Annotated in this window: 206 protein-coding genes and 2 tRNA genes (1 of these 208 cut by a window edge); 106 read left to right on the top strand and 102 right to left on the bottom strand. The window is 66.2% G+C overall.

All coding sequences use genetic code 11. From position 1 onward, the window contains the following. On the top strand, positions 1 to 434 hold the 3' end of the coding sequence (locus METLW4_RS26590) for a caspase family protein (RefSeq protein WP_198290193.1). Its footprint begins 2,386 nt before the window's first position; the window shows 434 of its 2,820 coding nt (coding positions 2,387-2,820); its start codon lies off the left edge, out of view; it ends in the stop codon at positions 432 to 434. A gap of 14 nt (positions 435 to 448) precedes the next feature. Here METLW4_RS26590 and METLW4_RS0116605 read toward each other — a convergent pair whose 3' ends face one another. After that, a complete protein-coding gene (locus tag METLW4_RS0116605; protein WP_020493747.1) occupies positions 449 to 1,912 on the bottom strand; it encodes a methyltransferase domain-containing protein in 1,464 nt (487 codons plus the stop codon). 75 nt (positions 1,913 to 1,987) lie between these two features. Continuing rightward, on the bottom strand, positions 1,988 to 3,619 hold the full coding sequence (locus METLW4_RS0116600) for an FMN-binding glutamate synthase family protein (protein WP_018267360.1): 1,632 nt from the start codon (positions 3,617 to 3,619) through the stop codon (positions 1,988 to 1,990). Between the two features lie 393 nt (positions 3,620 to 4,012). Between METLW4_RS0116600 and METLW4_RS0116590 the strand changes: the two genes are divergently transcribed. Both METLW4_RS0116590 and METLW4_RS0116585 read left to right on the top strand, forming a co-directional pair. Continuing rightward, positions 4,013 to 5,665 (top strand): caspase family protein, encoded by a 1,653-nt coding sequence (locus tag METLW4_RS0116590; RefSeq protein WP_157235198.1) that lies wholly within the window; start codon positions 4,013 to 4,015, stop codon positions 5,663 to 5,665. Positions 5,666 to 5,678: 13 nt separating this feature from the next. Beyond that, a complete protein-coding gene (locus tag METLW4_RS0116585) occupies positions 5,679 to 6,332 on the top strand; it encodes a DUF4384 domain-containing protein (protein ID WP_051079642.1) in 654 nt (217 codons plus the stop codon). 149 nt (positions 6,333 to 6,481) lie between these two features. On the opposite strand, the gene METLW4_RS0116580 is transcribed toward METLW4_RS0116585, so the two are convergent. Genes METLW4_RS0116580 through METLW4_RS0116570 form a run of 3 tightly spaced genes read right to left on the bottom strand, consistent with a single transcriptional unit; the run spans position 6,482 to position 8,858 of the window. Further along, entirely contained in the window at positions 6,482 to 7,048 is a 567-nt protein-coding gene (locus tag METLW4_RS0116580) for a Smr/MutS family protein (RefSeq protein WP_018267357.1), read from the bottom strand. Further along, positions 7,041 to 8,150, bottom strand: a complete 1,110-nt coding sequence (gene mltA, locus METLW4_RS0116575; protein ID WP_018267356.1) for a murein transglycosylase A — start codon at positions 8,148 to 8,150, stop codon at positions 7,041 to 7,043. Before mltA ends, METLW4_RS0116580 begins: the two co-directional genes overlap by 8 nt. Positions 8,151 to 8,162: 12 nt before the next feature. After that, entirely contained in the window at positions 8,163 to 8,858 is a 696-nt protein-coding gene (locus METLW4_RS0116570; protein ID WP_018267355.1) for a Tim44/TimA family putative adaptor protein, read from the bottom strand. A 108-nt stretch (positions 8,859 to 8,966) separates the two neighbouring features. Here METLW4_RS0116570 and METLW4_RS0116565 point away from each other — a divergent pair, with 108 nt between their 5' ends. Together METLW4_RS0116565 and secB are read left to right on the top strand one after the other, a co-directional pair. Beyond that, positions 8,967 to 9,434: an FxsA family protein gene (locus tag METLW4_RS0116565; RefSeq protein ID WP_018267354.1), complete on the top strand. Its 468-nt coding sequence runs from the start codon at positions 8,967 to 8,969 to the stop codon at positions 9,432 to 9,434. 111 nt (positions 9,435 to 9,545) lie between these two features. Then, positions 9,546 to 10,025 carry a protein-export chaperone SecB gene (gene secB / locus METLW4_RS0116560; RefSeq protein WP_018267353.1) on the top strand — a complete coding sequence of 160 codons (480 nt, stop codon included), beginning with the start codon at positions 9,546 to 9,548 and terminating at the stop codon, positions 10,023 to 10,025. 114 nt (positions 10,026 to 10,139) lie between these two features. On the opposite strand, the gene dnaQ is transcribed toward secB, so the two are convergent. From dnaQ to METLW4_RS0116545, 3 genes are read right to left on the bottom strand one after another with little or no spacing between them, the layout of a single operon-like run. Next, a complete protein-coding gene (dnaQ, locus tag METLW4_RS0116555) occupies positions 10,140 to 10,880 on the bottom strand; it encodes a DNA polymerase III subunit epsilon (protein ID WP_018267352.1) in 741 nt (246 codons plus the stop codon). A 21-nt stretch (positions 10,881 to 10,901) separates the two neighbouring features. Beyond that, positions 10,902 to 11,522, bottom strand: a complete 621-nt coding sequence (coaE, locus tag METLW4_RS0116550) for a dephospho-CoA kinase (protein WP_018267351.1) — start codon at positions 11,520 to 11,522, stop codon at positions 10,902 to 10,904. Beyond that, positions 11,519 to 12,106: a Maf family protein gene (locus tag METLW4_RS0116545; RefSeq protein ID WP_026191568.1), complete on the bottom strand. Its 588-nt coding sequence runs from the start codon at positions 12,104 to 12,106 to the stop codon at positions 11,519 to 11,521. The genes coaE and METLW4_RS0116545 overlap by 4 nt, the downstream gene beginning before the upstream one ends. Before the next feature lie 511 nt (positions 12,107 to 12,617). Here METLW4_RS0116545 and hemE point away from each other — a divergent pair. The 4 genes from hemE to METLW4_RS0116525 all read left to right on the top strand — a co-directional run bounded on the left by hemE (position 12,618) and on the right by METLW4_RS0116525 (position 16,618). Next, complete coding sequence (hemE, locus tag METLW4_RS0116540; protein WP_018267349.1) at positions 12,618 to 13,655, top strand: uroporphyrinogen decarboxylase; 1,038 nt, start codon at positions 12,618 to 12,620, stop codon at positions 13,653 to 13,655. A 4-nt stretch (positions 13,656 to 13,659) separates the two neighbouring features. Further along, positions 13,660 to 14,079: a protoporphyrinogen oxidase HemJ gene (hemJ, locus tag METLW4_RS0116535; protein ID WP_018267348.1), complete on the top strand. Its 420-nt coding sequence runs from the start codon at positions 13,660 to 13,662 to the stop codon at positions 14,077 to 14,079. 234 nt (positions 14,080 to 14,313) lie between these two features. After that, the gene (rho, locus tag METLW4_RS0116530) at positions 14,314 to 15,582 is read left to right on the top strand and encodes a transcription termination factor Rho (protein ID WP_018267347.1); all 1,269 of its coding nucleotides are present in this window, start codon (positions 14,314 to 14,316) and stop codon (positions 15,580 to 15,582) included. Between the two features lie 46 nt (positions 15,583 to 15,628). Further along, a complete protein-coding gene (locus METLW4_RS0116525) occupies positions 15,629 to 16,618 on the top strand; it encodes an aromatic ring-hydroxylating oxygenase subunit alpha (protein WP_018267346.1) in 990 nt (329 codons plus the stop codon). 60 nt (positions 16,619 to 16,678) lie between these two features. Here the strand turns inward: METLW4_RS0116525 and METLW4_RS0116520 are convergent, their stop codons facing one another. Beyond that, positions 16,679 to 17,605: a hypothetical protein gene (locus tag METLW4_RS0116520; RefSeq protein WP_018267345.1), complete on the bottom strand. Its 927-nt coding sequence runs from the start codon at positions 17,603 to 17,605 to the stop codon at positions 16,679 to 16,681. A 202-nt stretch (positions 17,606 to 17,807) separates the two neighbouring features. On the opposite strand from METLW4_RS0116520, the gene mnmE reads away from it, so the two are divergent. Genes mnmE through METLW4_RS0116495 form a run of 5 tightly spaced genes read left to right on the top strand, consistent with a single transcriptional unit; the run spans position 17,808 to position 23,407 of the window. Next, positions 17,808 to 19,112, top strand: coding sequence for a tRNA uridine-5-carboxymethylaminomethyl(34) synthesis GTPase MnmE (mnmE, locus tag METLW4_RS0116515; protein WP_018267344.1), 1,305 nt, complete (start codon positions 17,808 to 17,810; stop codon positions 19,110 to 19,112). Between the two features lie 31 nt (positions 19,113 to 19,143). Further along, positions 19,144 to 20,991, top strand: a complete 1,848-nt coding sequence (mnmG, locus tag METLW4_RS0116510) for a tRNA uridine-5-carboxymethylaminomethyl(34) synthesis enzyme MnmG (RefSeq protein ID WP_018267343.1) — start codon at positions 19,144 to 19,146, stop codon at positions 20,989 to 20,991. Positions 20,992 to 20,999: 8 nt separating this feature from the next. Continuing rightward, positions 21,000 to 21,650 carry a 16S rRNA (guanine(527)-N(7))-methyltransferase RsmG gene (gene rsmG, locus METLW4_RS0116505; RefSeq protein WP_018267342.1) on the top strand — a complete coding sequence of 217 codons (651 nt, stop codon included), beginning with the start codon at positions 21,000 to 21,002 and terminating at the stop codon, positions 21,648 to 21,650. A gap of 1 nt (position 21,651) precedes the next feature. Continuing rightward, complete coding sequence (locus tag METLW4_RS0116500; protein ID WP_043331895.1) at positions 21,652 to 22,470, top strand: ParA family protein; 819 nt, start codon at positions 21,652 to 21,654, stop codon at positions 22,468 to 22,470. A 58-nt stretch (positions 22,471 to 22,528) separates the two neighbouring features. Beyond that, the gene (locus METLW4_RS0116495; protein WP_026191567.1) at positions 22,529 to 23,407 is read left to right on the top strand and encodes a ParB/RepB/Spo0J family partition protein; all 879 of its coding nucleotides are present in this window, start codon (positions 22,529 to 22,531) and stop codon (positions 23,405 to 23,407) included. A 40-nt stretch (positions 23,408 to 23,447) separates the two neighbouring features. Here METLW4_RS0116495 and METLW4_RS0116490 read toward each other — a convergent pair whose 3' ends face one another. Further along, positions 23,448 to 24,164 carry an MgtC/SapB family protein gene (locus METLW4_RS0116490; protein ID WP_018267339.1) on the bottom strand — a complete coding sequence of 239 codons (717 nt, stop codon included), beginning with the start codon at positions 24,162 to 24,164 and terminating at the stop codon, positions 23,448 to 23,450. A 181-nt stretch (positions 24,165 to 24,345) separates the two neighbouring features. Here METLW4_RS0116490 and METLW4_RS0116485 point away from each other — a divergent pair, with 181 nt between their 5' ends. From METLW4_RS0116485 to METLW4_RS0116430, 12 genes are all read left to right on the top strand, one after another. Then, complete coding sequence (locus tag METLW4_RS0116485) at positions 24,346 to 24,783, top strand: four-helix bundle copper-binding protein (RefSeq protein WP_026191566.1); 438 nt, start codon at positions 24,346 to 24,348, stop codon at positions 24,781 to 24,783. 182 nt (positions 24,784 to 24,965) lie between these two features. Further along, a complete protein-coding gene (locus METLW4_RS0116480; protein ID WP_018267337.1) occupies positions 24,966 to 25,517 on the top strand; it encodes a hypothetical protein in 552 nt (183 codons plus the stop codon). 116 nt (positions 25,518 to 25,633) lie between these two features. After that, complete coding sequence (ahcY, locus tag METLW4_RS0116475) at positions 25,634 to 27,040, top strand: adenosylhomocysteinase (protein ID WP_018267336.1); 1,407 nt, start codon at positions 25,634 to 25,636, stop codon at positions 27,038 to 27,040. Between the two features lie 242 nt (positions 27,041 to 27,282). Continuing rightward, positions 27,283 to 29,817, top strand: coding sequence for a PAS domain-containing sensor histidine kinase (locus METLW4_RS0116470; RefSeq protein WP_018267335.1), 2,535 nt, complete (start codon positions 27,283 to 27,285; stop codon positions 29,815 to 29,817). Continuing rightward, the gene (locus METLW4_RS0116465; protein ID WP_018267334.1) at positions 29,814 to 31,346 is read left to right on the top strand and encodes a bifunctional tRNA (adenosine(37)-N6)-threonylcarbamoyltransferase complex ATPase subunit type 1 TsaE/phosphotransferase; all 1,533 of its coding nucleotides are present in this window, start codon (positions 29,814 to 29,816) and stop codon (positions 31,344 to 31,346) included. Before METLW4_RS0116470 ends, METLW4_RS0116465 begins: the two co-directional genes overlap by 4 nt. Beyond that, on the top strand, positions 31,339 to 32,079 hold the full coding sequence (locus METLW4_RS0116460) for a nucleotidyltransferase family protein (RefSeq protein WP_018267333.1): 741 nt from the start codon (positions 31,339 to 31,341) through the stop codon (positions 32,077 to 32,079). Before METLW4_RS0116465 ends, METLW4_RS0116460 begins: the two co-directional genes overlap by 8 nt. A 171-nt stretch (positions 32,080 to 32,250) precedes the next feature. Further along, positions 32,251 to 33,426 carry a GGDEF domain-containing protein gene (locus METLW4_RS0116455; RefSeq protein ID WP_018267332.1) on the top strand — a complete coding sequence of 392 codons (1,176 nt, stop codon included), beginning with the start codon at positions 32,251 to 32,253 and terminating at the stop codon, positions 33,424 to 33,426. 90 nt (positions 33,427 to 33,516) lie between these two features. Beyond that, positions 33,517 to 35,007: an NAD(P)/FAD-dependent oxidoreductase gene (locus tag METLW4_RS0116450; RefSeq protein WP_018267331.1), complete on the top strand. Its 1,491-nt coding sequence runs from the start codon at positions 33,517 to 33,519 to the stop codon at positions 35,005 to 35,007. Position 35,008: 1 nt separating this feature from the next. Further along, a complete protein-coding gene (locus tag METLW4_RS0116445) occupies positions 35,009 to 35,440 on the top strand; it encodes a GtrA family protein (RefSeq protein ID WP_018267330.1) in 432 nt (143 codons plus the stop codon). Beyond that, positions 35,437 to 37,239, top strand: a complete 1,803-nt coding sequence (locus METLW4_RS0116440) for a hypothetical protein (protein WP_018267329.1) — start codon at positions 35,437 to 35,439, stop codon at positions 37,237 to 37,239. Before METLW4_RS0116445 ends, METLW4_RS0116440 begins: the two co-directional genes overlap by 4 nt. A 48-nt stretch (positions 37,240 to 37,287) precedes the next feature. After that, entirely contained in the window at positions 37,288 to 38,274 is a 987-nt protein-coding gene (locus METLW4_RS0116435) for a hypothetical protein (RefSeq protein ID WP_018267328.1), read from the top strand. Continuing rightward, entirely contained in the window at positions 38,271 to 39,176 is a 906-nt protein-coding gene (locus METLW4_RS0116430; RefSeq protein WP_018267327.1) for a heparan-alpha-glucosaminide N-acetyltransferase, read from the top strand. Before METLW4_RS0116435 ends, METLW4_RS0116430 begins: the two co-directional genes overlap by 4 nt. A 220-nt stretch (positions 39,177 to 39,396) precedes the next feature. On the opposite strand, the gene fumC is transcribed toward METLW4_RS0116430, so the two are convergent. From fumC to METLW4_RS28335, 3 genes are all read right to left on the bottom strand, one after another. Continuing rightward, positions 39,397 to 40,803, bottom strand: a complete 1,407-nt coding sequence (gene fumC, locus METLW4_RS0116425) for a class II fumarate hydratase (RefSeq protein ID WP_018267326.1) — start codon at positions 40,801 to 40,803, stop codon at positions 39,397 to 39,399. 62 nt (positions 40,804 to 40,865) lie between these two features. Then, positions 40,866 to 41,444 carry a sigma-70 family RNA polymerase sigma factor gene (locus tag METLW4_RS0116420; protein ID WP_018267325.1) on the bottom strand — a complete coding sequence of 193 codons (579 nt, stop codon included), beginning with the start codon at positions 41,442 to 41,444 and terminating at the stop codon, positions 40,866 to 40,868. Then, positions 41,444 to 41,725 carry a NepR family anti-sigma factor gene (locus METLW4_RS28335; RefSeq protein WP_018267324.1) on the bottom strand — a complete coding sequence of 94 codons (282 nt, stop codon included), beginning with the start codon at positions 41,723 to 41,725 and terminating at the stop codon, positions 41,444 to 41,446. The genes METLW4_RS0116420 and METLW4_RS28335 overlap by 1 nt, the downstream gene beginning before the upstream one ends. 220 nt (positions 41,726 to 41,945) lie before the next feature. Between METLW4_RS28335 and METLW4_RS0116410 the strand changes: the two genes are divergently transcribed. Continuing rightward, complete coding sequence (locus tag METLW4_RS0116410) at positions 41,946 to 42,761, top strand: response regulator (protein ID WP_026191565.1); 816 nt, start codon at positions 41,946 to 41,948, stop codon at positions 42,759 to 42,761. Positions 42,762 to 42,914: 153 nt separating this feature from the next. Continuing rightward, on the top strand, positions 42,915 to 43,193 hold the full coding sequence (locus tag METLW4_RS0116405; protein ID WP_026191564.1) for a general stress protein: 279 nt from the start codon (positions 42,915 to 42,917) through the stop codon (positions 43,191 to 43,193). A 57-nt stretch (positions 43,194 to 43,250) separates the two neighbouring features. Here METLW4_RS0116405 and ptsN read toward each other — a convergent pair whose 3' ends face one another. The 5 genes from ptsN to leuD all read right to left on the bottom strand — a co-directional run bounded on the left by ptsN (position 43,251) and on the right by leuD (position 48,332). Further along, positions 43,251 to 43,715 (bottom strand): PTS IIA-like nitrogen regulatory protein PtsN, encoded by a 465-nt coding sequence (gene ptsN, locus METLW4_RS0116400; RefSeq protein ID WP_026191563.1) that lies wholly within the window; start codon positions 43,713 to 43,715, stop codon positions 43,251 to 43,253. Positions 43,716 to 43,941: 226 nt separating this feature from the next. Next, positions 43,942 to 44,502, bottom strand: coding sequence for a ribosome hibernation-promoting factor, HPF/YfiA family (hpf, locus tag METLW4_RS0116395; RefSeq protein ID WP_018267320.1), 561 nt, complete (start codon positions 44,500 to 44,502; stop codon positions 43,942 to 43,944). A gap of 387 nt (positions 44,503 to 44,889) precedes the next feature. Continuing rightward, positions 44,890 to 46,464, bottom strand: coding sequence for an RNA polymerase factor sigma-54 (gene rpoN, locus METLW4_RS0116390; RefSeq protein WP_026191562.1), 1,575 nt, complete (start codon positions 46,462 to 46,464; stop codon positions 44,890 to 44,892). A 195-nt stretch (positions 46,465 to 46,659) separates the two neighbouring features. Next, positions 46,660 to 47,610 carry an LPS export ABC transporter ATP-binding protein gene (lptB, locus tag METLW4_RS0116385; protein ID WP_157235194.1) on the bottom strand — a complete coding sequence of 317 codons (951 nt, stop codon included), beginning with the start codon at positions 47,608 to 47,610 and terminating at the stop codon, positions 46,660 to 46,662. Between the two features lie 116 nt (positions 47,611 to 47,726). After that, positions 47,727 to 48,332 (bottom strand): 3-isopropylmalate dehydratase small subunit, encoded by a 606-nt coding sequence (gene leuD, locus METLW4_RS0116380; RefSeq protein ID WP_018267317.1) that lies wholly within the window; start codon positions 48,330 to 48,332, stop codon positions 47,727 to 47,729. A 185-nt stretch (positions 48,333 to 48,517) separates the two neighbouring features. Here leuD and METLW4_RS0116375 point away from each other — a divergent pair, with 185 nt between their 5' ends. The 5 genes from METLW4_RS0116375 to METLW4_RS25115 all read left to right on the top strand — a co-directional run bounded on the left by METLW4_RS0116375 (position 48,518) and on the right by METLW4_RS25115 (position 51,734). Further along, the gene (locus METLW4_RS0116375; RefSeq protein WP_157235192.1) at positions 48,518 to 48,889 is read left to right on the top strand and encodes a hypothetical protein; all 372 of its coding nucleotides are present in this window, start codon (positions 48,518 to 48,520) and stop codon (positions 48,887 to 48,889) included. Between the two features lie 58 nt (positions 48,890 to 48,947). Beyond that, positions 48,948 to 49,541 (top strand): TetR/AcrR family transcriptional regulator, encoded by a 594-nt coding sequence (locus METLW4_RS0116370; protein ID WP_026191561.1) that lies wholly within the window; start codon positions 48,948 to 48,950, stop codon positions 49,539 to 49,541. A 145-nt stretch (positions 49,542 to 49,686) separates the two neighbouring features. Then, entirely contained in the window at positions 49,687 to 50,877 is a 1,191-nt protein-coding gene (locus METLW4_RS0116365) for an NAD(P)/FAD-dependent oxidoreductase (RefSeq protein ID WP_018267314.1), read from the top strand. Positions 50,878 to 50,895: 18 nt separating this feature from the next. Then, positions 50,896 to 51,300 carry a DUF1641 domain-containing protein gene (locus tag METLW4_RS0116360; protein WP_018267313.1) on the top strand — a complete coding sequence of 135 codons (405 nt, stop codon included), beginning with the start codon at positions 50,896 to 50,898 and terminating at the stop codon, positions 51,298 to 51,300. Beyond that, positions 51,297 to 51,734, top strand: a complete 438-nt coding sequence (locus METLW4_RS25115) for an iron-sulfur cluster assembly scaffold protein (protein ID WP_018267312.1) — start codon at positions 51,297 to 51,299, stop codon at positions 51,732 to 51,734. Before METLW4_RS0116360 ends, METLW4_RS25115 begins: the two co-directional genes overlap by 4 nt. Here METLW4_RS25115 and METLW4_RS0116350 read toward each other — a convergent pair. Both METLW4_RS0116350 and METLW4_RS0116345 read right to left on the bottom strand, forming a co-directional pair. Then, on the bottom strand, positions 51,724 to 52,452 hold the full coding sequence (locus METLW4_RS0116350; protein WP_043332902.1) for a S1 family peptidase: 729 nt from the start codon (positions 52,450 to 52,452) through the stop codon (positions 51,724 to 51,726). The genes METLW4_RS25115 and METLW4_RS0116350 overlap by 11 nt on opposite strands. Before the next feature lie 83 nt (positions 52,453 to 52,535). Next, the gene (locus METLW4_RS0116345; protein ID WP_018267310.1) at positions 52,536 to 53,672 is read right to left on the bottom strand and encodes a methyltransferase; all 1,137 of its coding nucleotides are present in this window, start codon (positions 53,670 to 53,672) and stop codon (positions 52,536 to 52,538) included. A 131-nt stretch (positions 53,673 to 53,803) separates the two neighbouring features. Here METLW4_RS0116345 and METLW4_RS25110 point away from each other — a divergent pair, with 131 nt between their 5' ends. Next, positions 53,804 to 54,991: an MFS transporter gene (locus tag METLW4_RS25110; protein WP_018267308.1), complete on the top strand. Its 1,188-nt coding sequence runs from the start codon at positions 53,804 to 53,806 to the stop codon at positions 54,989 to 54,991. A 13-nt stretch (positions 54,992 to 55,004) separates the two neighbouring features. Here the strand turns inward: METLW4_RS25110 and METLW4_RS0116330 are convergent, their stop codons facing one another. Further along, positions 55,005 to 55,502, bottom strand: a complete 498-nt coding sequence (locus METLW4_RS0116330; protein WP_157235190.1) for a hypothetical protein — start codon at positions 55,500 to 55,502, stop codon at positions 55,005 to 55,007. Positions 55,503 to 55,820: 318 nt separating this feature from the next. Between METLW4_RS0116330 and acs the strand changes: the two genes are divergently transcribed. The 3 genes from acs (at position 55,821) to fabD (ending at position 59,087) form a co-directional block, all read left to right on the top strand. Beyond that, complete coding sequence (gene acs, locus METLW4_RS0116320; protein WP_018267305.1) at positions 55,821 to 57,755, top strand: acetate--CoA ligase; 1,935 nt, start codon at positions 55,821 to 55,823, stop codon at positions 57,753 to 57,755. A 97-nt stretch (positions 57,756 to 57,852) separates the two neighbouring features. After that, entirely contained in the window at positions 57,853 to 58,047 is a 195-nt protein-coding gene (locus METLW4_RS0116315; protein WP_018267304.1) for a hypothetical protein, read from the top strand. A 92-nt stretch (positions 58,048 to 58,139) separates the two neighbouring features. Then, the gene (fabD, locus tag METLW4_RS0116310; protein WP_018267303.1) at positions 58,140 to 59,087 is read left to right on the top strand and encodes an ACP S-malonyltransferase; all 948 of its coding nucleotides are present in this window, start codon (positions 58,140 to 58,142) and stop codon (positions 59,085 to 59,087) included. Between the two features lie 60 nt (positions 59,088 to 59,147). Here fabD and METLW4_RS0116305 read toward each other — a convergent pair whose 3' ends face one another. Further along, positions 59,148 to 59,945, bottom strand: a complete 798-nt coding sequence (locus METLW4_RS0116305; RefSeq protein WP_018267302.1) for an outer membrane protein — start codon at positions 59,943 to 59,945, stop codon at positions 59,148 to 59,150. Positions 59,946 to 60,314: 369 nt separating this feature from the next. Here METLW4_RS0116305 and fabG point away from each other — a divergent pair, with 369 nt between their 5' ends. The 10 genes from fabG to METLW4_RS0116255 all read left to right on the top strand — a co-directional run bounded on the left by fabG (position 60,315) and on the right by METLW4_RS0116255 (position 69,057). Further along, positions 60,315 to 61,052, top strand: a complete 738-nt coding sequence (gene fabG / locus METLW4_RS0116300) for a 3-oxoacyl-[acyl-carrier-protein] reductase (protein ID WP_018267301.1) — start codon at positions 60,315 to 60,317, stop codon at positions 61,050 to 61,052. Between the two features lie 266 nt (positions 61,053 to 61,318). Then, positions 61,319 to 61,558 (top strand): acyl carrier protein, encoded by a 240-nt coding sequence (locus METLW4_RS0116295; RefSeq protein ID WP_018267300.1) that lies wholly within the window; start codon positions 61,319 to 61,321, stop codon positions 61,556 to 61,558. Between the two features lie 91 nt (positions 61,559 to 61,649). Beyond that, positions 61,650 to 62,912, top strand: a complete 1,263-nt coding sequence (fabF, locus tag METLW4_RS0116290) for a beta-ketoacyl-ACP synthase II (protein ID WP_026191559.1) — start codon at positions 61,650 to 61,652, stop codon at positions 62,910 to 62,912. A gap of 216 nt (positions 62,913 to 63,128) precedes the next feature. Then, on the top strand, positions 63,129 to 64,970 hold the full coding sequence (mltG, locus tag METLW4_RS0116285) for an endolytic transglycosylase MltG (protein ID WP_018267298.1): 1,842 nt from the start codon (positions 63,129 to 63,131) through the stop codon (positions 64,968 to 64,970). A gap of 80 nt (positions 64,971 to 65,050) precedes the next feature. Then, positions 65,051 to 65,938: a YicC/YloC family endoribonuclease gene (locus METLW4_RS0116280; RefSeq protein ID WP_018267297.1), complete on the top strand. Its 888-nt coding sequence runs from the start codon at positions 65,051 to 65,053 to the stop codon at positions 65,936 to 65,938. A gap of 71 nt (positions 65,939 to 66,009) precedes the next feature. Further along, positions 66,010 to 66,648 carry a guanylate kinase gene (gene gmk, locus METLW4_RS0116275; protein ID WP_018267296.1) on the top strand — a complete coding sequence of 213 codons (639 nt, stop codon included), beginning with the start codon at positions 66,010 to 66,012 and terminating at the stop codon, positions 66,646 to 66,648. 7 nt (positions 66,649 to 66,655) lie between these two features. Further along, a complete protein-coding gene (locus METLW4_RS27860; RefSeq protein ID WP_157235188.1) occupies positions 66,656 to 67,111 on the top strand; it encodes a hypothetical protein in 456 nt (151 codons plus the stop codon). 196 nt (positions 67,112 to 67,307) lie between these two features. Beyond that, complete coding sequence (locus tag METLW4_RS0116270; protein ID WP_018267295.1) at positions 67,308 to 67,649, top strand: hypothetical protein; 342 nt, start codon at positions 67,308 to 67,310, stop codon at positions 67,647 to 67,649. 228 nt (positions 67,650 to 67,877) lie between these two features. Then, positions 67,878 to 68,213, top strand: coding sequence for a cupredoxin domain-containing protein (locus METLW4_RS0116260; protein WP_018267293.1), 336 nt, complete (start codon positions 67,878 to 67,880; stop codon positions 68,211 to 68,213). A 10-nt stretch (positions 68,214 to 68,223) separates the two neighbouring features. Continuing rightward, entirely contained in the window at positions 68,224 to 69,057 is an 834-nt protein-coding gene (locus tag METLW4_RS0116255) for an FTR1 family iron permease (RefSeq protein ID WP_018267292.1), read from the top strand. Between the two features lie 102 nt (positions 69,058 to 69,159). Here METLW4_RS0116255 and METLW4_RS0116250 read toward each other — a convergent pair whose 3' ends face one another. Beyond that, positions 69,160 to 70,539: a class II 3-deoxy-7-phosphoheptulonate synthase gene (locus METLW4_RS0116250; RefSeq protein ID WP_018267291.1), complete on the bottom strand. Its 1,380-nt coding sequence runs from the start codon at positions 70,537 to 70,539 to the stop codon at positions 69,160 to 69,162. A gap of 196 nt (positions 70,540 to 70,735) precedes the next feature. Here METLW4_RS0116250 and METLW4_RS25105 point away from each other — a divergent pair, with 196 nt between their 5' ends. The 3 genes from METLW4_RS25105 (at position 70,736) to METLW4_RS0116235 (ending at position 74,326) form a co-directional block, all read left to right on the top strand. Next, positions 70,736 to 71,929 (top strand): acyltransferase family protein, encoded by a 1,194-nt coding sequence (locus METLW4_RS25105; RefSeq protein ID WP_018267290.1) that lies wholly within the window; start codon positions 70,736 to 70,738, stop codon positions 71,927 to 71,929. 63 nt (positions 71,930 to 71,992) lie between these two features. Continuing rightward, complete coding sequence (locus METLW4_RS0116240; protein ID WP_018267289.1) at positions 71,993 to 73,210, top strand: acyltransferase family protein; 1,218 nt, start codon at positions 71,993 to 71,995, stop codon at positions 73,208 to 73,210. A gap of 111 nt (positions 73,211 to 73,321) precedes the next feature. Continuing rightward, entirely contained in the window at positions 73,322 to 74,326 is a 1,005-nt protein-coding gene (locus tag METLW4_RS0116235) for a CorA family divalent cation transporter (protein ID WP_157235186.1), read from the top strand. Between the two features lie 289 nt (positions 74,327 to 74,615). Here METLW4_RS0116235 and purQ read toward each other — a convergent pair whose 3' ends face one another. The 3 genes from purQ to METLW4_RS0116220 form a co-directional block, all read right to left on the bottom strand. Then, positions 74,616 to 75,302, bottom strand: a complete 687-nt coding sequence (purQ, locus tag METLW4_RS0116230) for a phosphoribosylformylglycinamidine synthase subunit PurQ (RefSeq protein ID WP_018267287.1) — start codon at positions 75,300 to 75,302, stop codon at positions 74,616 to 74,618. A gap of 4 nt (positions 75,303 to 75,306) precedes the next feature. Next, positions 75,307 to 75,543, bottom strand: coding sequence for a phosphoribosylformylglycinamidine synthase subunit PurS (purS, locus tag METLW4_RS0116225; protein ID WP_018267286.1), 237 nt, complete (start codon positions 75,541 to 75,543; stop codon positions 75,307 to 75,309). Between the two features lie 115 nt (positions 75,544 to 75,658). Further along, positions 75,659 to 76,537: a hypothetical protein gene (locus METLW4_RS0116220; RefSeq protein ID WP_018267285.1), complete on the bottom strand. Its 879-nt coding sequence runs from the start codon at positions 76,535 to 76,537 to the stop codon at positions 75,659 to 75,661. A gap of 182 nt (positions 76,538 to 76,719) precedes the next feature. On the opposite strand from METLW4_RS0116220, the gene METLW4_RS0116215 reads away from it, so the two are divergent. Beyond that, positions 76,720 to 79,569 (top strand): AMP-binding protein, encoded by a 2,850-nt coding sequence (locus METLW4_RS0116215; RefSeq protein ID WP_018267284.1) that lies wholly within the window; start codon positions 76,720 to 76,722, stop codon positions 79,567 to 79,569. 138 nt (positions 79,570 to 79,707) lie between these two features. Here METLW4_RS0116215 and METLW4_RS0116210 read toward each other — a convergent pair whose 3' ends face one another. The 5 genes from METLW4_RS0116210 to METLW4_RS0116190 all read right to left on the bottom strand — a co-directional run bounded on the left by METLW4_RS0116210 (position 79,708) and on the right by METLW4_RS0116190 (position 83,624). Beyond that, the gene (locus METLW4_RS0116210) at positions 79,708 to 80,016 is read right to left on the bottom strand and encodes an HPr family phosphocarrier protein (protein WP_018267283.1); all 309 of its coding nucleotides are present in this window, start codon (positions 80,014 to 80,016) and stop codon (positions 79,708 to 79,710) included. Then, positions 80,013 to 80,414, bottom strand: a complete 402-nt coding sequence (locus METLW4_RS0116205) for a PTS sugar transporter subunit IIA (protein ID WP_018267282.1) — start codon at positions 80,412 to 80,414, stop codon at positions 80,013 to 80,015. Before METLW4_RS0116205 ends, METLW4_RS0116210 begins: the two co-directional genes overlap by 4 nt. 184 nt (positions 80,415 to 80,598) lie before the next feature. Continuing rightward, the gene (locus tag METLW4_RS0116200; protein ID WP_018267281.1) at positions 80,599 to 81,087 is read right to left on the bottom strand and encodes an HPr kinase/phosphorylase; all 489 of its coding nucleotides are present in this window, start codon (positions 81,085 to 81,087) and stop codon (positions 80,599 to 80,601) included. Then, positions 81,084 to 82,916, bottom strand: a complete 1,833-nt coding sequence (locus tag METLW4_RS0116195; protein WP_018267280.1) for a stimulus-sensing domain-containing protein — start codon at positions 82,914 to 82,916, stop codon at positions 81,084 to 81,086. The genes METLW4_RS0116200 and METLW4_RS0116195 overlap by 4 nt, the downstream gene beginning before the upstream one ends. 6 nt (positions 82,917 to 82,922) lie before the next feature. After that, a complete protein-coding gene (locus tag METLW4_RS0116190) occupies positions 82,923 to 83,624 on the bottom strand; it encodes a response regulator transcription factor (protein ID WP_018267279.1) in 702 nt (233 codons plus the stop codon). 789 nt (positions 83,625 to 84,413) lie between these two features. Here METLW4_RS0116190 and METLW4_RS0116175 point away from each other — a divergent pair. Then, positions 84,414 to 86,117, top strand: coding sequence for a hypothetical protein (locus METLW4_RS0116175; RefSeq protein WP_043332892.1), 1,704 nt, complete (start codon positions 84,414 to 84,416; stop codon positions 86,115 to 86,117). Positions 86,118 to 86,131: 14 nt separating this feature from the next. Here the strand turns inward: METLW4_RS0116175 and glpK are convergent, their stop codons facing one another. After that, a complete protein-coding gene (gene glpK, locus METLW4_RS0116170; protein WP_018267275.1) occupies positions 86,132 to 87,613 on the bottom strand; it encodes a glycerol kinase GlpK in 1,482 nt (493 codons plus the stop codon). A gap of 88 nt (positions 87,614 to 87,701) precedes the next feature. Between glpK and METLW4_RS0116165 the strand changes: the two genes are divergently transcribed. Next, on the top strand, positions 87,702 to 88,403 hold the full coding sequence (locus tag METLW4_RS0116165; protein WP_018267274.1) for a class I SAM-dependent methyltransferase: 702 nt from the start codon (positions 87,702 to 87,704) through the stop codon (positions 88,401 to 88,403). Positions 88,404 to 88,456: 53 nt separating this feature from the next. Here the strand turns inward: METLW4_RS0116165 and METLW4_RS0116160 are convergent, their stop codons facing one another. Together METLW4_RS0116160 and METLW4_RS0116155 are read right to left on the bottom strand one after the other, a co-directional pair. Further along, positions 88,457 to 89,947, bottom strand: coding sequence for a glycerol-3-phosphate dehydrogenase (locus METLW4_RS0116160; RefSeq protein ID WP_018267273.1), 1,491 nt, complete (start codon positions 89,945 to 89,947; stop codon positions 88,457 to 88,459). A 216-nt stretch (positions 89,948 to 90,163) separates the two neighbouring features. Further along, a complete protein-coding gene (locus METLW4_RS0116155) occupies positions 90,164 to 91,498 on the bottom strand; it encodes a DEAD/DEAH box helicase (protein WP_157235184.1) in 1,335 nt (444 codons plus the stop codon). A gap of 336 nt (positions 91,499 to 91,834) precedes the next feature. Between METLW4_RS0116155 and METLW4_RS0116150 the strand changes: the two genes are divergently transcribed. Together METLW4_RS0116150 and METLW4_RS0116145 are read left to right on the top strand one after the other, a co-directional pair. Continuing rightward, positions 91,835 to 92,332 (top strand): tellurite resistance TerB family protein, encoded by a 498-nt coding sequence (locus METLW4_RS0116150; protein WP_018267271.1) that lies wholly within the window; start codon positions 91,835 to 91,837, stop codon positions 92,330 to 92,332. A 3-nt stretch (positions 92,333 to 92,335) separates the two neighbouring features. Beyond that, positions 92,336 to 93,130, top strand: coding sequence for an SDR family NAD(P)-dependent oxidoreductase (locus METLW4_RS0116145; protein WP_018267270.1), 795 nt, complete (start codon positions 92,336 to 92,338; stop codon positions 93,128 to 93,130). A 167-nt stretch (positions 93,131 to 93,297) separates the two neighbouring features. Here METLW4_RS0116145 and rpmF read toward each other — a convergent pair whose 3' ends face one another. Continuing rightward, a complete protein-coding gene (gene rpmF, locus METLW4_RS0116140) occupies positions 93,298 to 93,486 on the bottom strand; it encodes a 50S ribosomal protein L32 (protein ID WP_024878183.1) in 189 nt (62 codons plus the stop codon). 223 nt (positions 93,487 to 93,709) lie between these two features. On the opposite strand from rpmF, the gene METLW4_RS0116135 reads away from it, so the two are divergent. Together METLW4_RS0116135 and METLW4_RS0116130 are read left to right on the top strand one after the other, a co-directional pair. Further along, positions 93,710 to 94,180: a hypothetical protein gene (locus tag METLW4_RS0116135; RefSeq protein ID WP_157235182.1), complete on the top strand. Its 471-nt coding sequence runs from the start codon at positions 93,710 to 93,712 to the stop codon at positions 94,178 to 94,180. 151 nt (positions 94,181 to 94,331) lie between these two features. Beyond that, complete coding sequence (locus METLW4_RS0116130) at positions 94,332 to 94,772, top strand: Hsp20 family protein (protein ID WP_026191558.1); 441 nt, start codon at positions 94,332 to 94,334, stop codon at positions 94,770 to 94,772. A 70-nt stretch (positions 94,773 to 94,842) separates the two neighbouring features. Here the strand turns inward: METLW4_RS0116130 and METLW4_RS0116125 are convergent, their stop codons facing one another. After that, positions 94,843 to 95,979 carry a ceramide glucosyltransferase gene (locus METLW4_RS0116125; protein WP_018267266.1) on the bottom strand — a complete coding sequence of 379 codons (1,137 nt, stop codon included), beginning with the start codon at positions 95,977 to 95,979 and terminating at the stop codon, positions 94,843 to 94,845. A 206-nt stretch (positions 95,980 to 96,185) separates the two neighbouring features. On the opposite strand from METLW4_RS0116125, the gene METLW4_RS0116115 reads away from it, so the two are divergent. Beyond that, the gene (locus tag METLW4_RS0116115; RefSeq protein WP_018267264.1) at positions 96,186 to 97,532 is read left to right on the top strand and encodes a glutamate--tRNA ligase; all 1,347 of its coding nucleotides are present in this window, start codon (positions 96,186 to 96,188) and stop codon (positions 97,530 to 97,532) included. Between the two features lie 13 nt (positions 97,533 to 97,545). Here the strand turns inward: METLW4_RS0116115 and METLW4_RS0116110 are convergent, their stop codons facing one another. Further along, positions 97,546 to 97,887, bottom strand: coding sequence for a hypothetical protein (locus METLW4_RS0116110; RefSeq protein ID WP_018267263.1), 342 nt, complete (start codon positions 97,885 to 97,887; stop codon positions 97,546 to 97,548). A 110-nt stretch (positions 97,888 to 97,997) separates the two neighbouring features. Here METLW4_RS0116110 and METLW4_RS0116105 point away from each other — a divergent pair, with 110 nt between their 5' ends. From METLW4_RS0116105 to METLW4_RS0116095, 3 genes are all read left to right on the top strand, one after another. Next, the gene (locus METLW4_RS0116105; RefSeq protein ID WP_018267262.1) at positions 97,998 to 98,669 is read left to right on the top strand and encodes a MarR family winged helix-turn-helix transcriptional regulator; all 672 of its coding nucleotides are present in this window, start codon (positions 97,998 to 98,000) and stop codon (positions 98,667 to 98,669) included. Positions 98,670 to 98,799: 130 nt separating this feature from the next. Further along, complete coding sequence (locus METLW4_RS0116100) at positions 98,800 to 99,036, top strand: thioredoxin family protein (protein WP_018267261.1); 237 nt, start codon at positions 98,800 to 98,802, stop codon at positions 99,034 to 99,036. A 101-nt stretch (positions 99,037 to 99,137) separates the two neighbouring features. Then, on the top strand, positions 99,138 to 99,818 hold the full coding sequence (locus tag METLW4_RS0116095; RefSeq protein WP_018267260.1) for an MOSC domain-containing protein: 681 nt from the start codon (positions 99,138 to 99,140) through the stop codon (positions 99,816 to 99,818). A gap of 33 nt (positions 99,819 to 99,851) precedes the next feature. On the opposite strand, the gene METLW4_RS0116090 is transcribed toward METLW4_RS0116095, so the two are convergent. Beyond that, positions 99,852 to 100,901, bottom strand: a complete 1,050-nt coding sequence (locus METLW4_RS0116090) for a WcbI family polysaccharide biosynthesis putative acetyltransferase (RefSeq protein ID WP_018267259.1) — start codon at positions 100,899 to 100,901, stop codon at positions 99,852 to 99,854. A gap of 218 nt (positions 100,902 to 101,119) precedes the next feature. On the opposite strand from METLW4_RS0116090, the gene METLW4_RS0116085 reads away from it, so the two are divergent. The 3 genes from METLW4_RS0116085 to METLW4_RS0116075 all read left to right on the top strand — a co-directional run bounded on the left by METLW4_RS0116085 (position 101,120) and on the right by METLW4_RS0116075 (position 103,229). Further along, positions 101,120 to 102,184 (top strand): GSCFA domain-containing protein, encoded by a 1,065-nt coding sequence (locus METLW4_RS0116085; RefSeq protein WP_018267258.1) that lies wholly within the window; start codon positions 101,120 to 101,122, stop codon positions 102,182 to 102,184. Between the two features lie 103 nt (positions 102,185 to 102,287). Then, the gene (locus METLW4_RS0116080) at positions 102,288 to 102,716 is read left to right on the top strand and encodes a DUF1772 domain-containing protein (protein WP_018267257.1); all 429 of its coding nucleotides are present in this window, start codon (positions 102,288 to 102,290) and stop codon (positions 102,714 to 102,716) included. 66 nt (positions 102,717 to 102,782) lie between these two features. Further along, positions 102,783 to 103,229 carry a DUF2147 domain-containing protein gene (locus tag METLW4_RS0116075; RefSeq protein ID WP_018267256.1) on the top strand — a complete coding sequence of 149 codons (447 nt, stop codon included), beginning with the start codon at positions 102,783 to 102,785 and terminating at the stop codon, positions 103,227 to 103,229. A gap of 20 nt (positions 103,230 to 103,249) precedes the next feature. On the opposite strand, the gene METLW4_RS26585 is transcribed toward METLW4_RS0116075, so the two are convergent. The 3 genes from METLW4_RS26585 to METLW4_RS0116060 all read right to left on the bottom strand — a co-directional run bounded on the left by METLW4_RS26585 (position 103,250) and on the right by METLW4_RS0116060 (position 106,720). Further along, positions 103,250 to 105,181, bottom strand: a complete 1,932-nt coding sequence (locus tag METLW4_RS26585) for an acyltransferase family protein (RefSeq protein WP_018267255.1) — start codon at positions 105,179 to 105,181, stop codon at positions 103,250 to 103,252. A 149-nt stretch (positions 105,182 to 105,330) separates the two neighbouring features. Beyond that, positions 105,331 to 106,209: an anti-sigma factor family protein gene (locus METLW4_RS0116065; RefSeq protein WP_018267254.1), complete on the bottom strand. Its 879-nt coding sequence runs from the start codon at positions 106,207 to 106,209 to the stop codon at positions 105,331 to 105,333. 10 nt (positions 106,210 to 106,219) lie between these two features. After that, positions 106,220 to 106,720, bottom strand: coding sequence for a sigma factor-like helix-turn-helix DNA-binding protein (locus METLW4_RS0116060; RefSeq protein WP_018267253.1), 501 nt, complete (start codon positions 106,718 to 106,720; stop codon positions 106,220 to 106,222). A 331-nt stretch (positions 106,721 to 107,051) separates the two neighbouring features. Here METLW4_RS0116060 and fabI point away from each other — a divergent pair, with 331 nt between their 5' ends. Then, complete coding sequence (gene fabI, locus METLW4_RS0116055) at positions 107,052 to 107,930, top strand: enoyl-ACP reductase FabI (RefSeq protein ID WP_018267252.1); 879 nt, start codon at positions 107,052 to 107,054, stop codon at positions 107,928 to 107,930. Between the two features lie 89 nt (positions 107,931 to 108,019). Here fabI and METLW4_RS0116050 read toward each other — a convergent pair whose 3' ends face one another. Further along, the gene (locus METLW4_RS0116050) at positions 108,020 to 109,612 is read right to left on the bottom strand and encodes a L,D-transpeptidase family protein (protein WP_157235180.1); all 1,593 of its coding nucleotides are present in this window, start codon (positions 109,610 to 109,612) and stop codon (positions 108,020 to 108,022) included. 273 nt (positions 109,613 to 109,885) lie between these two features. On the opposite strand from METLW4_RS0116050, the gene METLW4_RS0116045 reads away from it, so the two are divergent. The 5 genes from METLW4_RS0116045 to METLW4_RS0116025 all read left to right on the top strand — a co-directional run bounded on the left by METLW4_RS0116045 (position 109,886) and on the right by METLW4_RS0116025 (position 113,658). Then, on the top strand, positions 109,886 to 110,989 hold the full coding sequence (locus tag METLW4_RS0116045; protein ID WP_026191556.1) for a choloylglycine hydrolase family protein: 1,104 nt from the start codon (positions 109,886 to 109,888) through the stop codon (positions 110,987 to 110,989). Positions 110,990 to 111,069: 80 nt separating this feature from the next. Further along, positions 111,070 to 111,154: transfer RNA gene (locus METLW4_RS0116040), tRNA-Leu, on the top strand. A gap of 239 nt (positions 111,155 to 111,393) precedes the next feature. Further along, positions 111,394 to 112,221 carry a class I SAM-dependent methyltransferase gene (locus tag METLW4_RS0116035; RefSeq protein ID WP_018267249.1) on the top strand — a complete coding sequence of 276 codons (828 nt, stop codon included), beginning with the start codon at positions 111,394 to 111,396 and terminating at the stop codon, positions 112,219 to 112,221. A gap of 33 nt (positions 112,222 to 112,254) precedes the next feature. After that, positions 112,255 to 113,319 carry an SGNH/GDSL hydrolase family protein gene (locus METLW4_RS0116030; RefSeq protein ID WP_157235178.1) on the top strand — a complete coding sequence of 355 codons (1,065 nt, stop codon included), beginning with the start codon at positions 112,255 to 112,257 and terminating at the stop codon, positions 113,317 to 113,319. Positions 113,320 to 113,430: 111 nt separating this feature from the next. Beyond that, positions 113,431 to 113,658, top strand: a complete 228-nt coding sequence (locus METLW4_RS0116025) for a hypothetical protein (protein ID WP_018267247.1) — start codon at positions 113,431 to 113,433, stop codon at positions 113,656 to 113,658. A 4-nt stretch (positions 113,659 to 113,662) separates the two neighbouring features. Here the strand turns inward: METLW4_RS0116025 and METLW4_RS0116020 are convergent, their stop codons facing one another. After that, complete coding sequence (locus METLW4_RS0116020) at positions 113,663 to 114,004, bottom strand: Hpt domain-containing protein (RefSeq protein ID WP_018267246.1); 342 nt, start codon at positions 114,002 to 114,004, stop codon at positions 113,663 to 113,665. Between the two features lie 374 nt (positions 114,005 to 114,378). On the opposite strand from METLW4_RS0116020, the gene METLW4_RS0116015 reads away from it, so the two are divergent. Together METLW4_RS0116015 and METLW4_RS0116010 are read left to right on the top strand one after the other, a co-directional pair. Further along, positions 114,379 to 122,175, top strand: coding sequence for a hypothetical protein (locus METLW4_RS0116015; RefSeq protein WP_018267245.1), 7,797 nt, complete (start codon positions 114,379 to 114,381; stop codon positions 122,173 to 122,175). 327 nt (positions 122,176 to 122,502) lie between these two features. Then, the gene (locus METLW4_RS0116010; protein WP_018267244.1) at positions 122,503 to 123,522 is read left to right on the top strand and encodes a TorF family putative porin; all 1,020 of its coding nucleotides are present in this window, start codon (positions 122,503 to 122,505) and stop codon (positions 123,520 to 123,522) included. A 71-nt stretch (positions 123,523 to 123,593) separates the two neighbouring features. Here METLW4_RS0116010 and METLW4_RS0116005 read toward each other — a convergent pair whose 3' ends face one another. The 3 genes from METLW4_RS0116005 to METLW4_RS25095 form a co-directional block, all read right to left on the bottom strand. Next, positions 123,594 to 124,544: a hypothetical protein gene (locus tag METLW4_RS0116005; RefSeq protein WP_018267243.1), complete on the bottom strand. Its 951-nt coding sequence runs from the start codon at positions 124,542 to 124,544 to the stop codon at positions 123,594 to 123,596. A 69-nt stretch (positions 124,545 to 124,613) separates the two neighbouring features. Then, the gene (locus tag METLW4_RS0116000) at positions 124,614 to 127,079 is read right to left on the bottom strand and encodes a YfhO family protein (protein WP_018267242.1); all 2,466 of its coding nucleotides are present in this window, start codon (positions 127,077 to 127,079) and stop codon (positions 124,614 to 124,616) included. A 240-nt stretch (positions 127,080 to 127,319) separates the two neighbouring features. Then, positions 127,320 to 128,030, bottom strand: a complete 711-nt coding sequence (locus METLW4_RS25095; RefSeq protein ID WP_018267241.1) for an aldolase/citrate lyase family protein — start codon at positions 128,028 to 128,030, stop codon at positions 127,320 to 127,322. Positions 128,031 to 128,242: 212 nt separating this feature from the next. Here METLW4_RS25095 and METLW4_RS0115990 point away from each other — a divergent pair, with 212 nt between their 5' ends. Continuing rightward, the gene (locus METLW4_RS0115990; RefSeq protein WP_018267240.1) at positions 128,243 to 129,439 is read left to right on the top strand and encodes a DUF2336 domain-containing protein; all 1,197 of its coding nucleotides are present in this window, start codon (positions 128,243 to 128,245) and stop codon (positions 129,437 to 129,439) included. Positions 129,440 to 129,478: 39 nt separating this feature from the next. Here METLW4_RS0115990 and METLW4_RS0115985 read toward each other — a convergent pair whose 3' ends face one another. The 4 genes from METLW4_RS0115985 to METLW4_RS0115970 all read right to left on the bottom strand — a co-directional run bounded on the left by METLW4_RS0115985 (position 129,479) and on the right by METLW4_RS0115970 (position 134,130). Continuing rightward, positions 129,479 to 130,270 (bottom strand): NAD kinase, encoded by a 792-nt coding sequence (locus METLW4_RS0115985; RefSeq protein ID WP_018267239.1) that lies wholly within the window; start codon positions 130,268 to 130,270, stop codon positions 129,479 to 129,481. A gap of 197 nt (positions 130,271 to 130,467) precedes the next feature. After that, the gene (locus METLW4_RS0115980; protein ID WP_018267238.1) at positions 130,468 to 132,282 is read right to left on the bottom strand and encodes an aminopeptidase P family protein; all 1,815 of its coding nucleotides are present in this window, start codon (positions 132,280 to 132,282) and stop codon (positions 130,468 to 130,470) included. Positions 132,283 to 132,388: 106 nt separating this feature from the next. Beyond that, positions 132,389 to 132,883, bottom strand: coding sequence for a GNAT family N-acetyltransferase (locus METLW4_RS0115975; RefSeq protein ID WP_043332884.1), 495 nt, complete (start codon positions 132,881 to 132,883; stop codon positions 132,389 to 132,391). Between the two features lie 296 nt (positions 132,884 to 133,179). Then, on the bottom strand, positions 133,180 to 134,130 hold the full coding sequence (locus tag METLW4_RS0115970) for a 50S ribosomal protein L11 methyltransferase (protein WP_018267236.1): 951 nt from the start codon (positions 134,128 to 134,130) through the stop codon (positions 133,180 to 133,182). A gap of 139 nt (positions 134,131 to 134,269) precedes the next feature. On the opposite strand from METLW4_RS0115970, the gene METLW4_RS0115965 reads away from it, so the two are divergent. Next, positions 134,270 to 134,467: a ribbon-helix-helix protein, CopG family gene (locus METLW4_RS0115965; RefSeq protein WP_018267235.1), complete on the top strand. Its 198-nt coding sequence runs from the start codon at positions 134,270 to 134,272 to the stop codon at positions 134,465 to 134,467. Continuing rightward, positions 134,448 to 134,792, top strand: a complete 345-nt coding sequence (locus tag METLW4_RS0115960; protein WP_018267234.1) for a glyoxalase/bleomycin resistance/dioxygenase family protein — start codon at positions 134,448 to 134,450, stop codon at positions 134,790 to 134,792. Before METLW4_RS0115965 ends, METLW4_RS0115960 begins: the two co-directional genes overlap by 20 nt. A 28-nt stretch (positions 134,793 to 134,820) precedes the next feature. Here METLW4_RS0115960 and METLW4_RS0115955 read toward each other — a convergent pair whose 3' ends face one another. Next, complete coding sequence (locus METLW4_RS0115955) at positions 134,821 to 135,060, bottom strand: FmdB family zinc ribbon protein (protein ID WP_018267233.1); 240 nt, start codon at positions 135,058 to 135,060, stop codon at positions 134,821 to 134,823. A 146-nt stretch (positions 135,061 to 135,206) separates the two neighbouring features. Between METLW4_RS0115955 and METLW4_RS0115950 the strand changes: the two genes are divergently transcribed. Continuing rightward, positions 135,207 to 136,430, top strand: coding sequence for a GNAT family N-acetyltransferase (locus METLW4_RS0115950; RefSeq protein WP_043332883.1), 1,224 nt, complete (start codon positions 135,207 to 135,209; stop codon positions 136,428 to 136,430). 226 nt (positions 136,431 to 136,656) lie between these two features. Here METLW4_RS0115950 and METLW4_RS27855 read toward each other — a convergent pair whose 3' ends face one another. Continuing rightward, positions 136,657 to 136,824 (bottom strand): hypothetical protein, encoded by a 168-nt coding sequence (locus METLW4_RS27855; protein ID WP_018267231.1) that lies wholly within the window; start codon positions 136,822 to 136,824, stop codon positions 136,657 to 136,659. A 14-nt stretch (positions 136,825 to 136,838) separates the two neighbouring features. On the opposite strand from METLW4_RS27855, the gene METLW4_RS25090 reads away from it, so the two are divergent. Further along, a complete protein-coding gene (locus METLW4_RS25090) occupies positions 136,839 to 137,054 on the top strand; it encodes a hypothetical protein (RefSeq protein ID WP_018267230.1) in 216 nt (71 codons plus the stop codon). Between the two features lie 83 nt (positions 137,055 to 137,137). Further along, positions 137,138 to 137,452 (top strand): hypothetical protein, encoded by a 315-nt coding sequence (locus METLW4_RS0115935; protein ID WP_018267229.1) that lies wholly within the window; start codon positions 137,138 to 137,140, stop codon positions 137,450 to 137,452. A 142-nt stretch (positions 137,453 to 137,594) separates the two neighbouring features. On the opposite strand, the gene truA is transcribed toward METLW4_RS0115935, so the two are convergent. The 3 genes from truA to def form a co-directional block, all read right to left on the bottom strand. Next, a complete protein-coding gene (gene truA, locus METLW4_RS0115930; RefSeq protein ID WP_026191555.1) occupies positions 137,595 to 138,314 on the bottom strand; it encodes a tRNA pseudouridine(38-40) synthase TruA in 720 nt (239 codons plus the stop codon). Positions 138,315 to 138,499: 185 nt separating this feature from the next. Continuing rightward, positions 138,500 to 139,429 carry a methionyl-tRNA formyltransferase gene (fmt, locus tag METLW4_RS0115925; protein ID WP_018267227.1) on the bottom strand — a complete coding sequence of 310 codons (930 nt, stop codon included), beginning with the start codon at positions 139,427 to 139,429 and terminating at the stop codon, positions 138,500 to 138,502. 7 nt (positions 139,430 to 139,436) lie between these two features. Beyond that, the gene (def, locus tag METLW4_RS25085) at positions 139,437 to 139,982 is read right to left on the bottom strand and encodes a peptide deformylase (protein ID WP_018267226.1); all 546 of its coding nucleotides are present in this window, start codon (positions 139,980 to 139,982) and stop codon (positions 139,437 to 139,439) included. Positions 139,983 to 140,192: 210 nt separating this feature from the next. On the opposite strand from def, the gene METLW4_RS0115915 reads away from it, so the two are divergent. The 5 genes from METLW4_RS0115915 (at position 140,193) to METLW4_RS0115895 (ending at position 145,839) form a co-directional block, all read left to right on the top strand. Next, a complete protein-coding gene (locus tag METLW4_RS0115915; protein WP_157235176.1) occupies positions 140,193 to 140,885 on the top strand; it encodes a hypothetical protein in 693 nt (230 codons plus the stop codon). Then, positions 140,882 to 141,301, top strand: coding sequence for a hypothetical protein (locus METLW4_RS0115910; RefSeq protein WP_018267224.1), 420 nt, complete (start codon positions 140,882 to 140,884; stop codon positions 141,299 to 141,301). Before METLW4_RS0115915 ends, METLW4_RS0115910 begins: the two co-directional genes overlap by 4 nt. 137 nt (positions 141,302 to 141,438) lie before the next feature. Continuing rightward, a complete protein-coding gene (locus tag METLW4_RS0115905; RefSeq protein ID WP_018267223.1) occupies positions 141,439 to 141,999 on the top strand; it encodes a LemA family protein in 561 nt (186 codons plus the stop codon). A gap of 140 nt (positions 142,000 to 142,139) precedes the next feature. Further along, complete coding sequence (locus METLW4_RS0115900) at positions 142,140 to 144,419, top strand: NADP-dependent malic enzyme (RefSeq protein WP_018267222.1); 2,280 nt, start codon at positions 142,140 to 142,142, stop codon at positions 144,417 to 144,419. A gap of 115 nt (positions 144,420 to 144,534) precedes the next feature. After that, positions 144,535 to 145,839, top strand: coding sequence for a UDP-glucose dehydrogenase family protein (locus tag METLW4_RS0115895; RefSeq protein ID WP_018267221.1), 1,305 nt, complete (start codon positions 144,535 to 144,537; stop codon positions 145,837 to 145,839). 182 nt (positions 145,840 to 146,021) lie between these two features. Here METLW4_RS0115895 and METLW4_RS0115890 read toward each other — a convergent pair whose 3' ends face one another. Continuing rightward, complete coding sequence (locus tag METLW4_RS0115890) at positions 146,022 to 146,255, bottom strand: hypothetical protein (protein WP_018267220.1); 234 nt, start codon at positions 146,253 to 146,255, stop codon at positions 146,022 to 146,024. A 269-nt stretch (positions 146,256 to 146,524) separates the two neighbouring features. On the opposite strand from METLW4_RS0115890, the gene METLW4_RS0115885 reads away from it, so the two are divergent. Beyond that, positions 146,525 to 148,150, top strand: coding sequence for an inorganic phosphate transporter (locus METLW4_RS0115885; protein WP_018267219.1), 1,626 nt, complete (start codon positions 146,525 to 146,527; stop codon positions 148,148 to 148,150). Positions 148,151 to 148,223: 73 nt separating this feature from the next. Here the strand turns inward: METLW4_RS0115885 and METLW4_RS0115880 are convergent, their stop codons facing one another. Continuing rightward, positions 148,224 to 149,168, bottom strand: coding sequence for a peptidoglycan-binding domain-containing protein (locus METLW4_RS0115880; protein ID WP_018267218.1), 945 nt, complete (start codon positions 149,166 to 149,168; stop codon positions 148,224 to 148,226). A 114-nt stretch (positions 149,169 to 149,282) separates the two neighbouring features. Then, positions 149,283 to 149,990, bottom strand: coding sequence for an SOS response-associated peptidase (locus tag METLW4_RS0115875; protein WP_018267217.1), 708 nt, complete (start codon positions 149,988 to 149,990; stop codon positions 149,283 to 149,285). 140 nt (positions 149,991 to 150,130) lie between these two features. On the opposite strand from METLW4_RS0115875, the gene METLW4_RS0115870 reads away from it, so the two are divergent. Continuing rightward, positions 150,131 to 150,625, top strand: a complete 495-nt coding sequence (locus METLW4_RS0115870) for a hypothetical protein (protein WP_018267216.1) — start codon at positions 150,131 to 150,133, stop codon at positions 150,623 to 150,625. Here the strand turns inward: METLW4_RS0115870 and METLW4_RS0115865 are convergent. Together METLW4_RS0115865 and METLW4_RS0115860 are read right to left on the bottom strand one after the other, a co-directional pair. Continuing rightward, on the bottom strand, positions 150,601 to 151,401 hold the full coding sequence (locus METLW4_RS0115865; RefSeq protein ID WP_018267215.1) for an enoyl-CoA hydratase-related protein: 801 nt from the start codon (positions 151,399 to 151,401) through the stop codon (positions 150,601 to 150,603). The genes METLW4_RS0115870 and METLW4_RS0115865 overlap by 25 nt on opposite strands. A gap of 28 nt (positions 151,402 to 151,429) precedes the next feature. Further along, positions 151,430 to 153,202, bottom strand: coding sequence for an acyl-CoA dehydrogenase (locus METLW4_RS0115860; RefSeq protein ID WP_018267214.1), 1,773 nt, complete (start codon positions 153,200 to 153,202; stop codon positions 151,430 to 151,432). A 138-nt stretch (positions 153,203 to 153,340) separates the two neighbouring features. On the opposite strand from METLW4_RS0115860, the gene METLW4_RS0115855 reads away from it, so the two are divergent. Next, entirely contained in the window at positions 153,341 to 153,601 is a 261-nt protein-coding gene (locus tag METLW4_RS0115855) for a TonB-dependent receptor plug domain-containing protein (protein WP_018267213.1), read from the top strand. Positions 153,602 to 153,720: 119 nt separating this feature from the next. Continuing rightward, positions 153,721 to 154,014, top strand: coding sequence for a hypothetical protein (locus tag METLW4_RS0115850; protein WP_157235174.1), 294 nt, complete (start codon positions 153,721 to 153,723; stop codon positions 154,012 to 154,014). Between the two features lie 9 nt (positions 154,015 to 154,023). Here the strand turns inward: METLW4_RS0115850 and mutS are convergent, their stop codons facing one another. Continuing rightward, positions 154,024 to 156,696 carry a DNA mismatch repair protein MutS gene (mutS, locus tag METLW4_RS0115845; RefSeq protein WP_018267211.1) on the bottom strand — a complete coding sequence of 891 codons (2,673 nt, stop codon included), beginning with the start codon at positions 156,694 to 156,696 and terminating at the stop codon, positions 154,024 to 154,026. A 245-nt stretch (positions 156,697 to 156,941) separates the two neighbouring features. Between mutS and METLW4_RS0115840 the strand changes: the two genes are divergently transcribed. Then, the gene (locus tag METLW4_RS0115840; RefSeq protein ID WP_018267210.1) at positions 156,942 to 158,057 is read left to right on the top strand and encodes a M48 family metallopeptidase; all 1,116 of its coding nucleotides are present in this window, start codon (positions 156,942 to 156,944) and stop codon (positions 158,055 to 158,057) included. A gap of 237 nt (positions 158,058 to 158,294) precedes the next feature. Here METLW4_RS0115840 and METLW4_RS0115835 read toward each other — a convergent pair whose 3' ends face one another. Genes METLW4_RS0115835 through METLW4_RS0115825 form a run of 3 tightly spaced genes read right to left on the bottom strand, consistent with a single transcriptional unit; the run spans position 158,295 to position 160,693 of the window. Further along, positions 158,295 to 159,155, bottom strand: coding sequence for an alpha/beta hydrolase (locus METLW4_RS0115835; RefSeq protein WP_018267209.1), 861 nt, complete (start codon positions 159,153 to 159,155; stop codon positions 158,295 to 158,297). Positions 159,156 to 159,161: 6 nt separating this feature from the next. Beyond that, positions 159,162 to 160,052 (bottom strand): tetratricopeptide repeat protein, encoded by an 891-nt coding sequence (locus METLW4_RS0115830; protein WP_018267208.1) that lies wholly within the window; start codon positions 160,050 to 160,052, stop codon positions 159,162 to 159,164. After that, positions 160,049 to 160,693: a thiamine phosphate synthase gene (locus METLW4_RS0115825; RefSeq protein ID WP_018267207.1), complete on the bottom strand. Its 645-nt coding sequence runs from the start codon at positions 160,691 to 160,693 to the stop codon at positions 160,049 to 160,051. The genes METLW4_RS0115830 and METLW4_RS0115825 overlap by 4 nt, the downstream gene beginning before the upstream one ends. A 192-nt stretch (positions 160,694 to 160,885) precedes the next feature. On the opposite strand from METLW4_RS0115825, the gene METLW4_RS0115820 reads away from it, so the two are divergent. Further along, positions 160,886 to 161,572, top strand: coding sequence for a response regulator (locus tag METLW4_RS0115820; protein ID WP_026191554.1), 687 nt, complete (start codon positions 160,886 to 160,888; stop codon positions 161,570 to 161,572). A 5-nt stretch (positions 161,573 to 161,577) separates the two neighbouring features. Here METLW4_RS0115820 and METLW4_RS0115815 read toward each other — a convergent pair whose 3' ends face one another. After that, positions 161,578 to 161,841 carry a hypothetical protein gene (locus METLW4_RS0115815; protein WP_157235450.1) on the bottom strand — a complete coding sequence of 88 codons (264 nt, stop codon included), beginning with the start codon at positions 161,839 to 161,841 and terminating at the stop codon, positions 161,578 to 161,580. Positions 161,842 to 161,955: 114 nt separating this feature from the next. After that, positions 161,956 to 162,252, bottom strand: coding sequence for a hypothetical protein (locus METLW4_RS0115810; RefSeq protein WP_018267204.1), 297 nt, complete (start codon positions 162,250 to 162,252; stop codon positions 161,956 to 161,958). A 133-nt stretch (positions 162,253 to 162,385) separates the two neighbouring features. Between METLW4_RS0115810 and METLW4_RS0115805 the strand changes: the two genes are divergently transcribed. After that, the gene (locus METLW4_RS0115805; RefSeq protein ID WP_018267203.1) at positions 162,386 to 162,832 is read left to right on the top strand and encodes a hypothetical protein; all 447 of its coding nucleotides are present in this window, start codon (positions 162,386 to 162,388) and stop codon (positions 162,830 to 162,832) included. 101 nt (positions 162,833 to 162,933) lie between these two features. On the opposite strand, the gene METLW4_RS25080 is transcribed toward METLW4_RS0115805, so the two are convergent. Continuing rightward, positions 162,934 to 163,170 carry a hypothetical protein gene (locus METLW4_RS25080; protein WP_018267201.1) on the bottom strand — a complete coding sequence of 79 codons (237 nt, stop codon included), beginning with the start codon at positions 163,168 to 163,170 and terminating at the stop codon, positions 162,934 to 162,936. Next, positions 163,167 to 164,600: a Do family serine endopeptidase gene (locus tag METLW4_RS0115795; protein WP_018267200.1), complete on the bottom strand. Its 1,434-nt coding sequence runs from the start codon at positions 164,598 to 164,600 to the stop codon at positions 163,167 to 163,169. The genes METLW4_RS25080 and METLW4_RS0115795 overlap by 4 nt, the downstream gene beginning before the upstream one ends. 244 nt (positions 164,601 to 164,844) lie before the next feature. Here METLW4_RS0115795 and METLW4_RS25075 point away from each other — a divergent pair, with 244 nt between their 5' ends. Next, positions 164,845 to 166,602: an ATP-binding cassette domain-containing protein gene (locus METLW4_RS25075; RefSeq protein ID WP_157235172.1), complete on the top strand. Its 1,758-nt coding sequence runs from the start codon at positions 164,845 to 164,847 to the stop codon at positions 166,600 to 166,602. Between the two features lie 5 nt (positions 166,603 to 166,607). On the opposite strand, the gene METLW4_RS0115785 is transcribed toward METLW4_RS25075, so the two are convergent. The 10 genes from METLW4_RS0115785 to cydP form a co-directional block, all read right to left on the bottom strand. Continuing rightward, positions 166,608 to 167,282 carry a hypothetical protein gene (locus METLW4_RS0115785; RefSeq protein ID WP_018267198.1) on the bottom strand — a complete coding sequence of 225 codons (675 nt, stop codon included), beginning with the start codon at positions 167,280 to 167,282 and terminating at the stop codon, positions 166,608 to 166,610. After that, complete coding sequence (locus METLW4_RS0115780; RefSeq protein ID WP_018267197.1) at positions 167,279 to 167,686, bottom strand: DUF4260 domain-containing protein; 408 nt, start codon at positions 167,684 to 167,686, stop codon at positions 167,279 to 167,281. The genes METLW4_RS0115785 and METLW4_RS0115780 overlap by 4 nt, the downstream gene beginning before the upstream one ends. Positions 167,687 to 167,691: 5 nt before the next feature. Then, on the bottom strand, positions 167,692 to 168,108 hold the full coding sequence (gene rplQ, locus METLW4_RS0115775; protein ID WP_018267196.1) for a 50S ribosomal protein L17: 417 nt from the start codon (positions 168,106 to 168,108) through the stop codon (positions 167,692 to 167,694). A 174-nt stretch (positions 168,109 to 168,282) separates the two neighbouring features. After that, positions 168,283 to 169,302, bottom strand: coding sequence for a DNA-directed RNA polymerase subunit alpha (locus METLW4_RS0115770; protein WP_018267195.1), 1,020 nt, complete (start codon positions 169,300 to 169,302; stop codon positions 168,283 to 168,285). Between the two features lie 89 nt (positions 169,303 to 169,391). Continuing rightward, positions 169,392 to 169,781, bottom strand: a complete 390-nt coding sequence (gene rpsK / locus METLW4_RS0115765) for a 30S ribosomal protein S11 (RefSeq protein WP_018267194.1) — start codon at positions 169,779 to 169,781, stop codon at positions 169,392 to 169,394. A 123-nt stretch (positions 169,782 to 169,904) separates the two neighbouring features. After that, entirely contained in the window at positions 169,905 to 170,273 is a 369-nt protein-coding gene (gene rpsM / locus METLW4_RS0115760) for a 30S ribosomal protein S13 (protein WP_018267193.1), read from the bottom strand. A 198-nt stretch (positions 170,274 to 170,471) separates the two neighbouring features. Continuing rightward, a complete protein-coding gene (gene cydX / locus METLW4_RS27095; RefSeq protein WP_018267192.1) occupies positions 170,472 to 170,573 on the bottom strand; it encodes a cytochrome bd-I oxidase subunit CydX in 102 nt (33 codons plus the stop codon). Positions 170,574 to 170,607: 34 nt separating this feature from the next. Further along, a complete protein-coding gene (gene cydB / locus METLW4_RS0115750) occupies positions 170,608 to 171,747 on the bottom strand; it encodes a cytochrome d ubiquinol oxidase subunit II (protein ID WP_026191553.1) in 1,140 nt (379 codons plus the stop codon). A 180-nt stretch (positions 171,748 to 171,927) separates the two neighbouring features. Next, positions 171,928 to 173,490, bottom strand: a complete 1,563-nt coding sequence (locus METLW4_RS0115745; RefSeq protein ID WP_083919319.1) for a cytochrome ubiquinol oxidase subunit I — start codon at positions 173,488 to 173,490, stop codon at positions 171,928 to 171,930. A 22-nt stretch (positions 173,491 to 173,512) separates the two neighbouring features. Beyond that, positions 173,513 to 173,683, bottom strand: a complete 171-nt coding sequence (cydP, locus tag METLW4_RS27850; RefSeq protein ID WP_018267189.1) for a cytochrome oxidase putative small subunit CydP — start codon at positions 173,681 to 173,683, stop codon at positions 173,513 to 173,515. A 293-nt stretch (positions 173,684 to 173,976) separates the two neighbouring features. On the opposite strand from cydP, the gene METLW4_RS0115735 reads away from it, so the two are divergent. Both METLW4_RS0115735 and METLW4_RS0115730 read left to right on the top strand, forming a co-directional pair. Continuing rightward, a tRNA-Asp gene (locus METLW4_RS0115735) sits at positions 173,977 to 174,053 on the top strand. Positions 174,054 to 174,142: 89 nt separating this feature from the next. Next, positions 174,143 to 174,436, top strand: a complete 294-nt coding sequence (locus METLW4_RS0115730) for a DUF1640 domain-containing protein (protein WP_018267188.1) — start codon at positions 174,143 to 174,145, stop codon at positions 174,434 to 174,436. An 11-nt stretch (positions 174,437 to 174,447) separates the two neighbouring features. Here the strand turns inward: METLW4_RS0115730 and METLW4_RS0115725 are convergent, their stop codons facing one another. The 3 genes from METLW4_RS0115725 to METLW4_RS25070 are packed head-to-tail and all read right to left on the bottom strand — an operon-like array spanning position 174,448 to position 177,767. Then, entirely contained in the window at positions 174,448 to 175,302 is an 855-nt protein-coding gene (locus tag METLW4_RS0115725) for an alpha/beta hydrolase family protein (protein WP_018267187.1), read from the bottom strand. Further along, the gene (locus METLW4_RS0115720; RefSeq protein WP_018267186.1) at positions 175,299 to 176,459 is read right to left on the bottom strand and encodes a fatty acid desaturase family protein; all 1,161 of its coding nucleotides are present in this window, start codon (positions 176,457 to 176,459) and stop codon (positions 175,299 to 175,301) included. The genes METLW4_RS0115725 and METLW4_RS0115720 overlap by 4 nt, the downstream gene beginning before the upstream one ends. Before the next feature lie 30 nt (positions 176,460 to 176,489). Further along, entirely contained in the window at positions 176,490 to 177,767 is a 1,278-nt protein-coding gene (locus tag METLW4_RS25070) for a class I SAM-dependent methyltransferase (RefSeq protein ID WP_020493745.1), read from the bottom strand. Between the two features lie 402 nt (positions 177,768 to 178,169). On the opposite strand from METLW4_RS25070, the gene METLW4_RS0115705 reads away from it, so the two are divergent. After that, complete coding sequence (locus METLW4_RS0115705) at positions 178,170 to 179,096, top strand: alpha/beta fold hydrolase (protein ID WP_018267183.1); 927 nt, start codon at positions 178,170 to 178,172, stop codon at positions 179,094 to 179,096. A 33-nt stretch (positions 179,097 to 179,129) separates the two neighbouring features. On the opposite strand, the gene METLW4_RS25065 is transcribed toward METLW4_RS0115705, so the two are convergent. The 4 genes from METLW4_RS25065 to METLW4_RS0115685 form a co-directional block, all read right to left on the bottom strand. Further along, positions 179,130 to 180,953 (bottom strand): patatin-like phospholipase family protein, encoded by a 1,824-nt coding sequence (locus METLW4_RS25065; RefSeq protein ID WP_018267182.1) that lies wholly within the window; start codon positions 180,951 to 180,953, stop codon positions 179,130 to 179,132. 112 nt (positions 180,954 to 181,065) lie between these two features. Continuing rightward, positions 181,066 to 181,944, bottom strand: coding sequence for an aldo/keto reductase family protein (locus METLW4_RS0115695; protein WP_018267181.1), 879 nt, complete (start codon positions 181,942 to 181,944; stop codon positions 181,066 to 181,068). 18 nt (positions 181,945 to 181,962) lie between these two features. After that, on the bottom strand, positions 181,963 to 183,114 hold the full coding sequence (locus METLW4_RS0115690) for an FIST signal transduction protein (RefSeq protein WP_018267180.1): 1,152 nt from the start codon (positions 183,112 to 183,114) through the stop codon (positions 181,963 to 181,965). Between the two features lie 58 nt (positions 183,115 to 183,172). After that, complete coding sequence (locus METLW4_RS0115685; RefSeq protein WP_026191552.1) at positions 183,173 to 183,862, bottom strand: Crp/Fnr family transcriptional regulator; 690 nt, start codon at positions 183,860 to 183,862, stop codon at positions 183,173 to 183,175. A gap of 50 nt (positions 183,863 to 183,912) precedes the next feature. Between METLW4_RS0115685 and METLW4_RS25060 the strand changes: the two genes are divergently transcribed. Beyond that, positions 183,913 to 185,628 (top strand): adenylate/guanylate cyclase domain-containing protein, encoded by a 1,716-nt coding sequence (locus tag METLW4_RS25060; RefSeq protein ID WP_083919278.1) that lies wholly within the window; start codon positions 183,913 to 183,915, stop codon positions 185,626 to 185,628. 44 nt (positions 185,629 to 185,672) lie between these two features. Here the strand turns inward: METLW4_RS25060 and METLW4_RS27845 are convergent, their stop codons facing one another. Continuing rightward, the gene (locus METLW4_RS27845; protein WP_018267177.1) at positions 185,673 to 185,834 is read right to left on the bottom strand and encodes a hypothetical protein; all 162 of its coding nucleotides are present in this window, start codon (positions 185,832 to 185,834) and stop codon (positions 185,673 to 185,675) included. A gap of 213 nt (positions 185,835 to 186,047) precedes the next feature. Between METLW4_RS27845 and METLW4_RS0115670 the strand changes: the two genes are divergently transcribed. Then, on the top strand, positions 186,048 to 187,307 hold the full coding sequence (locus METLW4_RS0115670; protein ID WP_018267176.1) for a NupC/NupG family nucleoside CNT transporter: 1,260 nt from the start codon (positions 186,048 to 186,050) through the stop codon (positions 187,305 to 187,307). A 7-nt stretch (positions 187,308 to 187,314) separates the two neighbouring features. Here the strand turns inward: METLW4_RS0115670 and METLW4_RS0115665 are convergent, their stop codons facing one another. Next, the gene (locus METLW4_RS0115665) at positions 187,315 to 187,593 is read right to left on the bottom strand and encodes a hypothetical protein (RefSeq protein ID WP_018267175.1); all 279 of its coding nucleotides are present in this window, start codon (positions 187,591 to 187,593) and stop codon (positions 187,315 to 187,317) included. Between the two features lie 558 nt (positions 187,594 to 188,151). Between METLW4_RS0115665 and METLW4_RS0115655 the strand changes: the two genes are divergently transcribed. Both METLW4_RS0115655 and METLW4_RS0115645 read left to right on the top strand, forming a co-directional pair. Then, positions 188,152 to 188,829, top strand: coding sequence for a response regulator transcription factor (locus tag METLW4_RS0115655; RefSeq protein WP_026191550.1), 678 nt, complete (start codon positions 188,152 to 188,154; stop codon positions 188,827 to 188,829). Between the two features lie 220 nt (positions 188,830 to 189,049). Continuing rightward, entirely contained in the window at positions 189,050 to 190,366 is a 1,317-nt protein-coding gene (locus METLW4_RS0115645) for a PAS domain-containing sensor histidine kinase (RefSeq protein WP_018267171.1), read from the top strand. A gap of 604 nt (positions 190,367 to 190,970) precedes the next feature. On the opposite strand, the gene METLW4_RS0115635 is transcribed toward METLW4_RS0115645, so the two are convergent. Beyond that, positions 190,971 to 192,251, bottom strand: coding sequence for a M16 family metallopeptidase (locus METLW4_RS0115635; protein ID WP_018267170.1), 1,281 nt, complete (start codon positions 192,249 to 192,251; stop codon positions 190,971 to 190,973). A gap of 17 nt (positions 192,252 to 192,268) precedes the next feature. Continuing rightward, positions 192,269 to 193,678 carry a M16 family metallopeptidase gene (locus tag METLW4_RS0115630; RefSeq protein ID WP_018267169.1) on the bottom strand — a complete coding sequence of 470 codons (1,410 nt, stop codon included), beginning with the start codon at positions 193,676 to 193,678 and terminating at the stop codon, positions 192,269 to 192,271. Between the two features lie 373 nt (positions 193,679 to 194,051). On the opposite strand from METLW4_RS0115630, the gene METLW4_RS0115615 reads away from it, so the two are divergent. Beyond that, on the top strand, positions 194,052 to 194,792 hold the full coding sequence (locus METLW4_RS0115615; RefSeq protein WP_018267166.1) for a carbonic anhydrase: 741 nt from the start codon (positions 194,052 to 194,054) through the stop codon (positions 194,790 to 194,792). Positions 194,793 to 194,816: 24 nt separating this feature from the next. Here METLW4_RS0115615 and METLW4_RS26580 read toward each other — a convergent pair whose 3' ends face one another. The 12 genes from METLW4_RS26580 to METLW4_RS0115550 all read right to left on the bottom strand — a co-directional run bounded on the left by METLW4_RS26580 (position 194,817) and on the right by METLW4_RS0115550 (position 211,964). Continuing rightward, positions 194,817 to 195,434, bottom strand: a complete 618-nt coding sequence (locus METLW4_RS26580; RefSeq protein WP_018267165.1) for a hypothetical protein — start codon at positions 195,432 to 195,434, stop codon at positions 194,817 to 194,819. Positions 195,435 to 195,569: 135 nt separating this feature from the next. Beyond that, positions 195,570 to 196,094 (bottom strand): signal peptidase II, encoded by a 525-nt coding sequence (gene lspA, locus METLW4_RS0115605; protein WP_018267164.1) that lies wholly within the window; start codon positions 196,092 to 196,094, stop codon positions 195,570 to 195,572. A 34-nt stretch (positions 196,095 to 196,128) separates the two neighbouring features. Next, positions 196,129 to 197,424: a TldD/PmbA family protein gene (locus METLW4_RS0115600; RefSeq protein WP_018267163.1), complete on the bottom strand. Its 1,296-nt coding sequence runs from the start codon at positions 197,422 to 197,424 to the stop codon at positions 196,129 to 196,131. Beyond that, on the bottom strand, positions 197,421 to 198,797 hold the full coding sequence (locus tag METLW4_RS0115595) for a TldD/PmbA family protein (protein ID WP_018267162.1): 1,377 nt from the start codon (positions 198,795 to 198,797) through the stop codon (positions 197,421 to 197,423). Before METLW4_RS0115595 ends, METLW4_RS0115600 begins: the two co-directional genes overlap by 4 nt. A gap of 120 nt (positions 198,798 to 198,917) precedes the next feature. After that, a complete protein-coding gene (locus METLW4_RS0115590) occupies positions 198,918 to 202,676 on the bottom strand; it encodes a translocation/assembly module TamB domain-containing protein (protein ID WP_018267161.1) in 3,759 nt (1,252 codons plus the stop codon). Next, positions 202,676 to 204,628: an autotransporter assembly complex protein TamA gene (locus METLW4_RS0115585; RefSeq protein WP_245258464.1), complete on the bottom strand. Its 1,953-nt coding sequence runs from the start codon at positions 204,626 to 204,628 to the stop codon at positions 202,676 to 202,678. Before METLW4_RS0115585 ends, METLW4_RS0115590 begins: the two co-directional genes overlap by 1 nt. A 407-nt stretch (positions 204,629 to 205,035) precedes the next feature. Further along, positions 205,036 to 207,351, bottom strand: coding sequence for a TonB-dependent receptor (locus tag METLW4_RS0115575; RefSeq protein WP_018267158.1), 2,316 nt, complete (start codon positions 207,349 to 207,351; stop codon positions 205,036 to 205,038). Between the two features lie 171 nt (positions 207,352 to 207,522). Continuing rightward, positions 207,523 to 208,230: a hypothetical protein gene (locus METLW4_RS0115570; protein WP_018267157.1), complete on the bottom strand. Its 708-nt coding sequence runs from the start codon at positions 208,228 to 208,230 to the stop codon at positions 207,523 to 207,525. After that, on the bottom strand, positions 208,230 to 208,961 hold the full coding sequence (locus tag METLW4_RS0115565) for a hypothetical protein (RefSeq protein WP_018267156.1): 732 nt from the start codon (positions 208,959 to 208,961) through the stop codon (positions 208,230 to 208,232). The genes METLW4_RS0115570 and METLW4_RS0115565 overlap by 1 nt, the downstream gene beginning before the upstream one ends. Next, complete coding sequence (locus METLW4_RS0115560; protein WP_018267155.1) at positions 208,958 to 209,770, bottom strand: ABC transporter ATP-binding protein; 813 nt, start codon at positions 209,768 to 209,770, stop codon at positions 208,958 to 208,960. Before METLW4_RS0115560 ends, METLW4_RS0115565 begins: the two co-directional genes overlap by 4 nt. Positions 209,771 to 209,906: 136 nt before the next feature. Further along, positions 209,907 to 210,905 (bottom strand): FecCD family ABC transporter permease, encoded by a 999-nt coding sequence (locus METLW4_RS0115555; protein WP_018267154.1) that lies wholly within the window; start codon positions 210,903 to 210,905, stop codon positions 209,907 to 209,909. Positions 210,906 to 210,917: 12 nt separating this feature from the next. Then, positions 210,918 to 211,964 carry an ABC transporter substrate-binding protein gene (locus METLW4_RS0115550; protein ID WP_018267153.1) on the bottom strand — a complete coding sequence of 349 codons (1,047 nt, stop codon included), beginning with the start codon at positions 211,962 to 211,964 and terminating at the stop codon, positions 210,918 to 210,920. 442 nt (positions 211,965 to 212,406) lie between these two features. Between METLW4_RS0115550 and fdhF the strand changes: the two genes are divergently transcribed. The 7 genes from fdhF to METLW4_RS0115510 all read left to right on the top strand — a co-directional run bounded on the left by fdhF (position 212,407) and on the right by METLW4_RS0115510 (position 223,036). Further along, the gene (gene fdhF, locus METLW4_RS0115545; RefSeq protein WP_018267152.1) at positions 212,407 to 215,277 is read left to right on the top strand and encodes a formate dehydrogenase subunit alpha; all 2,871 of its coding nucleotides are present in this window, start codon (positions 212,407 to 212,409) and stop codon (positions 215,275 to 215,277) included. A 367-nt stretch (positions 215,278 to 215,644) separates the two neighbouring features. Beyond that, positions 215,645 to 217,246 carry a sugar transferase gene (locus tag METLW4_RS26575; protein WP_157235170.1) on the top strand — a complete coding sequence of 534 codons (1,602 nt, stop codon included), beginning with the start codon at positions 215,645 to 215,647 and terminating at the stop codon, positions 217,244 to 217,246. Between the two features lie 81 nt (positions 217,247 to 217,327). Continuing rightward, positions 217,328 to 218,035: a polysaccharide biosynthesis/export family protein gene (locus METLW4_RS25045; RefSeq protein WP_018267149.1), complete on the top strand. Its 708-nt coding sequence runs from the start codon at positions 217,328 to 217,330 to the stop codon at positions 218,033 to 218,035. A gap of 36 nt (positions 218,036 to 218,071) precedes the next feature. Then, positions 218,072 to 220,402, top strand: a complete 2,331-nt coding sequence (locus tag METLW4_RS0115525; RefSeq protein WP_018267148.1) for a GumC family protein — start codon at positions 218,072 to 218,074, stop codon at positions 220,400 to 220,402. 1 nt (position 220,403) lies between these two features. Further along, a complete protein-coding gene (locus tag METLW4_RS0115520) occupies positions 220,404 to 221,048 on the top strand; it encodes a hypothetical protein (protein ID WP_157235168.1) in 645 nt (214 codons plus the stop codon). 81 nt (positions 221,049 to 221,129) lie between these two features. Beyond that, positions 221,130 to 222,149 (top strand): enoyl-CoA hydratase/isomerase family protein, encoded by a 1,020-nt coding sequence (locus METLW4_RS0115515; RefSeq protein ID WP_157235166.1) that lies wholly within the window; start codon positions 221,130 to 221,132, stop codon positions 222,147 to 222,149. Between the two features lie 50 nt (positions 222,150 to 222,199). Continuing rightward, the gene (locus METLW4_RS0115510) at positions 222,200 to 223,036 is read left to right on the top strand and encodes a nitroreductase family protein (protein ID WP_018267145.1); all 837 of its coding nucleotides are present in this window, start codon (positions 222,200 to 222,202) and stop codon (positions 223,034 to 223,036) included. Between the two features lie 12 nt (positions 223,037 to 223,048). Here METLW4_RS0115510 and METLW4_RS0115505 read toward each other — a convergent pair whose 3' ends face one another. Continuing rightward, positions 223,049 to 223,873 carry an ABC transporter permease gene (locus tag METLW4_RS0115505; RefSeq protein ID WP_018267144.1) on the bottom strand — a complete coding sequence of 275 codons (825 nt, stop codon included), beginning with the start codon at positions 223,871 to 223,873 and terminating at the stop codon, positions 223,049 to 223,051. Between the last annotated feature and the right edge of the window lie 70 nt (positions 223,874 to 223,943).

Genomic DNA, 223,943 nt, shown 5'->3' with positions numbered 1-223,943 from the left:
AATCCGCCCTCGCCGCCTATGCGAGCAAGAAGGGCGAGGCCGCGCCGACCCGCCTCACCGACGAGCTGGTGGCGCAGCTGCAGGGCCAGACCGAGATCGTCTGCCCGCAGCAGGCCGCGCCCGTCGCCGCCAAGCCCGCGGAAGCGCCGGTCAAGGACGCCGCCCGCGAGGAAGCGGCTCCGGCCGCCAAGCCGGCCAAGCACAATGCGCGTCGCCATGAGGAAGAGGACGAGGAGCCCACGCGTCCTGCGCGGGCCGGCAAGCGGAATCAAATCGCCGCGCCGGTCGTCGCCCCGCGTCATCTGCGCGAGCGCGCGCCCGTCGAGCGCCCGGTTGTCGCCCGCCCGGCGCGTCCGGCGGCCCCGGCCGTTGTCGCCGCCCCCGTCGCCGCGACGCCGAAACCGCTCTCATGGTCGCATAATCCGGGCTTCTGATTTTTAGTCGTCGCTCAGGCGCCAGGGGCGCGCGTCAGGCCCCACATCGCGAAGGTCGCGAGCGCCGCCTCCACTTGCGCGCGCGTGCGGCTCTCCTCCGCTGCGCCGGACATTGCGCGGGCGAGATCGTCGACCGTCCGCGTTCCGTCGAGAAGATCGAGAAAGCGCCGCGTGTCGTCGCCCTCGAGTGCGACTTGCGAATGCCGATAGCTCGTCACCGAGCCGAGGCCGAGCCGCGCCTGCGCGCGCGCCAGCGGATTGGCGAATGGCTTTTCGCCCGGATTTCGCCCGACAGGAAAAGGCTCTGTCGCCAGGCGCGCCATATTGCCGGCGAAGAGCCGCAGCAGCGCCGAGCGCGCCGCGGGCTCGGGCGCGATCTCGTCGATCGCGAGCGCGCGCGGATAGGCCGCGCCGAGCCGGCGCATGGCCGCGCCGAAAGCCTCGTCCCGCGTCGAGACCTCGCCCTTGCCCGCCGTCTTGAAAGCGTATTCGCCCGCAGCGACGCTGGCGTCGACGAAGGGCTCGAGCGGCGCCTCGAGAAAGAGGCCGGAAAGACGCTCCGGCGCGAAGCGCCGTTCCAGCGGCGCGCCGGCGCGGCAGAACAGGCTGCGACGAAAAAACCGCGTCTCGACGAAATCGAGCGCCTGCTCATAGGCGATCTGATCGCCGCCGGTGAGCGGCAAGGATTGGCTCCACAGCTCGCTCTCCCATAGCGCATGTCCCACCAGCGAGGGATCATTGTCGCAAAGATAATCGAGCCCATGCGCGCGCGCCGCGGCGACGACGGTGGAGAAGAGCTGCGGATCGTAAATCTCGCCGAGCTCGTCATGAAAAATGAGCCCATCCGGCCGGCCGAGAAAATCACGCGCCTCCAGCGCCAGCGCCTTGCGAAAGGCGTTGTCGCTCGCCGACCATTGCTCGGCGTAGAAGCTCGCCGTCGCGCGCGCGGCGGCGATCTTGCGTTCGGGCTCCGCAATTCCCGCGACGGCGCTGAGCAGCATATCGCGCAGACCCTGGCGCAAGCGGCAGCCCGGCAACGCATTATAGCTGATCATGGCGACGCCGCGCGGCGACAGCAGCCGCCCGCACAGCGCCATCACCGCATCCTGAACGATTTTCGGCGCCCAGGCGTAGACGCCATGCGCGATGATGTAATCGAAGGATTGCGGCTCGGCGGCAAAATCGCGCAAATCGCCGCAAACGAGCTGCAGATTGGCGACGCCCGCCGCCGCCGTCAGCTCGCGTCCTGCGGCGACGGCGCGCTCGGAGAGATCGACGCCGATGAATTGCGCGCGCGGCGCGCCGATCGCCATGCTGGCGAGATTGATGCCATCGCCGGCGCCGATCTCCAGCACGCGGCAGTCCTGAAAGGGCGCTGCGGGCCGTCCCATCAATTGTGAAAGAGCGCCGAGCTGCGTCGGATGCGTCCAATGGCGGACGGCGTAAGGATAGTCCTGCTCGTCATAGACATTCGTCATGGGAATGGGCTCGCAATATGAACGCGCGATCCTCGATGAATTCGCCGCCTCATGCAAGACGCGGCGGCGCGACGATCAAGCGAGAGCGAGCGACGCCGGCCGAAACGAATCCGCGCGCGCGCTGCGCCAAGCGGCGGCGAAGCGCGCATCCATCTCGCCACGGAGAAACGCGCCGGGCGCCGGCGCCGGATAGAGCTCGGCGAAAGTCGCCGCCTCATGCGGAGAGATGCGGCGACAAAAATGCTCCGGCGCGAAGTCGCTCGGATGATCGAGCCCGGCGGCGGCGGCGAGCTCGGCGAGCGCCATGAGCGTCGCATGATGAAAATTGCGCACGCGCTCCGCCTTGTCCGAGACGACGAGCGCGCGGCCGCGCGAGGCGTCCTGCGTGGCGACGCCGGTCGGGCAATGATCGGTGTGGCAGGACAGAGATTGAATGCAGCCGAGCGCGAACATGAAGCCGCGCCCGCTATTGCACCAATCGGCGCCGAGCGCGAGCGCCCGCGCCATGTCGAAGCCCGTGGCGATCTTGCCGGCGGCGCCGATGCGAATTGTATCGCGCAGGCCGACGCCGATCAGCGCATGATGCGCGAAGGCGAGTCCGTCGCGCATCGGCATGCCGATGTGATCCATGAATTCGAGCGGCGCTGAGCCGGTCCCGCCTTCCTTGCCGTCGACGACGATGAAATCGGGATGGAGGCCCGTCTCCAGCATCGCCTTGCAAATGGCCAGGAACTCCCAGGGCTGGCCGAGGCAGAGCTTGAAGCCGACCGGCTTGCCGCCGGAGAGCGCGCGCAGCTGCGCCAGAAATTGCAGTAATTCGATCGGCGTCGAAAAGGCCGAATGCGCCGCCGGCGAAATGCAATCCTCGCCCATGGGCACGCCGCGAATGCGCGCGATCTCCTCGCTCACCTTGGCGGCCGGCAGCACGCCGCCATGGCCGGGCTTCGCCCCTTGGCTCAGCTTCACCTCGATCATCTTGATCTGATCGCGCGTGGCGATCTCGGCGAATTTCTCCGCGTCGAATGCGCCCTCGCGCGTGCGGCAGCCGAAATAGCCGGAGGCGATCTGCCAAATGACGTCGCCGCCGGCCTCCTGATGATAGGGGCTGAAGCCGCCCTCGCCCGTATCCTGCGCGAATTCGCCCTTGCGCGCGCCGAGATTGAGCGCGCGAATGGCGTTGCGGCTCAAGGCGCCGAAGCTCATCGCGGAAATATTCAAGAGCGAGATGTCGTAAGGCTGCGCGCAATCGCCGCCGACGCGCGTGCGAAAATGCTCATGCGAAACGGGCCGCGCCGCGATCGAATGGCGCAGCCATTCGAAGCCTTCCGCATAGACGTCGATTTCCGTGCCGAAGGGCCTTTTGTCGATGTTCATCTTGGCGCGCTGATAGACGATGGCGCGCTTGTCGCGGCTGAACGGACGGCCGTCCTTATTGTCCTCGAAGAAATATTGCCGCAGCTCCGGCCGCACATGCTCGAGCAAAAAGCGCAGATGCGCGGAAATAGGATAGGCGCGCAAAATCGCATGCTCGCGCTGCAGCAGATCATGCGCGCCGAGCGCGCAGAGCGCGGCGCAGGCGATCGCCGCCGGAAAGAAGGCGCTCGACAGATCGCCCTCCGTCGCTATGGCGCAGAGGAGAAAGCCCGCGACGCTGAGCGTGAGCGCGACGAAGCGCGGCGTGAGGGGGAGAAGGAGCAAGCGGAGCATGTTCGAAATCTCCTTCCCAAATGCGACGCGGCCGCCGCGGGGCGCGGGCGGATCGGCGGCTTTTCCGTGGCGAAGCGCCGAAGCCTCTCACGAGACGGCTGCATTCGCGCGACGACCGCGCGCGCGAGCTTTTTCCCGCGCTTGCCGGCGCGGAGGCGCGAATGATAGTCTCGCCTCGCTTGTTCGGACCTTTTGCGTCATTCGAGATCCCTCGCGCGCATGATCGCTTTTCCTTATTTTTCCTGCGCTGTGCAGCTGATCGCGTCGCGCCGCCTTCCTTCTCCCCGTTCACGGGGAGAAGGTGAGGATGAGGGGCTCGGGGCGCTTTGCGTTTTTGGCCAACGCCCCAAGCAACTCACCCCGGCCCTCTCCCTACAGGCGGGGAGAGGGAGAATGCAGCGCAAAGCCCTATCGTCTGCTCTGCGGCGCGGCGTGGGCGCGATCGCTTGCGCTATGCTCGGTCTTTTCGCGAACGCCGCATCGGCCGAGACGCGCGCCATTCTCATCGGCGTCGATCATTACGAACATGCGCCGCCCTTGCGCGGCGCCGTCGCCGATGCGCGCGATCTCGAGGCGAGCCTGCGCGGACGCGGCGCGCGCGACATTGTGACATTCATCGACAGAGCGGAGCGCGCCGCGGTGATGCGCGCGCTCGACGCCATGCTGGCGCGCGCGCAAAAGGGCGACGCCGTCTTCCTGACCTTCGCCGGCTATGGCGCGCAGAAGAACGCGCCCGTTCTGCTGCTGCCGAAATTCGATCCGACACAGGCGCGCGCCAATGGCGAGAAGATCGCGCGCGCCGAGCTCGATTCCATGATCGACGCTTTCGAGAAAAAGGGCGCGCGCGTCTTTCTCATCGCCGACGCCTCTTTCGGAGAGAGCCTCGCGCGCGAGGTCGATCCACGCGCGGCGAAGCTCGTCTATCGCTCGCTGAATGAAGGCGCTTCCTCCGCCGCGACGAAGATCGCGCCACGGGATTTCGCGCGCTCGGTCGTGCTGATGGCGGCGGATGCGCAATTCGAGGCGCCCGAGCTGGAGATCGCCGGCGTCGGCCAGCGCGGCGCGCTGAGCTACGCCGTCGCGCGCGCGCTCGAGGGCGCGGCGGACGCCGATGGCGACGGCGCCGTCACGACGGCGGAACTCATCGCCTATGTCAGAGGGCTCGCCTATCAGCTCAGCGATCAGCGTCAGAGCGTCGCCGTCGTCGAGCCGCGCGGGCTCGACGCCTCGAGGGATGTGATCGCTCAGCTCGGGCGCGGCGTCGGCGTGCAGGCCGTGGGCGGATCGTCGGCGGAAGAGGAAGAGGCCGCCGCTTCCTCCGGCGGCGGCGGGCTGACGATCACGCCGCTGACGCCAAAATCCATGGCGATCGGGCCGGGCCAGAGCCTGCCGCCGGCAAAGCCCGCCGCTCTGCCGCCACGGCCCAAGGAGCCGATCCGCCTCGCTCTGCGCGGCGCGGCCGCCGAGCGCGGAACGGGCGCCGGCGCCCATGCGCCTTTCGTGCTCGTCGGCGCCGATGCGGCGGCCGATATCCTCTGGGACGCGGCGAGCCGCGACGCGCTCTCCGGCGGCGATGTGCTGGCGCATAATGTCGATGCGCATGAGCTCGACGTTCTGATCGATCGCGCCGCCACCGTGCGCTGGCTGAAGCTCGTCGCCGGCAAAGGGCCGCTGCCGATGCGCGTCGCGCCGGAGGGGCTGCGGCGCAAGGGCGAGCGCGTCGAGATCACCATAGGCGGAGTCGCCGGCCGCAATCTGCTGCTGTTCGACCTCACCGGCGACGGCGTGCTGCAATTGCTCTATCCGCTCGCCTCCGACCCGCCCGTCGTGCAATCTTCCGACTATCGGCTGAGCGTCGTCGCGGGCGAGCCCTTCGGCGCCGATCAGATCGTCGCCATCGCCTCGACGCGGCCCATGCCGCAGCTCGAGCAGGCGCTGCGGCAGCTCGATCGGCTGCGCAATCCGGCCAAGGTCATCGATATCGTCTCGCAATTTTCGAATAGCGAGGCGCAGCTCGGCACAGTCGGCATTTTCACCGCGCGTTGAAAAGGAGGAGAGAATGATGCGGCGTCTTTGTCTCTCGCTTCTCTGCTGCGTCGCGAGCGTCGCGCTCGCCGAGCCGCAGGATATGACGCGCTCGGTGCGCATCATCGACGATCCGCCAGCGGAGGCCCCGCCGTCGCCGCAGACGCAAGCGCCGGCGATCCCCAAGGAGCCGGCCAAGGCCGCCGGCGCGGGCGTGCGAATCGAGGTGCTGCCGCAGGAGGAGTTCGCGCTCGGCGCGCCGATGAGCTTTCGCGTGACGGCGGAAAAGCCCGGCTATGTGATATTGGTCGATGTCGACGCGCAGGGAAAGCTGGCGCAGATTTTCCCCAATATGGTGACTTTGGCGGACCCCGCCGGCGTCGATGAGAAGGCCAATTTTCTGAAGGCCGGCCAGTCGATGACGCTGCCGGACGCCAGCGGCAAATCCGCCTATCGCTTCGTCGCCTCGCCGCCGACGGGCGTCGGCATGGTGGTGGCCATATTGAGCGACGCGCCCTTGCAGATCGTCGACCTGCCGGATGTGCCGGCGGCCATCGCGGGCCAGGCCAAGGCCGCGGATTTCGTGAAGGATTCGACGCAGATGCTGCAGATACTGCCTGCCGAAGGCGAGCGCCCGATCCGCGCGCCGAAATGGTCCTTCGCGACGAAATTCTACGGAATCAAGTGAACAATCCCCCTCGTCCCGAGGCGCTTTTTGCAGAACACAAAAAGCCTCGAAGGACGATCCAGCGCCACGCAGCGGCCGCCCTTCGAGACGCCCGCTTCGCGGGCTTCTCAGGGCGAGGGGCCGATATTTCATCCGACGCGAGACTTTCGCTATTTGGCGCTGCGCGGGCGCCTGATCTGCACATAGAGCGCGCCTTCGCCGCCGTGATTGCGCGCCGCCTCGCCGAAGCCGACAACGAGATCGCGCATCGCCGGGGCGCTCAGCCATAGGGGTACGAGGCGGCGCAGCACGCCGCCCTCCTCGCTGCGCACCCCCTTGCCCGTCACCACGATGGCCATGCGCGCGCCGGCCGCTTGGGCGCGGCGCAGAAAATCATAGAGCGCCGTCTGCGCCTCGGCCTGGCGCAGTCCGTGGAGATCGAGCTTGGCCTCCACCTCGAGCCGGCCGCGACGCAATTTCGTGCGCGTGCGGTGATCGATCTCTGCCGGCGGCGCGGCCGGGCGGGGCCGCGGCTTTTTCTCCGCCGGAGCAGGCGTCGGCGGCGGCGCGGCAGCGGCTCCTTTCTTCGGCTCGCCGGCCTCGACCGGCTGCTCCTCCTGCGGGCGGCGACGACGGCCGCGCGACGGCCGCACATCGGCCGTCACCTTGTTCCACAGCTCTATCTCTTCTCGGGACAGAAAACGCGAGCGACGCGATTCGCGCGGCGGATCACTCATCGCCGCCCGCTCCTCGCGGCAGCAGCACGGTGAAATCCGCCTTGTGGCGCACCAGCCCGGCGAGCGCCCCGGCTTCGTCCCCGGCGCCGAAGAAGAGATCGGCGCGCGCGGGTCCGAGAATCGCCGAGCCCGTGTCCTGCGCGATCATCAGCCGGGCGAAGGGCTCCGCCGCCGCGCTGCGCCAGGGCACGGTCGCGCTGATGAAAAAGGGCAGGCCATAGCTCCACAGCGAGCGATCGACAGCGATGGAGCGCAGCGGCGTCAGCGCGCAGCCCTCGCCGCCTATGGGGCCGTCGCGCCGCTCCGGCGAGGAATCGGCGCGGAAGAAGACATAGGAGCGGTTCTCCTGCATCAGCCGGGCGCCGGGCGCGCCGTCTTCCTGGCCGAGGGCGCGGATTTCCGTCTTCAAGCGCTCGAGCGACATTTCGCTTTGCGGAACGAGCCCGCGCTCGATGAGCAGGCGGCCGATCGACGTATAGGGACGGCCATTGCGGCCATCATAGGTGAGCGGCAATTCCCGCCCATCGGGAAAGCGCAGCCGCGCCGAGCCCTGCACCTGAATGAGAAACAGCTCGACCCTATCCCGGACATAGGCGATCGGCCGCGGCCGCAGCTCCGGCGGGCCTTCCTCCAAGGCGCGGCGATCGGGATAAGGCTCGAGGCCGCCATCGGCCCGCAGCCGGGCGGAGGTGAGCGGCTCGCCCGCCTCGCCGCGAATGGGCGTCTCGTTAAGCGTGACGAGATCGGCCGGACGGGCGGGGACGGGCGTGCGGAATTGCGCGTCGGGAGCCTCGCGCGCCTCGATCACCGGCTCGTAATAAGCGGTGACGAATCCCGGCCCGCGCAGTCGAAAAGGACGGAATTTGGCGGCGAAAAAATCGAGCGCAGCGTCGGGGGAGAGCGTCGCCGCATCCATGCCCGCAGCGAGGCGGCAGACGCGGGCCAGCGCTTCATCGGCCGGCAGAGCCGCGCGGAGCGGCTGCGCAGCGGAGAGGATGATTTCAGCCGAGCGGCGGAAGACGCGAAAGGTCTCGCGAAGATCGTCCTGAAAAATGGCGTCGATCGAATCGAAACCGACTGGATCGAGATCGACGGACGCCACCTCGCAATCCGCCTAGTGAACCGTTTCGGTCGCCACGAGCTTCCAATTCGGATCACGCGAGGCGACATCGCGCGCGAAAGTCCAGAGGTCAACGATCTCGAGCGGCCGATCCGACTCGCCCTCGATCGCGGCGCCGGCGCTGTCGCGGCGGACCGATTGGAGCTTGGCGACGAAACGAATGGTGATCTGCGCCTTGCGCAGCTCGACCTTGGCGTCCTCGACCGTTGCGGAATCGATGGAGACGACATGCGCCTCGGCCGTCTCGCCGCGTTGCTCGCGCCCGGCGATCTCGCCAGAGAAGCTGTCGAACACCTCGGTCGAAAGGAGATTGCGCAGCGTGTCGCGGTCGCCCCGCGCGAAAGCCTCGACGATCATCTCATAGGCCTTCTTGGCGCCGTCGACGAAGGCGGGACCGGAGAAGCCGCGATCGGAGGCGGCGATCTGGTCCAGGCCGCGCCAGCCATTGCTGCCGGATTCGGCGAGGCCTTTCCAGCGGTCGGCGTCCAGCGCGCCATTGGCGGGTGACGGCGCGAAAGCCGAGGCTTGCGGGGCCGGAGCCGGGCCGATCCGCCTTGCGGGGCCGGCGCGATCGGAGGCCGGGCCTTCGCGATCGACGCGCACGCCGAGGACGGACCACAATTTCCAAACGACGAAAGCCGCGAGCGCGGCGAAGACCAAGATGGAGGGGTCGAAATCGGATCCCGACAAAGGGCGTCTCCCAGTCGCAGGGATTGTCCGGTATCATGTCGCGTCCCAGATGTCACGAATCAACCCCTCGCCGGGGTTTCTCATGGCGGGAACGGAGGGCGCGCCGAGGTGAACAAGTCGAAACTCGTCGCCTATGTGCTGACAGGCTGGCTCTTCGTCGAGATCCTGGCCTTCGTGCTCGTCGTGCAGTTTCTCGGCGTGATAGCGGCCGTGGCGCTCGGCGTCGGCACAACGCTGCTCGGCCTCGCCGACGTCAAGCGGCTGTTCGTCTATCTGCGCAGCCGCGTCGGCCAGCCGCGCGAGGAGCTGAAATCCGGCGTCGCTCTGCTCGAGGGCGGGCTCGAGGCGGTCGGCTCGCTGCTGCTGATCCTGCCTGGCTTCGCCTCTGATCTCGTCGGCCTGGCGCTGAAGTCGCCGTCGATCCGCGCGCAGGTCGCCGATCGCATTCGCGGCAAGACCGAGCGGCAGGGTCCGCAGACCATCGATCTTTCCCCCGGCGAGTGGAAAGCCATTGTCGATGAAGGCCCAAAGCGCCGCGTGCGCGCGCGCCGCGCCCCTCCCGCCAAAGTTGTCTGATCGGCGTCAAATCCGTTGTCGCAGGCAAGGGGACGTGTTAGGCGGGCGCCGTGACAGGCGCCGCCATACCGTCGCGCCTGTCGGGAGCCGAAATCGGCAGGGAGTTCGACGATGACCGATACGAATGGAAACGGCTCCGGCCCGACCGGCGCCCCGGCGCTCAACGTGCTCGTGCAATATGTGAAGGATCTCTCCTTCGAGAATCCCAATGCGCCGCGTTCGCTGCAGCCACGCCAGAATCCGCCGGAGATCGGCATTCAGGTCAATGTCAACGCGCGCCAGATTTCGCAAGAGGATTTCGAGGTCTCGGTGACGTTGGAAGCCTCGGCCACCGAGAGCGAAGAAGTGCTGTTCAAGCTCGAGGTCGATTACGGCGGCGTGTTCCGCCTGCTGAACATTCCGGCCGAGCAGATTCATCCCATCGTGATGATCGAATGCCCGCGGCTGCTGTTCCCCTTCCTGCGCCAGGTCGTCGCCGACGCCACGCGCAATGGCGGCTTCCCGCCCCTCTATATCGATCCGATCGACTTTTTCGCGCTCTATCAGCAGCGCGCGGCCCAGGCGCAGCAGGCTCCGGCCAACGCGAACTGAGCGACCCCCGGTCGTCATTGCGAGAAGCGAAGCGACGAAGCAATCCCCCTACGGCTCTGGATTGCTTCGCTGCGCTCACAATGACAAACCGTAGGAAATCGCAGAGGCGAGCCGTCAGGCTCGCTTCTCCATCGGCGTCTCGATGGCGGGCTCGGCCGTCTCCGGCTGCGCGAGATAGCGCAGCCACATCGGCTCCTTGCCCAGCTTGGCGATAAAGGCCTCATGCGCGGCGCGTTCCGCCTCGGTGAGCAGCTGCGCCAGCTTTTGCGGGCGGTTGCGCAAAAATTCGCCGCCATTCTCCTCCGCCAGAGTCGCGGCGTCCGCTTGCAGAATGAGCGCCGTTTGGCGGCCGCCCATCAGCTCCGCATAGACTTCCGCGAGCAGGCCGGCGTCGAGCAGAGCGCCATGCTTGTCGCGGCGCGTGAGATCGACGCCATAGCGCTGGCAGAGCGCATCCAGAGTATTGGAAGCGCCCGGATGCCGGCGGCGCGCGATGGTCAGCGTGTCGACGACGCGATCGAAAGGGATCGCCGCCTTTCCCAGCAGGCCGAGCTCGAAATTGACGAAGCGCATGTCGAATTCGGCGTTATGCGCGACGAGATTGGCGTCCTCGACGAATTCCAGAAAGCTGTCGGCGATCTCGCGGAATTTCTTTTGGCCCGTGAGAAAGGCCGAGGAGAGGCCATGGACGCGAAACGCCTCCTCCGGCATGTCGCGTTCTGGATCGAGATAGAAATGAAAGGTGCGGCCGGTCGGGATGAGATTGGAAATCTCCACCGCGCCGATCTCGACGATGCGATGGCCCTTGGTGGGGTCGAGACCGGTCGTCTCCGTGTCGAAGACGATCTCACGCATCGGCAGCCTCTCTCGATCGGATCAGCGCGACGGCTTTCGTCGCGCCAGCTCCTCGAGGATTAGCCGAACTTCCTGCCGAGCGGAATCCAGGCCGCGCTCGCTATGCACCACGAAATCGGCGCCGGCGTGCTTTTGCGCGTCGGGAATCTGCTTGGCCAGTATGGCGGCGAATTTTTCCTCCGTCATGCCGGGACGCGCCAGCACGCGCGCGCGCTGAATATCCGCCGGGGCGGAGACGACGACGACGGCGTCGACATCCTTTTGCGCGCCGATCTCGAAGAGGAGGGGAATGTCGAAGACGACGAGAGGCTCGCCCGCGCGGCGGCAATTCTCGAGAAATTCGTCGCGGCCGATGGCGACGAGCGGATGCACCAGCGCCTCGAGACGGCGCAGCGCCTCCCCGTCGCCGAGCACGCGGGCGGCGAGGCGGGCGCGATCGACGACGCCATCCGCCGTGACGCCCGGAAACAGCCCCTCGATCTGCGCCGCCGCGGGACCGCGATAGAGCTCATGCACGGCGCGGTCGGAATCATAGACGGGGACGCCCTCGGCGCGGAAAAGATCGGCCGTCGTCGATTTGCCCATGCCGATCGAGCCGGTGAGGCCGATGACCAGAGGGCGGGGCGGGGCGTCGCCGCTCATGACAGAAACGCTCCCTCACGGCGCAGCGCCTCCAGCACCGGCAGCAGCGGCATTCCGATAATGGTCCAATGATCGCCGATTATGCGCTCGAAGAGATGAACGCCGAGACCTTCTATCTGATAGGCCCCGGCGCTGGTCGTCGCCTCCTCGGCCACGAGCTCGAGATAGCGGGCGAGAAAATCATCCGAGAAAGCGCGCATCGTCAGATCGGCATGGGCCACGGTCTCGAAGATTATGGCGCCGTCGCGGGCGAGCGCGACCGCCGAATGCAGACGATGGGTCCGCCCGGAGAGGAAGCGCAGCTGCTCGCCGGCGGCGGCGGCGGTCGGCGGCTTGCCGAAGCGGCGTCCCTCGCAGCTCGCCACCTGATCCGCCCCGAGGACGAGAGCGCCCGGCCGCGCCAGCGAGACGCGCTTCGCCTTGTCGTCGGCCAATCGCGCCGCGACAGCGTCGGCGTCGCCGCCGGCGGCGACGACCTCGGCTTCCACGGCGCGCTCGTCGATCTCCGCCGGGTGAATGAGAAAAGGCGCGCCGGTCTGCTCCAGCGCCATGCGTCGGCCTTTGCTCTTGGAGGCGAGAATCAGCGGCTCGGCGAGACGCCAGAAGGCGCTGGGGCGATCCTGCGACAGTCGAACCTCCTCCGATCGATTCCCACAGCCGTAGCGCGATCGTGGGCATTATGGGGAAAAGTGAGCGCCGGCGGACCGGACATGTGCACAGCTGCGCATAACGAAGCCCAGCGATCAACAGGCGTCGAAACGAGTGTGGAAAAGCGGATGCTAAGCCATTGCAGCGGGAGATTCTCCGCCATCCACGGCAGAGCTTGTGAGCGGATGTCGGCAAGCCGTTGTTAATGTTTCATTTACCAATCTGTCCACAGCGGCGGCGCAAAAAGCTATACAGCATAGGTCACGGTACGTAAGGTGTGGACAAAAGGTTGACGAAAATTAACCTTCGTTAAGGAACCATCAATAAAATCAAAAAAATCTCTTAAAGATTGAATTTTCTTTTTGTGTCGTTTTGGGTTAGCTCCAAAGCCGGAGGGAGCGCAGAGCGTCCCTTTTCATTCCCGATCCTGCCGGAGCAATAAGCGAAATGGGTGATCTCAAGCCTCTCCTCGCCGTTCTGGGCGGAGAAGCACGCGCCGTGCCGCCAATCTGGCTGATGCGACAGGCCGGCCGTTATCTGCCGGAATATCAGGAGCTGCGCGCCAAAGCCGGCAGCTTTCTCGACACTTGCTACAATCCGCAGACAGCGGCGCGGATTACCATGCAGCCGATCGAGCGTTTCGGCTTCGATGCGGCGATCCTGTTCAGCGATATTCTGGTCGTGCCGGACGCGCTGGGGCAGAAGGTCTGGTTCGAGACTGGGCATGGGCCGCGGCTGATCCCGCTGGAGAGCGACCGCGACATTGAGGCGCTCGCCGAGAATTTCGATCTCGGCAAGCTCTCGCCCGTCTTCGAGACGATCGACCGGGTGAAGGGCGAGCTGCCGAAGTCAGTGACTTTCATCGGCTTTTGTGGCGCGCCCTGGACGGTGGCGAGCTATATGATTGCTGGTCGCGGCACGCCGGATCAAGCGCCGGCCCGTCTCTTCGCCTATCGGCGGCCGGAGGCTTTCGCGCGGCTCATCGACATTCTGGTCGAGGCCTCCACCGCCTATCTCATTCGGCAGATCGACGCCGGCGTCGAGGTCTTGCAGCTGTTCGACAGCTGGGCCGGCGTGCTGCCGGCTCACGAATTCGAGCGCTGGGTCGCGGAGCCGTTGCGGAAGATCATCGCGGCGGTGAAGGCCGCCCGGCCCGGCGTGCCGATCATCGCCTTCCCGCGCGGCGGCGCGACGCATCTGTCCCGCCTCGCCGGGACGCTCGGCGCCGATGCGCTGGGGTTGGACACGGCCATCGATCCCGACTGGGCGGTGAAGGAGATCCCGGCTGGACCAGCGCTACAGGGAAATCTCGATCCTCTCGCTTTGCTCGCCGGCGGCCCGGCGCTCGATCGCGAGATCGATTCGATCTTGCGGAGCTTTGCCGGACGTCCGCATATTTTCAATCTGGGTCACGGCGTTTTGCCGGAGACCCCGTTAGAGCATGTCTCGCAATTGATCGAGCGTATTCGCGGAACAGGAAATTAAAGCCATGTATCTCTGGATCAAAGCTCTGCATGTGATCGCGGTGATCTCCTGGATGGCCGGGCTCCTCTATCTGCCGCGGCTGTTCGTCTATCATACGGAAGTGGGGCAGGGCGCGCCCTCGGCGCTGTTCAAGAAAATGGAGCGCCGGCTGGCGCTCTACATCATGGCCCCGGCGATGATCGTCTCTTGGGCGGCCGGCCTGGCGTTGATCTATTTCGGCTCCTTCCATGGAGCCGGCTGGCTGCACGCCAAACTGGCGCTGGTCGTCCTTCTGACCGGCGTCCACTTCTATTTCGGCGTCACGCAAAAGGCTTTCGAGCGCGACGAGAATCACCGGCCGGCGAAATTCTTCCGCTTCATCAATGAAGTCCCGACGCTGCTGATGATCGGCATCGTCATTTTGGTGATCGTCAAGCCGTTCTGAGGACAGGGAATTTTCCCCGTCTTTCACGGAATTGTCATGAGCTTCGGGCGGATGGCTTGCCTTTCCGCCCGAAAAGGATTAATTGCTGACTTGCTCACCTAAAGGCAGATCGTCGTTTCGCACGACAGCCGGATCCATACCGGCTCACCGGGGCATCGTCTCCCGCTTCCTTATCTGCCCCACCCCGCCGCCCTAGGCCAAGTTTCATCCGAATATCGTCGAGGATTGTCCCAAATGGGGGAAATCAAGCTTCAGGACCTGAAGTCCAAATCGGCCGCCGAGCTTCTCGCCTTCGCTGAGGAGCATGAGGTCGAGGGCGCGTCGCTCATGCGGCGCCAGGAACTGCTCTTCGCAATATTGAAGCAATTCGCCGGTCGCGACGTCGAGATCGTCGGCGAAGGCGTCGTCGAGGTGCTGCAGGACGGCTTCGGCTTCCTGCGTTCGCCGGACGCCAATTATCTCGCCGGACCGGACGATATCTATGTGTCGCCCTCGCAGATCAGGCGCTTCGGCCTGCGCACCGGCGACACCGTCGAGGGCATGATCCGCAGCCCCAAGGAGGGCGAGCGCTATTTCGCGCTTCTCAAGGTCAATTCGATCAATTTCGAAGACCCGGAGAAGGTGCGGCACAAGGTCCCCTTCGACAATCTGACGCCGCTCTATCCCGACGAGCGCTTGAAGCTCGAGATCGACGATCCGACGCGCAAGGATCTTTCCGCCCGCGTCATCGATCTCGTCGCGCCGATCGGCAAGGGCCAGCGCGCTCTGGTCGTCGCGCCGCCGCGCACCGGCAAGACCGTGCTGCTGCAGAATATCGCGCAGTCGATCACCACAAATCATCCCGAGTGCTATCTGATCGTTCTCTTGATCGACGAGCGCCCGGAGGAAGTGACCGACATGCAGCGCTCCGTGAAGGGCGAGGTCGTCTCCTCGACTTTCGACGAGCCGGCCGTGCGTCACGTCCAGGTCGCGGAGATGGTGATCGAGAAGGCCAAACGCCTGGTCGAGCATCGCCGCGACGTGGTGATCTTGCTCGATTCGATCACCCGTCTCGGCCGCGCCTATAACACTGTGGTGCCGTCCTCCGGCAAGGTGCTGACCGGCGGCGTGGACGCCAACGCTCTGCAGCGTCCCAAGCGCTTCTTCGGCGCCGCGCGCAATATCGAGGAGGGCGGCTCGCTGACCATCATCGCCACCGCGCTGATCGACACGGGCTCGCGCATGGACGAGGTGATCTTCGAGGAATTCAAGGGCACGGGCAATTCGGAGATCATTCTCGACCGCAAGGTCTCCGACAAGCGCGTGTTCCCGGCCATCGACATCACCCGCTCCGGCACCCGCAAGGAGGAGCTGCTGGTGCCGTCCGACATACTCAAGAAGATGTATGTGCTGCGCCGCATTCTCAATCCGATGGGCACGGTGGATGCGATCGAGTTCCTGCTCGGCAAGCTGCGCGAGACGCCAAAGGGCAACGCCAGCTTCTTCGATTCGATGAATACCTGATCCGGCGCCCTCGGACGCGCCGGCGATGTGAATTCGCGGGGAGAACGTGTTCGAGGGTTTCGCCAATGTCTGGACCATCGTCGGCCTCGCGCGCGAGCTGAAGGCAAACGCGCTTCTGCCGCTCACCGTGGCTGGCGAAAAAATCGTGTCGTTCCGCGGCGCCGATGGCGCGCCGGCGGCGCTGATCGACCAATGTCCGCATCGCGGCGTCGCCCTTTCGCTCGGCTGTGTCGAGCAGGGCGACATTCGCTGCCCCTTCCATGGCTGGCGTTTCGGCGCGGATGGAAGCCTTCGCCACATTCCCTGGAACCCGGAGGCGAAGCGCGACTCTATTCGCGCGACGCGGCTCCCTATGCGGGAAATCGACGGCGTCCTCTGGCTGCGCACGGCGCCGGGGGAGGCGGCCGACGCGCCGCCGCCGATCGTCTCGCTGACCCGCGGCCTGCGGCTCTGCGCGCAAAGCTTCGTCTGGCGCGCGCATTGGACGCGCGTGATGGAAAATATGCTCGATTCGTCCCATGTCGCCTTCGTTCATCGGCGCACATTCGGCGGGGCCATGGCGCGCGCGCTCGACCAAGACCCGCAGGCCCGGATGGATGTGAGCTTCGAGCCGCATGACCATGGCGGCAAGATCACCGCCTCGGTCGTTGGACGCCAACGTCCAACGACGCTGGATTATGTCTTTCCCAATCTCATGGAGCTGTCGCTCGACTTTCGCGGCCGCGTCTTTCGTATTTTCGCCGTGTGCATCCCCATTGGCGAGCGGGAGACGCGTCTTCTCCTGCTCACCGCCCGCAGCTTCTTGCGCGCCTCTCTCTTCGATGCGCTGTTCCTCTGGTCCAACCGCCGAATCGCGGAAGAAGATCGCGCGATCGTCGAATCTTCGACGCCGCCATTCTCGCCGCTCGGCGGGGAGGAGGCTTCCGTGCCGACGGATGCGGCCACTCTGGCCTTTCGTCGGCTCTATCGTCAGCGCCTCGCCGGCTCCAGCGCCCGAATCTGTCCGGGACGCGTTGCAAAGAACGCGCCCCGATGAGCGTTCCGCGGCGGAGCTCCAGGGAGCTCCGCCGACGTGGCCGCGCCGAGCTCGATGGATTTAGTCGGTCAGCTGGAAGGTGTTGCTCCCGAGCAGCGATTTGATCTGGTTCGCATCCGAGATGTCGAGCGTGTTGCCGGCGATATCGCTGATCGAAACGTCGATGATCGTCCAGGTTCCGCGCGGGAAATCCGTCTCATAGGTGAAATTCGCGGCTGCTGTCAGCTTTGCGGGGAGCTGAATCGGGGTCCCTGGCTGGCCCCATGCCTGAGTATAGATTTGGCCGTCCGGCGAGGCGAGGATAAGCGAGGCGCCGCCGACCCCCGAGAGGCTGTCCGATACGATCAGATCGGCCGCGAAGACCGGCCGTGGGGAGGACAGGCTGACGGTCGGCGTGATCTTGCCGGAGAGAAGCTGTGGCTTGGCGCTGTCGGAATCGCCGATATTCGACAGATAGAAGGTCAGCTTGGGAAAGATTTTCGCGAGCTGATCGGGATTATAGGTGGTCGTGTTGCCGACGTAATCGGCGATCGTTGCGCTGACCAGCGTGTAGACGCCGGCCTCGGCGTATGAGTTGAACCGATAGGTCGTGCCGAGCCGATTGACCGCGCCGGATGTCGGCGCCGCATAGGTGAAATAATAAATCGCGTAATTCTGACCCGACGGCCCGACGAAGTCGAATTCTGTCCAGGCGAGGCCAGTCGGCCCGGTCGCGAATTGGAAGAAAACGCCCGGCACGGCCGGCGGTATGTGCAGAGCGACGATCGGCGTCGAGATGAAGCCGCTGGTGATCTGCGGATTGCCGGAGGGAAGCGGAATGTTCGGATGGTTCCTGATCCAATCGAGGCGCATTTTCAGCGCATGCGCCGCGCGCCCAGCGGCGGCGAGCGGAATGGAGCTGTCGAATATTTCCTGAGCGGAGGAGGGAGTCGCGGCGGCGAGAACGCTGGCGAGGCAGACGATGAGGGCAAAAAATCTGGCGAGCATATTCGCTCCTTTTGAAAAAATGCCCTTTAACTATATCTTAACTATATTGCGAAGGAAGCCGATTTTTTTGGGCTGTCGCGCTTCCGCCCGCGCCGCGATTCGTTCCAATCCTTTACGATCGCTCGGCAAGAGCGCTGTGGGTCGCGGGAAGGCGCGTTCTTTCTTTTCCTGCGCGGGTAAATTCGAGTAGAGCATCAGGATCATGTCCAGCGACACGATCTTCGCCAGCGCCACCGGCGCCGGCCGCGCCGCGATCGCGGTAATTCGCCTGTCCGGCCCGGCGGTTGCGCATGTGCTCGCGGCTTTGGCCGGGCTCACGCCTCGGCCGCGCTTCGCCCATTATGTGACGCTGCGCGCGCCGGGCGCGGATGAGCCCCTCGATCGCGGTCTCGCGCTCTATTTTCCGGCGCCGAATTCGCCGACCGGCGAGGATTACGCCGAGCTGCAAATTCATGGCGGTCGCGCTGTAGCGCGCGCGCTGCTCGGCGTTCTGAGCGCCTTTTCCGGCCTGCGCGAGGCGGAGCCAGGGGAATTTGCGCGGCGCAGCCTCGCCAATGGCAAGATGGATTTGTCGCAGGTCGAAGGGCTCGCCGATCTCATCGATGCGGAGACGGAATTCCAACGCCGTCAGGCGATACGGGCGCTCGGCGGAGCTCTGCGCAAAAGAGTCGAAGGCTGGCGCGAGCGGCTGGTCCGGGCTCTGGCTCTGGTCGAGGTGGAGCTGGATTTTTCCGATGAGGGGGATGTCTTCGAGCCGGCGAAGGCGCTTCGCTCCTTGCTCGAGCCTGTGATCGCCGAAATGGCCGAGGCGCTGACGGAGAGCGAAGCCAGCGAGCGTCTGCGTGACGGCTTTGTCGTGCTGCTGCTCGGTCCGCCCAATTCCGGCAAATCGACGCTGCTCAATGCGCTGGCGCGGCGCGAGGTGGCGATCGTCTCCGCCATTCCGGGAACGACGCGCGATATGATCGAGGTTCATCTCGATCTTTCCGGCATGCCGATCACTTTGGTGGACACGGCCGGTCTTCGCGAGGCGGAGGATGAGATCGAGCGCATCGGCGTCGCGCGGACGCGGGCCAGAATCGACGAGGCCGATCTGCTGCTGTGGCTCTCGGAGGGGGGGCGGGAGACGCCGCAATTGGAGCCTTCGGACGGCGCCGAGCTGATCCGCGTCGCAACCAAGGCGGATTTTCTAGATTGCACATCAGATGACCTTGCAATTTCCGCTCGAACGGGGTTTGGAATAGACCGACTTCTGGAGGAAATAGCGGGACGCGCGAAGCGACGTCTGGGCGACGGCTCGACGGCGCTTCTCACGCGTGAGCGGCATAGGCGGCTCATTCAGGAGGCGAAATCGGCGATCGAGACCAGTCGCGATTCCGGCAAGGCGCTCGAATTCGTCGCGGATGATCTGCGTGTCGCAGGCCGGGCGCTCGGTCGTATTGTCGGCGCCGTGGATGTAGAGGAGGTGCTGGATGCGATTTTCTCGCAATTCTGCATTGGCAAATAGTTTCACGTGAAACAGGATCGAGGATGGGAAATTGAGCCGACCGGCCTATGACGTGATCGTGATCGGGGGCGGCCATGCCGGCTGTGAGGCCGCTGCGGCGTCTGCGCGGCGTGGCGCGCGCACGGCGCTCGTCACCCATTCGCGCGCGACGATCGGCGCAATGTCCTGCAATCCGGCGATCGGCGGGCTCGGCAAGGGCCAGCTGGTCCGCGAGATCGATGCGCTCGATGGGCTCATGGGCCGTGTCGCCGACGCCGCCGGCATTCAGTTTCGGCTGCTCAACCGTTCCAAAGGCCCGGCCGTGCGCGGTCCGCGCGCGCAGGCGGATCGCAAGCTCTATCGCGAGGCGATGCAAGCGGCGATCGCCGCGACGCCGAATCTCGACGTCGTGGAGGGCTCGGCGGAAGGTCTCGTCCTGCAAGATGGCCGCGTGACCGGCGTGACCCTGGACGGAGAGACGCTCGCCGCGGGCGCGGTGGTTCTAACCACCGGGACCTTCCTCAATGGCGTGATCCACATTGGCGCGACGCGCTATTCCGCCGGCCGCATGGGCGAAAATCCTTCGATCGGCCTCGCCGAGGATCTGCGGCGCATCGGCTTCGCCACACGGCGGCTGAAGACCGGCACGCCGCCCCGCCTCGATGGTCGCACGATCGACTGGGCGCGGCTCGAGGAACAGAAGGGCGACGAGATCCCAGAGCCCTTTTCTTATCTCACCCGGACCATCGCCAATCCGCAGATCGCCTGCCATATCACCCGCACAAATGCCGCCGCGCATAAGGTCATTCTCGACAATCTCGAGCATTCGCCCATACGCAGTGGCGCGATATCGGGGCCGGGTCCGCGCTATTGCCCCTCGATCGAGGATAAGGTCACGCGCTTCGGCGACCGCGACGCGCATCAGATTTTCCTCGAGCCGGAAGGTCTCGACGACGACACTGTCTATCCCAATGGCGTCTCGACCTCGCTGCCCGAGGAGGTCCAGCGCGCTTTCATCCAGAAGATCGAAGGGTTGGAGAAGACGCAGATTCTGCGCCCCGGCTATGCGATCGAATATGACTTTGTCGATCCGCGCGAGCTCGACGCCACGCTGGAAACGAAAAGCGTGAGCGGGCTGTTTTTCGCTGGCCAGATCAATGGAACGACTGGCTATGAGGAGGCGGCGGCGCAGGGCCTCGTCGCTGGGCTCAACGCCGCGGCGCGGGCCGGCGGCGCCAAAGCGAGCGTTTTCGATCGCGCCGAGGCCTATCTCGGCGTGATGATCGACGATCTCGTCACGCGCGGGGTCAGCGAGCCTTATCGCATGTTCACCTCGCGCGCCGAATATCGTCTGTCGCTGCGCTCCGACAATGCCGATGAGCGCCTGACCGGCAAGGGGCTGGAAATCGGCTGCATCGGACGCGAGCGCGAGCTGGCGCATCGGGACAGAATGGACAAGCTCGGCCGCGCTCGCGCGCTGCTGCAGCAATTGTCTCTCACCTCCGCTGCTGCGGCGCGCGCCGGGTTGCCCATTAATCAGGACGGGCAGCGACGCAGCGCCTATGCTCTGCTGTCCTTCCCCGAGATCGATCTGCCGCGGCTCGCGGCGATCTGGCCAGAGCTCGGTGAGATCGATGCGGAGACGTCGGCGCGAGTCGAGACCGACGCACGCTACGCCGTCTATCTCGATCGGCAGAGCGCCGATATCGAATCCTACCGTCGGGACGAGCAGCTGGCTCTGCCCACGACTCTCGATTATCGGGAGATCGGCGGGCTCTCCGCGGAGCTCTGCGCCAAGCTGTCAGCGCTGCGTCCGCGCACGCTCGGCCAGGCTCAGCGCATAGAGGGCGTCACTCCCGCCGCCCTCACGCTTTTGGCGGCGCGAGCGCGGCGTGGGTGATCAGTAATATGGCCGGGAAAGGAAAGGATCGCGTCAGCGATCGAGACCGAGCGCTGCAGATTGCGCCGTCGCTGCAGCCTTATATTCGCGAGCTGGAGATTTACGAATCGCTGCTGCGCAAATGGCAGAAGTCCATCAATCTCGTCGCCGAGAGCACATTGGACGAGCTATGGACGCGGCATTTCGCCGATTCGGGGCAGATTCGCGAATTTTTTCCGAGCCTCGAGAGCTGGGTCGATCTCGGCTCCGGCGCGGGCTTTCCGGGCATGGTTCTGGCGATCTGCCTGAAGGACCATGCCGGCGCGAAGGTTCATCTCATCGAGAGCGATCAGCGCAAGGCGGCCTTTCTGCGCGCTGTTTCACGTGAAACAGGGGCCGCTGCGGAAATTCATGTCGGCCGAATCGAGACTGAGCTGCCGCGAATCACCGATCCCGTGGCCGGCGTGACGGCCCGTGCGCTGGCTCCGATGCCGCAGCTGATCGAGTGGGCGCAGGAACTTCTGTTGAAAAACGTCAAAGGCGTGTTTTTAAAGGGCGAAGACTGGGCCACTGAATTGACCGGCTCGAGCGCCGCGGATAGTTTCCAGATCTGGACATTGCAGAGCCGCACTCATTCGTCCGGCCGTATTATCGCCCTCGCGCGGGATTTTGGAGCTTGACGTGACCGACGTTCCTCAGCCCCGCATCCTCGTCCTCGCCAATCAAAAAGGCGGCGTCGGCAAGACGACGACGGCCATTAATCTCGGCACGGCCCTGGCTGCGGTGGGCGAGACCGTGCTCGTCATCGATCTCGATCCGCAGGGCAACGCCTCCACCGGGCTCGGCGTCGACCGTAAGTCGCGCCGAATTTCCACCTATGACGTGCTGCTCGCCGAGAGCAGCCTCGCCGAGGCGATCGTCGCGACCGCCGTGCCGCGGCTTTCGATCGCGCCGTCCACCCTCGATCTGCTCGGCGTCGAGCTCGAGATCGCCGGCGACAAGGACCGCGCCTTCCGCCTGAAGCGCGCTGTCGCCGAGATGATTGCAGCCGAGCGCCATGGCGAGGCGCTGGCCTTCACCTATGTGCTGATCGACTGCCCGCCGTCGCTCAATCTGCTGACCATCAACGCCCTCGCTTGCGCCGACGCCGTGCTGGTGCCGTTGCAATGCGAGTTCTTCGCGCTCGAAGGTCTGTCGCAACTGCTGTCGACGGTCGATCAGGTCAGACGCTCGCTCAATCCGCGGCTGTCGATCCATGGCATTGTGCTGACCATGTTCGATCCGCGCAATAATCTCGCGACCCAGGTCGTCGCCGATGTGCGGCGCTTCATGGGCGACAAGGTCTATGAGACGGTGATCCCGCGCAATGTGAGGGTGTCCGAGGCGCCGTCGCATGGCAAGCCAGTGCTGCTATATGATCTCAAATGCAGCGGTAGCCAGGCCTATCTGAAGCTCGCGACGGAGGTCATCCAGCGCGAGAAGCAGCTGCGGGCCGCCTGATCCAAGGTTTCTCGGCGCGCGAATGGCGCGCCTCTCGATTCGAAGGACCTATTCCGAAATGGCCGAAGAAGCGACGCGCAGAAGATTGGGGCGAGGGCTGGCGGCTCTGATCGGAGACGCGGGCGAGGAAGCGCCTGCTGTGGAGCGCGCGCGCGGCCAGCGCCGTGCGCCGATCGAGTTTCTGCGGCCCAATCCGCGCAATCCGCGCGTCGCCTTCCACGAGGATGATCTCGCCGATCTTGCCGCCTCCATTCGCGAGAAGGGCATTATTCAGCCGATCGTGGTGCGCACTGTTCCGGGCGTCGCCGACGCTTATGAGATCATCGCCGGCGAGCGCCGCTGGCGGGCCGCCCAGCTCGCCAATCTCGCCGATGTGCCGATCATCGTGCATGAGGCGGACGATCGCGAGGCCCTCGAGCTCGCCATTATCGAGAATGTGCAGCGCGCCGATCTCAATGCGATCGAGGAAGCGCGCGGCTATGAGCGGCTCGGCAAGGAGTTCGGCTATTCGCAGTCCGATCTCGCCAAGATCATCGGCAAGAGCCGGTCTCATGTCGCCAACACGCTGCGTCTGCTCAATCTGCCGGAGGCGAGCCGGCGTCTGGTGACGGAGGGCGCGATCTCGGCCGGCCATGCGCGCGCATTGCTCGCCGTCGACAATCCCGACGCTGTGGCGCGGCGTGTCGTCGACGAGGGCCTCACGGTTCGCGACGTCGAGCGTCTCGCGCAGCAAGAGGTCGCCGATAGCCCGCTGGAGACGAAATCCCGCAAGCCGCGCGTCGATAAGGACGCGGATACGGTGGCGATGGAGAAGCTGTTGACCGATGCGCTCGGTCTTTATGTTTCGATCCATCATCGCGGCGAGAGCGGCGAATTGCGCATCCGCTACACGACGCTGGAGCAGCTCGACGGATTGTGCAGACGGCTGACAGGCTGAGGGAGGCGGCGCGCTCGCCGCTTCCTCTCGCCGCTGATTTTCACTCGCTCGTCTGCGCCGTCCAGCTCGCATGCTCGACGCCGGCGACTTTCTCCAGCTCGGCGGCGACGACGTCCAGCTCTTTCGGGTCGATGCTGGTCGAGGTCAATATTGCGACCAGCTCCACCTCGCCCTCGCCACGCTCCAATTCCTCGATCTCGCGTACGGGATAATCGGCGGCCTCCAGCCTCTCCACCATCAGATCGCGGAGGGCGTCACGCCGCATCTGCGAGACGGTGACATGCAGGCGGTAGATCGCCTCCGTCGAGCGCTCGTCGATCGGCGCGCGCTCGATGAGATGGACCAGCGGCCGCAGCAGCATGTTTCCGGCGAGGGTGAAGATCGCCATCAAAATCGCTTCCGCGGCGTGATCCGCGCCGGCGAAGGCGCCGGTGACGGCCGAGCACCAGATCGTGGCCGCGGTGTTGAGGCCGGTGATATTGGCGCCGTCCTTTATGATGACGCCGGCCCCGAGAAAGCCGACGCCGGAGGCGATATAGGCGAGCACCTGCGTCGCGCCGACATTGCCGTTGAGGCGCATGCCGAGATCGACGAAGGCCGCGGCGCCGAGAGCCACCAGCGCATTGGTGCGCAGCCCGGCGGTGCGCTGGCGATATTGCCGCTCCGCCCCGATCAGCGTGCCGAGCAGCAGCGCAACGAGCAGAGATATCAGGGAATTGAAAAATTCCGGCGCGTTGAAGTTGGTAATGAACGCCATCTTCCCTATCCGTGTCTTCGCGCGACCGTCTCGCGTCGTCGTCGAATCATTGTAACCGATTGGTCACATTGGCAGAGCTTCGCGACGTTTTTTACTCGCCGAATGGTCGTTATGATTGAATCTTGCTCCAAAAAGCTTAAAGCTGAGATTGTTGTTGTTCCTAAAACTCAGGGGGAGATTCATGGAACGTCGGCAATTTGTGACTGCAATGGGCGCGTTGGCCGCCGCAACCGCCGCCACGGGGACTTTGGCGGCCGAAGATCCGCACGCTCACCATCATGGCGGCGGCGCCAAATATAAGGCTTTGTTCGAGTCGACCACCAAATGCGTCGCCGCGGGCGAGGAATGCCTGCGTCACTGCTTCGAGATGCTCGCGGCCAATGACGCCAGCATGGGTCCTTGCACCAAGTCCACCTTCGACGTCGTCGCGGCCTGCAAGGCTCTGGCGTCGCTCTCGGGCACGGCTTCGGCGCTCACGCCCTCCTTCGCCAAGGCTGTGGCTCAGGCTTGCCTCGCCTGCAAGAAGGAATGCGACAAGTTCCCGAATATCGCAGAGTGCAAGGCTTGCGGCGACGCCTGCAAGGCCTGCGCCGACGAATGCGAGAAGGTCGCGGCCTAAAGCCCGATTATTCGCGGGACGCGCCATGGCGCGTCTCGTCTTTGCTGAAACATCGATTATATTGAGCTTTGCGCCCCGGGGCGGCCGAAGCGCATTTCGACGAACTCTGGATTTTCTCTCAGCGAGCCGCCGGCCATTCTCTCCCCGCGTCGCGTGACGCGGGTCGAAACGGAGCCTGCACAGTGACCCACAGAGCGCCGGAAATCCTTTCGCCCGAGACGCATTCTCACGGCGTCGCCTCCTTCTTTCTGCGGCAATGGCCCTATTTCCTCATGCTCCTGCTGGCGCTGTTCGGCGTCGCCTATACGAGCGTGACGCGCCAGGGCATGACGACCTATTGGATCGCGCTCGCGCCGATCTTCGGGCTCATCAGCATCGCCGGCGGCTGGCAGGAGGCGGAGACCGCAGAGGAAAAGTGGCGGCTGGTGCGCACGCAGGTTTTGCATTGGGGCGCGGTGCTCGCCGCAATGTGCCTCATCTTCATCGGCGATGTGAAGCAGATGATGAATTCCGACAGCAGCGCGCTCACCGTGCTCACCGTGCTGGCGCTCGGCTCCTTCACCGCGGGCATTCACGCGGATGTCTGGCGCGTGTCGCTGGTCGGCCTGCTGCTCGGCCTCGCCGTTCCGGCCATCGCCTGGCTCGAGGAATCGACGCTGCTGATCCTGCTGATCGTCGCCGTGATCGCGGCCTTGGGCGCCTTTGTGTTCCTGCGCGACCGCAAGCCGGCGTGAAGCTGACATAAAGACTTGTTTATATCTTTATTGCATCTGCTCCGCCGCCTTGCTATAGGCGGCCAGGCCCGTCCCGCTCGCCTTCTCGAGGCGAGACAACGCCTGAAGGGAGCGTCATGACCACCCATTTCAACGATTATGTCGTCGCCGACATCGGCCTCGCCGATTGGGGCCGCAAGGAGCTCAACATCGCCGAGACCGAAATGCCCGGCCTCATGGCGACCCGCGCGGAATTCGGCCCGTCGCAGCCGCTGAAAGGCGCGCGCGTCGCCGGCTCGCTGCATATGACCATTCAGACGGCCGTGCTGATCGAGACGCTGAAGGCGCTGGGCGCCGACGTGCGCTGGGCGTCCTGCAACATCTATTCGACCCAGGACCACGCCGCCGCCGCCATCGCCGCCTCCGGCACGCCCGTCTTCGCCATCAAGGGCGAGAGCCTCGAGGATTATTGGGACTACACCCATCGCATCTTCGAATGGGGCGACGGCGGCACGCCGAACATGATCCTCGACGATGGCGGCGACGCCACTCTGCTCATCCACCTCGGCCTGCGCGCCGAGAATGGCGACACGGCTTTTCTCGACAAGGCGACCAATGAGGAGGAGGAAGTCCTCTTCGCCGCGATCAAGAAGCGCCTCAAGGCCAATCCGGGCTTCTACAAGCGCAACGCCGAGGCCATCAAAGGCGTGACCGAGGAGACCACCACCGGCGTGCATCGCCTCTATGTGATGCACAAGGAAGGCAAGCTCCTGTGGCCGGCGATCAACGTCAATGATTCGGTCACCAAGTCGAAGTTCGACAATCTCTATGGCTGCCGCGAATCGCTGGTCGACGGCATTCGCCGCGCGACCGATGTGATGATGGCCGGCAAGGTCGCCTGCATCGCGGGCTATGGCGATGTGGGCAAGGGCTCGGCCGCTTCGCTGCGCAACGCCGGCTGCCGCGTGCTCGTCACCGAGATCGATCCGATCTGCGCGCTGCAGGCCGCGATGGAAGGCTATGAGGTCACGACGATGGAAGACGCCGCGTCGCGCGCGGATATCTTCTGCACCGCGACCGGCAATGTCGACGTCATCACGACCGAGCACATGCGCGCCATGAAGGACCGCGCCATCGTCTGCAACATCGGCCATTTCGACAGCGAGATTCAGGTCTCCGGCCTGCGCAATCTCAAATGGCACAATGTGAAGCCGCAGGTCGACGAGGTCGAGTTCGCCGACGGCAAGCGCATCATTCTGCTCGCCGAAGGCCGCCTCGTTAATCTCGGCTGCGCGACCGGCCATCCGTCCTTCGTGATGTCGGCGTCCTTCACCAATCAGACGTTGGCGCAGATCGAGCTGTGGACCAAGCAGGGCCAGTATCCGGTGGGCGTCTACACGCTGCCCAAGCATCTCGACGAGAAGGTCGCGTCGCTGCATCTCGACAAGATCGGCGTGAAGCTCACCAAGATGACCGAGCAGCAATCCGCCTATCTCAACGTGCCGCAGAACGGCCCGTTCAAGCCGGACCATTACCGCTACTGATTTCCCTCGCCTCGCGAGCGCGATACGGCGGAGCGATTCTCTCGCTCCGCCGTTTTTTTTCGCGCGACGCCAGTTCGGCGAAATCCTTAGGCGCTAGTCTCCCGGTCACGATCCGCGTTTCACTTTTCGACGGCGCGCTTTAGATTAGACGCGATTCGAGACGGCGCCTCGGTGGCGCGCGGACGGCTTACGGCGTTTGTTTGCGATGAGCCTTTGCAAATCGAACGTGGAGACCGGTTCGCATGTTTCACGATGCGGCCTTCGGGCCGAAAGCGTTGCCGCCTGCGCGACGTCGGGGAGCGTCCTCGACGCTCGTTCGCAACGTCACGCGCGGGCTCGCCTCCGCCAGTCTGCTGCCCTTCGGCGGACCGGCGCGGGCGGAAGCGCTCGCCAATCTTCTCAGCACCACCGATAACGCCGAATTCGTCAATCTCGCGCTGACCGGCGGTCTCGCGCTTTTCGCCGTCGTCGTCGCCTTCACCCATCTCGGCGAGCGCAAGGTGTGGAGCCGGCGCGAGGCCCGGCTCGCGGCGGAGCTGGAAGCGACGCGTCAGCGGCTCGATCGCGCCGAGATTTTTCTCTCCAGCGAGCCGCAGCTCTTCGTCTCCTGGGACAATGCCGCCGGCGAGCCGGACATAGAGAACGGGCTCAATGATCCGGCCTTCGCGCGCCGCGTGCTCGCCTTCGGCTCCTGGCTCGGACCGGACGAGGCGGCGGCGCTGCAGGAGCGCGTCGATCGCCTGCGCCAGAATGGCGAAGGATTTCATCTCTCGCTCGCCAGCCTGCAAGGCCGACGCTTCGACGCCGAAGGCCGCGCCGTCGCCGGCCGCGCCGTGCTGCGCATTCGCGAGGTCTCCGGCGAGCGGCTCGAGCTCTTGTCCTTGCGCGAGCGGCATGGGCGCAGCGTCGCCGAATCGGAGGGGCTGCGCGCTCTGCTCGAGGCGCTGCCGACGCCGGTTTGGATGCGCGACGTCGAAGGCAAGCTCATCTTCGTCAATTCCGCCTATGCGCAAGCGGTGGAGGCGGAAAGCGCGGCCGACGCGCTGCGCCGCCAGATCGAGCTGCTCGACAATGACGCGCGCCTGCAAGCGCAGACGGCGCGTGGACGCGACGAGGTTTGGCGCGCGCGTGTGACGGCGGTGGTCGCCGGCGAGCGGCATCGTCTCGATGTCGTCGCGGCGCCCTGCCACGGCGCCGCCGCGGCGCTCGCCATCGACCGCCAAGAGATCGACACGACGCGCGCCGATCTCGAGCAGCAGATGCAGGCGCATTCGCGCACGCTGGATCAATTGCCGATCGCCGTCGCCATTTTCGATCGCGCCAAGCGCCTCACCTATCGCAACGCAGCCTATGAGAATCTCTGGCCGCTCGATCGCGCTTTTCTCGATCAGGGGCCGAGCGACAGCGAGATTCTCGATCGTCTGCGCGCCGAGCAGCGCCTGCCCGTCGAGGCCGATTACAAAGCCTGGAAGGCGCGGCTGCTGGAGGCCTATCAATCCTCCGAGGAACATCACGAGCATGTCTGGCACATGCCGAATGGGCGCACGCTGCGCGTCGTGGCGAACGCCAATCCGCAAGGCGGCGTCACCTATCTCTACGACGATGTGAGCGAGCGCTATTTCCTCGAGTCCCGGTTTCATGCGCTCGATCGCATGCAGAACGAGACGCTGGAGAATTTGCGCGAGGGCGTCGCCGTCTTCGGCGCCGACGGACGCTTGCGCTTCTGCAATCCGGCCTTTCTCGCGCTATGGGCGCTCGAGAAGAGCATTGTCGACGAGAAGCCGCGCTTCGACGCCGTCGCCAATCTCTGCCGGCCGCTGCATCTCAACGAGGAGACGTGGAGCGAGCTGCGCGGCTTCGTCACCGGCTTGCAGGACATGCGCCAGGGCTTCACGCGGCGCATAGAGCGTTCCGACGGCGTGGTGCTCGACTGCACCGCGCAGCCGCTGCCGGAGGGCGCGGCGCTGCTCACCTTCGTCGATGTGACGGCCGGCGTGAATGTCGAGCGCGCCCTCACCGAGCGCAATCAGGCGCTGATGGCGGCGGAGAAGATCCGCAACGATTTCGTCCATCATGTTTCTTACGAGCTGCGCTCGCCGCTCAACAACATCATCGGCTTCATTCACCTGCTCGGCGAGAAGACGACCGGCGAGCTCAACGCCAAGCAGCTCGAATATCTCGGCTATGTCGGCAAGTCATCGGCGGCGCTGCTGGCCATCATCAACGACATTCTCGATCTCGCCACCATCGACAGCGACGCCATGGAGCTGGAGCTCGAGGAGGTGGACGCCGGCGACGCCATGCGCGCCGCGGCCGAGGGCGTTCAGGACCGGCTGGCCGAAAACGACATAGAGCTGCAGATCGTCGCCACGGGCGAGGTCGGGCGCTTTCGCGGCGACGCCAAGCGCATCCGCCAGATCCTGTTCAATCTGCTCGCCAATGCGATCGGCTTTTCTCGGCCGGGACAAACCATTACCCTCGCGGCGTTGCGTCGGGAGGGGGAAATCGTGTTCAAGGTCGCCGATCGGGGGCGGGGCATCGCCCCGGAGGTCCTCGACAAAGTCTTCGACCGTTTCGAGTCGCACACCTCGGGCTCGCGCCACAGGGGCGTCGGGCTCGGCCTCTCCATCGTGCGCGCCTTCACCGAGCTGCATGGCGGGCGCGTGCTCATCGACTCCGCGCTCGGCGAAGGCACGACGGTCACTTGCATATTCCCGGCGCAGGAGAGCGGCGGCCAGCAGGGTCTCGCCCCGCGTGAAAAAGGACAGGCCTCATGAGCGAAGAGGCCGAATGGCTGATCGACGTCGCCGATGAAGCGCAGACCGCGGAGCTCGCCGCCCGCCTCGCCCCGCTCATTCGCGACACGGTGCGGGTCGTCACCCTCTCCGGCGATCTCGGCGCGGGCAAGACGGCCTTTGCGCGGGCGCTGATCCGCGCGCTGGCGCAGGACCCGACGCTGGAGGCGCCGAGCCCCACATTCACGCTGATGCAGCTCTATGAGACGCCCGCCTGCCGCATTCTGCACGCCGATCTCTATCGCATCGCCGGCGGCGAGGCGGAGCTCGAGGCCATGGGCTTCGAGGAGGCGACAGAGGATGCGCTGGTGCTGGTCGAATGGCCGGAGCGCGCGCCGAGCCTCTTTGCCGGCGAGCGGCTGGAGGTGCGGCTCTCCTTCGCCGCGCCGGAGACGCCGGACGCGCGCCGCATCGGCATTCTCGCTCATGGCAAGGCGGCGGGGCGGCTCAAGGCCTTCCGCACCATGCGGGAGTTTCTGGAGCGCGCCGGCTGGGCCGACGCCACGCGCGAATATTTGCAGGGCGACGCTTCCTCGCGCGTCTATGAGGTATTGCGTCGGCCGGATGGCGCGCAGGCCATATTGATGATCTCGCCGGCGCGGCCGGATGGCCCGCCGATCCGCTATGGCAAGCCCTATAGCGCCATCGCGCGCCTCGCCGAGACGGTGAAGCCCTTCGTGGCGATGGCGGATGCGCTGCGCGGGCAGGGCCTCTCCGCGCCGCAAATCTACGCCTATGATCTCTCCGCCGGCTTCGTGCTGCTGGAGGATCTCGGCCGCGACGGTGTCGTCGCCAGCGGCGCGCCCATCGCCGATCGCTATTTGGAGGCGCTGGCGGCGCTCGCGCCGCTGCATGCGCGGCGCCTGCCGGATGTCCTGCCGGTGGAAGGCTCGACCCCTTATCACATTCCGCCCTATGATCTCGACGCGCTGCTGATCGAGGTCGAGCTGCTGCTGGAATGGTATGCGGCGCGGGTCGGCGGCGGCGGCATATCGTCCGGCTCCAAGGCGACCTTCGTCAATCTTTGGCGCCAGGCGCTGATCGAGATCGTGATGTCGGCGCCGACCTGGACCTTGCGCGATTTCCATTCGCCCAATCTCATCTGGCTGCCCGACCGCCAGGGAACGGCGCGCGTCGGCGTCATCGATTTCCAGGACACTGTGCTCGGCCATCCCGCCTATGACGTCGTGTCGCTGACGCAGGATGCGCGCGTCGACGTGCCGGACGAATTGGAGATGCGGCTGCTCGGCCATTACGCCCGCAAGCGCCGCGAGGCCGATCCGCTGTTCGACATGGCGGCTTTCGCGCGCGCCTACGCCATTCTCGGCGCGCAGCGCGCGACCAAAATCCTCGGCATTTTCGCGCGGCTCGATCAGCGCGATCACAAGCCGCAATATCTCGTTCATCTGCCGCGCGTGGAAAGCTATCTGCGCAAGGGCCTGCGCCATCCCGCGCTCGCCGATCTCGAGGCCTGGTATGTCGCCAACCTCCCCGCGCTCTTCCATGCCTGAGGCGGCTTTCGTCTTCGCCGCCGGGCTCGGCACGCGCATGCGGCCGCTGACCGACCGGCTGCCCAAGCCGCTCGTCGCGATCGACGGCGTCACCCTGCTCGATCGTTCGCTGGACGCTTTCGCGCAGGCCGGCGTCGCCACGGCGATCGTCAACGTCCATCATCTCGCCGATCAGATCGAGACGCATCTCGAGGGCCGGCGGACGCCGCGCATAATCCTCTCCGACGAGCGCGAGAAGCTGCTCGATCAAGGCGGCGGGATAAAGAAGGTTCTGGATCGCTTCGCCGGACGGCCCTTCTTCATCTGCAACACCGACGCCTTCTGGATCGGCGCGCGCGCCGACAATCTGCGCCGCCTCGCCGATCTCTGGGACCCGGAGATCATGGACATCGCTCTGCTGCTGGCTCCGCGCCTCGGCAGCGTCGGCGTCGATTGGGACGGCGATTTCCATCGGGCGGCGGACGGCCGGCTGACGAAGCGCGCCGCGGGGGAGACCGCGGATTTTGTCTATGCCGGAATAGGCGTCGTCAAGCCGCAATTGTTCGAGACTGTCGAGCAGGATGTGTTTCCCCTCGCGCCGTTTTTCTTTCGCGCGGCGGAGCAGGGGCGGCTCTTCGGCGCGCCGCTGGACGGCAAATGGCTGCATGTCGGCACGATGGGCGTGATCGAGGAGGCCGAAAGCGCCGTCGCCGAGGAGAAAGACCGGTTGCGACAAGTCGCAGGGGAAGGATAGAGCAAAGGCTCCAGGATTTTTTTACCCTTGCGACGTCTTGTCCGGCCGCGATGCGGCTGCGCTGCTGTTTATGACTTTCAGACCATGGCATATTCGATGCTACGCTTACGCTCCAGGAGCGGAAACTCTCGGCATTCGAGCAATTTGCAACTCATAGGATCGTGAACCGCGATGATTGCATTGGCGCCGACCCTATATTTATTCGGCGCCTTCATGCTGTCGCTGCTCGGCGTCTTCCTCTATGCGATCTGGCGCAGCGACGAAGAAGCCGAAGAATTATGGTGGTGGGCCGCGGTCTTCGCGACGGCGGGCGCCTCGGCGCTCTGCTACGCTTTCCGCAATGAGGTCGAGTGGCTCTCGATCATTTTCGGAAACGCGCTCACTTTATGGGCATGCGGTCTGCTGTGGACGGGCATTCTCGTTTTTGTCGGCGAGCCGGTTCGGCCGCTGCTGGCCCTGCTCGGCGGCGTGATTTGGGCCGCCGGCCTGTGGCGCGCCGATATTCACTTTCGAATTTCAGAAGTCTCCGCGATCTCGGCGATCTATGAAGTCGCCGCCGCCGTCCAATTGTTCCGCTACAACCGAATCGGCGGCCAGCGCCTCTTCGTGTCTCGCGTGACGGCCTGGATCATCGCGCTGCAGGCGGGGTTCGAAATTGCGCTCGCGATCGCCGCGCCCTTTCTCACGGTCAATGAAACGAGCTTCCTCACCAGCCCCTATCTGAAATACCGCTTCCTCGAGCTCTCCGGCTTTATCGCCGTTCTCGGCTTTCTATTGGCGACGCTCTCCAAAGAGCGCCTCGCGAAGCGAAGAGAAGTCGCGGCGATGGTCGATCCGTTGACGGGCCTTCCCAATCGGCGAGCTTTCGAACGGGCGGTCGAGCGCGCGAAGCGGTCGGCCCCGGCGCCGTCGACGGCGGTGCTCGTCTTCGATCTCGACAATTTCAAATATATCAACGACCGCTTCGGCCATGCCGAGGGCGACCGCGTGCTGGCCGTATTCGGCGCGACGGCGACGCGAAACACGCGATCGAGCGACATGCTGGCGCGCATCGGCGGCGAGGAATTCGTCGCCATCCTCTCTCCGGCCGATCGGACGAGCGCATTGGCGATCGCCGAACGCATTCGCTCGGCTTTCATCCATGACGCCGCGCATCTCGCGGACGGCGCGGCGACCGTCAGCGTCGGCGTCACCGTTCTCGAGGATGCGACGCCGGATCTCGCCGCCATGACCCGCGTCGCCGACGATGCGCTCTATCGCGCCAAGGCGGAGGGGCGCAATCGCGTGATCTTCGCCGGCGCGCAACGACGCGGCGATGCGGGCATCCTGAGCGTAACAGCGCGTTAACCAAAGCGCATCCATACTGCCCCTACGTGCCGTGAGCCTGGCCGCGTGACGCGGGCGGCCGGCGCACGCCACGCTTGTCTCAGGGCGGTCATGGGCGAGATCATCGAATCGATAGTGATCGGCGCAGGGCCTGCGGGCCTCACCGCCGCTTTTGTTCTAGCGAAGAACGGCCGCGAGGTTCTCGTCCTCGAGCAGGACCGATCCTATGTCGGCGGCATCAGCCGCACCGCGAGCTACAAGGGCTTTCTCTTCGACATAGGCGGTCACCGCTTCTTCTCGAAATCGAAAGAGATCGTCGATCTGTGGGACGAGATTCTCCCGCATGATTTCATCGAGCGGCCGCGTCTGTCGCGCATCTTCTATCGCGAGAAATTCTACGCCTATCCGCTGAAGGCTTTCGAGGCGCTGAAGAATCTCGGGCTCTTCGAGAGCGCGCTGTGCATGGCGTCCTTCGCCTTCGCCAAGGCCTTTCCGGTGAAGGAGCCGCGCTCCTTTCATCAATGGGTGCGCAATCAGTTCGGCGAACGGCTGTTCGGCATTTTCTTCAAGACCTATACCGAAAAAGTATGGGGCATGAGCTGCGACGACATCTCCGCCGATTGGGCGGCGCAGCGCATCAAGGGCCTCAGCCTCGGCGCGGCGATCATCGACGGATTGCGCCGCTCCTTGAAGCTCCGCAAATCCGGCAACGCGGCGAAGACGCTGATCGAATCCTTCCGCTATCCGCGTCGCGGCCCCGGCATGATGTGGGAAGCCGCCGCGCGCAAGATGCAGAAGCTCGGCGGCGGTCTGCGAATGGGCTGCAAGGTCGAGCAGCTCGCTTTCGATGAAGCGAGCGGAATTTGGACCGTCACGACGCGCGATGCGCAAGGCGTCGTCGAGACGCATCGCGCGCGCAATGTGCTCTCCTCCGCGCCGCTGCGCGAGGTGATGAATGCGCTGACGCCGACGCCGCTCAGCCTCTTCAACGCGCGCGCGCTCGCCTATCGCGATTTTCTCACAGTCGTGCTGATCGGACGGCCGCAGGAGGAGTTCCCAGACAATTGGATCTATATTCATGATCCGTCGGTGAAGGTCGGCCGCGTGCAGAATTTCAAATCCTGGTCGCCGGAGATGATCGCCGATGGCGTCTCCACTTGTCTCGGCCTCGAATATTTCTGCTTCGAGGGCGATGGATTGTGGAACGCGGCGGACGCCGATCTCGTCGCGCTCGCCAAGGACGAGATCGCGAAGATCGGCCTCATGAAGGCGGAGGATGTGCGCGACGCCTGCGTCGTGCGTCAGGCCAAGGCCTATCCGGTCTATGACGATTCCTACGCCGCCAATGTGCAGGCGATTCGTCTCGAGCTGGCGGCGCGCTATCCGGGCCTGCATCTCGTCGGCCGCAACGGCATGCACAAATACAACAACCAGGATCATGCGATGATGACCGGTATGTTGACCGCGCTCAACATCATCGCCGGCCGCGCCGTCTATGACGTCTGGGGCGTGAACGAGGACGCCGAATATACGGAAGCCGGCGTCTCCGGCGCTCAGCAGGCGCTGGCGAGCGAGCGTCTCGTGCCGAAGCGGGTCGCTTGACGTGTCGACGCATCGCGTCTTCGCCGCCACGCGCGTGCTGCGCGATCTCATCGCTTATGGGCTGGCGAGCGGCGCGGCGCTGGCGCTCGACTATGGGCTGCTGCTGCTCTGTCATAAGACACTCGGCGTGCCCTATCTCGTCGCGGCGGCGATCGGCTTTTGCGGCGGGCTCGCGCTCGTCTATGCGCTCAGCATAAGTCTGGTGTTCCGCGATCGGCGCAGCGTGCGGCCGGCGTCGGAATTCACGCTTTTCTGCGCCATCGGCCTCGCCGGCTTGCTCGTCACCGAGGCGCTGATGCTGCTCCTCGTCGGCCGTCTCGGCTTCGATCCCGCCTTTGCGAAAATTCCGACCGCCGGCGTCGTCTTCCTGTTCAATTTCACCGCGCGCCGCGCGCTTCTCTTCTCGGCGCCGGCCGCCAAGGCGTCTGCGTGAGCGCGCTCGCCGGCGAGACGGCGCGCGTCCATGTGCGGACGCGTCGTGAAATTCCGCTTCTCGCCGCCATTATCCCGGCGCTCGCCGGCGCTGCGCTATTGACGCTCCCTCGCGCGCGCGCCGTGTGGAGCGCCGGCGAATTCTACGATTCCGACGACGCCATGCGCGCCGTGCAGCTGCGCGATCTCCTCGCCGGCCAATCCTGGTTCGATATGACGGCTCGAAGGCTCGATCCGCCGGACGGGCTCTTCATGCATTGGTCGCGCATCGTCGATACGCCGCTCGCCGCGCTCGATCTGCTGTTCGGGCTGCTGCTCGCGCCGGAGATGGCGGAGCGCGCGACGCGGCTCGCCTTTCCGTTTCTCTGCCTCGCCCTGCTCTTCGCGCTCGCGGCCTTTGTGGCGCGCGTCATGGCGGATCGCCCGGCGCGCATGCTCGCCGTCTGGCTGGTGTTTCTCTCGGCGCCGATGTTCATGCAATTCACGCCGGGCCGCATCGATCATCATGCGCCGCAGATCGTGCTGCTGATGGCGACATTCGGCCTCATCGCGCTCGGCCTCGACGCGAAACGTCCTCTGGCGCTCGCGGCCGCCGCCGCGCCGCTCGCTCTGTCGCTCGCAATCAGCCTCGAGAATCTTCCCTTCTTCATTGTGCTGTTGGCGGCGCCGGCGATCCTCTTCCTCATCGAAGGCGCGGCGGCGTCGCGCCGCCTTCTCTCATTCGCTCTCGGCCTGCTCGTCTTCGCGCCGCTCGCTTACGCGGCGACTGTCGCGCCTTCGCGCTACGGCCTTTCGGCCTGCGACGCCTATTCGGCCGTCCATATTCGCGCTATCATCGTCGGCGCGCTCGGCTTCGCGGCGCTGGCCGCCGCCGCGCCGCGCCTCGAGACGTTTGCGCGCCGCGCCATCGCGCTCGGCCTCGTCGGCGGGGCCGCGCTCGGGGCTTTCATCGCCAGCGCGCCGCAATGTCTCGGCGATCCGCTGGTCGGGCTCGATCCGCTGCTGCGCGATCTCTGGCTTTCCCATGTCACCGAGGCCAAGCCGCTGAAGGCTTTTATTTCCGATCCGGCCCTGATGGTCTCCACCGCCGCGCCGGTGCTGCTCGGCCTCCTCGCCGCCATTGTCCTCGCCTGGCGGGAGCATGGTCTCGCGCGCGGGCGCTGGGCCATGCTGGCGGCGGCGATTCTCATCGGCTTCGCCGCGGCGCTCTGGCAGATTCGCGTCTTCTCCTCGGTCACGCCGCTGGCCATGATCGCGCTCGCCGGCGCGGCGGCCGCGCTATCGGCGCGCCTCGCGCACGTCATGCCGCTGCTGCGCTGGCTCTCGATCGGCCTGCTCTGCCTCTTCGTCTCGCCCATGGGCCTCGCTGTGGCGCTGCAATCGGACGGCGAGGCCGCCCCGCGCGAGACCCGTCGCGCCTGCCTCGAGGCCGCGGCCTTCTCCGGCCTCGCGGCGCTGCCGCCGGCGCGCATCGTCGCGCCCGTCGATATGGGAGCGCATATTCTCGCCTTCACGCCGCATCAGGTCTTCGCCGCGCCCTATCATCGCGACAATCGCGGCAATCGCCTCGCGGTCGACGCTTTTCTGGCCGACCCTGCCGCGGCCGAGCGCCTGCTGCGCGCCGCTGGCGCCGAGCTGCTGCTCTGGTGCGACGGCGGCGAGACCGGCAACGCCCTCATCGAGCGCGCGCCCCATGGGCTGGCGGCCGCCCTCGCGCGTGGCGAGAGCCCCTCCTTTCTCGAGAAAATCCCACTCGAGCGCTCGCCTTTCCATGTTTTCGCCCTGCGTCCTGCGCAATAATATCCGGCGCATCGCCGCGTCCGCCGTAACAGGAATCCGATACCGCCCATGTCCGCATCGCTGATCGATCGCCGCCGGCTCCTCCTCGCCGCCTCCAGCCTGCCCTTCGCCCGGCCGTCCTTCGCGCAGCAGGCGCTGGAGGCGGAGGAGGATCTGCAAGTGCGGATCGAGAACCGATCCACGCCCGAGCTCTGCGCCGAGAAGGACAATATCGAGCTGGATTTCGTCTCGCCGCAGGTGCGGCGCATGCGCGTGCAGGCGGTTCATCCCTCCTATATCGGCATGATCGGCTCGGACCGCTGGGCGCCGGATTGGACGAGCTGCGATCTCTCGCATGACTCCAAATTCGCCGCCGACGCGCGCCGCCTCACCTTTTGGGAGACGCCGGAATTCTGGCTGGTCGGCTACACTTTCCCCTCCTTCTGGCGGCCCAATGACGTGCCGGTGCGCGTCGGCGATCGGGTGGAGAAGGGCTTTCATCTCGTGCAGCTGTGGATGACCTATCGCGAGCGCGCGGAGGAAATTCTGGTCTTCTATCCGCCGGACGGTTATTGGCGCGCGCGCCCGCTGCCGTTCGAGGACATGCGCTGGACGGCCTATGGCTCCTCCTTCCTCATCGGCCCGGTGGAGGTGCAGGAGCGCCCCATCGTCGCGCTGAAGGAGATCGTCTTCGATCCCGAGGCGCGCAGCTTCACCCTGCGCTTCCGCCGCGGCGGCGAGGCGAAGATTCGTCTCGGCTCCATCGATCAGGATCGCATCGTGCTCGATGTCTCCTATAGCGACGCAATGCCGGACGGCCTGCCCTTCGCCTCGCTGCGGTCCATGTACACCACGCAATCGATGAGCGACGCGGCGCTGGTCGCCTGGCGCGCCAAGCGCGGCATAGGCTGGCAGGAGGCGCCGGTCATCGGCTTTCCCGGCGCGCCGGCGACGGAAATCTGGCTCGGCCGGCACATGCCGTCGCGGCACAATCTCTCGGCGCCGGATATGGTGTTCGGCAAGTTCCAATCGACCGCGGCGACGGCGGTCAAATGACCGCGCGGCTTCTTTGGCTGGATGTCGCGCGCGGCCTCGCCGTGCTGGCGATGTTCGCCTTTCACTTCGGCTGGGACCTCGGCCATTTCGGCCATATCGATCCCGACATCCCCTATTCGGACGCCTATAAGGCGTTCGGCCATGCGATCGCGTCGAGCTTTCTGTTCATCGCCGGCTTGTCGCTGACGCTCGCGCAGGGGACGGCGTTTCGCGCGCGCGCCTATTGGCGACGGCTCGCGCTGCTCATCGGCGCCGCGCTGCTGGTGAGCGCCGGGACCTATATCGCCTTCCCGTCGAGCTTCGTCTTTTTCGGCATTCTGCATTGCATAGCGGCGGCGAGCCTGCTCGCTCCGCCTTTCCTGCGGCTGCCCTGGCCGGCAGCTTTCGCCGCGGGCTTCGCCTTGGTCATCGCATCCTTCGTCGCGCGGGCGTCTTTCTTCGATGCGCCGTGGTTCTGGTGGACGGGGCTTTCGACCTTCGAGCCGATGACCAATGATTATCGTCCGCTCGCGCCCTGGGCGGGGGCGCTGCTCTTCGGCGTCGGCGCGGGGAAGCTGGCGCGTCTACGCCCGGCGACTGCCGCCGGCGCGCAAGGCAATGCGGCGACGCGGGCCGTCGCCTTGCTCGGGCGGCATAGCCTCGCGCTCTATCTCCTGCATCAGCCTTTGTTCTTCGCCGGCTTCACCGCCGTCGCCATGCTGCTCGCGCCGATGCAGAATGCGCGTTTCGAGGAAGCCTGCCGCGCGCAATGCGTGGCGTCTGGCGCCAATGCTCAAAAATGCGAGACGGCTTGCGATTGCGCGGCGCGCGAGGCAGCGCGAGAGGATGCGCTGCCCGACGCCGCGACCGACGACGGCCGCGCCCGTCTCGAGAGAATCGCGCGCGCCTGCGTGGTGAAGTGATCGATCGATTCGGTCGCGGTCCGGTGAGTCGAAGGTTTCCTCGTCCTGAGGAGCCCGCGTAGCGGGCGTCTCGAAGGACGAGGAAACCGTCAGCGCGCCGTCTGGAGCTCGCCCTCGTGCTTCGAGACGGCGGCTACGCCGCCTCCTCAGCATGAGGGCGAGGCTGATTGCCCTTCAACCTATAGCGCCCGAATGCGCGATGATCGGGTTTCGACCGCCCTCAATCATTCGGCGCGAGCATATTCTCCGGCCGCACCAGCGCGTCGAATTCGGCGTCCGTCACCTTGCCGGACTTCAGCGCCTCCTCGCGCAGCGTCGTGCCATTGTGATGCGCGGCGCGGGCGATCTTGGAGGCGGCGTCATAGCCGATCTTGGGCGCCAGCGCCGTCACCAGCATCAGCGAGCGCTCCAGGAAATTCTTGATATTCGCCTCGTCCGGCTCGATCCCGTCGATGCAGCGGGTGATGAAGCTGTCGATGCCGTCGGCGAGCAATATCGTCGATTCGAGCAGCGCCGCGGCGATCACCGGCTTCAGCACATTCAGCTCGAGATGGCCCTGCGAGGCGGCGAAGGTGACGGTGGCGTTATTGCCGAAGACGCGCGTGCAGACCATGGTCAGCGCTTCGACCTGGGTCGGATTGACCTTGCCCGGCATGATCGACGAGCCCGGCTCGTTCTCCGGCAGCTTCAGCTCGGCGAGGCCGGCGCGTGGGCCGCAGCCGAGCAGGCGAATGTCGCAGCCGATCTTATAGAGGCCGGCGGCGAGCGCGTTCAGCGCGCCATGGGCGAAGACGGCTGCGTCATGGGCGGCGAGCGCCTCGAATTTATTCGGCGCGGTCTGGAAGGGAAGGCCGGTCTGCGCCGCGATCTTGGCCGCGACCGCCTCGGCGAAGCCTTTGTAAGTGTTCACGCCGGTGCCGACGGCGGTGCCGCCCTGGGCGAGCAGGAACAAATCCTCGAGCCCCTGGCGGATGCGCTTGGCGCCGAACTCGGCCTGCGCCGCATAGCCGGAAAACTCCTGGCCCAGCGTGACCGGGGTGGCGTCCTGCAAATGGGTGCGGCCGATCTTGACGATATGCTCGAAGGCCTTGGACTTGGCGGCGAGCGCGGCGTGCAGCCGCTCCACCGCCGGCAGCAGGCGCTGCGATATGGCGATGGCCGCGGCGACATGAATGGCGGTCGGGAAGCTGTCGTTGGAGGATTGGCCGAGATTGACATGGTCATTGGGGTGGACCGGCGCCTTGGCTCCGCGGCCGGCGCCCAGCGCCTCATTGGCGCGATTGGCGATCACCTCGTTGACGTTCATGTTGGATTGCGTGCCGGAGCCGGTCTGCCAGACGACGAGCGGGAAATGCGCGTCGAGCTTGCCCTCGATCACCTCGCGGGCGGCGGCGGAAATTGCGGCGGCGACCTCGCTCTTCAGCAGGCCCTTCTCGAGATTGGCCTCGGCGGCCGCGAGCTTGACCCGCGCCAGCGCATGGACGATCTCGATCGGCATGCGGCCGACGCCGATGGGGAAATTCTGCCGCGACCGCTCCGTCTGCGCGCCCCAATAGGCGGAGGCCGGAACCTCTATGTCGCCAAAGGAATCGCGCTCGGTTCGGAATTCGGTCGTCTTGTCGGTCATCGGTCTCGCTCGCGGAAAATGATCGGGCTCGAGCTTCCCTATGGGGCATTTCGGCCCGTCTATCAATCATTGCCCGTGCGCGGCAGAATCGATTGCTCGCCGATGTAATAGGAATCGCCGATATCGCTGGTGGAGCGCAGCGCGAGCACCTCGGCGAGGCGATTGCGCGCGCGATTGACGCGGCTCTTCATCGTGCCGGGCGCGCAATTGCAGATGGCGGCGGCTTCCTCATAGGAGAGGCCGGAGGCGGCGACGAGGATCAGCGCCTCGCGCTGGTCGAGCGGCAGCTTCTGCAGCGCGCTGCGAAAATCGAGAAAATCCATATGCGCGTTCTGCGCGGGCAGCGACACCAGCCGCGCCGCTATGGCGCCGTCCGGGTCCGGCGCCTCGCGGCGCCGCTTGCGATAGTCGCTATAGTGGATGTTGCGGAGAATGGTGAACAGCCAGGCCGTGAGATTGGTGCCTTCGGTGAAGGAGGCGAGGCTGCTCCAGGCCTTGACCAGCGTCTCCTGGACGAGATCGTCGGCGCGATCGGCGTTGCCGCAGAGCGAAACCGCGAATGCGCGCAGATTGGGAATCGCCGCGACGAGGTCGGCTTTGGTCCCCTTTCCTTGGGCTTTCGCCGCTTCGGATGTCGACACTATCCCTCCCCGGGCGTCTTCGACCGCTCCGGGGATATCGGGTCGCTCTCGAGACGGTTCAAGAGCTCTAAGAAACGATCCGGGACCGGCTGGCTGAGAACGTCGTCATAGAGTCCGCGCAGCTGCTCGCCGATCTGCTCGCCGAGGTCGCTGGTCTCCGCCGCCTTGGCGCGCGCGCTCCGCGCGGGACGTCGTGAATTCAGCACAACGAGCCCTTCGGGCGCCGCGACCAGGGCGCCGTCTTCCAGAATGCTTTCATTGGCGCTTTCGCTCGTGCTCAAGGCTGCGGCAGTGGACTTCCGGCTGCTTTTTACCATCTGCTCCTCGAGAATTCCCGTGAGGCCCGACTCTGGCGAGCGGACGCGGCCGCGCTATACTGCTTTGCGCCGACCCACGCACAACGCTAATTTTACCAAATAGTTCCCATATATACGGCGGCGATTTGACGCAGCACGGCGCGCCATGATGGCGCGACTTTCGCAACGCGAAACGAGGGACATGATGTCCATTTCTCAGGCTATTCTAAGGCATGTGCCCTATTTGCGGCGTTTCGCCCGCGCTCTCTCGGGCAGCCGCGAAGGGGGCGACGCCTATGTGCTGGCGACGCTCGAGACCGCGGTGGCGGATCCCACCCGCCTCGTCGCCGACGAGGATCTGAAAATCTCCCTCTATCGCCTGTTTCTGGAAATCTGGACGTCGAGCCCGATCAACGCCCACACCGACCATTCCGGCGCCGCGAGCGACGATGAGACGGGCGCGCGGCGCAATCTCGACGCCATATCGCTGCAGCCTCGCATCGCTTTTCTGCTGAGCGCGCTCGAGGGTTTTTCGCTGGGCGAGATCGCGCGCGCGCTCGCGGTCTCCGAGGCGCGGGCGGCGGCGCTCATCGACACGGCGAGCGCCGAGATCGCCGGCCAATTGGCGACCGATGTGCTCATCATAGAGGATGAGCCGCTGATCGCGCTCGATCTGCGCGGGCTGGTCGAGGAGCTCGGTCATCGGGTCGTCGCCGTGGCGCGCACCCATAAGGAGGCGGTCGAGGCCATATCCAAGACTCCACCCGGCCTCATTCTGGCCGATATTCAGCTTGCGGACGGCAGCTCCGGCCTCGAGGCGGTCAATGAAATACTGGGCGCGCTGTCGACCCCGGTGATCTTCGTCACCGCCTATCCAGAGCGCTTTCTCACCGGAGAGCCGCCGGAGCCGGCGTTTCTCATCGCCAAGCCTTTCAGCGTCGACAGCTTGAAAGCGATCATCAGTCAAGCTTTGTTTTTCGACCGACGGTCCCATCTCAAATACAATGATAAGCACAAGTGAGCAATTAGGCCATAGCGTAGGTAATAGCTGATTCTCGTACGTATAGACCACAGGCCGAATTGCGGCAAAAAAAACTTCTATCGGAAGCGAATAGAGCGCAACCTTGTCTTGACTCGGGCGTTGACTCCCGGGGGACAAGAGAAGGTAAAAGATATGACGGCGATCCAGGAACCGAAAAAGTCGAACCGTGGCTTTGCTTCGATGGACCCCGAGAAGCAGCGGGCGATCGCGCGCAAGGGCGGCCAGAACGTTCCCGATGAAAAGCGCAGCTTCTCGCAGAACCCCGAGCTGGCGGCCAAGGCCGGGCGCAAGGGCGGGCAGAGCGTCGATCCGACGAAGCGGAGCTTCTCCCGCGATCACCAGCTCGCGTCCGAGGCGGGACGCAAGGGCGGCCACGCCTCCCACAGCAAGCCGAGAACAGCCGCGGAGTAATCCGCGGCCTTTTTCTTCGCCGTATCGCGGCCGGCTGACGTCAGCGGCGCGAAGGCCTCAGGCGGCGTGGGGCGTGGAGGTTTGCGCGATGATGGAATAGAGGGCCGAAGGGTCCCGCGTCGCGCGAATCGTCGCCACGATCGAAGGGTCGCGCAGCACGCGCGCCGCGCAGGCCAGCGCCTTGAGGTGATCGGCGCCGGAAGCCTCCGGCGTCACCAAAAGAAAGATCAGATCGACCGGCGCGCCGTCGAGCGCCTCGAAGTCGATCGGCCGCTCCAGCCGCGCGAAAATCCCGAAGATCGTCTTGATGCGCGCCAGCTTGCCATGCGGAATGGCGACGCCGTCGCCGATGCCGGTGGAGCCGAGGCGCTCGCGCTGCAGCAGCGCGTCGAAGATCTCGCGGGCGGGCAGGCCGGAAATCTCGGCCGCCTTCTCGCTCAGCTCCTGAAGCGCCTGCTTCTTGCTGTTCGCCTTGAGCGCGGGAATGACCGCTTCTGTGGAGAGCAAATCCGCGAGCCGCATGTGGCGTCTATCCCATTCGAGGCCCTGTTGGGGCCGAGCTCCGCCGTCGCGCGTGTCGCGCGCGAAATCGCTGTTGATCATAGGATGCGCCGCGTCGCGCCATTGCGACCCGACCCGCGGCGGCGACGGCCGCTCTCATTCGGGTCGCAGGGCGAATTCCATTGGTGAGCAATAAGCATGGCCGCCCTCACAGCTTCATCCAATCAAAAGGCAAGATATATGCCGCCTATTCGCCGCCCGGCGCATCGATCCAACCGATATGGTCGTCGCCGCGTCGGTAGACAACATTGAGCCGACCGGTGTCGGCGTTGCGAAAAACGACCACCGGCGCGCCGGTCAGATCGAGGTCCAAAACCGCGGCCGAGACCGTCAGCCGACGCAGCCGCGACGTCGCCTCGGCGACGATCGTCGGCGCGAATTCTTTGGGCGCGTCCTGCTCCTGATCGGGCGCCTCGAGCACATAGCTCTGCGCCACCTCGCCGTCCTCGCGCAGGGCGTGATGATCCTTCAGCCGGCTCTTGTAGCGGCGCAGGCGCTTTTCGATGCGATCGGCGGCCTGATCGAAGGAGGCGTAGGGCTCCTGCGCGCGGCCGTCGGCCTGAACGTCGATTCCATTGAGATGCAGGCTGCAATCGGCGCGAAAGCCGGAGCCTTCCGGCGAGATCGTCACATGGCCGCTCAGCTCGCCGTCGAAATATTTGCCGGCGGCGGCCTTCAGCCGGTCGCCGACATGAATCCGCAAAGCCTCGCCGATGTTGATGTTTTTGCCGGACACGCGCAGCGACATATCGGATTCGCCTCGTCCATTGGAGGGCTCGCGCCGGGCGCGGAGCCGCCTTCCCTCGAAAAAAATCTCGCGATGGTCTCGTGAGCGTCGGTTTCGACCGTCCCCCCACGGTCCTCGCCGCGACGCCGGCGAATGTCCCGGCCCAGCGTTCGAGCGTCATTCTTGCCGTTCGAACGTGGCGGAAGACGGGCCGAGCTCGCATTTGCGCCCTGCCCGCTTCGGCGACAGGCTCTAAGTGCCTCGGCTCGGGAAGTCAATGGGCGAGCGTTTTGCTCATTCCCGTGGCGCCCGGGCGCCTAGGCGCTGCTACGGAGCCGATGAATCGCGTCTTCGAACAGAAAGGGCGCCGTCATTCGCGGCAGGGTGTTCCAGCGGGGCCGGGGACGCTCACAGCGCCGGCGCATTCTCCCGCGCCATCGCCTGCTTGGCGCGGCGTCGATCGACGGAAGAGGGAATGCGCAGGCTGTCGCGATATTTGGCGACGGTGCGGCGGGCGATGTCTATGTCCACCTCCTTGAGCCGCGCGACGATGGCGTCGTCGGAGAGCACGTCGAAAGGGCTCTCCTTGTCGATCATCTGCTTGATCTTGTAGCGCACCGCCTCGGCCGAATGGGCTTCGCCGCCGCTGGTGGTGGCGATGGAGGCGGAGAAGAAATATTTGAGCTCGAATATGCCGCGTGGCGTCATCATATATTTGTTGGAGGTGACGCGGGAGACGGTCGATTCGTGCATGCCGATGGCGTCGGCGATGGTGCGCAGATTGAGTGGCCGCAAATGCTCGACGCCCTTGGCCAAAAACGCGTCCTGCAGCCGCACGATCTCCGAGGCGACCTTCAAAATGGTGCGGGAGCGCTGCTCGAGGCTCTTGGTCAGCCAATTGGCGTTCTGCAGACAGCTCGAGATGAAGGTCTTGTCGCCGTCGCGCTTGGCGCCGGCGCTCACCTTCGCGGCGTAGGAGTGGTTGACCAGCACGCGCGGCAGCGCGTCGGAGTTCAGCTCCACCATCCAGCCGCCGTCGCTCGCCGGCCGCACGATCACATCGGCGACCAGCGGCTGGATCGGCGCGCCGCCGAAGGCGCGGCCGGGCTTGGGATCGAGACGGCGAACCTCCGCCGCCATATCCGTCACATCTTCCTCGTCCACGCCGCAGAGCCGCGCCAGGGCCGGGAAGTCGCGCTTGGCCAGCAGCGGCAGATTGGCGATGAAAATCTGCATCGCCGGATCGAAGCGGTCGCGCTCGCGCAGCTGAATGGCGAGACACTCTTGCAGGTCGCGCGCGCCGATTCCCGAGGGGTCGAAGCTCTGGATCGTCGCCAGCACGGCGGCGGCGCGCGCGGGGTCGGCGTCCAGCCGAAGGGCGATCTCGTTTATGTCCTCGCGCAGATAGCCGGTCTCGTCGATCGCGTCGATGATGGCGTGGCCGATCAGCCGGTCGCGCGGGTCGGCGGAGGCGAGGGCGAGCTGCTCGGCGAGATGATCGTGCAGATTGGCGTCCGCGGCGACATAGGCCTCGAGATTGGGCGTCTCGCCATCGCCGCCGACGCCGCTGGCGCCGGTCCAGGAATTGGCCGAGAGGCCTGCGCCCTCGAGCGAGCCCGAGGTGTCGGCGCCGGGACGCTGGCCCTCGAGCTCGAACGCGTTTCCGATCTCCGTGCCGAGCTCGGCCGCCAGCTGGCCGGCGTCCACCGCGAGGCTCTCCTGCGCCCAATCGCCTTCGCGCGGCTCGCCGACCCCGTCGAAGCTGGCCTCACCGCCATCGTTGTCGCCGCCGCGCTCCTGCGGGGCGTCGGGGAAGTCGTCGGACTCCACCGCCTCGAGCAGCGGATTTCGTTCGAGCTCCTCATGGAGGAAAGCGGAAAGTTCGAGATTGGAGAATTGCAGCAGCTTGATCGCTTGCAGCAGCTGGGGCGTCATCACCAGGGCCTGGCCCTGACGCATCATAAGCTTGGTGGAAATAGCCATTTTCCGCCTACTCGAAACTTTCCGCCATTACGTACGGCATTGGGCCGCCACAACGGCTGTTCTCGGCCTGTTTCTTGCTTATAGCACGGGGAGGGATGGGGCGCAGGACCATTTATTCGGCGCCCACCGGAAATTCCGCCTAGCAGTTAATCGCCGCGACGCTTCCGGTCGGAATTTCGTTCCAAAAATCACAAATCACATGCGGAAATCTTCGCCGAGATAGATGCGCCGCACATCGGGGTGCGCGACGATCTCGTCGGGCGTTCCTTCCGTCAAAACATGGCCGTTGTAGATGATGTAGGCGCGGTCGGTGAGGCCGAGCGTCTCGCGGACGCTGTGGTCCGTTATCAGCACGCCGATGCCGCGCGCCTTCAAATGCCGCACGAGGTCCTGAATGCCGCCGACGGCTATGGGGTCGATGCCCGCGAAAGGCTCGTCCAGCAGCATGAAGGCGGGGCGGCCGGCGAGGGCGCGGGCGATCTCGCAGCGCCGCCGCTCGCCGCCCGAGAGCGCCACCGCCGGCGTGCGGCGCAGGCGCTCGAGCTTGAACTCCTCCAGCAGCGCGTCCAGCTCCTGCTCGCGCAGGCGTTTGTCGGGCTGGGTGATCTCCAGCACGGCGCGGATATTGTCCTCGACCGTGAGCCCGCGGAAAATCGACGCCTCTTGCGGCAGATAGCCGATGCCGAGCCGCGCCCGTCGATACATGGGCAGGCCGGTGACGTCATAGCCGTCGAGCGCGATGACGCCGCGATCGGGCTTCACCAGCCCGGTTATCATATAGAAAACAGTGGTCTTGCCGGCGCCATTGGGGCCGAGCAGGCCCACCGCCTCGCCGCGCGCCACATGCAGGCTCACATCCTCGACGACGCGGCGGGTCTTATAGGCTTTGGCGAGATGCTGGATCGACAGCACGCCCTTATGCGTGGCGATCTCGGCCTCGGAATAGGACGCGGGATCGGCGCCGATCTCGGGCGTCTCCTCGGCGCCTAAATTATCGGCGCCCTCTTCGATCCGGGCGTCGATTTCGGCCGAAAAACGCGCCGAAGCTTCCGCTCGGGCGGGACGGCGCAGGCGCAGCCGTTCCCCGATCCGGCTCAATAGGCCGGGTCGGGCGTCGCTCGCGGATGGGTAGGATCGAAAGCTCAAGCCTCAGCGCCCTGCACGAGAGAGACGGACCGCGAAGATCGCGCGCCGCTCGCGACGATCCTAAGCTTTCTCGACCAAAAACCCTCGTTACTTTTTTGCAATCCGGTAAACCGCGATCAGGCCCAGGGCCGAGCCGCGGCCGTCTTGGCCTCGAAAGCGTCGATCGCGCCGGCCTTTTGCAGCGTGAGGCCGATATCGTCCAGCCCCTCGAGCAGGCAGTGCTTACGGAACGGATCGATGTCGAATTTGACGACGCCGCCGTCCGGGCCGCGAATCTCCTGCGCCGGCAGGTCGATCGTCAGCGTGGCGTTGGCGCCGCGCGCCGCGTCGTCCATCAGCTTCTCGAGCTGGGCCTGCGTGACCTTGATCGGCAGAATGCCGTTCTTGAAGCAGTTGTTGTAGAAGATATCCGCGAAGCTGGTGGAGATCACCGCCTTCACGCCATAGTCCAGCAGCGCCCAGGGGGCGTGCTCGCGCGACGAGCCGCAGCCGAAATTATCGCCCGCCACCAGAATCTTGACGTCGCGATAGGCCGGCTTGTTGAGCACGAAATCGGGATTGTCCGAGCCGTCGTCCTTATAGCGCAGCTCCGAGAAGAGACCCTTGCCGAGGCCGGTGCGGGCAATCGTCTTCAGATATTGCTTCGGAATGATCATGTCCGTGTCGATGTTCATGATCGGCAGCGGCGCGGCGACGCCGGTGAGGGTGACGAATTTTTCCATTTCGGACTGTCCTGGAGCCTCGGGCGCGCGGGGCGCTCTCCGGCGCCCTTTAGCAAATCGTCGCCAAAGGCGCAAAGCAGGCGATCCTGTGGCGGCCGCCGAGATTGTGACGTGAAAATACTCTGCCTACAATCGAAGGCCGGAGCGACGAGCCGCGTCTCGGTCGCTTTTTGATCGGAATCCAAATGTCGGCCGCGCGCAGAACATTGCTTCATCGGCTCGTCGTCGGGGATATCATCCACGCCACGACGCCGAATGGCGCGAGCCTGATTTGCCTGGTGACGCGTCTCACGAAAATTCAAGTCGAGGCGCGGGTCGTGACGACGCAAAAGACCGTCCGAATCGACCGAAACACCGGCTTAGGCCGCCTGGGGGCCGAAGCCGTGGCCTGCGCCGTCGATTCCGTGGCGCCGCTTCCCGTCGCCATTCACAATGAGATGCTGGGAATAGACCGGAAGTTTCGATTGGCCCAAAGCGATGAGGATGCGAAGCTGACGAGCTCAGAGAAAGACGCGCTCATATTTATAGACTCGTTCTATCCCGAAAGACCGATCTAGCGATATGTCGACGCCGTGGCCGCTTGCCGTTTGAGACGATCGGTCGTATAAGAGCGCCATGAGCAGACGGGACGTGAACGATATTCGGCGCAAGCTCCTGGACCAGGGCGTCGCTTTGCTGATGGAGCAGGGCTATCACGGCACTGGCCTGCACGAGCTGGTGCAGAGCGTCGGCGTGCCCAAGGGCTCCTTCTACAATTACTTCCCCAGCAAGGAAGCGTTCAGCGCCGAGGTGGTGAAGCATTATATCGACCCCTTCATCGCCCAGCTGGACGCGCATCTCGCGCGCACGGACATCGGCGCAGATGCGGCGCTCCGCGCCTATTTCGACGAGCTGATCGCCGATACGGAGCGCCGGGAGTTCAAAGGCGGCTGCCTGCTCGGCAATCTGATCGGCGAGATCGGCGACACCAGTGATCTGTGCCAGACATCGCTGCGCGAGGCGGTGCGCCGCTATCGCGACAAGCTGCGGGAGGGAGTTGCGCGCGGCCAGGCGGAGGGCTGTTTCCGCCGTGATCTCGACGCCAAGGAAATGGCCGATTTTCTGGTGGACGCGTGGCAGGGCTCGCTTCTGCGCATGAAGATCGAGCGCTCCGTCCGTCCGCTGACCCAGTTCCGCGACATGCTGCTGAACGGCTATTTCCGCGCCTGATTTTTTGCCCGGATTTGAGACGACCGGTCATTTTAAACAGAGGTCGAATCCGAGGCGAACGATCGCCCCGGAGGATCCGCCGCGCCCCGAGCGCGTCGAAAAAACCGCGGGCGCAAAAGCCCTGCGGAAAAAGAGGGAGGAAGCAGTGGCCAAGCGCATACTCGTCGTCGGCGCCGGCATAGGCGGAACGATGACCGCCAACAGCATCGTCGCGAAGCTCTACCCCGAGATCTCGGAAGGCTCGGTCCAAGTGACCATGCTCTCCGATTCGCCCTGGCATTATTACAAGCCGGCTTTCATGTATGTGGCCTTCGACATGTTCTTCGAGGGCGAGCTGCGCCGCAAGCAGAGCTCCCTGCTGCGGCCGGAGATCGAATTCATCGTCGACAAGGTGGAGCGATTCGATTTCGCCGGCTCCAGCGTGACGACGAAGAGCGGCCGCAAAATCGGCTATGACTATATCGTCGTCTCCACCGGATGCCTGCCTGCGCCCGAGCGCATAGCGGGCCTGAAAGAGGCGGGCGATTATTTCTATCAATATGAGCCGGCGCGCCGCCTCGCCGACAAGCTCCGCGGCTTCGAAAAGGGCCGCATCTTCATCACCGTCAATTTTCCGAAGACGCCCAATGTTCCGCATCAATGCGGCATAGCGCCTATCGAGACGACGCTGATGCTCGACGAATATCTGCGCCGCAAAGGCGTGCGCGATCAGGTCGAGATCGTCTACACCTATCCGACCGTCTCGCAGCTTTTGCGTAATTGCCTCTTCCTCCAGCAGGAGGTCTGCGAGGTTCTGCCCTCCGTCTTCGAGAGCAAGGGAATCAAATTCCAGCGCGGCTTCACGCTGGATTCGGTCGATCCCGATCGCAAGGTCGCGCGCTCCGAGGAAGGCCATGAGGAGAATTTCGACCTGCTGATGTGCACGCCGCCGATTCGCGCGGTCGATGCGGTGATCGAAAGCGGCGTCTCGCACGCGCAGAACAATGAAGGATGGTTGCCGACCGACCGCCGCACGCTGCAGATCGAGGGTTTCGCCAACGCCTATGTGATGGGCGACACGGTCGATCTGCCGATCAGCAAGGCCGGCGGCTCCTGTCACAACCAATGCCCGGTCATCGCCAACAATATCGCCGGCGACATCCGCATCGGCCGCACGGTCGACGCCTATGACGGCAAGGTTCAGGCGGTGGCGCAAATGGGTCTCGAGCTCGGAATGCCGCTCTGGTACGATTATGACGAGGACGTTCATCCGACGCCGCCCACAAAGCTGGGCGGGCTTCTCCGCAAGGCTTTCAACCGCGGAATCTATTGGTCTGTCGCGCGCGGCGTGATCTGAAAAAGCGAGGGATGAGCGATGAGCACGACCGAACTCGACATGCATCATGAAAGCGCCTCGCGACCGCTCGACGAGGCGACGCGAAAGGGAATCGCCGATCTTCTCGAAAAAGCCTCGCCGCTGCTTCAGGGCCGGCGCTTTCACAATATCGTCGATCTTCTCTCTCTCGCTTCCGACGCTGTGGACATGGCTGATGACGCCATGATTCAAAAGCTGATGAAAGCCTATGAGGAGTCGATCGGCGCCGCCTGGACGCTCGGCAACGCCGCGCGCTTCGCCGCCAATGAGGCGTCGCGCAAGCCGACGCCTTCTCTGCTCGGCCTGCTGCGTTCGGCGGGCGACGAGGATGTGCGGCGCGGGCTGCATTTCGCGCTGCTGTTCCTCGCCGTGCTCGGGCGCCAGACGCGCGACGAGCCGGCATGACCGACACGGCGCTCGCCACGCTCTATGAGCGGCGCGTGCGCGACTGGGCGCGGCGAGCGCGCGACGATGTCCGCCTCGCCGACGCCGACGTCTCCGTCACGCGGACGAGCCCGATCTGCGGCAGCCGGCTGACGCTCGATCTGCGTTGCGAGAACGGCCGCATCGTCGCTCTCGGCCATCGCGCGCGCGCCTGCACGCTCGGCATGGCCGCGACGGCGATCGTGGCCGCGGGGGCGATCGGCGAAACGCTCACCGATGTCCTCGTGGCCGGCGAAGCGCTGGCGCAGCTTCTGGACGGCGAAGAGGCCGGCGTTCCAGAGGGGTGGCGGGAGCTCGAGATATTCGCAGCCGCGCGCGCCTTCCCGACCCGGCGCGGCTCTATTCTGCTACCCTTCGACGCGCTGGCCGAGGCGCGCGTCCTCCTTACTCGGTGAGCGCCAGCAGAATATCCGCGTACCAGGCGCAGTTGAGCCCCAGCGCCTCATCCTGCTGGTGGTCTCGGCCGACGTCGAGCCGGGCCGAATGGACGCCGAGCAGCGTCCAGGGCAGATCGCCCTGGCCCGCCTCCAGCGCCGGCACGCGGGCCACCACGGGCGCGCCGCTCGCGCCTCTGTGCGTGCGCGCGTCGGTGAGAAAATAGCCCTGGCCCTGAAAGCGCAGGCCGAAGGAGGAGGCGACGACGCCCTGCCGCGCCACCGGCATATGATGCAGCGTGTCGTGAAAGCCTAAGGGAAAGCCGAGAATCAGCAGCGAGGAGCCGACCTCCACCGTGTCGAACTCGCCGCAGAGATGCGCCGGGGTGAAGGCCCGATAGACGGTCGGCTCCGGCAGAGCCTGGCGCTCGATCTCTATGGCCGCCACATCGATCTCGCCGCCGGCGTCGACGCCCTGGCGCCAGACGCTCTTGCCGTCTTCGTAGAGCAGCATCGAGAAGCCTGTCGATTGGGTCATGTTCTCAGCGTCGATATGCAGCTCGATTTCGATTCGGTCGGGGCAATGCCCGGTCGCCGCATCGCTCAGCACATGCCGGCTCGTCACCAGGAAAAGCCGGTCGTCGCGCTCGAAGAAGAAGCCGCTGGCGTTGGTCAGCGGGGCGTCGCCTTGGAACGTGCCTACGCGCGCCGTGGTGAGAAGCAGAGGTTCGATCGTCATCGCCCGGCCTTTCTCCTCCATGGGAGATTCTCCCCTAACGGCGACATGGCTGCAGGGTTCCGCCCCGGCAAGTCGGGGGCCGCTCAGGGGCCGTGATAATCGGGGTCCGGCTTCGCCAGCAGAATGCTGGCGACGATCGGCATGGGATTGCTCAGCAGGCGGAAGCGGCCAAAGCCCGCCTTTTTGGCGAGCTTCTGCAGCTCGGCGAGGGTGCGCGGCTCGCCGCGGCCCATGGCCAGCGTGTAGAATCCGTAATAGGCGTCGAGCGGCTCCGCGCCCTCGACGCCGGACATCGCCTCTATGATCAGCAGCGTCCCGTCGCGCGGCAGCGCGCGGCGCACATTGCGCAGCAGTTCCAGCGCGGAAGCGTCGTCGTGATCATGGACGATGCGAATCAATGTTATCACATCCGCGCCCTTGGGCAGCGGATCGGTGAGGAAGTTTCCCGAGAAGAAGCTCGCGCGCTTGGCCAGCCCCGCTTCCTCGAGCCGGGCGCGGGCGCGCTCCACCACCGCCGGCAGATCGAAGAGCATCAGCTGCAGGCGCGGCGCCCTCGCCGCCGCGGCGATGAGAAAGGCGCCCTCGCCGCCGCCGACGTCGAGAAGCTTCTTGTGCCGGCGGATGGGATAGACGTCGAGCAGCTCCTGCGCCACCAGCGGCTGCGAAGCGGCCATCAGCGCGCTATAGGGCGCGACCTCCTCGGCGGAGAGGGCGGCGGGATTTTCCGCCGCCGAATAGGGCCAATAATCGGCGAGCCGCGGCTCGGCCGATTCGTCGCCGCGCAGCAGGCCGACCGGATCGGCGAGATCGGCGTAGAGCATGGGCTGATGCGCGACGAGCGAGAGCGCCGCCTTGTTGCCGATGAGCGCCGCGCCCAGCTCGCCGAGGCCGAAGCGCCCCTTGCTGCGCCGCTCGACGAGGCCGAGCGAGGCCGCGGCGTCCAGCAGCCGCGCGGCGGCGTCTTGCGAGAGATCGAGCTTTTCGGCGACCTGCTCCACAGCGCGCGGCTGCTCCAGCAGCAGCTCGAGCAGCTTCAGCCGCACGCAGGCGAGCAGCACCTGCGAGTAGACGAAGCCGGCGCAGAGATCGAGCATGGAGCGCGCGCGCTTGCGCGCCGCGGCGCGAGTCAGCGGATGCGCGGCGGCGAGACGCTGAAAGCGCGGGCTCGACACCAGCCGATCCCGCAGCCGCCGCAGCCTGTCCCGAAAGAACTGCCCCATACGCCGCCCCTCCGCCGAGAATCATCCGCTCCTAGCCCAAAAGCGCCGGCTCGGAAACGTCGATTATCCCGGGTCCGGCGTTTGGCCCTTGCGGGACGCTCGCGGGGGCGGCCCGGGAGACCATCGCCGCCATGCGCTTCGACGCTCTCGATCGGCTCAATTTCTTTCTCGCCGATGTGCGCGGCGGGCTCGGGCCTTTCGTCGGGGTTTTCCTCTTCACGCAGGCGCATTGGAGCCAGGCCGAGATCGGCGCCGTGCTCACGGTCAGCGGGCTCGTCGGCATAGCGGCGCATCCGGCGGTCGGCGCCTTCATCGATCGCACGCACGCCAAGCGCGAGCTTCTCGTGGTCGCGAGCTTCGTACTCTGCGCCTGCGGCCTCGCCATCATTCATGCGCCGCACATTCCGGTGGTCGTCGCGGCCGATATCGTCATGGCGACGCTCGGCGCCGTCTTCGCGCCGACAGTGGCGGCGCTCACGCTCGGCCTCTATGGCCGCGAGCGTCTCGCCGAGCGGCTCGGCCGCAACGCCGCCTTCGATCGCGCGGGAAATATTTTCATCGCTGGAATCATTGGCCTCGTCGGCGTGCTGGCGTCGCAGACGGCGCCTTTCTATCTGGCGCCGATCTTCGCTGTGCTCGCGGCGCGGGCGGCCTTTTCCATTCCCGCCGCGGCGATCGATCACGATCGCGCGCGCGGTCTCGAGGATGTCGATCTCGCGCATCCGCCGCAGCCCGGCCGGCTGCGCGATTTGCTGCACTACCGCACGCTGCTCGTCTATGCGGCGGCGGCGGCGCTGTTCAATTTCGCCAATGCGCCGACATTGTCGTTGATCGCGCAGAAGCTCGCCTCGGAAAATCCCGGCCTCGAGAGCGGCGTGACCTCCGCCGCGATCATTCTGGCGCAGCTCTCGACCATCGGCATGGCGCTCATTGTCGAGCGCGCCGATCTCATCGGGCGCAAGCCGCTCATCGTCCTCGCCTTCGTCGCGCTCTTCGCGCGCGATCTCGCCTGCGTCTTCGCGCAGACGCCGCTGCATCTGCTCGCCGCGCAATTGCTGGACGGCGTCGGCGGCGGCCTCTTCGACGCGCTGCTGCCGCTGGTGCTGGCGGATATCATGCGCGGCACGGGGCATTACAGCCTCGCGCGCGGCGGGCTCGGATTCGTGCAGGGCGTGGGCGGCGCGACGAGCCTGTCCGTCGCAGGCTTCATCGTCACATCCGACGGCTATGCGGCGAGCTTTCTGACGCTGGCCGCGGTCGCGCTGGCGGGCCTCGCGCTGGTCCTCGTCGCCATGCCGGAGACGGGACCGAAGCGTTAGCGGCGCCGAAAGCTCAGGCGGCGCCCGGCGCGAAGCCTTCCTCGAGGCCGAGACGCTCGAGCAGAGACTTGCGCGGCTTGCGGCCGCGCTTCTGCGGCGGCTTGCGATTGTAATAGTCGAACAGCACGTCGCGATAGAGCTTGATGACGGCCTTCTCATTGAGGCCGAACAGCATGTCGGCGGCGATGCGCAGCAGCAGATAGACCGTGCATTCGAAGAAGAAGGCGCTTGGATGCGAGAACATGACCGGCAGTGCCGAGGCGATGACGGCGCCATAGAGCGAGGCGATGGCGTAGCGCGGATTCTCGGTCGCCCACAGGAAGAGGCGCAGCAATTCGCGATAGCCGATGTAATTGACGAGCGCGGCGTAGAGTTCCGCGCTGAACGCGCCCTCCTGGAAATCCACGATCGCGCGGGCGAGGGCGATGATCGCGACGAGGGAATAGAAAATCGTGTCGCAGCGGCGAAGGCATAGTTCGCGAATGTCGTCGAGCAATGGGGTCTTCCTCATCTGGGCTCCTCGAGGCGTTGGGGTGGCGCCGTCTAAAAGAGCCGCAAATCCGGCGCCGGCCAGTCCGGCGCCGCCGTGAAATTCAGCTCGCAGCACGCGCATTGCTCCTGTAATACGTAGCACTTCGGAGCGATCTGCGACCTGATGTCGCGGCGGCGCGGCGACTCGTCGCAGCGCGCCGCGCGGCAGGACGGCGCCGAAAAGCGGGGCGCTCCTCGAGGACTCGACGCCATAGCCTCAGGCGCGAAATAAGGTCATATTCACGACAAGCCGACGGCGCGCTCCAACGCGCCGCGATCATCCGAGGGAACGCTCGAAATGACCGACAAGATCTATGCTGTGCCGGAAGCATGGCGGAACGAGGCCCGCATCGACGCCGATAAATATGCGGAGCTCTACCGGCGCTCTGTCGCCGACCCCGACGGCTTTTGGGGCGAGCAGGCGCAGCGCATAGAATGGATCGCCCCTTTCACGCGCGTGAAGGAGGTGAGCTTCGACACGCATAATGTCGCGATCGAATGGTTCGGCGACGGCTCCACCAATGTCGCGATGAACTGCATCGATCGCCATCTCCCGCATCGCGCCGATCAGGTGGCGATCATTTGGGAGGGCGACGATCCTTCGCTCTCGCGTCACATCACCTATCGCGAATTGCACGAGCAGGTGTGCCGCTTCGCCAATGTGCTGAAGGCGCATGGCGTGCGCAAAGGCGATCGCGTGACGATCTATCTGCCGATGATACCGGAGGCCGCTTACGCCATGCTCGCCTGCGCGCGCATCGGCGCCGTGCATTCGGTGGTGTTCGGCGGCTTCTCGCCGGATGCGCTCGCCGGGCGCATAGAGGATGCGCAATCCGATGTCGTCATCACGGCGGACGAGGGCGTGCGCGGCGGCCGCAAATCGCCGCTGAAGGACAATGTCGACGCCGCGCTGGAGAAGGTCTCCGCCAAGACCGTGATCGTCGTCACGCGCACCGGCGCCAAGGTGGATATGAAGCCCGGCCGCGATTTCCGTTACGAGGACGAGGCGAAGAAGGTTCCCGAGGATTGCCCTTACGCCGAGGTGGGCGCCGAGGACCCGCTGTTCATTCTCTACACGTCCGGCTCGACCGGAAAGCCCAAGGGCGTGCTGCACACGACCGGCGGCTATCTCGTCCATGCCGCGCTGACGCATGAGCTCGTCTTCGATTATCGCGAGGGCGACGTCTATTGGTGCACGGCGGATGTCGGCTGGGTGACGGGTCACAGCTATATCGTCTATGGCCCGCTCGCCAATGGCGCGACGACGCTGATGTTCGAAGGCGTGCCGAATTATCCGACCGTCTCGCGCTTCTGGGAAGTGATCGACAAGCACAAGGTCGACATCTTCTACACCGCGCCGACGGCGATCCGCGCGCTGATGGGCGCCGGCGAGGAGCCGGTGAAGAAGACCAGCCGCAAGTCGGTGCGCCTGCTCGGCTCGGTCGGCGAGCCGATCAATCCAGAAGCCTGGGAATGGTATCACCGCGTCGTCGGCGAGGGCCGCTGCCCCATCGTCGACACATGGTGGCAGACGGAGACGGGCGGCATTCTCATTGCGCCGCTGCCGGGCGCGACGGCGCTGAAGCCGGGCTCGGCGAGCAAGCCTTTCTTCGGCGTGCAGCCGGAGATCGTCGACGCCAATGGCAATGTGCTGGAGGGCGCCTGCGAGGGCAATCTCGTCATCGCCGATAGCTGGCCCGGACAGGCGCGCACCGTGTTCGGCGATCACGAGCGCTTCGTGCAGACTTACTTCACCGCCTATCCGGGCAAATATTTCACCGGCGACGGCTGCCGCCGCGACGCCGATGGCTATTATTGGATCACCGGCCGCGTCGACGACGTCATCAATGTCTCCGGCCATCGCCTCGGCACGGCGGAAATCGAGAGCGCGCTCGTCGCGCATGAGAAGGTCGCCGAGGCCGCGGTCGTCGGCTTCCCGCACGCCATCAAGGGACAGGGCATCTACGCCTATGTGACGCTGATGGGCGGCGTCGAGCCCTCGGAGCGTCTGCGCAAGGAGCTGGTCGATTTCGTGCGCAAGGAGATTTCCGCCATCGCCTCGCCGGATGTGATTCAATTCGCGCCCGGCCTGCCGAAGACGCGCTCCGGCAAGATCATGCGGCGCATCTTGCGCAAGATCGCCGAGAATGAATTCGGCGCGCTGGGGGACACCTCGACGCTCGCCGATCCGAGCGTGGTGGATGATCTCATCAAGAACCGGCCGGCGGGGTGACGGGAGAGGGCGCGCGCGGCGGCGAAGCTCGCCGCTCGCGCGCCGGCCTAATCGGCGCTATGTTTTATGAAGCGCCGCCCGTATTCGACGTGAGCTCATGATTTCCAAGGTCTATGACGCCTTCGTCTCGGCCGGAGCGCCGGAGGAGAAGGCGCGTCGCGCCGCCGAAGCCCTGGCGCTCTACAAGAGCCGATTTTCCAAGCTCGAGAAGGACGCGGCCGTCATCGAGTGGATGCTCGGCTTTGTCATCGCCCTCCTTTCCGCCGTGGCGCCGAAGCTTTTCCTGCACTGATCTTTGGGATTCTCACCGCTCGACTTGACAGGCTCTTCCGCCTGCGCCACTCGGCGCCTCTCCAAAGTGCAAGCGAGAGAGGCGAGCAGCGCATGGCGAAGGCATTCGTGTTTCCGGGGCAGGGGTCGCAGGCGGTCGGCATGGGCAAGGCGCTCGGCGAGGCCTTTCCGCAGGCGCGCGCCGTCTATGAGGAAGTGGACGCCGCGCTCGGCGCGCCGCTCTCCAAGATCATGTTCGAAGGCCCGGAAGCCGAGCTGACGCTCACCGCCAACGCCCAGCCGGCGCTGATGGCGGTTTCCCTCGCCGCCATTCGCGTGCTGGAGGCCGAGGCCGGGCTCGACCTCTCCCGCGACGCCAAATTCGTCGCCGGCCATTCGCTGGGCGAATATTCGGCGCTGGCCGCCGCCGGGGCGCTCTCCATAGCGGACACCGCCCGGCTGCTGCGGCTGCGCGGTCAGGCCATGCAGGCCGCGGTTCCGGTCGGGGCGGGCGCGATGGCCGCGCTCATCGGCGTGGAGCTGGACGCCGCGCGCGCGATCGCCGAGGCGGCCGCCGAGGCCGAAGGCGCCGTCTGTCAGGTCGCCAATGACAATGGCGGCGGCCAGATCGTCGTTTCCGGCGCCAAGGCCGCGGTCGAGAAGGCGATTCTCATCGCCAAGGAGCGGGGCGTGAAGCGCGCCGTGCCGCTGCCCGTCTCCGCCCCCTTCCATTGCGCGCTGATGCAGGGCGCCGCCGACGCCATGCGCGAGGCGCTGGCGACGACCACGATTCTCGCGCCCAAGGTCCCCGTCGTCGCCAATGTGACGGCGAGCCCGATCGCATCGCCGGAGGATATCCGCCGGCTGCTGGTGGAGCAGGTGACCGGCACAGTGCGCTGGCGCGAATGCGTCGCCCATATGGCCGGCGCGGGCGTCGATAAATTCGTCGAATGCGGCGCCGGCAAGGTGCTGACCGGCCTGCTGAAGCGAATCGCGTCCGAAGCCAAGGGAATCAATGTCGGCGCGCCGGAAGATCTGGACGCCTATCGCGCCTTCGTTTGACGACAAAAAAGCCCGGCCGCGAGGGCCGGGCTCTTCGTCCCTGGGAGGAGAGGAGACGCTTCAGTATCTCGCCACCACGGGAGCGGGGGTGAAGAGATTGAAGTGATAGTTGATGCCGGCGCGCACAGTGTTGATGCGCGTATGGCGGTTCCAATTGTTGGCGCCCCAGATCGCGACGGGGAACTGCGGGAACAGGACCGGACCCAGCAAGCCCCAATTATTGTTGTTATTGTTGTCGTTGAGCTCGGTGTAGAGATATTCGATCTTGGCGGACCAATTGGGCAGGAAGGCCCATTCGACGCCGCCGCCGGCCGTCCAGCCGCCGCGCACGTCATTGTTATTGTTGTTGCCCCACCAGAAGCCGCCGAACGGATGCTTCACCTCGCCATAGGCGAAGCCGCCCGTGCCGTAGATCAGCAGGCGGGAATCCAGCAGCGCCAGGCCGAGACGGCCGCGCACCGTGCCGAACCACGGAACCTGGGTGCGATCGGTGACGCCCCAGCCGCCCCACCAATTATTGTTGTTGTTGCCGCTGCCGATGCTGGTGCCCTGAATGTCGGTCTCGAGACCGACGACGAAGAGCGGCGAAATCTGATAGTTCCAGCCGATCTGGCCGCCGCCGACAACGCCGCCGCTGGTGTTGTTGCTGTTGTTGTTCCAGCCCCAATTATTGTTGTTGTTGCCGCGATCGAGCCAGCCGCCGCCGAGGTTCAAACCAACATAGGGGCCGGTCCAGGAGAAGGCCGGCGGCGGGACGAAGGCGACGGCCACTTCCTTGCGAGAGGGGAGATCAGCGGCGCTGGCCGATCCGGCGAGCAGAGCCGAAAAGACCGCGAGAAGGGAAATCTTGGTTTTCATTAGATAGCTCCTCAATTCTCTATAAAGCGGCGCAGTACGCCAAACACGCCGTTCGACCCCACCAACGCAAGCATTCGAACCGCTGCGGGCGAAGATTTCGTAAATTCCTGACACTGTAAACGCCGAAAAAGGCTATAGGCGGCCCGAAACAGCATTTCGTTTGTCGGTGTGATAAAAAGGCACCCCTAGGTAATTTGAGATACACTGTTTTTATACTATAGCATCGGCAGACATGCGCTCCGCAAAACTACCTAATGCGACAAAGACGGCAGCCGAGCAGCGACATTGCGCGCCGTGCGCGCGGCGCCCTATAGAGGCGCGTAAGGTTCGCGAAGCCGCGCGAGCACAGCGGCGGCGAGGGGGAGAGACATGTTCGATCTGAGCGGCAAGACGGCGCTGGTCACCGGCGCGAGCGGCGGCATCGGCCGGGACATCGCGCGCGCTCTGCATAAGAGCGGCGCCGTGGTGGCGCTCTCCGGCACGCGCGAGGAGGCGCTCGCGACGCTCGCTTCCGAGCTCGGCGAGCGCGTCCACATCCTCCCTTGCGATCTCTCCGACAAGGCGCAGGCCGAGGCGCTGGTCCCGGCGGCGGAAAAGGCCATGGGCGGGCTCGACATTCTGGTCAACAACGCCGGCATCACCCGCGACATGCTGTTCATGCGCCTCAAGGACGAGGATTGGGACGCGGTGCTGAACGTCAATCTCACCTCGGCCTTCCGCCTGTCGCGGGCGGCGCTGCGCGGCATGATGCGCAAGCGCTTCGGCCGCATCATCGGCATCACCTCGGTCGTCGGCGTCACCGGCAACGCCGGCCAGGGCAATTACGCCGCCGCCAAGGCCGGCATGATCGGCATGACCAAATCGCTGGCGGCCGAGGTCGCCTCGCGCGGCATAACCGTCAATTGCGTGGCGCCCGGCTTTATCGAGAGCCCGATGACCGACGCGCTGAACGAGACGCAGAAACAGACGATTCTGCGCGCCGTGCCGGCCGGACGGCTGGGCACGGGCGCGGATGTCGCCGCCGCCGTCGTCTATCTCTCGAGCGACGAATCGGCCTATGTCACCGGCCAGACACTGCATGTGAACGGCGGCATGGCGATGATCTGAAAGCTCAGGATTTGCCGCGGGGCGCCTCTCGCCACGGCGAATTAATTATGCTACCAGACGCGTCGCTGGCCGGGGGCGACGCCGCAAAGAGCAATTCGGGCCGGCGAAAAAGCCCGCCTCCCGATGGCGACGTTTCCGCGGGTCGCGCGAGCGAAACCGCAGAAATGTGACGTAGTTTACCCCTGAAACGATCGAGCGAGGTCCGAGCCGAACTCTGGATCCGCCAAGTCGGTGTCAGCAGATCGATCGAACGAGGATCAGAGAAGATGAGCGATATCGCCCCGCGCGTTAAGAGTATCGTTGTCGAACATCTCGGCGTCAAAGAAGAAGAGGTGAAGCCGGAGGCGTCTTTCGTCGACGATCTCGGGGCCGATTCTCTCGACACCGTCGAGCTGGTCATGGCATTCGAGGAGGAGTTCGGCGTCGAGATCCCGGACGAAGAGGCCGAGAAGATCAACACGGTCGGCGACGCCATCTCCTATCTGGAAAAAGCCAAAGCGGCTTGAGGCCAATGGCCGACGCGACGCGGATCGTGGAACGATCCGCGGTTCCGCGTTTTCGTCAATGAACTGCAAGGCACAGCTCTCGAGAGATTCCATGCGCAGGGTGGTGGTCACCGGACTCGGCATCGTTTCGCCGTTGGGCTGTGGCGTGGACGTCAATTGGCGGCGGCTCATCGCCGGAGAGCACGGCTTTCGCCGCATCGACACCTTCGAGGCGTCGGATCTCCCATGTCAGATAGCAGGTTTCGTGCCGCGCGGAGACGGTTCCAACGGAACCTTCGATCCCGACGCCTGGTTCGAGCCGAAAGAGCAGCGCAAGGTCGACGACTTCATCATCTATGGAGTCGCCGCGGCCACTCAGGCGCTGGCCGACGCCGGCTGGAAGGCCGACACGGCGGAAAAGCAGAACACGACCGGCGTGCTGATCGGCTCCGGCATCGGCGGCCTCGGCGGCATTTATGAGACCTCCATCACGCTGAAGGAGAAAGGCCCGCGACGCGTGTCGCCTTTCTTCATCTCCGGCCGCATCATCAATCTGGCCTCCGGCTATGTGTCGATCATGCACGGCCTCAAAGGGCCGAATCACGCCGTCGTCACCGCCTGCTCCACCGGCGCGCACGCCATCGGCGACGCGGGCCGGCTGATCGCGCTCGGCGAGGCGGAGGTGATGGTGGCGGGCGGCGCCGAATCGCCGGTCAATCGCATCGGCGTCGCGGGCTTCGCGGCCTGCAAGGCGCTGTCGACCGGCTTCAACGATCGTCCCGAGGCGGGCTCGCGGCCCTATGATCGCGATCGCGACGGCTTCGTGATGGGCGAGGGCGCCGGCTGCGTGGTGCTCGAATCCTATGAGCATGCGGTGGCGCGCGGCGCGCGAATCTACGCCGAGCTGATCGGCTATGGCATGTCCGGCGACGCCTATCACATCACGGCGCCCGCGCCGGACGGAGACGGCGCCTATCGCTGCATGGAGATCGCGCTGAAGCGCGCCGGCCTGCGCGTCTCGGATGTGGATTATGTGAATTCCCACGGCACCTCGACGCCGCTCGGCGACGAGATCGAGCTGCAGGCGGTGCATCGCCTCATCGGCAATGAGGCGCCGAGCCTCTCCATGTCCTCGACCAAATCGGCGATCGGGCATCTGCTCGGCGCGGCTGGAGCCGTGGAGGCGATCTATTCCATATTGGCGCTCACCCATGGCGTCGCGCCGCCCACGCGCAATCTGGACAATCCCTCGGTCGCGACCGAAATAGACCTCGTGCCGCACAAGGCGCGGGAGCGTAAGATCGATATCGTCCTGTCCAATTCCTTCGGTTTCGGCGGCACCAACGCGTCCCTCGTCTTCCGGCGCCCGCAGTAGCGGCGCCGCCGCGCTTTCGCTCGCGGCCGTGGACGAAGGGCGTTCCTGATTTCGCCACAAAGAACGATAGGGTAACGGACGCGCGAGCGCCGCAAAGTCGTCGCAATCCTCCTCGGCGCGCCGCCGCGGAGGCGTTTTGTTCGGTCCGTCGCGTTTTTCTGGTCGGTGTGATCCGAATCACGACACGGCCCGAAACCAAAGAGACGGAGTTTCCCGATGAGCGATGCTCCCAATGATTCGTCCGAGACGCCGAAGGCTGGCCCGTCCGAGGCCCTAGGGCAGGGCGCCGAGGCCGCGGGGCCGGAGCCCGCAGGCGCGCCGTCTCAGAGCCAATCCTCCTCATTCTTCCGCCGCCGCGCCAGCCTGCGCGGCTCCGGCGGCGCGGACGCTCCGCCGCCGCCCCCGCCGCGCCGCAAGCGGGAGGGAACGCTCTCCGCGCTCAGCAGCCTGCTCTCCCTGCTGCTGGTCGTGGCCGTCGCCGGCGTCTTCGGCCTCATCGCCGTGCTGCACAAGCTGCGCGAGCCCGGCCCGCTCGCGGCCGAGAAGATCGTCTATATCGCCCCGCACAGCGACGTTCCCGAGATTCTGGCGCAGCTCGATCGCGACGGCGTCATCGACAATCCCATGCTGATGAACATCGCTCTCCTGATCGAGGGCGTGCGCGGCAAGCTGAAGCCCGGCGAATACGCCTTCAAGCAGAACGCCAGCCTGCGCGAGGTGATGGACGAGCTCATCAACGGCCGGCAAATTCTGCATGGCGTCACCATTCCCGAAGGGCTGACGACCGATCAGATCGTCTCGCGCCTGCGCGAGAGCGACGTGCTCGCCGGAGACATGACGGAGCTGCCCAAGGAGGGCGCGCTGCTGCCGGAGACCTATAAGGTCGCGCGCGGCTACCCGCGCGCCAAGCTGCTGCAGAAGATGCAGGAGGATCAGCGCAAGCTGCTCGATCAGATCTGGGCGCGCCGCAATCCCGACCTTCCCGTCAAGACGCCCTATGAGCTGGTGACGCTCGCCTCCATCGTCGAGAAGGAGACCGGCAAGGCCGATGAGCGGCCGCGCGTCGCCGCCGTCTTCGTCAACCGCCTGCGCAAGGGCATGCGGCTGCAGTCCGACCCCACCATCGTCTATGGCCTCGTCGGCGGACGCGCGACGCTCGGCCGCGGGATTTTGAAGTCCGAGGTCGAGAAGTGGACGCCCTATAACACTTACGCGATCGACGGCCTGCCGCCGGGGCCGATCGCCAATCCGGGCCGCGCGGCGCTGGAGGCGGTCGCCAATCCCTCGCGCACGCAGGAGCTCTATTTCGTCGCCGACGGAACCGGCGGCCATGTCTTCGCGGAGACGCTCGAGCAGCATTCGCGCAATGTCCAGCGCTGGCGCCAGATCGAGAAGGACCGCGCTCAGGGCGTCGATCGTCTCGAGCCCGGCGCCGTCGTCGGGCCGACGCAGCCCGCCCCGCGGGAAAAGCGTGGCGACGCAGCTTTCGGCCGGCTCGTGGCGCTGGCCGATGCGCAGATGGAGCCGGTGACGGCGGCCGATCCGCGCCATGGCGCGCTGAAGCGAATCGGCGCCGCTCTGCCGTCCATCCCGTTCGAATATGCCGGCGACAATGAGGAGAGCCTGCGGCTCACGGCCGAGCGCGCCGCCGTGGCCCTCGTCGCGCCGCCGTTCTTCACCACGCAATTCGCCCAGCGCGCCCAGCCCGAGGCGCGCGCCGCCGTCACGATGATCGCCGCCGCGGCGGATGATTCGCAGGCTGGCGCCGACGAGCTGGCCGAGGACGACGGTCTCGATTCGTCGGCGAGCTATCCGGTTTCCGCCACTCTGCGCGCCGAGCAGCGCGCCCGCGCCGCGCGTCTCGGCTTGGCGGTCGAGGAGCGGCCCGTGGACCGCCCCTTGCCGCTCTCCGCTTCGGCCGACGCCGGCCAGGCGCCGCGCGCCGCCCGCGCGCGCGCCTTCGACGCTTCGGAAGGCACGGCGCTCGATCCGCTGCGGGATCGCGGCTGGGATTTGAACTCCGCCAAGACCGTGCCGGATGTGGCCAAGTTTCGGTGACGAAGCAGCGAGATGGCGAATAGCGAGTAGCGAATAGACTGCCGCTCGCTACTCGCTATTCGCCCCGACCAAGGATCGCAATGTCTCTCGCCAGCATGACCGGCTTCGCCCGCGCTCACGACAGTCTCGGACCGTGGCGCTACGCTTGGGAAATCAAGACCGTCAATTCCAAAGGGCTGGATCTGCGGCTGCGCGTTCCGCCCAATTTCGATGCGGTGGAGGTGAAGGCGCGCGCGCTTATCTCCGGCCGCATCGCGCGCGGCTCCTGCTTCGCCAATCTCACCGCGCGCCGCGACGACGCCGTTGTCGAGACGCGCATCAATCGCCCCGCGCTGGAGCGTCTGCTGAAGGCGCTGGACGATGTGCCGCTGCACGCGTCCTTGCGGCCGGCCTCGCTCGATGGCCTGCTCGCCGTGCGCGGCATTGTCGAGGTCATAGAGCTGGAGGACGATGAGGAGCAGCGCAATGCGCTCGACGCGAAGGTGCTGGCGACATTGACGCAAGCGCTGGAGGCGCTGACCGCCTCGCGCGCGTCCGAAGGCGCGGCCATTGGCGATGTGCTGACGGCGCGTCTGGCGCGCATCGGCGAATTGACCGCGCAGGCGGAGGCGCTGCCCGGCCGCTCGGCCGAGGCAGTGCGCGCGCGGCTCGCCGGCCAGATCGCCGCTCTGCTGGAGACGGGCCATTCCTTCGATGCGCAGCGCCTGCATCAGGAGGCGGTGCTGCTCGCGGTCAAGGCCGACATTCGCGAGGAGCTGGACCGGCTGAAGGCTCATGTCGTGAGCGCCGGCGAGCTGATCGGAAAGGGCGGCCCGATCGGCCGCCGCCTCGATTTTCTCGCCCAGGAATTATCGCGTGAGACCAACACGCTCTGCGCCAAATCCAATGATGGCGCGCTCACCGCGCTCGGCCTCGAGCTCAAGATCGAGGTGGAGCAATGGCGCGAGCAGGTGCAGAACATTGAGTGAGGAGAAAATAGCGAATAGGGAGTAGCGCGAAAGACGCGCTCCTTCGCCACTCGCTATTCGTTGGACCTGAGATGCCCACAACGCCAGACCGCCGCGGAATCGTCCTCATTCTCTCTTCGCCCTCCGGCGCGGGGAAGACGACGCTGACGCGCATGCTGCTGCAGAACCGCGAGCTCGACCTCACCCTCTCGATCTCGGTGACGACGCGCCCGCGTCGTTCCAGCGAGGTCGACGGCATCCATTATTCCTTCATTTCCAAGAGCCGCTTCGAGTCGATGCGCGACAGCGGCGAATTGCTGGAATGGGCGGAGGTGCACGGAAATTATTACGGCACGCCCCGCGCGCCGGTGGAAGAAATTTTGCGCGAAGGCCGCGATGCGCTCTTCGATATCGATTATCAGGGCACGCAGCAGGTGCGCGACAAGATGGCCGCGGACACTGTCACCGTCTTCATTCTGCCGCCGTCGATGAAGGAGTTGCGCGCGCGTCTCGAGCGCCGCGCGGAAGATTCGCGCGAGACGATCGAGCGCCGTCTCGAGAATGCGCGCAATGAGATTCAGCGTTGGAAGCAGTATGATTATGTGCTGGTCAACGACGATCTGCAGCGCACTTTCGACGATCTTCTCGCAATATTGCGCGCCGAGCGCCAGCGCCGGCCGCGTCGCCTGCCGGGCATAGAGGCTTTCGTCGCGCGGCTGTTGAGCGAGTGACGAGCGCATGTCCTATCGCGCATTCGTCCCCTCGATGCGTGTATTGTTTTGTATTTTCTTAGGGATATCCGCGGTTTTGATCTTCGCCTCTTGCGTCGGTTTTGCCAAAGATTTGCTGGATACCGCCGTCGAATATCGCTGGGGGTGCGCTTCGGGAAAAGAAGAAGTGGCCAGCGACGAGAGCGCAATTCGCCATGTGAAGGACGATTATCTTATTCAAGCATTTATGAAAAAACACCCGGGCGCGCTCAATTCAGAGGAATATGCCAGAGGATTGAATATTTCGTATGATCGCTCGAAAGACCATCGCGGCGGATGGTTTATCGAACGCCGATGGGTGGGGTTTGGAAGAGAAATTCTCGACGTCGGCTTTCTATATGGATCGTCCGCTTCGGAGATTGAAATAGAGTGCACCATGACACGGTGCGGTCCGAGTCCTCGATGTCGCTCTATTGCGAATTGACTCCAACGGAGCCGCCGCCGCTGCGATCGGATCGGCTCGGGAGAGCGTGTCCGAGCCATTTCGAGCTTCACAGCGACTTGCTCTCACAAAATTCGCCCGCGCGGTGAGAGGGTGGGAAATTTCGACTTGCTCGGCGCGTCGCCGACAGTCAATCATCTGCAGTCAGTCCGATAATGCGAGGGATTTCGGTTTCGCCATGACATCCGCAAAGCTCTTCGTCCCGATCATCGCGGCGCTGTGCCTCGCCGCCTGCAATTCCGCGCAGCCCGTCGCGGTCGCGCAGGCGCCGGCGGTCGCGACTCGCAACACGACGCCCGCTGGCTTCGAGCTTCCCGACGGATCCGGCTGCTCCGGCGCCATCCGCCGCTATCGCGCGATCATGGACAATGATCTCGCCATGGGTCACGTGACTCAGGGCGTCTATGCGACGATCCAGAACGAGATCGCCGCCGCCGCCTCGGCCTGCGCGGCGGGTCGCGACGCTCAGGCCGTCGCTCTGGTGCATGCGAGCAAGGCGCGTCACGGCTATCCCGGCTGAGTCGCGACATTTCGTCCGAATCGTATCGCCAGCCGGTCACATTGGAAGCAATCTCAACTCGCGCCGTTGTGGCGAGCGGAGCCTTTAACTACCTTCATATTCAAGCTGTAGCGCATTCATGAGCGGGCGTCGTGACGCCCGCCGCGCGCATGGCGGTGGGCCGGTTCTTGCTTCGCTTCACGCGGGGCGTGGGCGAAGGCGTCGAAACGATTCATCGAAAGGCGTGAAATGAAATCCTCCCGTATTCTTCTCGTCGCCGCCGCTCTCGCGGCGGGCGTCGGCGCCGCCGTCGCGGCCGACGAGACCTCTCTCGAAATCTCCATCAAGGATCATCGCTTCTCGACTGCCGAGCTGCATGCGCCCGCCGACAAGCCGATCACCATCGTCGTGAAGAATCTCGACTCGACGCCCGAGGAATTCGAGAGCAAGGCGCTCAAGATCGAGAAGGTCGTGGCCGGCAAGGCCGAGATCACCGTGCGCGTGCGCCCGCTGAAGCCCGGCCGCTATCATTTCGTCGGCGAATATCACGAGGATACGGCCAAGGGCGAGCTCGTCGTCGAGTAAGGATCACACCATGCTGGGCGCACTCATCATCGTCTTTCGCGAGGTCATAGAGGCGGGTCTCGTCATCGGCATCGTGCTCGCCGTCACACGCGGCGCGCGCGGCTCGCGAGCCTATGTCTTCGGCGGCGTGGCGGCGGGCGCGCTCGGCGCCGGCGTCGTCGCGCTGTTCGCCGATGCGCTGTCGCAGGCCGTCGCCGGCCGTGGGCAGGAGCTGTTCAACGCCGGCGTCCTCGCGGTGGCGGTGGTGATGCTCGCCACGCATAATATTTGGATGGCGCGCCACGGCCGCGAGCTGGCGAGCGAGCTGGCGGCGGCCGGCCGCGCCGCGGTCTCGGGCGAGAAATCCTTTCTCGCTCTCGCGGTGGTCGTCGCGGTGGCCGTGCTGCGCGAGGGTTCGGAGGTGGCGCTGTTCCTCTACGGAATTCTCGCCTCGGGCGAGACGGCGTCCGATCTTTTCGCCGGCGGCGTGGCGGGCCTCGTGCTCGGCGCGGGCGTCAGCGCGCTCACCTATTTCGGCCTCGTCACCATTCCGGCGCGGCATTTGTTCGCCGTGACGACGGCGATGATCACTCTGCTGGCGGCGGGCCTCGCGGCGCAATGCGCCGGCTTTCTGCAACAGGCCTGGATCATCACCGCCCTGTCGCAGACCGTGTGGGACACATCCGGCGTGCTGCCGGATTCCAGCCTCTTCGGCCGTGTGCTGCATACGCTGATCGGCTATGTCGACCAGCCGACGGCGTTGCAGCTCGTCGCCTATGTGGCGACGCTGGCGGGCATTATCATCGCCACGCGGCTCGCCTCTCCGCGGCCCGCCGCCACCAATGTCCACGCCGCGGCGGAGTGATTATCCCGGTTTTTGCCGCACGGGGCATGAAGCGAGCCTGAAGGCTCGCGGTCCAGGGAGTGCTTTGGACCGCGAGCCTTCAGGCTCGCTTCCGATTTGTCTCTATTCCGCCGCGTCCTGCTCCTGCGCGTCGCGCGCGAGACGCTCGGCCTTCAGCAATTCCGCGACGAGGAAGGCCACCTCTATCGCCTGCTCGGCGTTGAGGCGCGGATCGCAGGTGGTGTCGTAGCGCACGCCCAGCTCCTGCTCGGAAATATCGCGCGCGCCGCCCATGCATTCGGTGACATTCTGTCCCGTCATCTCGAGGTGAATGCCGCCGGCATAGGTGCCTTCGGCGCGGTGAACCTCGAAGAAATTGCGGATTTCCGCCATTACGCGATCGAAAGGCCGGGTCTTGCGGCCGCCGGCGCTGATCGTGTTGCCATGCATCGGGTCGCAGCACCACACGACATTGCGCCCCTCGCGGGCGACGGCGCGCAGGATCGGCGGCAGCGCCTCGGCGGCCTTGTCGGAGCCGAAGCGGCAGATGAGCGTCAGCCGCCCCGGCTCGTTCTGCGGATCGAGTCTGTCGATGAGGCGCAGCAGCGCGTCCGGCTTCAGGCTCGGCCCGCATTTGAGGCCGATGGGGTTCTGCACGCCGCGCAGATATTCGATATGGGCGCCGTCCTCCTGGCGCGTGCGGTCGCCGATCCAGAGAAAATGGCCCGAGGTGGCGAAATAGCCGCCCTCGAGCGAATCGACGCGGGTCAGCGCCTGCTCATAGCCGAGCAGCAGCGCCTCGTGAGAGGTGTAGAAATCCGTCTGGCGCAGCTCTGGATGATGCTCGGGATCGAGGCCGATGGCGCGCATGAAGCCCAAGGTCTCGCTGATATGGTCGGCGAGCTGCGAATAGCGGTCCGACAGCGGGCTGTTGCGCACGAAGCCCAGCATCCAGCGATGCGCATTGACGAGATTGGCGTAGCCGCCCGTCGCGAAGGCGCGGATGAGGTTGAGCGTCGCCGCCGATTGCCGATAGGCCATCAGCTGGCGCTGCGGATCGGGCGTGCGGGCGGCGGCGGTGAATTCGATGTCGTTGATGATGTCGCCGCGATAGCTCGGCAGCTCCAGCGCGCCCTGCTTCTCGGTGGGGGCGGAGCGCGGCTTGGCGAATTGGCCGGCGATGCGGCCGACCTTCACCACAGGCGAGGCCGCCGCATAGGTCAGCACCACCGCCATTTGCAGGAAGACGCGGAAGAAATCGCGGATATTGTCGGCCGAATGCTCGCTGAAGCTCTCGGCGCAATCGCCGCCCTGCAGCAGAAAGGCGCGGCCGCCCGCGACCTCGGCGAGCGAGCGCTTGAGGCTGCGCGCCTCGCCGGCGAAGACGAGGGGCGGAAATCCGGCGAGCTGCCGCTCGACATCGGCGAGCGCCGCCTGATCCTGATAGATCGGCGTCTGCTCGATCGGTCTCGCTCTCCAGCTTCCGGGCGTCCAATTCTCCACTGGCCTGGCTCCTGCTCGCCGCTCCCCCGCGCGGCCCAGCTATACAGGAGCCGGCCCGCAGAGGCGAGCTTTTGCCGGCGCGCCGCGAGCGTCGCCTTATCCCATCGGCCACGCTCTGCGGTCTTTCCGCAAGGTGACGCGGCGCGCCGCTTTCCCTAGCCTCGACGACGCCCTTTTCGTACAGAGCGCTGTTTTCATGCCTGTCTTTTTGTCGGATTTCGTTCACGCCGCCCGTTGGCTCGCCGCTCTCGCCGTTCTGCTCGCTCACGCCAATGTGCTCATCTCGCTGAGCGACATGATGGTCGCGCCGCATGGGCCGCTGGTCTATCTCTGGTGGTTCGTCACCGCCTTCTCGCATCAGGCGGTGACGGTCTTCTTTGTTCTGTCGGGCTTTCTCGTCGGCGGCCGCGTCTTCGCGGCCATGGAGCGGCGCACGCCCTTCCTGCGCGCCTATTTCATCGATCGCTTCGCCCGCATCTATCTGGTGCTGGTCCCGGCGCTGGCGCTGACCTTCGCTCTCGACGCGCTCGGCCGCGAGTTCTTCGCCGGCGCGGGCGTCTATGAGCTTCCCGGCCTCGAGGGCGCCTATGAGCCCTCGCGCATTCTCTCGACGCTGGCCATGCAGCAGAACATCTGGGCCGGTCAGGCCGGCACCGACGGGCCGCTGTGGTCGCTGGCCTGCGAGTTCTGGTACTATATTTTGTTCCCTCTGCTGCTGCTTCCCTGGGCGCGCGCCTATTCGGAGCCCGCGCGTCTTGTCGGCTGCGCCCTCGGCGCGCTGCTGCTGCTCCTTCTCTCGATTCCCTCCTCGCGCGCGCCCTTCGGCTTCGCGCTATGGGCCATGGGCGCGCTGGCGGCCCGCGCGCCGCGTCCGCTGCTCTCTGGCAAATATCTGTCGCTGGGGATCTGTCTCGCGGCGCTCGTCGTCGGCCGCCTCGCCGCGCGCGGGCCGCTCTTCGAGGCGAATCCGGCTCTGCACGACATCGCCGACGCGCTCACCGCGGCGACGCTCGCCAATCTGCTGACGACGCTGCGCTTTTCGGAAAGCGGCTTTACGCTGCGAGATTCGGCGCTGCATCGCCGGCTCGCGGATTTCTCCTTCTCGCTCTACGCCACGCATATGCCGATCGTTTTCTTCTTCTGGGCGGGAGCCGGCCATATTTTCGGCGCGGACTGGCACAAGCTTCTGCCGACGCCGACGCATTGGCTCGTCACCGCGGCGCTGCTCCTCGTCGCCGTCGCGACGGCCTTCGGCTTCTCGCGTCTGACCGAGGCGCATACGCCGACGGTGCGGCGGCTTCTGCACGCGGCCGTCGCCGCGCTGGACCGGCGCGCGCGGCTCGGCGAGCGCGCCTGCTGGGTTGGCCAAGGTCGAGCCGAGGGGCTATAACTCGGCCCTGTCCTGCTTTTTTCATTTGGGGCGATCCGCTCGCGCCAAAGCCTTCGGAGACACATGCCGGTCCTTTTGTCGCAATTCATCGAGGCATGTCGTTGGGTGGGCGCGCTGCTCGTGCTCGCCGTCCACTCCACCAATATGTTCGTCAATCTCGCCGACATAATGAGCGCGCCCCATGCGGCGAGCGTCTACGCTTGGTGGTTCTTCGTCAGCTTCGAGCTCGGACATCAGGCCGTCGTCGGCTTCTTCGCCATCTCGGGCTATCTCGTCGGCGGCGCGGTGCTGGCGCAATTGCGCAAGGACAAGCCCTTCCTGCGCGATTATCTCATCCATCGCTTCGCGCGCATCTATATCGTCCTCGCGCCGGCGCTGCTCGTCACCGCCGCGGTGGATGGGATCGGCCGCGGCTGGCTCGGCGACAGCGGCGTCTATGACTGGCCGGTGTTCAAGGACCATTATCGCGCCGATCTCTTCCTCGGCTCGCTGGCCAATCTCGCGGCGATCTATTGCGATTTCTTCGGCACCAATGGGCCGCTCTGGTCGCTGGCCTGCGAGTTCTGGTATTACATCTCCTTCCCGCTGCTGCTGCTGCCCTTCGCCCGCGCCTATTCGCTGCGGACGCGCGCCATCGGCTTCGCGCTCGGCCTCGCCATTCTGGTGGTCATGTCGATCCCGTCCGGCGGCTGGTTTCGTTTCGGCTATCTGCTCTGGGGCCTCGGCGCGCTGGCGACGCTGGCGCGGCGCCCGCTGGTCCAGTCGCGCTGGATCGCGCTCGCGCTCTATGTCGCGGCCGTCATCCCCATTCGCCTATTGGTGCGCGGCCCCAATCTCGAGGCGTATCCCTATCTCGCCGACGCCGCCGATCTTCTCGGCGCCGTTCTCTTCCTCAATCTCGTGGCGACGCTGCGCTTCGGGCCGCAGCAGGGCTGGGCGCTGTTCCAGCCGCAGCTGCATCGGCGGCTCGCGGATTTCTCCTTCTCGCTGTACAGCGTCCATATGCCCGTGCTGATTTTGGCGCGCGCCCTGGCCGATCGGCATTTCGGCGCGCTATGGGCGCGCGAGCTGGCGACGCCCGTCCATTGGCTGGTGATGGCGGCGGTGATGACGGCGGCGGTCGTCTTCGGCTTTCTCTTCTCGCGCGTCACCGAGGCGCACACCAATTCCGCTCGGCGCGGGCTGCGCAAAGCCTTCGAGGCGGCGGAGGAGCGGCGGCGTCGGCGCCTCCCGCAGCCGCTCGAGGAGCTGGAGCGCGCGCCGCAAAAAGCCGACGCCTGAGGCTGAAGGTCATCCGTGCCGCCCTCTGTCGACGAAACGTCGCATCCTTCCTCTAATGGCGAGGACCCGAGGCGGGCCGCCGATGGCGCGCGCCCGCGGGGACGCATGAAAATGAAGACGATGCCGCCGGCCGGCGCGATCGCGGGCGATTCGCCCTTTCTCTGGGTCATGCGCTTCGATGCGGAGGGCGCGGCGACGCTCGTCGCCGACCATGATTCCGCGCAGCTCGATGCGGCCGCCGACGGCTATTTCTGGGTCCATCTCAATGTCGCCGATCTTCGCTATCGCGACTGGGTCGCCGGCCGCCGGCAAATGCCGGCGGAGGCCCGCGCGCTGCTCATCGATCAGGACAGCCATCAGCGGCTCGACGCCGACGAGCAGGCGCTATGGGGCGTGCTCGCCGATTACGGCCGCGATCTCGAGCGGGAGGAGGACGTGCTGCGGCCGCTGCGCGTCGTCGTCACCGAGCGCTGCATCGTCACCGCCCGCCGCTACGCGGTCGAATCGACGGCCGCCATTCGGCAAGCGGCGCTGGAGGGCCAGCGGCTGCAAACGCCGCTCGATCTCTTCGAGGCGCTGGTGACGCGCAGCCTCGTCGCCATGGACATCGGGCTCGAGAAGCTTCTCGCCAAATTCAACAAGATCGAAGATCGCGTGCTCGACGACGAGGCCCATGACGATCGGCGCGATCTCGGCGCGCTGCGCCGCCAGACGATCCGCCTGCGCCGCGAACTCGCCGACGGCCAGCGCGTTTTTTCCCGCACGGCCTTCTCGCCGCGCGTCACGCCGCCGACCCATGAGGCGCTGCGCCGGCTGACGCAGCGTTTCGATTCGCTGCAGCAGGAGCTGCAGGCGGTGGAGGAGCGCGCGCGGCTGCTGCAGGACGAGATCGTCTCCAATCTCACGGCGGAGACCAATCGCCAGCTCTATGTGCTGACCATTCTCGGCACTTTGCTGATGCCCCCGACCTTGGTCACGGGCCTCTTCGGCATGAACACGAAGAATCTGTTCTTCGCCGACAATGAGCAGGGCACGCTCTATGCGACGGCGATCTGCGTCGCCTCGGCCGCGGCGGCCTTTCTCGCGCTGACGTGGATCAAGCGCCGCGAGGGCTAGCGGAACGCGGGCCGGCTCGCCGCGCGCGGCGGCACGGCGACCGTCCTGGCCGGGCTTGTCCCGCCCATCCACGCCAAGCAGCTGAGCATCCGAAGGAAAGCGCCCGCTATCGACGGATTTCGTTCCATGGCGGGCGCCGCCGGAGCTTCGGCGTCGCGCCAATTCCGAGACGCCTCGGCGCGCTGGCGTGGATGGCCGGGACAAGCCCGGCCAGGACGTCTCGGGGACGCGGAGGATGTGCGCATTCGAGGGAGAGGGCCGGCGGCGAAGGCCGCCCGCGCCGTTCCCCTCACGCTGCCGCGAGGCTCTCGAACAAGCCGCGGCCGTCGATTCCGCCGACCAGCGGATCGATGAGATTTTCGGGATGCGGCATCAGGCCGAGCACATTGCGGCGCTCGGAGAAGATTCCGGCGATGTCGTTGCGCGAGCCATTGGGATTGGCCTCGCCGCCGACGCGGCCGAGCGAGTCGCAATAGCGGAAGGCGATGAGCCCCTCGCCCTCGAGCCGGGCGATCGTCTCGTCATCGGCCTCGTAATTGCCCTCGCCATGGGCGATGGCGACCTCGATCGTCTGGCCCTGCCGATAATGGCCGGTGAAGGCCGTGTCGGCGCGCTCGACGCGCAAATGCTGCATGCGGCAGACGAAGCGCAGATTGGCGTTGCGCATCAGCACGCCCGGCAGCAGCCCGCCCTCGCACAAAATCTGAAAGCCGTTGCAGACGCCGAGCGTCAGCCCGCCGCGCGCGGCATGGGCGCGCACCGCGTCCATAATGGCGGCGCGGCCGGCGATGGCGCCGCAGCGCAGATAATCGCCATAGGAGAAGCCGCCCGGCAGCACGACGAGATCGGTGCCCGCGGGCAGCTCGGTCTGCGAATGCCAGACCATCGCCGGCTCGTGGCCGGTGGCTTGGCGAAGCGCGCGCGCCATATCGCCTTCGCGATTGGAGCCGGGAAAGACGAGGACGGCGGCTTTCATGGGGTCAGATCTCGATCTGGAAATTCTCGATGACGGTGTTGGCGAGCAGCTTCTCGCAGGCGGTCCGCAGCCGCGCCTCGGCGAGGGCGCGGTCGGAGCCCTCGAGCTCTATGTCGAACACCTTGCCCTGCCGCACGCCGCCGACGCCCTCTACGCCGAGCGAGGCCAGCGCGCCTTCGATGGCTTTGCCCTGCGGATCGAGCACGCCGTTCTTCAAGGTGACGATGACGCGGGCTTTCATGCGGCGGCTTCCCTGTTTGGGCTTCGGAGGCTGGCCGCAGGGTTAGCGGGGGACGCGCCGGAGCGCAAGAATTTCTGGGGGAGAGAATTTCCGGGGAGAGAGTTTCTGCGACGCTTCAGGCCGAGCGCGCGCGCAGCGCGTAGACGAAGCCCATGGCGCCGAGCAGCGCGATCGTGGCGGCGAACACGGGCTGGCCGGCGGCGAGCGTCAGCATGACGGCGACGAAGGTCGCGACGCCGATCACAGAGGTGACGACGAAGGAGCCGACCGGCGACGCCCCGCGGCCGCTCGCGGCGCTGCGCCGGCGCGGCGGGCTGGCGACGGCCGCGACCACCGCCTGATAGGCGGGATCGAAATTGATGCGATCGATGAAGAGCGGCGGCGCGGCATAGGGAAAGCCGCCGGAGGGCGAGGCGAAATCGCGGTCATAGGCGGCTGCCTCGAAGGCGCCCGGCCCGGTCTTGGTCACATAGAGATCGATGGTGGCCGTGTCGCGCTCGCCGTCGCGGACCAGAAGCGCGGCGCGAATCGTCGGCGCGGCCTCGGCGGGATTGCGGGAGGGAAGGCGCGCGCGCGGAACGGTCTCGGCGGCGTCGAGAAATTCCCGCACTGTCTCGCCGCGCGCTTCCGCCGCCGCGCGAAGGGCGGTCTGCGCCTCGCGAATGACGATGCGCAGCGGGATGCGCTCGCCGATGAGGCGCGGCAGGCCGGAGAGCGCCGCCGCGCTCGGCCCATAGGCCGACCGCAAGGGCGCATTCTCGCCGGAGAGCGGCTCGTCGGATTCGGCTCCGAGCGGCATGGCGAAATTGCGATAGCCGGCGGGCAGCGCGTCGCGCAGGCCCGGACCGGGCGGAGGTGGCGGCTTGGCGGCCGTCGTCGCGGTCTCGACGCTCGTCTCCTCCACCGGCTCGGCTCTCGCCGTGACCTGCGAGACGCGCGACAGCGCGCGCACGCTGGGCGCTCTCGAGGTGACGGCGGAAATCGGCGAGACCATGATTCGTGACCATCCATGGCGCGTCGGACGCGCATCCAGTTTCCGGCGTCCGCCTTGCGCGAGGCTGACGTCAGCGCGACCGCAGCGATTATCGGCGGCCCATGTCGATGGCGGGTTACAGAAAAGAGTCGAATGCCGCCGACCTCGCTCTATCTGCCTCGTCAGCGAGGGAGGGGCTCCTCATGCATGCGGTCTCCAACTATCCGGGACGTCGGCGCGCCACGCAGGAGGCGGCGCGACGGGAGGTTTTCGCCGTCGTCGACTCGCTCGCCCGCGAGATGCATCCGCGGCGCGGCGCGCCGACGGAGATTTCGCTGTCCAGCCGGCTCGAGCAGGATCTCGGCGTCGACAGCCTGGCGCGCGCCGAATTGAACATGCGCCTGGAGCGCGCCTTCCACGCCCCTCTGCCGCTCGAGGAGCTGGGCCGCGCCGATACGGTCGGCGATCTGCTGACGGCGCTGGAGAAAGCCCCCGGCGCCGAGCCGCCCGCCTTCGCCGAGCCTTCGCCCGCCGAGGCGCTGCCGCATATCCGCGCCGCCTTCGAGGCGAGGACGCTGACCGAGGCGCTGGACTGGCACGCCGCGCAAAATCCCGAGCGGCGGCATCTCACCTTTCTGCGCGACGCCGCGACGCCCGGCGGCGCGCTCACCTATTGGCGGCTCGCCGATGAGGCGCGGCGCGCGGCCGAGGGGCTCATCGCTCGCGACGTCGCGCCGGGCGACCGCATCGCGCTGATGCTGCCGACGGGAATCGATTTCTTCGTCGGCTTTTTCGGCGCGCTCTACGCCGGCGCCATTCCCGTGCCGATCTATCCGCCGATGCGCATGGCGCAGATCGAGGAGCATCTCACCCGGCAGATCGGCATTTTGCGCAATGCGGGGGTGCGGCTGCTCGTCACCACGCCGGAGGGTCTGCGCCTCGCCGGCCTCGCCCGCGGGCGCGTGGAGAGCCTCGAGGCGATCGTCTGCGTCGCCGATCTCACCAGCGGCGCCAATGGCGCGCCGCTGCCGCCGACGCGCGAGGCGGGCGCGACCGCCATGCTGCAATATACGTCCGGCAGCACGGGCGATCCCAAAGGCGTCGTGCTGAGCCACGCCAATCTTCTCGCCAATGTGCGCGCCATGGGCCTCGCCATCGGCGCCAGCTCGGCGGACACTTTCGTGAGCTGGCTGCCGCTCTATCACGATATGGGATTGATCGGCGCCTGGCTCGGCTGCCTGCATTTCGGCGCGCCGCTCTATGTCATGTCGCCGCTGACCTTCCTCTCGCGGCCGGCGAGCTGGCTGGAGGCGATCGACCGCCATCGCGGCACGCTGAGCGCCGCGCCCAATTTCGCCTTCGAGCTCTGCCTCGACAAGATCGATCCGGCGCAGATCGAGGGGCTCGATCTCTCCTCGCTGCGCATGGTCGCCAATGGCGCCGAGCCCATCTCCCCGCGCACGATCCGGCGATTCGCCGAAAAATTCGCCAAATACGGCTTTCGGGCGGAGGCCATGGCGCCGGTCTATGGGCTCGCGGAAAATGCGGTCGGCCTCGCCTTTCCGCCGCCCGGCCGCGCGCCGCTCATCGACCGCATCTCTCGCGAGGCGCTGGCGACCGACGGCCGCGCCGAGCTAGCGGGGGAGGGCGCCGGCGCGCTGGAGATCGTCGGCTGCGGGGCTCCGCTGCCGGGCCATGAGATTCGCATCGTCGACGCCGCCGGCCGCGAGCTTTCCGAGCGCCGCGAGGGGCGGCTGGAGTTTCGCGGCCCCTCGGCCACGACGGGCTATTTCTGCAATGAGGAGAAGACCAAATCGCTGATTCGGGGCGGCTGGCTCGACAGCGGCGATCGCGCCTATATGGCCGGCGGCGAGATCTTTGTGACCGGGCGGGTCAAGGACATTGTGATTCGCGCCGGGCGGCATCTCTATCCGCAGGAGATAGAGGAGGCCGTCGCCGCGCTGCCCGGCATTCGCAAGGGCTGCGTCGCCGCTTTCGGCGCGGCCGATATGGAGACCGGCACAGAACGGCTGATCGTCGTCGCCGAGACCTATGAGACCGTGCCGGAGGCGCTGGGCGCGCTGGAGACCAAGGTTCAGGCGGCGGTCGCCGCCGTCTGCGGCGCGCCGGCGGACGAGGTCCGCTTCCTACCGCCGCGCTCCACGCCCAAGACCTCGAGCGGCAAGATTCGCCGCAGCGCCGCCAAGGCGCTGTTCGAGGAGGGCCGGCTCGGCGAGCCGCGCGGCCCGGTCTGGCTGCAGATCGGCCGGCTGGCGCTGCTCGGCCTATGGCCTGCGCTGCGTGGGGCGGCGCAACGAGCGGGCGAGCTCGCCTATGCCTTCTGGTGGTGGCTCATCGTCTGCGCCGGCTATTTCGCCGCCTGGTGGGCGGTGATGATCCTGCCCCGCCGCTCGCGCTGGCCCGCCGTGCGCAAGATCGCCGGGACAATGCTCGGCGCCATTGGCGCGAAGGTCACGACGGAGGGGCTCGAGCGTCTGCCGACAGGCGGCGCGGTGCTCGCTTTCAACCATTCGAGCTATGTCGACGTCATGCTGCTCGCCGCGCGCCTGCCGGGCGAGCCGGCCTTCGTCGCCAAGAAGGAGCTGGCCGGGCAGATGTTCGCCGGGCCGTTCCTGCGCCGGCTCGGGGCGCTTTTCGTCGAGCGCTTCGACATTGCGGCGAGCGTGGCCGATGCGGAGAAGCTCGCGTCTGCGGCGCGGGAGGGACGCAATCTCGTCTTCTTCCCGGAGGGGACCTTCACGCGCCGCGCCGGGCTCTGCGGCTTCTATCTCGGCGCGTTCAAGATCGCCGCGGAGGCGGAGCTGCCGGTTTATCCCGGCGTTTTGCGCGGAACCCGCGGCATGTTGCGGGGCGAGCAATGGTTCCCACGCCGCTCGGCGCTGTCGCTCGCCATTCTGCCGCCGATACGGGCGGGCGGGAGCGATTTTCTCTGCGCGCTGCGGTTGCGCGACCATGTCCGCGCCGCCATTCTCGCGCGCTGCGGGGAGCCGGATTTGAGCGAATTGTCCAAGCCGAAGCGGGGGGATGCGTAGCGGAGGCCCCCTCCCCAGCCCTCCCCCGCTTTGCGGGAGAGGGAGCAGATTCGCCCCTTCATCGAAATTTCGCGAAACGACGGCCGACTTCCCTCTCCCGCGCGAGCGGGGGAGGGTGAGGGAGGGGGCCTGCGCGCCCTACTCGTCCTCGCCGAAGCGGTTGCCGACCAGCGCCGCCAGCGCCTCTATCGCCTGCGAGGCCTGCGGGCCGGCGGCGGTCACGGTGATGGTGGAGCCTTGCGCCGCGCCCAGCGTCAATATGCCCATGATGGAGCTGCCGCCGACCGTGTCCCCGCATTTGGAGACGGTGATCTCGGCCTCATAGGCCTCGCAGCATTGGACGAATTTGGCCGTCGCCCGCGCGTGCAGGCCCTTGCGGTTGACGATGGTGAGATCGCGGACGATGCGGCCGCCATCGGCGGCGGCGGAAACGGATTGGTCGGTCATTTGGCGTTGAGGACTCGGCTGGCGATATAGACATATTTGCGCCCGGCGTCCTGGGCTTGCAACACCGCCTGCTCGAGCGGAGCCGATTCGCGCACCGAGGCCAGCTTGATGAGCATGGGCAGGTTGATGCCGGCCAGCACCTCGACCTTGCCGCCATTCATCACGGAAATCGCCAGATTGGAGGGGGTGCCGCCGAACATGTCGGTCAGCACGACCACGCCGTCGCCGCTGTCCGCCTCGGCGATGGCGTCGATAATGTCCCGGCGCCGACGCTCCATATCGTCCTCGGGGCCGATCGAGATCGACACGAACTGCTTCTGCGGGCCGACGACATGCTCGAGGGCCGCGCGAAACTCCGTGGCGAGGTGGCCATGGGTCACCAGGACCATTCCGATCATTCGCAGCTACCGCTCATGAAGACCGTCTCGCAGGAGAACGAGATCGTCGAAACCGGAGAACCGAAGCAGACCGCATTGCGGCTCACCAATTTACTAACGCGAATGTCGCCCCGACGTTCGCAGCGTTTCGGGCGCCATTTTGTGCGTTGCGGCGAAATTGGCAAGCGAAAACCTCCGGTCCTCGTTAAAATGCTACAAACTGATGAATAAACGAGAAAATCTTCCGCGTCGCCCCGGCCTCGCGGGCGTCCGCGGCGAGCCGCGGCAGCCTCACGCCGCACAGATCGGCCTCCGCGCCCTCCTCCGGCGGGTAGCGGGGCGGCGGCTCGTCTCTTTCTCCACATAGATCGATGAGACAGCGGAGCACCCCCGCAGGCTCGAATTCGACCGGCAGAACGCCTCGGCCGCGCTCCTCTATCGCTCCGGCTATGGTCGGATGCGGGCGCGCCAGCAGGCGGCCATGACGGCGGACGAGCGCGACCCGATCATCGCCGATGAGCCGCGCGAAAAGCCCGCGCCCCTGTGCGAGATGGATCAGCTCGAGGCTGAGCCCGCTCTTGCCGGCGCCGGACGGCCCGCGCAGCAGCGCGCCGGCCGGCCCGATGAGCAGGGCGTTGGCGTGAATCATGATCTGCTCCTCGGCCGGCTCGGTCTGGCGAGGCGCGCCGGTCATTTCGCCGCCGGCAGCCAGAGCACGAAGCGCGCGCCCAGCACCACATCCTCCGGCGCGATCTCGTCGGTGCCCTCCGGCTCCGCCCGCGTGCGGTTCATCGCGCGGATGCGGCCATTGTGCGCCTCGACGATCTGGCGCGAGATGGAGAGGCCGAGCCCGGAATTCTGGCCGAAGCCCTGCTCCGGCCGATCCGTGTAGAAGCGCTCGAAAATGCGCTCGAAGGCGTGGGCGGGAATGCCCGGCCCGTCGTCGTCGACGATGATCTCATAGCCGTCGATCGGCTGGCCGCCCGGCCCCATCGCCTGCTCCGGCCGCAGATAGACGCGCACATCGCCGCCCTCCGCCGAGAAGGAGCGGGCGTTGCCGATGAGATTGTCGAACACTTGCGCGAGGCGCGAATCATGGCCGAGGATGCGCCAGCGCCGCCGCGGATCGGCGGGCTGAATGTCGAGCGTGACAGTGACGCCGTCGCCGCGATCGAGGTCATGCGCCATGCCGACGACGGTCTTCAGCACGCCGGCGACATCGACAATGTCCATGTCGGCGCGGGCCAGCTCTGCGTCGAGACGCGAGGCGTCGGAAATATCGCTGATGAGACGGTCGAGCCTGCCGACGTCGTGCTTGATGATGGTCAGCAGACGCGAGCGCGCATTCTCGTCCTTGACGATGGGCAGAGTCTCCACCGCGCTGCGCAGAGAGGTGAGCGGATTCTTCAGCTCATGCGCGACATCGGCGGCGAAATGCTCGATCGCCTCTATGCGATTGTAGAGCGCGCGCGTCATGTCGCGCAGCGCGCCGGAGAGATGGCCGATCTCGTCCTGACGCTGCGAGAAATCGGGAATCTCCTGCCGCGATTTGACGCCGCGGCGCACGCGCTCGGCCGCCTCGGCGAGGCGGCGCATAGGCTCGGCTATGGTGCCGGCGAAGAGCAGCGACAGCAGCAGCATCACGCCGGCCGAGACCAGGAAGATGCGGATGATGCCCCAGCGCTCTTGCGCCAGAATGGCGTCGATGTCGCCGCCGAGCGTGGAGAGAAGCAACGCGCCACGCACGGAGCGGAAGCGCTGCACCGGCACGGCGACGGAAATAATGGTCTCGCCCTTGGCGTTGGCCCGCACCACGGAGAGCGCGCCGCCGGTGAGCGCGGCGGCCACTTCGGGATAGGCTTTGCCATTGCCGGCGCCGATATCCTCATAGAGCGGCAGCTCCGGCCGGCGCGTCCAGCGGCGCAGCGCATTCACGCCTTGCTCGAGATAGCTGGCCGATTCGCTCGCGCCGCCCGGCGGCCCGAGCTCGAAGCGCAGAATATTGGAGCGTCCGGTGACGGAGCGCGAGTCGAGCAGGAGATAGCCGTCGCGATCATAGATGCGCGCGCGCGTGCGCGTCGGCGAGACGAGACGGCGCAGCAGCGGGCCGATGCGCTCGGGATTGAGCGAAAACTCCATCGACGGCTGGCTGCCCTCGGCGAGGCTGTAGCTCTCGCCCGGCGCGAGCCGCAGCAGCTTCTCGGGATCGATGGTGATGGCGTCCGTATCCACCGTCGCGGAGGCGGCGATCGCCGCGGCGATGATCTCGCCCTGCGTCTGCAGGCTCTGCACGCGCGCGTCGATCAGGCCTTCGCGAAATTGGTTGAGATAGAGAAAGCCGCCGAGCAGCGCCACGAGGCCGCCAAGATTGAGCACGACGATGCGGCGTGTGAGGGAGGACGACAGGCGCGACTGAATCGCGCGCGTGAGCCGCGCGAAGCGAACCGACGCGGCGCGGCCGATTCGTTTTTGCCGCGCCTGCGTCTCGGCGACGCCATGTTCATTGTCGGTCGTGACTGTCATGAGCCGTTATGGGGCTTCCTTGAAGCGATAGCCGACGCCATAGAGCGTCTCGATCATCTCGAACTCATTGTCGACGACCTTGAACTTCTTGCGCAGCCGCTTGATGTGGCTGTCTATGGTGCGATCGTCGACATAGACCTGATCGTCATAGGCGGCGTCCATCAACGCATTGCGGCTCTTCACCACGCCGGGGCGCTGCGCCAGCGCCTGCAGGATGAGAAATTCCGTCACCGTGAGCACGACGGGATCGCCCCGCCAGGTGCAGGTATGGCGCTCCGGGTCCATGACCAGCGCGCCGCGCTCCAGCACCTTGGCTTCCGATTCCTTCTGCGCGGCGGCTTCCTTGGGATTTGCGCGGCGCAGAATGGCCTTCACGCGCTCCACCAGCAGGCGCTGCGAGAACGGCTTGTGAATGAAATCGTCGGCGCCCATTTTGAGGCCGAACAATTCGTCGATCTCCTCGTCCTTGGAGGTGAGGAAGATCACCGGAAGGTCGGATTTCTGCCGCAGACGGCGCAGCAGCTCCATCCCGTCCATGCGCGGCATCTTTATGTCGAAAATGGCGAGGTCCGGCGGATTGGCGCGCAGCCCGTCGAGCGCGGCGGCGCCGTCGGTGTAGGTTTGAACGCGGTAGCCCTCGCCTTCCAGCGCGATCGAGACGGAAGTGAGAATATTGCGGTCGTCGTCGACGAGAGCGATTGTCGGCATCTTCAACCTTTACTGTTTACGTCCGATATCGGGCTCGATGTTCGCTTCGGGGGCCTCGATTTTTGCGCCCGCGCGACTCGTCGTCTCGGCGGCTCGCCTCGCCGCTTTGGAACATCGCCGTTCGGGCGCCACGTTCCAAGGCGTTGGCGGCCGAAATGTGGCTGGCCTCGGCCATTCGCATGACGTCGGCCGAAACAGGGCCGACAATCGGTTTCGTGTCGCCTTATATACATAATCGCGACACAAATCACCTATTGCCGTCACAGGGGCGAATCGCCGCGGAAACAGGCGGCGAAGCCTTCGCTCGCAAGGCATCCGCAAAGCGTCGAAAATTTCGATAAAAAGCAAGATGTTGCCGGCGCGTCCGCAGCCGTGCCGGCGCATCGCGCGGCGCTCGCGCTCCCGCATGCGCGCGACCCGCGCCAAAAGCGACGCTCGCGCATCGACGGCGCCGTGATTCGGCGATCTTTTCGATTCGCGCTGCGCGGCTAGAGCTCGCGTCACCTTCAGCGCATGGGATCGTCGGAGAGCAGCGCGAGGCGCGCATTCCCTCGGTCGTCGATTCGTCATAGCCTGCGCGTAGCGTCCCGACGCCGAGCGAATCGGCGCCGCGCCGGCATGGCCGCGCGCATTCGTGTCGCGCGTCGCGTGCGATTTCATCACCTCTTCGTTTTCGACAGTGATCGCGTCGCGCCGCACAGCGTTTCGGCCGCCCCTCGCGCGCTCGCTCGGCGACGCGCGCGGGCGCGCCTTTCTCATCGGCGCGGCGCCGTCCAGGGGACCGGCGCAATGAATCCTTTTCATTCTCATCGTGCGGAGCTGCTGCGCGGCTCTTTCGCGATCACGCTTCTCCTCGTCTCGACGACATCGTCGAGCGCGAATGAAGAGGAATTGCGCGCGGAGGTTCGCGCGCTCACGGAGCGCTTGCACAAGCTCGAGGCGCGATTGGACAAGTCCCAAAAGACCGCGCAGGCCGATAAGAAAAAGGAGAAGGAGGAGAAGCAGAAAGAGAAGGAAAAAAAGGAGGAGGCGGAAAAGAAGGGGCCGGACAATTTTCGCTTTCGGGGAATCACGATCACGCCCGGCGGCTTCATCGCGCTCGAAAGCGTCTGGCGTAGCCGCTGGGTCGGCGCCGACGTCAACACGCCGTTTCAGAATATTCCCTATAATTTCTTCGCGACCGGACATTCGAGCGAGTTCCGCTTCAGCGCGCGACAGAGCCGTCTGTCCATGCTGGTGAAGGGCGACATCGATCCTTTCACCAAGATCACCGGCTATGTCGAAACCGATTTTCTCGGCGCGGCGCAAACCGCCAATTCCAATGAGAGCAATTCCTACAATCTGCGCCTGCGGCAGATGTACACGAATATCGATTGGGATTCGTTCGGCGCGCATTTCATGGCCGGGCAGGCGTGGTCGCTGGTGACGTTGAACAAGGTCGGCATAAAGCCGGACACGACGATTCAGCCGCTCACCATCGATGCGCAATATGTTCCCGGCTATGTCTGGGCGCGGCAGCCCGGCATGCGCCTCACCGTGGATTTCAACAAGGAATTCTGGCTCGCCTTCGCCGCCGAGGGCGCCGCCACCACTTTTACCGGCTATGGCGCGCTGCCGCCGGGCTTCTTCGGCACGACCGCTCTGCCGCTGCAAAATCCGATATTGTTCGGACAAGCGGCGGGCGGCGGCCTCTTCAACATTGTGAACAGCTATTCGCTCAATCGCGCGCCCGATCTCATCGGCAAAGCCGCATGGGACGCCGATCTCGGCGATCGGACCGTGCATATGGAGGGCTTCGGCCTGGCGCGCAATTTCACCACGCGCGCCTATTGGGGCAATCGCAACGCCTGGGGCGGCGGCTTCGGAGCCGGCCTATTCGCGCCGGTTCTCCCCGGCCTTCTCGATTTCCAAGTCTCCGGCGCCATCGGCCATGGAATCGGCCGCTATGGCGCCGGGCAGCTCGCGGACGCGACATGGTCGGCCGTCGACGGCGGCCCGCTGCCGATCAACGAGCGCATGATTCTCATCGGCGGCGTGCTGCACCCGCGGCCCGATCTCGACATATACGCCTATGCCGGCGGCGAGTTCACGCGGCGCAATCCGCAATATGTCGCCGTTCCGGGAAATGTCATTTTCGGCGGCTTCGCCAATCCCTATTTCAACAATCTGGGATGCAACATAGAAAATGAAGCGCTGACCACGACGGCCTTCCTCTCCGGCGGCACGGCGGCCAATGTTCCATTGGGCGGAGCGCTGGCCTGCGCCGGAATCATCAAAGACATTCGGCAAGTCACCGGCGGCTTCTGGCACACTTTATACGAAGGCCAATTCGGCAAGGTGCGCGGCGGCGTGCAATATTCCTACACGGTGAAGGACGGCTATTTCGGCGTCGGCGGCGCGCCGCAAGCGCGCGACAGCATGGTGTTCACCAGCTTTCGCTATTATCCGTTCGAGGGCGCCGCGCCGATCATTCCCGTGCTCGCCAAATTCTGACGAAGCCTTGCGCGTCAGTCCGTCCAATCGAACGAGCGCGTCACCGCCTTTGCCCATTTGGCGATGCGGCGCTCGCGCTCTTCCGTCGACATCATCGGGCTCCATCTTTTCTCGGCGCGCCAATGCGTGGCGATCTCGCGCTTGTCTTTCCAAAAGCCGACCGCCAGTCCTGCGGTATAGGCGGCGCCGAGCGCCGTCGTCTCTATGCAGCGCGGCCGCACGACCGGAGCGCCGAGAATATCGGCTTGAAACTGCATCAGCAGCGCATTCACCGCCATGCCGCCGTCGACGCGCAGCTCCTCCAGCGCGACGCCGGAATCCTCCGCCATCGCCGCGACGACGTCGCGCGTCTGAAAGGCGACGGCTTCCAGCGCGGCGCGCGCGATATGCGCTTTCGTCGAGAAGCGCGTGAGGCCGGCGATGATCCCGCGCGCGCTCTCGCGCCAATAGGGCGCATAGAGGCCGGAGAATGCGGGCGTGAAATAGACGTCGCCATTGTCGGGAACGCTCGCCGCCAGCGCTTCTATATCCGCGCTCTTCTCGATAATTCCGAGATTGTCGCGCAGCCATTGCACCAGCGCGCCGGCGATGGCGACAGAGCCCTCGAGCGCGTAAGCCGGCTTCTCTTCGCCGAGTCTATAGGCGAGCGTGGTGAGCAGTCCTTTGGTGGAGAGCCGCGGTGTCTCGCCTATGTTCATCAGCAGAAAACATCCTGTGCCATAGGTGTTTTTCGCGTCGCCCGGCGCAAAGCAGGCCTGCCCGATCAGCGCCGCATGCTGATCGCCGAGCGCGCCGGAAAGCAGGGCGCCTGCGAGTGGCGCGCGGCAGGCGCCATAGATTTCGCTCGAGGAGAGAATCTGCGGCAGGCAGGCGCGCGGAATGTCGAAGAGCGCGAGCAGCTCATCGTCCCATTGCAGCGTCTCGAGATTCATCAGCTGCGTGCGCGCGGCGTTGGTGGCGTCGGTGAAATGGCGCCCGGTCAGATTCCAGGCGATCCATGAGTCCATCGTGCCGAACAGCGCTTTGCCGGCGGCCGCCTTCTCGCGCGCGCCGGGAATGTTCTCGAGGAGCCAGATGAGCTTGAGGCTGGAGAAATAGGTGGAGAGCGGCAGGCCGGTCCTCGCGCGCAAGCGATCCTTGCCGCCCTGCGCGGAAAAGCGCGCGACCAGCGCATCGGTGCGCGTGTCCATCCACACGATGGCGTTGTGCAGCGGCGCGCCCGTGCGGCGGTCCCACAGCAGAGTCGTCTCGCGCTGATTGGTGAGGCCGACGCAGGCGAGATCGGCCGCCGTCAGCCCCGCCTTGTTCAAGGCCCCGGCGACGACGCTCTGCGTGTTGCGCCAGATTTCGACCGCGTCATGCTCCACCCAGCCGGGGCGCGGATAGATTTGCGCATGCTCGCGCTGGTCGAGCGCGACGATCTCGCCCTCATGATCGAAGAGGATGAAGCGCGAGCTCGTCGTGCCCTGGTCGATCGCGCCGACATATCTGGTCATGACCGTCTCCGCTTCTGTCCTTTCGTGTCGCCGAGACACGAGATGCGCTAAATGTTATGAGAGCGAAAACTCGAGGAACGGGTCCGAAATGACGAACCAGCCGACCGACGCATTCTTCGCCGCCTGGCGCACCTATCGCAAGATCGTCGACACGAATTACATGTTCCATCGCGAGATCGGCGAGCGTGTCGAGGAGACGCTGCGCGCGGCCTTCGGCGACGAGGGCTTTTCCATTCTCGACCTCGGCTGCGGCGACGCCTCTGTCTTCGCGCCGCGGCTCGCGCGGCTCCGTCCCAATCGCTATGTCGGCGTCGATCTCTCCGAGACCGCGCTCGGCCTCGCCGCCGAGAATCTGAAAATTCTCGCCTGCCCGGCGGAGCTGCGCCGCGAGGATCTGCTCGCTGCCGTCGGCGCCGGCGAGGAGCGCTTCGACGTCATTCATACGAGCTTCGCCGTGCATCATCTTTCCACCGAGCAGAAGGCCGAATTCTTCCGCCGCGCGGCGGCGCGGCTTTCGGCGCGCGGGCTGCTGCTGATGACCGATGTGATGCGCGAGGAGGACGAGACGCTGCCGCTCTATCACGCTCATTATGTGGAATGGCTGCGCCGCGACTGGAGCGAGCTGACGCTCGAGGAGCGCGAGACGACCTGCGCCCATCTCGTCGAGAACGATATGCCGGAGAGCTTCTCCATCCTGCAGGCGCAGGCGCGCGCGGCGGGCCTCGAGGCGGCGCCGATCGCGGCCTTTCGCTGGCACAAGGTGGCGAGCTTCACGCCCCGCGCGGGGTGAGCGCGCGCGTCGAATTCCCCCTCTCCCCGCGAGCGGGGAGAAGGAAGGCGGCGTCACGGAGCGAAGCGATCGAGCGCGCGCGTCAGCCTCTCCGTCTGCGCGGAATCGAAGCGCAGGCCGAGCTTGGAGCGCCGCCACAGCACATCCTCGGCCGTGCGCGCCCATTCCTGCGCGCGTAGATAATCGAGCTCGGCCTCGGTGAGGCCGCAGCCCAAATCCGCGCCGAGCTCGGCGAGGGATTTCGCCGGCTCCAGAAAGCGCAAAGCCCGCGTCCCATAGGCGCCGGCGAGCCGGCGCGCGAGGCGGGGCCGTAGAAACGGCTTGGCGCGCTCCAGCTCCGCGACAAAGGCGTCGAAGCCGGCCGCGCCTATGTCGCCGCCGGGCAGCACGGCGCTCGCCGTCCAGGCCGCGCGCATTTGCGGAAAGAAGGGCGCGAGCGTCTCCAGCGCATGTTCGGCGAGGCGGCGCGCCGTGGTGATCTTGCCGCCGAAAATCGACAGGGCCGGCGCCTCTTCCGCCCGCGCGTCGAGATCGAAAGCGTAATCGCGCGTGACGACGGAGGCCTCGAGCGCGCCATCGTCATAGAGCGGACGCAGGCCCGAATAGCTCCAGACGACATCGCTGCGCGCGATCTTCTTCTCGAAGAAATGATTCACCGCCGCGATGAGATAATCCGTCTCCTCCTCGCTGATCGCGACCGGCCCCGGCGCTGCGGGAAAGGGAATGTCGGTGGTGCCGACGAGGGTGAAATCCTCCTCGAAGGGAATGGCGAAAATGATGCGCTTGTCCGGCCGCTGCAGCATATAGGCTTGCGCGCCGTCATAGAGCTTGCGCGTGACGATATGCGAGCCTTTCACCAGCCGCACATGCTTGCGCGAGCTGAGGCCGAGACGATGCTCCAGCGTCTCTGAGACGAAAGGCCCGGAGGCGTTGACGAGCGCGCGGGCGCGGACCTCCTCGAGCCGCCCATCGGCGCCGGCGACGCTGGCGATCCATTGCGCGCCGTCCCGCCGCGCGCCGACGAGCCGCGCGCCGACGCGAATTTGCGCGCCGCGCTCGAAAGCGTCCAGCGCTTCCAGCGCGACGAGGCGCGAATCATCGACGCGGCAATCATAATAGGAGAAGCCGAGGCGATGATCGGCGGTCAGCGGCGCGCCGAATCTCGCGCCGGCGAGGGCGACCGTCGAGGAGCCGGGGATGCGCTTTCGCCGCGCCAGATGATCGTAGAGCAGCAGCCCCAGGCGCACGAGCCAGGCGGGGCGGATCGCGCTCTCATGCGGCAGGATGAATTGCAGCGGGTGGATGATATGCGGCGCGGCGGCGAGCAGCAGCTCGCGCTCGGCCAGGGCCTCGTGAACGAGGCGGAACTCATATTGCTCGAGATAGCGCAGCCCGCCATGGACCAGCTTGGTGGAGGCGGAGGAGGTCGCCGCGGCGAGGTCCTTTTGCTCGAGCAGAAGGACGCTCAGCCCGCGCCCGGCGGCGTCGCGCGCTATGGCGCAGCCATTGACGCCGCCGCCGACGATAAGGAGATCGAAGACCATTGCCGGCTCCCCTTGCGATTTTTCTCGCGAGGAGAGTAGAGCCGAGAGCTGAAAGATTCGCCAGCGCCCCCTCCCCAGCCCTCCCCCGCTTTGCGGGAGAGGGAGCAGATTCGGCGGTCATCGAGGCTTCGCGAAACGTTTGCCGTCCCCCTCTCCTGCGAAGGGGGGAGGGTGAGGGAGGGGGCCTGCTCGGTCCCGCTCCCGCTCCGAATGAGCTTACTCTGAAGCGCGCGAGCGCGGCGCGGAATGGTCCGGCCGGCGGGCGGCGGCCGGCTTGGCGCGGCGGCGCTGCTGCTGTTGCGGCGGACGCCCATGCTCGGCGGGCTTGCCCGGATGGCGCGCGGCGCGGCCCGGCTCCTGATGCGTGCGGCGATGCTCGTGCGGACGGCGCGGGGCGTCGCTATCGGCGGCCGCGGAGCCCGGCGCGCTGCGGCGGTCGGTGATCGGCAGCGTCTGGCGCGTCACACGCTCGATCTGCTTGAGCAGCGAGCGCTCGCTATTGTCGCAGAGCGAGACGGCGGCGCCCGTCGCGCCGGCGCGCGCGGTGCGGCCGATGCGATGGACATAGGCCTCGGGCGTCTCCGGCAGCTCGAAATTCACGACATGGGAGACCCCGTCGATATCGATGCCGCGGGCGGCGATATCGGTGGCCACCAACGCGCGGGTGCGGCCGGAGCGGAAATCCTCCAGCGCGCGCTGGCGCTGATTCTGGCTCTTATTGCCATGGATCGCCGAGGCGCCGACGCCATTCGCGTCGAGATGCTGCGCCACGCGATCGGCCCCGCGCTTGGTGCGCGTGAAGACGATGGCGCGCGAGAAGTTCCGATCGGCGAAAAGCTCCAGCAGAACGTCGCGCTTGGCCGCGCCGTCCACCAGAATTACCCGCTGGTCCACACGCTCGGCCGTCGTCGCCGCCGGCGTCACCTTCACGGTGATGGGGTCGCGCAGCATGTCGTCGGCGAGCGAGGCGATCTCCTTCGGCATGGTGGCCGAGAAGAAGAGATTCTGCCGGTCCTTGGGCAGCCGCGAGACGATCTTGCGAATGGGGACGATGAAGCCGAGGTCGAGCATATGATCGGCCTCGTCCAGCACGATCGTCCGCGTCGACTCGAGCCGCAGATGGTTCGAGGAGACATGGTCGAGCAGACGGCCGGGCGTCGCGACGAGAACGTCGAGCCCGCCGGCGAGCATGCGGATCTGCGGGCCATGGGCCACGCCGCCGACGATGACGCCGATGCTGACGCGGGCGAATTGCGCATAGGCGCGGAAGCTGTCGGCGATCTGCGCGGCCAGCTCGCGCGTCGGGGCCAGCACCAGAACGCGCGTGGTGTTGGGGGCGGGGCGGCGGCGGTCCTCGAGCAGCCGTTGCAGGATCGGCAGAGCGAAGGCGGCGGTCTTGCCGGTGCCGGTCTGCGCGATGCCGAGCAGGTCGCGGCCTTGGAGAAGCGCGGGGATCGCCTGAGCCTGGATCGGCGTGGGCGTCACATAATCTTCCTGCGCGAGCGCGCGCAGAATGACCTCGGCGAAGCCGAGATCGGCGAAATTGGTCACTGCGTAACTTTCGAAATAGGCCGCATGCGCGCGAGAACGTCTCCCGCGCGAGGCCATGCAGCGATGGATAGGAGACCTGCCCCGCGTATCGGGCCGTCATCGTGATGAGGACCCGCTCTACGGCTCCGATCCCCTGTGGGAAGCGATCCACGCGGCCGGAACGAGTCACGCTGCATTGCAGCAAGAACGTAGGTAAAGAGAATTCAAAGCTCTGTCAATCGGCAATTGCGCCGTTCGCGGCGTCGAGGCGATTTGGCGGGCGCGGCCGCGGGCTATGCTTCCCGCGCCGGCCGCCATATAGGATGAGAGGATCACGAACCTTCCAAGGCCGCGACCATGCTCGAAGCTCTCCGCGCTTTTCTCGATGAGGTCGCCGCGCCGGCGCGGCCGCGGCCGCTGGAGGCGTCCGATTATCGGCTCGCCGCGGTCGCGCTTCTGGTGCATCTCGCTTCCATAGATGGGGAGTTCGACGCCGGCGAGCGGGCGCTGCTGCAAAAGATCGTCGAGACGCGTTTCGGCCTCGACCACGCCGCCGCCCGCGCGCTGATCGAGGCCGCGGCGGAGAGCGAGCGCGAAGCTGTCGATCTCTATCGTTTCACCCAGGTGCTGAAGCGCAAGCTCGACGAGGACGGCCGCCGCGTCGTCATCGGCATGTTGTGGGAGATGGCCTATGCCGATGGCGAGGTCCATGAGTTCGAGGAAAATGTGATTTGGCGCGTCGCCGAGCTGCTCGGCGTCTCGACGCGCGATCGCGTCGCGCTTCGCCAAGAAGCGAAAGACATTGCGGCGAAGGACGCGGACAAGCCGGTTACGCCCGGCCCCTGGGGAGGCTGAGAGATGAGCGACGCCGCGACCACCACCATCGTCACCGGAGCCTCGGACGGCATCGGCCTCGAGCTGGCCAAGCTCTTCGCCCGCAAGGGGCGTCATGTCACTCTGGTCGCCCGCCGCCGCGAGCGTCTGGAGGCGCTGGCCGGCGAGATCGAGGCCGCCGGCGCGCCGGAGCGGCCGCTGGTCGTCGATCTCGACCTCTGCGAGAGCGGCGCCTGCGAGAGCTTGGCCGAAACTTTGAGCGCAGCCGGGCGCAAGCCCGAGATTCTGGTCAACAACGCCGGCTTCGGCCTCGTCGGCCGGGTCGCCGAGCTGGACGCCGCCGAGCAATTGGCGATCGTCGATCTCAATATTCGCGCGCTGACGGCGCTGACCCTGCGTTTTCTGCCCTCGGTCATAGAGACGCGCGGCGGCATTTTGAATGTCGCCTCCGTGGCCTCCTTCATGCCGGGGCCGGGCTTCGCCGTCTATTACGCCAGCAAGGCCTATGTCCGCTCCTTCAGCGAGGCCTTGGCGGAAGAGCTGAAGCCGCATGGCGTGCGCGTCACCGCGCTCTGCCCCGGTCCGGTGCAGACCGGCTTTCAGGAGCGCGCCGGCTTCGACTACAAGGGCGAGATGAAAGCGGTGAAGCCCGCGCTATTGCCGGCCGAGGAGGTCGCGCGGCAGGGCTATGAGGCGCTGTTCTCCGGCCGGCGCGTGGTCGTGCCGGGGCTGGTGAACAAATTCTTCGTCGCGGCGGGACGCGTGGCGCCGCGCGCGATTCTGCTGCCGCTGCTGGCCAAGGCGCAGCAGGCGCGGTGAATACGGTCTGCTTCATCGGAAGAGAGCGAGCCTGAAGGCTCGCGGTCCAGGGGCGCGCTCGGACCGCGAGCCTTCAGGCTCGCTTCGGGCAAGGTGTCGCGTTGAAACGCCGCGAGCCCGACGGCGCTTTCGCGCGTCAGGCTCGCAAATTCGCGCGGCTGAATGGATCAGGCTTCCTGAGCCTTGACCTTCAGCACCTGCCGGCCGCGATAAATGCCGGTCTTGAGGTCGATGTGATGCGGACGGCGCAGCTCGCCCGAATCCTTGTCCTCGACATAGGTCGGCGCCTTGATCGCGTCGGCGGAGCGGCGGAACCCGCGCTTCATCGGGGAGGTTTTTCGCTTCGGAACGGCCATTTGTCTCGATCTCCAACTCCCCGCATCCGGGGCGGGGTGAAAACTCGTGCGGGCCGCATACAACAAATCCGCGCGCATGGCTAGCCTGGACCGGACTCTGAAGGGCGACCGAATCGGGTTGACAACTTCCACGACGTTGGAAAAATTTCTGCTCGTCGACCCGACGCGGCGCCTCGGCGGTCTTGCCGAGCGAGGGACGATTTTTAATCGAAAAGGATTGCGGATGCGAAAATTGATCGGTCTCGTTTTAGCTCTATTCGCATCCGACGCCACCGTCGGGCTCGCCGCGGAGTGGCCGCCGAAGCAAATTTCCACCAGACTCGGCATGGTCACGTTCGAGGCGCAGCGCATCATTCCGAGGGAGTTCGGCGAGCATCCCGTTTTGAGATTGCTGATCGGCAAGAAGAAATTCGATTTCGACTCGGATACGAACGTCGTCTATCTCCCCGCAGACGCAAAAATTGCGACAAAGCTCAACATGTCGCCTTTTGCGAAGGAGCCGATCGACAGCTATCGGCAGGGCATTGCCGAGATACTGTCGCAGATCGAGGGCGCTGCGGTTTTCCGCGAGGCGCAGAAGGGCGACGGCGCCGCGCTCGATAAGGTCGCCGCGGCTTTCGACGAACTCCGATCGGCGATGCGTGAAGCGTTGCCGCGCGGCGAGCTTCTGGCCGGCTATCCCGACCCCGAATAATCTCGAGGGGGCCGAGCGTCTTCGGCGTTCGTTTCCTTCACCCCCGCCGCCCCGCTTGATCGTGTCGAGCTTCGGCTCCATATACGGCCTCGAGGCGCCGCCGCCGGGCCTCGCAGATTTTTCGCACGAGAAGCGCCGCGAGGGCTTCGTAATGGCACGACTGCCGACGCTGAATTCCCCCTTCCTCCTGGGGTTCGACGAGATTGAACGCGCGCTGGATCGCGTCACACGCTCGGGCTCCGATGGTTATCCGCCCTATAATATCGAGAGGCTGCCGGGTGCCGATTCTTGTCCCGATCGGCTGCGGCTGACCCTGGCGGTCGCCGGCTTCACGCGCGATCAGCTGGAGATTTCGCTCGAGGAGAGCCAGCTCGTCATTCGCGGCAAGCAGGTGGACGATCGCGAGCGGCAATTCCTGCATCGCGGCATCGCCGCGCGACAGTTCCAGCGCGCCTTTCTGCTGGCCGAGGGGATGCAGGTGCTGGGCGCCGATCTCGTCAACGGGCTCTTGTCGATCGATCTGGTGCGGCCGGAGCCGGAGCGCGTCATCCGCAAGATCGACATAGCGACGCCGGAGGAGCCGGCCAAATGAAAAAGGGGCGCCGCGAGGCGCCCCTTTCGTTTTCGCAGGTCGTTTCGAGGGGGACCTCGGGAGAATTCGTTCAGCCGGTCGTCTGCTCTTCCTGCTCGCGGACGGTCATGGCGTTGCCGTGCCAGACGAAATCGTCGAAGAGGCAGGCGTCCACGAACATCACCGGCAGCAGAATGTCGCGCGTCAGCAGCGCCAGCGGGGTCAGCCGGGAGAGCCGCCAGCCGGCGACGCGGGCGAGGAGGCATTCCGCGCCGTAGAGGCCGGCGAGGATCGCGCCCGCGGTCAGCGCCACATTGGCGTCGAGCAGATGCGCGGCGTAAGCGCCCGTCACCACGGGCATGAAGCTGCCATTCATGAATTCCGGCGCGAAATAGGCGGGGAAGGTGACGCGGCGCAGACGCGCCCAGCGCACATGGCGGGAGTAGACCTCATGCGCCGTGCGATGGCCGAGCGGCTGCTCGAAGGGCATGTCGACGAGCCGCACCTTCATCTTTTGCGCGCGGATGATCTTGGTGGAGGCGGCGTCCTCGGCGATCTCGGCGCCGAGAGCGCGAATGCCGCCGGCGCGTTCCAGCACCTCGCGGCGCCACATCATATTCTTGCCCTGCGCGAAGCCGATGCCGACCGCCTCCGCGCCATATTGCCAGCGCGCCTGGAAGGTGTTGAGGAAGGCGCATTCCACCTCCGCCCAAAAGCCCTTGGGGCGAGAGCCGATCGGCATGGAGATGGAGAGCGCCGTATCGTCGCGGAAGGCGGCGAGCATGGTCTGAACATAGTCCGGCGGCAGCAGAGCGTTGGAGTCGGCGAGCACGACCCAGGAATGGCGCGCGGCGTCCCAGCCCTTCACGCAATTGTTGAGCTTGGGATTGACGCTCACATAATCGTCGCCGACGAGCAGCCGGGCGGAAATATGCGGATGCGCGGCGATGAGCCGCTCGACCAGCGGAATCACCGGATCATTGGCGCATTGCACGCAGAACAGCGCCTCATAGCTCGGATAGTCGAGCGCGAAGGTGGAGCCGATCGTCTCCTCGCTGAAAGTCTCCAGCCCGCGCAGCGGCCGAACGATGCTCACCGGCGGCGCATGGGCCGGGACGGGCAGAGTGCGGGGGCGGGCTTTGCAGCGAAAGGCGGCGATGGCGATGCTGGCGAGGTTGAGCGAGAGCAGCGTCGCGCAAAAGGCGGCGCACACATAGGCCATGATCATGCGTGTTCCCTGCCTGTCACTTTCGGGATTCGAGACGGGCGGCGGCCTGCGCCTGCGCCAGCGGGCGGCGACGGCTGCGCAATCCCGGAGCGGGCCAGACCGATATTCCGCCTGACAAGGAGCTCAGCTCTTGGCAAAAGGGTGGCGGCGCGAGAATCTTGTCGCGTCGCGCGGCCCTCGCATTCACCTCCTGCCGAAGTTTGCTCATGACCACTCCGATCGTTCGCTTCGCGCCCTCGCCGACCGGCCGCATCCATATCGGCAATGCGCGTCCGGCCCTGCTGAACTATTTGTACGCCCTCTCCCACCATGGAAGATTCGTGCTGCGATTCGATGACACCGATCTGGCCCGCTCGAGCGAGGAGTTCGCGCAGGCGATCGAGGTCGATCTCGCCTGGCTCGGCGTGCGGCCGGATGTGGTGGTGCGGCAGTCGCAGCGCGTCGCACATTATGAGGCGGCGGCGGCGCGTCTCGAGGCGGCGGGCCTGCTCTATCCCTGCTACGAGACGCCGGAGGAATTGGAGAAGCGCCGCAAATTGCAGCAGGCGCGCGGCCTGCCGCCCGTCTATGACCGCGCCGCGCTGAAGCTTTCGGCCGAGGAGCGCGCGCGGCTCGCGGCGGAGGGACGCAAGCCGCATTGGCGTTTCAAGCTGCCGGCGGGCGTCGTGGAATGGCGCGATCTCGTGCGCGGCGATTGCGCCATCGATTGCGCCACACTGTCCGATCCGGTGCTGCTGCGCGAGGACGGCAGCTTTCTCTACACGCTCCCTTCCGTGGTGGACGACATAGAGCTCGCGATTACGCATGTGATTCGCGGCGAGGATCATGTGACCAACACGGCGGTGCAGATTCGCCTGTTCCAGGCGCTGGCGCCGGAGCATGCGCATCCGGTCTTCGCGCATCACAATCTTCTCGTCGGCGGCGCGGGCGAGGCGCTCTCCAAGCGCACCGGCTCGCTCGCCATCGCCTCGCTGCGTGAGGAGGGTTATGAGGCCCTCGCCGTGGCGGCGCTGGCCGTGCTCACCGGCTCGTCGGACAGCGTCCATGCGGTGCGCTCGCTCGGCGATCTCGCCAAATCTTTCGATCTCGCGCATCTCTCGCGCAACGCCGCGCGTTTCGATCCCGCCGATCTCGGCCCGCTCACCCATCGCACGCTGGCGATATTGGAATATGACGACGTGCGCGAGCGCTTGGAGGCGCATGACATCGTCGGCTTCAAGGCCGAGCCCTTCTGGCGCGCGGTGCGGGGGAATTTGACGCGCTTCGCCGATGTGCTGGACTGGTGGCGCGTCGTCGAGGGCGAGATCGAGCCGATCCGCGAGGATGCGGAATTTTTGGCCGAGGCGCTAGCGCTGCTGCCCGCCGAGCCCTGGGACGAGACCACCTGGTCCGCCTGGACCAGCGCGGTGAAGGCGCGCGCCGGCCGCAAGGGCAAGGCGCTGTTTCATCCATTGCGCGTCGCGCTCACAGGCGCGGAGACTGGGCCGGAACTGTCGCTGCTGCTGCCGCTGATCGGCCATGCGCGGGCCGTCGCGCGACTCTCGGGGGCGTGAGGGCGCGCGCCCGTCAGAAGCACCGCACCTGCGCTTCCGCCTGGGCGCGGCGCAACTCCTCCAGCGCCTCCTTGGCGAGGCGCGAGTTGCGGAACAGCGAGCCGATCTGCCCCGCTTGCTGATCCATGCTGGCGACCGTCTCCGCCGAGACATAGCGCTCATAGGGCAAAATGGAGGCGACGATGTCGATGGAGCAGGAGCATTGCTCCAGCGCCTGCCGCGAATCGCCATTGGCCTTCATGCAGCCGAACACATAATCCGCCCGCGCCGAGGTCGGGTAATCGTTGAGATCGGCGGCGCGCGCGGGAAGCGCGGCGGCGAGGACGAAGAGGCAAGCGGCGGCGGCGCGGAGCATGGGGTCGATCCTGTAATGGCTGCGACCGCATTGGCCTAGCGCAAGCGCATGGCGAATCGCAAGCGCTCCCTGTGCTTGACAAAAATAAATAGGAGTCCTAATAAATTTCCATGACGCTCTTCGACGCCATCACCACCCCTCTCCCCCGCCGCTTGCGCGAGGGGCTCGACCGCATCGCCGCCGCCATGCGCGCCGATGAATGGGGCGTGGCCGAGGAGGCCGGGCTCACCCCCACACAATTGCATGCGCTCACTTTCATCGCCGGACGCGGAGAGGCGGGGCTGCGCCTGCGCGCGGTGGCGGAGCATTTGGGCGTCACCCAGCCGACGGCCACCGACTCCATCGCCGCGCTCACGCGCAAGGGCCTCGTCACCAAGCTCGCCGATCCCGCCGATAAGCGCGCAATCGCCATTCGCGTGACGCCGGCCGGCTGCGACGTCGTTCGCGCCATCGGCCTCGCCATGACCTCCGCCGAAAGCGCTCTGGAGACGCTGACGCCGCAAGAGCAGCAGACGCTGCTCGATCTGGTCATCAAGACGATCCGCGCCTTGCAGAAGGCCAAGGCCATTCCGCCGCAGCGGCTCTGCGTCAGCTGCCGCCACTTCCGCCCGCACGCCCATGCGGACGCCGAGCTTCCGCATCATTGCGCGCTGGTCGATGCGGCGTTCGGCGGCCGTCATTTGCGCCTGGATTGCCCGGAGCATGATCCGGCGCCGCCGGCGGAGAGCGAGGCGGTCTGGAGCCTTTTCGCGCATCACGACGCGGAGCAGGCGGGAGCCTGAGACGTCTCGCAAATTCTCGAGCCGCTCGGGGCTCCGGCGTAGCCGGCCCAGGCCCGCGGCGGGCTCGCAGAAGAATGGCGCGCCGTTCGTAGACGGCGCGCGGGAAGCAGAAGAGAGGAGGACCAAGGCCATGGCGACGAAAGCGACTTTCTATCACGCCGGATGCCCCGTTTGCGCGGATGCGGAGACCGCCTTCGCCAAAGCGCTCGACCCGCAAGTCTTCGATGTCGAGATCGTGCATCTCGGCGAGGACAAGGCGCGGCTCGGCGAGGCAGAGGCTGCCGGCGTCAAATCCGTGCCCGCCTTCGTCATCGACGGGCGCGCCTATCACATTAATTTCGGCGCCGATCTCTCCGCGCTGAAATAGACCACTGACGACCCCCCCCCCCGCCGTTGTCACTTCGGCGACTCCGAACTGCCTCGCCGAGCTATGCTCGCGCGAGGCCTTTTTTTCAGCGAACCCTGTCCATGACCCCTGTGATCGAGACCCTATTCGCGGCGCCGGCGCTCATCTCTCTCGGTCCGCGCGCGGCGCCGAGCGGCATCGCCAAAAGCGCGGCCCCGCCGCCCTGGCGCATATTGCGCAACGGCCTCGACGGCGATCGTCAGGGCGATCTGCGCCATCACGGCGGGCCGGAGAAGGCGCTGCATCACTATCCGCGCGATCATTACGCGGCCTGGGCAAAGGAAGAGCTGGAGCTTGCCGCGGCGCCGCCGGCCTTCGGCGAGAATATCTCGACTCTGGGCGTGACCGAGCGCGACATTTGCATCGGCGATATCTTCGAATTGGGCTCGGCGCTGCTGCAGGTGAGCCAGGGCCGCCAGCCCTGCTGGAAGCTGAATGTGCGTTTCGCGCGCCCGGATATGGCGCGGCGCGTTCAGACGAGCGGCCGCACCGGCTGGTATTATCGCGTGCTGCGCGAGGGCGTCGCCGAGCCGGGCGCATCTCTCCAGCGCATGGAGCGGCCGCTGCCGGATTGGCCTTTGTCGCGGCTCAATGAATTGCTCTATCTGCGCATGCTCGATCGCGATGCGCTGGCGCAAATGGCCGAGCTGGCGCCGCTCGCGCGCAATTGGCGAGAGCTGGCCGCGCGCCGTCTCGCACGCGGCGCGGTGGAGGATTGGTCCACGCGCCTCGAAGGCGCATGAGAGCGTCGCGCGGTTCTGAACGCAGGCGGCGCGTCAGGCCGGCAGCAGGCCCTTGCGCAAATTCTCGCCCGCGAGCGTGATGATGCGGCCGACCGCGGCCGGGTCGGCGAGCCAGGCCTCTATGCGCGGATGGGTGAGCTGCGCCGGCGTGCTGCGGCGATAGACCTTGTAGCATTCGGCGAGATAGTACGGCAGCGACACGAATTCGCCGACCTCGCTCGAGAGATGATAATTCTCGAGCTTGAATGTGTAGCTGCCCTGCACGCCGAAATATTCGCCGATCGGCGGATAGATGGGGAATATCTCCGCGCGGCCGAGATCGTCGATCGCGTAATAGTCGCCATTGACCGGCGCCGGAGTCGGCAGGCCGGCATGGGCGAAAAATTTCTTGGCGAGATCGAAGAGCACGAAAGGCCGCGGATGCACCAGCGAATACATGAACACGCCGCGGCGCGACCAATTGGCGATCTCGCCGGAGAGATCCATCCCGTATTTGCTCTTGCCGGTCTCGACCAGCTCATTCACGGCGTCGTTCCAGACGTCGAAATAGCCGAGCGCCTCGAACACATTGCGGTTGAACAGCGCATGCGCCTCGTCCACCGAGAGGCCGCGGCGGAAGGCGAAGACGGCGAGCGCCGAATGATAGGGGCCGACGGGGCCGATGGTCGGCGCATGGCCGCGCGTCTCGTCGAGAAGATAGATGAGATCGGGGTGGAAGGCGGAGAAGGTGATCGCCGGGATCATGATCACTTTGTCCAAGAGCTCGCAAAGCTCCGCCGAGCCGCCGCCGCGCACATGCCCGTGCAGAAACTCGTGGCAGAACACATAGTCATAGGTGGCGAGCGTCTTGGCGAGCAGCTTTATGTCGGCGAGCGTCTTGGCGATCGCCGAGAAATGCGAGACGCGCGCGGAAGGGTCGAGCAGCTTCATCGCATAGGCGAGACCGAAAGCCTGGCAATTGCCGATGACGGCGATGCGCGGCCCGGTGAGGCGCGGGCCCTTCGCGTGGAAGGGCGCGAGCCGCGGCTCGACGAGATGATTGTACCAGGAGCGGATGATCTGCCGGTCGATCTGAGACAACATGCGCGCGTTACGCCATTTCGTCGCGGCCCGAAAACGAAGTCGGCGCCGAAGGATGACAAGCGCCCGGTCGCCGTTTATGCTCCCGGCCGCATCGATGAAGCCGCCGCATTCATCCCGTTCCGGCGCGCTGTTCTCGCCTTTGTGAGGGCGGATCGCGCGTCTTGGATGAACCTTGCTCGACGAGCCATGCGGCCGGCGGCTTTCCAGGAGACCGACAATTGGCGGAACATCCCTATAGCTCCCTACCCGACCATCGCTTCTGGCGCAAGGCGGTGACGCAGACGCCGCCCTTCGCGATCGACCCCATTCTCTCCACGCCTTTCAAAATCTCGCTGAAAGACAAAGTGGCGACAGGCGGCAGCTGCTTCGCGCAAGAGATCGCCCAGAGGCTGAAGGCCAGCGGCTACCATTATTATCTCGCCGAGCAGCCGCCGGAGGGCATGTCCGCCGCCGAGGCGGAGCGGCGCAATTATTCGATGTATTCCTGCCGCTACGGCAATCTCTACACGACGACGGCGCTGCTCCAGCTGTTCGACCGCGCTTATGGCGCGTTGAAGCCGGAGCTCGTGCATTGGGTGCGGCAGGAGGACGGCCGCATCGTCGATCCTTTCCGCCCCAGCATAGAGCCGGACGGCTATGAGACGATCGACGACATGCTGGCCGAGCGCGAGCGGCATTTCGCCGCCGTGCGCAAAATGTTCGAGACGCTGGACGTCTTCGTCTTCACCTTCGGCCATACCGAATCCTGGCGTTGCCGTAGCGACGGCGCTGTGCTGCAGCAGGCGCCCGGCGTCGCCGGCGGCGTTTGGGATCCTTCGCTCTACGCCTTCCACAATATGACCGTCTCGGAAGTGGTGCGCGACTTTCTCGCTTCCGTCGATCGCATCCGCTCGGTCAATCCGGCGTCGCGAATCATCCTCAGCGTCTCGCCGGTCGGCATCATCGCCACTTACGAGGATCGCCATGTGCTCGAGGCCAATTCGGCGATCAAGGCGATTCTGCGCGCCGCGGCGGACGAGGTGGTGCGGGCGCGGCCCAATATCGCTTATTTCCCGTCTTACGACGTCGCGACGGCGCCGCCCAATGTCGCGCGCTTCTATCGGGAGGATGTGCGGCGCATAAATCCCTTCGGCATCAGCCAGACGATGCGCATGTTCTTCGATCATTTCACCGAGCGCGAGACGCAGACGGCCAAGATCGAGCCGCTGAAATTCGACGTGGCGGCGGAGGCGGAGAGCACGTCTCGCATCGTCTGCGACGAAGAGGCCATCGAGACCGCGTGACCATTTTCAGCGTTTCCCGCCCATCGGCGGGAAACGCGATCTTCGTTTCCCGAAACTAGAGCTTATATATCCTCTGTCGCAGTTCGAACGGAGGATTCGCCTCATGGTCACGGGCTCGCTCGCGCTCGCTGTCGCCGGCGCTTTCACAGGGGCGTCTCTCTATGTCAATTTCGTCGAGCAGCCCGCGCGGCTGAAGCTCGACGACAAATCGCTGATGAAGGAATGGGAGACCTCCGATCATCGCGGCTTCGCTCTGCTCGCCGGCCTCTCGCTGCTCTCGGCCGTTCTCGGCTTCATCGACTACAAGACCTCCGACGATGCGCGCTGGCTGGCCGGCGCCGCGGTGATCGTCGCCGCATGGCCTTTCATGTTCTACGCGGTCTCGCCGCTCGACAACCGCATTCTCGCCTTGATCTCGGCCGAGGACGGCGCCGACGCGCGCAAGTCGATCGAGCTGTGGGGCAAGGTTCAGCTCGCGCTCACAGCGCTCGGCGCGCTCGCGGTCGCGCTCTTCGTCTTCGCCAACGGCTGAGGCGTCGCGGCCGAAGATTCGACATCATGCTCGCCGATCCTCCCTCCCGACAGAAGGAGGATCGACATGACGCGCTCTTTCGCTCGCGAGCTTCTCGCGCCTTCCGCGCTGCTGGCCGCCGCCGCTCTGGCTTGCGGTTCTGCGGCCGGCGCCTCGTCCAATGATCCGCGCGGCGTCTGGCTGCGGCCGGAAGGCGGCGTGCGCTTCAGCTTCTATGATTGCGAGAACGGCAAGCTCTGCGCCAAGGTCGTCGCCGCGCAGAACGCGGAGGATCGCTCCTCCATCGGCGCGGTGATTCTTCGCGGCGCGACGCAGACCGGCCCCAATCATTGGGCGGGCCAGATCTTCAATGTCGAGGACGGCAAGACCTATGACGGCTTCGTCACCGTCGACAGCCCGACGCGATTGACGCTGAAAGGTTGCCTCTGGGGCATGTTGTGCAGCGGCGAGACATGGACGCGCGTCTCGGCGCCGCCTGCCGCCCATGCGATGGTCGGCGATGATCTGAGATAGGCGCCGCTCACGCGGAGCGATCAAATCTCGTTGGAATAGACGCGGATCGATCGAATCTCGAAACGCGCCGGCAGCGCGTTTCTGTCGATCGGTCCGCCCCAGGAGCCGCCGAGCGCGAGATTGATGCGAATGCGCATCGGCATGCGCAGCGGATCGTCCGGGCCGCGCGGCGTAACGGCGAGCACTTGCCGGCCGTCGATGGAGACGGCGATGGTCTCCGCGCTCCAATCCAGCCGATAGACGTGCCATTGCGAGGACAGAGTCGGCACATTGGTCTCGGCCGACCAATTGGTCAGCTCGTCCAGCGTCGGGCCGGCATGGGCGCTGGTGAAGACGATGTTCGGATGCTTGCCGACCGCCTCCACTATATCGATCTCGCGATAGGGCGGGCCGTCGTCGCCGCCGAGCATCCAGATCGCCGGCCATGTCCCGGCGCCTTTCGGCGTGCGCGCGATCACCTCCACGGCGCCATAGCGCATCGAGAAGCGTGAGACGATGCTGCCGGATGTGTAGTCCGAGGTGAGCGTCGAGCGGGTCCAATCTTTGGAAGCGCCGTCGTATTGGGCGTTCAGCACGCCTTCCGCGCGGCCTTCCAGCGCCAGCGCGCCATCCGCGACGAAGACATTCTCGGGGCGATAATATTGCGCCTCGTGATTGCGGATGAAGCCGATCTCATAAGACCAGAAATTTTGATCGAGCGCGCCGGCGCGCGCGAAATCCTCCTCATGGACGAGACGGGCGGCGCGCTTCGGCTCTGCGGCGAGGCCACGCTCGGCGAAGGCGATGGCGGCGACGCCGAGCGCGCAGATCAGCAGCGCGGCGGCGCCGGCGCGGCGGGCGAGACGCGTCGCGATGAAATCGAGCGAGGGCTCGGCGGCCGCGGGCTCGGCCGCCTTCGCGCGCTGCAGCAGGCGGCGGCGCAGCAGAGCGAGCATGGGCTTTTCGACGAGGAGATGCACGACGACGCCCGCAGCGATCGAGAGCGCCAGCGTCGTGACGACGGCGGCCATGCCGATGAGCGGCCGCTCGACCGGCAGATGCAGCGCGCGCGTTCCGACGCGCGCCAGCGTCAGCACGATCGGATGCGCGAGATAGATGGAATAGGAGGCGTCGCCGAGCAGCATGAGCAGAGAAGAGCGCGCGAGTGCGCCGCGCGCTTCCGTCGCCAGCAGACCGAGCATGAGCGCGGCGGAGGCGAGGCCGGCCGTTTGCACGCGCGCGAAATCGTCCGAATCGAACAGTGCGACGAGAGAGAAGGCGCCGCCGCCGATGAGCGCGCAGGCCACGGGCCGCGAGATTTTCGCTATCGTCCCGCGCGTGAAGAGATAGCCGACCGCCGCGCCGATGACGAATTCGAGCACGATCGGATTGCAATAGATGTGCAGGAAAGGGTTGGTCGGCAGAAAGACGAGGTAGAAGCCCGTCGCCAATGAGAAGAGGCCGGCGAGAATCGCCAGCCGCAGGCGGATCGAGGGAAGCGGCAGCAAGGCGGCGAACACGAAATAGAAATAAATCTCGTAGTTCAGCGTCCAGCCCAGCTTGAAGAAGGGGGTGTAATTGTCTTCCAGCGGATTGAAATGCGGGATGAACAGCAGCGACAGCGCGACATGGTCGAAGGTCACGAGATTATGCAGCATCGCCGCGGGCCAAATGAGGCACACAGCGAGAATCGCCAGGGTGAAGAGCCAGTAGAGCGGCGCGACGCGAATGAGCCGCCGCGCCAGAAACGCGCGCGGCCCGGTCGGCCGCTGCGCGGTGACGACCATCATGATGAAGCCGCTGATCACGAAGAAGAGATCGACGCCGGCGGCGCCGAAGGCGCGCGGAGTCGGCCAATAGAATTGCTCCGTATAGACGCCGGTATGAATGAAGACGACGAGAATCGCCGCGGCCGCCCGCAAATATTGGACGGCGCGGATTTCATCGCTTCCGCTCACGCTGCTGCCGGACATAGCCGATCCTTTCGAGACAAATGGTTCGGGCGGCCGCCAAGGCCGCGGAAATGATGTGCCAATCGGAGACAATTCCGTCGACCCGTGCGAGTGCGTGAAGGAAACATGCCAGAGGGGGCGCCGCGTCGGCCCCGGCCCCCGCCGAGACGTCAGCGGCTCGCCTGTCCGGCCGCGCTCTCGGCTGCGGCGCGCGCGGTCTCTGCGGCGAGCGGGCCGATGAGGACGAAGGCGAAGCCAGCCGCGCGCCATTCCACCGCGGCGAGGCCGGGCGCGGTCTTGGGCGGCGCCGATGGGCGCTCGCCGCCGGCGCGCTCGAAATAGAGCGCCGCGCGGACGCCGGCGGCGGATTGATAGATCAGCAGGCCCGCCGGCGAGATCACGCCCGGAACGAGCCTGCCGCCGACGAGCTCGAGGCCCGCATTGGCGAGGTCCGGCAGGCGGCCGAAGCCGGCGCGCTCGCCGAGCCAGCTCGAAAGCTCGGCCTTGCGGTCGGCGCCGATCTCCACCGGCCGCGAATCCTGCGCGAAAGTCAGATAGGCGAGCTGCGCATGGGCGACGAGGCCCGGCGGCTCGATCATGGCCCGTTGCGGGGCGGAGGGCGGCGAGGCCGGTCCGGTGAAGGCCAGCAGCGCCGCTCCCGCCACCACGGCGCCGGCGAGCAGCGTCAGCAGCGACATGACGATCGCTGGTCGGCGCGGCGGCCGACGGCTGGTGTCCGAGCGGCGCATGGCGCGCAGCGAGGCGCCCTTGCTGGGGCTGAAGCGCGCCCAATTGACGCCGGAGCCGAAGCTGCGCGTGAGGCTCGTCACCGTGGCCGTCCGCAAGCCGGCGGGCAGGGGCTCCTTCACCGTCTGGGCGAAGGCCGCGCGCAGCGCCGCATTCTGCCGGCGCCAGCCCTCGACCAGCGCCGCGTCCTCGGCGTGATCGTGCAGATGATTCTCTATGCGCCGGCGATTCTCGGCGTCGAGCTCGCCGTCGACGAAAGCATGCAGGTCGGATTCGTCGACATGCTCCCGAGGGCTCGTCATTTGCGGCCCGCTATTTCACGACGCGCAGATGCGGGCCCGGCCGGCGGCCGGCGTCGGCTCCCGGCGAGGGATGGCGGTCGAGCGCGGTCAGCGCCGAGCGCGCGCGCATCAGCCGCATCAGCGCCACCGGCCGATCGGTGCGGGTGATGCGGGCGACCTCTTCATAAGTGAAGCCCTCGAGCGCCACGAGCAGAAGCGTCTCCCGCTCCTCGAAAGGAAGATCGGCGAGGCGATGCATGATCGCCGGCTGACGCAGAGAGGGACGATGCGGCGCGGCGGAGCGCAGCCGACGTTGCGCGGCGAGGGTCAAGGAGGCGTAGAGATCGACGCGAAGGTCGAGAACCGCGCCGGTCGCCTCGCGCCCGGCTTCGTCGGCCGTGGTCTGCAGCGCCGTGTGGACCAGCTCGTCGGCGAGATCATTGGCGGCGCCGGAAAGCAGCGCGCGTGCATAGCGGCGCAGGCCCGGCGTGAGCCTTTCCAAGGTCTCGTCGAAATCCTCCGCCTGTCCCATCGCTCGGCCCGTCTCGCGCGGTCCTGACGCCTCGCCCGCGCGGCGCTGGTTCGGTTTCTTTCCCCACGGATATTATGCCAGTCCGGCGCGATTGACTATCTCCGCGCCCTGAGATTTATCTGTTTTTGTATGTCGGGCCGCGAGCGACGCCTCATCGGGGCGTCTTCCCGCTTGCGCCCCGCCTCACGTCCCGAGCCCGCGCGCCCATGCGCGCGCTGAGCGTCCGATATGCGCGCCTCGAGCGCGCATGTTGCGCGTAGCCCTCCAACGGCGTTGCCGACAGGCGGCGGAACCCCGCCTCTCGATCGCAGATTTATGGACCATTGCTCCCATGTCGCAACCGGAACCGACGTCGAACGGCAATATTTTCAGCGGCGTTCTCGCTGGCAAGCGGGGCCTCGTGCTCGGCGTCGCCAATAATAAATCCATCGCCTGGGGCATAGCCAAAGCCGCGGCCGACGCCGGCGCCGAGCTCGCCCTCACCTTCCAGGTCGAGGCGCTGGAGAAGCGCGTGCGCCCGCTCGCCGCCGAAATCGGCGCGACCGTCGTCGGCCGCTGCGACGTCTCCGAGCCGGAGACGATCGACGCCGTCTTCGCCGAGGTCGAGAAGCTGTGGGGCAAAATCGATTTCGTCGTCCATTGCCTCGCCTTCTCGGACAAGGATCAGCTCGACGGCCGCTATGTCGACACGACGGCGGAGAATTTCACGCAGTCGCTGCTGATCTCCTGCTTTTCCTTCACGGCCGTCGCGCAGCGCGCCGAGAAGCTGATGAAGGACGGCGGCTCGCTGCTCACCCTCACCTATTACGGCGCCGAGAAATGGATGCCGCATTACAATGTGATGGGCGTCGCCAAGGCCGCGCTGGAGGCTTCCGTGCGCTATCTCGCCGCCGATCTCGGCGAGAAGAACATTCGCGTGAACGCGATTTCCGCCGGGCCGATCAAGACTTTGGCGGCCTCGGGCATCGGCGACTTCCGCTATATTCTGCGCTGGAACGAATATAACGCCCCGCTGCGCCGCGTGGTGACGATCGAGGAAGTTGGCGAGACGGCGGTCTATCTGCTCTCGCCCATGGCGCGCGGCGTCACCGGCGAGGTGCTGCATGTCGACGCCGGCTATCATGTCGTCGGCATGATGAATCCCGGCGCCGCGCCGAAAATGGCCTCGCTGCTGGCCCTGCTGCCGCAGCATACGACAGAGGCGAAATAGGGCGCCGGGCGAGCGGTCAGACGCGAGCCTGAAGGCTCGCGGTCCAGTCCCCGCCTCGGACCGCGAGCCTTCAGGCTCGCGTCGCGCCCTCAGCGGAATTTCACGGTGAGATCGGTGCCGACGGCGCCGGTCTCCGAGCTCGGGCCTTGATCGGAGATGATGATCGAGCCGCCGAGCCACAGGCGATCGGCGATCTGCTGGCGCACATCGTCCGAGAGCTCGAGACGGTCCAGCGCCTCGGCGGCGCTGGAGGCCGCGCCCAGCGTGGCGACGCTGCGCTCCTCCACCAATCCCTTCTTCTTATGCGCGGCGCGCGCTTCGGCGATGCGCGGCGGCATGGACAGAACCGACCATTTCAGCGCGCCATTCTCGCCGCTCGCCGTTGCGATATAGAGATGCGAGCCCAGCGGGCGTTCCGGCTCGCGGATCGTCGCCGGCGCGTCGAAGATCGGCGTCAGCCCCTGGCGCACATAGATGCGCTGATTCTTCTTGCTCACCAGAATGGAGATGGGCGCGGCGCGCAATTGCGCGTCCTTCTCCGCCTTGGCGGCGGCGGAGGAGGCTTCCGCCGCCTCGCGGGAGCGGCGGCCCGCCTCCACGACTTCCGCGTCGCTGGCGTCATAGGCGGTCTTGGCGGCCTCGAGCCGGGTCTTGGCTTCGGCGAGCGCGGCCTCCGCTTTGGCCTTGGCGGCCTCGGCCGGGCTCGCGCCGTCATTGGTGGGCAGCTCCGGCTTGGCGGTCGCCACATCCTGACGCTTGGCGGCGGCGGCGTCGGCGGCCTTGGCTGCGGCTTCCGCCTTGGCGCGGGCGCTCGCCTCGGCGGCTTCGGCCGATCGCAGCTCGACGGAGGCGCGGGCGGCCTGCTGCCGCTTGGCGTTGAGAGCGACCGAGGCTTCCGTCGCCGCCTTGGAGGCGGCCGCGGCGTCGGCCGCAGCTTTCGTCTTCAGCTGCTCGGCGTAGCGACGCGGATTGAGCAGCGGCGCCGCGCCGCCATCGGCGAAGCCGTCGCGCAGGCCAGCGTCGGCGAGCGTCGCGGCCGAGGCTTCCGTGGGCGAGCGCATCTTGGGCGTGGGCAAAGCGGGATGCGAGATTTCGCTCGGCGAAAGATCATAGGGCGCGATGACGACGCGCTCGCCGATGCGGGTCATGCCCCACAGCTTCTGCGCGAAGGAGTCCGGCAGGCGGATGCAGCCGTGCGAGGCGGGATGGCCAGTCACATGGCCGGTATGCATGGCGACGCCGGACCAGGTGATGCGCTGCATGTAGGGCATGGGCGCGCCGGAATAGAGATTGGAGCGGTGGAAGCGCTCGCGGCCGAGAATGGTGAACATGCCTTCCGGCGTCGGATGGCCGGGCACGCCGGTGGAGATGACCGAGCGATCCACGAGGCCATTGTGATTATAGATGGAAATATGTTGCCCGCCGAGCGACACGACTGCGAACAGCGGCCGCGCGAGGCTCGTATTCTCGGCCGGCTTGGCCTCGGAGGAGGTTCCGCGCTTGCCGCGCTTGCGCGGCGCCTTGGGCGCTTCGCCCACGGGAGAATCGGCGGAATAGCCGAGCGCGGATGCGGGCCGCGCCTCTAGGGCGAGAACCGAGGCGGCGACGCTCGCGGCGCAGGCCGCGGAAAAGGCGCGAAGGCAGACCCTGCGGCTGCGGGCTACAGCAGCGACTTCCGACATGACGCGAAAACTCCTGACACACACGAACACATTGCTCGAGCACATAACGCTCTGGTCCGAACTGGACAGAGCCTCGCCCTCGCCTGCATTGCTCTTATTGGTTAATGTCGCCTTGAAATCTATGCGCCGGCGCACGTCGGGAAGAATTGCGGGGAATTTTTCCATTCGCCGCCATAATGCCTCGAGGCCGTTCTCCGCTTTTCGCCCGCCGCGCCCGTCCCCGCGCGCCCAGCCGGCCTATTTCTCCCGCAAAGAATCATTTCGGAGAGGAAAATGGCTGCGAAGTCTTTTCGTCGGGCGTTGGGGCGGCTCGCGCTCGCGCCGCTCGCTCTGGCCCTCGCGCTCGCGCCGGCCGGGGCCTGCACGAGCTTTCTGCTGAAGGCCGCCGATGGCGCGCGCGTCTATGGCCGCACGCTGGAGTTCGGCTTTCCATTGGAATCGGAGGCGATCGTCATTCCGCGCAATCACGCCGCGCGGGCGACGGGGCCGGACGGCAAGCCCGGCTGGGGTTGGAAATCCCGCTATGCGATCGCCGGGCTCAACGCCTTCGGCCTGCCGGTGGTCGTCGACGGCATGAATGAAAAAGGCCTCGCCGGCGGCATTCTCTATTTTCCGGGCTTCGCCGGCTACGCCGATCCCAAGACCGCCGACGCCGGCCATGCGCTGGCCCCTTGGGACTTCCTCACCTGGGCGCTGGGCAATTTCGCCAGCGTCGAGGAGCTGCGCGCGGCGCTGGACACGATCGCCATCGTCGATATCGTGCAGCCGAACCTCGGAATCGTCCCGCCCTTTCATTACACGCTGCATGACGCCAGCGGCGCCTCGCTGGTCGTCGAGCCCATCGGCGGGCGGCTGAAAATCTATGAGAATCCGCTCGGCGTCGTCACCAACGCCCCCTCCTTCGACTGGCACCTCACCAATCTGCGCAATTATGTGAAGCTCTCGCCGGTGGACGCGCCGCCGCTGAAGATCGCCGGGGAGAGCTTCGCGCCGCTGGGTGCCGGCTCCGGCCTCATCGGCGTGCCGGGCGACCCTACCCCGCCGTCGCGATTCGTGCGCGCCGTCGGCATGACCCTCTCCGCCGAGCCGCAGAAGGACGCCGCCGGCGCGGTGCGCCTCGCCGAGCACATCCTCAATAATTTCGACATTCCGCTTGGGCTGGTGCGCGTCGCCCCGCAGGACACGTCGCGCTTCGAGTTCACGCAATGGTCGTCGATCGCCGATCTCTCCGGCCGCGTCTATTATGTGAAGAGCTATGACAATCAGACCCTCCGCAGCATAGATCTCACCAAGTCGGAGCTCGAGGGCCGCAGCGTGCGGGCGGCCCCTCTGCGGCCCTCCTCCCGGATCGCGCCTGTCGAATTTCCAAAACATTGAGGCGAAGCGCCTTGTCATGGGGGAGGCTTTTTGTTAGACGGGCCGCCTGCCGGCGCTTTGGTTTCGATCAGCGCCCCGGCGCGGTCGTGGCGGAATTGGTAGACGCGCTAGCTTGAGGTGCTAGTTGGGCAACCAGTGGAGGTTCGAGTCCTCTCGACCGCACCAAGCCTCTCTTCGTCGAGGCTTCTAACAGAACGGCTTTCGTAGCGGCCTGGCCTCGGGCGGCTCGCAAGGCCCTCCCCATCCTGAAGATCGCCGATCGCCTCGCGCGCGCCTTCGCCCGAAGAGGGTGGAAACGCGCGGACGGCAAAGATTCGGATAATTCCTGTCTCTCGCCTGCTGCTAAGATAGAGTCGCGCCGGTTTCGAAAGAGGCGGGCGCTCGAGCGGGCATGGGAACGAAATATGTCGGGTCGCGCATTCGGTTTGGGCAATTTGCGGAAATTATTCGAGCGCAAGGAGCGGACCTTCGACCGCTATGTCGACGCGCTCCCCACGCATCAGAACGCCATAGACGCCATTCCCGGCTGGAGCACCGCTTTCCCCGAGGCCTTCGGGGTGACGGCCGGCATTGTCCCGACCTATTACGATCAGCGGATTTTCTGGGCCGTCGAATGTTTCGGGTCGCTGGAGGGCCGCGAGGTTCTGGAGCTCGGCCCGCTGGAGGCCGGCCACACCTATATGCTGGAGAACGCCGGCGCGGTGGTGGACGCGGTGGAGGCCAATCAGCTCGCCTTCATGCGCTGTCTCGTCGCCAAGGAGATTCTGCGGATGCAGAAGGCGCGCTTCTGGCTGGGCGATTTCGTCAAATGGCTGGAGCAGACCGAGAAGAGCTATGATCTCATCGTCGCCTCCGGCGTGCTCTATCATCAGCATGATCCGCTGCGGCTGCTGGAGCTGATCGCGCAGCGCGCTTCTTCCGTGTTCATCTGGACGCATGTCGTCTCGGACGCCATGCCGATCTCCGATCCGCGGCGCAGCGTCATGGCGAAGGAGCCGGAAATCCTCTCCTTTCACGGCGTGACGGTGCGCGCCTATCCGCGCAGCTATGTGAGGACGCAGGGCAATCCGGCCTTTTGCGGCGGCATGCGCGACGATCATCGCTGGCTCGACAAGGACGATCTCCTCGCCGCGCTGCGGGCGCTCGGCTTCGACGACATTCGGACCAATCACGACGATCCAGACCATTTCTTCGGCCCGGCCATATCGATCTTCGCGCGGAAGTCATCGTAAGGCGCGGGCCGGGGGCCGGAGCGGGAAGGCGATATGAGAGTGATGCTGCTCGGCGGGTCCAACGCCGGGGTCTATTTCGGCTGGGCCGCCCAATTGCAGGGGCTCATGCCGGAGCATGAGATCACCAACCGTTTTCTCGGCGCGGTCGGCTCTCTCTACGGCCTCGCCCGGCTCATCGAGGCGGAGCGGCGCGGCGAGGCGCCGCCCGATCTCGTCGTTTTCGAATATGCGCTCAACGACGTCATTCTGCTGGACGCCGGCTTCACCACCACCGCGCTGGTTCACGATGCGCTCGCCGGCGTCGCGCAGCATTGCGCGGAACGCGGCGTCCCTCTGCTGTTCTTGTGCCTGCGTCCGCGCCCGACAGGCGGACGGCGCCTCTCCGCCTTCGTGCGGCGCATCGATCGCGTCTATCGCCGCATCGCCGCGGCGCATGGCATGGCCCCCTGCGTGACGCCTGCGACGATCTTCGGCGAGGAGCGCGCGGAGGATTTCGTCGATCCGCATCATCTCACCGAGGAGGCCTCGGTGCGATGCGCGAAGGTCGTGGCCGATCTCATTTCCGGCGGCGCCGTTCCGGTTCCGCGGGCGAGCCGGCTTCACGCGCCTATTTTCGATTATGTCTCCGCATCGCAGGCCGAGCCGCAGGGAAGCTGCCGCAGAGTGGAGATCGCATCGACGGTCTTCTCCGGGAGCTTTCTGGAGATCGCCCGGCCGGGGGCCAGCCGCTGGCCCGGCCGCGGCCGGCTCGCGGGCCTGCTGCTGCGCTCGACCAATGAGAGCGGCGTCTATCGCATATCGGCGGGCGGGCGCGCTTTCGCCCGCACGGCGCAATCGAGCATGCGCGAGATCGTGCCCAATCTCATCCTCCTCCATTATTCGCGCCAGCGCCCTTGGGCCGACCACGATCTCGAGATCGCCATGCCGGATGAGGAGAGCGCCCTCGCCGCCCTGCCGCAGGAGAAGACGCTGCTGCCGGCCGCGTCCGGCGCGCCTTTTGCGGAGCAGAAGCTGCAGATCGCCGCCGTGATGTTCTGGCGCCCGTCCTTCTGGCGGCGCTGGTTGTCCCTGCTCTCGCTGCGCTTTCGCTGGAAATAGCGAAGCTTTCGCTAGAACAAGGCGCTCTGCGCGTTCGGCCAAGCCGCGACCACAATTGCGCGGCAGTGTCCGGGGCAACCCGATACGACAAACCAGAGGTTCCGCTACATCATGACCGACGAGACGAGCGATCATACGGTCGATCTGAGTGACCCTTCCGAATATGAGGACATCGTCTCTCAGCGCGCCATCGCCTTCTGCCACCTCGCCAAGGTCGCCGACTCCGTCCGCGACGAGCAGGTCAAGGAGCAGTGCCTCATCATGCTGCGCAAGCTCAACGCCAGCATAAGGGCGCCCTCGACCGCGGAGGTGCGATCGATCGATGGCGGCCAGCTCTGATGCCTCACCGAGCGAGCCGGGACGTGATCGCCAGCTGCGCCTCGGCCAGCCGCGCGCTGAGCGCCCGTCGCCGCTCCGGCTCCGCCAGGGCGGACTCATAGTCCTCCGCTGCGTCGCCGAGCGCGAAGGCGCCGATGGCGCGCGCCGCGCCCTTGAGCGTGTGGGCGAGATCGAGTCGCGCCTTGTCGGTGGCCGCCGCCGTGAGCTTGCCGTCGAACTCGTCGGCCTGGGCGAGGAAAAGCGTCAGCAGCTCGGCTTCGAGTTCCGCATCGCCCATCGTCTGGCGCGCGAGATGCGCCCAATCGATCGCGGCGGGCGCGCCTGCGGGATTTCCGCCATCCGTCATTCTACCCCTCTCATCGGCCATTCGCGGAAAAGGCGCGCTTTTCCTGTGGATTGCGTCGGGCGCTCGTGCGCGGCCTCGGCAATTGCGCTCGCCGGGCCGAATCGGGCGTCGTATTCTTATACGAATCAATCTTATGTAAGCATTGCTTCGGATTTTCGGCCAGGCTGCAGGTCGCCCCTTTTGCTCCGCTTCAGGCGGAGCGCCGAGCATCTTCCCCCAGTCGCGTTAACGACGATTTCGATTGGCGGTCGGCCCCCGTTTCATTTACGGGCCGACGGCGGTAATATTTGGTTAATCTTTTCTGCTCGATGTGAACGGCGACAAAGGGTGAGCGGCGTCATAACGCGGAACCATGACCGCTCGGAGAGGTGACGATGGCGAAATCGGGCAAGCCCCAGGACGCGGCTATCGCTGCGCTGTCGGCGGTCGAAGAGGCGTTGAATCTGGGCGTGGAGCCCACCGCCGAGGCCGCGACGGAAGCGGGCGAGACCGCCGCGCCGGCCGAGGCGGGCGCCAAATCCGCGGATAAGGCCGAGGGCAAGGGTCAGGCCAAGACGGCGCCGGGCTTCAACTTCAGCCTCCCCTCCTCACGGCGCCAAGATGCGAGAGACGCTGCGAGAGACGCCGCGCGGGAAGCTGCTGCGCGGGAGTCGTCGCGCCCGGCGGAAGGATCCGCGCTCGCGGGCCGCGCCGCCGCCAAGCCGCCGGTCGCCCCCGCCGGCGCGCCCGCCAATGACGATCGCCAGACCGTCGGCGAGCTGCGCGCCGCGCTGCAGGTCCGTCCCAACACCGCCATTCTCGGCTACACTTTCCTGTCCATCGCCGCCTGGGCGGTGCTGTGGACTCTCTTCGTCTATTTCAACCAAGGCGAGATTCTCGACCGCGAGAACGGCTCTTTCCTCGCGCCCAAGCCGGTGCTGACGCTGCTGGCGCTGCTCGCCCCCATCGTCTTTATTTTCGTGACCGGCGTGATGGCGCGCCGCGCCCATGAGATGAAGCAGGTCGCCAATTCCATGGCGGAAGTGGCGATACGGCTGATCGAGCCGGAGACCATCGCCACCGAGCAGATGGTGACGCTGTCGCAGGCCATTCGCCGCGAGGCCGCCTCCATGGGCGACGGCATAGAGCGCGCGCTGGCGCGGGCCGGCGAGCTCGAGATCATCGTGCGCACCGAGGTCTCCAATCTCGAGCGCTCCTATTCCGAGAACGAGCGCCGCATTCGCGTGCTCATCGACGAGCTGACCCGCGAGCGCGAGGCGATCCTCCTCAACGCCGACAACGCCCGCACGGCGCTGCTCGGCGCGCGCGAGTCGCTTTCCGCGGAGCTGCAGACCAGCTCCTCCCATCTCGCCGAGACGGTGAGCGAGGCCGGCGGCCGCGTGACCGCCGCGCTCGGCTCCAAGGGCGAGGAGATTCGTCTGGCGCTGGAGCGCGTCGGCGACGGCTTCAACTCCACGCTGTCGACGCGCGGCGAGGATATGGTGCAGCGTCTCTCCGTCGCCGGGGAGACGATCGCGGTCAGCCTCACTCTGGCCTCGGAGGAGGTCTCGCGGCGCTTCTCCGACGGCATAGCCGAGGCGGATCGCAAGCTTCAGGAGCGCGGCGACGCGCTGGCGTCCGATTTCGAATCGCGCGGCGCCTATGTCGTCGATCGGCTCGATTCCATCGGCGGCCATCTCGTGCAGGCGGTGGGCGAGCGCGGTGAGAGCTTCGTCGATCGTCTCGCCGAGACCAGCGGCCGCGTCGACGAGGCGATCGAGACGCATGGCGGCGCCATAGAGCGCTCGCTGCTGTCGGCCTCTGAAAATCTCGCGACGCAGCTCGCCGAGAAAGTCGCGGCGACCGAATCCGCCTTCCGCACCGCCGGCGACCGCCTCGCCGAGCTGCTCGAGGAAACGCGCGAGCGCGCCCGCGCCGAGCTGGAGGCGCATGGCGGCGGCCTCAACGAACGCTTCGCGCAGACTCTCGCCGACAGCGCCAGCGCCTTCACCGAGCAGGCCGACGCTCTGCACGAGCGTTTCGCCGCCGTGGCCGGCGAGGCCATCGCGGCCATCGCCTCGCATGGCGATCGCGTCACCGAGACGCTCGCCGATCGCCTCGTCTCCTTCGAGGAGAATGTCGTCGTCCAGGGCGGCGACATCGCCACGCGCTTCGCCGAGCAGAGCGAGCGCATCGGCGCGGCGCTGACGCAGGGCGTCGCGGAATTCGAGCAGAGCGTCGCGCAGCGCAGCGCCGAAGCGACGGCGCGCCTCGCCGAGGAGGGCGCGCGTCTCGGCCAGACGGTGGCTGAAGGGCTGGCGGCTTTCGAGGAGCGCGTCGCCGGCCGTAGCGACGAGGTGGCGATCCGCCTGCTCATGCAAGGCGACGAGATCGGTTCGGCCGTGGCCGCCGGCCTCGCCTCTTTCGAGGAGCGCGTCGCGGGCCGCAGCGAGGCGGCGGCGGAGCGTCTCTCGGCTCAGGGCGAGACCATCGGCTCGGCGGTCGCCGCTGGCCTCGCGGCTTTCGAGGAGCGCGTCACCGGCCACAGCGAGGAAGTGGCGGCGCGTCTCGTCCTCCATGGCGACACGATCGGCTCCGCCGTTGCGGAAGGTCTCGCGGCTTTCGAGGAGCGCGTTCTCGGCCACAGCGAGGAAGTGGCGACGCGTCTCGTCACCCATGGCGACGCGATCGGCTCCGCGGTGGCGGAAGGCCTCGCGGCTTTCGAGGAGCGCGTCGCCGGTCGCAGCGAGGATGCGGCCGCGCGTCTTTCGACGCAAGGCGACGCCATCGGCGCGGCGTTGGCCGCCAGCCTCGCCGCTTTCGAAGAGCGCGTCGCCGGCCAGAGCGAGGATGTCGCGACGCGTCTCTCGGCGCATGGCGACGCCATCGGGTCCGCGGTGGCGGAAGGCCTTTCCGCCTTCGAGGAACGCGTCATCGGCCATAGCGAGGATGTCGCCAATCGTCTCGTGTCGCATGGCGACGCGATCGGCGCCGCCGTCACCGAGGGCCTCGCGGCCTTCGAGGAGCGGGTCGCCGGCCAGAGCGAGGATGTCGCGGCGCGTCTCGCGGCGCACGCCGATGCGGTCGGCGCGGCGGTCAATGAAGGGCTCGCCGCTTTCGAGGAGCGCGTCGCCGGCCAGGGCGCCGCGGCCGCCGAGCGCCTCATCGAGGAAGGCGCGCGCATCGGCCTCTCGGTGTCGGAGGGCGTCGCCGCTTTCGAGGCGCGCGTGCTCGGCCACAGCGAGGTGGTCGCCGATCGTCTCGTCGCGCAGGGCGACGCGATCGGAGCCGCGGTCTCGGAAGGCCTCGCGGCCTTCGAGGAGCGCGTGACCGGCCACAGCGCCGAGGCGACGGAACGTCTCATCGCCCATGCGGAGCAGATCGGCTCCGCGGTTTCCGGCAGCCTCGCCGTCTTCGAGGAGCGCGTCCTCGGCCAGAGCGAGCAGGCGGCCGAGCGTCTGGTCTCCCATGGCGACGCGATCGGGGTCGCGGTCGCCGAGGGCCTCGCGGCCTTCGAGGCGCGCATACTCGGCCATGGCGAGGATGTGGCGGAGCGCCTCGTCGCCCATGGCGACACGATCAGCGGCATCGTCACCGAAGGCCTCGCCAAATTCGAGACGCGCGTGCTCGGCCAGAGCGAGGAGGCCGCGGCGCGGCTCACCGCTCATGGCGACGCGCTCGGCCTCGCCGTGGCGGAAGGCATCGCCGCTTTCGAGGATCGGCTCTCGCAGCAGCATGAGGCGACGCTGTCCAGCCTCGAGGAGCAGAGCGAGCGCGCGACATCCGCCGTCGCCGGCGGGCTCGAGGCCTTCCGCGAGGCGGTCGTGCAGCAGAGCGAGGAAACCGCATCGCGCTTCCTGCAGCAGGGCGAGCGCGTCGGTCAGGCCATCGCCGAAGGGATCGCCTCCTTCGAGGAGCGCATCGCCGGCCGTGGAGACGAGACCGTGCTGCGCCTGGTCGAGCGCGGCGACGAGATCGGCGCCTATCTCTCCCAAGGCCTCGCGGCCTTCGAGGAGACGGTGGTGCGTCATGGCGACGAGGTGGCGACGCGCGTCACCGAGCATTCCGATCGCATCGCCTCCGTGCTCTCCGAGCGGCTCACCGTTTTCGAGGAGCAGGTCGTGCGGCAGAGCGGCGACGTCGTCGCCCGCGTCACCGAGCAGGCGGAATGGGTCGACGGCGTGCTGGTCAACCGGCTGGACGCGCTGGAGGAGGCGACCGCGCAAGTCTCCCGCACGCTCGAGGAGACGCAGAGCCGCGCCGAGCAGGCCTTCACGGTCGGCGGGGCCGCGCTCGAGGCGGGCCTCGCCGCGAGCGTCGCCGATGTCGCCGCGACCCTCGCCGAGCAATCCGCCTCGCTGCAGGAGCGTTTCGCGGTCACGGCCAGCGAGGCGGCGCTCGCCATCGCCACGCAGGGCGAGCGCATCGAGGAAGCGCTCGCCGGCCGCATCGCCGCTTTCGAGGCCATGGCGCTCGATCAGGGCGGCGCGCTGGCCAATGCGCTGACGGCGAGCGGCGAAGGCCTCGCGCGCGACGTCGCCGAGCGACTCGCCTCTCTCGACGAGACATTGCGCGGCCATTCCGCGCGTCTCGCGGCGCAGATCGACGAGCATACGCAGCAGCTCGCGGCCGAGCTCACCGAGCGGCTCACCGCGGTCGACTCGGCCATTGTCGAGGAAGGCTCCGCGCTGGTTTCCGCCATCGCCGCCAATGGCGAGGGCTTCACGCGCGAGATCGGCGATCAGCTCGCCGCTTTCGACGAGGCGCTGCGCAATCGCGGCGGCGAGCTCAGCGCGCAGATCGGCGAGCATTCGCAGCGGCTTTCGGCCGAGCTCTCCGAGCGTCTGGCGGCCGTCGATTCGACCATCGTCAATGAAGGCGCGGCGCTGGTGGCGGCCATCGCCGCCAATGGCGAAGGCTTCACCCGCGACATCGGCGATCAGCTCGCGGCTTTCGACGAGGCGCTGCGCAATCGCGGCGACGAGCTCGGCGCGAGGCTCGGCGAGCATTCCGAGCAGCTCGCGGCCGAGCTCACCCAGCGTCTGACCGCGGTCGACTCGGCCATTGTCAACGAGGGCGCCGCTCTGGTGGCGGCCATCGCCGCCAATGGCGAGGGCTTCACCCGCGACGTCGGCGAGCAGCTCGCGGCCTTCGATGAGGCGCTGCGCAATCGCAGCAATCTCATGGCGGCGCAGATCGGCGAGCATTCCGAGCAGCTGGCGGCGGCGCTCGCCGAGCGGCTCGCGGCGGTCGATACGACGATCATCGACCAGGGCGGCGCGCTGGTCGCGGCTCTGGCGGCGAGCGGCGACGGCGTGGCGCGCGGCGTCGAGGAGCAGCTCGCGGCTTTCGACGAGCGCCTGCGCCATCAGGGCGGCGAGCTCGCCGCGCAGATCGGCGAGCGCTCGCAGCAGCTCGCCTCGGCGCTGGCCGAGGGGCTTTCGGCGGTGGACACGTCGATCGTCGATCGCGGCGGCGCGCTGGTCGCGGCGCTGGCGGCGAGCGGCGAGGGGGTCACGCGCGGCGTGGAGCAGCAGCTGGTCGCTTTCGACGAGCGCCTGCGCCATCAGGGCGGCCAGATCGCGGCGCAGATCGGCGAGCACTCGCAGCAGCTCGCGGCGGCCTTGGCCGAGCGTCTGGCGGCGGTGGACGCGGCCATCGTCCAGCAGGGCGGGGCGCTGGCCGATCGTCTGGCGGAGCGCGCCGACGAGATCGCGGCGCGTATCGGCGATCAGTCGCAGCGCTTGGCGGATGACGTCGGCCAGCGGCTGGCGGCCATAGACAAGACGATTTCCGGCGACGGCACCGCGCTGGTCGAATTGCTCGGCGCCCGCGCCGAGGAGATCGCCGCGGTCATGTCGTCGAAGATCGAGAGCTTCGAGACCGTCTCCAACGCGCGCACGCGTCAGGCGGCGGACCGCATAGACGCGCTGGTCGGGCGCGTCGACTCCGGGCTCGATTCGGCCGGCAAGGCCTTTCAGGACACGCTCGCCCGCCATGCGGTGGAGGTGGCGCGCGCCATGGGCGAGGGCGGCCGCGAGGTCATTCGCTCGCTGGACGAGAAGGTCAAGGATATCGATGCGGTGCTGCTCGCCCGCTCGACCCAGCTCACCGAGACGCTCTCCTCCAAGGCGGAGGAGATCAACGCCACGCTCGGCGGCCGCGCGGAGGAGATCGCCGGCACGCTGGACGGACGCATCGGCGTCTTCGAGAACAATGTCGTCGGCCGTCTGGACGCGGTCTCCGGCGAGATCGGCGAGCGCAGCCGCGTCGTCGTCGAGACCATCAACGCCCGCATCGAGGAGATCAACGCGACGCTCGCCTCGGCGCGGCGCGATCTCGACACCACTCTGCACGCCCGCACCGGCGATCTCGGCCAGGCGCTCACCGAGCGCGTCGGCGAGATCAGCACCACGCTGGAGCAGCGCCTCACGCAGATCCAGACGACGCTCGGCGATCGCGGCGGAGAGGTGACGCGGGAGCTCGCCAATGTCGGCGAGCTGGTCGCTCATGCGATCGAGAGCCGCGGCTCCACCATCGTGCAGCATCTCGGCGAGAAGCGCGTCGAGCTGGCGGCGGCGATCGACCAATCGGCGGAGGAGCTGAAGAAAGCGCTCACCGACGGCGCCGAGGGTTCCGTTCGCGCGCTGCTCGACGTCAATGAGAAGCTCCGCGCCGAGCTGCCCGAGGTGCTCGACCGGCTCGGCGAGACCAATTCCTCGCTGCAGACCATCATCTCGGCGGCGGGCGGCAATCTCGCCAATCTCGACAAGGAGCTCGGCGGCAAGCTGCGCGAGTTCCAGGGCGCGATCGAGACGGTCGCGCAACATATCGCGACGGTGGGCGAGGTCTCGAGCGGCGTGATGCGCGACGCCGGCTCCGTGGTCGGCGCGATGGAGACGCATCAGCAGAGCCTGACGCAGAGCGCCGAGCGGCTGGCGCAGAGCCAGTCCGAGCTGGACGCGGCGCTCGACGCGCGCCGCCGCTCGCTGGAAAATCTCGTGCTGCTGGTCGAGGACAAGCGCCGGGATTTCGAGGACACGGTCGCCAATTTCTCCGGCCTCGTCGAGGAGAACTTCCGCCGGGTCGAGGAGCGCGCGCGCGATGTCGGCGGCTTCATCGCCCAATCGACGCAGGACACGGCGGAGCTGGTCGACGAGCGCTTTTCCGCCGTGCGCGACGCCGCCTCGCGCGAGCGGGAGGAGACCGCCGCGGCGCTGCGCGCGGCCTATGATCAGGCCAATGACGAGATGGCCGAGATATTCGGCCGGGCGACCGAGAAATTCGCCGCCGCCGCGAACGAGATTCGCGGCATGTCGGCGGAGATTCAGACCGAGCTGGAGCAGACGCGCGCCGAGCTGCGTCGCGGCGCTCAGGAATTGCCGCGCGAGACGGCCGAGCAGGCCGCCGCGCTGCGCCGGGTCGTCGGCGAGCAGGTGAAGGCGCTCAACGAGCTGACCGACATCGTCGCGCGCTCGGGCCGGGCCTATGACATAGCGGAGCCGGTTCCGGCGGCGGCCCCGGCCGCTTCCGCGCGTCGCGGCTTCGAGGCCCAGCCGCAGCCCGCGCCCGCCCCGGCGGCTCCACCGCCGCCCCCTCCGCCGCCGGTCGCTCCGCCCGCCCCGCGCGCGCAGGAGCCGAGCTGGGCCCCCCGCGCCCCGCGCGAGGAGCCGCAACGCGCAGCGCGGGCGATCCAGCCGCCGCCCCCGCCGCAGCCGGCTCCTCCGGCGCGGCCGGTCGCCTCGGCGACCGAGGATGGCTGGCTGACCGATCTATTGGCGCGCGCCTCCCGCGACGAGGCTCCCGCCGCCGCGCCGCCGCGCGCCAATACGGCGGCCGGCCGGGCCAAGGCCGCGGGCGCTCTGGACAATCTCACCCTCGACATCGCCCGCATGGTCGATCACGCGGCGGTGGGCGAGTTCTGGGATCGCTTCCAGCGCGGCGAGAAGGGCCTGTTCACGCGCAGGCTCTACACCGCCCAGGGTCATCAGACCTTCGAGGAAATTCGTCGCCGCTACCGCGTCGATCCCGATTTCCACGCGACCGTCGATCATTATGTGCAGGAGTTCGAGCGGCTCGTCGCCGACACCAGCCGCAATGATCGCGACGGCGCGTTGACGCGCGGCTATCTCACCTCCGACGCCGGCAAGGTCTACACCATGCTCGGCCATGCGGCGGGCCGTTTCGAGTGACGCTTCCCGCCCCGGCGCCCTAAAATTAGGCGCTGGGGCCGGCCATCACTGCGTAGCCGGTATCTGGCAACCTGTAATCCGTGTCCGTTTTTGTCAGGGTCGCGTCGTGGCCGGCGCCGTCGCGCCCTTTTCTGTTCAAAATCGACAAAATTTGTCGTCTTCCTTACCTCATTGTGACATTTTAGCCACTCTTGAATCGAAAAACGCGCCCGAAGCCCAAATTTGCTCGAGACGTAGGCAATTGCTTCCCTGTTCCGCTTGAGTGCCCAGGAGCTTTGTCGCAACAATCGCGGCGAGGATGATTCCAGTATCGGGGAGCCTAAGATTATGAAATCCGCACTGTTTGCCGGCGTCGCCGTGCTCGCGCTCTTCGCGCCCGCCGCCTATGCCGCCGAAGAAATGAAAGATATGAAGCACGAGGAGGCCAAGCCGCTCGTCGCTCTGCCCGAGCCGAACTTCGACGTCCTCGACGCCGGCTTCGATTACGCCTATGGCGCGAAATTCATGTCGGACTATATCGTCCGCGGCATTTCCAACAGCGCCCATCGTCCGGCCGGCAGCGTCTATGAGGAGCTGCGCTACGGCTGGTTCTACACGGGCCTCGCCGCCACCAATGTGACGCTGCCCACGAGCCCGCTCGCCGAGATCGACATCACCGCCGGCATCCGCCCCGTCTGGGGTCCGCTGACGCTGGACTTCGGCGCGATCTACTACGCCTATCCGAGCAACCATCAGCAATGGTTCATCGGCGGCGCGATCCCGGTCACGACCTTCAAGAACTCCTACACCGCTCTCCCCACCACGGCTTTCGACCCGAGCTATGTCGAGATCTACTTCAAGCCGAGCTGGACGGTGAACGACTATGTGACTCTCGGCGGCCAGGTCGCTTACGATCCGAACTGGAACAACTATAGCGCCCACGCGCTGTATTCCGAGATCAACGCCAAGGTCACGCCCTTCGCCAACACCGATTATTCGGGACTGTCGCTCTCGGGCGCCTTCGGCCATTACTACATCGGCAATTCCAGCCCGGCCTATGGCGGCAGCTATATCGATCCCGACTATGCCTTCCTCGCGACCGGCATTCTCGGCACCAAGGGCTTCAAATTCGCCAGCTACAACACCTGGAACGTCGGCGCTTCCTATAATTGGAACGTCGTCACGCTCGACCTGCGCTACTACGACTCCAATCTGACCCGCGCGGGCTGCTTCCTGAACACCTTGGACCCGGCAGGCAATTTCGTGGCTTCGGTGAACACCATCACCGGCCAGAGCTCGTCCAGCTGGTGCGGCGCGCGCTTCGTCGCTTCGCTGTCGATCGACTTCAGCTCGGCGACCTTCAAGTAAGGCCGTCGAACTCTTTCGACTTCATTCATCGAGAGACGGACCCGCGGCGACGCGGGTCCGTTTTTTGTCCGTCATTGCGCGAGGATTTCGACGTCGCGATCCTGCGTCGAAGTCACTTTGAACGTCGTCTGAAACGTCTTGCCCTCGCGGCGGGCGATGGCGACATATTCGCCTTCCGCCAGCGCCAGCGACGGAAAGGCGCCGATCAATTCGCGGATCACGTCGCCGCCGGGCGTCAGCACGGAGAAGGAGGTGTTGGCCAGCGCCTCGCCGCCCGGCGCCTTCACCAGCTTCAATGTCATAGTCGCGGCGCGATGGCGCAGCGTCGCCTCCGTGACCTTGCCGGCGGGGACGCGCAAATCGGCGGTGACGACGGAATTGGTCGTATTGTTGTCGCCCTGCGACCCCTGGCTCACATCCAAAAGCGTCGAGACGATGTGATAGGCGCCTTCCGGCAGGCACAGAACCTCGCTGGAGCGGGCGTTGGCGAGCACCAGCTTGGCCTCGGAATTCCCTTTTTCCGGCACATAGATGGAGATGGCGAGCCGCTGCGCCGGCAGCTGATTGTCGCCCAGAGTGTCGATGAGCTTCAGCCCGCCGGCGTTGAGCGTCAGCCTCTCGCTGACATTGCGCCCCTCCATGACGACGCGGCGCGTCGCCCCGGCGAGGCCGAAGGCGACATGGACGATATAGGCGCCGTCCGGCAATTGCGCTGAAAAGCTCGCCTCGCGCGATTCCGCGACCAGCTTGCGGGAGCCGTCCGGCTGCGTGGCGTCATCGAAAATCCGCCAGACCAGACCGCTATGCAGCGCGGCGGAATCGCTCTGCGTCAGAGCGGCGGAGAGCCGCAATGTCGCGCCGACGACGGGCCTCTCCTCCTCCGCCGGCGCGGCCGGCTTGGCCGAGCGGCCCTTCTGCTGGGCGGGCGGGGCGGCGGTCTGGGCGGCGGCGTCGCCGGCGCCCGCCGCCAGCAGGGTCGAGGCGAGCAGCAGCCGCGATGTGTGGAGGATGAGAAGCTTCATGCGCCGCAAATTGGAGAGGGCGGGACGCCCGGATTCGACGGCCTATTGTGAGGCCCGCCGTCCGCCCTGTCACTCCTCTCGATGAGCGATCAGGGTGGAGGCGGCGGAGGCGAGATTGGCGAGCGAAAACGGCCGAAATAGGAATTCGACCCGATGGCGTCCCTTGGTCGTCGGCACGCCGCGGAACAGAATATTCGCCTTCACGATCGGCGCCGGCGCGCCGTCGATGCGCGCCTCCCAGCCCGGGTAATAGAGATCGTGGAGGACGAGCAATCCGTCCTTGTCCGATTCGACGTCGATGAGAATGCGCTCATTCTCATAGGAGACGATGGTCGCTTTTCCCTCCGGCCCGCCGGCCGTCGCCGGATCGGCGAGGGCGGGGCCGAGCTTGGGAAGATCGGTCTGATCGACCAGCGCCTCGCGGACGCCGTCGAAATCGGGAATATTGTCGTCGGCGATGGCGGCGTCCGAATCGACGCCGGCGACATGGGTCGCGACATAGGCGCGCGGCGCGGCGCGGCCGAGCTTGTAGACATAGATCTGGTCGGAGACGAAGATCGGCAGCGCGTTGGGGCGCGGCATATGGCGCGGCATGCGCGCCAGCGGGCGGCCGAGCACCAGATAATCGAGGCCGAGCAGCCGCGCCAGCTTGCATCTATAGCCGCGGAACGTGCCGGGATAATGCCGCAGATTGGGATCGACGGCGTTGTCGCCCGGCCCCACGGCGCGCTCATAATCGGCGATGCGCAGCGGATTATAGCCGAGCGTGTCCTCGAGGCCGAGAATCATCGAGGCGTTCTGCCAGCCGCCCGGCAGGCCGAGAATTTCCACGCGCGGGCGCTCGCCCTTGGCGGCGCGCTCGGAAATATCCTTGCGCAGCGCGGCAATGGCGCCGCGCTCGGCGGGCGAGGCCTCGTTGAGAACGGAATAGCGGGTCGCCGGCTCGGCGTTCAGCGGATCGGCGGCGTTGCGCCACAGCAGCTCGCCCCCGGTGGCGGCGACGAGAAGAATGGCGACGAGGCCGCGCTTGTCGAATTTGTCGCCGAGCCGCAGAGCCGCCGCCACGGCGCTGGCCGCGCCCAGCGACGCCGCCACGGCGCCCAGAGATTCGAGGCCATGGCCATGGGAGAAGGAGAAGGCCAGCCCGCCGAGGATCAGCGCGAGCGTGACGCCCACCGCCGCGGCGGAAAGCCCATGGGCGAGAGCGGGCGGCATTTTCTGAAAGGGCCGCGGCGCGCCATGGGCGACATAGCGATGCAGAAGATAGGCGGCGCTGAGCGCGAAGCCGGCGTTGAGCAGAAAGGCCGCGTCCGCCGGCCGGCGATACAGCGACACGCCGGGGAAGAAATCATAGACGGCGGAGAAGACGGGCGTCCAGCGGCCGAGCGTGTAGATCAGCGCGGCGGCGAGCATATAATGGAAAAAGCGCATCTCCTTGGCGAAGATGCGCCCGCCCGCGAGCCCGTGCCAAAATCCGAGAACGACCGGGGCGGCGCCGATGAAGAGATAGTCGATCGCGCGATCGGTCCAGTCCGGCGCGGCCATGGTGTCATAGCCCGGACCCCAATAATCATAGCTCTTGTCCAGCGAGCCGAAGATGTCGGGCGCGAGCAGAGTGGCGAGATTGACGGGCGCCAGCGAGCCCGCGGCCGCGACGCCGAAGGCGATGCCCGGCCGGTTGGAGGCCGCCAGAAATTGCAGCGTCAGCAGCACGGGGACGGCGAGAATGGCGGCGCCCGTCGCGCCGGCGGCCAGCAGCGCCGGCCAGCGGCCGAGCAGATAGTCCAGCGGCCGGCGCGAGACCGCGGCGGCGTAGAGCAGGCGGGCGATCAGCACCAGGCAGAAGAGATAGGCGACCTGATCGCGCCCCAGCGCCATCAGGGCCGCGAGAATCCCGAAGCCGACGCCATTGAGCAGGCGCGGGCGCTCCAGCATGACTTCCAGCATCAGCAGCGCGAGCGGGAAGAAGCTGTAGGAGATGATCATCCCCGTATGCTGGAGCCGCGAGGCGGCGACCCCGCCCAGCATGAAGATCATTCCGGCCAGCGCCGAGGCGGAGGGGATGAAGCCGCGCCGCGCGCAGAGCGCCAATATTCCGGCGCCGCCCATCAGCAGATGCGCCAGCACGAAGAGATCGAACTCCTGCATCGTCGCGGCGGGACGCAGCAGCGCCAGGAGGAAGAAGGTCGGCGCGAAGATCAGCGATTGCGGATCGGCGACGGCGGGATGCCCAGCGAAATGATAGGGATTCCAGAGCGGCACGTCGCCCCGGCGCAGCGCCTCGCCGAGAAAGCGGAACATGGGATAGAAATGGTTCTTCGAGTCCCAGGGCACCACCGCGCCGCTCGCCGCCCAGAGGCCGGCGGCCAGCGCCATGAAGAGCGCGATGGCCGCAAAGGCGAGCAAGGCGTCGCGATGCGTCCAGAGATGGACATGGGCGGAATCGGGTCCGGCGAGCGCCCGACGCGTCTCGATGAGCGCGAGCGGGGCATCCTCGGCGGTCAATGCGCCGAGCGGGCGGTCGCTGATCGACATTTTCGAACCTGTCTCGACTTATCGTGACCGCTCTGGCGGCGCCGACGGGCGGCGTCGCGCGATGGCGGCTCGCCTCACGCGGGAACGTCCGGGCAGGCGCGCGTCGCCACGGCGACGGAGAATGCCCGGGCTCTGATGAAAAAAGCAGGATTTGCTGAAAAGCCGGCTCCCACCCTTTCCGAATTGGCTCAGATTGATTTCACCTTCATGAACTCATGATGAACGTTCGGGCGCCGCCTTCTATAGCGCAGGCGCGTCCTCAGCGAAAGTCTGGTTTATCGGTGGGATTTGTGTGGGGTCCAGCGCCAGCTTGCCGGCGAACCCGTCCCGCCGGGCGGCGCGGCATTCGGCGGCGAGGCCGGCCGCATCGGCGAGATCGGCGAAAGGCGCGTCGATCGCCGCGACGCCGGCCGCCGCGGCGCCGAGCAGCAGCAGGGATCTGGCGGTGGCCAGGGGCGCCGCTCCGCCGTCCGGCGCGGCGCCCAGCGCGCGGCGCAGGGGCTCGGCGTCATAGGCCAGCGCCTCGAGGCGGGGGGAGGCGCCGCCATAGGTCGAAAGCGCGAATATGGAAGCGGGCGTTTGCGTCGCCAAAGCGATGACGCGCGTGGCTCCGTCGGCGCGGCCGCTTTCGGCCTCCGCCACGGCGAGCTTGGCGGAAATATGCTGCACGCTCGCCCCGCCGCAGGCCTGCGGCAGAAAAACGCCGTCCACGCCCGCCGCGACGAGGGCCGCGAGATCGGCGTCTATTGCGGGGCCGAGCGGCGCGGTCAGCGCATAGAGGCGCAGCCCCGGCGGGCGCGGATGCGCGACGAACGCGGCGGCCCGCCGCCGGATCGACTCACGGGCAGGGTCGGCGGGATCGCCGAGATCGAGCGCCAGAGCATCCGCGCCGCTGGCGAGCGCGGCGGAAAAGGCCTCCTCGCGCGCCGGGACGAGAAGAAATGATCGCATCTTCGCTGCTTCCGTCATCCGCCGCCGTGATCTTAAGCGGGCATTTACCATAAGTCGTGATTCTACCCAGGATCGCGTCAAGTCCGGTCGAGCACCTAGCGCGTTTCCAGCCGAAGTGGACGCCGGCTCGGCATGGGAAGCGCGTCAAAACAAAAGCAGAGGGTCTTTCCATGGAAACATGAAAAGACTCTAGGGCGGAGCCCAGAGCGCCGATGATCGTGAGAAATTTTCTGCAATGGGCGCAGACCGCGCCGACGGCCCTCCGAGTGGAAGGCGCCGCCGCCCTGGCGCGCGCCTATCTGGTGAGCGATCTCGACGCCGCGATGAAGCGCGAGGCGGAGACGGCGCTCGCCGCTCTGCTGGACGATCCCTCGCCGCTGGTGCGCCGGGCGCTGGCCAAGGCCTTCGCCAGCGCGCCCAACGCCCCGCATTCCATCATTTCGGCGCTCGCCAATGATCAATCGGACATCGCCGCCATGGTGCTGTCGCGCTCGCCGCTGCTGACGGAGAGCGAGCTCATCGATTGCGCCGCGATCGGCGACGTCTTCTCGCAGAGCGCCATTGCGCTGCGCGCCCATGTGCCCACCGGCCTCGCCTCGGCCATCGCCGAGATCGGCGCTTGCGAGGCGTTGATCTCGCTCGCGGTCAATCCCGGCGCCGAGCTGCCCGCCTTCGCCATGCGCCGCATGATCGAGCGTTTCGGCGATGACGCGCAGCTGCGCGAGGCGCTGCTCGGCCGGCCGTTCCTGCCGCCGGCGGTGCGCGTCGATCTCGTCGAGGCGACGGCGGAGAGCCTCGCCTCCTTCGTGCTCGATCGCGATTGGCTGTCGCCCGAGCGCACCCGCCGCATCATGCAGGAGGCGCGCGACAAGGCCAATGTCGTCATCGCCGCCACGGCGGGCGATGGCGAGGGCCGCAGGGGCGTGCGCATGCTGGTCGGCCATTTGCGCCGCAAGGCGCGGCTGACGCCGAGCCTCGCTCTGCGCGCGCTGCTCTCCGGCAATCGCGCGCTGTTCGAGGCGACGCTCGCCGAATTGTCCGGCGTGGACGAGGAGAAGGTCGCCGGACTGACGCGCGATTACGACGGCGCGGGCTTTGCGGCGCTCTATGCGCGCGCGGGAATGCCGGCCAATCTCCTGCCGGCCTATCGCGCCGCGCTGGAGGCGCAGCGCGCCTTCGGTTACGCGGGCGCTCCGTCGGGCGCGCGTCTGTCGCTGGCGATGGTGCAGCGCGTGCTGACATCTTGCGATCACGTCAATTCCGGCGAGCTGGATCGGCTGATGGCGCTGCTGCGCCGTTTCGAGGCCGAGGCGCTGCGCGAGGACGCGCGCGAGGCGGCCGCCGCTCTGACGACGCCGCCGCTCGTCGATATGGCGGCGCTGGAGGCGCAGCTGCTCGTCGCGGCGTGAGGGCGGGGCGAGGCTTTTTCTAAAATCCGCCGCCGCGTCTCAATAGCCGAACTGCTCGCGCAATATTCGCTCTTCCAGAGAATGGCCGGCGTCGTGCAGGAGGATGAGATCGGCGCCGTGATCCATCTCTATGTCGACCTGCAGCGCGTCGCGGAACTCGTCGTGATCGGCGACGACGGAGACCGGGCGCTTCTCCGCCTCCAGCACCTCGAGCCGCACCTTGGCGGCGTCCGGCAGCAGCGCGCCGCGCCAGCGCCGCGGGCGAAAGGCGGAGATCGGCGTCAGCGCCATCAAAGGCGCGTCCAGCGGCAATATGGGACCGTTGGCGGAAAGGTTGTAGGCGGTGGAGCCGGCCGGCGTCGCCACCAGCACGCCGTCGGTGATGAGCTCGGGCAGGCGCTCCTTGCCATTCACCAATATGCGCAGCTTGGCGATCTGCGAGCTCTGGCGCAGCAGCGAGACCTCGTTGATCGCATGGGCGGCGAATTCGTCGCCATGCGTGTTGGTGGCGCGCATCAGCAGCGGATGGATGATGGAGGGCTTGGATTCGGCGATGCGCTTGCGCAGCCCGCTCTCGCGATATTCATTCATCAGAAAGCCGACGGAGCCGCGGTTCATTCCGTAGATCGGCTTGCCGGCGCCCATGAAGCGATGCAGCGTGCGCAGCATCAAGCCGTCGCCGCCGAGCGCGACGATGCAATCGGCCTCCTCCGGCGGAACCTCGCCATATTTGGCGACGAGCCGCGCCCGCGCCTCATCGGCCTCCGGCGTGCCGGAGGAGAGAAAGGCGAGATGCTTGTGATTGTTCGGCGTTTCGCCGGACTCGGACATGGGTGGACCTGGCTCGGCGGGGCCGCGCTGGCGGCGGCGAAGGCCGAACTCCATACACCCGGCGAAGTCGGAAGGAAACGGGAGGCGACGCCGCGCCGCAGGCGAGCGCGAGTCTTTGCCGGTGAACCTCCCGTCCGGCTATCGCCGGCCGACCCTCCCCCTTAAGGGGAGGGTGAGCGCGCAGCGCGCCCCTCGCGTCAGAGCTTGCGCGTCGCCTGCGTCAGCCATTTGCGCGTCTTGGCGTCGAGATGCGGCGACAATTCTGCGCGCACGCGCGCGTGATAGGCGTTGAGCCAGCGCGTCTCCTCGACGCTCAAGAGCTTCGGATCGACGAGGGCGAGATCGAAAGGCGCGAGGGTGAGCGTCTCGAAGCCGAGCATCTCGCGCTCGGCGCCTTCGATCTCTCGCGTCTCGACGACGATCAGATTCTCGAGGCGAATGCCATATTCGCCGGCGCGATAATATCCCGGCTCGTCGGAGAGGATCATGCCCGGCTGCAAGGGCGTCGTCCCGAGCTTGGAGATACGCTGCGGCCCCTCGTGGACGGAGAGATAGGCGCCGACGCCATGGCCTGTGCCATGGTCGAAATCGAGCCCCGCCTCCCACAGGCTGCGGCGCGCGAAAGCGTCGAGCTGCGCGCCGCTGACGCCCGCGGGAAACACCGCGCGGGCGACGCCGATATGGCCCTGCAGCACGCGGGTGAAATGCTCGCGCAATTGCTTGGACGGTCGGCCGACGCCGATGGTGCGCGTCACATCCGTGGTGCCGTCCAGATATTGCGCGCCGGAATCGACGAGATAGCAGCCGCGCGAGATGCGCAGATCGCTCGCCTCGGTCACGCGATAATGCGGAATGGCGGCGTGCGGGCCGAAGGCGGAGATGGTGGGGAAGGAGAGATCGCGCAGCTCGCCGCTCTCGCGGCGGAAGGTCTCGAGCGCTTGAGCGGCGGAGATTTCCGTGAGCTTGCCTTTGGGCGCCGTCTCCGCGAACCAGGCGAGAAAGCGCGTCAGCGCCACGCCGTCGCGCAAATGCGCGGCGCGCGCGCCTTCGAGCTCTATGTCGTTCTTGATCGCCTTCAGCAGCGCGATCGGATCGTCGCCGAGCTTGGGCTCGCCGCCCTTGGCGCGGAAGAGCTCGACGAGCTTCGCCGGCGCGGTGGTGGCGTCGAACAAGATCGTCAAGCCGCGCGCGCCGGCGTCGGCGAGATCCTCGACGATCTCCGCCGCCTCATAGATATCGACGAGTCCTTCGAGGCTGGTTCTCGTCTTGGCCGAGAGCTTGGCGGGATCGACATAGAGCAGCGGCTTGCCTTCCTTGGGAAGGACGGCGAAAGCCAGCGCGATCGGCGTATAGGCGACATCGGCGCCGCGCAGATTGAACAGCCAGGCGAGCGCATGCGGATCGGAGACGAGCAGCGCATCCGCCTCGCCGAGCGCTTTGCGCACGCGCGCGATTTTCGTCTTGGCGGCGACGCCGGCGAGGCGCGGCGGATAGAGTGTTATGGCGCCTTGCGGCGGCTGTGGCCGATCGCTCCAAACAGCGTCGATCGGATTGCGCTCGAGCGGAACCAGCGTGACGCCCTTGCTCTCCAGCGCCTTGGCGTAACGCTCGATCTGCGCGGGCGTATGCACCCAAGGATCATAGCCGATGCGCGCGCCCTTCTTCGCCGTCTCGGCGAGCCAGCGCGAGGGCGCCGTCTTGGCGATGTCGAGAACGGCGACGCGTTTCGTGTCCACCTGCTCGGGCGCCTGCAGCGTGTAGCGTCCGTCGACGAACAGCGCGGCTTTGTCGGCGAGCACGACGACGACGCCGGCCGAGCCCGTGAAGCCGGTGAGCCAGGCGAGGCGCTCCGCCGATTTGGGCACATATTCGTTCTGGTGCTCATCGGCGCGCGGGGCGATGAAGCCGTCGATCTCGAGCCGCGCGAGCTCGGCGCGCAGGGCCGCGAGGCGCTCCGCGCTGTCCTGCCCGCAGGCGTCGTCGGCAAAGCTCTGGAATCTGCTCTCGAACATGTCTCGAACCTATGCCCTTCCCCGCTCTGCGGCAATATCGCGGCGACTGCATGTTCCCGAAAAGTGCAAAGCGGTTTTCGGAGAGGAACATGCAATTCAAATAGCGCTAGAGCCGCAACGCCATCAGCGCTTCATCGAGATAGGCGCCTTGCGCCGTCTTCACGGACGCCGGCTCGACGCCATAGATCGTAAATCCCCAACGCTCGTAGAAACGCAGCGCTCTCGCATTGTCGCGCATCACGGTCAGCGTGACGATCTCATATGTCGCGCGCGCATGTTCCAGCAGCGCGGCCATCAGCGCGTCGGCGCCGCCGGCGCCTCTGTGGCGCTCGCGCAGATACATGCCCCAGAGCAGCGCCTTGTGCTTCGTCTTGGCGCCGACGAAGCCCGCGAGACCGGCGACGCCTTGCAGCGTCTCTCCCTCGAAAGCGCCGACGACGAAATCATGCGCCAGCCGCGCCGCGACATTCTCGAGCGTGAGATGCGCCTCATCCTCCGGCGCGAAGCGAAACTCGCGCTCGTGCAGGCGAAACCCCTCCTGCCGCAGAGCATGGAACTCGGCGGCGTCGGCGGTCGTGAGCCGTCGGATCGTCAGCGCCATGGTCGCGGTCGCATCCTCTTTCGTCGCGTTTCGCGTAGCAAGGCGCGCGCCGATTTGCGAATCGAAGCGCAGCAATCGCGCCAGGGGGCAGACACGGCGTCACGCGTGTCTTTAGGGCAATCGGATGTATCCACCCTCCCCTTTAGGGGGAGGGTCGGCCGGCGATAGCCGGACGGGGTGGGGTTCAACGGCAAAGACTCGGGGCGTCACCCCCTCCCGAGCGCATTCGCGCTCGACCTCCCCCCTCGAGGGGGAGGTGAAAACGCCTTCTCCGGCGATCACGCGCCGAAGGTCCTTCAGTCCTCGTCGTCTTCGTCGTCGGGCAGGCGCCAATCGGGCCGGGGCGCGGCGCCGCCGCTGCGCAGCAGCAGGGTCGCCCAGCCGTCTATGTCGCGGCGCTTCGCCAGCGAAAAACCCTGCGCGCGATAGGCGGAGAGCACGCCCGGCACATCGCGCGCCAGCAGGCCGGAGAGCACGAGCTCGGCGCCCGGCGCGGCGACGGCGGCAATCTTGGGCGCGAGCAGACGCAGCGGCTTGGCGAGAATATTGGCGAAGATCAGGTCATAACGGTCCGGCGCCAGCGCCGGATGGCGCACGCCCACGGCGACGACCGGCCGCACCAGATCGCCGACGCCGTTGAAGCGCGCGTTGACGCCCGCCGTTTCCACCGCCACGGGATCGATATCGCCGCAGGCGATGGGCTGTCGCAGCAGGCGTGCGGCGGCGATGGCGAGCACGCCGGTGCCGGTCCCCACATCCAGCACATTCTGCGGGCGCCGCTGCTTGCAGATTTCCGCGAGAGTCAGCAGGCAGCCGAGCGTGGTGCCGTGGTGGCCGGTGCCGAAGGCGAGCGCCGCCTCTATCTCTATGCCGATGTCGCTCGCGCCGACGCGGCCGCGATCATGCGAGCCATGGACCAGGAAGCGTCCGGCGCGCACGGGCCGCAGCCCTTCGAGCGAGGCGCCCACCCAATCCTTCTGCGAAATCTCGAAAAATTGCGCGGCCGCGGCGGCCTCCGCGCCGGCGGCGGCCTCGATCAGCGCGCGGATCTGCGCTTCGTCGGGCGGATCGCCGAAATAGACCTCGACGGCCCAGCTTTTTTCATCCGGCTCCTCGAAAGCCGTGGCCGCGGTCTCGGCCGGGTCGAAAGTCTCGACCACGAGATCGGCGATGGCGCGCGCAGTTTTCTGGTCGCAGACGAGGCGCAGGCCGTGGCTGGCGCCATTGGGGGGAAGTCCTTCGAGCATGTGCGCGCTTAGCACGCCCACGCCGCGCCGTCATCCGGCTCCGTCCGCAAGGTCGGCCAAGGGCCGCCAAGGTCCGCGAAGTCGGTCAGCGCTGCGATCAGGGCTCGACATGCGCTAGAATACTAGTATACTAGCAATCATGGCGGATGACGAGGTCAAGCAGTTCAACGTGTATTTGCCGCTGGGGCTGATCCGGCGGGTCAAGCACCACGCCATAGAGACGGAGCAATCCCTCTCGGCCTTGGTCGCCGCCGCGCTGCGCGCCTATCTCGACGCGCGCGAGCAAGCCGCCCACTCACCAAAGGAGGAGAGCCGAGATGACGACAAAGGGCGTTGAAGCCATTTTCCTGACCACCCACAATTGGGGCAAAGCGGCGAAATTCTTCCAGTCTCTCGGCTACGCTCTGGAGTTCGAGACGGATCACAACTCCGGCCAGCTCCGCAACGGCGCCGGCCCTTATCTCTTCATCGCCGAAATTCCCGAGAGCGAGACGCCGCAGACACGCCTGGTCTTGAATGTCGCCGACGAGGAGGCGTTTCGCCTCGACCCGTCGATCGACATCGTCTCGCCCTTCGCGGATACGCATTGGGGAACGCGGGAAATGACCATCCGCGATCCCGACGGGCGGATATGGAGCCTGCAGGCGCCAGCCGGACGCTGACGCCCCGAGCGAAAGAGCCGAAGGCGCGTCAGCTCTTCGGCTTCGCTTGAATTTCCTTCTTGCTGAAATTGGACAGCTCGCCCTCGGCGGCGGCCGCCTTGCGCCAGGATTTGGCAATGGCGGGATATTTGATCTCGACGCAGATTTTGGCGACCTGCTGCTGCAATTTCTCGCTTCCGCAAGATGGGCAGACGGGCGTGTCCGAAGCGCTGACCAGCAGTTCGAACTCCGCATGGCAATCTTGGCATTCATAGGAGTAGAGCGGCATTCGTTTCCTCGTCCATTCCTCTCGTCGGCACACAGGCGCCTAATTTTGAAGCAATAACCGTGCCGGCGGCGCGCGAGCAAAAAGCCGATTGGAACGTCTTTCGCTTTGCGTAGAGTGTGCAGCTCTCTTTCAAAACCGCGGGCGCCATGTGCTCAGATCAAAGGACGTCCTCGGCTCGTCTGACGGCCCGTTTCATCCCCTCGCTCGAGCAGATCGACGCCGCGGCCTGGGACGCGCTCGCCAATCCGCCCGGCCTCACCGCCGAGGAGGCCGGCGGCGAGCGGCACAATCCCTTTATCTCCAGCGCCTTTTTGCTGGCGCTGGAGCGCTCCAAATCGGTCGGCGGACGCAGCGGCTGGACGCCGCTCTACACGATATTGGAAGACGCCGAAGGCCGCCTCGTCGCGGCCGCGCCCTCCTATGTGAAGATGCACAGCATGGGGGAATATGTCTTCGATTTCGGCTGGGCTCAGGCCTATGAGAACGCCGGCGGGCGCTATTATCCCAAGGTGCAGGTCGCGGTTCCCTTCACCCCGGCGACGGGGCGGCGGCTGCTCATCGCCCGCGATGCGCCGGAGGGCGCGCTGCCGGGCCTGATCCATGCGCTGCGCGCGCTGCGTCAGGCGGCGGAGGCCTCCTCCATCCATGTCACCTTCGCGACAGAGGGCGAGGTCGGCGCGCTGACGGCCGAGGGCTTCGCGCCGCGCGCCGGCGAGCAGTTCCATTTTTTCAACGAAGGCTACCGGGAGTTCGACGATTTCCTCGCCGCGCTCTCCTCACGCAAGCGCAAGACGATCAAGCGCGAGCGCCGCGACGCGCTGGGCGACGACGTCTCGATCGATCTTCTGACCGGCGCGGACATAGAGCCCGCGCATTGGGAGAAATTCTACGCCTTCTATATGGACACGGGCGCGCGCAAATGGGGACGGCCCTATCTGACGCGCGATTTCTTCGATCGCATCGGCGAGACCATGGCGGACCGCATCCTCCTGGTGATGGCGCGGCGCGAGGGGCATTACATCGCCGGGGCGATCAATTTTCTCGGCGACGACGCCATCTACGGCCGCAATTGGGGCGCGCTGGAGGAGCGGCCCTTTCTGCATTTCGAGGTCTGCTATTATCAGGCGATCGAATACGCCATTCGCCACGGCTACAAGCGCGTGGAGGCCGGCGCCCAGGGCGAGCACAAGCTGGCGCGCGGCTATCGGCCCGTCGCCACCCATTCGGCGCATGATTTCGCTGACGCGCGGCTGCGGACCGCGGTGGTCGAGTTTCTCTCGCGCGAGAAAGTGGCCGTGGACGAGGCGATCGCCGATTATGAGGCGAGCCTGCCCTTCCGCCGCGAGGAAGAGGGCGGCTCCGAAGCCTGAGGTCGTCCGCTCAATCCATTTGGACGCAACATCCATCCCTCGCCCTGAGGAGCCCGCACCCAAGTCGGGCTTGCCCGACTTGGGTGCGGGCGTCTCGAAGGGTCGCCGCTGCGTGGCGCTGGATCGTCCTTCGAGGCTTTTTGCGTGCCGCAAAAAGCGCCTCAGGACGAGGGGGATTGTATTTGCCTCGCGAAGCAATCAATCGGAAGCCGTATGAGATTTCCGATCAGTCCGCGGGCGGGGTTTTCGCCGTTTCGCCCTTTTCCCCTTCGCTCGGCGATTGCGCTGCCGCCTTGCGTCGGCGCAGATTGGCCCTCAGCGCGGCGACCAGCGCCGCGGCGTTCTTCTTGGGCGGCGGGGGCGGCTGGCGGCGCTTCTTTCCTTCCTCGGTCATAGCTGGGCTCGATCTTGCGGCTCTTTGTCGGCTTCTGCCTCTTCCTCGCGCTGATCGGCGCGGCGGGAATGGCTCTGTCTCTGTTTTACGCTCCACCGCCCGCGCCGGACAGCGGGGAAATGCCGCTCTCCTTTGGATTCGGCATGCTTTTGGTCGAGCTCGCGGCGGCTCTTTGTCTCGGCGGGCTGCTCGTCGCGGCGCTCGTTCGGCTGACCAGGCGGCTCCGCTAGAGTATTCGTCTCCAGCCGTCTAGCCGGCACGAAACTTGCTGCCATTTTGCGCGAAGTTCAATCCAGCACGAGTGGCGACGACAATGCAAACGACTTTCATCAGAAATACCGACGATGGCCACAAAGTCGAAGTCATCGGTCCTTATGTCTGTGTGGACGGCAAGCCGGTCGCAGATCGCGTCGTCGAGGTCAAGGATCATCCCAATCGCTTGAGGATTCTGCACACGCTGCCCAACGCGGCCTTCATGGCCGGCCCAGTTGTGCTGACGGCCGAGGAGGCCTCCCTGGTGCGTGGCGCGCTGCTGCAGGCCAAGCCCTCGCCGACCGATCCGGTCGCGATCAACGAGCAGCTCCGCAACGCCATCAACATGCGCAATCGTGAGGCGGGTATCGAGTAAGCCGGAGAGGCGGCCCCCTCCCCGACCCTCCCCCGCTTTGCGGGAGAGGGAGCAGTTTCCGCGTTTCATCGAGAGTTCGCGTAACGCCCGCCATCTCCTCTCCCGCGAAGCGGGGGAGGGTGAGGGAGGGGGCGTCGCAGCCTCAATAATCGACGGCGACGAGATAGAGCCCATGCGGCGGGGCGACCTGACCGCAGCGGGTTCTGTCCTTCGCCTCGAGCGCCGCGCGCAGATCGTCGGCGCTCCATCTGCCGGAGCCGACATGCTCCAGCGAGCCGGCCAGCGAGCGCACTTGATTGTGCAGGAATGACCGCGCCGAGGTGACGATCTCTATGACGTCGCCCATGCGCCGCACATCGAGCCGCTCCAGCGTCCGCACCGGCGAGTTGGCCTGACATTCGGTCGAGCGGAATGTCGTGAAATCATGCCGGCCGACCAGCGCCTGCGCGGCAGCGTGCATGGCCTGCGCGTCCAGCGGGCGCTTCACATGCCAGGCGCGGCCGAGCTGAAGCGTTAGCGGCGCGCGGCGATTGTCGATCACATAGCGATAATGCCGCTGAATGGCCGAGAAGCGCGCCTCGAATGTCGGCGCGACGCGGCGCGTCTCCAGCACGGCGATGGGCGACGGCCGCAGATGCGCGTTGAGCGCGTCGCGCAGGCGGTCCTCGCGCCACTCGCGCGAAAGATCGACATGGCCGACCTGCCCCAGCGCATGCACGCCGGCGTCGGTGCGCCCGGCGCCATGCAGCACGCGCCGCTCGCCTGCTTCCAGCGCCGAAACCGCCTCCTCGAGCCGCTGCTGCACGGAGACGCCATTCTCCTGCCGCTGCCAGCCGACGAAGGGCGAGCCGTCATATTCGATGGTGAGAGCGTAGCGGAATGCCGCGCGCTCACCCTCCCCTTCAGGGGGAGGGTCGGACGGCGCAGCCGTCCGGGGTGGGGTCGCGCCCGAGTCCCGGGGCGTCACCCCCTCCCGCTCGCCTGCGGCGATCGACCTCCCCCCTCTAGGGGGAGGTGGGGCGGCCGTATTGGTTATCGTCGTCACTGTCACGTCGCCAAAGTCATGCCCGTCGCGAGCGGGCGGCCGCGCAGAAATTCCGCAATGGCCATCGGCGCCTTGCCGCCGCGCTGCACCTCGATCAGCCGAACGGCGCCCTCGCCGCAGGCGATGAGGCCCTTGTCGTCGAGCGCCGCGCCGGGCGCGCCTTCGCCTGTCTCGAGCTTGGCGCGCAGCACTTTCACGCGCTCGACGCCATGGCCGAGATCGCTCTCGAAGAAGGCGCCGGGACAGGGCGAGAGCCCGCGCACGAGATTGTGAATCTCCCGCGCCGGGCGCCGCCAGTCGATGCGGCTCTCGCTCTTGTCGATCTTCTGCGCGTAAGTCACGCCCTCCTCCGCCTGTGGCGTGAAGAAGAGGCCGCCCTCGGAGAGATCGCGCAGCGATTTGGCCATCAGCTCGGCGCCGGCGGCGGCGAGGGCGTCGTGCAATTCGCCCGTCGTCATATCCTCGCCGATTGCGACGCGCGCCGTCGCGGCGACGGGCCCGGTGTCGAGCCCGGCCTCCATCTTCATCACCATCACGCCGGTCTCGGCGTCGCCGGCCATCACGGCGCGCTGGATCGGCGCCGCGCCGCGCCAGCGCGGCAGCAGCGAGCCATGCAGATTGAGGCAGCCGAAACGCGGCGCGTCCAGCGCCGCCTGCGGGAGAATGAGCCCATAGGCGGCGACCACGGCGACATCCGCGTCGAGATCGGCGAAAGCGCCGATCGTCTCGGCGTTCTTGAAGCTCTTGGGCGTGAAGACGGGGATGGAGAGCGTCTCGGCCAGACGATGGACGGGGGAGAGCTTCAGCTCCATGCCGCGGCCGGCCGGGGCCGGCGCGCGCGTGTAGACGGCCGCGACCTCATGGCCGTCGGCGACGATTTTCTGGAGCAGAGGCGCGGCGAAATCGGGCGTGCCCATGAAGACGACGCGCATTTGGGCGTTACGCCTCGACCTTGTCGGCGACGGGAGCGGGCGGAGCGGCGCGCGCCGCGGCCTTGGCGAATTTCTTCACCACGCGCTCGCGCTTCAGCCGGGAGAGATGGTCGATGAACAGCCCGCCCTCGAGATGGTCGATCTCGTGCTGGAGCACGGTGGCGAGCAATCCGTCGGCCTCGATCTCCTGCGTCGCGCCGGTGCGGTCGAGATAGCGCACGCGCACGCGCGCCGGGCGCTGCACATCCTCGAAATAATCGGGGACCGAGAGGCAGCCCTCCTGATAGACGAACAGCTCCTCGGAGACCCAGACGATCTCGGGGTTGATGAAGAACATCGGATTCTTGGGCTCGTCGCCGCGCGTCGCGTCGGCGACCACGATGCGCTTGGGCACGGCGATCTGGATCGCCGCCAAGCCCACGCCGGGGGCCTCGTACATGGTCTCGAGCATATCGTCGAGAAGCTGCTGAAGCTCGCCGTCGAAGGTCGCGACCGGCTCGGAGACGAGCCGCAGCCGCGGATCGGGCAGGGTGATGATGGGACGAATGGCCATTGCTGTCGCGCCTGAGGGTCTCGCGGTCGAGGGTTTCTCGCTCGAAATAGGGATGCGCCCCGTCTCCGTCAAATGGACGCTGGCGCGGCTTTGTCGCAGATTATATTCCGCTTCGCTCCGCAATGTAAGCGCGATCGAGCGGCGCGCTGGCCGAGGATTTTGTTGACAGCGCGCCATCGCGCTGAATCTATGACGGTGCAGGAGGCGCTCATGGAAAATCTCATAGGCGTGGGGTTGTACACCCCGGCGGAGGCGGGCCGGCTCCTCGCAATCGCTCCTGGAAAGCTGGCGCGGTGGCTGCGCGGACATCACGTCGGCGAGCACGAATATGCTCCGCTTTGGAAATCGCAAATCGACCTCGACAATGGCCATGTCTATTTGGGATTTCGCGATCTCATGGAAGCGCGAATCGCCGACAAGTTCATGCGTTGCGGAGTCTCGTCCCGACGCGTGCGCGCGGCGATCGAGATCGCGCGCGAGATCATCGGCGATGAGCGGCCGCTGTCGACCGATCGATTTCGGACCGACGGTCGAGACATTTTTCTGCGCGTCGCCGAGACAGACGAGCATGGCGAAGAGCGTGAAGGTCTGCTGAACCTTTTCCGACGTCAATACGAGTTCAAGCAGATCATCGAGCCATTGCTGAAGTCGGTCGATTTCGATGACAAAGGGGCGCCTTTTCAATGGTGGCCGGCCGGGCGTCGCGCGAGCATCGTGGTCGATCCGGGGCGGTCCTTCGGCCAGCCGATCGACGCTTCGACGAGCGTGCCGACCGCAGTCTTAGCCGTGGCGGCAAATCGAGACGGGGTCGAGACGGCCGCCTCGGCGTTCGACGTCCCGGAGACCTCGGTCAGACGCGCCGTCGAGTTCGAGGCCGAGCTAGAGCGGCGGCTCGCCGCGTGAAGGCGCTGTTCGACAATTGCACGGCGCCGGTCATGGCGTCGACGTTAGACGGCTTTGTTTCATCATTTGGACATCGCGCATTTCATATCAAAGACGCGCCGGGACTGCCCAATGGCCGTCACGCTTCCGATTTCGAATGGATCGAGTATCTGCGGAAAAGTCCCGACGCATGGATGTTTGTTTCGGGAGACGGCCGCATCCTGAAAAACGCAGCCGAACGCGCGGCTCTTCGCTCGGCCGGTCTTCACGGCTTCGTTCTCGCGCCCGCCTATCAGAAGACGCCGCTCCATCAGGTGGCGGCCACGATCGTCTGGAAATGGCCTGAAATCGAGGCGGTCACGAAATTGATCGCGCCGCCTTCGATGCATGAGATTCCGATCGGCAAGAATGTCAGGCTTCGATCGTTGCCCCTATGAGGCTTTCGGCAGATCGGCGCCCGGTGAGCTGGTCCCGCTCCATTGTGCGCCCGCGCACTTTCGCGGGTCGTGAAAGCCGGATACGACTTGGCGCATTCCGTCGCTGACCGTGTGGCGGGACGATCAAGGAGCCTCAAATGACCGCTCTCGTTCTTCTCGGCGTATTGGTTCTCGCCGGCCTCTGGCTCATCGGCTCCTATAACGGCCTGGTGACGCTGCGCCAGCGCTGCCGTCAGGCTTTCTCGGACATAGATGTGCAGCTGAAGCAGCGGCACGATCTCATCCCCAATCTGGTGGAGACGGTGAAGGGCTACGCCGCCCATGAGCGCGGCACGCTCGAGGAGGTCGTCGCGGCCCGCAACAAGGCGGTGGCCGCCAATGGCCCGCAGGCCCAGGCCGCCGCCGAGAGCGCGCTCAATGGCGTGCTCGGCCGGCTGTTCGCCTTGGCCGAGAATTATCCCGATCTGAAAGCCAATCAGAATTTCCAGCAGCTGCAGAGCGAGCTGTCCGACGTGGAGAACAAGATCGCGGCGTCGCGGCGCTTCTTCAACAACGCCTCGGCCGAATACAACGCCGCGCGCGAGAGCGTTCCAGCCGCTTTCTTCGCCGGCTCCTTCGGCTTTGTCCCGCAGGAGTTCTTCAATCTCGAGGAAGGCGAGCGCAAGGCCGTCCAGGAGACCCCCAAGGTGCAGTTCTAGGGCGCGTCTCCCCGCCCGGCGGTTCCGCCCCGCCGGGCGAGGGGCCTCGGGCCGCCGCCCGGAGCTTCGGCATATTGTCGTCGCAAACCTCTTGCTAAGTGCCGCCGGCAATCCGATGATTCGGACCGAGAGGGGGAAAAATGGCGGAAAAGCCTCCGAAGCGCGAACGTCCTGTCTTCACCGACAAGGAGGCTCTGCTCTACCACTCACGCGGGCGCCCCGGCAAAATCGCCGTCGTGCCCACCAAGCCCATGGCGACGCAGCGCGATCTCTCGCTCGCCTATTCGCCGGGCGTCGCTGCGCCCGTGCTGGCCATCGCCGAGAACGCCTCCCTCGCCTATGACTATACCGTCAAGGGCAATATCGTCGCCGTCATCACCAATGGCACGGCCATTCTCGGCCTCGGCAATCTCGGCGCGCTGGCGGCCAAGCCTGTGATGGAAGGCAAGGCGACGCTGTTCAAGCGTTTCGCCGATATCGACTCCATAGATCTCGAGATCGACACGCAGGAGGTGGAGGCCTTCATCGCCGCCGTCCGCTATCTCGGCCCCTCCTTCGGCGGCATAAATCTCGAGGACATCAAGGCGCCGGAATGCTTCATCATCGAGGAGCGCCTGCGCGAATTGATGGACATTCCCGTCTTTCACGACGATCAGCACGGCACCGCGATCATCTCCAGCGCCGGCCTCTTGAACGCGCTGCATCTCACCGGCCGCGACATCAAGAACACGCGCCTCGTCTGCAATGGCGCGGGCGCCGCGGGCATCGCCTGTCTCGATCTCGCCAAGGCGATCGGATTCGCGCCGCAGAACGTCACGCTCTGCGACACCAAGGGCGTCGTCTATCGCGGCCGCTCCGAAGGCATGAATCAATGGAAGAGCGCGCATGCGGTGGACACTGACGCGCGCACGCTGGCCGAGGCGCTGGACGGCGCCGACATCTTCTTCGGCCTTTCGGTGAAAGGCGCGCTGACGCCCGAGATGCTGAAGACGATGGCGCCCGATCCGATCATCTTCGCAATGGCCAATCCCGATCCCGAGATCACGCCGGAGGAGGCGCTGGCCGCGCGGCCGGACGCCATCGTCGCCACGGGACGCTCCGACTATCCGAACCAGATCAACAATGTTCTGGGCTTTCCCTATATCTTCCGCGGCGCGCTCGACGTGCGCGCCAAGACGATCAACATGGAGATGAAGATCGCCGCGGCGAAAGCGCTCGCCGAGCTGGCGCGCGAGGATGTGCCGGACGAGGTGGCCAACGCCTATCAGGGCGCGCGCCCGCGCTTCGGCCGCGACTATCTCATCCCCGCGCCATTCGATCCGCGCCTCATCTCCATCGTGTCGCCGGCGGTCGCCAAAGCGGCGATGGATTCGGGCGTCGCGCGCCATCCGATCGTCGATATGAACGCCTATCGCGCCGAGCTCTCCGCGCGGCGCGATCCGATCGCCGGCTTGATGCACACGATCTATGATCGCGTGCGGCGCGATCCCAAGCGCGTCGTCTTCGCCGAGGGCGAGGAGGAGCAGGTCATTCGCGCCGCGCTCTCCTTCGTCACGCAGGGATTGGGGCGCGCCATTCTCGTCGGCCGCGAGGATCGCGTCGCGCAGACCGCGCGCAACGCCGGCCTCGAGCTCGGCGATCACATAGAAGTGCACAACGCCAAGCTCTCCTCGCGCAATGGCGTCTATGCGCAATTTCTGTTCGAGCGCCTGCAGCGCAAGGGTTTCCTGTTCCGCGACTGTCAGCGTCTCATCAACACCGACCGCAATCATTTCGCCGCGGCCATGGTGGCGCAGGGCGACGCCGACGCCATGGTGACGGGCGTCACCCGCAATTTCTCCAATGCGCTCGAGGATGTGCGCCATGTCGTCGATCAGAAGCCCGGTCACAGGCTCATCGGCGCCTCGCTGGTGCTGGCGCATGGGCGCATCGTCGTCGTCGCCGACACGGCGATCACCGAAATGCCGGAGGCCGCCGATCTCGCCGACATAGCGATAGAGGCGGCCGGGGTGGCGCGGCGCATCGGCCTCGAGCCGCGCGTCGCCATGCTCGCCTTCTCCACTTTCGGCTATCCGCCGGGCGAGCGCACGGCTCGCATGCAGGAGTCGGTTCGGGTGCTCGATTCGCGGCGGGTGGATTTCGAATATGAGGGCGAGATGGCGGCCGATGTCGCGCTCAGCCGTCAGGCCATGGCGGCCTATCCGTTCTCGCGTCTCAGCGACACCGCCAATGTTTTGGTCATGCCGGCCTTTCACTCCGCCTCCATCTCCACCAAAATGCTGCAGGAGCTGGGCGGGGCGACCGTGCTCGGTCCTTTGATCGTCGGGCTCGACAAGCCGATCCAAATCGTTCAATTGGGCGCGACCGACGCCGATATCGTCAATATGGCCGCTCTGGCCGCTTTCGGGGTCGGGGGTTAGGGCGGCGGCTCCCCGACCGGGCGCGGCGGCCGCGCCAAAAAGACGTTTTTGTCATGGCGACGAAATAATTGCGTTGCAGTGACAATCCTTTGGACCGAGCGAAAGACGAGAGACGATGAACATCACAATGATCGGATCGGGCTATGTCGGCCTCGTTTCCGGCGCCTGCTTCGCCGATTTCGGCCATGTCGTGACCTGCGTCGACAGCGACGCCTCCAAGATCGAGCGGCTGCTGCGCGGCGAGATTCCGATCTACGAGCCCGGCCTCGACGAGCTCGTCGCCAATAATGTGAAGCAGAACCGCCTGTTCTTCACCACCGATCTCACCCCGGCCGTGCGCGGCGCGGACGCCGTCTTCATCGCCGTCGGCACGCCGTCGCGCCGCGGCGACGGTCACGCCGACCTCTCCTATGTCTACGCCGCCGCTGAGACCATCGGCCGCGCGCTCGACAAATTCACCGTCATCGTCAACAAATCGACCGTCCCGGTCGGCACGGGCGACGAGGTCGAGCGCCTCATCCGCGAGGTCAATCCCAAGGCAGATTTCGCCGTCGTCTCCAATCCCGAGTTTCTGCGCGAGGGCGCGGCGATCGAGGATTTCAAGCGCCCGGACCGCGTCGTCATCGGCGTCGAGGACGATCGCGCCCGCGAGGTGATGTCGGAAATCTACCGGCCGCTGAGCCTCAACCAGCCGCCGCTCGTCTTCGTCGGCCGCCGCACCTCCGAGCTCACCAAATATGCGGCCAACGCCTTTCTCGCCACCAAGATCACCTTCATCAACGAGATCGCCGATCTCTGCGAGCGCGTGGGCGCGGATGTGCAGGAGGTCGCGCGCGGCATCGGCCTCGACAATCGCATCGGCTCGAAGTTCCTGCACGCCGGGCCGGGCTATGGCGGCTCCTGCTTCCCCAAGGACACGCTCGCTCTGCTGAAGACGGGACAGGACTACGCCGCGCCGCTGCGCATCGTCGAGACGGTGGTGGCGGTGAACGATTCCCGCAAGCGCGCCATGGCCCGCAAGGTGATCTCGGCGCTCGGCGGCTCGGTGCGCGGCAAGAAGATCGGCCTGCTCGGCCTCGCCTTCAAGCCCAACACCGACGATATGCGCGACGCGCCCTCGCTCGCCATAGTGGCCTCGCTCGCCGGCGACGGCGCCAAGGTCTACGCCTATGATCCCGAGAGCATGGGGCAGGCGAAGCCGCTGATGCCGGAAGTGACCTTCTGCGAGGATCCCTATCAGACGGCGGAAGGCGCTGATGCGCTGGTCATCGTCACCGAATGGGACGCGTTCCGCGCGCTCGATCTCGACCGCATCAAGACGTTGCTGAAGACGCCGGTGATCGTCGATCTGCGCAACATTTATCGCGCCGCCGATATTCGCAAGCGCGGCTTCGACTATACGAGCGTCGGCCGGGCGTGAGCGTGTTTTCGAGCGAAGCGGGAACCGGTTCGCGTGAAGAAAACACTTCGAATGAAGAGATAGAAAGTCATTCCGGCGTGATCTGAGCCGGAATGACCTAAAAACGCACCGTCATTCCCGGCGCGGGCCAGAGGCCCGGCCGGGAATGCGGGGCCGCCGCGTGAAACGATCCGAATCGCCGCTCAACCGCGCCCCTGCTGCGCGACGAGGCCGAGCGAGGTGAGCGCGGAGAGGCGCGGCGGCGATTCGCGCCGCAGCTCCAGCGCCGCGCTGCGCGCATTCTCGGCCGATTGGAACAGACGCCCCTCCAACGGGCGGAAGGACTGTTTCGCCGCATAGAAGCGATAGCCCTTGGCGTCGCGGGCGATCACGCCGACGGCTTCCTCGCCGAGCTCGATGATATAGGCGTCGGACATTTTAAGGCCTCCTTCTCCGCGGCGCGCGGCCCATCGCGACCACTTTGGGCGCACGGCGCATCGCTTTGCGAGCCTGTAGGCTCTAGCGATTTGTTCGTTATGTCAAATAGAATGTTCTTTTAACAGAACCACGACGAGAGAACGAACGCATTGTCGGATTGTCCGACGGCGAAGAATTTCTGCTCTGCACCGCGCAGAGCCTCCGCCGTCACACGCCTGTCGTTTCCAATTGTTGAATATTCTCGCCTTTCAGTTGCGAGGAGCAAGTTATGACATCCGTTGCCTCGAGCGTCGATCTGCGCGAAAGCGCCGACGCTCACAGTCCGAAGCCGAAGCTCGATCACAAGCTCGACATACGCGCGCTTCTCATCTTCCTCGCGGTCATCGCGCTCGGCCTCGCCTTCACGGCGTGGAGCATCTACAAGGATATTCTTGAGTCCGGCGCTCCGGTCACCAATTATCTGCCCTTCCTCCTGCTCGGCGTGGCGCTGCTCATCGCGCTCGGCTTCGAGTTCGTGAACGGCTTCCACGACACCGCCAACGCCGTGGCGACCGTCATCTACACCCATTCCATGCCGGCGCCGGTCGCCGTGGTGTGGTCGGGCTTCTTCAACTTCCTCGGCGTGCTGTTCTCCACGGGCGCGGTCGCCTTCGGCATCGTGTCGCTGCTGCCGGTGGAGCTCATTCTGCAGGTGGGCTCCCAGGCCGGCTTCGCCATGGTGTTCGCGCTGCTCATCGCCGCGATCGTCTGGAACCTCGGAACCTGGTGGCTCGGCCTGCCGGCCTCCTCCTCGCACACGCTGATCGGCTCCATCATCGGCGTCGGCGTCGCCAACGCCCTCATGCGCGGCCGTGATGGAACGTCGGGCGTCGATTGGGGCAAGGCCACCGATATCGGCTATTCGCTGCTGCTGTCGCCGCTGTTCGGCTTTGGCGCCGCGGCGCTGCTGCTGCTGGTGATGAAATTCCTCGTCCGCAAGCCGGAGCTCTACACCGAGCCCAAGGGCCAGGCGGCGCCGCCCTTGTGGATTCGCGGCCTGCTGATCCTCACCTGCACGGGCGTCTCCTTCGCCCATGGCTCCAATGACGGCCAGAAGGGCATGGGCCTCATCATGCTGATCCTCATCGGCACGGTGCCCACCTCCTATGCGCTCAATCGCGCGCTTCCGGCGAGCCATCTGGCGAGCTTCACGCAGGCTTCGCAAGCGGCGTCGAAGGTCGTGGAGACGAAGGCCGCGGGCTATAACGTCCTCGGCGATCCGCGCCCGGCGGTGACGAATTACGTCGCTCAGCATCAGATCAACGAGGGGACCTATCCGTCGCTCGCCGTGCTGATCCGCGACATCTCGCATCAGATCGAGAGCTACGGCTCGATCTCGAAAATTCCCTTCGCCGCCGTCGGCAACACGCGAAACGACATTTATCTCGTCTCCGAGGCGCTGCGCTTCCTCGCCAAGGACAAGGCCGCGGAACTGACCGACGCCGACAAGAAAGTGCTGAAGGACTATAAGGACCAGATCGATCAGGCGACGAAATTCATCCCGCTCTGGGTGAAGATCTCCGTCGCCATCGCGCTCGGCCTCGGCACGATGATCGGCTGGAAGCGCATCGTCGTCACCGTCGGCGAGAAGATCGGCAAGCAGCATCTGACCTATGGCCAGGGCGCCTCGGCCGAGCTGGTCGCCGCCGGCACCATCGCCGCCGCCGACATGTATGGCCTGCCGGTCTCGACGACGCATGTGCTGTCTTCCGGCGTCGCCGGCACGATGGCCGCCAATGGCGCCGGCGTGCAGATGGCGACGATCCAGAAGCTGCTGATGGCCTGGGTGCTGACGCTCCCCGCCGCCATATTGCTGTCGGCTTCGCTCTACTTCGTGCTGCGTCAGGTGATGTGACGCGACAAAAAAAGAGAGGGGCCTTCGCGGCCCCTCTCTCTTATTCCTGCTTATTCTTGTTCCTGCTTCCAGCTCAATCGCCCTTGCCGGCGAGGCGCGGCGTCAAGATCTTGCTCACGAGGCAATGCGTGCCGTCGGTCGGATCCTCGGTGCGGCGCGGGCGCTTGGCGGCGCATTCGGCCTTGTCGGCGGGATTCTTCACGCCATAGAAAGCGTTGATGATCGCCTGCTCCTGCTCGTGATCGAAAGCGTGCGTCTGGCCGAACATCACATATTGAAAGACCAGCGCCTGCGTCTTCGGAACGAAGGCGACGAAATCGGCGGCCTCTTTCAGCTTTCCCTCCGCGCAGCCGCGATAGGCCGCAGGGCGCTGATATTTGAACCCGGCCGGGGTCGACTTGCCGGAGAGCGCATAAGTGTAGCAGGCGCGCGGCTTCGACATTTGGCAATAATAATGGATGGTTATGTCCGACCAATCGGTCGGCGCGTAATTCGTCTTCAGGCAATCGGCCGTATATTGATAGCCCTGATCCGTATGCTTGGGCTCGCCGGCGCGGCGGCTGCCATAGACATCGGCGCTCTGGTTCATCGCCGCGAGAATGGCCGCGCCGGGCAGCGACAGGCCGGCCGCCGGAGCGTTGGGCAGATAATTGCTGTAGGGCTGGGCCGGATTGTTCTTGCCGGCGGCGAGCTTGTCGATCTCCTCCTGCGTCGGAACGGCGATCCAATCGGCGACCGGCTTCGTCGTCGAGACGCCGACGCCGAGCTTTTCCAGCGTCGCGGCGTCGAGCGCGCCGCTCTGCGGCAGGCCGGACTTCTGCTGGAAGGCGGAGATTGCGGCGGTCGTCTTGGCCCCGGCGACGCCATCCAGCACGCCCGGATCGAAGCCTTGCGCGGCGAGCTTCGACTGCGCGGCCTGCGCGACCGGATTATAGGGGCCGGCGAGGCCGGCCGAGCCGACAGACGAGGCCAGAACGATTCCGAGCGCCGCGACTGCGGCGCGCATGCCTATGCGCATACCAAACTCCCTTCGAGAAATTCTCACGTCGAAACAGGCGACGGCCAGGATTCATATCACCGGCCGCAGAGCCGCCAAGGCGTTTTTCTTCCCCGCGCCGCATCCTCGCGCCGCTCAGGAGAGGAGATCGCCGCGCCTATATTGAATCGAGGGCGCGTCATTGGAGGCTTTATTGACCTCCGGGCCGATCTCGAAGAATTCGAGCGCGTCGTCCGGCGCGGGCGCCAGCAAGCGCCAGGCCGCCTCGGCCGCATATTCGTCGAGGCCGAGCCAGAGATCGAAATCCTTCGGCGTCAATATCGCCGGCATGCGATCGTGAATGGCGACCGTCGCGCCATTGGCGGAGACGGTGAGAATGCAGGCGGTGTCGATCTCGCTGCCGTCGCTGCCGATCCATGTCTCATAGAGGCCGGCGAGCGCCAGCGGCGTTCCATCGGCGTGGCGGAAGAGATAGGGCCGGCTCGCCCGCGCCCGGCCCTTGGCGCCGTCGCGGCGCCATTCGTAATAGGCGTCGGCGATGAAGAGGCAGCGCCGCCGCCTCATCGCGGCGCGAAAGCTGGGCTTGTCCGGCGCGCTCTCGGCGCGGGCGTTGAAGATGAGCGGGAAGCTCGCCGGATCCTTCACGAAGCCCGGCAGAAAGCCCCAGCGCACCAGCTGAAAGCGCCGCGCCTCGCCGCCGCGCGGATCGCGCTCCTGCCGCACGATAGGGACGGGCTGCGTCGGCGCGATATTGTAGCGCGGCGGAAAATTCGGCTGATCGACATAGCCGAAATAGTCGCGCGCCGCCTGCGGCGGCAGAGTGATGGCGTAGCGGCCGCACATGGCTCTCCTCGACCCTCCTCATTCTCGCTGCGCCGCGAAATGCCGGAAATCCCGCGCCTTCCCGGAATCGCAGCGGGAAGGCGGAAAGAGATTCTTATCAATTGGAGCCCATTATGAACCCCAACATATCGGGATTTCCTATGACCGCTGACGCGCAATTCGCAACGCTCGATCAAGTCGACGGCAGTCGGGCGCCGAATCCTTTTTCATCCACCAAGCCGTTGATCAGCCCGGTGTCCGGTCTGGCCAACGACTATCTCAACCTGTTCAACGAGCTCGTCATGATGCTCGAGCAGCTGCCGCACATGCCGGAGCTGATCGAGGATCTGCTGGCTTGGCGGCCCGTGACCTACAAAGAATATTTCGAGCGCTCGCAGCTTCCCGGCCGTCACTCGGCGCTCGCCGCCTATGACAGGGTGAGCCCGGATTTCAAGCGCCGCTTCGAGGCCTATGTGGCCGAGCTGGACACGATCGCCGTCGCCGCCGTCGCCTCCGTGCGCCTGCAATATCGCACCGGCTCGCCGCAGAATATCGACCGCCTCGCCGGCACATGCGCGCGCGCGGGCGAGAAGATGCGCGCCATTCTCTACAAGGCGTCGCGGCTGGTGAACTACGCCAGATTGTCCGACGACTGACCGAGCGGATCGCTGGCCGGGGCGCCGGCGAAAAACGCCTCGAGCCGCGCGCGCGTCTCGCGCATCGTCAGAGCGGCCGCGAAGAGCGCCGCCTCCTCCTCAATCCTCGCGGCCACGGCCGCCGAATCGCCCCGCAGCAGGCGCCGCGTCGCCGCCAGCGCCGCGCGCGGCTTGGCCGCCAGCCGACGCGCCGCGTCCACCGCCATTTCCTCCACTTCGTCGAATCCGGCGACCGCATTGACGATGCCGAGGCGCAGCGCCTCGCTCGCCCCGAAGCTATCGCAGAGCAGCAGGAATTCCGTCGCCTTGACGAGGCCGATGCGCTGCGGGACCAGCAGCGTCGAGGCCGCCTCCGGGATGACGCCGAGATCGACGAAAGGCATTTTGAAGCGCGCCCCATGCGAGGCGTAGACGAGATCGCAATGGAACAGCATGGTCACGCCGACGCCGATGGCGTCGCCCGCCACGGCGGCGACGAGCGGCGTCTGCAACGCCGCCAGCGCGCGGACGAAGCGCAGAGCGGGGAAATCATGCGGATTGTCCAGCGGGCGGCGGAAATCCTCGAGGTCGTTGCCGGCGGTGAAATCGTCGCCGGCGCTCGACAGCACGATGGCGCGAATCTCCTCCTCGGCGTCGGCCTTGGCGAAAGCGGAGATCATCGCCTCGTACATGGATTTGTCGAGCGCGTTGCGCTTGGCCGGCCGGTCGATGACGATCCGCAGCAGCGGGCCGTCCCGGCGGACGAGGATCTCACGATTCTGCTCGCGATTTTTCATGAGCGTCTTTCTCGTCTCTCGGCCCGGCTCAATCTCCGGCCGTCAGCAGCGCCTGCCCGGCGATGAGGGAGTCGCCGCCCTCGACGGTGGCGCGTTCCAGCCCCTCCGCCGCGACGGCGAGATTATCGGCGAAGAATCGCGCCGTGACGATTCTCTTCCGAGTTGCGGCGTCGCCGGCGCGATGCGAGGCGAGCGCCCCGGCCCCGAGCAGAGTGACGCCGCGCGCCAGCGCGAACAGCCGCAGATAGGGCGTCGCGCCGGCGAGCGCCTCGAAGCCGCGCGGATCGGATGTCGCGGAGAGAAAATCGGTGGCGCGCTCGAAAGCCTCGACAGCCGCCGTGGCGCGACGGGCGATATTGACGAAGATTGCGTCATTGCTCGCCGTCAGCGCGTCTATGTCGCCGCGCATGTCGTCGATCTCGCGCCACACGGCCGCGCCTTTGGAGAGGCGCAGCTTGCGGGTGACGAGATCGATCGCCTGAATGCCGTTGGTTCCCTCATAGATGGGCGTGATGCGCGCGTCGCGCAGCAATTGCGCGGCGCCGGTCTCCTCTATGAAGCCCATGCCGCCATGGACCTGAACGCCGAGCGAGGCGACCTCGCAGCCGATGTCGGTGGAATAGGCCTTGGCGAGCGGCGTCAGCAGGCCGGCGCGCTCCTGCGCCGTCTGCGCCTCCTCGCCCTCCAGCAGGCGGGCGCGGTCCAGCGCGGCGGCGGTGAGATAGCAGATCGCCCGCGCCGCGGCGGTCTTCGCCTTCATCGTCATCAGCATGCGCGCGACGTCGGGATGCTCGACGATCGGCGCCGGATCGGCCGCGACGCCGCGGCCCTGGCGGCGTTCGCGCGCATAGGCCAGAGCGGTCTGCGTCGCCCGCTCGGCGAGGCCGACGCCCTGCAGCCCGACAGAGAGCCGCGCATTGTTCATCATGGTGAACATGCAGGCGAGGCCCTCATTCTCGCGGCCGACGAGAAAGGCGACCGCGCCGCCATTGTCGCCATAGGACATTGTGCAGGTCGGCGAGCCATGGATGCCGAGCTTGTGCTCTATCCCGACGCAGCGCAGGTCGTTGCGCGCGCCGGGGCGTCCATCCGGCCCCGGAAGGAATTTGGGCGCTAAAAATAAGGAAATCCCGCGCGTGCCGGCGGGCGCGTCGGGCAGGCGCGCCAGCACGAGATGAACGATATTCTCGGCGAGGTCGTGCTCGCCATAGGTGATGAAAATCTTCTGGCCGAACAGGCGGTAGGAGCCGTCCTCGGCGCGCTCGGCGCGCGTGCGCAAATGGGCGAGATCGGAGCCCGCCTGCGGCTCGGTGAGATTCATCGTCGCCGTCCATTCGCCGGAGATCATCTTCGGCAGATAGCCGGATTTCAGCGCCTCGCTCGCATGGATCTCCATCGCCTCTATCGCGCCCTGGCCGAGCAGCGGGCAGAGCGCGAAGGAGATGTTGGCGGCGTTCCAAATCTCCGTGCAGGCGGCGCCGAGCAGCAGCGGCAGGCCCATGCCGCCATGGCCGGGCGGCGCGGAAAGCGCGTTCCAGCCGCCCTCCACCCACAGCGCATAGGCCTCGCGCCAGCCGGGCGCGGTCGTCACCTTTTCGCCCGTGAGCGTCACCCCGTCGCGGTCGCCGACGCGGTCGAGCGGCAGCAGCGCCGTCTCGGCGAATTTGGCGGCTTCCTCCAGCGTCGCGGCGGCGGTGGCCGCGTCCAGCTCGCCATAGAGCCCGCCCGGACCGAAGGCCGTCTCGCCCGCCGCCCGCCGCATGGCGAAGAGCAGATCGTCGAGAGGCGCGCGGTAGGACATGGACGGGCTCCGGGAGAGAATCGCTTTCTCATTCTAGCGCCGCCGCAGGGCTAATCCACCATTCGCGCCGGGGAAGCCGCGCTCGCGGCGTCGCCGCCTCCGTGATAGAAAGGCGACTGGCGGCGAGGAGAAATCGTCATGCCTCATTTTCGCATTCTGGCCGGCGTCGCAGCGGCGCTGATCGCGACGAGCGCTCGCGCCGAGGCGACGCGCAAGGCGCCCGTGCAAGATGGTTATCACATTCCCTACGTCGTCGGCCCCGGCGGCGAGAAGCGGTCCGTGATGGACACGCCCGGCGGCGTGACCGTGATATCGCGAAAATTCATGGACGATATTCAGGCGCGCTCGATCTATGACGCGTTGCGCTATGCGCCGGGCGTGCGGGTCTTAGGCCGCTGACGCGACGCGCCGTCGGCGCTATGTCGGCAATTACGTAAAATTGCGCATATCTTTCGCCGCCGGCGTTAAGCTCCCGCTCGTAGAACCTTCGGCGAAGCGAGAAACAAAGGAGCTTGGTCGTGTCGCTCACACTTTCCGATCTGTCGCTCTATGGCCGCTCGGCCTATGGGACGTCATATCAGCCGGCGGCGGCCGCGCCCGCGAGCGAGACGCAGCGCGCGCAATCTGCGCAATCGGCGTCGACTCCCGCGGGCGGCGATTCCGCCGAGGCCGATGGCGGTCATGATCCCTATGCGCAGATCGACTCGCTGCTCGCCGGCCTGCGCGCTCTCACGGTCGGCGGCGCCAAGCTCGACAGCGGCTCGACGACCTCGCAAGCCAATGCGGCCTATGCCGCCTATGCGATGGGTTGACGCGGCGGCTCAACGGCCGCCCGCTTTCGCCTTCAGCTCATAGAGCGCGGCCAGCGCCTCGCGCGGCGTCAGCGCGTCGGGATCGATCGCTCCCAGCGCCTCGCGCAATTCGTCCTTCGCCGGCGTGCTCGTCGCGACATGCGCGAAGAGCGGCAGATCGTCGATGAGCTTCGTCACCGGCGCGCGCCGATCGGCGGCCTCGAGCTCGGCGAGAATCGCATGCGCCCGCGCCACCACGCTCGCCGGCAGGCCGGCCAGCTCGGCCACATGCACGCCATAGGAACGATCGGCGGCGCCTTTCGCGACCTCGTGCAGAAACACCACCTCGCCGGCGTGATCCTTCACCTTCATGGTGAGATTGACGAGCCGGCCCATGCGCTTCGTCAATTGCGTCAGCTCGTGGAAATGCGTCGCGAACAGCGCGCGCGCGCGATTGACCTCGTGCAGATGCTCGATCGTCGCCCAGGCGATGGAGAGTCCGTCGAATGTCGCCGTGCCGCGGCCGATCTCGTCGAGAATGACCAGCGAGCGCGGACCGGCGCAATTCAATATGGCCGCCGTCTCCACCATCTCGACCATGAAGGTGGAGCGCCCGCGCGCCAGATCATCCGCCGCGCCGACGCGCGAGAAGAGGCGATCGACCGCCCCTAACCGCGCGCTCTTGGCGGGAACGAAGGAGCCCGCCTGCGCGAGAATGGCGATGAGCGCGTTTTGGCGCAGATAGGTGGATTTGCCGGCCATGTTCGGCCCGGTGACGACGGCGATCTTGCCCGCGCGCGCGTCGCCGAGATCGCAATCATTGGCGGCGAAGATTTTTCCCTGCGCCTCGAGCGAAGCTTCGACGACGGGATGACGTCCGCCGACAATCTCGAAATCGAGAGAGCTGTCGACATGCGGGCGCGTCCAATCGCGCTTGACCGCCAGCTCGCCGAGCGCCGCGAAAACGTCGAGCGCGGCGAAGCCTTGCGCGAGACGTTGCAGCTCCTGCGCACGCGCGAGCACGGCGCCCGCCAATTCCTCGAACAGCGCCAGCTCGCGCTCCTGCGCGCGATCGGCGGCGGAGGCGATCTTCGCCTCCAGCTCGGCCAGCTCGCGCGTCGAGAAGCGCATGGCGTCCTGCATCGTCTGGCGATGTGTGAACACAGCGTCGAAAGGCGGACGCAGCAGTCTCTCGCCCTGCGCCTGCGGAACCTCGATGAAGAAGCCGAGAAAGTTGTTGTGCTTGATCCTGAGCTGCTTCGTTTCGGCCAGCTCGACATAGCGCTGCTGCAGCGAGGCGATGACGCGTCGGCTCTCGTCGCGCAGAGCGCGCGCTTCGTCCAGCTCGGCGTCGAAGCCTTGCGCGATGAAATTTCCCGCGCGCTTGTCGAGCGGCGGATCGTCGGCGAGGCGCGTCGCAATGGCGCGCTCCAATTCATTGTCGCAAGCAGCTAACGTCGCGATCTCTTGCGCGACCAGCGGCGCCGCCTCCTGCGCGGAAAAGAGCGTGACGATCTCGCGCGCGGCGGCGAGCGCGGCGCGAATATTGCCGAGATCGCGCGGGCCGCCGCGCTGCAACGACAGACGCGAGAGCGCCCGCGCGACATCCGGCGCGCGAGCGAGCGTGGCGCGCAAGCGCGCGCGCAGCTCCGGCGCGGTGACGAAGAAGGAGACGGCGTCGAGCCGCTGCGCGATCAATTCCGGCTCGGTGGAGGGCGCGGCGATGCGCTCGGCGAGCAGACGCGCGCCGGCGGGCGTCGCGGTCATGTCGATCGTCGCCAGCAGCGAGCCGTCGCGCTCGCCCTTCAGCGTGCGCGTCAGCTCGAGATTGACGCGCGTCGCCGCGTCTATCTCCAGAGTGGCGCTGCGGCGCAGGCTCGAGGGTCGGCGCAGCGCAGGGCGCTTTCCCTTTTGCGTGCGCTCGACATAGAGAATGGCCGCGGCCGCCGCCGCGATCTCCGTCTCGCCCAGCGCGCCGAAACCCTCGAGCGTCGCGACGCCGAAGAAATCGAGCAATCGCCGCGCGGCGCTCTCGCCGCCGACATCGCGTCCGAGCGCGGTCAGCGGCGCGTCGAGATGCGCGAGCTGCGCAGTGAGACGCGCATCGGCGCAGATCGCTTCCGCCGCGACGATCTCGCGCGGCTCCAGCCGCGCCAGTTCCCCCGCCAGCTCCGCTTCGCCGACCTCCGCGACATCGAAGGCGCCGGTGGAAATATCGACGCAGGCGAGGCCGTAGCGCCAGCCTCCATCGCCGCCGCGCAGCCGCGACAGCGCGGCGAAGGCGTTGGGGCGCGCGGGATCGAGCAGCTGCTCCTCGGTGATGGTGCCGGGCGTGACCAGCCGCACGACGTCGCGTCTGACGACGGATTTATTGCCGCGCTTGCGCGCCTCGGCGGGGTCCTCCATCTGCTCGCAGACGGCGACGCGATGGCCGAGCGCGATGAGCTTTTGCAGATAATCGTCGGCGCGCTCCACCGGCACGCCGCACATCGGAATATCGGCGCCCTGATGCTTGCCGCGCTTCGTCAGCATGATGCCGAGCGCGCGCGAGGCGGTTTCGGCGTCCTCGAAGAACAGCTCGTAGAAATCGCCCATGCGATAGAAGAGCAGGCAATCGGGATTGGCCGATTTGATTTCTATATATTGCGCCATCATCGGCGTCGGCCGGGCGGCCTTGTCGTCGGATCGCGGTTTCTCGTCCATGAGACGCTTCGTGCTCTTCCTCGGTTCGAGGCGCACTAAGACACAAAGCGCATCGAGTTCAAAGGGAGGCGGTCGGCCCCCTCCCCAGCCCTCCCCCGCTTTGCGGGAGAGGGAGCGGATTCGGCGCTTCATCGAAGCTTCGCGAAACGTCGCCGCATAGCGGGGGAGGGGCCTGGCGGCTCGCGAAAGTTGGAATGTGCGATTCGTCACTTGGCGGCGCTCGCCGGGGCGGCGAGAATAGCGCCATGTTTCACGCTTATGGCCTCTACACCCATATTCAGGCGAACCGGTTGCGCTCGCTGCTGCTGCTCGCGGGATTCGTCGTGCTGCTGCTGGCGCTGCTGTTCGCCGTGGCGCTTCTCTTCGAGGCGTCGCAGGACGGAACGCTGGCGCAGATCATGGCGCGCGCGCTGCGTGATCTCGAGCATGGCTGGCCCATCGCTTTCGTCGCCGCCGGGCTCTGGTTCGCAATCGCCTATGTCTTCCATCAAAGGCTGATCGACGCCGCCACCGGCGCCGCCGACGTCTCGCGCGAGGACGCGCCGCGGCTCTATAATCTGCTCGAGAATCTCTGCATCTCGCGCGGCATTCCCATGCCGGCGCTGAAAATCATCGAGGATGGGGCGCTCAACGCCTACGCCTCCGGCGTGAGAGAGGGCCATTACGCCGTCACCGTCACGCGCGGCCTGCTGGAGACGTTGGACGACGCCGAGATCGAGGCGGTGATCGGCCATGAGCTGACGCATATTCGCAATCGCGACGTGCAGCTGATGGTGGTCGCCGCGATCTTCGCCGGAATATTCGCCTTCGTGGGCGATCTTCTCTTCCGCAATTGGGGCTTTCGCTTCTCGCCCAAGCGCACGGCGGAGGAGGGGCGCGACCGCGGCGGGGCGAGCGGCGCCGGCCTCGCCATCATCATCGCGCTCGCCATCATCGCGCTGAGCTGGGGGCTGTCGGTGCTGATCCGCTTCGCCATCTCGCGCTCGCGCGAATTTCTCGCCGACGCCGGCTCGGTGGAGCTCACCAAAAATCCCGATGCGATGATCTCGGCGCTGCGCAAGATCGAGTCGAACGCGATCATCCCCGCCATGCCCTCGCGCATGGGCGCCTTCTTCATCGAGAGCCCGACGCGCAAGGCGCGCGCGCTGTTCTCGACGCATCCGTCCGTCGACGATCGCGTCGCCGCTCTGGTGCGCTATGCGGGCGGGCGCGACATGCCGAAGCTGGAGCCGCCGCCGCCGATCGAGGATCACGGCCCCTCAGAGGCGCAGCCGGCGCCCGTCCCTGGCGCGCCCGGCTTTCTGCCGCAGGACGGCCGCAGCCCGCTCGATCCGCCGGCGCCGCATGGGCCGTGGGGGTGACGGTGGGAGGGCCGCTCTTTCGTGTTCGCAAATCCGTTTCCGACGGACAGAGCGCTCTATGATCGAAGAGGCGTTTCCACCTCCCCCTTAAGGGGGGAGGTCGAGCGCCGAAGGCGATCGGGAGGGGGTGTTTCCGCCGAGTCTTCTTCGTGGAACCCCACCCCGGACCGCTTCGCGGTCCGACCCTCCCCCTAAAGGGGAGGGTGAGCGCGTCCGTTTGCCTTGGCTAAGGAAGGTCTACGCGCGCCGCGCCAGAAACGCCGCCGCCTCGCGCAGCGACGCGCGCGCTTCCGGCATGAAGGCGGCGCCCAATTGCCAGCCATGCGGAACCAGCGGGAAAACCGTCAGCTCCACATAGGTTCCCGCCGCCGCGGCGCGCTCGGCGAGGCGTCGCGAATCGTCGAGCAGCATCTCGTCCTCGCCCACATGCAGCAGGAGCGGCGGCAGGCCGGAGAGATCGCCGAGCAGCGGCGACGCCTCCGGGTCCTTCGCGCTCGCCTCGCCGAGATATTGCCGCGCGGCGAGCCGCAGCGCGCGCCGCGTGAAGATCGGGTCCTTTCCCTCATTGTCGCGCGTCGAGGCGCCGCTCGTCGAAAGATCGGTCCAGGGCGAGAACAGCGCCGCCGCGCTGGGGAGCGGCAGGCCGCGCGCGCGCAGACGCAGCATCAAGGCGAGCGCCAATCCGCCGCCGGCCGAATCGCCGGCGAGCGCCAAAGGTCCGCGCGCGGCGAGGCGCTCATAGGCGGCGCTCAGATCGTCGAGCGCGGCGGGAAAACGATGCTCGGGCGCCAGCCGATAGGCGGGGGTGAAGACATCGAATCCTGCCTTCGCGAAAAAGCGGGCGGTCGAACGATAGAGGCGCGGCGCGCCGGCCATATAGGCGCCGCCATGCAGATAGAGCAGCGTCGCCTTCGGCGCGCGCGCTCTGATCCATTCGCCGGGAGTTTCCGGGTCGGCTTCGGCGCCGCCGGCGGGCGGCCAGGGAAAGCGCAGATTCAGCGCCTGCGCCACGGCGCCCGCTCCGCCTTCGCCGCAGATGCGCGGGCGCAGGAAGCGGCGCAGAAAGGCGCGCGAAAGATGCGCCGAAAGGCTCGCCATGCCGAGCTATTTCGCGGCCGGCGGCGGAGCGGCGGGCTTTTCGGCCGGAGGAATGGTCGTCTCCAGCAGCGCGTCGAGCTTTTCGTCCACCAGGCCGGCGGCCTTGGCGCGGCTGTTCCACAGCATGGCCTCGGAATGGTTCTTCTCGACGCCGAGCCCTTCGGCCAGCAGCCGCGCAAGGCGATTTTGCGCCACCACATTGCCGGCGGCGGCCGCCTGCCGCAGCAGCTTCACCGCATGGGCGCGGTCGCGCGCGACGCCGGCGCCGTTGAACTCCATGATCGCGAATTCCACCATGGCCGCGGTATGGCCTGCCTCGGAGGCCTTGCGCAGCCAATTGGCGGCCTCGGCGGGGTCGGCCGGCGCGCCGCGGCCGTTTTTGTAGAGCAGCGCCAGCGCATAGGCGGCGTCGGAATTGTCCAGCTCGGCGGCGCGGCGGAAATAGGCCTGCGCCTTGGCGAAATCCGGCTCCTTGCCGTCATTCTCGAGCCACAGCTCGCCCAATAGCTGCAGCGCCGCCGCGTGGCCTTCGGCCTTCTCGAGATAGGTTTTCGCGAGCGCGCGGTCCTTGGCGGTGTCGCGGCCGGTGAGCGAGGCCGCGCCGAAGAAATAGGCGGCGTCCTTGCCGCCGGCGTCGGCGGCGCGGCGGAACCATTGCATCGCCTGGGCGCGGTCACGCGCGACGCCCTGCCCGTCGAGATAGAGCCGGCCGATCAGCGTCAGGGCGGCGGCGTCCCTGGGATTTGCGGCGAGGCGCTTTTGCGCTTCGCCCATGGCGGCGACATAGTCCCCGCGCTGATAGGCGCCGAAGGCGAGATCGGCGGCCGGCGGCGCCGGCTCGGCCGCGAGGGCCGGGGCGGCGAGCAGGAGCAAGGCGAAAGCGAGGGGCTTGCTCATTTCGCCGCCTCCCGGACGAGCCGCGCCGCTTCGCGCATGGCCTCCGCCGGGCCGCGCGGATCGTCCCACACTGCGGCGTCCAGGCTCACGAATTCCGCGCCGGCGGCGGAGAGCGGGCCGACCTCGGCGAGGCTATGCGCCAGCGCCACGCAAGGCGTGTTGAAAATCTCCGCCCACCAGGCGACGCGCTCGGCGGTCCATTCGAGAGAGGGCGGCGCGCCATCCTCGCCTATATCGCCGAAGAGGAGATAATCGGCGCCCGCCTCGCCGGCGCGCATGGCCTCGTCGCGCGAGGCGAGAGCGCCGACGCCGACGATGAAATCGGGCGAGAGGCGCTTTATCGCCGCAGCGAGGCGCTTTTCGGCATAGGGAAGATGCAGCCCATCCGCGCCGCAGCGCGAGACCAGCTCCGGCTCGCCCTCGATGAGGAGCGCGACGCCCGCCGGCTGCGCTATGGCCGCGACCGCGCTTATCGCGCGCTCGGCCGCCGCAGGGGGCAGGGTCTCGAGGCGCAGCAGCAGGCTCGCGACCTCGGCGGCCGCCAGCGCGGCGGAAAGGCGCGGCAGAAAGGGCTCGACCTCGGCGAGGCGGGGCGTCGCCAGATAGAGGCGGGCGAAATCTTCGGACTGATCTTGCGGCATCGCTTCTCGTCGTTCGGTCGTGCTGTCTTCACGCGAACCGGTTCCCTGCCGCGCTCGAAAGCACTCTAGAGCCGGGCGGCGGCCGACTCAAATCGGCGCGAATCGGCGCCGTTGTATGGCGCCGCGAAGCGGATTATGCGACTGGGGCGCAAGAATCGCATGAACGGCGAAACGCATGAGCGACGAGACGGCATGAGCGGCCCGCGCATATTGATCGTCGACGATGAGCCGCAAATGCTGCGCGTGCTGCGGCCGGCGCTCGCCGCGAGCGGCTATGAGACGCTGGAGGCCGCAACCGGCCGCGAGGCGCTGAAGGCGATCGCCGCCAGCGCGCCGGACGCCGTGCTGCTCGATCTCGGCCTGCCGGATATGGACGGCAAGGAGGCGCTGCGACAGGCGCGCGCCTTCTCGCAAGTGCCGATCCTCATTCTCTCGGCGCGCGACCGCGAGGCGGAGAAGATCGCCGCGCTCGACGCCGGCGCCGACGATTATGTGGAAAAGCCCTTCTCGATCGGCGAATTGCTGGCGCGGCTGCGCGCGGCGCTCCGCCATGGCGCGAGGACCGTGGCCGAGGCCGCCGAGATAGAGAGCGGCGGGCTGCGCATCGATCTCGCGCGGCGGCGAGTGACGAAGAATAGCGTCGCCGTGAAGCTGACGCCCAAGGAATATGAGCTATTGGCGACGCTCGCGCGTCACGCGGACCGGCTGCTGACGCATCGCCAGATTCTGACGGCCGTATGGGGTCCGGCGCATGGCGAGGACACGCAATATTTGCGCGTCTTCATCGGCCAGCTGCGCGCCAAGATCGAGGATGACGCCGCCGCGCCGGCGATCCTTCTGACGGAGCCGGGGGTCGGCTATCGTTTCGTGAAGCTCTGATCGTTTCAGCGCGCCTTGCGGCAGACGATGCGGATCGCCTGGCCCTTGGCGAGGCCGGCCTCGGACTCGACCGGAACGAAGCGGCAGCGGTCCTGCGCATGCTCGGCGACGGCGAAGACGACCGGCTCGGCGACGGGCGCGGCGCTGCGCGAGAGGAAGGCCTTGGCGCCGGCGAGAGCGACCGTCGCGCCCAGAATGACGAAGGCGATTTTGATCGCGGAGCCGGTCTCGACGGGGCGCGAGGCGAATTCGGAAATGGCGAAGGTCATTGTCTCATCCTCGGTTCGTGTCATGCTCGGTTCGTGTCATAGGCGACGCGCGCCCTGCGTATGAGGCGAGTTGTAAGGAGAGGCGTCCTCGGCGTTTGTGCGCGAGGGCACAGATCAATAGGCCTTGCGGCAGACCCAGCGCGTGACCTGGCCGCGCACGCCATAGCCTTCGTCGATCTCGACGACGACGGGACGGCAGACGCTCTGCGCGGCGTCGGCGGCGGCGAAGCTCGCCGGCTCGGCGATGGAGGCGACCGGCGCGGTCGGCGGCACGGGGGCGGCGACGCTCTGCGCCAGAAAGGCCTTGGCGCCGGCCAGCGCGACGGTCGCGCCGAGGATCATGAAAGCCATGCGCATGGCGGCGTCGGTGCGGACGGGGCGCGAAGCGAATTCGGTAACGGCGAAAGTCATTGTATTCTCTCCACCAGCGCGTCGTCGGCGTCATCTCCGGCGAACGATGCTGTTGTAGGAGAGCGGCGCCCGCGTGTTTGTGCGTAGGCGCACAGGGGCGCGCTCGGCTTTCGAGAGAAAGGGATTGCCCGAAATGCGTTATGCGAAAATCATTGCGATTTGCGTCGCCCTATCGGCGACGGCTGCCGCCGGCGAGGAGGCGATGGTCCTCGGCCCACGGCAATTCGAGGCGGACCGCAGCGGCGCCGGAGCGGTGCTCTGCGCCTGGTCGATCTATCTGACCGTTCAGCATTATGCGAATGCGTGCGGCGTGGCTCGCAGCGCGGCGGACGACGCCATCGACGAAGCGATCAAATCGATCGACGAATTCATTCTCGCCAATTCCTCGCTGCATCCGACGCGCGCGTCGCTCGAGGCGTTCAAGCGCCGCGCCGCGCAATCGGAGGCCGCCTCGGCGCGCAAATTCTGCGAGAATCGCGATCTCGAGCCATTCCGCAGCGTCACGCCGCAGGCGTTGCGCGAATCGGTGAAAAAGCTGCTCGCGGTTCCGCGCGAGCCGGTGATGAATCCCTGTCTGTGAGCGACATGCGCTCGACGCCTGTCATATCGGATCGCTCGGCCCCCACACCGGCGAGCGATCGCCGTCGAAGGGCGTGAGATTGAGGCAATAGCGGGCGAGGATCACGCCGTCGCCGCGCGTGACCACATGCTCGAGGAATGCACAATGTAGCGCCGCGGCGCCGCCGCCGAGCCCGGAGGGTCATGTGGGTCGAGGCGCGGCCAGCCCTCGTCGTCGAAGCGCTCGCCGACGCCGACCGGCGGAAAAGGGCTCGCCGCGCGGAAGATCGCGATCGGGCGATGCTCGCCCGATGTGTCGCAGAGCTCGAGCCGATATTCGACGCGGTCGGCGCCGCTCACCCGCCCACCACCGTCGTCATCACCTGTCCCTCGCGGGCCAGCGTGATCTTCCAATAATAATGGCGGTTGATCGTCGCCCGCTCGAGGTCGCGGGTGGTGGCGATCTTCTCGTCATTGACGACGAGGATCACGTCGCCCTTTTGCAGATTGAGCTGCGCGGCGACCGATTGCGGGTCGATCTCCGCGACGACGACGCCGTTGATCGCGCCCTGCACGGAGAATTCCTCCAGCACGGCGGGGGAGATGTTGACGACCGTCGCGCCGGCGAAGGGCGACGGGCCTTTCACCTTCACCGCATCGCGCGCCGGGACTTCGGGCGCGGCGGAGAGCTTCAGAGGCACGGCGATGGTCTTGCCTCCGCGCAGCACGCCCAGCGTCGCCTGACCGCCCAGCGGCTTGGTGGCGAGGCGATAGCCGAGCGCCTCTGGATCATCGGCCGATTGGCCGTCCACGGCGACGATGACGTCGCCGCGCTTCAGCCCAGCGTCGAGCGCCGGGCCTTTGGGGTAGAGATCGGCGACCAGCGCGCCGGCGGGGCGCTCGAGGCCGAGGCTGTCGGAAATCTCCTTGGAGAGATTTTGCAGCGTGGCGCCGAGCCACGGGCGCTTCACCTGCTTGCCGCCGCCCTTGGCCGCCGCCACGACGATCTTGACCATATTGACGGGAATCGCGAAGCCGATGCCGACCGAGCCGCCCGATTTGGAGAAGATCGCCGAATTTATGCCGATGACGCGCCCGGCCATGTCGACGAGCGGGCCGCCGGAATTGCCGGGATTGATGGAGGCGTCGGTCTGGATGAAGAAGCCATAGTCGGAAATGCCGACCTGCGTGCGCGCCAGCGCCGAGACGATGCCTTGCGTCACCGTCTGCCCGACGCCGAAAGGATTGCCGATGGCGAGCACGAGATCGCCGACCTCGAGCGCGTCCGAATCGCCGAGCTCCATGGTGGGATAGGTCGCGGCCTCGGTCAGCTTCAGCACGGCGAGATCGGTGCGCGGATCGCGCAGCAGGATTTTCGCCGCTATCTCGCGCTTGTCTGAGAGCGAGACCTTCACATCGGTCATGCCCTCGATGACGTGATTATTGGTGACGACGAGGCCGGAGGCGTCGACGATGACGCCGGAGCCGAGCGATTGCGCCGTCGGCCCGCGCTGGCCGCCCCCGCCGCCGCCCTCGCCGAAGAAGCGGCGGAAGATCGGATCGTCGAAGAAGGGATTGGCCGGCCGCTGCTCGATGCGCGTCGCGAACACATTGACGACGGCGGGCGTCGTCCGTTTCACGATGGGCGCGAAGGATAGGATCACATCGGCGCGCGACTGCGGCAGGGCGCGCTCCTGCTGGGGCGCGAGCAGCGTCTCCGCCAGCGCCGCCGGCGCGGCGAGCGTGAGCAGAGCGAGAGCCGCAATGAAATGGCGCCGAAGAAAAAGCATCGATCGTCCTCTCGGGGTGCGATTCGTGGAGCGAGATTCGGTCCCGCATATTAGCCCGAAAAGCGTCAGACTCGTGGAATTCGCATGAGCGCGTAGGGGCGGGGGAGGAAATCGAACATCGTCGGCGCCGCGGGCTTGCGCGGCTCGGGCTTCTCTATTAACGGATGCGCCCTCTTTCGATTCGGTCGAAAGCGATTGGTTCTTTTATCGTTTGCGCGGAGCCGAAGCGGCGAAAGGCTCGCAAATGTCGAAAAGCATTCCAAAATTCATTCTGGAGGCCGTCGGGCCGCGACTCCTCGGCCTCACTGTCGCGACAACGGCGCTCACGGCGCTCGGCGCCTTGTTCCAGGCGGTGGCGCCGTTGGCGCTCGGCCGCGCGGTCGATCTCTTCAGCCACGCCGACGCCGCAGGCTCGACGCTCGCGGTCTGCCTCTATGTGGGGCTGCTCGGGGCGGCGCGGCTGGCGCCGACGATCGCGACGCCCTTTACAATGTCGGTCGAGCGGCGACTCGTCCACGCGATCTCGAGCAAAGTCTATGCGCACGCGCTCGATCTGCCATATGCGTTTCATCTGACGCGCAAGACCGGCGAGCTCGGCCGCACCATTTCGGAAGGCGTAAACGCCTGCCGCCATCTGCTCTCCATGGTCGCCGGCCTTCTGCCGATGGCGATCGAAATCATCGCGGCCGCTGGCGTCCTGTCGCATCTCTTCGACGCGTCCATGCTCGCGGCCTATACGGCTTTCGTCGCGATCTATGCGGCGACTTTCGCGACCTCGATGAAGGGGTATCGAGACACAGCGATGCTGGCGCTGGAGCAGGATGGCAAGGCCTCGAATCTCTTTATGGAAAGCCTGCTGAATTTCGAGACTGTGAAGGCTTTCGTCGCCGAGCGCGCCGTGATGACGCGGCTCCGCGGTCTTTTCGAACAAGCCGAGGCGGGATGGTTGCGTCATTCCGCGCAAGGCGCGCGAAATCAGATCGCGCTGACCGTCGTCTTCACTCTTTCTTTCGGCGGCATATTCGCTCTCGCCGTGATGCGGCTCGAGACGAGCGGCGGCCCGCCGAGCGATCTGCTGCTCGTCGCGCTCTATCTCACGCAAGTCGTCCGGCCGATCGAGCATTTCACGCTCGTTTGGCGTGAGGTCATCCGCAGCGGCGCACAGGTCGAGCGCATGCTCGCTATTCTAACGGAGAAGACCGAGGCCGAGCTTTCACCCGGCGGCGAGGCGCTGGCGGGCGAGGGACCGCTGTCGGTCGGCGTCGAGGCGCTCCGCTATTCGCATCATCCAGATCGTCCGACGCTGCGCGAGGTGAGTTTCGTCATTCCGCCCGGGCGAACGCTCGCTGTCGTCGGGTCCAGCGGCGGCGGGAAGTCGACGCTCGCGCGGCTGCTGTTCCGCTTCCACGAGCCGCAGCGAGGAGCCATCCGCTTCGACGGCGTCCCTATCGAGGATCTGGATCTCCGCGCGTTGCGCGGCGCTCTCGCTCTCGTGCCGCAGGATTGCGTGCTGTTCAATGAAACGCTCATCGACAACATCCGCTTTGCGCGGCCGGAGGCCCCGCGCGAGGAGATCGAGGCGGCGATGAGCGCGGCCGGGTTGGATGATGTCATCGTGCGCCTGCCGCAGGGCGAGAACACGATCGTCGGAGAGCGCGGCCTGCGGCTTTCCGGCGGCGAGAAGCAGCGCGTCGCCATCGCGCGCGCGCTGTTGAAGCGTCCTCGGCTTCTCGTCCTCGACGAGGCGACCTCTGCGCTGGACACGCGCACCGAGCGCATCATTCAAGAGCGGATCGCCAATGTAGCCCGAGGCGTGACGCGCTTCGTCGTGGCGCATCGTTTATCGACCGTGGTCGAGGCGGACGAGATCATCGTGCTCGAGGAGGGCGCGATCGTCGAGCGCGGCTCGCATGACGCTCTGCTCGCCGCCGATGGCCGCTATGCGAAAATGTGGGCGGCGCAGCGTCGCGAGAACGCAGAGGCTGCGCTGGAGCCCGCTTGACGCGATCAGCGGGCGCGCGCGAGATAAATCGTGTGGCGGGGATCGCCCTCGGCGCCGCGCGCGGCGATCTCCTCGGCGCGGAAGGAGAAGCGCGTCTCCTCGAGACGCTGTTCGAAGCCGGGCGAGGGATCGGCGGACCAGACGGCGAGCACGCCCGCCGGGGCGAGGGCGCGCTGCATATTGCGCAGGCCGCGCGCGGAGAAGAGCGCGGAATTAATGTCGCAGAGCACCGCCTCTGGGCCATTGTCTATGTCGAGGAGGATGGCGTCATAGGCGCAGGCTTCCGCCTCCATCAGCGCGGCGACGTCGCCCTCCCGCGCTTCCACGCGGGCGTCCTCGAGCGGACGGCCGGCCAGCGGCGCGAGGGGGCCGCGATTCCAGGCGATGATCTCGGGGAGCAGCTCGGCGACGGTGATCCGCGCCTCTCGCGGGGCGGCGTCGAGCGCGGCGCGCAGGGTGAAGCCCATGCCGAGGCCGCCGACCAGAATGCGCGGCATGGCGGCGCTGATCTCGGCGAGGGCGAGCCGGGCCAGCGCCTCCTCCGAGCGATGCGCTCGGTTGGACATGAGGTCATAGCCGTTGCAGCGGATTTCATAGATTCCGCCGCGCCGGCGCAGCAGCAGCTCGTCGCCCGCGGCGGTGCGGGCGCGGGCGAGTTCGTCCCAGGGTTCGAGAATCAAGCTTCCGGGTCCGGCGGGCGCCCGACGCGGCCGAGATGGGTGTCGCCGAAGGCGGTTCCATATTTCAGGCCGAAGCCGAGCATTCGGTCCAAGCCGATATGCGCGAGGTGAATCAGCGCGATCGAGATCATCAATCCCTGGCCGAGAGCGACGCCGGCGCCGAGGACGGCGAAGGGGATGATGGTCGTATGAGCGCTATTATAGGCGATGGCGCCGATGCGCGGGCCGGCGAGATAGAAAGCCATCGACAGATCGGGGAAGAGGAACAGCCAAGCCAGGAGGCGCCAATCGGCCCCGAGGCCGAAATAAGCAGAAAGGGCGGCCGCCATCAGCGCCGCCCCTTCTAATCTCAACAGAATTTTCGGCCAGCCGAGAACGCTTCCGCTCGCGGGGCCGGAGAGCATCGGCGTTACGCCGCTTCTTCCGTCGCGGTCTGGACGGGGCCGGAATCCTGGCCCTTGGCGTCCACGTCGCGGTCGACGAACTCGATCACGGCGAGCGGGGCGTTGTCGCCATAGCGGAAGCCCGCCTTCAGCACGCGCGTGTAGCCGCCATTGCGCTCCTTGTAGCGCGGGCCGAGCACGTCGAAGAGCTTCTTGACCAGATCGACGTCGCGCAGGCGGGAGATGGCCTGACGGCGGGCGTGGAGGTCGCCGCGCTTGCCGAGCGTCACCAGCTTCTCGACGATGGGGCGAAGATCCTTGGCCTTGGGCAGAGTCGTGACGATCTGCTCATGCTTGATGAGCGCCTGGGCCATGTTGACGAACATCGCCTGACGATGCTCGTGGGTGCGGCCGAAGCGGCGCTTTTTGTTACGATGATACATTGTGGCGTCTCCGTTATTTTAGCGGCCGCCGTGCCAAGGAACGGCCGTTCCATTATTCCCTCTCCCGCTTTGCGGGAGAGGGTGGGCCCGCGAAGCGGGGTCGGGTGAGGGCCCTCATCCGTCGCGCATTCGCGCGACACCTTCTCCCGCACGCGGGAGAAGGGAGAGGGCGGATCAATAATGCTCTTCGAATCTCTTGGCGAGATCGTCGATGTTCTCCGGCGGCCAGCCGGGCACTTCCATGCCGAGGTGCAGGCCCATCTGCGCCAGCACTTCCTTGATCTCGTTCAAGGACTTGCGGCCGAAGTTCGGGGTGCGGAGCATTTCCGCCTCCGACTTCTGGATGAGGTCGCCGATATAGACGATATTGTCGTTCTTCAGGCAGTTGGCCGAGCGCACCGAGAGCTCGAGCTCGTCGACCTTCTTCAGCAGCGCCGGGTTGAAGGCGAGCTGCGGGATCGACGGAGCGGCCTCCTCGCGGCGCGGCTCCTCGAAGTTCACGAAGACAGAGAGCTGATCCTGCAGAATGCGCGCCGCATAGGCGAGCGCGTCTTCCGGCGAGATGGCGCCATTGGTCTCGATCGTCAGCGTCAGCTTGTCCTTGTCGAGCTCCTGGCCCTCGCGGGTGTTCTCGACGCGATAGCTCACCTTCTTGACCGGCGAGTAGAGGCTGTCGATCGGGATGAGGCCGATCGGCGCGTCCTCGGCGCGGTTGCGGTCCGCCGGCACATAGCCCTTGCCGGTGGAGACGGTGAATTCGACCCGGAACTCGGCGCCCTCGTCCAGCGTGCAGATGACGAGATCGGGATTGAGGATCTGGAGATCGCCGGTGGCCTGGATGTCGCCGGCCGTGACCGGCCCCGGTCCCTGCTTCTTCAGCGTCAGGCGCTTCACGCCCTCGCCGCTGTATTTGATGGCGATGTCCTTGATGTTGAGGACAATGTCGGTGACGTCCTCACGCACGCCCGGGATCGACGAGAATTCGTGCAGCACGCCGTCGATGTGGATGGAGGTGATCGCCGCGCCCTGCAGGGAGGAGAGCAGAATGCGACGCAGCGCATTGCCCAATGTCAAGCCGAAGCCGCGCTCGAGCGGCGAAGCGACGGCCACCGCGATGCGGCGCGGATCATAGCCCGCCGTCACCTCGAGCTTGCTGGGCTTGATGAGTTCCTGCCAGTTCTTCTGGATGCTCACTGTGGCGCCTTTCCTTCAGCTCTCGGCCGGGTCCCGCGCGCCTGCGGCGCGAGACCCCGTCGCAATTCGTCTCGATGAAACAGGTCTCGTCAGACGCGGCGGCGCTTGCGCGGGCGGCAGCCATTGTGCGGAATGGGCGTCACGTCGCGGATGGAGGTCACGGTGAAGCCCGCGGCCTGCAGCGCGCGCAGCGCCGATTCACGACCGGAGCCCGGCCCGGAAACCTCGACCTCGAGGGTGCGAACGCCATGCTCGCCAGCCTTGCGGGCCGCGTCCTCGGCGGCCATCTGCGCGGCGTAGGGAGTCGATTTGCGCGAGCCCTTGAAGCCCATCGTGCCGGCGGACGACCAGGACACGGTGTTGCCCTGCGCGTCGGTGATGGTGATCATCGTGTTGTTGAACGTCGAATTCACATGCGCGACGCCGGAAACGATGTTCTTGCGCTCCCTGCGGCGAACGCGGGTGGTCTCTTTTGCCATAGTCTCTTTCTCGTCCTTCGGACGCGCCCGTAATGCCGGGCGCTAGGGCTCGATGCGGGCGGAAGCGCTCGTCGCTCCGCGCCCAGGTGATCGTCGCGGGCGAGCCCGCGACACGTAAGCCGATTACTTCTTCTTGCCGGCGATCGGCTTCGCCTTGCCCTTGCGGGTGCGGGCGTTGGTGTGGGTGCGCTGGCCGCGCACCGGCAGCTGGCGACGATGGCGCAGGCCGCGATAGCAGCCGAGGTCCATCAGGCGCTTGATGTTGATCGCCACCTCGCGGCGAAGGTCGCCTTCGACCAGATAGTCGCGGTCGATCGTCTCGCGGATCTGCAGCACTTCGGCGTCGGTCAGCTGAGCGACGCGACGCTCGGCGGGGATGTTCACCTTCTCGATGATCTCCTGCGCCTTTTTCGGCCCGATTCCATGGATATACTGCAGAGCGATGACGACGCGCTTGTTGGTCGGAATGTTGACGCCGGCTATACGGGCCATTTTCTCGTCTCTCCATGTGGGGGCGAGCTCGAGGCTCGCCGATTATGCCCGCGTCCGGTGGAGGCCGGCCCCTGCGGGCTTTTTTATACGACAACGGCTCCGTTCCCGCTGAGGAACGGAGCGCGAGGCCGAAGTGATGAAGGTGGGGTTCCTAGGCGAAAGCCGTCGACCCGTCAAGGCGCTCGGCCCGCTGGTCCGTCACTTTTCCTCACTATACTCCTCGAGCTCCAGCCACATGGCGTTGATGATGCCGAAGGCGCAGGCGAGGCCGAGGCCGAGAATCCAGGAAAAATACCACATGGCGCTCTCCTTTGCGCGATAGGGGAAATTGCGGTCAGTAGGGATAATTTTCCTTGTCCCCCACGGTCGCCTCCGTCACCTGCCCGCGCAGCGCATGATAGATCCAGGCCGTATAGGCGAGCACGATCGGCAGGAAGACGACGACCGCCCCCAGCATCAGCGTCAATGTGTGGCGGCTCGAGGAGGCGTCCCACAGGGTCAGGCTGTGATTGGGATCGAGCGAGGAGGGCAGCAGAAAGGGAAAGAGGGTGAGGCCCGCCGTGGCGATGACGCCGGCGGTGGCGAGGCTCGAGCCGATGAAGGCCACGATCGGCGCCGAAAGGGCGAGCGCCAGCACGGCGACGATGACGCCGAAATAGGTGAGGGCGGGCGCGGCCAGCGTCCAGGGGCGCGCCTCATAGGCGGCCCGCCAGGCGCCGGCCTCGCGCACGACGGTCTTGGCCAGAGGATTGGAGGGGCCGGAGGGATCGACGGCGCTCGTCAGCACATAGCCGTCGATATTCTGCGCGCCCCAATAGCCGGCGTAAGTGAAGGCGGCGAGCAGCACGATCGCCGCCAGCCAGCCGGCCAGCTTGGCGCGAAAGGCCACCGGGCCTTGCGTCTTGGCGGCGAGCCAGGCGGCGCCCTGCAGCGTTATCATGGCGAGGCTGACGAGGCCCGCGAGCAGAGCGAAGGGCGTCAGCAGGCCGAAGAGATCGCCCTCGTAGATCACGTTCAACTCGTCGTCGAAGCGGAAGGGCGCGCCGAGCAGGACATTGCCGAAGGCGACGCCGAAGAGAAGCGCCGGCGCGAAGCCGGAGGCGAAGAAAATCCAGTCCCAGGCGCGCCGCCAGCCGGGCGTCTCCACCTTGCTGCGATAGACGATCGCCGCCGGCCGCAGAATGAGGCCGAGCAGGACGAGGAACATCGCCAGATAGAAGCCCGAGAAGGAGACGGCGTAGAGCGCCGGAAAGGCGGCGAAGATCGCGCCGCCGCCGAGAATCAGCCAGACCTGATTGCCCTCCCACACCGGGCCGATGACATTGAGCGTCTGCCGGCGCTCGCCGTCTCTGCGCGCGACGAAGGGATGGAGCACGGCGACGCCGAGATCGAAGCCGTCGGCGATCGCAAATCCGATGAGCAGCGTTCCGAGCAAGGCCCACCAGACGAGCCGCAGAATTCCGTAATCGATCATGTCGGGAATCTCCTCGATGAGGAAGACGATCAAAAAGTGTGCGCGCCCACCTCCCCCTCGAGGGGGGAGGTCGACCGCCGAAGGCGGGCGGGTGGGGTGACGTCCCCGGTCTCGGGCTCACCCCACCCCGGCCTGCTTGCGCAGGCCGACCCTCCCCCTGAAGGGGAGGGTGGAAGCGGATCACGCGATTTGGAACGGCCGCTCCGGCGCCTCACGCGGGAAGGGCTCGATGGTCGGGCCGAGGCGGATGTATTTCAGCATCAGCCACACTTCGACGATGGCCAGCGCGCTGTAGAACAGCACGAAGCCGCCGAGGCTGAGCAGAACATTATAGGCCGGCACATTGGAGGCGCCGAGGAAGGTCGGCAGCACGCTGTCGATGATCCAGGGCTGGCGGCCATATTCGGCGACGATCCAGCCGAGCTCGGCCGCGATCCAGGGCAGCGGCAGGCTGTAGAAGGCGAGCTTCAAGAGCCAGGGATTGTCACGCAAGCGCCGTCGGCTCGCCACGAGGAAGGCGGCCGCGAACAGGAAGATGAAATAAAAGCCCAGCGCCACCATGATGCGGAAGGCCCAGAACAGCACTGGCACATTGGGGATGGTGGTGAGCGCCGCCTCATGGACCTGCTCTTCGGTGGCGTTCTCGATATCGGGCCGGAACCGCTTCAGCAGCAGCGAATGGCCGAGGTCCTTGAAGGCAGGCTCGAGCTCTGCGGGGATGGCGGCGCTGGGTCCGTCGGGACGCGCGGCCAGCCATTCATAGGCGGGCATTCCGGCGCGAATGCGCGTCTCCGACTTCTCGACCAGCGATTTTATGCCCTCGACCGGCGTGTCCAGCGAGCGCGTCGCGATGAGGCCGAGGAGATAGGGCACCTCGATCTTCAAATGCGTCGTCTGCTGCTTCACATCGGGAATGCCGAAGAGGGTGAAGGAGGCCGGCGCCGGCTCCGTCTCCCACATGGCCTCGATCGCCGCGATCTTCATTTTCTGGTTGAAGCTCGCCGTATAGCCGCTCTCGTCGCCGAGCACGACGACGGAGAGCGCCGAGGCGAGGCCGAAGCTCGCCGCCACATTGGCGGAGCGCCGCGCGATCTCGCGATGCTCGCGCTTGTAGAGCAGATAATAGGCCGAGATGGAGAGCACGAACATCGCGCCGGTCACATAGCCGGCGCTGACGGTGTGCACGAATTTCGATTGCGCGACCGGGTTGAAGAACACTTCCGAGAAGGAGGTGAGCTCCATGCGCAAGGTTTGCGGATTGAACGCCGCCCCGACCGGATTGAGCATCCAGCTATTGGCGATGAGAATCCACAACGCCGAGAAATTGGCGCCGAGAGCGACGAGCCAGGTGACGGCGAGATGCGCCACCGGGCTCAGCCTATTCCAGCCGAAGAAGAAGAGGCCGACGAAGGACGCCTCGAGGAAGAAGGCCATCAGCCCTTCGATCGCCAGCGGCGCGCCGAAAATATCGCCCACATAATGCGAGTAGTAGGACCAGTTGGTTCCGAACTGGAACTCCATGGTGACGCCGGTGGCGACGCCCATCGCGAAATTGATTCCGAACAGCGTGCCCCAGAATTTGACCGCGTCGCGCCATATGGTGCGGCCGGTCATCACGAAGACGCTCTCCATTATGGCGAGGAGGATCGAAAGGCCGAGCGTCAGCGGCACGAAGAGGAAGTGGTAGAGGGCGGTCAGCGCGAATTGCAGTCTTGAAAGCGTCACCACGTCGAGCTCGAACATCATGCGCTCCGTGAAAGGATTGTCAGCCGCGGTTGCGAGCGAAGAGCTTTTCCGCCACAGCCGCCGGCGAGACATGCGGCCGCTGCGAGGCGGGAAAGCAGAGGAAATAGAGCAGGGCGAGGGCCGCGATCTTGAGAGCGAGGGCGATGGCGATCTCTCGCCCGAGCCGATGCGTCGCCGAATGGGCCGACATGCGTTTCTCCCCGCCCGAAGCGCCGGGCCTCGAGGACACTATCCTCGAAAGGCCTCGCCTTCATGACCGCGAAAGTCCTTAAAGCCCGTACGTGATCGCCGAAGGCTCCGATCTCGCCATAAAAAGCACATGGCGGGCTGCAGTCAGAAGCCCCGAAATGTCGCTGCGCGGTTTTGTCGCCTTTCCGCGAGGGGCGGCGCGCAAGAGAAATCCCGCAGCCGGCTTCTTGACTTTGCCCGGCGCGTGCCTTATTCGGCGCCTCTCGCTAGCGCAATGCGTTGCGCCGCGCTCGCGGGGGAGTAGCTCAGTTGGTTAGAGCGCCGGCCTGTCACGCCGGAGGTCGCGGGTTCGAGCCCCGTCTCTCTCGCCATTTCGAATCCGCAGGCCGATCGATCTCGTCCGTGCTGGACGCGAAAGCGTAGCCACGCCATATTGAGTGCGCGCCCGAGAGGAACAGCCGTGACAGCCGTCGTCTTCGACACTCTGAAATTCGTCGAGAAGCTCGAGGCCGCGGGCGTGTCCCATGCACAGGCCAAGGCGACCGCCGAAGCGTTCGCCGAGGCGACGGGACAGGAACTCGTCACCAAATCCGATCTCGCGGCCGCCAAAGCCGAGCTGAAAGCCGACATAGCCTCCACGCGGGCAGAGCTTCGTGAGGTCGAGCTGCGCATGACGGTGAAGCTCGGCGGCCTGATCGTCGGCGCGGTCGGCGTCATCCTCGCGGCGATTCGTTATCTGCCCGCAGGCCATTGAAGCCCTCCGCTTCAATTCTCCAGCAGCCAGCGCGCGCAATCGTCCCAATAGGGCCGGCCGGGGTCGCGGAAGAAGCCGAAATGGCCCATGCCCCGCCCCTCGGCGCGAATCGCCAGCGGCTCTATATGGGCGCGTCTGTAGCGCTTCAGCAGCGCCTCCACCGCCGGCTTCGGCGCCATCCAATCATCGTCGATGGTCAGCGCGCGAATCGCTCCCGTGAACCGGTCGAAGCATCCGGGGAAGGGGCGGCCCGCCGCATCGACGAAATAGGCCTCGCTGCGACACCAGCGCGCCCATTCCAGCGCGGCGTCCTTGGGCAGATCCTCGCCGAGGCCGAGCCGCGCCGCCGGAAAATAGCCGAGCAGGGCGGCGGGGATCGGCAGCAGCGCGCGCCACATCAGCCATAGCGCATATTTGCGCGGGGCCGGCCACAGCCGCCAATCGCCGATCTGCGTGCTGACCGCCAGCATGGCGCGAATGCGGTCGTTGTTGTCGGCGAGTCCGACCATTTGCCCGCCGACGCTGTGCGAGACGACGCGCAAGGGCTCCGCCGGCGCGAGCCTCGCCGCATGGTCGATGATTCCGGCGAGGTCCTGCTCGCCCCAGGCGCGCAATCCGCCGCCGGGCGCGCCGAAGCGGCGGGAGGCGCCGACGCCGCGATAATCGAAGGTGAGAACGCGGCATCCGCGCGCGGCGAGAAAGCGCGCCAGCCGCTCGTAGAATTTCTGCTTCACCGCAATGGCGCCGGCGATGACGACCATTGGTCCGTCCCCGCTCGGGGGCGAGAACAGCGTCGCCGCGAGAGACGCTCCGTCTCTCGCGGCGATGGTCATCGTTTCGACTGCGCCGTCGCCGGCTCTCGTCATGCGGTCACGCTCTCTTCGGGCAGTCTCGCGGCTTCGGCTTTGGCGAGCGGCGCCTCGGCTTCGCGGCGAATTCTGCTCTGCTGCTGATAGTGAGCGGCGAGCGGCAGGTTTTCAACCGCGGGGAACTCCTCCTCGATCTTCTTCGGCTTGAAGAGGGTGACGACGGATTTCCAGGTCGCGATCCCCCAGCCCTGCGAGCGATAGGGATAGCCGTGCTCCTCGCAGAACTGGCGCAGCATGGGCGCGAGCTGCGGATAGTGACGCGGGCTGATCCAGGGGAAGAGGTGATGCTCGATCTGGAAATCGACGCCGCCGCACAGCAGCCGGCCGATCGGACCCGTCTCGAAATTCACCGCCGTCGCCGTCTGCAGCATCAGATAATTGTCGCGCGTCGCATCCTTCGTCACCTGGATCGCCTCCTCCGGGTAATGGGCCGGAGCAAAGAGCGCGAACATGACATAGGACATCATGAACATCTGCACGACGAAGAAGGTCGCGACATTGGCGAAGCCGAAGAAATAGATCGGAATGATCGTCCACACGATCCAATGTCCGATCATGCAGGCGAGATCGAGCCAGCTCTGCCAGTTGCGACGCTCGTCGTCGCGCAGCTCGCGGATCAGGAAGCGCCAGCCCTTGAAGGCGACGCCGAAGGAATTGCCGAGCAGCACGATGGGGAAGAAATAGCCCTGATGCTCGAACCACCAGCGCGCGAGACCGCTGGCCTTCTTCACGTCGCGATCATTGAGCGTGAACACCGGCAGCAGATCGGCGTCGTCGTCCACGCCGATGACGTTCGGATTGGGATGATGCACGACGACATGCTTATGGCGCCAATAATTGCCCGACACGCCGAGGAAGAACGGAAAGTCGAAATACATGATGAATTCGTTGACCCACGGCCTGTTGCTGATCGCATGATGCGAGGCGGTGTGGCCATTGGTCGACATGCCCATGCAGCCATAGGCGACGAGAATCATGCCGATCGCCTTGACGATGAGCATGTCCGAGACGATGACGAGCGAAACGCCCGCCGCCGTCAGGGCGATGAACAGCAGCCATTCGGCAATGCCGATGGCGGTCAGCTTGCGGGCGTATCCGGCGCGACGGACCTGCTCCCGCAGCCGCGCGAAATCCTGATTGGCTTCCTTAGACATATGCACCCCCGTAAAAAATGAAATCGCGCATCAGACGCGCTGCAGCCGGTACGGCGCGTGATAATCCTTGGTGAAGAGGAGCTGATAGAGCGCCTGGTCCCCGGCCATGGCGGAAGCTATTCCGCAGCTGAGGTAGTATTCCCACATGCGCTTGAAGACCGTGTCGTAGCGCACTGGATCGAGCGTTCCGCTATTGGCGCGGAAGGCTTCCAGCCAGCGACGCAGAGTCACGGCGTAATGGCGCGCCATATTCTCGACGTCGAGAATGGCGAGGCAATTCTTCTCGAGCTCTGTCGTCATGGCGGAGAGCTTCGGCGTGTCGGAGCCGGGGAAGACGTATTTTTGAATGAAGGGATCATGGCGATTGATCGCCGTGTTGCAGCCGATGACATGCACGAGGCCGCGGCCCTTCGGCGCGAGCAGACGCTCTATGGCGCCGAAATAGGCGGGATAATCCTTGGCGCGCACATGCTCGAGCATGCCGACGCTGACGATGCGATCGAAAGAGCCTTCGATCTCGCGATAATCGCCGAGGATGAAGCGCACGCGATCGGAGACGCCATATTTGGCGGCGTTCTCCTGCGCCCGCGCATGATGCGCGACGCTATTGGTGACGCCGACGCCGCACGCGCCGAAATTCAGCGCAGCGTGAATCAGCATGCCGCCCTTGCCGCAGCCGATATCGAGAAGCGACTGGCCGGGCTCGATCTCGAGCTTCTGGCAAATGCGATCGAGCTTGCGCTGCTGCAGGAGATCGGCGGCGTCGTCCTGCGAATGCGCATAGCCGCAGGAATAGACCTGATAGCGATCGAGCAGAAAGGCGTCGAACACGTCTTCGCCGATGTCGTAGTGACGGCGCACATTGGTCGCCGGGCTCAGCAGTCGATTGCTCGCCAGCATGCCGGCATAGCGAAGCAGAAAGCTCCAATCGGAGCGCAGCTTCTTGTGCAGGCCGGCGCGGCACAGCATTGTGAGGCAGTCGACCAGACGGTCGTCCTCGACCTCGAAATCCTGCGCCATGAAGGCTTCGCCCATGCCGAGATTGCCGAAGGCGAGCACGCGGCTGAAGAAATCGTCGCGCAGCACGCGCAGCACGATCGGCGCGTCATCGCCGGCGCCGAAGCGATGATCGACGCCATTGTGACGAACGATCAGCGTTCCCTGATGAAGATGGCGCGACAGCATCTCGAAGAAAGCGTCCTTCGGCTGACGCGCTCCCAATAGCTGCGCGAGCGAAAGCTGTCGGCGCGCCGTCTTCGCGTCGAAAGCGCGCGCGGCATGTTCGGGCATATATCTCGTATCCGTCATGTGTCTCTCCCAATTCATATCGCGCGCTTTCGGCAAAGAATTTCCGCGCTGCTCGCGCTGGAAACGACGCGCGAAATCTTCCGCACGTCCGCGCTATTCGCGCCGCGCCTCTCGTTATTCATGCGGATGGCCGTGCTGCGCGGTGGCGTCGCATGGCGACATTGTGACGAAAGTTGTCACATTATTTCTGCATGATGACAAGCTGCTCAGCTTGCGCTCGACCCCTCTCGTCGCATCTTGTGGGATGACGAGCGGCCCGAGCCTGATCCGAGGTGTTAAAAGGGTCGGCGAGGAATTTGTGTGTGCTGTCACACAGGGCGCGAGCGCGCGTCCGCTCTATAGGATCGACAGGCGAGCGCGATCCGCGTCGCGCCGAAATGAATTGCAGCGGAGACGAGAAAAATGGATGCAATCGAAATGTCGCGCTGGTTGTGGGCGGATCGGCGCGCGCGCGCCGCTCGCAGCGAGGCGGGGCCGACGCTGAATGGCGCGAAGGGCCAATTCATCGAGACGCGCGGCGCGAGCTTGCGGACTTTGATCGCGCCGCAGAAGAACGGCGCCGGTGACAAGACTTTGGTGATCGTGCCCGATCCGCCAAACGTCATCGAGCAATATCTGCCGATCATCGACGAAATGTCGAACCATGCGCGCGTCATTTGCGTGGAGACGCCCGGCTTTGGCCAATCCTTCGTGAAATCGGGATTTCGCTTCGATGTCCCGAGCTATTGCGAGGTCTTCGACGAATTTTTCGCGCAGCTGGAGATAAAGGACGCGGTGCTGGACATGGCCTGTCTCGGCGGCTTCGCCGGCGTCGCCTTCTCGGCGGCGCGGCCCGAACGCGTGCGTCATCTCATGCTGCAGCAGACGGTCTCGATCTCGCAGGCGCAGAAATGGGCGGCGGGAACCGATCGCATGAATCTCATTCGGCGGCCCTATGTCGGGCAGTTCTTCATGCGCGCGCTCGATCATGTGGTGGCGCGGCATTGGTATAAGGTCGCCATGCCGCCGGCGACCTCTTCCATCGCGCCGAAGCTAGCGGAAGAGGCGATCGCGGGCCTCGATCGCGGCGGCTGCTTTTGCCTCTGCAACGCCTATCAGGCCTTGATGGCGACGCCCGAAAAGCCCTATGTCGCCAGCCCGCGCAAGGTGACGATCGTCTGGGGCGACAGCGATCCCACCCATAATCTCGTGGCGACGATCGGCGATTCGCTGAAGGCGTTTCTGCCGGAGGCGGAATTCGTCCTCTTCGAGAATTGCGGGCATTTTCCGATGCTGGAAAATCCGCAGCGCTATCTGCCCATGCTGCGCGCCGCGCTCGACGCGGCGTGAGCATGGCGCGGGCGCCCGTGGGCGCGCGCGTGTTCAGCTCGGCTGCGACAGGCGGCGCATTTCGGCGAGGGCGGGGTTTCCCTCCTCCTCCAGCCGGGCGATCGTCTCGAGGCCCCATCTGTAGGAGAATTCCGCGACCTCGCGGTGCTTGTCCCAGGTCATGAAGCTGGCGCCGGGACAGACCGGCGGCTGCACGGTGAGATCGAGCGCGCCGGAGAAGGCCGGCTTCTCGCGAATATTGCTGAACACCGCCTGCTGAATGACGGCCGCCAGCGAGGGGCAATCGGGCAATGGCTTGCGGCGCAGCGGATTGAGCATGGAGGCGAGCAGCTCGTTGCGGCCGGGCAGCGCGCGATAGTCGAAGTCATAGAGGCGCGGATCGGAGTTGCGCAGGTCCACGACGACATTGGGGCCGTTCTTCAGCCCATGCATAGGCGCGATCGGCGCATTGTCGGAGACGGCGCCGTCGACCAGCATATGGCCGTCCTCGTCGAAGAAGGGCGGCAGCACGCCGGGAATGGCGCAGGAGGCGCGCACCGCCTGCCATGTGGGGCCGGAGCGGATCACGCGCATCGTATAGGTGGAGAGGTCGGTCGCAATGGCGAAGCTCGGCCGCCACAAATCCTCGAAGGCGATGGAGCCGTAGGATTGCGCCAACGTCGCCTCGAGAATCGTATGGTCGAGCAGTCCGTATTTCGGCAGAGTGAGGCGCTTCAGCGCGGCGTTCTGCACGAATATCTCATGAATCGCCGCCTCCACCTCCTCCGGCGTCTTCAATTGCGCGAAAGCCACCGCCATGCCGGAGCCGATGCTGCTGCCGCCGAAAATATCGAAGACGACGCCCGCCTCCTGAAAGGCTTTCACAATGCCGATATGGGCGAGGCCGAGCGCGCCCCCGGCGCCGGCGACGAAGCCGATCGCCTGGCCCGTGATGAAGCGCGCGAGACAATCGAAATCCGCGCCCGAATCCATCGCCACATGATGCAGCATGAAGACTTCGCGCTCGCGCAGCCATGGCGCGGAGGGCTCCTGCGTCTGCGGCCGATGCGGATAGAGCCTGACGATGCGCCGGCGATTGGCGGGAAAGAGGGTGAACGCGAATTGCTCGACCGGATCGAGCGCCGGCGATCCGTCGGCGACGGCCGTGATCAGCAGATCGGCCGAATTGAGAACGGCGCGGGTCCATTCGTTCAATTCGCCATCGGCGACGCAGAGAACGAAATCGTTCTCCTGCTCGAGCGCGCCGAGCCAATCGGCGACGGCGTAGCGGTCGAATGCGCCATTGGGGAAATGCGCGCGCGCATCGGCGGAGGCGCGCGCGCAGCCGCGGGCGCGCGCATTGATCGCTTGCAGCAGGCGCGCGCTGAAACCTTCGGGGATAGATCCCCCGCCCGCGGCGATCAGCGCGATCACGCGCACGCGGCTGCTCTGGCGGAAATTGCGCCGCGTGATCTCGCCGAGACGGGCGAGGCGCTTGGCCAGCGATCGTGTGACGGCGCGCTGCATATCGGGGAATTGCGCGACCAGCGCGTCGAATTGCGCGCGGTCGATCTCCAGCACCTCGGAGTCGCGCATGGCGACGACGCTGGCGCCGCGCGGCTCGCGGGTGAAAAATCCCATCTCGCCGATGAGCTGATCCTTGCCGATCTCGGCGACAATCTCGCCATTGGCGGCGTTGACCACGCCGAACTGGCCGAAATTGACGATATAGAGCGTCTCCGACGGCGCGCCGAGCTCGATCAGCGCCTCGCCGCGCGCAATTCTGCGCAGCTGCACGCAGGATTTGATCTTATTGCGATCCTCGTCGTCGAGGTCTTGCCAGAAACTCTGATCTTCCGAAACGAGCGTCTTCGACATGGAAATACAGCCGCCCTGATACGTTCGCGTCGCGCGCCCCCGCGCTCGCGCCGCATGATCTTCGGCCGAGCGTGAGAATGCAAGGGCGGTTTCCGCGCGCTTTCGACGCTGGTCAGGCGGGCGCGCTGGTCAGCAGAGCGTCCAGGCTCGCGCATTCCTTCGCGGTCAGGGAAAAGTCGAATATCGCCAGATCGTCGCGCATATGCTCCTGCGACGTCGTGCCGGTGAGGCACAGAACGCCTTGCTGCGTCAGGAAACGGAAGAAAATCTGCGCCCGGCCGCGCCCATATTTTTCGGCGAGAGCGACGAGCTCCGGCTTCTCCAGCGTTTCGGGATTGGCGGTGAGCGTCCAAAAGCTCTGGTAGAAAATTTTGTGCTTCGCGCAGAAAGCGCGAATCTCGCGGTCATAGCCGGTCTTGGCGTAGAAGCGGTTCTGGATCACGGCGGGCTTCACCCGCGCTTTCTTCCACAACATCTTCAGCCGCGCCGGCTCATAGCAATTGCTGACGCCCAATTGGCGCACGCCGCCCTGCGCCGCAAGGCTCTCCATCGCGCGCCAAGCCTCGAGAGTGTCCTTGTCTTCCGGGTAGGGAGAGTGCAGCACCAATCCGTCGAGACGATCAACGCGCAGATTGCGCAGCGAGGCCTCGAAGGACTGCCGCACCTGCTCGCCGATCGGAGCGGCGGCGTCATAGGGGATGTTTTCCGGGTCCTGCCCGCCGAAGGGCGTGAATTTGGTCTGCAGATAAATATCCGCGCGGTCGAGCCCGGCGCCGAGCGCCGCCGCCAGACCTTCGCCGACGCCCGGCTCATTGTAATGCTTGGGCTGGCAGGCGGTGTCGATCCCGCGAAAGCCGGTCCGCAGCGCCTCTTCCACCAGCGCGGCGGTGCGCTCCTTTTTCCAGGCCGTGCCATAGATGATGCGGGGCATGGAAACCCCGGAGGCGGAGACGATCCGGCTCGGATCCTCGCCGCGCGGCTCGGCGCTCATTTTGGGGCTTCCTCTTTCTCAGGCTCCGGCGAAAACCGTCAGCACGCCAGTATAGCCGTAGAGATGATGGCGGGCGATCTCGCCGCCGGCGAAAAAGCCGATCAAGGGCGTCTCGCCTCCCAGCGCCTCGTGAACCATGCGGAATTCGGCGTTGGGCTCGCCGAAATGCGGGCCGCCGCGCCCCGAGCAGCTGATATAGAGCGCGCCTCTCATGCCGCCGGCGGCCTCCGCCTGGGCGCGCACCTCCGCGACGATGCGGAGCAGATCATGCTTGGCCGCCTCGGCGTTGCGCTTGCAGAAGGCGAGCCGCATGCCGTCCTTTATCTGCTCGGCGATCATCAGCAGCCCGCCCTTGCGGCCGACGCCGACAATGTGCCGCACTTCCGTATTGGCGCCGAACTGGCCGGGCTTGGCGGAGGCGTCCTCGCCAGTGGCGACGATTCCGGCCAGAGTCTGCGCCAGCTCGAGCCGCAGCGCGGCGTCGTCTATGTCGAGCGTATGCCCCATATCTTCGAGCACGCAGTCGAGCGCGCGCTTCTCGTCCAGGGTCACGAGGTAATTGCCCTGCGCGCGGGTGACGGTCCGCAGCGGGCCGATCGGCTGGCAGCCTTGCGTCACGCGCGAGAACACGGTCGCCTGCGGCCCGAAGGCGACGCCGGTGAAGCCGCCGGCCAGCACCTCGTCCGCGATGCACAGCGCCTTGTTGCGCGCCGAAGAGAGGCCGCCGAACTGATAGCCGGTGGTGAGCTTGGCGCTCGCGGCTTCCAGCTTGGCTTGCAGATCGGGCGTGCCGCCGCTGGCGTGGACCAGCGCGGTGAAGGGCTCGAAGCCCTCGGGCGTCCCCTCCAGCGCCTCGAGAGAGGAAAACAGCGCAAAAGCCTCGGCGGGCAGGTCCGCCAGCATGATCGCGAGGCCCGGCGCGTCGAAATACTCCACCGCCTCGGCGCCGACGCCGACCCCCACCGTCCCGACGAAATGAACGCCGGGCAGGCGCGCGCGCAGCGCCGACAAAATATCGCTCGCCGCCTGGGTGAAATAGTCGGTGAGATAGCACCAGCCGAGATTGGGCGCGGGCGCGTCGGCCCGTTGTCGTTCGATCTGCTCCAGGCAGGAGGCCAAGGCGCTTTTCCAGTCGGCGTCGCCGGCATGGGCGTAAATGAACTTGCTCATGGTCTCTTCCCCCGCGTCCTTGCGCGGGTAGCAACGACCATGCCGCGGGAGAGATTCGCTACCGCGCCGCCTCGACGGAGGCGGAGAGCTCGGCGAGATCGAGCAGCACGAAGGCGCCGCGGCGGCGCTCCAGCAGTCCCGCCCGCTCCAGCCGGTTCAGCTCGCGCGTGACCGCCTCGCGATGCGTGCTGACGCGGGCGGCGATCTCCGCATGGGTGGGGACGGGCGAGATCACGCCGCGATTCTCGCCGCCGCTGTCGCTGCGCGCCAACCGCAGCAATTCCGCGTGAATGCGCCCGCGCACGTCGAGATTGGTGAATTCATTGACCCGCGTGGTGAGGCGGCGCACCTCGCCGGTCAGCGTCTCGAGCACCTGATCGCAGACATTGGGATAGCGATGAATCACCTCGCGGAAGATCGCCGGGCTCATGCGCGCGATCACCGTGTCGGTTATCGCATGGATCGCCGCAGAGCGCGGCTTGCCGTCGAGCGCGGAGAGCTCGCCGAAAAACTCGCCCTCCTTGATGACGCGCAGCATCAGATCCTTGCCGGCGACGCTCTGGATCGACACGCGCACATCGCCATAGGCGACGAAGTAGATATCCGCAGTGTCGTCCTTATAATTGAGGATGCATTCCTTTTCCTGGGCGCGGCGCCAGACGCAGCGCGCGTCGAGCTGCGCGATCTCCTCCTTGGAAAGCGAGCGGAACAAACTAACGCGTGCAAGCGTCTGGTTTTTTCGTATCATGCCCCGCGTTCCTGAAAATTTCGTCTTGTCAGCGTTTCAAAGGATGGTCCATGTCGCTTTGGAGTGTCAACTTCGATTTGGAGCGCCGCACGCGCCTCGCCACGGGGCTCACGCTCTTCACCTATGCGGCCTGTCATTTCATCTCTCACGCGACCGGACTGCTCTTTCTCGACAATCTCCAGGCTATCGGGCATGGCGTCATTCTCGCGCCCTGGCGCAGCAGCTTCGGCGTCGCTCTGCTGCTCTTCTGCTTCACCGTTCACATGTCGCTCGGCCTTTTCGCGCTCTATCGCCGGCGGCATTTGCGCATGCCGGCGATAGAGGCATGGCAGCTCGGCCTCGGCCTCACCATTCCGCTGCTGCTCGCGCCGCATGTCACCGACACGCGCGTCGCCGTGCTCGCCTTCGGCTTGGAAGATTCCTATTTTCGCATTCTCTATCACTTCTGGATCAGCGATCCGACCTTCGGCCTGCCGCGGCAATTTCTGCTCATGGTCCTCATCTGGTCGCATGGCTGCATCGGCATTCACATGTGGCTGCGCTATCGCGATTGGTATCGCCGTCGCGCGATTCTGTTTCTTCTTCTCGCGCTCGCTCTGCCCGTTCTCGCCATAGCGGGCCTGCTCAACTCCGGCTGGGAGCTGATCTTGCGCGCCTATATGGACGAGGCGGTGATGGAGGCGCATGGCCCGCCGGCGAAAGGATCGCCGCATGCGCATGTGCCGGCGATGCTCGCGTCGATCATCTTCTATCTGCAGATATCCTATCTCGCGCTGCTCGCTGTCGTCCTGCTGCTGCGCGCCTTGCGCAACATGCGCGAGCGCATGTTCGACACAGTGCGCATAGACTATCGCGACGGCCGCAGCATTCGCGCGCCTTTCGGCTTTTCCGTGCTCGAGGCCAGCCGCTTCAAGGGCATTCCGCACGCCTCCGTCTGCGGCGGGCGCGCGCGCTGCTCCACCTGCCGCATTCGCGTGCTCTATGGCGCGTCGGAGCTGCCGCCGCCCGGCCCTGCGGAGCGCGCCACATTGGCGCAGATCGGCGCGCCGGAGGGCGTGCGCCTCGCCTGCCAGACGCGGCCGAGCTGCGATATCGGCGTTTATCCCATGCTGCCGGCCGACAGCCCGCTCGACGGGCTGTGCGTTCTTCTCGACCAGGGCCGCGAGCTCTTCGTGACGGCCATGTTCGTCGATCTGCGCGACTCGACGAAGCTCGCCGCCAACCGCTTGCCCTATGACGCGATCTACATCGTCGACGCCTATATTCGCGCGACCACCAACGCCATATTGGCGGAGGGCGGCCATGTGACCAGCGTCGCCGGCGATGGCGTCATGAGCCTGTTTCGGCTGGACGGCGACGCCGCCGAAGGCGCCCGCGCGGCGCTCCGCGCGGCGAGCGGCGTCTGGCGCGCGATCCGCCGCGTCAGCCGCGATTTCGCGGATGATCTCGAGGCGCCGCTCGCCTTCGGCGTCGGCCTGCACAGCGGGCTCGCCATCGTCGGCGCCGTCGGCCCGACGGACCGGCAGTCGCTGCAGTTTCTGGGCGACACCGGCAATATCGCCGCGCGGCTGGAGTCGTTGACGAAAGAGATGGATTGCGTGGCGCTCGTCTCCGCGCAGACGTGCGACGCCGCGGGGCTGCGGCCGCCGCACGCCGTCGTCGAGGCGCCGATCCGCGGCCGCGACGCAGCGCTCCCCGCCTTTCCGTTCAAGAAGCTCGGCGACTTCGAGCATTGGGTCGCCAGCGGCGAGCGGGCGACCCTCTGAGCCGCCACGCCCGTCCGGTCGGCGGCTTTCTCGAGGTCTTTCGTTCAGTAGGCGCCGGGGCAGTCCATCTCGTTGCCGTATGGGTCGGTGCAGGAGCAGCCGCCGAGCGACAGCGCCATCGCGCCGAGCGCGACGCCGATGACCAGCGTCAGGGCCTTGGCGCGGAGGCCGGCCGGAAAATGGAAATTGGAGAGATCGAGCTTCATGTCATCCTCCCTGGATGGATGTTGGAACGCGGTCGCAAAGCATCGCCCGCCTCCGAACTGTCGCTCGGCTCGCTCCCGAGGGATGTGGCGAAGGCCACAGGTCGCGTGGAAAACGCTCCGAATGGACGAAGCCGGTCGCGCCGGAATGCGTCTGGACCTGAAAATTGCATCGCCGCGGCGGCCTCCCCGCGCCGATCGGAGAAACGCAGCCCCATGGCGGATATCGTTCGTTCCTGTCTCGCTTTTCTCTGCTTCCTGCTCATTGCCTTTGCGATCAGCGAGGATCGTCGGCGCATTCCCTGGCGCGTCGTTTTCGGCGGGCTGGCGCTGCAATTCGCTGCGGCTCTGACGCTCACGCATTTTCCGCCGGCCAAGCAGGCCGTGCTGCTCGCCAATGACGCCGCGGAGGCGCTGCAGAAGGCGACCGAGGCGGGCTCGGGCTTCGTCTTCGGCTATCTCGGCGGCGGCCCCGCGCCTTTCGAGGAGAAGACGCCGGGGGCCGGCTTCATTCTCGCCTTCAAGGCGCTGCCCATGGTGCTGACCATTTCGGCGCTGGCCTCGCTGTTCTTCTACTGGGGCGTGATGCAGCGCGTCGCCGGCGGCTTCGCCTTTCTGCTGCGGCGCTCCATGGGGCTGTCCGGCGCGCTGGCGCTGGGCGCCTCCGTTCACATCTTCGTCGGCATGATCGAGGCGCCGCTGCTCATCCGCCCCTATCTCGCGCGCATGCAGCGCGGCGAGCTGTTCGCGCTGATGAGCTGCGGAATGGCCGGCGTCGCCGGCACGGTCATGGTGATCTACGCCGGCTTCGTCGCGCCTTTCCTGCCGGATGCGCTCGGCCATATTCTCATCGCCTCGGTGATCGCGACGCCGGCCGCCATAGCGGTCGCCGCGGTCATGTCGCCCTGGGACATCTATAAGGACAATGCCGAAGCGCGGCTCACCGTGGAGAATCCGCCGACAGGGGCGTTCGACGCCATCGTCAAAGGCGTTTCCGACGGCGTCGGACCGCTCGTCGGCGTCGTCAGCATGCTGCTGACGACGATCGCGCTGGTGACGCTCGCCAATATGGCGCTCGCGCATCTGCCGCAATTGGGCGGCGAGAGGCCGAGCCTGCAGCTCGCTTTCGCCTATGCCTTCCGCCCCATCGTCTGGCTGATCGGCGTGCCCTGGAGCGAGACGCCGACCGCCGCCGCGCTGATGGCGACGAAGACGGTGGTGAACGAGTTCGTGGCCTATCGCGACATGAGCGCGCTCGGCGTGGAGGCGCTGTCGCCGCGCAGCCGGCTGATTCTCACCTATGCGCTCTGCGGCTTCGCCAATTTCGGCAGCATGGGCATTCTCGTCGGCGGGCTGAATGTGATGCTGCCCGGCCGGCGCGCGGAGATCACGCGTCTCGGCTTGCGCTCCATTCTGTCCGGCACGCTGGCCACCAGCATGAGCGCCACGACCGCCGGATTGCTGATCGGCGGCTGAAGGCCGCTCAGAAGCAGCCTTGCGCCTTCAGCTGCACGAGCCAGGCGCCGCAATCCGAGTGGCGCCGGCGCCCGTGCGGGCCACGGCCCCATTCGTCCTCATATTCCTCGTAGCGACGCCGCTCCCGCTCCCGCGCGCGCTCGTGGCGCACGCATTCATTGTAATTATTCTGCATCGCGAGGCACAGCGGCACATTCGGTCCGGCCAGCGCGGCCCTGGGGGCGAAGCCGTCGATCAGCGAGACGATCCCGGCCAGGATGAGGGAGAGGAGAAAGATGCGCGCCATTTTGGAAGAAGCCTTTCTGTCGATGCAGCTCTAGCAGATTCGCTCACGCTGAAACAGCGCGACGGCGCCGCCGGCCCGAGCGCCCTGTTCCTGCCGCGGGGCGGGAGATTATTGCTTCAGCGCCTCCCGAAATCTGCAAAACGTTACCTTGCAGCCGCGCTTTTCGGGAGGAATGCTCCTCGCCGAACATGCCCTCGCATTCCATTTCAATGCGGAAAACAATGCAGAAACAGAGTGGAAACATGTCGAAGCCGTCGAGCGCGCCTCGACGGCTTCGACATATAGAAAAATACGCCTACGGGTGGATTATTCGGGAAAAATAGGAAATCCAGCCGCCTATGCGGTCATTGTCTCCAGATGGAAAAGCTTCGAGCGATCATCCGTCGCGATAGGAGGTCGCTCTCTCTGCTAAAAATATGATATTTACATATAGGTAACGCGCTATACCATGAGGGGGTTCGAAGACGCCCAGGGCCTTTGGCGACCGGAGCGCATGATCGGCGAGGCGGCTCCGCCGGGGAGGCCGCGAGAATGCTCATAGGGGCGCCGGAATCGCCGATGCGTGTGCTGATCGTCGAAGATCAGGCGGAGATCGCCGCTCTGCTGGCGGAGAAGCTCGCCCATTCCGGCTTTGATGCGGATATCGCCGACTCGATCGCCGAGGCCCGCGCGGCGATCGAGGCCGTCGAATATGGCGTGATGCTGCTGGATCGCCGGCTGCCGGACGGCGACGGCGTCTCCATCATCCGCTCGGTGCGCGCGAGCCGGCCCGACATGCGCGTGCTGATCCTCTCCGCCATGCGCGACATAGACGAGATGGTCGACGGGCTCGACGCCGGCGCCGATGATTATCTCACCAAGCCCTTCGATCCCGCGGAGCTGATGGCGCGCATTCGCGCCATTCTGCGTCGGCCCGGACCGCAGGCGGCGCCCTCGGCGCAGATCGGAGCGCTCAGCTTCGAGCTCGGGGAGCAGAGGGGCTTCATCAATGGGCGGCAGTTTCTGGCGCCCCGGCTGGAGCTCGTCCTGCTCGGCGCGCTGATGCGCCGCGCCGGTCTCGCGGTGATGCGCGCCGATCTGCTCGAGGAGATTTACGGCGCGCAGGGAGCCGATCAGGTCGACGCGCTGAAGATGCTGATCCACCGTCTGCGCCAGCGCCTGAAGAACCAAGGCGCGCGCGCCGATATCCACGCCGCGCGCGGCATAGGCTATCTCATTCGGAGCGCCGAGGAGTGAAGCTCATGCGAGCGCCGTCGGCGCGCCTCGTCCTCCGTTGGTCTCGGCGCGCGCTCGTCGCCCGTCTCGCGCCTGTGCGTCGCGTCGCCAGAACGTCATGGAGCGATAGGATAATTTTTCAAATTTGGCCGATCGATCGGGCGGATTGCCAAAATAAATCTTCTGGGCCAGTCTTGCGCTCGTCGCATTCTGTGATTGTCGGAAATTGCTTGTGCCGAGCATGAGGTTTTCTCGGGAGGCGTCGGGCGCGCCGCGACGACGGGGCGCAGCGGTCGCCGCCGGGCTTCGCGCCCTTTGGAATTCACTTGTTCGGCGCCGAGAATTCGCCGCGCATAGGCCGGCCGGATTCGGCGCGGCGCTCGCGGCCATAGCGGCGCTGGCGTTCTACGGCTCCGCCGACTGGGTCGCAGAGCTGGTCGGCGCGGCGTCTTCCGATTTCGCGGCGCAATTCACGGCTCTCCTCGGCGATTTCGCGGCCGCGCTGGCGGTGGCCGCCGCCCTGGCGGCGCTCGCCCTGCTCGGGCGTTTTGGTTTCCGCTCCGGGAAGGAGGCCGATTGTTGCGCAGGCGACGCTTGCGCGCGCGCGCTGTGGGCGAATGGGCCGGTCGGCGCCTTCTGCTGGGAGGGCGGCGGCGAGGTGACGGAAGCCAATGAAGAATTTCTCCGCGTGACGGGCTATGGGCGCGACGATCTCGCAGCCGGCCGAATCGACTGGCGGGGCGCCACGCGGCTCCGGGCGCCCGCCGAGACCAGCGTCGAGACGGATTTCGTGCGTAAGGACGGCGCGCGCGTGCGGCTGCGGCTCCGTTTTGTCGCGCTCGATGCGGAAGGCGCGCGCGGCGTGGCTTTCGCGCAGGATGCGGCCGAAGCGCAGGAGCTGCGCCGGCAGTCGGAGCGGCTGCGGAGATTGGAGCTGCGGGCGGTCGGCTTCGCTCATGAGATCAATCAGCCGCTCACGGCCGCCGCCGCCTATCTCCAGGCCGCGCGCCGGCGCGCGACGCTCGGCGGCGGCGCGCGGCCGGAGGAGCAGCTCGCCGCCATGGACCGCGCCGGCGCGCAATTGTATCGCGCCGCGCGGCTCATCGGCGATTGGCGCGAGCTTTTCGCGCATGAGGCGCGCGGGCCGACCGAGATCGCGCTGCATCCGCTGATCCGCGAGGCCTGGGAGACCCTCCGTCTCGATCTCGGCGAGACGGTCCATGCCGAGCTGCGTCTGCGCGCCGAGCGCGATCTCGTGATCGGCGATCGGACGCAGTTGGAGGAGGAGGTGATCGATCTCCTTCGCGCGGCCGCGGAGGCGGCGATCGCCGCTTCCCATCGCGAATTGATCGTCGTCACATCGGAGCAGGGCGGCGAGATCGCCATAGAGGTCCACGACCGGAGCGCCGCCGCTATCGCGCCGCGCACCGATCCGCGCCCCGCCGCGGAGCCGGCGACGTCGGGCGCGCTCGTCGAGGCCGACGGCGCGCGATTCTCCTCGCAGAAAGAGGATGGCGGCGGCTCCGCCTTTCGGCTCGCTCTCCCACTGGCCGACTGAGCCTGTGGATAATGGGGGCAGCCGGCCCTGGCCGCTCGCCTGTCACCGGGAAATGCTCATAATCTTTCGCCCTTCGAAACGAGAGGCGGTTCACGGCTGCGCTGAAGCATATCTTCTTCTCAGGGCAAGCCGCTGAAAGTAAAAGCTATCGATTGCGAGCTTAGTATTAGTACCAAGCGATACTACTAAAAGTAATCACCCTATGGTATAAGTACTAGTGTTACCTACGAGCCACAGACGTGGTCTTTCTGCTCGCGATCTATATTAGGTTGTTTCCTTTACGATCGAAGCGCGCTAAAGAAGAAGAGTAGTCGATCAATAGTGGATCAATTATTCCCCGACGGAATTTGCAACGGCGCAGGGGTTCGGCGTCTGCCGAACCCCTTTTTTCATGACGATCCGTCGGGCGCCGCAGGTTGCGGCGCCCGTTTTCTTTTGCGGAAGATCATTGGCTCGTCTCGAGATGATCGCTCGTGGCGCGCCGCGAAGGCTCGCCCTGCGACATATGTTTTCGACAGCGCGATCCGATCATTGGACCGGATCGCGCTGTCGAATTTCGCCTTGCGTTGGAATTCGGATCGGTCGAGCGCCGCCCGAAGCCGGATCAGAGCCCCTGCGGACGTCCGGCGATCGACACCAGCAGCTCGCCGTCGCCGAGCAGGCGCTTGGCCACGCGGCGGGCGTCGTCCAGCGTCACCGCATCGATGCGGCCATTGCGCTCGTCGAGATAGGAGGGCGCGAATCCGTCGAGCTGGAGATTGACCAGCTGGCCGGCGATCTTCGTCGACGTGTCGAAGCGTAGCGCATAGGAGCCGGTCAGATATTTCTTCGCCTTGTCGAGTTCGTCCGCGCTCGGCCCCTCATTGGCGAGATCGGCGAATTGGGCCTGGATCACCTCCAGCGATTCGCGGGCGCGCTCGTTCTTCGTCGCCGCGCCGCCGACCAGCATGGCGCATTTGTCATATTCGTTGAGATGCGAATAGACCGAATAGGCGAGACCGCGTTTCTCGCGCACCTCGTTGAACAGCCGCGCCGTGAAGACGCCGCCGCCGAGGATGTGGTTGACCACCACGGCGCCGAAATAATCGGGATCATGCCGCTGCATGCCGGGACGGCCGAAGCGGATCGCCGATTGCGGCACGTCGAGATCGATGATCCGGCGCTCGCCGAGCGCGTGAATGTCGATCGCGGGCACGGGGGTGAGAAGGCTCTGCGCCGGCAGGGCGCCGAAGATCGCGTCCAGCTTGGCGGCGAGCGTCGGTGCGTCTATGGCGCCGACGACGGCGATTTTCAGATCGCTGCGCGCCAGCAGGCGGGTCCGCAGCGCGTCGAGATCGTCGCGCGTCAGATTTTCGAGACTGTCGAGATCGCCGCGCACCGGCCGCCCATAGGGATGATCGGGGAAGGCCGCCTCGCGGAAGGCCCTGGCGACCAGCGCATCCGGGTCATTGGCGTCGCGCTTCAGCCCGGCGGCGATCTGGCCGCGCACGCGGTCGATCGCCTGTTGCTCGAGCCGCGGCTCGCAGAGCGCGACGCGCAGCAGCTCGAACGCCTCGTCGCTGTTGCGCGAGAGCGTCTGCATATGGCCGGAGATGGCGTCGCGGTCGCAGCCGAAGCCGAGCCGGATCGCCAGATCCTCTATGGCGAGGTGGAAGGCGCGGGCGTCATAGGGCCCGGCGCCCTCGTCGAGCAGTCCGGCGAGCAGCGTCGCGAGACCCGCCTTGCCGGCCGGGTCCTGGGAGGCGCCGCCGCGCATGGCGAATTCGAGCGCGACGAGCGGAACTGCGTAGCTCTCGACGAGCCAGGCTTCGATCCCGCCGGGCGTGACGACGCGCTGAATGGTTTCGGCGCGGCTGCGCGCAGGCGCGATGGCGTGGGCTGTCATTGATTTACGCTCCGATGTCAGGCGGCGAGCTCGGCGGCATTGGCTTCGTCCTCGGCCTCGGCCTCGGATTCGAGGAAGCCGGTGACGGCCCGGCGCTTCTGCAGCCATTTGCGGGCCGCGGCGGCGATATCGGCGGCGGAGACGGCGTCGATGCGGTCCGGCCAGGCGGCGACATCCTCCACCGCGAGGCCGGTGGCCAGCGATTCGCCATACCAGCGGGCGAGCGAGACCTGGCTGTCCTGCGCATAGACCGCCTCGGCGATGAGGCGATTCTTGGCGCGCTTCAAATCGGCTTCGGCGATCTCGGCGGCGGCGAATTTGTCGATCGCCGCGCCGATGGCGTCGTCCAGCTGCTGCAGCGAGACGCCGGGCGCCGGCGTGGCGAAGACCCAGAAGCGCGTGTCGTCCAGCGCCGAGCCCATGTAATAGGCCCCGGCGTTGACGGCGAGCTTTCGCTCCACCACCAGAGAATCATACAGCACGCTCGACGGTCCGCCGCCCAGCACATGGCCGAGAACTTCCAGCGTCTCCGCCTCGCCGGGCGCGCCGGTCGTGTAGGACGGCACGAGGAAGACGCGCTCATGCGTCGGCTGCTCGACCTTCTCGTCGGCGAGCGTCACCAGGCGATGGGCGCGCGGCTCCGGCTCGCGCGGGCGCTTGCGGCTCGGCGCGTCGTCGCGCGCGGGAATGCGGCCATAGCTCTTCTCCGCCAGCGCGCGCACGCTCTCGAAATCGACGTCGCCGGCGACGATGAGTATGGCGTTCTCGGGCGTGTAGAAGCGGCGATAATAATGCAGCGCGTCCTCGCGGCCGAGCGTCTCGATCTCATGGCCCCAGCCGATGATCGGCGTGCCATAGGGGTGGTGCGGGAACAGCGCCGCCTGCACCGCCTCGTCGAGCTGGGCGGAAGGGTCGTTCTCGGTGCGCATGCGGCGCTCCTCGAGCACCACCTCGCGCTCCGGCCCCACCACCTCGTCGGAGAGCACGAGATTGGTCATGCGATCGGCCTCGAACTCCATCAGCGTGCCGAGATGCTCCTTGCCGATGCGCTGGAAATAGGCCGTGTAGTCATAGCTGGTGAAGGCGTTCTCCTGGCCGCCGAGCTCGGAGACGAGATTGGAGAACTCGCCCTGCGGATGCGCGTGCGTGCCCTTGAACATCAGATGCTCGAGGAAATGCGCGATTCCCGACTTGCCGAGCGGATCGTCGGCGGAGCCGTTGCGATACCAGACCATATGGGTGACGACCGGCGCGCGGCGGTCGGCGATGACGACGATCTCCATTCCATTGGCGAGGCGCGAATGGACGACGCCGGCGGCGGCGCTCTCGCTTTTGGCGGCTCCGGCGCGCGCGTCGATCTTGGCGGAGGCGGAGCTGGCGGCGTGATCGGCCGCGATCGCCTCGGCCCCCGGCTGTGTCATCGGCATGATAATCTTTCCTCGCTATAGCGCGTCCGGCGCTCGCCGGCCCGGCCGAGAGAATCCGGCCAGTTTTGAATTCGGCCAAGAGAATTCGGCGCCAGTTCGGCCGCGGGCTTTCCCCGGACGCTTCGACGGAAGCATTCGATCTATATAAGCGCGAATGCGAGGCATGTCAGGCGCCGCGCGCACCGCGGCCCGGCCTGCAGGGCGAAAGCGGCCCTGCCTCGCGCCGCTTCGTCGACGAATGGTAAACGGGTTGCGCCGCCGGGCCGGCGTTGCCGCAGCTGAAGCTCTCGGGCATCATCTTTTCTCGAATCGTCGAAATTCGACGGCGCGGCGGCCAAGGCGCCGCGACCGATGCGTAAATGGGGGGAATCGCATGGCTTTCACACGACGTTCGTTTCTGGCCGGCCTCGCGGCCTGTCCGCTCTGCGCCGCGGCGGCCCGCGCCGAGGGGGCGCATTGGACCTATGACGATCCCCAGCATTGGGGCGCGCATGACGAGGCGGCCAAGGCCTGCACGCTCGGCGGGGAGCAATCGCCGATCGATCTCGTCGATGCGGTCAAATCCGACATTCGCCCGCCCAAGCTCGGCTGGAAGCCGCAGTCTTTCGAGATCGTCAACAATGGCCATACGATCCAGGCCAACGCCGCCGCGGGCGGCGGCGTCGCCGAGCTCGGCGGCCGCAAGTTCGAGCTGAAGCAATTCCATTTCCACACGCCGAGCGAGCATGCGCTCGGCGGCAAGCGCCTCGCCATGGAGGCGCATTTCGTCCATGCCGGGGACAACGGCGATCTTCTGGTGGTCGGCTCCTTCCTCGTCGCCGGCGCGCCCAACAAGGCGTTTTCCGCGGTGATGGCCGCCGCGCCGAAGGAGGAAGGCAAGACCGCGCTGAAGGCGCCGGTCGACGCCGCCGCTCTGCTGCCCAAGGGGCAGAAGCTCTTCCGCTACGAGGGCTCGCTGACGACGCCGCCCTGCTCGGAAGTGGTGCATTGGAATGTCTTCGCCGAGCCGGTGACGGTGGCGCAGGCGGACATAGACGCCTTCAAGACGCTGTTCCCGATGAACGCCCGCCCGCTACAGCCGACGCATCGCCGCATCGTGCTGAGCGGCGGCTGAGCGGCGGGGCGCCCGATCGGCGGCTCAGGAGCCGCCGAAAAGGCTGCCGATCATGCCGATCGGATTGGTCCAGCCGGGCTTTTCCTCGGGTTCCTTCATGCCTTTGCCGCCCGCGACCTTCTGGCGGTAGGCCTGCGGCGGCTCGGTCAGATAGGAGCGGGTCGAGGCCTCGCCGGCGCCGCGCGTCTTCGGGCCGCTGGCGGCGCCCGGCTCGTCCGCGTCTGTGGCGATGGTGCAATGTCCGTCCGAGGCGGCGACGAGGCATTTGCGCGGGCCTTCGCCATTCTTGGAGCCGGCGACATTGGGATTCTCGTTGAGGCCCGGCTGGCGCGCCGGCGCGGGCGTTCCTTTGCGGCGCGCGATCTCCTGATCCACCGGCCAGGAGGCGGGGCGCTCGCTCTCCGCCTGCGGCGAGGGGAGCCCCTGGCGATTGGGCGGCACGACCAGCTTGGGGTGCTCGCGGAAGACGATCTTCTGGCTCTCGTCCTCGTCGGAATAGACGCCGATGAAGCCGAGCACCGAGGTGAGCGTCGATTTGTCGTCATAGGCCGCGGCCGGGACGACGCCCGTTCCGCCGAGAAACACGAGCGCGAGCCCGACGCATGCCGGCGTAAGACGCAGAGAGGCTGTCGCCCGTTTCATCGCCCAGATCTCCTCCCATGGGCGCGGCCCGGTCCCGGAGCGCGCACGATTCCAAACGAGCCGAATTGTTACGGCCAGCTTAACGGCATTTTAGAGGCGTGTGAGGCTCCGGGCCAGCCGAAATCGTCGCGAGATCTACCCGGCCGCCGGCGTCGGCCGCGCGGCGCCGCTGTTGAGGCTCTCCAGCAGCAGCAGGACGACGCCGAGAAAAATCGCGGCGTCGGCGACATTGAACACGTAATTGGCCAGCGGCCCCACCGGCAGGGCCGTGTGGAAGAAGAAGAAATCCGCCACCGCGCCGCGCGTCAGCCGATCCGCGACATTGCCCAGCGCCCCGCCCACCACCAGGCCGAGCGCCGCCGCGGTGAGCCGCCGCGGCGCCCGCCACAGCCAATAGGAGAGGCAGCCGACGATCGACAATTGAAAGGCGACGAGCAGCGCCCGCGTCGGCTCGGTCTGCGAGGAGAGCAGCGAATAGGAGACGCCGAAATTCCACGACAGCACGAGATCGAGAAAGGAGGTGAGCCGGATCGGCTGGCGCAGGCCGATGTCGAAGACGTTCAGCATCCAGAATTTATGCGCCTGGTCGAGCGTCAGAGCGAGAACGACCGCGACGAGGCCGAAGAAGCGTGGGCGGGAAAGGCAGGCGCGACAGATCAAGCAGTTTCTCCAGCCGCCGGCGGGCGCCGGCGCGTCATTTCGACGAAATGGTCACGCCCGAGGCGGCGATGAAGGGATAGGCGCAATCGCCGAAATTCACGACCTCTTTCGAGACGGCGTGAATGTCTTGCAGCAATTGTTGGAAATTCCCGCTCACCATGGTCTCGTTCAGGGCGTGCCGCAACTCGCCATTCTCGATATAGAACGAGTTTTTGGCGATGCCAGAAAAATCCAGATTGTCATTGGGCGCGCCGCCGGAGAAGCGGGAGAACAAGATTCCGCGCTTCACTCCGGCGATCATATCGGAAAGGGCGGTCTCGCCCGGCCGCACGCGGCTGTTGCGCACGCCCGCCGTCTGCGCCATGCCGAGCTTGCGCGAGAAGAAATAGCCGACGTAGAAATCCTTCAGCACGCCATTCTCGATGATCGGCAGATCACGCGTCGGCACGCCGAATTCGTCGAAATCCGAGCCTTCTGAGAAATCCGCGGAGCGCGGCGCGTTGTCGAGCGAGAACAAAGGGCTGGCGATTCTCTCTCCGCGCTTGTCCTTGAACGGTGAGGAGCCGGCGAGCAGCGCCGGGCCGGACAGCGCGCCGGCGAGGGAAGGCATCAGCCCCGTGAAGCAGTGCGGCGTGACGATCACATCGCCGATGAATTTTCCCGCGACCGGCCGGCGCTCCAGCGAGCGCTCGCATTCGGCCATCAGCCGCCCGACGCCGGCGGCGTCATAGAGCGAGGCGAAAGGCCCGAAGGACCTTCCCCCCACCGCGTTGAAAGATGTGGTGAGCGCTCCGTCCTTGGCCATGAACATGGCGCGAAAGCCGTGACCGCCGCGCCGCTCGCGCTGGCGCAGCCCGTTCGAATTGGCGAATTCGGTCTCTTGGTCGGTGAAAGTGTAGAGGCTGTCGCGCAGCCGCAGCAGCGGATGGCGCGCGGGCAGGCTCGCCAGAAACTCATCGACCTGCGCGCGCATGGCGGCGCGGTTTGGCTCGGCGGGGCCGTGATCGCCCGGCGGCAGCGAAGGCGCTTCGGCTATTCCATTGGCGGGATCGGCGACGCCGGCTTCGGCCGCCGTCGCCGCGGCGGCGATCGCCGCCTCCACCTCCTCCGGCCGGCGCCCGTTGAGCGTCGCGCCGCCGCGCTTGCCGTCGCGAAAGAGCGTGATCGTCGTCGTCTCATTCTCGGTGGAGCGCACGAGATCGACGCTGTGATGATCGAACTCGATTTCGAAATAGCGCGTGCGATTGGTGAGCGCCTGCGCCGCCGTGGCGCCGGCGTCTTTCGCCTTCGCGAGAATATGGTCGAGGAAGTCGTCCGTCGGCGCGCTCATCCGCGTCCTCCCAGAGTGACGCGGCATTTGATCGAAGGGCCGCCCATGCCGACGGCGATCGGCTGCTTCTTGCCGCACCAGCCGCCCCCCGCCGCCCAGCGGAAATCATCGCCGACATGGGTGACGCTCTTCAGCATGTCGAAGGCGACGCCGGAGATCGTCGTGTCGCGAATGGCGCGGCCGAGCTTGCCGTCTCTTATCTCATAGCCGCAATTGACGCCGAACATGAATTCGCTGGTGGCGTCCGCCTGGCCATTGGTGGAGCGCTTCAGATAATAGCCGCGCTCGATCGCGCCGATCATGTCGGAGAGCTTGTCGTTTCCCTTGGCGATGCAGGTGTTGCGCATGCGCACCAGCGGCTCGTCCTGAAAGGAGAAGGCGCGCGCATTGCCGGCGGGCTCCGCGCCCAGCATTTGCGCGGTGCGCTTATTATGCAGAAAGTTTTTCAGCACGCCGTTTTCTATGATGGCGACGTCGCGGCAGGGCGTGCCTTCGTCATCGACATGAATGGCGAAGGAGGATTTGCCGTCCGGCCCGCGGCCGCCATAATCGCCGAGCGTGATCTTCTCGCTCGCCACCAGCTCGCCGAGACGATCGCCCGCGACCGAGCCCGCGAGCACGAGATCGGCCTCGCAAGTATGGCCGATCGCCTCATGGGCGAGAATGCCGGCGAGCGCCGCGTCGAGCACGACATCGTGATCGCCGGCCTCGCATTGGCCGCCCTCGGCCTTGCGACGCAGATTCTCGTGCAGATCCTCTAGCCAGGGCGCGAGCGTCGCTTCGTCGAAGGATTGGTCTTCTATCTCGCCGAAGCCGCCGAGAATGTCATAGAGCTCGACGATTCCATCATTGGCGGCGACGCTCATGGAGACGACCAGCGCCGCGCGCGGCACGAAGGAACAGGTCGCGGCGCCGTCGCTATTGGCGAGAATCTTCTCGCTCGCATGGCTGGACAGCGAGATGTCGACATTGACGAGGCCGGGATAGCGGGCGCGGATCGCCTCGTCGAGCCGCCGCACGATATCGACGCGCTCTTCCGCCGAGAGCGGCGCGCGCTTGCTGCGATAATCATAGCTTCCGCTTCCCGCCGCAGTGGAGAGCGCGCCGGTCGCGGCGTGGCCGCCGGCGAATTCGGCATTGTCTTGCGCCGTGGCGATGACGGCGGCGAGGCTGGCCTCGTCATCGCCGGGCGCGGCGGCGAAGCCGAAGGCGCCGTTGCGATAGAGACGCGCCGAGAGGCCGCTGTCGCGCGAGCGTCCATTGGCGAGCAGCACGCCTTTGCGCATCATGATGCGGGAGGAATGATTGGCGTGCCAGCGTAATTCCCCATAGGCGGGCAATTGCGCCGCGCGCGCGACGAGCCGGTCGAGCATGTTCGCGGCCTTTCGGGTAAAATGAGCTTCTGGCGGCAATATAGCGGAACAAATCAGCGAGTGGAATGACGGCCTATCGGCCGCGGTCGCGGAACATCATTTGCGAATAACGGCGCTCCGTCAATATTCCCATTCGACGCCGACGCCGAGCGAGGATTTGCCGTCGACCTTGGTTTCGCCCTTCACGCGGACATTCTTGGTGACGTCCACGCCGACGCTGACCGCGGTCTGCTCCGGCTTGGCGCCCGTGCGCACGCCGACGCTGATATTGTCGGAAATATAGCGCGAGGCGCCGACCGTCGGCCCGCTGGAGCCGCCGGCCTCGAGATCGAGCGAGTCGACGCCGAGCGCCTTGCGCATTTTCTCGAATGCGTCGACGCCGGTTCCGGCGCCGGAGAATTGCGCGAGCGCCGTTGCGAGCTGCAGCGCCTGAAAGGCGGAGAGTGAGCCCGACGCCTTGGCGAAGAGCAGGCGCGAGAGGACCTCGTCCTGCGGCAGCTCCGGCGAGGAGGAGAAGGAGAAATTCGGCAGCGAGGCCGGGCCGGAGACGCCGATCTTGGCGGTGACGTCGCCCGCGGTCGTCTCGGCGGAAAAATCGAGCTGCGGAACGAGGCCGCCGGCGAAGCTCAATTTGCCGCGCGTGAGATCGATACGCTGGGTCAGCAATTGCAGCTTGCCGCGGCGCAGATCGAAAGCGCCGTTGACGGCCGGCTTCTGGATCGTGCCGCTCAGCTTCAGCTCGCCGCCGAATTCGGCGTCGATGCCGCGTCCGCGCACGAAGATGCGATTGGGGGCGGCGAGCGCGAGATCGATCGTCGCGTCGAAGGGCGAGCGCTTTGCGGCGCGCGCTTTCTCCTTGGCCTCCAGCGCCAGCATCTCTTTGGCGAAAGCGCGCGGCGAAACATGCACCGCGCCGCGCGGCGCCTGAAAGGAGGCGGGCAGGCGATCGGGGACGTTGACCTCCATCGTCGTCAGCGTCACGCGGCCAGAGACTTTCGGCGAACGCGCGAGCGGGCCGCCTATGTCGAGATCGAGATCGGCGGTCGCGGAGACGAGATCGCTGCTGACGAGCTGCGCATTCTTGGCCTTGATGCGAATGGCGCCGGGCATTCCCGCTTGCGGCTCGACGGCGATTTTGCCGGTCGCGGCGATTTGCCCGCCATTTTTGGTGAGCGCGGTCAGGCGCGTGATGACGATCTCGCGGCCATGTCCGTCGAGCTTGGCGTCTATGTGGTCGAGATAGACGCCGTTCAGCGGATCGGAGAAGGAGCCATTGGCGAGCGTCACGCCGCCTTCGATCGCCGGCGCAGCGACGGAGCCGGCGATGCGCAAATCGACATTGGCCTTGCCGCGCAGGCTCTGGCCATTGGCGGAGAGCGCCGTGTCGGCGAGCTTGGCGTCCGCCTCGCCCTTCACTTTCAAATCCAGCGCGCCCGCCGCATCGATCGGCGCCGAGCCGGTGATGGCGAAGCGCCCGCCAGCGCCGAGCGCGATCGTCGCATCGAGGCTCGTGCGCGCGCCTGCGAGCGCGCCATGCGCGTCCATATCCAGTGGCGGCAGGCCATTGCTGCGCAATTGCGGCGCGGAGAGCTTGGCGATCTTGATCTTCCAATCGCCGCTCGGCGCTTTCTTGTCGCCGGTAATCCGCGCCTCGGCGTCCAATGCGCCGTCGAGCGCCAGGCTGGCGTCGGCGATGGAAGCGATGGAGAGCGGAACGCCGCGCGCGCGCGCGGTGAGGTCGAGACGATCGCCGATGGTTCCGTCAATGTCGAGCCGGCCGGCGCCGAGCGCGAGGGCGATTCCCTTCAGCTCCACGGCGCCGGCGCCGAGGGTGACGCTCGCCGGCGTTGCGAGGGCGATGCGCTTGCCGGCGCGCTGCGCGGAGAGCGATCGAATGTCGAGCCGCGTCCGCTCGCCGGGCGTCAGCGCGGCGCGGCTCGCAATGGCGAAGCCTTCGGCGTCCACTGCGAGATCGAGCGCGGTGGCGGCGCCGGCGGGCGTCGCAGTGAGGCGCGCTTTGGAGATGGTCTTGCCGCCGATATGGAGCGCATCGACGGCGATGTTTCCGTCGAGCGAAGGTCGGCGCAGCAGATCACGGCCGGAGAGCTTGGCGCCGAGCTTTTCGATCGTGGCGTCGGCGGCGCGAATGCGCGTTCCCTGCGCGTCGATCGATATATTCTGCGCGCCGTGCGAAGCGTCGAGGATAATGTCGGCCTTCAGCGCGCCGGAGAGCTTGCGCAGAGCGAGCGCGGAGAGATCGTCGAGATCGGACGCGGCGAGAGAGAATCGTCCGCTGGCGAGCTTTTGCGCGTCGAGCGCGAGCGCGCCGCGGAGAGTCGCGCGGCCGACGGAGAGATCGAGGTCGTTCGCCGTCCAGCCGGCGTCCTTATGCGCGACGTTCAATTTGCCGCGCGCCGGGGCGCCGTCTATGGCGCCGTCCAGCGTCGCGGTCGCGACGAGCGCGCCGGTGAGATCGCGCGCGGCGCCGTGCAGCGCGAGTTTTTGGATCGCATGGCCGTCGAGATGCGCGCCGCTGAGCAGCGCCTCGAAATCGGCGTTGGGCTTGTCGGCGGAGCCGGTCGCCTTCACGGAAATTTCGGCGCGGCCGGAGAGGCGCGGATCGGCGGGCTTCAGATCGGCGATCGTGACCTTCGCGCCGACGTCGAGCGCCTCGCGCATCGCCGCGCCGTCGATCTTCGCCGCGAGATGCGCGCCGCGCAATTCGAGCCCGTCGAAGCGCAGTCCGCCGCCGGGCAGCGAGGCGACCGCGCCGCCGAGCGTCACGCGCTCGCCCAGCAGCTTCTCCAGCGCGGGCGCTTCGAGCGACGGAACGGCCAGAGTTCCGCTCAGAGTCGCGCTCACGCGCTCGTCTTTCGGAACGCCCTTCAGCGCGATCGAAAGATCGAGCGGCCGCGGCGCGGCGTCGGAGCGGCTGCGGATGGCGATATCGCCCTCCAGCGCGCCATCGTCGCGCAGAGTGGCGGCGCCGGCGAGCTGCGTCACGCCGTCGAGCAGCGGAACGGCGGCGGGCGGCAGCAGCGGGGCGAGGCGGACGCCCAAATCGAAATCGAGCCGCCGCGCCGCATCCTTGCGAATGACATGCGCCGCGCCTTCGGCGCCGATCTTCTCTCCGGCCTTGGCGGAAAGATGCGCGGCGAAATCGTCGAGCGCGCCTTCGCCGGTCAGCGAAATATCGACGGGGGGCAGGCCGGGCAGAGCGGCGAGCCGCGCGATGGCGCCGCCTTCCGGCTCCTGCGCCGTGAGGGCGAGCGCGATCTTCTGGCCGCCGGCCGCGACATCGGCTTTCGCCGTTATGGCGCCCGGCGCGTCCAGCCGGCGAATGTCGAGCGTAAGATGCGCGCCCTTGTCGAGCGACGCCTCGCCGGTCGCGGCGAATTTCGCCGCGGTTCCGAGAACGGGCGCGCCGAGCGACAATGTGTCCAGCGCCAGCCGGCCGAGGCGGATGCGAACGGGCAGATCGGGGAGCGAGAAGCCGCCGCTGCTTTTCGGCGTCGCCGTCGCAGCCTGCGCGGGCGCCGGGAGGCGGGCGATGTCGATCGCGCCAATGGCGAGCTTCTCTATATCGACGCGCAGCGAGAACAGCGCGGAAGGCGACCAGTCCAGCGCGATCTGGTCGATCTTCAGATAGGGGCCGTCCCTGTCGGCGATGGAGATGTCGCGCAGCAGCGGATGCGCCGACAGCGGGTCCTCGAAGGCGCCGATCTCAACTTTCATATCGGCGGAGGAGGCGGCGCGCGAGACGAGATCGGCGAGGAAGCTCTTGCCCGTGCGCGTCTGCATGCGCAGCATGAGCGTACCGGCGACGGCGAGCAGCGCCAGCGCGCCGAAGGCATAGGCGAGAATGCGGCGAAAGCGCATCAGAACGACTCCCCGACGCCGATGAAGATCGCGAATTTATTCTCGCCCGGACGCCGGCCGAGCGGCGTCGCCACATCGAGACGCACCGGGCCGATGCCGGTGTAATAGCGCAGGCCTATGCCGACGGACGAGCGCATGGACGAGCGGAAATCGGGATAGGGCGACGAGAAGGCGGAGCCGATGTCGTAGAAGGGAACGACGCCGATCTCGCGCGTGACCTTGATGCGCGCCTCGGCGGAGCCTTCGAGCAGGCTGCGTCCGCCGACGGGAAAGCCGAGGCCGGCGTCCGGGCTCAGCGAGCGATAGCGATAGCCGCGCACCGAGCCGCCGCCGCCGGCGAAGAAGCGATGGCTCGCCGGAATATTCTCTATGCTCGCGCCGACGATGGAGCCCGCCGCCATGCGGCCGGCGAGCACATACCAGCCGTCCTCGTCCAGCGATTTGTAGCCGGTGATCTGCGTCTTGGATTGCACCATGCCGACGCTGTCGCCGAAGGCCTTCACATAGGGCGTGACATTGGCGATGGCGCGAAAGCCGTTGGTGGGCGCGAGGAGATCGTCGGTTCCGTCGTAATTGGCCGAGAGCGGAAAGCCGAGCAGCGAATAATCATGTGGGCCGAAGGCGTCGAACGTATGCCCGCGCTCGAATTCGAGCCCCGCCTGCACGGAGGCCGTATCGCTGAAGCGATGGCGGATTGCCGCCGAGCCATTGCCGTAATTGGCCCAGTAATAATCGGTCTTCTCGCGCACGAAGCCGGCGTCGAGCAGCAGATCGTTGCGCGAGCCGAACAGCGCCGGCTTCACGAAGCTCGCCTTGGCGCGGCCGATGACGTCCTCGAGGCGAATGGAGGAGAGGCCGTTGTAGCGCGCCGAGCTGCCGAAGGGCGCGAGGCCGCCTTCGACATCGAAGCGCAGCCGCTCGGCGCCGCCGAAGAGATTGCGATCGGTCCAATAGGCGCGCAGGCCCGGCCCGTCGACATTGGAGAAGAAAGCGTCCGCGCCCACCGCATGCGGCTTGCGCTCGCTGGTCTGCACGAAGATCGGCAGATCGCCATTGGCGTCGAGCTTCTCGCCGTCTTCCGCCTTCACCGAGCCGACCGCCTCGAGACGGCCGATGGATTTGCGCAGATCGGCGAGCTTCTTCGGACTATAGGGCTCGCCCTGCTCCAGATAGATGTAGGAGCGAATGACCTCGTCGTCTATGCCCGGCGAGCCGCTGGTCTTCACCTCGCCTATGCCGGCGCGTGGGCCGGGGTCGATCGTCACCACCACATCCATCGCCTGTTCGGGATGGATGATCGTCGGCTTCGCGGTCGCCACTTTGGCGAGCGGATAGGAATTGGCGCGCAGCGCGTCGATCCAGGCCGCCTGCATGGCTTGCAGCGCGGCGGCGCGGGCCGGCTCCTCCTTGTCGCGCTCCAGCGATTTTTTCGTGAGCAGCGCTTCGTCCAGCGGCTTGCCGCTGCGCGCGTCGAGAAGGACGACCTTGCGCAAATGGAACAGCGGGCCGGGCGTGATCTCTATGCGGATGGGCGCCAGCGCCTGGCCGCGCAGCCGTTCGGCCGCCGCCGCGGCGGCGTCGGCGCCATGCCCGTCCGGCCGCACCGGAACGCCGGCGACCGTGGCCTTTATCTCCGCGTCATAATAGCCGCTCGCCCATAGCGCCTCGGCGAGGCGCGGGAAATCGGCGACGACGCGTCGCGCGACGCCGGCCCCCGTGGGCGGAGCCTGCAGCCGCAGCCGCCATGCGCTGGAGACATCCTGCAGATTGCGCGCGAGGCCCTCGGCCTCGTCGAGGCCGGCGAATTCGATTTTATAGGGCAGGGCGTCGCGGCTCGGCTCCGGCGTCTCCTCGGCGGCGCCGAAGAGGCCGAAAAAATCGAATGCGCGGGCGGGAGAGGCCTCCAGGCCGCCGAACGCCAAGAGCGCCGTCACGCCCAGAAAACGCTTCACGTATTTCACTTCGCCAACGACCCGAACCGAGGATTGCCGCACCATAAGCGCAGCCTTGCAAGCGGTCCATCGCGTTAAGCTTAACGATACAACCTATGGTTAAGCGGGTCTTAATGCGGCTCGGGGAGGGGGCGCCCTCCTCGCGCAGGTTATACGACTTTCGACTGATGCGTGCGGATGAAACATCAGTCTCTCACTCCGAGGAGCCCGCATCGATCTCGGGTTTACCCGAGATCGACATGATAATGCCCAAGTCGGGCTTGCCCGACTTGGGTGCGGGCGTCTCGAAGGGGCGCCGCGCTGAGTGGGCGCTGGACCGTCCTTCGAGGCTTTTTGCGTGCCGCAAAAAGCGCCTCAGGACGAGGGGGCTGTATGTGCTGGGCCGAAGCGATCAGTAGAACGCCGTATCAGAATTTGAAGCCGACCTTGCCGATCACCGTGCGCGGCGCGCCGGGGAAGTAGATGCCGCTGCTCGACGTCTGCTGATAATAGCCATTGCTGATCTGGCCGATATAGGCGGTGTCGAACATGTTCATGCAGGTGACGCTGGCGGTGATCGTTCCCCAATCGATCTTGTGCTCGTATTTCACGGTGAGATCGAGCGTCGAATAGCCGGCGATCGGCTGGAAGCCGGATGTGTCGCCGGCGCGCGAGCCGACGATATGGAGGACCGGCGTGATGGTGAATTCCTCTATGCGCAGATCGCCGCCGACGGTCGCGATCCAATAGGGCACATCCGGCAATTGCCGTCCGACGACGCGCGTTCCCCAATAGATCGCCGACGAGGCGGTCGGCAGTATCGGCAGATTCTGGACGAATTCCGCGCGCTGATAGCCGAGCGATGCGAACAGGCCCACTTTCTCCAGCGGATCGTAATGGGCGATCAGCTGCCCGCCATAGCTCTGGCTCTCGCCGACATTCTGGCCGAATTGCACGCCTATGCCGGGATCATAGGACACGAGCTTATTGTGGTTGCGCGAGTAATAGGCCGTCGGCTCGATGAAGCCAGAGCCATAGGCGCCCGAATAGGACCAGCGCAGGCCGAGATCGAGCTGCGTCGAGGTCTCCGGCCGGATCGAATGCCACAATTGATCGGCCGTTATGCCGGCTGCGGCGAAAGCCGGCGCATTCTGCTGCGAGGTCGGGAAAGCGTCATAGCCCGGGCCGCCATAGCCGCCGCCGCCGCTGAACTTCAGCAGCAGATCGTCGGTCAGACGATAGCTGAGCGCGCCATAGGGAAGGAAGGTGCCGATGGTGAAGGGCGTCACGCTGCGATTGGGAAGGATGACGCTCCCCGACATCGCCAGCGCCGTATCCAGAGTCACATCGCCTATGCCGGTCGAATTATAGGCGTTGATGCCGGGCATATGCTCCCAGACATAGCGGGCGCCGGCCTCCACATGCAGCGGGCCGAAGTCGCGGCTCGCCATGCCATAGGCGGCGTCGAATGTATGGGGCGAGGTCTGCTGGGCGAGGATCGACCAATTGGCGCCGGTGAGGCCGCCGAGCGCATTGGGGGCGAAGGTCTCCCAGGCCGTTGGCGGACCGGGGGCGTTCTGCACGCCGTGCCAATAGCCGAGCTTGACGTCCGTATCGAGCACGCGCGTCTGCGCCTCGCTCACCACGCCCCACATATCATGGCCGATGAGCCATTTGCGGATGCGGCCATTGGCCTGGCCGTCGAGATAATAGCCGTCCTCGCGGAAGTAATAAGGCTTGGCGACGAAGCGCGTCGTCTCGTTGAGATTGATGGCGATCTCGGAGAAGGCCGTCCAGGAGTCGAAGTGCTGGAGATTGTAGCCGTAATAGAGCGTCGGCGCGACGCCGGGAATGGCGGCGAAGTCGAAGCGGCGGAAGGCCCCGAGATTGCTGGCCTGCTGATAATTGAGGCCGGCGTAGCTGTGCTCGTCGAAGCTGCTCTTGGCGGCGAAGAATTTCGCCTCCAGCCAGTCGACCGGCTTGGTGTCTATGCCGACCGCGAAGCCGGATTTGCCTTGCGGGTCCTTGCCGGAGCCGCGCCATTTGTCGGCGTCGGTGAAGGAGCCGGAGACGAAGACCTTGGTGGTTCCGTTCAATATCTCGCCCGAGTCGATGCGGGCGAAGGTGCGCAGGAAGGAGAAGGAGCCGACGCTCTGCGAGATCTCACCGCCGAACTTCTTCTCGGGCCAGCGAATCTGGCTGTCGAAGCTGCCCGTGACGGTGAAATAGGAATTCACGTCGGAGGGCATGGGGCCTTGATGCAGGACGATACGGCTCAGATTCTCATTGTCGATGAGCCAGGTGACGCCGGGGCCGGGATTGATGCCGGAGAGCGGCAGTCCGTCCACCGTGCCGATGCTGTTGCCGTGCTGGCTGTTCTCGCCGCGAATGCGAATGCCTTTGTTGCCGCCGCCCATATTGGCGAGGCCGTAAGGATCGATCGCCGGCGCATCGACGGAGGGCAGCCAGGAAATGCCGCGGATGGGATTGGAGCCGCCGCCGCCGCTGGCGAGATCGAGCCCGCGCGCATCGGCGGCATAGGCCGTGGATGTGTCGGAGGCGGAGCCGAGAATGGCGCTCTCGGGCTTTTTGGGCGGCGTGGCGGGCGCTGCGCCGATCGAGATTTCCGGCAGCGGGGTGAAGCTCTGCGCGCCGGCGCCATGGGCGGCGCCGAGCAGCGCGGCCAAGGATGCGCCGCCGAGAAGAAGGGAGGAGCTGCGTCTCTTGCGCGCGAACATCGTCATTGCTGTCAGCCTTTTGCCGCCCCCGGCCGACGCGCCGCTCGCCCGCCGCTCGATTCGTGATGTAACTCAATTACGTAAATAGGCGTAGCCGTGACAGCAAGTCTATTATGGCGGCAAAACGGCGCAAATACCGTCATCATCCGCGATATAGAAGGCGTGTAGTTTCGTTCGCTATCGAGATTTCTTCATTGGCTCGGCGCCGGCCGTCTCCCACATTCCTTCGCCGATACGGCGCAAGGGCAGGACGGCGCGGCCGGCGGCGAGCTGCGGCCGCAGCCGACCATGCGTGTCGATCCAATCGTCGGGCGCGGGCGCCTCTGCGTCCGTCTCCAGCGAGACGAGGAAAATGCCGAGCGCTCTCAGCTCGCGCGCCTGCACGGCGCGGCCGAGCCGGCGCAGCCCGCCGAATTCGAGCCAGCGGCCAGACCATCCGCGCGCCGTCAGCCCCACCGCCGCCGCCGCGCCGATGAGGCTGCGGCCTCCGCGCAGGCCGGCGACGCGCAGCCCTCCGAGCAAAGGCGCGAGCTCCTCCGCGCTCATCTCGCGCCGGCTGGCGGCGCGGCCGAAGTCGACGAGAGCTTCCGCCTCGGCGCCGGCCACGATAATTCCCGGCGCGCTGGAGGGCGCCGCATTGGCCTCCACATAGGCGGCGGCCTGGGTGAGCAGAAAATCCGCGGCGTCGGCGCGGGCGCTCTCGACGACGAGGCAGGAGGCCTTGTTGTTGGTCGTCGCCGGAACGCCAGAAAAGAGAATATGGCCGACCGAGCCGATGAAGCGCGCCTCGCCCGCGAGCGTGTCGCCGAATTCGCGCGCCAGCCGCGCCGTGCTGGCCGCCCAGCCGGCGCCGTCCGTGTCGTCGATGCCGATGAGGAGGCGCATCAGTCGGCGACCTCGGCGTCGCGCGGACGCTTGCCAATGGCGATGAGGCGGCCGTCCTTCTCCTCCACCGGCGCGACGGCGCGCCCGCCCCAGAGCCGTGGCGACAGCCAGCCGCCGGTATGAATCAGCGCCTCTGGATCGAGCGCGCGCGCATATTTGTCGATCGCCGTCGCTTCAATGCCGGCCTCGGCCAGCGCCGCCACAGAGACGGGATCGGGCAGGCGACGCAGCCGTCCATATTCCAGAAAGCGGCCGCACCAGCCATAGGCGGAGAGGCCGACGGCGGCCAGCGCGCCGATGATTCCGTCATTGGTTCCGCCGAGGCCGAGCAGTTCGACGCCGGCGCGGGCGGCGACTGCTCGCGCGTGATCCTGCGTCTCGATCTCATGCGTGCAGGAGAGGCCAAATGCGATGATCTCGGAAAGATCGTCGGTTTCCCGCGCGATGCACAGGCCAGGGTCGGAGCCGTCGCTGGCGAACTCGGCGATATGGGCGATGGCGCGCGCGGCGAGGGAAGGGATCAGCGCCTCGTCCTCTATCTCCACAATGGCGCAGGCGGGGCTGTTGTGCGAGGTGAAGGGAATGCGCGGATCGACGAGCAATTGATGGCGCAGCGCGCCCCAGAGCCGCGCACCTTCGGGAAGCTTGCGCTCGAACATGCGCACCAGCCGCCCAGTGCCGATCTTCGCTCCGGCGACGTCGGTGTCGTCGAAGCCCATATAGAGCTTCATCCTTCGGCCCTTCCATTGCGGCCGGCGATGGGCGCGAGCCGCCGCGCGCCGAAAGGATCGTCGAACACCGCCACCTCGACGCCATAGAGACGCGAGATGCGCTCCGCCGTCACCACCGCCTGCGGCGCGCCATCGGCCTCGATGCGGCCCTCGTTCAATATAGCGATGCGCGTCGCCAGCTGCATCGCATGTTCGGGATGATGAGTGCTGACCAGCACGCCATGGCCGTCCGCGGAAAGATCGGACAAATGCCGCATCAGCCGCAGCTGATAGCCATAGTCGAGTCCCGTCGCCGGCTCGTCCATCACCAAAAGGCGCGCGCCTTGCGCCAGCGCGCGGGCGATGAGCGTGAGCTGCCGCTCGCCGCCGGAAATCTCCGTATAGGGCCGGTCGATCAGCCGCTCCATGCCGAGCCGGGCGATGACGCTTTCGACGATCTCGCGATCCTCGGCGCGGGGCGCGCGCAAAAGCCCGGTCTCCGGCAGGCGGCCGAGCGTGACCACCTCGCGCACCGTATAGGGAAAGGGCGTGACATGGCCTTGCGGCACATAGGCGACGCGCTTGGCGATCTCGCGTCGCGACAGCGAGGCGAGCGGCGCGCCGTCGAGCCGAATCTCGCCGCTGCTCGCGCTCAGAAAGCCGAGCAGCAGGCGGAACAATGTGCTCTTGCCGGCGCCATTGGCGCCCAGCAGGGCGACGATCTCCCCGGTTCCGAAGCCGAGCGTCGCGCCGTTCAGCACGCTGCGCTTGCCGCGCGAAAAATGTAGATCGACGCCTTGCAGCTGCGCGCTCGCGCGGGGCTCTCTCACGATGCGGCCTCGCGGCGATGCGGGAGAGGGGGCAGGCGTCGCGCCGCACCGAGACGGCGCGCGCGCCTATCGCTGGCGCCCCCTCTCCCGCGCTGCGGGCGAGGGCGAAGGAGGGGGCGCTCCACTGCCCCCCGCCTCACGCCCAGGCCCTCCGCGCCCGGCCGAGCACGAGGATGAAGGCCGGTATGCCGAGCAATTCGGTGACGACGCCGATCGGGATTTCGGCGCGTGTGACGTTGCGGGCGACGCAATCGGCGGCGATGAGAAAAATCGCGCCGAGCAGCGCGCTCGCCGGCAGCAGCCGGCTGTTGGTCGGCCCTATGGCGAGTCGCGCCACATGCGGCACGACCAGCCCCACCCAGCCGATCATGCCGGCGAGCGAGACGGAGAGTGAGGAGACCAGCGTCGCTGCGGCGATGACGCCATAGCGCGTCAGATGCACGGGCACGCCGAGCGAGCGCGCCTCGTCGTCGCCCATGGAGAGCGCGTCCAGCGCGCGGCCCGCCAGCGCCAGAGCGCCGACCCCGGCGAGAATGGGCAGAGCGGCTCCGCGCAATTGCTTCAGATCGACGGCGCCGAGGCTGCCCATCATCCAATAGACGATCGCGGGCAGCTGATCGTAAGGATCGGCGGCATATTTGACGAGCGACAGCGCCGAGGTGAACAGCGCGCCGGAGATCATGCCGCCGAGGACGAGAGTCACCATGGAGGCGGCGCCGAAGAGATTGGCGACGATGACGCCGACGCCGACCGCGACCAGCCCCATGACGAAAGCGGAGAGCTGAATGGTGAGAAAATCGCCGGAGAGCAGAATGCCGAGCGCCGCGCCGAAGCCCGCGCCGCCCAGCACGCCGAGAATGCCCGGCGACACCAGCGGATTGCGGAACACCGCCTGGAAGGACGCCCCCGAGGCCGAGAGCGCTGCGCCGATGAGCCCCGCCGCCAGCACGCGCGGCAGGCGGATCTCGACGATGAGATTATGCAGGAGATCGAAGCGCTCCGGGGGGAGCTCGACGAGCCCGAGAACAGCGCCGAGATAGGCGAAAATATCCCCTGGCGCGAGCGGATAGCGTCCCACCGAGAGCGCCAGAACGACGACCGCGAGCAGGAGGAAAGGCAGAAGGGCGAGGCGCATCGGAACCGTCGCTCACTCCATTATGCGCGTGAAGTCCGCGTCCGAAATATCGACGCCGAGAAAGAGCCGGTAGAATTTCTTCGTCTCCGCCTTCACGTCGAGCGGAAAGCGCGACGGATAGAAGAGATTGGCCAGCCATTGGATTCCGAGCGCGCGCATATAGCTCGGCGGACGATCGAGCCAGTTGAAGGGCGCGTGCGGGACATTCACGATGCGGCCGCTCTTGACGGCCTCCACATTGCGCCACAGCGCGCTGCTCTTGGCGAGGGCGGGGAAGCTCTTGTCCTGCGTCAATATCAGCGACGGCTTCAGCGCGACGATCTGCTCGACGCTGATCTTGTCCATGCCGACATGCGAGCTCTGCTCGCAATGATAGATATTGTCGCCCGCCGCTATGACGATCGGCTCCGTATGGAAGCTCTTGTCGCAATCGGTCGCGAGACCGTCGGCGGATTCGGCGTAATAGACGCGCAGCCGCTCGGCCGGCGGAATATCGGCGGTCGCCTCGCGCACACGGGTGAGCGCGTCGCGAATATAGGCGGACATTTCGGCGGCCTGGCTCTCGCGTCCGACGACTTGTCCGAGAAAGGCGAAAGCGTCGGCATAATCGTCCAGCGTGTCGAGCTTCAGGAAGATCACCGGAACGCCGATCTTGGCGAAGCTCTCCACCACCTTCGCCTTCTCCTGGTAGAAGCCGAGCCAGGCGATGATGAGATCGGGCCGCATCGCCGCGATCTCCTCGAGATTGAGCTGCCGGCCCATGCCGGCGTTGCTGCCGAGCACGGGCAGATCGAGCGCCTCCTTGCGATAGAGGGATTTCTCGTCGCCGCGCATCGGCACATTGATGCCGATCAGCCGCTCGGGCGCTATGGCGTAGAGCGTCACCGCCACCGGCGGCGCCGCGCCGAAAATGCGCTTGGGATCGGCCGGTATCACGACCTTGCGGCCGGCCATGTCGGTGACCTCGCGCGTCTGCGCATGCGCTGGGGCGCAGGCCAGCAGCGCCAGCAAGGCGCAGAGCAGCAGGCGGACGGGTGCGAGGCGGAATGTCGAGGGCATGGGACGAGGCCTTTCGACCTTCGGCGGTGGCGGGAGGGCGCATCCGATATGTATGCGTCTTATATATGGCGACCATAGAGACCGAAGGCTGCGCCGCGCAAGGCCAAATTCTAGCCTCGGCTGTCCTATTCGAGGCGGCGGCCTGCTGTTCCGCCGATCGTCGGAAAAGAGCGAGCCTGAAGGCTCGCGGTCCTGGGCCGGGGATTGGACCGCGAGCCTTCGGGCTCGCATCGAGCGCCCTGGGACATTGTCTTTCGTGTCGATATATTCGGCGCATATGTTTCTGAACAGCTGCGGCCGGTCCCGCGTATCAGCAGCGCACTGACGAATTTATAGGTTCCGCCTATCGAGCGACGATTCGCGGATATTGACAAAAACCTCCCCCTCGACCGTTATGTAATTATACTACATCGAATCCTTCCGGCCTGCGGGGACCAGAATCATGAGCCTCATCAAGGAAATCGACTATGGAACGCCGGCTTCCCGCTCTGAGAAGGAAGTCACTCTGACCATCGACGGGACGGAGATCACCGTGCCGGAAGGCACGTCGATCATGCGCGCGGCGATGCAGATCGGCGTAGAGATCCCCAAGCTCTGCGCCTCCGACAATCTCCATTCCTTCGGCTCCTGCCGCCTCTGCCTCATAGAGATCGAAGGCCGCGGCAATCTCTCCGCCTCCTGCACCACGCCGGTCATGCCCGGCATTGCGGTGAAGACATACTCGCCGCGGCTCGACTCCATCCGCCGCGGCATAATGGAGCTCTATATCTCCGACCATCCGCTCGACTGCCTCACCTGCCCCGCCAATGGCGATTGCGAGCTGCAATCCATGGCCGGCGCAGTGAGCCTGCGCGAGGTGCGCTATGGCTATAGCGGGCGCAATCATGTGACGGCGCGTCGCGAGGGCCGCCGCAACGAGGATTGGAAGCCCAAGGACAAATCCAATCCCTATTTCACCTATGATCCGTCCAAATGCATCGTCTGCAATCGCTGCGTGCGCGCCTGCCAGGAAGTGCAGGGCACATTCGCGCTGACGATCGAAGGCCGCGGCTTCGACAGCCGCGTCTCGCCGGGCGCGGGCGAGGCCTATATGGAATCGGAATGCGTCTCCTGCGGCGCCTGCGTGCAGGCCTGCCCGACCGCGACGCTCACCGAAAACTCCGTCATCGCCATCGGCCAGCCGGAGCATTCGGCCGTCACCACTTGCGCCTATTGCGGCGTCGGCTGCACATTCAAGGCGGAGATGCGCGGCGAGGAGATCGTGCGCATGGTTCCGTGGAAGGACGGCAAGTCCAATCACGGCCACAGCTGCATCAAGGGGCGATTCGCCTATGGCTATGCGCTGCATCGCGACCGCGTGACCAGCCCGATGATCCGCGAGAAGATCACCGACCCCTGGCGCGAAGTGTCGTGGGAGGAGGCGATCTCGCACGCCGCCTCCGAGTTCAAGCGCATTCAGGCGAAATACGGCCGGCTCGCGGTGGGCGGCATCACCTCCTCGCGCTGCACCAGCGAGGAGACCTTTCTGGTGCAGAAGCTCATCCGCAGCGGCTTCGGCAATAATAATGTCGACACATGCGCGCGCGTCTGCCATTCGCCGACCGGCTATGGCCTCAGCCAGGCTTTCGGCACCTCCGCCGGCACGCAGGATTTCGACTCGGTCTCCGAGGCTGACGTCATTCTCATCATCGGCTGCAATCCGACCGACGCGCATCCGGTCGTCGGCTCGCAGATCAAGCGGCGGATACGCGAGGGCGCCAAGCTCATCGTCGTCGATCCGCGCCGCACCGAGCTGGTGCGCTCGCCGCATATCAGCGCGGCCTTCCATCTGCCGCTGCGGCCGGGAACCAATGTCGCCATCGTCACCGCTCTCGCCCATGTGATCGTCGAAGAGGGGCTGGCGAACGAGGCCTTCGTGCGCGAGCGTTGCGATTGGGACGAATATTTGGAATGGGCCGCCTTCGTCGGCGAGGAGGGCAACAGCCCGGAGGCGGTGGAGAAATTCACCGGCGTTCCGGCGCATCTGGTGCGCGGCGCGGCGCGTCTCTACGCCACCGGCGGCAACGCCACCATCTATTACGGCCTCGGCGTCACCGAGCACAGCCAAGGCTCGACCACGGTGATGGCCATCGCCAATCTCGCAATGGCGACCGGCAATCTCGGCCGCCCTGGCGTCGGCGTCAATCCGCTGCGCGGGCAGAACAATGTGCAGGGCTCCTGCGACATGGGCTCCTTCCCGCATGAGTTTCCCGGCTATCGCCATGTCTCCGATGACAATGTGCGCAAGCTGTTCGAGGAGGCCTGGGGCGTTCCGCTGGACGGCGAGCCGGGCCTGCGCATTCCCAACATGTTCGACGCCGCCGTCGATGGCGTGTTCAAGGGCCTCTATGTGCAGGGCGAGGATATTCTGCAGTCGGACCCGGACATCAAGCATGTCTCCGCCGGTCTCGGCGCGCTGGAATGTCTCGTGGTGCAGGATCTCTTCCTCAATGAGACCGCCAATTACGCGCATGTTTTTTTGCCCGGCGCGAGCTTCCTCGAGAAGGACGGCGTCTTCATCAACGCCGAACGCCGCATTCAGCGCGTCCGCCGCGTGATGAGCCCCAAGGCGCGCTATGCCGATTGGGAGGCGACTCAGCTCTTCGCCAATGCGCTCGGCTGCAATTGGAATTACACGCATCCGAGCGAGATCATGGACGAGATCGCCAAGCTCACGCCATCCTTCGCGCATGTCTCCTACGCCAAGCTCGACGAGGTGGGCTCGGTGCAATGGCCCTGCAATGATCTGTCGCCGGAAGGCATGCCGATCATGCACATCGACAAATTCGCGCGCGGCAAGGGCAAGTTCGTCATCACCGAATATGTGCCGACGGAAGAGCGCACCGGGCCGCGCTTCCCGCTGCTGCTGACCACGGGCCGCATTCTCTCGCAGTATAATGTGGGCGCGCAGACCCGCCGCACCGAGAACAGCCAATGGCACCCGGAGGATGTGCTGGAGATCCATCCGCATGACGCCGAGGTGCGCGGCGTGCGCGAGGGGGATTGGGTGCGCGTGCAGAGCCGCGCCGGCGAGACGACGCTCCACGCCAAGATCACCGATCGCGTCGCGCCGGGCGTCGTCTACACCACCTTCCACCATCCTCTGTGCCAGACCAATGTCGTCACCACCGACAATTCCGATTGGGCGACCAATTGCCCGGAATATAAGGTGACGGCAGTGCAGGTCTCGCCCTCCAACGGCCCCACCGAATGGCAGGAGCGCTATCGCGAGATGGCGGAGCGCAGCCGCCAGATCGTCGCCGCCGGCGAATAGCGCCGATTCTGCCGCGCGATCTTCGCTGATCGCCCGGCCTCGCCGCTCGAGCGGCGAGGCCGTCGCGACAATGTGGCTCGCCGACGGCGGCGCCAGCGCGCTTATCCACAAACAACTCTTGCGCACGGCGCCTCCACGCGCCGAATTTTCCCGCAGCTCCGGCCGCGTCGCCGGAGTCATCCCGCGCGTCTCTCGCCGCGACTGCGCCACACGTTCCGACAATGGTTTTCGGCCATTTCGCGATTGCGCGTCCGCGCCCGCGCGCTCTCTCCGATGCGCGCGTCCGTCATTGGACTTAGACGCCAGCCCGGAGTGACTTTTCGAAAAATGCGCGCCAGTTTCCGATCGCGATCGGAGAATTTGCGCCATGCGATTGGCTTCGCCAGCATCGAGAGACCGCATTCGCTTTCGTATCGAGCCCGCCGATCTTCTGTCGGCGATCACAGCCCCTTTCATCGCGCTCGCTCTGCGCGATCCGCTGCTGCTCGATCCCCTCGGCTTTCCGTCGGATATTCCGGCTCCCTATCGATATGCGATCATCTCCGCAGGCTGCGCCATCGCCATGATCCTCGCCTTTCGGCTGAGCGACCGCATGGGGCAGTTCTTCTCCGCGCGCGACGCCTTCGCCCTCTGCGCCGCCGCCGCTTGCGCAGTCGTTTCCAGCTCGGCCCTATTTTTCGTGGCCATGCGCTTCGAAGGCGTGCCGCGCTCGACGCCCTTGATCTTCGGATTGGTGCTCGCCGCCGGCATGATCGCCGCGCGCATGGCGACGCGCGCGTTCCATAAGGACCTCGCGCATGAGCGCGACAGCGCAGAGACCGAGGCCGATCTGCGCCGCGTGATCGTCGTCGGCGTCGATCGCTTCGCCTCGGCGGCGATCAAGCTGACCGACTATCTGCGGCCGCGCACGACCCAGATCGTCGCCGCGCTCGACGCTCGCCCCATGCTGATTGGCCGCAAGATCGCCGGCGTCTCCATCGTCGGCGATCCCGGCCACATCGGCGCCGTCATCGACGAATACGCCGTCCATGGCGTCGATGTCGACGAGGTGTGGCTCGCCGAGGATGTGGATTTTCTGCATGCCGACTTACGCGCTGCGGTCGTGGCGCAATGCGCGACGCGCGGCGTGCCGATCCATAGCGCGGCAGAGGCTCTGAGCTTCATCGCGTCGCCGCCCGTTGCGGCGCGCGAGCTCGAAGCGCTCGAGACATTCGAGGCGCCGGCCTATTTCGCGGCGAAGCGCGTCATCGACATTTGCGCCGCGACCCTGCTGCTCCTCGCGACCTTTCCGCTCGCGATCTGCGTCGCCTATGTCGTCTTCATCGACGTCGGCGCGCCCGTATTTTTCTGGCAGCAGCGCATCGGCAAGAACGGCCAGAAGTTCCTGCTCTACAAGTTCCGCACCTATCGCGCGCCCTTCAACGAGAAGGGCCGTCCTGTGCCGGAGGAGCGGCGTCTCTCTCGCGTCGGCCGCTTCATCCGCGCGAGCCGCCTCGATGAAATTCCGCAGCTCTATAATGTGCTCGCGGGCCATATGTCGCTCATCGGTCCGCGGCCGCTCTTGCCGCAGGATCAGCCCGCCGACCCCGGACCGCGGCTCAGCGTTCGCCCGGGCGTCACCGGCTGGGCGCAGATCAATGGCGGCACCATCGTCACGCCGGAAGAAAAAAACGCGCTCGACCTCTGGTATATAAAGCACGCCTGCCTCCGGCTCGATCTCGACATCGTCATCGGCACGCTGCTCGTCGCGCTCGCCGGCGAGAAGCTGAACGGACGCGCGGTCGAGCATGCGATCCGCTGGTATCGGCAGGAGTTCGCGGCGCAGGCCGAGCTGCGCCCCGCCACCGCCTCCGAGCACGAAGCGCCGCGTGACCGCCGCCGCAGCGTCGTCGCCGAGCGCGCCGAGAGGCTTCCGGCGCTCGACGCAGTGGCGTTGGATTATCCCTATCGCGCCGTCGAGCCCGGCTGAGCAGCTATTCGCGAGCATTTTTTTTCACTGAGAGATTTCGACGAGCCGAGACCGCGCGCCCACGGGAGCAAAGGCCAGATTATGATTGTGCGTAACTTTCGATTTTGGGCGCTCGCCGCCATTTGCGTCACACTTTGCGCATGCGCGCCACAGGCCGGCGTGGGCGTCGATCCATCCTACACCGCAAGCCTTCCAGAGCCGGACACGGCGAAGGCGAGCACGGATTTCACGCAGAGCGACTACCGCATCTCTGCGCAGGATGTGCTGGAAATAAACATATTCGGCTTCACCAATCTCAGCCGCGTGGCGCAGGTGGACGGCAATGGCCGTATCTCCTTTCCCTTGATCGGCGGCGTCGTCGCCGCAGGTCGAACGGTGAGCGAGCTGGAAGCCGAGCTCACGCGCAAGCTCGCAGCGAAATATCTGCAATCGCCACAGGTGTCCGTGTTCGTGAAAGACTCGGTCGGGCTTCGGGTGACCGTCGAAGGCGCGGTGAAGAAGCCGGGCGTCTATGCGCTCAAGGGCAAGAACACGCTGCTGCAGGCGCTGGCGCTGGCGGAAGGCATCAACGAGGTCGGCGACTCCGTGGTGACGTTGATCCGCGTGTCCGATCAAAAGCGCGTCAGCGCGAAATTCGACGTCGCCGCGATTCGTTCCGGCCAGGCGGATGATCCGCTGGTCTTCGGCGGCGATACGATTGTCGTCGACGAGTCGCTCGCGCGCACGAGCGTGCAAGTCCTCAAATCGGCCGTGCCGGCAATCGTCAACATCGGAGCGAGACCGTGGTGATGGTCCAAGCGCAACAATAGAAAGGTCGTTTTTGCAATGAGCGCGGATCAAAGGCCAGAGACAGGCGACTCCGCTGTCGCTCTCGACGCCAGGCAGCCGGAGCGTGCGATCGTCGCCGGCCGGCGCTATTCTGTCGCCTATGACGATTATCAGATGGGCGCCGAACAAAATAGCGGCGCCTCGAGCTTCCTCAAATATGTCGGCCTGTTCATCAAGCACCGCATTCTCGTGGCCGCCATCTGCGCCGGCGCCGTGCTCTGCGGCTTCGTCGTCACCTTCCTGATGCCGCGAATCTATACGGCGACGACGACGATACAGATCGATCGCGAGGCCGCGAAGGTCGTGCGCATTCAAGACGCGCTGGTGGAGAAAACCGACGATCCGCAATTCTACACGACTCAATACGAGCTTTTGAAGAGTCACGCGCTCGCCGAGCGCGTCGTGTCCTCGCTCGCCCTCGCGGATAAGAAGAGCTTCGTCGATTTGGAGGTCTCTCTGCTCGGGCGCGTGCTGCGCGGCTTGTCGGAGCGACGCGACGAGGAGCCCGACAATGTCCGCAGGCGACGCATGGCGGTCGAAGCGGTGCTGAAAGGGCTCACCGTCCAGCCCATTCCGATGTCGCGCATCGTGAAGGTCAGCTTCAGCGACAAAAATCCCGCTCTCGCGCAGCAGATCAGCGCAGGGCTCGCCGACAATTTCGTGGCGATGACGCTCGATCGCCGTTACAGCGCCTCCGCCTATGCGCGCAGCTTCCTCGAGGAGAAGCTGGAGCAGGTGAAGGTCAAGCTGGAAGATTCCGAGAAGCAGGTCGTCGCCTATGCGCAGCGCGAAGGCATTGTGAATGTCGACGACAAGCTCTCCATCGCCGGCGCCAATCTCAAATCGCTCAACGATTCGCTCGGCGTCGCCATGGCCCAGCGCATCAAGGAAGAGCAGCTGTGGGCGCAGGCGCAGAGCGGCAGCGGATTGGGATTGCCGCAGGTTCTCGACGACAAGAGCATTCAGAAGGCGCGCGAGCGTCGCACCGAGCTGATGGCGGATTATCAGGACAAGCTCGGCGTCATGAAGCCGGATTTTCCCGAGATGCGGCAGCTACGGGCGCAGATCGCGGAATATGATCGCCAGATCAAGGAGCATGTCGAGTTCATTCGGCAGGCGATCAAGGCGCGCTACGAGGCCGCGCGCGATCAGGAAGCGTCGTTCATCAAGCGCATCGAAAGCCTGAAGGCGGATGCGCTCGATCTGCGAGATCGCAGCATTCAATATAATATTCTGCAAAGAGAGGTCGACACGAACCGATCTCTGTACGACGGCTTGCTGCAGCAATATAAGGAGGTCGGCGTCACTGGCGCGATCGGGACCAACAATGTTTCGGTCATCGACAAGGCGGAGCGGCCGAAGACTCCATCGAGCCCGCGGCTGCTGCTGAATCTCAGCCTCGCCATCGCCTTCGGCCTGATCGCCTCGGTCGCGACGATCGCGGTGCGCGAATTTCTCGACGATACGTTCAAGGTTCCCGAAGAGATGGAGGAGGCGCTCGGCCTCACCGTGCTCGGAGTCATTCCCCTTGCGCCGCGGGACGACGAGAAAGCCCGCGATCCTTCCTATTCTGTCGCGAGCGAGGTCATCGACAATCCTCTCTCCTCGATGGCGGAAGCCTATCGCTCGCTGCGAACGTCGCTGCAATTCTCGACGGCGACGGGCGCGCCCAAGACGCTCCTCGTCACCAGCTCGCGGCCCGGCGAAGGCAAGTCGACGACATCCATCTGCATCGCGGCCAATTTTGCGCAGCTCGGAATGCAGGTGCTTCTGATCGACGCCGATATGCGGAAGCCGTCGTTGCATGACGTGCTCTCCGTCGACAACAGCATCGGCCTCGCCAATGTGCTGACCGGGGCGTTGGACGCCTCAGCCGCCGTCACCGAAAATCTCATCTATGGCGTCACCTTCATGTCGTCCGGTCCTGTGCCGTCGAATCCCGCGGAGCTATTGGCGGGGCCGCGCTTCGCCTCGCTGCTCGCGCTGGCGCGTGAGAAATTCGACATCGTCGTCATCGACGGCCCGCCCGTCGTCGGTCTCGCCGACGCGCCATTGCTCGGGAGCATGGTGGACGGCGCTATTTTCGTCGTCGATTCGATGCGCACACGCCGGCGGGTCGTCCGCGCGGCGGTCAAGCGGCTCGACTTCGCGCGCACGAGAATCCTCGGCGGATTGCTGAATAAGTTCGACGCGACCAATGTCGGTCACTCCTATGGCTACGCCTATGGCGACGCTTACGGCCCCGGCCAGCCCTATGGCGGCGAATATTTCGGCTATGGCGCAAAGGGCCAAAAGGATCGCGCGATTTCGTCAGCGATGGAACAGTGACGTGCTGAGAAGCCGGGCATTGCAATGCGCGCTCGATCTCGCGTCGATCCCGCCGATGGCGGCGCGCGCGCGCGAGCTGCCTTTGCCAGACGACGTGCTCGAGGTCATTCGCATCGCGGCCGGCTGCGAGGAAACGCTCGAGGAGGCCGCGCGTCGTTCCGGAAAGGACAGGGGCTATGTGAAAGCGGCGGCGGAGTTTTATGTGCAGCAGATCTTGTTCTTTCCCACGGCCGACAGCCATAGGATACTCGGCGTGCGTCCCGGCGCGAGCCGCGCGGATATGCGAAAGCATATGCGGTGGCTGATGATCTGGCTGCATCCAGATCACGCCCATGCCGAATGGAAGACCGTGTTCGCGCGGCGTGTGCTCGCGGCTTGGCGGGATGCGCAAAAGGCGCCGGATCGAGGCGAGATGCAGACGAGCGCGCGACGCGCGGCGCCGCCGATCCGCCATATCCCCTGGGTGCCTCGGCCGATCGAGCGACGCCGCTCCAGATTGCTGATCCCGTCGCTCTTCCTCATCGCGGTCGCGATCGTCGTGATCGCGATATTGATCCCGAGCAGCCTCGTCGAGGCGGAGACGTCCTGGCTCGCGACATTTCTGCTTCGCGCGGTCGAGGCGTCGAAATCGAGCGCCGGATCATAAGCGCGCTCGGCGCAACCGAAAATTCGTCTATCACGCGTCCGTTTCGACGGGCGCGATTTCATGCCGATCGGAGCTTTCAAAATGCAGCACGACGTCAATTTTCAGCAAGAGGCGAAGCGCGCGATGCTCGGGCTCGCGGATGTTCCTGGCCTGCGCTACAAGGTCGGGGAGCGCGTGCTTCACGCCGTCGTCTCGGATCCGCCGAACCACAATGCGGTGACGAAAGCGGCAACCGATAGTCTCTACGAGACGCTTCGCCGCTTTCACGAGCTGCCCTTCGATCGTTTGCAGATCTCCTTCGATGCGGCCTCGGGCTCGGTCGCTTGCGCAGGTCTCAATCTCCACGATTTCGAGGCTGCGGCGCGGCGCGTCAGTCCGGGCGAAGATTTGCTGGGCGAGGACAATTATTTTGTTCGCCTGACGCAGCTGCTGCGCGAGCTCGGCCGCAGCGTTCCGACAGCGGCGCGCGTCGAAGGCCATCTCGTCGGCGCCGGCGTCGAATTGGCGCTCAGCTGCCGCGAGGTCGTCTGCGTGCGATCGGACGTCAAAATATTGATGCCGCATTTGCGGATCGGCGTTCCCTATCACACCCTCGGGCTCTGCCATATGGCCGGGCTGATCGGATGGGACGTGATGTCGCGCGCCATGGTGACAGATGCGATACCCGTGCTTCTGTCCGAGGTTCTCGCCGATCGCGAAAGGGTAGAGCGCTTCACCGCGGCGGAGCGGATCGCCGACGCAAAAATTGCGATCGACCGCATGGCGGCGGTGTTCCAGGGTCGCCCGGCGCGCATCGGCGACGCCTTCTTCACGGTCGAAGATCGAACGGGCGAGACGCGCAACATCGCGGAAGCGCATCTGCTGCAAATTCTCGCCCATATCGCTTTCGCCGATGAGATGGACGATCTGTCGCCCGCGCTGCACGAGATCATCGACGCGCCGCGCATTCGCGCATCGTCTTGCGTCGGAGCGCGCTTGGCGGAATCGATCGCGGCGCATCGCCAGCGTCCGAAGCGTCTCAATCGCCATTTTTCGAAAGCGATCGGCGCCGGCGAGGAATCGGGCGACGGCGAGGGCGTTCGCGTCTCTATGCCGAATTGAGGCGGCCGGCGATGGAAGCGCAGCGTCAATGGAAGCGGAGGAGTGAGCGCATGGACGAGATCGATCTCGAGCGGGGATTGCGCGAAAGAAGAGCCATTCGGCATTACAGCGATGCGCCGGTCGATGACGCATTGCTCGCGGAAATATTCGAGCTCGCGTCATGGGCTCCGTCGCCGGGCAACACGCAAGCCTGGAAGGTGATCGCGCTCGGCCAGGAGGCCTCGAAGGATGTGATCGCGCGTTTCGAGCTCGCGGGATGGGAGTCGGTCTTTCCGGTGCTCGAGCAGGTGTTGCGCAATGGCGGCGCAACTCCTCCTTCCAATGACGATCGCGGGACGGCGACGGCGGACGAATGGCGGCGTTATGTGATCGGCATGTATCGGCGCTTCTTCGAGGTGAGAGGCGCGCCGCGGCTACTGCTCGTCTATCGCACCGCGGACCGGCGCAGATATGTCGATCTCGTGCGCTTGTCGCTCACCGCGCTGCTGCGGCGCGCGGCGGGTGAGCCGGGCCTTTTGCAAGGGCTGCGCTGCTTTTTCACATCGCTGCGCAATGTGCCTGTGCTGGTGCGCGTCAATGCTTTGACGCGCACTTTCGGATTGGCCAATTTCACTTATGCGGTGACGCTCGCCGCGCAGTCGCGCGGCCTCGCCACCTGCATCCAATCCAATTATCTCAATGTGCAGCGCGATCTTCGACGCTATCTCGGCCTCGGCGCGGAGATCGACATCGTCGCTTCCATATTGATCGGCTATGAGGCTGATGACGCGCTGCCGGCGCCGGAGATGTTCCGAACGCGCAAGCCCGTCGCGGTCGAGTGGATCGAGACGACGCCCGGGACCGTCGCAGCGCGTCGCGACGCGCGTGTCTTCGAGGCGGCCGAATGAGCGCGGGGCGGCTCAGCCGCCCTTGCGCATCAGCATTCCCTTGGCTGGATCATAGGCGATGAGCGCGCCGGCGGAGAAGAAGCTCGTGTAGCCGGCCACGGCGGCGAGCGAGTCCCAGGAGATTTTCTCATAAAAGGCGAAGCGGATCAGCTCCACCGCATGGGTGAAGGGATTGACGAGGCAAATCCAATAGAGGACGGGGCTCGACTCCTGCACGCGCCATAGCGGATAGAGCGCGGAGGAGGCGAAGAACATCGGAAAGATGACGAAATTCATCACGCCCGCGAAATTCTCCAGCTGCTTGATCGCGGAGGAGAGCAGCATGCCGAGCGCGCCGAACATCAAGCCCGCGAGCATGAGCGCCGGTAGCACGGTGAGATAGCCGAGCGGCGTCGGCGGCTCGATCTCCCAGAAATAGGCGATGAAGAGATAGGCGTAGACTTGCAATATCGACACGGCGACGCCGGCGAGAAGCTTGGCGCCGAGCAAATACCAGCGCGGAAAGGGCGAGACCAGCAGCGTGCGCATATTGCCCATCTCGCGGTCATAGACCATCGACAGCGAGGACTGCATGCCGTTGAACAGCTGGATCATCGCCATCAATCCCGGCGTGATATAGACCTCGTAGAGCACATAGGTTTCATAGGGCGGGATGATGGAGACGCCGAGCACCTGGCGAAAGCCCGCCGCGAAGATGAGCAGCCAAACCAAGGGCCGCACCAGCGCGGAGACGAAGCGCTCTCGCTGATGCAGAAAGCGCAAGGCTTCGCGCCAGACGACGCCGGCGAGGCAGATGGCGTATTGGCGCGCGGTGAAGCCGCTTGTTTCGCGCATCATAGAAATTCCATTCTGAGAGCGAGCCTGAAGGCTCGCGGTCCATGGCGTGAGGCGGCCCGCGAGCCTTCAG

It is taken from the genome of Methylosinus sp. LW4, assembly GCF_000379125.1.
In the GTDB taxonomy this organism is placed as follows: domain Bacteria; phylum Pseudomonadota; class Alphaproteobacteria; order Rhizobiales; family Beijerinckiaceae; genus Methylosinus.
This window is presented reverse-complemented; position numbering and strand designations above follow the sequence as displayed.

Bases quoted from the DNA above. Each gene is read 5' to 3' on its own strand.
- METLW4_RS0116035 (WP_018267249.1), top strand. From the start codon at position 111,394: ATGTCGGGTCGCGCATTCGGTTTGGGCAATTTGCGGAAATTATTCGAG.
- METLW4_RS0115805 (WP_018267203.1), top strand. From the start codon at position 162,386: ATGCGTTATGCGAAAATCATTGCGATTTGCGTCGCCCTATCGGCGACG.
- gmk (WP_018267296.1), top strand. From the start codon at position 66,010: ATGCCCACAACGCCAGACCGCCGCGGAATCGTCCTCATTCTCTCTTCG.
- METLW4_RS0115960 (WP_018267234.1), top strand. From the start codon at position 134,448: ATGACGACAAAGGGCGTTGAAGCCATTTTCCTGACCACCCACAATTGG.
- METLW4_RS0116435 (WP_018267328.1), top strand. From the start codon at position 37,288: ATGTCCGCATCGCTGATCGATCGCCGCCGGCTCCTCCTCGCCGCCTCC.
- METLW4_RS0115720 (WP_018267186.1), bottom strand. From the start codon at position 176,459: ATGTCTAAGGAAGCCAATCAGGATTTCGCGCGGCTGCGGGAGCAGGTC.
- METLW4_RS0115855 (WP_018267213.1), top strand. From the start codon at position 153,341: ATGCCTCATTTTCGCATTCTGGCCGGCGTCGCAGCGGCGCTGATCGCG.
- METLW4_RS0116455 (WP_018267332.1), top strand. From the start codon at position 32,251: ATGATTGCATTGGCGCCGACCCTATATTTATTCGGCGCCTTCATGCTG.
- METLW4_RS0116220 (WP_018267285.1), bottom strand. From the start codon at position 76,537: ATGGTCTCGCCGATTTCCGCCGTCACCTCGAGAGCGCCCAGCGTGCGC.
- METLW4_RS0115965 (WP_018267235.1), top strand. From the start codon at position 134,270: ATGGCGGATGACGAGGTCAAGCAGTTCAACGTGTATTTGCCGCTGGGG.
- METLW4_RS27855 (WP_018267231.1), bottom strand. From the start codon at position 136,824: ATGACCGAGGAAGGAAAGAAGCGCCGCCAGCCGCCCCCGCCGCCCAAG.
- METLW4_RS0116125 (WP_018267266.1), bottom strand. From the start codon at position 95,979: ATGATCATGGCCTATGTGTGCGCCGCCTTTTGCGCGACGCTGCTCTCG.
- METLW4_RS0115570 (WP_018267157.1), bottom strand. From the start codon at position 208,230: ATGCGCCTCCTCATCGGCATCGACGACACGGACGGCGCCGGCTGGGCG.
- cydP (WP_018267189.1), bottom strand. From the start codon at position 173,683: ATGTCGGCCCATTCGGCGACGCATCGGCTCGGGCGAGAGATCGCCATC.
- METLW4_RS0116495 (WP_026191567.1), top strand. From the start codon at position 22,529: ATGGCCGAAGAAGCGACGCGCAGAAGATTGGGGCGAGGGCTGGCGGCT.
- METLW4_RS0115795 (WP_018267200.1), bottom strand. From the start codon at position 164,600: ATGCTTTTTCTTCGGCGCCATTTCATTGCGGCTCTCGCTCTGCTCACG.
- def (WP_018267226.1), bottom strand. From the start codon at position 139,982: ATGGCCATTCGTCCCATCATCACCCTGCCCGATCCGCGGCTGCGGCTC.
- METLW4_RS0116015 (WP_018267245.1), top strand. From the start codon at position 114,379: ATGGCGAAATCGGGCAAGCCCCAGGACGCGGCTATCGCTGCGCTGTCG.
- METLW4_RS0115670 (WP_018267176.1), top strand. From the start codon at position 186,048: ATGGCGGATATCGTTCGTTCCTGTCTCGCTTTTCTCTGCTTCCTGCTC.
- rsmG (WP_018267342.1), top strand. From the start codon at position 21,000: ATGGCCGGGAAAGGAAAGGATCGCGTCAGCGATCGAGACCGAGCGCTG.
- METLW4_RS0116295 (WP_018267300.1), top strand. From the start codon at position 61,319: ATGAGCGATATCGCCCCGCGCGTTAAGAGTATCGTTGTCGAACATCTC.
- METLW4_RS0116315 (WP_018267304.1), top strand. From the start codon at position 57,853: ATGATTTCCAAGGTCTATGACGCCTTCGTCTCGGCCGGAGCGCCGGAG.
- METLW4_RS0116585 (WP_051079642.1), top strand. From the start codon at position 5,679: ATGATGCGGCGTCTTTGTCTCTCGCTTCTCTGCTGCGTCGCGAGCGTC.
- METLW4_RS0115825 (WP_018267207.1), bottom strand. From the start codon at position 160,693: ATGCCGCAAGATCAGTCCGAAGATTTCGCCCGCCTCTATCTGGCGACG.
- ptsN (WP_026191563.1), bottom strand. From the start codon at position 43,715: ATGCGGCTCGCGGATTTGCTCTCCACAGAAGCGGTCATTCCCGCGCTC.
- METLW4_RS0115880 (WP_018267218.1), bottom strand. From the start codon at position 149,168: ATGCGCATAGGCATGCGCGCCGCAGTCGCGGCGCTCGGAATCGTTCTG.
- cydX (WP_018267192.1), bottom strand. From the start codon at position 170,573: ATGTGGTATTTTTCCTGGATTCTCGGCCTCGGCCTCGCCTGCGCCTTC.
- METLW4_RS0115615 (WP_018267166.1), top strand. From the start codon at position 194,052: ATGGCTTTCACACGACGTTCGTTTCTGGCCGGCCTCGCGGCCTGTCCG.
- METLW4_RS0116270 (WP_018267295.1), top strand. From the start codon at position 67,308: ATGACATCCGCAAAGCTCTTCGTCCCGATCATCGCGGCGCTGTGCCTC.
- METLW4_RS0116110 (WP_018267263.1), bottom strand. From the start codon at position 97,887: ATGCTCCGCGCCGCCGCCGCTTGCCTCTTCGTCCTCGCCGCCGCGCTT.
- METLW4_RS0115565 (WP_018267156.1), bottom strand. From the start codon at position 208,961: ATGAAGCTCTATATGGGCTTCGACGACACCGACGTCGCCGGAGCGAAG.
- METLW4_RS0115555 (WP_018267154.1), bottom strand. From the start codon at position 210,905: ATGCGCCTCGCCCTTCTGCCTTTCCTCCTGCTCGCGGTCGTCGTTCTG.
- METLW4_RS0115935 (WP_018267229.1), top strand. From the start codon at position 137,138: ATGCAAACGACTTTCATCAGAAATACCGACGATGGCCACAAAGTCGAA.
- acs (WP_018267305.1), top strand. From the start codon at position 55,821: ATGACCGACAAGATCTATGCTGTGCCGGAAGCATGGCGGAACGAGGCC.
- METLW4_RS0116100 (WP_018267261.1), top strand. From the start codon at position 98,800: ATGGCGACGAAAGCGACTTTCTATCACGCCGGATGCCCCGTTTGCGCG.
- METLW4_RS0116370 (WP_026191561.1), top strand. From the start codon at position 48,948: ATGAGCAGACGGGACGTGAACGATATTCGGCGCAAGCTCCTGGACCAG.
- hpf (WP_018267320.1), bottom strand. From the start codon at position 44,502: ATGTCGCTGCGCGTGTCCGGCAAAAACATCAACATCGGCGAGGCTTTG.
- glpK (WP_018267275.1), bottom strand. From the start codon at position 87,613: ATGACCAGATATGTCGGCGCGATCGACCAGGGCACGACGAGCTCGCGC.
- METLW4_RS0116065 (WP_018267254.1), bottom strand. From the start codon at position 106,209: ATGACGAGCCCTCGGGAGCATGTCGACGAATCCGACCTGCATGCTTTC.
- METLW4_RS0115990 (WP_018267240.1), top strand. From the start codon at position 128,243: ATGATCGTGAGAAATTTTCTGCAATGGGCGCAGACCGCGCCGACGGCC.
- METLW4_RS0115665 (WP_018267175.1), bottom strand. From the start codon at position 187,593: ATGGCGCGCATCTTTCTCCTCTCCCTCATCCTGGCCGGGATCGTCTCG.
- METLW4_RS0116260 (WP_018267293.1), top strand. From the start codon at position 67,878: ATGAAATCCTCCCGTATTCTTCTCGTCGCCGCCGCTCTCGCGGCGGGC.
- dnaQ (WP_018267352.1), bottom strand. From the start codon at position 10,880: ATGCGTGAGATCGTCTTCGACACGGAGACGACCGGTCTCGACCCCACC.
- METLW4_RS25045 (WP_018267149.1), top strand. From the start codon at position 217,328: ATGATTGTGCGTAACTTTCGATTTTGGGCGCTCGCCGCCATTTGCGTC.
- METLW4_RS0116075 (WP_018267256.1), top strand. From the start codon at position 102,783: ATGACGCGCTCTTTCGCTCGCGAGCTTCTCGCGCCTTCCGCGCTGCTG.
- METLW4_RS0115900 (WP_018267222.1), top strand. From the start codon at position 142,140: ATGGCGGAAAAGCCTCCGAAGCGCGAACGTCCTGTCTTCACCGACAAG.
- METLW4_RS0116345 (WP_018267310.1), bottom strand. From the start codon at position 53,672: ATGGGGCAGTTCTTTCGGGACAGGCTGCGGCGGCTGCGGGATCGGCTG.
- METLW4_RS0116605 (WP_020493747.1), bottom strand. From the start codon at position 1,912: ATGACGAATGTCTATGACGAGCAGGACTATCCTTACGCCGTCCGCCAT.
- METLW4_RS0116410 (WP_026191565.1), top strand. From the start codon at position 41,946: ATGTCCATTTCTCAGGCTATTCTAAGGCATGTGCCCTATTTGCGGCGT.
- mutS (WP_018267211.1), bottom strand. From the start codon at position 156,696: ATGGACGAGAAACCGCGATCCGACGACAAGGCCGCCCGGCCGACGCCG.
- METLW4_RS0116200 (WP_018267281.1), bottom strand. From the start codon at position 81,087: ATGACCGGCGCGCCTCGCCAGACCGAGCCGGCCGAGGAGCAGATCATG.
- METLW4_RS0116330 (WP_157235190.1), bottom strand. From the start codon at position 55,502: ATGAGGAAGACCCCATTGCTCGACGACATTCGCGAACTATGCCTTCGC.
- METLW4_RS0116460 (WP_018267333.1), top strand. From the start codon at position 31,339: ATGCCTGAGGCGGCTTTCGTCTTCGCCGCCGGGCTCGGCACGCGCATG.
- METLW4_RS0115975 (WP_043332884.1), bottom strand. From the start codon at position 132,883: ATGGCGCTGACGATCCGACGGCTCACGACCGCCGACGCCGCCGAGTTC.
- fabI (WP_018267252.1), top strand. From the start codon at position 107,052: ATGTCGCAACCGGAACCGACGTCGAACGGCAATATTTTCAGCGGCGTT.
- rho (WP_018267347.1), top strand. From the start codon at position 14,314: ATGGGGGAAATCAAGCTTCAGGACCTGAAGTCCAAATCGGCCGCCGAG.
- METLW4_RS25095 (WP_018267241.1), bottom strand. From the start codon at position 128,030: ATGCGATCATTTCTTCTCGTCCCGGCGCGCGAGGAGGCCTTTTCCGCC.
- METLW4_RS0116465 (WP_018267334.1), top strand. From the start codon at position 29,814: ATGAGCGAAGAGGCCGAATGGCTGATCGACGTCGCCGATGAAGCGCAG.
- METLW4_RS0115725 (WP_018267187.1), bottom strand. From the start codon at position 175,302: ATGACGAGAGCCGGCGACGGCGCAGTCGAAACGATGACCATCGCCGCG.
- METLW4_RS0116145 (WP_018267270.1), top strand. From the start codon at position 92,336: ATGAGCGACGCCGCGACCACCACCATCGTCACCGGAGCCTCGGACGGC.
- METLW4_RS0116060 (WP_018267253.1), bottom strand. From the start codon at position 106,720: ATGGGACAGGCGGAGGATTTCGACGAGACCTTGGAAAGGCTCACGCCG.
- METLW4_RS0116195 (WP_018267280.1), bottom strand. From the start codon at position 82,916: ATGACAGTCACGACCGACAATGAACATGGCGTCGCCGAGACGCAGGCG.
- METLW4_RS26580 (WP_018267165.1), bottom strand. From the start codon at position 195,434: ATGAAACGGGCGACAGCCTCTCTGCGTCTTACGCCGGCATGCGTCGGG.
- METLW4_RS0116130 (WP_026191558.1), top strand. From the start codon at position 94,332: ATGGCACGACTGCCGACGCTGAATTCCCCCTTCCTCCTGGGGTTCGAC.
- METLW4_RS0116050 (WP_157235180.1), bottom strand. From the start codon at position 109,612: ATGTCGGAAGTCGCTGCTGTAGCCCGCAGCCGCAGGGTCTGCCTTCGC.
- METLW4_RS0115870 (WP_018267216.1), top strand. From the start codon at position 150,131: ATGACCGCTGACGCGCAATTCGCAACGCTCGATCAAGTCGACGGCAGT.
- fmt (WP_018267227.1), bottom strand. From the start codon at position 139,429: ATGCGCGTCGTCTTCATGGGCACGCCCGATTTCGCCGCGCCTCTGCTC.
- METLW4_RS0115835 (WP_018267209.1), bottom strand. From the start codon at position 159,155: ATGGCGAGCCTTTCGGCGCATCTTTCGCGCGCCTTTCTGCGCCGCTTC.
- METLW4_RS0116360 (WP_018267313.1), top strand. From the start codon at position 50,896: ATGAGCACGACCGAACTCGACATGCATCATGAAAGCGCCTCGCGACCG.
- METLW4_RS0116005 (WP_018267243.1), bottom strand. From the start codon at position 124,544: ATGAAGCTTCTCATCCTCCACACATCGCGGCTGCTGCTCGCCTCGACC.
- METLW4_RS0116090 (WP_018267259.1), bottom strand. From the start codon at position 100,901: ATGTTGTCTCAGATCGACCGGCAGATCATCCGCTCCTGGTACAATCAT.
- METLW4_RS0115875 (WP_018267217.1), bottom strand. From the start codon at position 149,990: ATGTGCGGCCGCTACGCCATCACTCTGCCGCCGCAGGCGGCGCGCGAC.
- fdhF (WP_018267152.1), top strand. From the start codon at position 212,407: ATGAGCCTCATCAAGGAAATCGACTATGGAACGCCGGCTTCCCGCTCT.
- METLW4_RS0116520 (WP_018267345.1), bottom strand. From the start codon at position 17,605: ATGCTCGCCAGATTTTTTGCCCTCATCGTCTGCCTCGCCAGCGTTCTC.
- METLW4_RS0115915 (WP_157235176.1), top strand. From the start codon at position 140,193: ATGGAAAATCTCATAGGCGTGGGGTTGTACACCCCGGCGGAGGCGGGC.
- METLW4_RS0116080 (WP_018267257.1), top strand. From the start codon at position 102,288: ATGGTCACGGGCTCGCTCGCGCTCGCTGTCGCCGGCGCTTTCACAGGG.
- METLW4_RS0115590 (WP_018267161.1), bottom strand. From the start codon at position 202,676: ATGCGCTTTCGCCGCATTCTCGCCTATGCCTTCGGCGCGCTGGCGCTG.
- METLW4_RS0115510 (WP_018267145.1), top strand. From the start codon at position 222,200: ATGGACGAGATCGATCTCGAGCGGGGATTGCGCGAAAGAAGAGCCATT.
- METLW4_RS0116405 (WP_026191564.1), top strand. From the start codon at position 42,915: ATGACGGCGATCCAGGAACCGAAAAAGTCGAACCGTGGCTTTGCTTCG.
- METLW4_RS27860 (WP_157235188.1), top strand. From the start codon at position 66,656: ATGTCCTATCGCGCATTCGTCCCCTCGATGCGTGTATTGTTTTGTATT.
- secB (WP_018267353.1), top strand. From the start codon at position 9,546: ATGACCGATACGAATGGAAACGGCTCCGGCCCGACCGGCGCCCCGGCG.
- METLW4_RS0116235 (WP_157235186.1), top strand. From the start codon at position 73,322: ATGAAGACGATGCCGCCGGCCGGCGCGATCGCGGGCGATTCGCCCTTT.
- METLW4_RS0116025 (WP_018267247.1), top strand. From the start codon at position 113,431: ATGACCGACGAGACGAGCGATCATACGGTCGATCTGAGTGACCCTTCC.
- METLW4_RS25105 (WP_018267290.1), top strand. From the start codon at position 70,736: ATGCCTGTCTTTTTGTCGGATTTCGTTCACGCCGCCCGTTGGCTCGCC.
- METLW4_RS0116010 (WP_018267244.1), top strand. From the start codon at position 122,503: ATGAAATCCGCACTGTTTGCCGGCGTCGCCGTGCTCGCGCTCTTCGCG.
- METLW4_RS25070 (WP_020493745.1), bottom strand. From the start codon at position 177,767: ATGACGGATACGAGATATATGCCCGAACATGCCGCGCGCGCTTTCGAC.
- METLW4_RS0116045 (WP_026191556.1), top strand. From the start codon at position 109,886: ATGGCTGCGAAGTCTTTTCGTCGGGCGTTGGGGCGGCTCGCGCTCGCG.
- METLW4_RS0115630 (WP_018267169.1), bottom strand. From the start codon at position 193,678: ATGCCGATGACACAGCCGGGGGCCGAGGCGATCGCGGCCGATCACGCC.
- METLW4_RS27845 (WP_018267177.1), bottom strand. From the start codon at position 185,834: ATGAAGCTCGATCTCTCCAATTTCCATTTTCCGGCCGGCCTCCGCGCC.
- METLW4_RS0115705 (WP_018267183.1), top strand. From the start codon at position 178,170: ATGGATGCAATCGAAATGTCGCGCTGGTTGTGGGCGGATCGGCGCGCG.
- METLW4_RS0115635 (WP_018267170.1), bottom strand. From the start codon at position 192,251: ATGACAGCCCACGCCATCGCGCCTGCGCGCAGCCGCGCCGAAACCATT.
- rpsM (WP_018267193.1), bottom strand. From the start codon at position 170,273: ATGGCCCGTATAGCCGGCGTCAACATTCCGACCAACAAGCGCGTCGTC.
- METLW4_RS26585 (WP_018267255.1), bottom strand. From the start codon at position 105,181: ATGTCCGGCAGCAGCGTGAGCGGAAGCGATGAAATCCGCGCCGTCCAA.
- METLW4_RS0116450 (WP_018267331.1), top strand. From the start codon at position 33,517: ATGGGCGAGATCATCGAATCGATAGTGATCGGCGCAGGGCCTGCGGGC.
- METLW4_RS0116240 (WP_018267289.1), top strand. From the start codon at position 71,993: ATGCCGGTCCTTTTGTCGCAATTCATCGAGGCATGTCGTTGGGTGGGC.
- METLW4_RS0116150 (WP_018267271.1), top strand. From the start codon at position 91,835: ATGCTCGAAGCTCTCCGCGCTTTTCTCGATGAGGTCGCCGCGCCGGCG.
- METLW4_RS0115810 (WP_018267204.1), bottom strand. From the start codon at position 162,252: ATGACTTTCGCCGTTACCGAATTCGCTTCGCGCCCCGTCCGCACCGAC.
- fabG (WP_018267301.1), top strand. From the start codon at position 60,315: ATGTTCGATCTGAGCGGCAAGACGGCGCTGGTCACCGGCGCGAGCGGC.
- METLW4_RS25060 (WP_083919278.1), top strand. From the start codon at position 183,913: ATGTCGCTTTGGAGTGTCAACTTCGATTTGGAGCGCCGCACGCGCCTC.
- METLW4_RS0116000 (WP_018267242.1), bottom strand. From the start codon at position 127,079: ATGTCGATCAGCGACCGCCCGCTCGGCGCATTGACCGCCGAGGATGCC.
- METLW4_RS0116600 (WP_018267360.1), bottom strand. From the start codon at position 3,619: ATGCTCCGCTTGCTCCTTCTCCCCCTCACGCCGCGCTTCGTCGCGCTC.
- mltG (WP_018267298.1), top strand. From the start codon at position 63,129: ATGAGCGATGCTCCCAATGATTCGTCCGAGACGCCGAAGGCTGGCCCG.
- METLW4_RS0115515 (WP_157235166.1), top strand. From the start codon at position 221,130: ATGCAGCACGACGTCAATTTTCAGCAAGAGGCGAAGCGCGCGATGCTC.
- METLW4_RS0116485 (WP_026191566.1), top strand. From the start codon at position 24,346: ATGGAACGTCGGCAATTTGTGACTGCAATGGGCGCGTTGGCCGCCGCA.
- leuD (WP_018267317.1), bottom strand. From the start codon at position 48,332: ATGGAAAAATTCGTCACCCTCACCGGCGTCGCCGCGCCGCTGCCGATC.
- METLW4_RS0116580 (WP_018267357.1), bottom strand. From the start codon at position 7,048: ATGAGTGATCCGCCGCGCGAATCGCGTCGCTCGCGTTTTCTGTCCCGA.
- METLW4_RS0115890 (WP_018267220.1), bottom strand. From the start codon at position 146,255: ATGTCCGACGCCTATATCATCGAGCTCGGCGAGGAAGCCGTCGGCGTG.
- METLW4_RS0116020 (WP_018267246.1), bottom strand. From the start codon at position 114,004: ATGACGGATGGCGGAAATCCCGCAGGCGCGCCCGCCGCGATCGATTGG.
- METLW4_RS0115595 (WP_018267162.1), bottom strand. From the start codon at position 198,797: ATGCTCGACCGGCTCGTCGCGCGCGCGGCGCAATTGCCCGCCTATGGG.
- METLW4_RS0115575 (WP_018267158.1), bottom strand. From the start codon at position 207,351: ATGACGATGTTCGCGCGCAAGAGACGCAGCTCCTCCCTTCTTCTCGGC.
- METLW4_RS0115905 (WP_018267223.1), top strand. From the start codon at position 141,439: ATGACCGCTCTCGTTCTTCTCGGCGTATTGGTTCTCGCCGGCCTCTGG.
- METLW4_RS0116030 (WP_157235178.1), top strand. From the start codon at position 112,255: ATGAGAGTGATGCTGCTCGGCGGGTCCAACGCCGGGGTCTATTTCGGC.
- METLW4_RS0116105 (WP_018267262.1), top strand. From the start codon at position 97,998: ATGACGCTCTTCGACGCCATCACCACCCCTCTCCCCCGCCGCTTGCGC.
- purQ (WP_018267287.1), bottom strand. From the start codon at position 75,302: ATGAAAGCCGCCGTCCTCGTCTTTCCCGGCTCCAATCGCGAAGGCGAT.
- METLW4_RS0115895 (WP_018267221.1), top strand. From the start codon at position 144,535: ATGAACATCACAATGATCGGATCGGGCTATGTCGGCCTCGTTTCCGGC.
- fumC (WP_018267326.1), bottom strand. From the start codon at position 40,803: ATGACCGACAAGACGACCGAATTCCGAACCGAGCGCGATTCCTTTGGC.
- METLW4_RS0115830 (WP_018267208.1), bottom strand. From the start codon at position 160,052: ATGAGCAAGCCCCTCGCTTTCGCCTTGCTCCTGCTCGCCGCCCCGGCC.
- METLW4_RS0115950 (WP_043332883.1), top strand. From the start codon at position 135,207: ATGTGCTCAGATCAAAGGACGTCCTCGGCTCGTCTGACGGCCCGTTTC.
- METLW4_RS0115685 (WP_026191552.1), bottom strand. From the start codon at position 183,862: ATGATACGAAAAAACCAGACGCTTGCACGCGTTAGTTTGTTCCGCTCG.
- METLW4_RS0116255 (WP_018267292.1), top strand. From the start codon at position 68,224: ATGCTGGGCGCACTCATCATCGTCTTTCGCGAGGTCATAGAGGCGGGT.
- METLW4_RS0116350 (WP_043332902.1), bottom strand. From the start codon at position 52,452: ATGACGATCGAACCTCTGCTTCTCACCACGGCGCGCGTAGGCACGTTC.
- rplQ (WP_018267196.1), bottom strand. From the start codon at position 168,108: ATGTATCATCGTAACAAAAAGCGCCGCTTCGGCCGCACCCACGAGCAT.
- METLW4_RS0116115 (WP_018267264.1), top strand. From the start codon at position 96,186: ATGACCACTCCGATCGTTCGCTTCGCGCCCTCGCCGACCGGCCGCATC.
- METLW4_RS25075 (WP_157235172.1), top strand. From the start codon at position 164,845: ATGTCGAAAAGCATTCCAAAATTCATTCTGGAGGCCGTCGGGCCGCGA.
- METLW4_RS0115655 (WP_026191550.1), top strand. From the start codon at position 188,152: ATGCGTGTGCTGATCGTCGAAGATCAGGCGGAGATCGCCGCTCTGCTG.
- METLW4_RS0115695 (WP_018267181.1), bottom strand. From the start codon at position 181,944: ATGAGCGCCGAGCCGCGCGGCGAGGATCCGAGCCGGATCGTCTCCGCC.
- METLW4_RS0115600 (WP_018267163.1), bottom strand. From the start codon at position 197,424: ATGAGCGCGCCGACGGACGACTTCCTCGACCATATTCTCGCGAAGGCG.
- METLW4_RS0116470 (WP_018267335.1), top strand. From the start codon at position 27,283: ATGTTTCACGATGCGGCCTTCGGGCCGAAAGCGTTGCCGCCTGCGCGA.
- METLW4_RS0115505 (WP_018267144.1), bottom strand. From the start codon at position 223,873: ATGATGCGCGAAACAAGCGGCTTCACCGCGCGCCAATACGCCATCTGC.
- METLW4_RS0116205 (WP_018267282.1), bottom strand. From the start codon at position 80,414: ATGATCGGAATGGTCCTGGTGACCCATGGCCACCTCGCCACGGAGTTT.
- hemE (WP_018267349.1), top strand. From the start codon at position 12,618: ATGGGTGATCTCAAGCCTCTCCTCGCCGTTCTGGGCGGAGAAGCACGC.
- METLW4_RS25115 (WP_018267312.1), top strand. From the start codon at position 51,297: ATGACCGACACGGCGCTCGCCACGCTCTATGAGCGGCGCGTGCGCGAC.
- METLW4_RS0115980 (WP_018267238.1), bottom strand. From the start codon at position 132,282: ATGTTCGAGAGCAGATTCCAGAGCTTTGCCGACGACGCCTGCGGGCAG.
- cydB (WP_026191553.1), bottom strand. From the start codon at position 171,747: ATGATCGATTACGGAATTCTGCGGCTCGTCTGGTGGGCCTTGCTCGGA.
- METLW4_RS0115815 (WP_157235450.1), bottom strand. From the start codon at position 161,841: ATGACCTTCGCCATTTCCGAATTCGCCTCGCGCCCCGTCGAGACCGGC.
- METLW4_RS0115865 (WP_018267215.1), bottom strand. From the start codon at position 151,401: ATGAAAAATCGCGAGCAGAATCGTGAGATCCTCGTCCGCCGGGACGGC.
- METLW4_RS0115525 (WP_018267148.1), top strand. From the start codon at position 218,072: ATGAGCGCGGATCAAAGGCCAGAGACAGGCGACTCCGCTGTCGCTCTC.
- METLW4_RS0115860 (WP_018267214.1), bottom strand. From the start codon at position 153,202: ATGTCCTACCGCGCGCCTCTCGACGATCTGCTCTTCGCCATGCGGCGG.
- METLW4_RS0116215 (WP_018267284.1), top strand. From the start codon at position 76,720: ATGCATGCGGTCTCCAACTATCCGGGACGTCGGCGCGCCACGCAGGAG.
- METLW4_RS0116490 (WP_018267339.1), bottom strand. From the start codon at position 24,164: ATGGCGTTCATTACCAACTTCAACGCGCCGGAATTTTTCAATTCCCTG.
- METLW4_RS0116095 (WP_018267260.1), top strand. From the start codon at position 99,138: ATGACCCCTGTGATCGAGACCCTATTCGCGGCGCCGGCGCTCATCTCT.
- METLW4_RS0116160 (WP_018267273.1), bottom strand. From the start codon at position 89,947: ATGGTCTTCGATCTCCTTATCGTCGGCGGCGGCGTCAATGGCTGCGCC.
- METLW4_RS0116430 (WP_018267327.1), top strand. From the start codon at position 38,271: ATGACCGCGCGGCTTCTTTGGCTGGATGTCGCGCGCGGCCTCGCCGTG.
- METLW4_RS0116165 (WP_018267274.1), top strand. From the start codon at position 87,702: ATGACGAACCAGCCGACCGACGCATTCTTCGCCGCCTGGCGCACCTAT.
- METLW4_RS0115645 (WP_018267171.1), top strand. From the start codon at position 189,050: ATGAGGTTTTCTCGGGAGGCGTCGGGCGCGCCGCGACGACGGGGCGCA.
- METLW4_RS0116175 (WP_043332892.1), top strand. From the start codon at position 84,414: ATGAATCCTTTTCATTCTCATCGTGCGGAGCTGCTGCGCGGCTCTTTC.
- METLW4_RS0115550 (WP_018267153.1), bottom strand. From the start codon at position 211,964: ATGCCCTCGACATTCCGCCTCGCACCCGTCCGCCTGCTGCTCTGCGCC.
- METLW4_RS0115840 (WP_018267210.1), top strand. From the start codon at position 156,942: ATGTTTCACGCTTATGGCCTCTACACCCATATTCAGGCGAACCGGTTG.
- METLW4_RS0115690 (WP_018267180.1), bottom strand. From the start codon at position 183,114: ATGAGCAAGTTCATTTACGCCCATGCCGGCGACGCCGACTGGAAAAGC.
- METLW4_RS0116375 (WP_157235192.1), top strand. From the start codon at position 48,518: ATGTCGGCCGCGCGCAGAACATTGCTTCATCGGCTCGTCGTCGGGGAT.
- mnmE (WP_018267344.1), top strand. From the start codon at position 17,808: ATGTCCAGCGACACGATCTTCGCCAGCGCCACCGGCGCCGGCCGCGCC.
- METLW4_RS0115955 (WP_018267233.1), bottom strand. From the start codon at position 135,060: ATGCCGCTCTACTCCTATGAATGCCAAGATTGCCATGCGGAGTTCGAA.
- METLW4_RS25110 (WP_018267308.1), top strand. From the start codon at position 53,804: ATGCGCTTCGACGCTCTCGATCGGCTCAATTTCTTTCTCGCCGATGTG.
- METLW4_RS25065 (WP_018267182.1), bottom strand. From the start codon at position 180,953: ATGTCGAAGACGCTCGTTTCGGAAGATCAGAGTTTCTGGCAAGACCTC.
- METLW4_RS0115885 (WP_018267219.1), top strand. From the start codon at position 146,525: ATGACATCCGTTGCCTCGAGCGTCGATCTGCGCGAAAGCGCCGACGCT.
- hemJ (WP_018267348.1), top strand. From the start codon at position 13,660: ATGTATCTCTGGATCAAAGCTCTGCATGTGATCGCGGTGATCTCCTGG.
- ahcY (WP_018267336.1), top strand. From the start codon at position 25,634: ATGACCACCCATTTCAACGATTATGTCGTCGCCGACATCGGCCTCGCC.
- METLW4_RS0115970 (WP_018267236.1), bottom strand. From the start codon at position 134,130: ATGCTCGAAGGACTTCCCCCCAATGGCGCCAGCCACGGCCTGCGCCTC.
- METLW4_RS0115820 (WP_026191554.1), top strand. From the start codon at position 160,886: ATGAGCGGCCCGCGCATATTGATCGTCGACGATGAGCCGCAAATGCTG.
- METLW4_RS0116210 (WP_018267283.1), bottom strand. From the start codon at position 80,016: ATGACCGACCAATCCGTTTCCGCCGCCGCCGATGGCGGCCGCATCGTC.
- METLW4_RS0115745 (WP_083919319.1), bottom strand. From the start codon at position 173,490: ATGTTCGAGCTCGACGTGGTGACGCTTTCAAGACTGCAATTCGCGCTG.
- METLW4_RS0115780 (WP_018267197.1), bottom strand. From the start codon at position 167,686: ATGCTCTCCGGCCCCGCGAGCGGAAGCGTTCTCGGCTGGCCGAAAATT.
- rpoN (WP_026191562.1), bottom strand. From the start codon at position 46,464: ATGGCTATTTCCACCAAGCTTATGATGCGTCAGGGCCAGGCCCTGGTG.
- METLW4_RS0115985 (WP_018267239.1), bottom strand. From the start codon at position 130,270: ATGTCCGAGTCCGGCGAAACGCCGAACAATCACAAGCATCTCGCCTTT.
- coaE (WP_018267351.1), bottom strand. From the start codon at position 11,522: ATGAGCGGCGACGCCCCGCCCCGCCCTCTGGTCATCGGCCTCACCGGC.
- purS (WP_018267286.1), bottom strand. From the start codon at position 75,543: ATGAAAGCCCGCGTCATCGTCACCTTGAAGAACGGCGTGCTCGATCCG.
- rpmF (WP_024878183.1), bottom strand. From the start codon at position 93,486: ATGGCCGTTCCGAAGCGAAAAACCTCCCCGATGAAGCGCGGGTTCCGC.
- fabF (WP_026191559.1), top strand. From the start codon at position 61,650: ATGCGCAGGGTGGTGGTCACCGGACTCGGCATCGTTTCGCCGTTGGGC.
- fabD (WP_018267303.1), top strand. From the start codon at position 58,140: ATGGCGAAGGCATTCGTGTTTCCGGGGCAGGGGTCGCAGGCGGTCGGC.
- rpsK (WP_018267194.1), bottom strand. From the start codon at position 169,781: ATGGCAAAAGAGACCACCCGCGTTCGCCGCAGGGAGCGCAAGAACATC.
- METLW4_RS0116190 (WP_018267279.1), bottom strand. From the start codon at position 83,624: ATGCCGACAATCGCTCTCGTCGACGACGACCGCAATATTCTCACTTCC.
- METLW4_RS0116305 (WP_018267302.1), bottom strand. From the start codon at position 59,945: ATGAAAACCAAGATTTCCCTTCTCGCGGTCTTTTCGGCTCTGCTCGCC.
- METLW4_RS0116590 (WP_157235198.1), top strand. From the start codon at position 4,013: ATGCAGCGCAAAGCCCTATCGTCTGCTCTGCGGCGCGGCGTGGGCGCG.
- METLW4_RS26575 (WP_157235170.1), top strand. From the start codon at position 215,645: ATGCGATTGGCTTCGCCAGCATCGAGAGACCGCATTCGCTTTCGTATC.
- METLW4_RS0116280 (WP_018267297.1), top strand. From the start codon at position 65,051: ATGTCTCTCGCCAGCATGACCGGCTTCGCCCGCGCTCACGACAGTCTC.
- METLW4_RS0116135 (WP_157235182.1), top strand. From the start codon at position 93,710: ATGCGAAAATTGATCGGTCTCGTTTTAGCTCTATTCGCATCCGACGCC.